This is a genomic window from Pseudarthrobacter quantipunctorum, from assembly GCF_045291495.1.
Taxonomy (GTDB): Bacteria; Actinomycetota; Actinomycetes; order Actinomycetales; family Micrococcaceae; genus Arthrobacter; species Arthrobacter quantipunctorum.
This window is the reverse complement of the sequence record NZ_CP148033.1, coordinates 1,425,389-1,654,427: the sequence shown is the minus strand read 5'-3', so window position 1 is coordinate 1,654,427 and position 229,039 is coordinate 1,425,389. Positions and strand designations below refer to the sequence as shown.

Here is a 229,039-nt window from a genome sequence, read left to right as displayed (position 1 = left end):
CCATTGATCCGCAGGTAATCAGACATCCGGAAGGCGGCCAGGGCGGGGTCACGCAGCAGGCCGGCCTGGTCGGCCAGTTCGAAGGTCCTGGCAAGGTGGCACACGGAACGGCCGGAGTGCAGGCCGCCCACCATCTGGAAGCCGGGCTGCTTGCCGTTGAGCCAGGACATGAATGCGATGCCGGTCTTGTAGTAGAACGTGGGGGCGCTGAAAATGTGCTTGCCCAGCTCGCGGGTGGAGTCCAGGATTTCGCGTGCCTTGGCGGTGTTGCCGGCCTCGTAGTTCTGCAGGGCCACCGAGGCGGCCGGATAGATGGCTGCGAAGATGCCCAGCAGGGCGTCCGAGTGATGGGTGCCGTCGCCGTCGATGAGCTCCGGATAGTTGAAGTCGTCACCGGTGTAGAGGCGGACGCCTTCGGGGAGGGCGGCGCGGAGGGCAACCTCGTGGCTGGCGTCCAGCAGCGAGACCTTCACGCCGTCCACCTTGTCCGCGTTGTCCTTGATGAGGCCCAGGAACGTCCCGGTGGCGGTGGCAACGTTGTCCGATCCCCAGTAGCCGGCGAGGGCGGGATCGAACATGGTGCCCAGCCAGTGGAGGATCACCGGCTGGTCCACTTCCTGCAGCAGGGTGGAATACACCTTCAGGTAGTCGTCAGGCCCGGTGGCAACCTTGGCAAGGGCACGCGATGCCATCAGGATGACTTTTGGACCGGCCTCGGTGATCACGGCAATCTGCTCGCGGTAAGCCTCAAGCACGGCCTTGATGCCGGCTTCGCCGACCGGCAGTGAGTCGATGTCCAGCTGGTCCGTGCCGGCTCCGCAGGAAACCAGGTCCCGGACCGATTTCCCGGCTGTCGCCGCGTTTCCTGCCGAGACCACCGAGGCCGCTTCAACGCCGGTCCGCTTGATGAGCTGCTGCGTGGCTGCCCAGTCAAGGCCCATGCCCCGCTGGGCGGTGTCCATGGCGTCTGCCACGCCGAGCCCGTAGGACCACAGCTCATGGCGGTAGGCCATGGTCGCGTCCCAGTCGAGCCGGGCGGGGGCGCCGGGGGTGTTGTCAGCGAGGACTTCGGGGATGACGTGCGCGGCAGCGTAGGCGCGCCGGGCAGTCAGCGGGGCCGTCGGGCGGGCCCAGGAGGTGCCGCCCTGCAGCCGGTATTCGCGGGTGCCGCCGTCGGAGGAGGGAAGGATGAGCGAGGTCATTAGAGGGTGATCTCCGGGATGTCGAGGGTGCGGCGTTCATCGTTGGACTTCAGGCCGAGCTCGGCAAGCTGGACGCCGCGGGCGGCGGACAGCAGCCCGAAGCGGTGCTCGCGGCCGGCCACGACGTCGCGGAGGAACTCTTCCCACTGCAGCTTGAAGCCGTTGTCCAGCTCGGCGTTGGCGGGGACTTCCTGCCACTGGTCGCGGAAGGACTCGGTGACGGGCAGATCGGGGTTCCAGACCGGCTTGGGGGTGTGGGCGCGCTGCTGGGCAACGCACTTGTTCAGGCCGGCGACGGCGGAGCCGTGGGTACCGTCCACCTGGAACTCCACCAGTTCATCGCGGTACACGCGCACCGCCCAGGACGAGTTGATCTGGCCGATGACTTCGTCGCCGCCCGGGGTCTCGAGCTCGAAGATGCCATAGGAGGCGTCATCCGCCGTGGCCTTGTATTCCTTGCCGGCCTCGTCCCAGCGTGCCGGGATGTGGGTGGCAGTCTTGGCATTGACGCTCTTGACCTTGCCGATGATGCCCTCAAGGACGTAGTTCCAGTGGCAGAACATGTCCGTGGTCATTCCGCCGCCGTCTTCCTTGCGGTAGTTCCAGGAGGGACGCTGCGCTGCCTGGATGTCGCCTTCGAAGACCCAGTAGCCGAACTCCCCGCGGATGGACAGGATGCGGCCGAAGAAGCCTTCGTCCACCAGGCGGCGGAGCTTGACCAGGCCGGGCAGGTAGAGCTTGTCGTGGACGACGCCGGCCGTGACGCCGGCCTCTTTGCCGATGCGGGCAAGTTCGATGGCCTCTTCAAGGGTTTCGGCCGTGGGCTTTTCGGTGAAGATGTGCTTTCCGGCGAGCATTGCCTTCTTCAGTGTGGCTGCGCGGAGGCTGGTCATGGACGCGTCGAAGATGACGTCCACGGTGGGATCGTTGATCACCGAGTCCAGATCCGTGGTCCATTCAGCGACCTTGTGCTTTTCGGCCAGTTCGCGGATCTTAGCCTCATTGCGGCCAACGAGGATGGGTTCGACCTGGACCCGGGTGCCGTCTTCCAGGGTGAAGCCGCCGGCATCGCGGATGGGAAGGATGGAACGCAGCAGGTGCTGGCGGTAGCCCATCCGCCCGGTGATGCCGTTCATGGCGATGCGGATGGTTTTAGTTTCGAAGCCCATGTGTCCTCCACGGTGAGTGAGCAGTTTGTACTCAAGCTGATTTGGGAAAGCGCATTCCCACTACGTCCATGATGCACCGTCCGGGTAACACTTGGCAAGCGCTTTCCGGAAGAACTTCAAACTGCCATAATGTGGTGACCCCTTATTGGCCCCCTTTATCCAGGAGATCCCGTGGCTGCAAGTACCCTGACCGAGGTGGCCCGGCTGGCCGGAGTCTCCCCCGCCACCGCGTCCCGGGTGTTGAACGGCTCTGCGCGCAAGCCGGGCAAGGACATTGCGGACCGGGTGCGCCAGGCGGCCGACTCCCTGGGCTACATCCCCAATGCCCAGGCACAGGGGCTTGCGAAATCCAGCTCGGGCCTCATCGGCCTGATCGTCCACGACATCGCCGACCCCTACTTCGCCGCCATAGCCAGGGGCGTCCAGGCTGCCGCCCGGGAACAGCGCAAGATGGTGCTCCTGGCCACCACCGGCGGGGCCCCCGGCGAGGAGCGCGAAGCCGTTGCGGCCTTCGCCGCCCGGCGTGCGGACTCGATCGTGATCGCGGGCTCCCGCTCGTGCAGGACCGAGGACCAGGACGATAACGCTGAACTTGCGGCGGAGCTTGACCGGTATTGCCGCAACGGCGGCCGGGTGGCCGTGGTGGGGCACCCCGTGGTGGGCGCAACCGCTGCTGAGGGCTACCACGTGGTGGCCGTCCCCAACCAGGAGCTCGCAGGGGCGCTGGCAGGTGAACTTGCTGCCGGCTGGGACGGTGACTTCGTCATCATCGGCGGCCCGGAAGGCCTCCTGACATCCGATGACCGGGTCCGCGGCTTCCAGGAAGGCCTGGCCCGGGCAGGCCGCGCACCCGCCGAAATCCTGCGCACCGCATTCAACCGTGCGGGCGGCTATGAAGCCGGCCTCACTCTGGCAGCCCGGATCAAGGCCGGCGGGAAGGGCACCGGGGACGCCGCGGCCCCAAGGCTGTGCATCTTCGCCGTCAACGACGTCATGGCCATCGGCGCCTCGGCGGCACTGCGCGCTGAAGGACTGCGGATACCCAGGGACGCCACGATCGCCGGCTTCGATGACATCGAGACACTGCGGGACTTCCGCCCTGCGCTGTCCACCGTGCGGCTGCCGCTGGAGGAGATTGGCCGGCTTGCAACACAGGCCACGGGACCCGCCACCGGCAGCAGCGATGCCGACGCGGACGGAGAGCAACCGACCGTCAGCGGTGAAGTGACGCTCCGTCGCAGCACCGAGGCGGTGGCCTAGGCATGGCGGCCGCGCTGACCGCCGTCCCCGCACGCCATTCCGCCGGACCCAAGGGTGCCGGCACGAACAGGCCAGCCATCCTGGTCCTGCCCGGCGGCGGCTATGCGCGCCAGGCGGACCACGAGGCGGAGCCGGTGGCCGAGTGGCTCGCCGCGCTGGGAATCCATGCGTTCGTGCTGAGGTACCGCGTGGCACCGGACCGGCACCCGGCACCCCTGGAGGACGCCAAGGAAGCCATGCTGCACATCCGCAACGGATCCCACGGCCTCGCCGTGGATCCGGACCGCGTGGGCGTCCTTGGATTCTCCGCCGGCGGGCACCTTGCCGCCACTTTGTCCACGGCCACGCCAACCGGAAGCGTCCACCTGGACGTGCCGGAGGCCGTCCCGGCCCTAACGGTGCTGTGCTACCCCGTGGTGTCCTATACGCAGTACGTGCATCAGGGGTCGGTGGACAACCTCCTTGGCGGCGCGCCGTCGTCGGACCTTCTCGAAGAACTCTCCGCAGAACGCAACGTGAGCGCCGCAACCCCTCCCGCGTTCGTCTGGCACACGGCGGATGATGCGGCCGTCCCGGTCAGCCACAGCCTGGACTACGCAGGGGCACTGATGAGCGCGGGCGTTCCTGCTGAACTGCACGTCTTTCCCCGCGGGCGCCACGGCCTTGGCCTCGCGGCGGAGGAGCCCGGGCCGGACCAGTGGACACAATTGTGCGCCGCCTGGCTGGACCGTGCGGGCTGGACCTCCGGACCTTCTACAGCGGACAGTCCGGACTAGGCCAGTGCCCTGATGATCCAGGACGCCGCATGCGACTCCCCGGGCTTGAGGTGGAGCAGGTCGGTCCCCGAGTTGAAGGCATCCGGCGGGCAGGTCATGGGCTCCACGGCCAGTCCCAGCCGGTCCGGCCCCACGGGCTTGTCCGCGGTGTGGACCTGGACCCAGGGCCACTCGGCGCCCCACTCCAGTTCCACGCCGGTTCCCGCCGGATCCTGCAGGCGGACGCGGGCCATCCCATGTTGGTCCCGTGAGACTCCGGTGAAAGCGTGGTCGATCTTCAAGGAACCGATCCGGCGGGGGCTGCGGAAGTCGAACTCATGCCGCTCCACGCTCTTCATCCCCGTGGGAAGCAGCCGGTCCGGCGTCACCTCAAGGAATTCGGCTGCCGGCAGTTCAAGGATCCAGTCGTCCAGCTTTCCCTCCCCCACAACCAGGTAGGGATGGGGGCAGGCGCCGTAGGGGGCGGTGGCCCGGCCAACATTGATGGCCTCTACCGTGCTGCGCAGCCCGTCAGGACCCAGCGAATAGGTAACGGAGACCTCAAGGTCAGACGGGTAGTGCGGGCCGGCTTCCACCCTGCAGGCAAGCACCACGGAGTCCGCGGCTGCCTGCCGCAACTCCCAGTCCAGTCCGGTTGCGAGCCCATGCAGGGCGGAGCCGCGCTCGGGTTCGTTGATCGCGGCTTCGAAGTCCTTGCCCGCATAGGTGTACTTGCCGTCCGCCAGCCGGTTGGGCCAGGGCACGCAGATGACGCCCCGGTAGTCCGGGATGGGCCCCTCCGGAGCAAAGCCCACCACCAGGTCCCGTCCCTGGTGCCGCAGCTCGCGCAAGGCGCCCCCGCGGGTTGTGACCACCGCAGTGTAGGGGCCGCTGGCGATGCTGAGTTCCGTCGATGGCATGGGGTTCCTCTTGGCAGCCGGTTCATTGTTGTTAGCGCTAACCAGCCTAGCGTAAATCTTCTCCAGCGCGGATCTGCAGAACCGCCTGCTGCGGGAGCGCGGCGCCCGCTGCTGCCGCTCCCCTGCGCTGGCTAAGGTTGCATCATGAACCACGGGGAGGCCGTGAATGGCCGCGTGCTCGCTGCCGTCCGCACCGGACTGCGGGAACAAGCCGATCCCGTACGGGCAGCCGGCGCGGGGGCCTACCTGAAATCCACAATTCCCTGCCTCGGGGTGCGCGTGCCCGAGGTACGGCACATCGTTTCAGCGGCGGCGGCCGGGGCTCCGTTCGACTCACCGGAGCAGCTCCGGGCCACCGCCCTGGAGCTGTGGCGCGGCGCCGCTGCCAGGGAGGAGCGGTATGCCGCGATCGATCTCACCGCCAACCGCATGGTCAGCGGCGACATGGGGATGCTGCCTGCCTACGAGGAATTCATCCGCAGTGGCGCCTGGTGGGATTTTGTGGACGGCACGGCGGGACGGCTGTGCGGGCTTCTCCAGGCCAACCGGGCGGAGATGACGGGAGTGCTGCTCCGCTGGAGCACCGATCCGGATTTCTGGATTCGGCGGGCGGCCATCCTGTCGCAGCTCAAGGCGAAGGCCGCAACTGATTCCGCGCTGCTGGCGCGTGTTGTGGAAGCGAACCTGGCGGACCCGGAGTTCTTCATCCGGAAGGCCATTGGCTGGGCTCTGCGCGAGTACGGCAAAACGGATCCTGGATGGGTTGCCGCGTTTGTGGCTGCACATGCTGCCGCCATGAGTCCCCTGTCGCGGAGGGAGGCAGTCCGCCACCTGGCGCCGGTCAGATGACGGGGCGTTCGACGACGTTCTCGTGGGTCTTTCGGAACAGCCGGCGGGTGCGGGGATCCCAGAAGATCAGGTACAGGCCGAACAGCAGGCCGGTCACCGCGGCAGCCACGCGGGCCATTGCGAGCGCAAATCCCAGGTCCTCGGTCTGCAGGTAGGGGAAGACTTCCAGCTGGTCCGAGATTGCGTAGATCATGAAGAAGGAGACAACAAAGTAGAGCGCCTTGACCTGCCAGTCGTTCCTGATTCCGGTCACGGCGAAGAGCGGTATCAGCCACACGACGTACCAGGACTGGATCATGGGAGCCAGGAGGACCACCGAGGCAAAGGCAAGGGTGAGGCGGCGTATCAGCCGGTCATGGTCCCCGCGGAAGATCTGCCAGGCGATGACGCCCACGGCCAGCAGCTTCCCGGCGTCGGACACAAATCCTGCCAGGGTGGCGCCGTCGAGTCCGAACGAGTTGGCCAGTGAGGCGACCACCATGCCGATCAGCCCAACGGGCGCGTACCAGATGGAGATGCTTCCTGGCGCGGAGAGTCCGTTGATCCAGCCGAAGCCGAAACCGTTGACCATGCTCATTGCGGCCAGGATGCCCAGGCTCAGCGCTGCCGTCAGGCCCCAGAACGTGAATTTGCGGAGCCAGCCCGCGTCCTTGCCCGCCCACAGGAGACCAATGAACGGCAGGAACACGATGGTGATGGGCTTCACGGCGATGGAAAGGGTCACCAGGACAACGCCGCGGACAACCCTGTGCGTGGCGGAGTAATAGAGTCCGGCGAGCGCCAGTCCGATCATCAGTGCGTCGTTGTGGACGCTGGCGATAAAGTTCGTCAGGAACAGCGGGTTGGCGGCGGTGAGCCACAGGGCACGGTGCGGGTTGACGCCGTGGAGCTCAGCGAGCTTTGGAACGTAGATAACGCACAGGACAACTCCTGCCAGGGCCACCAGCCGGAACAGCATCACGCTGGCTTCGGGCTGGACGTTGGTGGACCACACAACGAACTGCTCGATCCACAAGAAGAGCTGGCCGTAAGGAACGGGGGCTTCGGTCCACATCTTGTCCGCGCCCAGCTGGAAGTAGTTGGACAGTGCCGAGATGCCGTTCTCGTACGGGTTGAAGCCCTCCACCATCAGCCGGCCCTGCCCGATGTACGCGTAGACGTCCCGGCTGAAGAGGGGCACGCTGAACATCATGGGCAGCCCCCAGGCCGCCACCGCCATCAGGGTGGCTTTGCGGGCCTCGCCACCCCACACCCGGACCCTCTGCCCGAGCCTGAGCCAGGCGCGCACCAGGAGCATGCCTCCCACCGCCAGCAGGATGATCGAGAGCGCAACGCCGGCCGCTTCAGCACGCATCCAGATGAACAACGGCATCCGGCGGAGCTCCGACACCGGAGCCAGCCAGCCCACTCCCAGGGATCCGATCAGCATGAACATGGAGCCCACGAATCCGGCAAGGAGCGGGGAACGGGGATTATCCACTTCCGCACCGCCCGCTGCGGCAGTAGCGGCGGCCGCCGTCTCCCTCGTCGCAGGCACAGGCGCCGTCATCTCAGGAACGTCCAATCTTTCTCGTTTGCGGTTCCGCCTGGCGGGGAACCGGCCGGGGCGAGTCACCACGGGAGCGGCACGACCCGCCGCGTCTCCGAAATCCTAGCACCGGCCGGTGGCCGGGAGGTGAAACGGTAGGCTGGTCCGGTGCCTATATCTAACGAACGAATCGTCTGGATCGACTGTGAAATGACCGGTCTGGACATCAAGAACGATGCCCTGATCGAGGTGGCCGCCCTGGTCACCGATTCGGAACTGAACATCCTTGGCGACGGCGTCGATGTGGTCATCAAACCCGATGACGCCGCGGTGGCCCAGATGAACGACTTTGTCCGGGACATGCACACGAAATCGGGACTCCTCAACGAGCTGCCACATGGCAAGACGATGGCCGAGGCCGAAGCCGCCGTCATGGAGTACATCTCCAAGTGGGTCCCGGATCCGCGCAAGGCCCCCCTGGGCGGCAACTCCGTGGGAACGGACCGCGTCTTCCTGTCCCGCGACATGCCCGCAGTGGTGGAGCACCTGCACTACAGGGTGATCGACGTCAGCACCATCAAGGAGCTTTCCCGCCGCTGGTTCGCCCGGGCCTACTTCCAGTCGCCGGCGAAGAAGGGCGGACACCGCGCCCTTGGGGACATCAAGGACTCCATTGACGAGCTCCGCTATTACCGCGAAGCTGTGTTCGTGCCCTCGCCAGGACCGGACAGCGCCACAGCCCAGCGGATCGCCAAGCGCATTACGGCGGCCGGGGACGCGCCGGAAGCGTAATCTGCGCCACCTTTCGCGGATTTTTCCGTGAAATCGGCCAAAGTGGACAAAGCACCCCTGAAGAGCAGGTAAGCTATATGAGTTGCCTTTCCAGAGGGCCGGTTCGCCGGTAAATCTGCAGGCACATGGTGGGCTTAGCTCAGTTGGCAGAGCGCCTGGTTGTGGTCCAGGAGGTCGCGGGTTCAACCCCCGTAGCTCACCCTCATGGGACGGTATGTGCAGCCGTCCGCACAGGAGGCCGCACCGGATATCCGGTGCGGCCTCCTTCTTTTTTGACTGTTCCTGCACATTTTTCTTTGCACGAAAAACCGCCGAAGGACCACCTGAAGATGACCGTTCTGCCAATCACCATCTGGGGAGAACCCGTACTGCACCGCCGGGCTTCCGAGGTGGAAGTCTTCGACGACGAACTGCGCACCCTGATAGCGGACATGTTCGAAACGAACGAAGCCGCCAACGGCGTGGGCCTCGCGGCGCCCCAGGTAGGTGTGGGCAAGAGGATCTTCGTGTACAAATACGCCAACGACGACGGCGCTCCCCCCACTGGCGTGGTGGTCAATCCCGTCCTGACCCTCTCCAAGATTTCCGGTGCCGTTCCGGATCCTGACGAGGAAGAAGAAGGGTGCCTGTCCTTTCCCAGCGGACAGTACCCGCTTAAGCGTGCGGAATGGGCCCGCGTTGAAGGGTTCGACGGGTTTGGGCAGCCGGTCAAGTTCGAGGCCACGGGCTGGTTTGCCCGCGTGATCCAGCACGAATATGACCACCTGGACGGCAAGCTCTACGTGAACCGGCTCATGGACCGTTACAAGCGCAAGGCCATGAAGCTGGCCAAGAAGAACGGCTGGGGTGTTCCCGGCCTGACCTGGATGCCAGGCGTGGATCCGGACCCTTTCGGCCACTAGGCCCGACGGCGGAGCGGCCCGGGTGCCTTGGCCCGGCAGCAGCCGCGCTTGGCGGGTAACGCGATCCAGCCGCGTTATGGCTCAGCGGGCGGCAACAGTCTGCTGTCCGGGGCAGGATCCCAGGACGCGCTTCATGGCGTCCTTTTCTGCTGCGGTGACCCAGAGGCCGTAGGCTGCCTTCACCGAAATTTGGCGCGCCACGTAATGACACCGGATCGACTTGTTCTTGGGGAGCCACGTGGCGGCGTCGCCGGCGCCCTTCTGCTGGTTGGCCGGACCGTCGGCGGCGATGAGGTTCAGGGGATCGTTGGCGAGCCTCTGGCGCTCCCCGGCCGCCAGGGCCTGGGCGCCCTTCTGCCAGGCGTCAGACAGGGCAACCACATGGTCGATCTGGACTGCCCGGCTGCTCTCGGAACCACGGCGGAAGTCCACGAACTGTGCGGTATAAGGCTCCTGGAACGACCCGGCAGCCACCCGGCATTTGGAGCCTTCCGTCATCACCACGGCAGTGAGGTCGCGGCGCAGGATGTCGTTGCGGGTATCGCATCCGTTCCGGTCCACGTCCTGCCAGGCCTGGCCAAAGGCTTCCCGGCTGTAGTCCGACGCGGCGGCCCGTCCCTTCACGGCGAGCCCTTCCAGTGCGGCCAGGGCAGCACCTTGGGGCACCGGGTGCACAGGCTCAACGGGCTTCATCCAGGCCGGATCAAAAACAGCGGCTTCGGTGGGGCCGGAAACCGCAGGTTCGGCAAGGGCGAACTGCCCTGCGGTGAAGAACCAGAACAGGCCCGCCAGTGCAGACACTGCGGCTGCTGCCAGGATTCCCCACGCCTGCCGGGAACGCCGGCGCGCCCGTCTGTACGAGGACCAGTTCACGGTCATGCGGTTCCTGGACTTCCGGTGTTCTCATGCACCAGAAGAGCCTAGGACACCCGCCCGGCATGCCCGCTGATATCCACAGTGTTGAGGGCGAGTGAAAGGTCACACCGGGCGGGACTACTGCTCCCGCATCACCCTTCGGAGGTCTTCCTCGGCTATTGCCAGCAGCCCTTCCAGCTGGCGCACCCGGTCCGCGCCGGCGTCGCCCGTTTTATAGGCTGCCCGGGCGCCCTCAAGCAGCCGGACCGCCTCTTTGTGGTTGGCTTTGGCGACGTCAAGGGCGTGCTCAAGGGTTGTCTCGTGCTGAAGCGTCGAATCATTTTCCATGCCACCAGTGTGGTCCCGTTTCCCGGCTGATTCCAGCACCATCAGCCGGGAAATCGGGCGAGACCCGAAGGGAGCCTAGACAGCGATCGCAGCGAGGGCTGCAGCGGTTTCCTTCGCGGGGAACGACGGCGGGTTCACGCCTGCCATTTCCTCCATGACGCGGACCACCTGGCAGCTGTAGCCGAACTCGTTGTCGTACCAGACGTACAGCACCAGGTTCTTGTCGTTGGAGATCGTGGCAAGGCCGTCAACGATGCCCGCGCGACGGGAACCGACGAAGTCGGTGGACACCACTTCGGGCGAGTCGATGTAGTCGATCTGCTTGCGCAGGTCCGAGTGCAGGGACATTTCCCGCAGGTAGTTGTTGACCTCGTCCTTGGTGGTCCCTTTCTCCAGGCTCAGGTTCAGGATGGCAAGGGACACGTCCGGGGTGGGAACGCGAATGGAACTGCCGGTCAGTTTGCCAAGCAGCTCGGGGAGGGCCTTGGCCACTGCCTTCGCGGCGCCGGTCTCCGTGATCACCATGTTCAGGGCTGCGGACCGGCCGCGACGGTCGCCCTTGTGGAAGTTGTCGATCAGGTTCTGGTCGTTGGTGAAGGAGTGGACCGTCTCCACATGCCCGTGGACCACACCGAACTTGTCGTTGATGGCCTTGAGCACCGGCGTGATGGCGTTCGTGGTGCAGGACGCTGCGGACACAATCTGGTCCGTGTCCTCGATGGTGCCCTGGTTGATGCCGTGCACGATGTTCTTCAGGTCGCCCTTGCCCGGGGCAGTCAGGAGCACCCGTGCAACACCCTTGCTCTGCAGGTGCTGGGAAAGTCCTTCGGCGTCACGCCAGCGCCCGGTGTTGTCCACTACCAGGGCATTGTTGATGCCGTAGGCGGTGTAGTCGATGGTTGCCGGGTTGTCGGAGTAGATGACCTGCACCTGGACGCCGTTGGCCGTGATGGTGTTGGCTTCCTCGTCAATCCGGATGGTGCCTTCAAAGGAACCGTGCACGGAATCGCGGCGCAGCAGGCTGGCGCGCTTGGAGAGGTCATTGTCCGAGCCCTTGCGCACGACGATGGCGCGCAGCCGCAGGCCGTGGCCGCCGCCTGCCTTTTCGATCAGGAGGCGGGCCAGCAGCCGGCCGATCCGGCCGAAGCCGTAAAGCACCACATCGGTGCTGGTGCGGTCATCGCCGCCCCGCTTGCCTACGACGTCGGCCAGTTCCGCGCGGAGGAATTCTTCCAGGGTGGCGCCGTTGCCCTCTTCCTTGAACTTCTGGTTAAGCCGTGCGATGTCGATCGCTGCTGCACCGAGCTCCAGGTTGGCCAGGGTGTTCAGGAGCGGCGCGGTCTCCTCCAGGAGCAGTTCATCCTTGCTCATGCGGCGCGCAAAACGGTGCGCCTTGAGGATGTTCATGGTGGACTTGTTGATCAAACTCCGGCCGTGGATGCTGGTCACCACGTTGTTTTCGCGGTACAGCCGGCCGATCACCGGAATCATGGCCTCGGCGAGGGCCTCGCGGCCCATCCACGTATCAAGACAAGAATCTGACGTCTGGCTCACAGAAATACCTTCCTCGGTTCAGCCGCGTACGTCCTCGTACACGGTTGTCGGCCACCACATGTCGTGCAGGGGCACCTGCGCCCGCGGGGGTCGGCCCCCGGGCACCTGGATTACGCAAAGAAAAACCGCCGGCTGCGAACGCAACTCCGACGGAGGAACTCCTGCGTCCGGATCCATTCTAAATTGGCTGGCCTCCGTAAAACGGCCCCGATCGAGTGAAATCACTCACAGGGAAAACCGCCGCAGCGGACCTGTCAGTTGTGGATGGCCGAATAGAGATTGAGGCTGGATGAAAAAACCACCCAGGACAGATAGGGAAGCATCAACAGCCCCGCGGCAGGGCTGACCGGACCGAACCGCAGGATGAGGAAGGCAACAGATACCCCCAGGCCGCCAATCAACAGGAAGGCCGCCCAGAGGGCAGCGGCGCCGAACACCGGAAAGAGCCCGAAGAAGGCCAGCGGCCATGCGGCGTTGAGCATCAACTGGATGAGGTAGCCCGCCAGGGTGCCTCCCGTGAGGGACCCTCTGCGCCAGACCAGCCAGGCGGCCACCGCCACCGCCACGTAAAGGAGCATCCACATGCTCCTGAACATCCAGCCCGGCGGCATCCAGGGCGCCTTCACCGACACCGCGAACCAACCGCTGGAATGCAGGATGATGGGGACGGACGCCGCGGCCCAGGCGGCCAACGAAAGCGAAAAGAATCCGGCCAGGGCTACAGCCTGCTGACCACGTCCGAGAAGCTGCTGCGGAGCGGGAGCACCGGGGTTCTCTTGCGGGTCATGATTTGCGGCCACGGTTCAGCATCCCCAACACATCGTCCAAGGTCAAACCGGGAAAGAATGGATGGGTTGACCGATACGCCGGGTTCTGTGCTCCCGTTCCGTTACCGGCACGGGAGTAGCGGCCATCCATCTACGGACGCCGTTGCCGGCGCCCTCCAGCGGCCTACCCGGACACTCGGGCGGGCAGCCCTCAAACGTGTCCTGTCTGGCCTTGCTCCGGGTGGGGTTTACCTAGCCTTCCCGGTCACCCGGGAAGCTGGTGGTCTCTTACACCACCGTTTCACCCTTACCTGGTTCGTGCCGCTTTCAAACCGGCGCGACCCAGGCGGTCTGTTCTCTGTGGCACTGGCCTGCGGGTTACCCCGAGTGGGCGTTACCCACCACCCTGCCCTGCGGAGCCCGGACGTTCCTCGAGCCACTTGCGTGACGCGCGGCCGCCTGGTCAACCCATCCACCCCCCAGTCTACCGGCGAGCTGGCACTTTCCTGCCGCCGGTAGGATCGGACGGTGCTGATTCTGCTTCCCCCTTCCGAAGGCAAGACACCCGCCGGCAGCGGTTCCGCCGTCGACTGGCCTTCCCTGAGCTTCCCGGAGTTGAACTCCTGCCGCGCCAAAGTACTGGAGGCGCTGGGAACGGTGAGCGCCCACGAGGATGCGCTCGCGCTGCTGGGTGTGGGGGCGTCGCTGGAGGAGGATGTCCGCCGCAACACCCGGCTTCATGCCGAACCGGCGGCTCCCGCCCACCGGATCTATTCGGGGGTGCTTTATGACGCCCTGGGCTACAAAACCCTTACGGCTGCGCAGCGCCGCAAGGCCAACGAGTCCGTGCTGGTGGTTTCCGCGCTCTGGGGCGCCATCCGTTTTGGCGACAGCGTGCCCGCCTACCGGCTTTCCATGGGCACGTCACTGCCCGACGTCGGCCGCCTCGCCCCGTTCTGGAAGCCGCAGCTTACCGATGCCCTCGCCGCTGCAGTGGAAGGGCACCTGCTTGTGGATTGCCGCTCCAGCACCTACGCGGCGGCATGGGCGCCGCCTGCGGCGCAGACCGTCTCGGTCAACGTGTTTACCGAGGTCAACGGAGTGCGCAAGGTGGTGAGCCACTTCGCCAAGCACACCAGGGGCGAACTGGCCCGGCACCTGCTGGTGCGGCGCGGAAAGGCCCCGGCAACGCCGTCGGAACTCCTGAAGGCCACGCGGGAGGTGTGGGACGCTGAGCTCGTGGAGGGTTCCGCCCGCAAGCCGCACGCCCTGAACATCATCCTGCCGGGCTGATTCCCCCGCCCCTTCCCAACTGAGTCGCAGCAGATGTTGTTATGAGCGCTCATAACAACATCTGCTGCTACCTGGTTGGGTCAGGCCCACTCTTCGGAGCGGACCAGGATTGCGCCGGAGTCCGGGCAAAAGACGATGTCGTCGGCAGCCGCGGCTTTGATTTCGGCGAGGTCGCCCGGGCTGAGCTTCATGCCGGACGCCTCGGAGGTGCCATGGAAGAGCCTGGCGGCGCCCACTCCGCGCCTGGCCAATGTCTTTTCGTAGATGGCCAGCATGCCGGGCTCGAGGCCGGCGGCGAATTCGGTGCGCTGGGCGCGAAGTCCGCTGGCTTCAGCCTCCACAGTGGCCAGTTCCGCGTCCAGCTCGGAGCGGATGGTACCGAAGGATCCCTGGATGTCGTCCACAATCCCCTGCTGCCGGGCCTGGGTGGCCCGCAGGGAATCAAGGCGCTCCATCACCTCGAGTTCAATGTCCTCCAGGTCCGAGCGCCGTTTGTTGAGCGAGGCGATGTCCTTTTGGAGGGCCACCAGGTCCTTGGACAGGCCGGTGCCGCTGTTCAGCCGGGCCTCATCCCGCTGGATGCGCGAGGCAACCTGTTCCACGTCCGCCTCGGCGCGCTTGAGTTCGGCTTCGGCGTCGTGGACGGCCACTTTCGCCGCGCCGAGCTCACCGTTGGCCACGGAGAGGGCAGCTTCCAGGTCCTTGATCCGCGGATCGTTTTCCAGCGCGCGGCGGCGGTTCGCGAGCGACTTCAGTTTGGCATCCAGCCCCTGCAGTCCAAGCAACTTCAACTGTTCCGCCGGTGCTGCCTTCGCCACTGTTACCTCCGCTTGATCCCTTCCGGCCGGAGCCGGGCGCCTGGACGGCGCTTCCTAGACTCTAGCGCCTGCCCTGCTCCCCCGCCTCGCCGCTTACCCAGCGGCTCCGGGCTTAGCCCGGGGTAAGGATGAAGTCCCAGGGATCGCTGTTGGTGGTGCTGACCCGGATTTCGACGTCGTGGCCCTGGTCGGCGAGGACGTTGCCCAGCGCGGCTGCGGCAGCAGGCAGCCACAGCCACTCGCTGGCGAAGTGCGAAACGTCAATCAGGTAGGGCCTTCCGTTCAGGGAAGCCTCCCGCGCCTCCGACGCCGGATGGTGGCGGAGGTCCGCGGTGACGTAGACATCTGCGTTGCTGGCCCGGACCTCGTTGAAGAGCGAGTCCCCCGCGCCGCCGCAGACGGCGATGCGCCGCACCAGACCGTCCTTGTCGCCGGACACCCGCACTCCCCCTGCCACGGAAGGCAGGATGCCAAACACCCGGGCTGCGAAGTCCCCCAGGCTGACGGCCTCGGGCAGGTCCCCTACCCGCCCGATGCCCTCCTCCGGCAGACCGTTTGCTGCCACCGTGAGCGGGGCCGCGTCCTGCAGGCCCAGGGCGTCGGCCAGGACATCGGAAACGCCGCCGACGGCAGAATCACCGTTGGTGTGGACCGTCAGGAGGGCTGTGCCGGACTCGATCAACCGGTGGACCGCACGGCCTTTAGGCGTGGTGGCAGCGACGGTGGTGACACCCTTCAGCAGCAGCGGATGGTGGGTAATCAGAAGTTCGGCGCCCCACTCCACGGCTTCTTCGATGACTTCCAGGGTGGGGTCCACGGCGAACATGACCTTCGTGACAGGAGCGGAGGGGTGTCCGGCGACCAGCCCCACCTCGTCCCAGTTCTCCGCCAGGGATTCGGGCCACAGTTCCTCCACAGCCAGGAGCATCTCGCCCAAGGTGGGCGCCTGGGGCTGCCTGACGGCGGCGTCCTTGCCGGCCTCGTCCTTGCCAGCCTCGTCACTGGCGGCCGCCTCCCTGCCGGAAGGGGCCTCGCCGCCGCGAGGCCCGCCGTCGTGATTCTCAGGGCCGGTAACGTCGGTGTCCACAGGTTCCATAGTCTTAGTTTTACCCCATGGCACCGTCCGCGCCGCACGTTGACAGGCGGCGCCCGCGGCGTCCGGGGAATCATCCGGCGCCCCCAACCATTGAAGAGGTCATGAAAACTTTTGTTTTAGGCGGAGGCTGCTTCTGGTGCCTCGACGCTGTCTACCAGAAGACCAAGGGTGTCAGCGCTGTGGTGTCCGGCTACACCGGCGGCCATGATCCCAACCCCGACTACTACTCCGTGTGCAACGGCACCACCGGTCACGCCGAGGTGGTGGCTGTGACGTTCGACGAGGAGATCATCCCGGAAGAGGTGGTCCTTGACATGTTCTTTGCCCTGCACGATCCCACAACGCTGAACCGCCAGGGCTATGACGTGGGAACCCAGTACCGTTCCTCGATGTTCTACGAGACCACAGAGGAGAAGATACTTTTCGAGGAAGCGATTGACCGCAACCAGGCGCTGTGGGCCCATCCGATTGTCACGGAGGTCAGCCGGCTGCCGCGCTTCCATGTGGCGGAGGAGTTCCACCAGAACTACTACGCCAAGCATCCCGAGCAGGGGTACTGCCAGGTGATCATCAACCCCAAACTCGCCAAGGCCCGGAAATATTACTCTGCATGGCTTAACGCTTAGCCACCGTTACGCGGCCTCGTTAGGCTGACCTCAGTATTCACCCTTCAGAGATAGGCGTATGTACATGGCACGGATCTATGACGATGTAACCCAGCTGGTCGGCGGCACGCCTCTGGTCAAGCTGAACCGGCTCAGCGAGGGGCTGGATGCCACCGTCGCCGTCAAGCTTGAGTTCTACAACCCGGCCAACAGCGTCAAGGACCGTATCGGTGTGGCAATCGTCGACGCCGCGGAGAAGTCGGGTGCATTGAAGCCCGGCGGGACCATTGTTGAAGGCACCTCCGGAAACACGGGCATCGCCCTGGCCATGGTGGGCGCAGCCCGCGGCTACAAGGTCATCCTGACTATGCCGGAGACCATGTCCACCGAGCGCCGCGTTATGTTGCGCGCCTTCGGTGCGGAGATCGTCCTGACCCCCGGCTCCGAGGGAATGCGCGGCGCCGTGGAGAAGGCCCAGGAGATCGTGGCCAACACGGAAAACTCCATTTGGGCCCAGCAGTTCGCCAACGAAGCCAACCCCGAGATCCACCGCACCACCACGGCGGAGGAAATCTGGGCTGACACCGACGGCGCCGTGGACATCTTCGTTGCGGGCGTCGGCACCGGCGGAACCGTCACCGGCGTCGGCCAGGTCCTGAAGGAACGCAAGCCCGGCGTCCAGATCGTGGCGATCGAGCCCAAGGACTCCGCAATCCTGAACGGCGGCGCACCCGGCCCGCACAAGATCCAGGGCATCGGGGCCAACTTCGTCCCGGAAATCCTGGACACCAACGTCTACGACGAGGTCCTGGACGCCACCCTTGAGGACTCGGTCCGCGTGGCCCGCGAGCTTGGCGTCAAGGAGGGCATCCTTGGCGGCATCTCTTCCGGCGCCATCGTCTGGGGCGCCCTGGAGCTGGCGAAGCGCCCCGAGAACACGGGCAAGCTGATCGTTGCCATTGTCTGCGACTTCGGCGAGCGTTACATCTCCACCGTGCTCTATGACGACATCCGCGGCTGATCAGGCCGCCCTTCGCCCGTTTCCTGTAGAAAGAACTCTGTGGGCTTTTTCGCAAGACTGAAGGAAGACCTCGACGCCGCCCGGTCCCACGACCCGGCGGCTCGAGGTTCTTTCGAGAACTTTTTCGCTTACTCCGGGCTGCATGCCATCTGGATCCACAGGCTGACGCACAGGCTGTGGCAGGATCCGGCACTGCGTTTTCCGGCGCGCCTGCTCTCGCAGCTCGGCCGGTTCCTGACCGGGATCGAGATCCATCCGGGCGCAACCATCGGCCGCCGCTTCTTCATCGATCACGGAATGGGCGTGGTCATCGGGGAAACTGCCGAAATCGGTGAGGACGTGATGATCTACCACGGGGTCACCCTTGGCGGCCGGTCACTCGCGCGGATCAAACGCCACCCCACCATCGGCGACCGCGTGACCATCGGCGCGGGAGCGAAGATCCTGGGCCCGATCACCATCGGCCGGGACAGCGCCGTGGGTGCCAACGCCGTGGTGGTCAAGGACGCGCCGCCGGAATCGATCGTCACCGGCGTTCCCGCGAAGTGGCGCCACCGTGACGCCCAGCGCGAGACCAAGCCTGCGGTGGACCCGGCGGAATACGACATCGAATACCGCATCTGACGGTAGCGGCCGGCCCTTGGGCCGTCCGCAACAAGCTGCACACGAAGAAAAGGCGGGCAGTTCCCGGATCACCGGAAACTGCCCGCCTCTTGCATACCTGCAGCGGAACCTAGTGGGTGTCTACTGCTTCGATTTCGGACTTGTCCTCGCCCCAAAGGGTGTGGAACGTGCCTTCTGCATCGACACGGCCGTAGGTGTGGGCACCGAACAGGTCACGCTGGCCCTGGATGAGGGCTGCGGCAACGCGCTTGCGGCGCAGGCCATCGTAGTAGGCCAGCGAGGAGGAGAAGACCGGGACCGGAATTCCCAGCTGGACCGCGGTGGCCACCACGCGGCGCCAGGCGGGAAGGGCTGCGGCAATGGCTTCCGTGAAGGCCGGAGCAAACAGCAGGTTTGCCGGCTTCTCGTCAGCGGCGTAGGCCTTGGTGATGTCCTTGAGCAGTTCGGCGCGGATGATGCAGCCGGCCCGCCACAGGGAGGCGATCTCGTCCAGCTTCAGGTCCCAGTTGTATTCCTTGGCTGCGGAGGTGAGCATGTCCAGGCCCTGGGCGTAGGACACCAGCTTGGAGGCGTAGAGCGCCTGGCGGACGTCTTCAACGAAGGTTTCGGGGATTTCGACGTCGGCCTCATTGCCTGCCAGCAGTTCCTGGCCGAGCTTGCGCTGGGCTGCCTGGGAGGAGAGCGCGCGGGCGAACACGGATTCGGCGATGCCGGAGACCGGGGAACCGAGTTCCAGTGCGGAGATGACGGTCCAGCGGCCGGTACCCTTCTGGCCAGCGGCGTCCACCACAACGTCCACGAACGGCTTGCCGGTTTTGGCGTCCACGTGGCCCAGGACCTCGGCGGAGATCTCGATCAGGAAGGAGGACAGCTCGCCCTTGTTCCATTCTGTGAAGATCTTGGCCTGCTCCGCGGGCTCGATGCCGGCTCCGGAACGAAGCAGGTCGAAGGCTTCGCCGATGACCTGCATGTCAGCGTATTCGATGCCGTTGTGGACCATCTTGACGAAGTGGCCGGCGCCGTCGGTGCCCACCCAGGCGCAGCACGGCTCGCCGTCGACCTTTGCGGAGATCTTTTCCAGCAGCGGGCCCAGTGCCTTGTAGGACTCCTTGGAACCGCCGGGCATGATGGACGGTCCGTTAAGGGCGCCCTCCTCGCCGCCGGAAACACCGACGCCTACGAAGTGCAGGTCCTTCTTGGCCAGGGCGGCTTCCCGGCGGCGGGTGTCCTCGTAGTGGGAGTTTCCCGCGTCGATGATGATGTCGCCGGGCTCCAGGAGGGGTTCAAGCTGCTCGATCACGGAGTCAACCGGCTTGCCGGCCTTCACCATGATGAGTACCCGGCGGGGCTTCTCGAGGGAGTCCACCAGTTCCTGCAGGGTTTCGGTGCGGATGAACTCGCCATCCGTTCCGTGCTTGGCCAGCAGGGCGTCCGTCTTTTCGACTGAGCGGTTGTGCAGGGCGACCGTGAAGCCGTTCCGGGCCAGGTTGCGGGCCAGGTTGGCGCCCATCACCGCTAGGCCGGTGACACCGATGTGTGCAGACATAAAAACTCCAATTCGTACTGTGCGATGGATGTGCAGTGGCTTCCAGTGCGCGGAAGCACGATGCAGACCGAGGGTCTGAATAAAGCATATATATTCCTGAGGTCACAGGAAAGTAACGCCCACGTAATGGAACAGAATGTGTCGCCGGCCGTCAAGGACTGCTCCTTTCCCACCCACCTGTTCCCACTAGGCTTAGCTGCATGACCAGCAGCCTGCACCACCGTGCCATTGAGAACCTGGGCACGCGCATTATCTCGGGCGAGCTTCCTGCCGGTCACATCATGCTGGCCGAAAAGCTGGAGGCTGAGCTCAAGGTCTCGCGCTCTGTGGTCCGCGAGGCCGTCAGGGTACTGCAGTCCCTGGGCCTCGTGGAAACCACCAAGCGGGTGGGTATCCGGGTACTCCCGCCGAGCCGCTGGAACCCTTTCGACCCGCAGGTGATCCGGTGGCGTCTTGCCAGCAACGCGCGGGGTGCACAGTTGCGCTCCCTTGCCGAACTGCGCTCCGCCGTGGAGCCTGCCGCTGCCGAACTTGCCGCCCAGAATGCCCCCGCGCCGCTGCGGCTGGAGCTTGTGGACGTCGCCCATGCAATGCGCGACGCCGGCCAAAGGGGGGAAGTGCCACGCTTCCTTGAGCTGGATATCCAGTTCCATTCGCTGCTGCTCTCCGGGTCCGGCAATGAGATGTTTGCGAACCTCTCGGGGCAGGTGGCCGAAACACTGACCGGCCGGACGGTGCATGGACTGATGCCGGACCATCCGCACGAGGCTGCACTGCAATGGCACGTGGACGTGGCGGAGGCAATTGCCCGGGGCGACGCCGGCGCCGCCCGCGAGGCCTCCGACAAGATCATGAGGCGGACAATGTCGCAGATGTCCGACACCTGGACGGAACAGCCCCGGGTTTTCATCCCCGTGAACCGCTGACCCGGTCCGCGGTCGGAGCATCGACCCGCTGCGCCATTCCCAACTCATAGCCGGGTTGGATGCGGGCCACAGCAGGAAACGACTTTTTGTTTCCGTAAGTTCACGGTATATTCAATTCAGGCCCTCCACCGCGGCATCCCCCAATAGTCGCGGTGGAGGGTTTTCCATTGCGGTTTTCCATTGCTTTGGCGGGCCTGTTCCGGCCGGCGGGCCTCCACTAGGCGGCATCCGCAACCGACTCCCGAAGCCGCCAGCCACCGCCCAGCCCGTCCCGTTCCAGGAGCATGGTGGTGAGGGCCGACCCCGCGTTCCTGCCCAGCCGTACCTGGAGCTGGAGGACCTCGACGTCCACCCTGCTGAACCCTTTGGGCATGCGGCGGCGCGTCTCCCACCAGTTGACGCGCTCGAACCACCTCACCGGCTCGGCACCCACGGCCCATTCCCTGCCACTGCTGAGCACCGCCGTCGGCCTGCCGTCAGTGCCTGTCCTTACAATCACGTGTTCCATGCCTGCAACCTATGGCAGGGGGCCGACATTCAGCCCGAGGGAACGCCCGCGAGGCAAAGCCCGCGAGGCAAAGCCCGCGAGGGAAAAACCAGAGTAGGTGCGGGGCAACAAAAAACCCCGCAGCTTCCGCCTGAAGGCGGAAACTGCGGGGTTTGCGGTGGGTCCTACCGGGATCGAACCGATGACATCCACGGTGTAAACGTGGCGCTCTACCAGCTGAGCTAAAGACCCATTACTGCCGGATCAGGCGCTGCTGCGCCCTGACCAACGAACATAGACTCTACCCGACGCCGGGCATAAAGTGCGAATCGGCGCGCCCGCCCTCCCCATTCCACTGTCCGGCTATACCGGTGGGAGCTCGGCGGCGAGCCAGGTCAGCGATTCGCTGACGCCCGCTTCAAGCTTGACGGTCGCTTTGTCGTCCCCGCGCGTGGCCCCACGGTTGATGATGACCACCGGCTTGCCGTCCTTCGACGCGTGCCTGACAAACCGGAGGCCGCTCATTACCGTGAGGGAGGAGCCGGCGACCACAAGCGCAGCGGCGTCGTCGACCATCCGATACGACATTTCAACCCTGTCCTTGGGCACGTTCTCCCCGAAGTACACAAAGTCCGGCTTCAGCGTTCCTCCGCAGGCGGGGCACACAGCAACAACGAAGCTGCTGATCAGGGCCTGGTCCTCCACGGTTGAATCGGCATCCGGCGCCATTTCCACCAGGCCGGATTCCTTCGCCCGGTCAAGGAATCCCGGGTTCAGCTCCTCCAGCATTGCTGCGAGCAGGCGGCGGGAGTAGGTCCGTCGGCAGTCCAGGCACACTATCTGGTCATACCTTCCATGGAGGTCCACCACATTGACGCTTCCGGCGTCCTGGTGGAGCCGGTCCACGTTCTGTGTAATGAGGCCCGTCAGGTGTCCACGGCGTTCCAGCTCTGCAGCGGCACGGTGCCCTTGGTTGGGATCAGCGTGGCGGAGGTGTGACCATCCGATGTGGTTCCGTGCCCAGTAACGCTGTCGGTTCGCGGCAGCCTTGACGAACTCCTGGTAGGTCATCGGTGTCCGCGGCGGCGAGCCCGGCCCGCGGTAGTCCGGAATGCCCGAGTCCGTGCTCAGGCCCGCACCGGTCAGGAGGGCGAACCGGGCACCTGCCAGCAGGTCCCTGATCCGGACCAGGACCTCGAGCTCATCGGCGGAAGGCAGGGCGGTGGGAACGGGCGGCATGCTGGCGAAGCCCGTGAGGCCCACACCGTGCCGCCGCTCAGCCATGATCCGTCAGGCCTTTTCCAGCCCGGCCAGTGCCTTGCGGTACTCGCCGAGGTCCCGGGCCTGGCCGCGCGGGTTCACCACGGTGTAGCGGATGCTTCCGCTGGCATCGATGATGAATGTGCCCCGTTGCGCCATCCCGCTTTCGGGGTCGAAGACGCCGTAGAGGCTGGCGGCAGCGCCGTGGGGCCAGAAATCCGCCAGCAGGTCGAAGGTGTACCCCTCCTGCTCGGCGTAGGCCCGCAGGGTGAACTTACTGTCAACCGAGACCGCGAGGACAACTGCGTTCGTGTCTTCGAACAGGGCCAGGTTGTCCCTGATCTCACAGAGTTCGCCGGTGCAGATACCGGAGAAGGCAAAGGGGTAGAACACCAAAACCACGTTCTGGCCGCGAAAGGCGGACAACCTGACCGGCTCGCCGTACTGGTTGACCAGTTCAAAGTCGGGTGCCGCACCGCCAACGGCGGGGACGGCAACGGAGGCAGCGGCAAGCGCTGCCGTCACTTGTTCTTCCTGCTCACCAGCCGCGTTGCGCTCCAGTCCTTGGACACGCCTGCAGACGTCGTCACGTGCAGCCCGGCGGTCGGCGCTGCCTCCTGGATGTCCGCCGGGGAGACGTATCCAGTCCTTCCGGACTTCGGGGTCAGGACCCAGACAACACCGGTTTCGCTCAGTGTGGTCAGCGAATCCATCAGGCTGTCCACCAGGTCCCCGTCGCCGTCGCGCCACCAGAAAACGACGGCGTCCGCCACTTCATGGTCGTCCTCGTCCAGCAGCTCGGAACCCGTGAGGTCCTCAATATCGTCACGCAAGTCGAAATCGACGTCGTCGTCGTAACCGAACTCCTGAATCAGATCCCCATTCTTGAAACCCAATTTTTCCGCCACATTTACCGAAGTGGCGGCGTCGGCCTCGCTCACGTGTACCTCCAATGCCTTTTACGCGCAGTGCGCATAGTGATTTCCATTACTCCCAGCCAACACCCTTTGTGCCTGAGCTTCAAGCTGCCGCCCCCGCGATGCGGCATATTCTGCGTCACATCAGGATCCGCCAACCCGCAGCACAGCGGCTTTTCGTCACACAACCAGTATGACGGCGAAATACAACCGAGCCGCCCAAGCCGCGGCTACGCATCGCGTTGGGGACAGAGTTAGAGTGGCAGGTGACAACTATGCCTGCGGGGCAACAACCCTGTAACTCCAATGCAGACGTAGGAATGCTAGGACCCTGCCCGGCACACATGACCGGGCTGTTGTAACCGATACGTCGCACACGGCGTATGTACGCCGGGCGGTCACCCTGCCCGGCCTGAGTGCGCCATCAATGCGCGCAAAGAGAGGTTGGACGTGGCTGCAGGAGAAGATACCTCCCATATCCTCAGCGGGTTGACTAACCAGCTGCCTGATCGTGATCCGGAAGAGACTGCCGAGTGGGTTGAGTCCCTGGATTCGTTGATCAGGGAACAGGGCACTGAGCGTGCCCAATTCATCATGCGGAGCCTGCTGCAGCGTGCGGGTGCGCAGAGCGTCGGGGTGCCGATGGTGACCACCACCGATTACGTGAACACGATCCCGGTGGACCAGGAAGCCGAGTTCCCCGGGAACGAGGAGTACGAGCGCCGCTACCGGGCGTACATGAGGTGGAACGCCGCTGTGATGGTCCACCGTGCGCAGCGGGCGAACATCGGTGTGGGCGGGCATATCTCCACCTACGCCGGGGCCGCGACCCTGTATGAGGTCGGCTTCAACCACTTCTTCCGCGGCAAGGACCACCCCGGCGGCGGGGACCAGGTCTTCTTCCAGGGCCACGCCTCCCCCGGCATGTACGCCCGAGCGTTCATGGAAGGCCGCCTTTCGGAGGAGGACCTGGACGGGTTCCGGCAGGAAAAGTCCAAGGAAGGCCACGCGCTCTCCTCCTACCCGCACCCGCGGCTGATGCCGCACTTCTGGGAGTTCCCCACCGTGTCCATGGGCATCGGGCCGATGAACGCGATCTACCAGGCCCAGTCCAACCGGTACCTGCACAACCGCGGCCTGAAAGACACCTCCGACCAGCAGGTCTGGGCGTTCCTGGGCGACGGGGAAATGGACGAGCCCGAATCCCGCGGCCTGCTCCAGCTCGCCGCGAACGAGAACCTGGACAACCTGAACTTCGTCATCAACTGCAACCTCCAGCGCCTGGACGGCCCGGTCCGCGGCAACGGCAAGATCATGCAGGAACTCGAAGCGTTCTTCCGCGGCGCGGGCTGGAACGTGATCAAGGTCGTCTGGGGCCGGGAATGGGATGACCTGCTCGCCCGCGACACCGACGGGTCGCTGGTGAAGATCATGAACGAAACCCCCGACGGGGACTACCAGACGTACAAGGCCGAATCCGGCGGGTTCGTCCGCGAGCACTTCTTCGGGAAGGACCCGGCCACCAAGGACCTCGTCGCGGACCTCACCGATGACCAGATCTGGAACCTCAAACGCGGCGGCCACGACTACCGCAAGGTCTACGCCGCGTACAAGGCAGCGACCGAATTCAAGGGCAAACCCACCGTCATCCTCGCCAAAACCGTCAAGGGCTACGGCCTCGGGCCGCACTTCGAGGGCCGCAACGCGACCCACCAGATGAAGAAACTCACCCTGGACGACCTGAAGAAGTTCCGCGACCACCTGCGGATCCCCATCACGGATGACCAGCTCGAAAACGACCTGTACCAGCCCCCGTACTACCACCCCGGCACGGACGCCCCGGAGATCAAGTACATGATGGAACGCCGTGCAGCCCTGGGCGGCGCGGTCCCTGAACGCCGGTCCAAGCACGCCGAGATCACCCTGCCCGACGCCAAGTCCTACGAGGTCGCCAAACGCGGCTCCGGCAAACAGCAGGCCGCCACCACCATGGCCTTCGTGCGCCTGCTCAAGGACCTGATGCGGGACAAGAATTTCGGCAAGCACATCGCCCCGATCATCCCGGACGAGGCCCGGACCTTCGGGATGGACGCGTTCTTCCCCACCGCGAAGATCTACAACCCCAAGGGACAGAACTACCTCTCGGTGGACCGCGACCTGGTCCTGGCCTACAAGGAATCCGCCCAGGGCCAGCTGATCCACCCCGGCATCAACGAAGCCGGCGCCGTGGCAGCGTTCACCGCCGCCGGCACCGCCTACGCCACCCACGGCGTGCCCCTGGTCCCGGTCTACGTCTTCTACTCCATGTTCGGCTTCCAGCGCACCGGCGACGCGTTCTGGGCAGCCGCGGACCAGATGACCCGCGGGTTCATCATCGGCGCCACCGCAGGACGGACCACCCTCACCGGCGAAGGACTCCAGCACGCCGACGGCCACTCCCCGCTGCTGGCCTCCACCAACCCCGCCGTGATCACCTACGACCCCGCCTACGGGTACGAAATGGGCCACATCATCCGCGACGGCCTCGAACGCATGTACGGGCCGGACTCGGAGGACCGGAACCTGATGTACTACCTCACCGTGTACAACGAGCCCATCACCCAGCCGGCCGAACCGGAGGAACTGGACGTCGAGGGTGTTATCAAGGGCATCTACCTTCTTGCCCCGGCGAAGATTGACGGTCCGCGGACCCAGATCCTGGCCTCCGGCGTCTCCGTCCCCTGGGCCCTCGAGGCCCAGCGGATCCTCGCCGAAGACTGGTCGGTCTCCGCCGACGTCTGGTCCGTGACCTCCTGGAACGAACTGCGCCGCGACGGACTCGCCGCCGAAGAGGAAGCCTTCCTCAACCCCGGCGAGCCCGCCCGCGTCCCCTTCGTCACCCAGCAACTCGAAGGAGCCACCGGACCCGTCGTCGCAGTCTCCGACTACATGAAAGCCGTCCCCGACCAGATCCGCCAGTTCGTCCCCAACGAATTCGCCACCCTCGGCGCCGACGGCTTCGGCTTCTCCGACACCCGCGCAGCAGCCCGCCGCTTCTTCAAGAACGACACCCACTCCATCGTGGTGCGTTCACTGGAGATGCTCGCCCGCCGCGGCGAGGTGGATGTCCAGGCTCCGATCAAGGCGATTGAGAAGTACAGGCTTCACAACGTCAATGCGGGCACCACGGGCAACGCCGGCGGCGAGGCCTAGCCTGTTCGCTGAGTAAAGACGCGACGGCGGCTCCCTCCGAAAGGCGGGGGCCGCCGTCGTCCGTTAAGGCCCTGGGCCATGTGACGCAGGGCAAACCGGATTGTAGCCTTTGCACAAATGGAGGTTGCGGGACGGTGGCCGTATGCTCAAAGAATGCCAGCACCCGCCACCCCGTCCGCCAAGCGCAAACCGTCCACTCCGGGGGTCACTCCGGAGAAGTCGGAGACCCTCAAGAAACTGCGGGCAAACGTGGGCCAGTTGTCCACCACCACCATGCGCGAGCTGGAAAAGTCCCTGCCGTGGTACAGCCGGCTCAGCTCGGACGAACGCTCCGCGCTGGGCATGGTGGCACAAAACGGCATTGCGGCCTTCGTCACCTGGTACGAGAGGCCCAGCTCCCCGTCATGGATCCTGACCGACGTCTTTGGGACGGCACCCACCGAACTCACGCGCTCGATCAGCCTTCAGAAAGCGCTGCAGTTGATCAGGATCGTGGTGGAGGTGGTGGAGGACCAGGTGCCGGTCATTGCGCCGGAGGCTGACCAGCCGTCCCTCCGTGAAGCCGTATTGCGCTACTCAAGGGAGGTCGCCTTCGCTGCCGCCGACGTCTACGCGCGCGCCGCGGAATCCCGCGGGTCCTGGGATACCCGCCTTGAGGCCCTGATCGTCGACGCCATCCTCCGCGGCGAGAACACGGACGCTTTGCGCTCCAGGATCGCAGCGCTGGGCTGGAAAGCCCAGGAGCGCTTCACGGTGATGGTGGGCAACTCCCCTTCGGAGCCCAGTGCCAGCTACGTCAGCGAATTGCGCCGGATGGCCGGCCGGTACGCGGAGGACGCCCTGGTAGGCATCCAGGGCGACAGGCTCATCCTCATCCTGGGTGGAGTGCAGGACAGGGAAACCGCGTATGTGAAGCTCAGCGAAATGTTTGCTCCCGGCCCCGTGGTCTACGGCCCCGAGGCCGGTTCGCTGCTGGAAGCCAGCGGGTCCGCGCAGTCCGCCTTCGCCGGCCTGACCGCGGCGAGGGCATGGCCGTCCGCCCCGCGTCCCGTGGCTGCCGACGATTTGCTGCCCGAACGCGTCATTTCCGGGGACGACGCCGCCCGCCGTTCACTGGTCAAGAACATCTACCGCCCCTTGCTGGCCGCGTCCAACGGGCTGGTTGAAACCCTGGGCACCTACCTGGAACTGGGGCATTCGCTGGAGGCGACCGCGCGGGAACTCTTCGTTCACGCGAACACTGTGCGGTACCGTTTGAAGCGCGTCTGCGACGTCACGGGCTGGGATCCGCTTCTGCCGAGGGAGGCCTTCGTATTGCAGGCCGCACTGGTTGTAGGCCGGCTTTCGACGCCACCGAAAGCTGCGGCCGAGCGCCAGCCGTCCCGGAATCAGCCCTGAGGCGTTGTAGACTTCCTACAACCTGACCCCGTGAGCTTGGTGCGGACAAACACCGCTGAATCACACAGTAATTTGGAAAGCTGGATACGTGCTTGCAATAGTCTGCCCTGGACAGGGCTCACAGACCCCGGGTTTTCTGGCCCCCTGGCTGGAACTGCCCCCGGTGGCAGGCCAGCTGGCCTCCCTCAGCGACATCGCAGGCATTGACCTGATCGCCCACGGGACTACCTCGGACGAAGAAACCATCAAGGACACTGCCGTAGCGCAGCCCCTTATCGTTGCCGCCGGCCTGGTTGCGGCCGCGTCCCTGTTCGATGTTGAACTCGGCTCCCTTCCGGTCATCCTGGCAGGCCACTCCGTTGGTGAGATCACCGCCTCCGCCCTTGCCGGCGTCCTCACCGAGCAGGAGGCCATGACCTTCGTCCGCGAGCGTGCCAACAGCATGGCCGCAGCCGCAGCCGTCACCCCCACCGGCATGAGCGCAGTGGTGGGCGGCGACCCCGCCGAGGTCCTGGCGGCCATCACGGCCACGGGCGCCACCCCGGCCAACGTCAACGGCGCCGGCCAGACCGTTGCCGCCGGCACCTTTGACCAGCTGAAGGCCCTTGCCGAGAACCCGCCGGCCAAGGCCCGGGTTATTCCCCTGAAGGTGGCGGGCGCGTTCCACACCAGCCACATGGCTCCCGCAGTCAGTGCCCTCAAGGCCCTGGAACCGCAGCTTAAGCCGCAGGCACCGAAGGTGCCGCTGCTGTCCAACTTCGACGGCGGTGAAGTCACCGACGGCCACGCCGCCGTCGAAAGCCTCATTGCGCAGGTGTCACGCCCCGTCCGCTGGGACCGGTGCATGGAGACGATGGTTGCACGGGGCGTCACCGGCGTCATTGAACTCGCTCCTGCCGGCACGCTTGCCGGCCTCGCCAAGCGGGGCATGCCCGGCGTCAAAACCGTTGCGGTCAAAACCCCGGACGACCTTTCCGCCGCACTGGCGCTTTTCGCAGAACTGGAGGGCAACGCATGAGCGTCCCCACGCTGAAACAGGCCCCGATTCAGGAGCACACCCGGATCCTCGGCCTGGGAGCCTACCGGCCGGATGTCATCGTCACCAACGAGGACGTCTGCCAGTGGATCGACTCCTCTGACGAATGGATCCGCCAACGCACCGGCATCGTGACCCGGCACCGGGCACCGGCCGGGGTGAGCGTCATCGACATGGCCGAGGGCGCTGCCCTGGAGGCCATGGAAAAGGCCGGCATTCAGGCCTCGGACCTGGGCGCTGTCATCGTCTCCACCGTGACGCATCCCTACGCCACGCCTTCTGCCGCGGCCGCCCTGGCTGACCGCCTCGGCGCCACCCCCGCGCCGGCCTTTGACATCTCCGCGGCCTGCGCCGGCTACTGCTACGGCATTGCCCAGGGCGACGCCCTGGTCCGGTCAGGCGCAGCCAAGTATGTCCTGGTGGTTGGCGCGGAGAAGTTGTCAGACGTCATCGACAACCGCGAACGCACCATCTCCTTCCTGCTCGGGGACGGTGCCGGCGCCGTCGTCATCGGCCCCTCCGAAACTCCCGGAATCGCGCCTTCGGTCTGGGGGTCGGACGGCAGCAAGTGGGACGCCATCGGAATGACCCGTTCCATGCTCGATGTCCGGGACCTTGGCCTGGCTGCCCGGCAGTCGGACTCGACAGGGGACCTTGCCCTGCTCGAGGAAGCCCAGGAACTGTACCCCACCCTTCGCCAGGACGGCCAGACCGTCTTCCGCTGGGCCGTGTGGGAAATGGCGAAGGTGGCCCAGCAGGCCATGGACGCCGCCGGCGTGCAGGCGGAGGACCTCGTGGCCTTCATCCCACACCAGGCCAACATGCGCATTATCGACGAGATGGTCAAGAAGCTGAAGCTGCCCGAGACGGTTACAGTGGCACGGGACATCGCCGATGCGGGGAACACCTCCGCAGCGTCCATCCCGTTGGCCACCCACCGCCTGCTGGCCGAAAAGCCGGAGCTGAGCGGCGGACTTGCCCTCCAGATCGGTTTCGGCGCCGGGCTTGTCTTCGGCGCCCAGGTAGTTGTCCTTCCTTAGGAACGCCCCAACAGGCCGCAACCGCGTCCTGAACCATTTCCGGCAGCCCCTGCCGGCAATACAAGAAAAGGAGCCATCAATGGCTAGCAACGAAGAGATCCTGGCCGGCTTGGCTGAAATCGTCAATGAAGAAACCGGCCTGGCCCCCGAGGCCGTGGAGCTGGACAAGTCCTTCACCGAGGACCTGGACATCGACTCCATCTCCATGATGACCATTGTGGTCAACGCAGAAGAGAAGTTCGGCGTGCGCATCCCGGACGAAGAGGTCAAGAACCTCAAGACCGTCGGCGACGCCGTCAGCTTTATCGCCGGAGCACAGGCCTAGCCAAGGCTTCCGCCGTTCATCGGCATGGCAGGGCTGCCGGTCCGGACGACCGGGCCGGCAGCCCGCCGCATTTTTCCGGCATCCAGCCCTGCACGCCAGCGTTCCTCCGGCGCTGTCCTTGGCAGCGTTGTTGCTTGCAGCAGGATGCCGATCATCAACACGCGGGACCTCCGGCAGACGGATTCCCCACCGACGAAAGAGTGATCCCATGACACGCAAAGTAGTCATTACCGGTCTGGGCGCCACCACGCCCATTGGCGGCGATGTACCCACGATGTGGAACAACGCGCTCAAGGGGGTCTCCGGTGCCCGCACCCTGGAGGACGACTGGGTAGCCAAGTACGAGCTTCCCGTCCACTTCGCCGCGCGCTGCAGCACCCCCGCCCTGGAGGTCCTCAGCCGCGTCGAGGCCAAGCGGATGGACCCGTCCACGCAGTTCGGCGTCATCGCAGCCCGCGAAGCCTGGGCCGATTCCGGCATCACGGACTTCGACAAGGACAGGCTCGCTGTTGCCTTCGCCACCGGCATCGGCGGTGTCTGGACACTGCTTGATGCCTGGGACACCCTCAAGGAAAAAGGCCCCCGCCGGGTCCTCCCCATGACCGTTCCCATGCTGATGCCCAACGGTGTTGCCGCAGCCGTCAGCCTGGACCTCGGCGCCCGCGCCGGCGCACACACCCCCGTTTCCGCCTGCGCGTCCGGCACCGAAGCCCTCCACCTTGGGCTCGACCTGATCCGCTCAGGCAAGGCCGACGTGGTCATGTGCGGCGGCGCCGAAGCGGCCATCCACCCGATGCCCCTCGCAGCCTTCGCCTCCATGCAGGCACTCTCCCGCCGGAATGACGACCCGCAGGGCGCCTCCCGCCCCTACGACACGGGCCGCGACGGCTTTGTCATGGGTGAAGGTGCAGGCGCCCTGGTCCTCGAAGCCGAGGAGCACGCCCTGGCACGCGGAGCGCGCATCTACGGTGAACTGGCGGGAACGTCCGTCACGGCCGATGCGTACCACATCACCGCTCCAGACCCCGCGGGCCTCGGTGCCACCCGTGCACTGAAGGCCGCAATGTTCGATGGCAGGATCCAGCCGGAGGACGTGGTGCACGTGAACGCGCACGCCACCTCAACCCCCGTTGGCGACAAGCCCGAGTACACCGCCCTCCGGGCCGCACTGGGCAGCCACGTGGACAACGTAGCCGTATCCGCAACAAAGTCCCAGATGGGGCACCTCCTGGGCGCATCCGGTGCCGTGGAGGCCGTACTGACGGTGTTGGCTGTTTACGACCGGAAGGCGCCTGTCACCATCAACCTGGAAAACCAGGACCCGGAGATCCCGCTCGACGTGGTTACCTCGGCGCGCGACCTGCCTGCCGGAAACATCGTGGCCCTCAGCAACTCGTTCGGCTTCGGTGGCCACAACGCCGTCATCGCGGTCCGCAGCGTCTGATCTTCAGAACGTTGTACCGCCTACAGGAGGAGGCCCCGCCGTTTCGGCGGGGCCTCCTCTTTGCTATGGAGAAACGTACGGTCGACGGCGGTCAGCCCACCTGGTGGAGCCAACGGACAGGCGCGCCTTCAGCGGCGTGCCGGAACGGCTCCAGCTCCTCATCCCAGGCTTCGCCGAGGGCGAGGGAGAGCTCGTGGTAGACAGCTGCGGGATCGCCGGCGCCCGATTCGTAGGCGTAACGGATCCTGTCCTCGGAGACCATGATGTTGCCGTGCACGTCGGTGACAGCGTGGAAGATGCCCAGCTCGGGGGTGTGCGACCAGCGGCCGCCGTCGACACCCTGGCTCGGCTCTTCCGTGACCTCATAGCGAAGATGCGCCCATCCCCGCAGGGATGACGCCAGCTTTGAGCCCGTACCGGGGGTACCGGTCCAGGACAGCTCTGCCCGGAACATTCCGGGCGCAGCAGGCTGCGGGGTCCACTCGAGGTCCGTCCGCTTATCCACGACGGATCCGATGGCCCACTCAACGTGGGGGCACAGAGCCGTAGGGGCCGAGTGAACGAACAGCACACCGCGGGTCATTGCAACAGACATTCCATCCTCCATAGCTCTAGGTACGTCTTCCCCAACGACCTCTGCCTGGATGGAACTGCCGTGCCTTGCACTGCGGCTGTGGTTCCTGCCTGCGTATTCAGATGTATCAGATAAAACAGTGTCCGGACTTGCTGTGGCGCAAAAAGCTGTGAGCTTCAAGCGGGACTTGAAAGTTGCCGGACGTGATTCTTATTGTGCCGTACGGCACCAAATTACGCCAGTGCGATTCCGGACCCCGGACCTATGCCCTGGGATGGGCCTGCTGGTAGCTCTTCCGCAGCCGGTCAACAGAGACGTGGGTATAGATCTGCGTGGTGGCGAGGCTGCTGTGGCCAAGGATTTCCTGGACTGCGCGCAGGTCGGCTCCGCCATCCAGCAGATGCGTGGCCGCTGAATGCCTGAGCGCGTGCGGGCCTGACGCGGAGGTGTCACCGAGCCCCGCAAAAAGGTGGTTGACCATGGCGCGGACCTGCCGCTGGTCCACCCGTCCGCCCCGGGCCCCCAGGAAGAGGGCCGGCCCGCTGTTGTCCCTGGCCAGCAGGGGCCGGCCGCGCCGCAGCCAGTCGTCCACGGCGACGGCCGCCGGAACACCATACGGGACAGTGCGTTCCTTGTTGCCCTTGCCTATGACTCGCAACGTCCGCCTGTCCGGGTCCAGGTCATCAATGTCCAGCCCCGCCAGTTCGCCCACCCGGATTCCGGTGGCGTAGAGCAGTTCCACGATGGCACGGTTCCGCAGGGCGAGCGGCGCACCCTCGGCCGCCGCTTCTTCCAGCGTTGCCAGCAGCCGGGTCAACTGACCGGCCTGCAGGACCCCCGGCAGGGACTGTTCGCGTTTCGGAGCCTTGAGCCGGAGGGCAGGATCGCTGGCAATACGTTCTTCCGCCAGGGCCCAGGCCGTGAAAACCCTGACGGAGGCAGACCGGCGGGCCAGCGTGCTGCGTGCCGCGCCGTCCTGGCTCTGGGCCCCGAGCCAGCGCCGGAGCGTCCCGAGTTCCAGGTCCTGGAGCCGGCTGGCGCCTTCGGCGGCAGCAGACTCCAGCAGGCCCAGCACATCACCCAGGTATCCACGGAGCGTGTGCGGTGAAACGGCACGTTCTGCGGAAAGATACCGCCCGAAGGCAGCAAGGGCCTCGCCAAGCTCCACAGGCAGGTGTTCATTCTCCACCCATCCACTGTCCCAGCTTCAGCATGGAAAGGACGGGTGACACGCTCCACTCCAGACGGTGCCTGCAACTTCCCGTGCAGGACGGCCCGCCCTTCCCGGCAGTACGCATCAGCCCGTTGCCTTGCCGCGTTTCCAGCCTCCCCGCTCTGAGACGGCCAGGCCCAGCAGGCCCAACCGGCCGAGACCGGCCCGGACTGACTCCTGGCCCAGGCCGGCCACCACTGACAGCTTTTCGACGGACGTGGTGGAGCGCAGCGGCAGCGCGTCCAGGAGGATCAGGTCCTCGAGCGTAAGGCCGTCCTGCACCGCAGCCGCCCCTTGGCGCGGATCAGGGAGGGCGGAGCCGCTAGGGCCGGCCAGCTCGGCAATCTCGGCAGCATCCGTAACGCAGACTGCTCCCCCGTCCCGCAGAAGCCGGTGGCATCCGGCTGAGTTGGCGCTATGCACCGAGCCCGGAACAGCCCCGACGGCACGTCCAAGGGTCTCCGCGTGGTGGGCGGTGTTCAACGCCCCGGACCGCCACCTGGCCTCGACCACCACGGTCACACCGGACAGTGCTGCAATGATGCGGTTACGCTGCAGGAACCGGTAACGGGTAGGCGCAGACCCTGGCGGAACCTCGGCCAGGACAGCGCCCTGGTTGCACACGGCCCGCAGGAGATCCTCGTTGCCTGAGGGATAGAACCGGTCCACTCCCCCTGCCATGACAGCAATGGTGGGAACCGTACCGGTTGCCCCCGCAAGGGCCGCACGGTGGGCATGCGCGTCGATCCCGTACGCACCACCCGAGACTACGGTGAAGCCGCGCTGGGCCAGCGAGTAGGCAAGATCACCGGTGACGGCGGCGCCGTAGCTGGTGCTGTCCCGTGAGCCAACGAGGGCTATGGACGTTGCCGCTCCGGGCAGCTGCTGTTCCTGTCCCCGCCACCAGAGGCAGATCGGCTCCTGGATTCCGAGGTCAGCCAGCTGGCTTGGCCACAATTCGTCCGACGGTATGATCAGCCGCCCGCCGAGGCGCGCCATGGTGGCCAGATCCCGCTCGGGAGCCAGGTCGGGTATGCGTGGTTGCCAACGCTTCAGGGAGGCGGCCATTCCAGCCCAGCCCGTGGTGGAACCATCGCCCGAAAGCAGCGCAGTGATCTCCTGCTCCAGCTCCGGACCGGCCGGAAGTTGGCCCGTGGCGATCCGCAGGGCGTCCACGGCCCCGGCCACCTGGACCAGGGCAAGGCCTGCAGCGTCCTGCGGTTCCATCAGGCGTGAGAGGGCGGCGCGTGAACGCCGCTCGATGTCCAGATGCATGGCTGTCTCCTTCATGCTGCAGCCGCCGCTGCCTGCCGAAGTCCCAGCGCCTGCCCGATGTCGTTCGTGTCCGGCTGCTCCCGGTACCCCAAGTCGGCGAGGGTCCATGCAAGCCGGAGTACGCGGTCATAGCCGCGCGCCGTCAGGACGCCGCGTTCCAGGGAATGGTCCAGGATGCGGGTGACTGCCGGTGCGAGCCGAAGCTCGCCCCGGAGGATGCGGCCGGGGATCTGCGCATTTGTTTCCAGCCCGTAGGGCGTCAGCCGCTCCCTCTGGCGGGCCCGTGCGCCCAGCACCCGCCGTGCGACGGTTGCGGTGTCTTCCTCGGCCACTGCCTGTCCGAAGTCGGCCAGGGAAACCCTTTCCACCTGCAGCTGGACGTCCACCCTGTCGAGGAGCGGGCCGGACATCCTGGCCATGTACCGCCGCCGCATCATGGGCGTGCAGGTGCAGTCGAGCCCTTTTCCGGAGGCCTTGCCGCAGGGGCAGGGATTCGCTGCGAGGACCAGCTGGAACCGTGCGGGATAGGCAGCGGTCCCGGCCGACCGGTGAATCACCAGTTCACCGCTTTCCAGGGGTTGGCGGAGGGCATCCAGCACCCGGCGCTCATACTCGGGTGCCTCATCGAGGAACAGGACGCCGCGGTGGGCGCGGGAGGCGGCTCCGGGCCGGGGAAGCCCCGAGCCTCCCCCGATAATCGCGGCGGCGGTTGCGGAATGGTGCGGACTTTCGAACGGTGGCCGCCGGAGCAGCTGCACCGATGACGATGGAAGTCCGCACAGCGAATGGATGGCCGTGACCTCCATGGACTCATGGTCCCCGAGATCCGGCAGGAGCCCGGGCAGTCGTTCGGCCAGCATGGTCTTGCCGGCACCGGGCGGGCCCGTCAGGAGCAGGTGGTGTGCCCCGGCGGCTGCGACTTCCAATGCGCGCCGGGCATCCCCCTGGCCGGAGACGTCAGCCATGTCAGGATAGGGGCCGGCTTCCGCACATGCGTCCCCGGCGCCGTCCGCGTCCTCGGGTTCGAAATCCAAGGCAAGCTCCTGGGGGTCCGCGCCGAAGTCCAGCGCCAGCCGGGCAAGGGTGCTGTATCCCCGCACGTGGGCATCAGGAACCAAGGACGCCTCGGCAAAGTTCGCCTGCGCCACCACGATGTCCGGATATCCGGCCTGCACCGCGGCCATCACCGCTGGAAGGATGCCGCGGACCGGGCGCAGCCGGCCGTCGAGTCCCAGCTCGGCAATAAACACCGTCCGCCCGGTGGGTTTGATGTCATTGGCGGCGCGGAGCACGGCCATGGTCACCGCCAGGTCGAATCCCGATCCCCGCTTGGGCAGGGAGGCCGGGATGAGGTTGGCGGTGATCTTCCGGCGGCTCAGGGGAATTCCGGAGTTCTTCGCGGCCGAGCGGATCCTTTCCTTGGCCTCGTTGAGGGAGGCGTCCGGCAGGCCGAGGAGCACGAAGGCCGGAAGGGTCTGGCCGATGTCAGCCTCGACCTCCACGATGTATCCGTTCAGCCCCACCAGTGCAATGGAGTAGGTGCGTCCCAGGGGCATTCAGCCCACCCCCCGAAGGTGCTCCACCAGGGGCGACCCGCCGCCGTCGTCAATCACCGCGATGACGTCAATGCGCCGCAGCGGCATCCTCAGCTCACGGTCCCGGCACCACGCGGCCCCGAGCCGGTGCAGCCGCGCCAGCTTGTCCGGGCTCACGGCTTCAAAGGGATGCCCGTAATCGAGGGTGCGGCGGGTTTTGACTTCGGCGATCACCAGGGCATCGCCGTCCAGCGCGACGATGTCTATTTCGCCCTCGGTGCAGCGCCAGTTGCGCTCCACCACAAGCATGCCAAGGGCTTCCAGGTAACCGGCGGCAAGGTCCTCGCCGTGCCGGCCCAACAGGTCTTTTGATTTCATGTCTACCTCCGCAACCAGCCTGGACCGGCTGGAACGCGAAGGACAGGACGGCCGCCCCCTATGTGGATGAACGCGGGCCGTCAGGCCTTGTGCAGGAAAGGTCAGCTGTGCCGGAGAAGTGCGCGGCAGCGCGGAGTGTTAGTTGCCCAGGTCGACATCCTTGGGCAGGGCCAGCTCCTCGTTGCGCGGCAGCTCTTCGACGTTGACGTCCTTGAAGGTCAGGACCCGGACGCTCTTGACGAACCGTGCTGAGCGGTAGACATCCCAGACCCAGGCGTCCTGCAGGGTCAGGTCGAAGTAGACCTCGCCGTCGGCGCTGCGGGCCTGCAGGTCCACGTGGTTGGCCAGGTAGAAGCGGCGTTCGGTCTCGACAACGTAGCTGAACAGTCCGACGACATCCCGGTATTCGCGGTAGAGCTGAAGCTCCATGTCGGTTTCATAGTTTTCAAGATCCTCGGCACTCATGCTTCCATCTTGCACTATCGGCGGGGCGGCCGGTGCCCGGTGCGGGGCTCAGTCCCCGGCGGCGGCGTCTTCCAAGCCTGGGCCTGCATTGTCCGGCAGCCCGCCGTCAGCCAGTTCCCCTCCGAGGAGCCGCCAGCTGACCCGGTGGTAAGGCGTGGGCCCGGCGGCTCGGAGGACATCCCGGTGCAGTGCGGTGGCGTAGCCCTTGTTGATGTCCCAGCCAAAGGCCGGGAACTCAGCATGGAGCTCCCGCATCATCCTGTCCCGCTCAACCTTGGCGATGACGCTGGCCGCCGCCACGCTCAGGCACTGCATGTCCGCCTTGACCTTGGTGTGCACGGGGGCGTCACAACTTGCCACCAGCGGCTCGTCGAACAGGGACAGCTGTTCGGCAGGTGAGAGCCAGTTGTGGCTTCCGTCCAGGAGCACTGCCTCGGGGCGGATCCCCGCAGAAAGGACCTCCAGCCACGCCCGGGTTCCTGCAAGGCGCAACGCGGCGATGATTCCCACCGAGTCGATTTCCTGCGCTGAGGCGTGGCCAACTGCAGAGGCCACGCTCCACCGGCGGACCAGAGGGTCAAGGCGTTCCCGCTCCGCCGGGGCCAGGAGTTTGCTGTCCCGGACCCCGGCCAGGGGCTTCTGCCGTTCCAGGTCCACCACGGCGATGCCCACGCTGACGGGCCCGGCAAGCGCGCCCCGCCCCACCTCGTCCACGCCTGCAAGGTACCGGATCCCCTGGGCCTTGAACGTCCGCTCGTGCCTGAGTGTGGGGGCCCTGGCCTGGGGAATCCTGGTGGAGCCCATCCTGGGCTTAAGTGCGGCGGGCATGGTCAGGGCGCCGCCGGAACGTTGCGGAACACGTCCGGATAATTGCCCAGGGTAGTGAACCGGCTCAGCGGCCAGGCGATGACGGCGGCCTTGCCTTCGAGGTCGGCGATGTCGATGAATCCGCCGTCGGAGTCCATGTGGGCCCGGGAGTCGGCTGAATGGTTCCGGTTGTCGCCCATCACCCACACCTTGCCTTCGGGGACAGTTACGTCGAAGTTCCGGATCTGCGGGACCTCAGCCGGATTGATGTAGCTCTCGTTGATGGGGGTCCCGTTAATCGTCAGTCTACCGCCGGCATCGCAGCAGACCACGTGGTCCCCCGGAAGTCCGATGACCCTTTTGACCAGGTGCTGCTCGGAGTTGTCGGGCAGCAGGCCCACGAACGTCAGTCCGTCCTGGACCCAGGTGAACGGGCCTTGCGGTTGTTCAGGCGCTGCCTGGAGCCAGCCCTTGGTGTCCCGGAATACCACGACGTCTCCGCGGTTCAGCGCGAACGGCTCTGGGACCAGGAGATTGACGAAGATGCGGTCGTCAACTTCAAGTGTGTTGACCATGGACTCGGACGGGATGAAGAAGGCCCGGAAGAGGAATGTCTTGATAAGGAAGGAGAGGACGACGGCGATCACCACCACCGTGGCCACTTCCTTCAGCCAGGCGAAGACGGGGCTGCCGGCGGGCTTCGCCGCTGACTTGGCGGCGGCACGGCTGCCCGTGGCGCCGGACGCAGGTGCGTCAGGACCTTGGCCGGAAGTCCCGGGAACGGCATCGGCCGGAACGTCCGAAGCGCCGTCGTGGCGTGGTTCGGGTGTCCGCGCGTGGTTCTCGGGCATCTACTGTCCGTTCTCTGTTGTTGGTCCTGCAGGCGGACGGGGTACTGAAGCAAATCTATCAAGCGGCCAGATGATCTGGACCGGCCGCCCGATCACCCTGTCCACCGGGACCATGCCGCCGCCGGGGGCGCCGAGCAGGCTCCGTGAGTCGGCCGACAGGGACCGGTGGTCCCCCATCAGCCACAGCCGGCCGTCGGGGACCACGGCACTGAATTTTTGGGTGCTGGGGGCATCGCCGCTAAAGATGTAAGGCTCCGCCAGGGGTTCACCGTTCACCGTCACGTTGCCGCCGGCGTCGCAGCAGGCCACCGAGTCGCCGGGAAGCCCGATGACCCTCTTGACATACGTAGTGTCGCTGCCGGTGAGGCCTAGCCATTGGGTGACGGCGGCCGCGGTGTCCACCAGGGGACCGTTGCCGCTGTTGAGCGGGGCGAAGGTGCCCCTGCCGTCAAAGACGACGATGTCCCCGCGCCGGATGGGTTCGGTGCGGAAGCCGGTCCGGGACACAAGGATGCGGTCGCCGCCGACGAGCACAGGTTCCATGGATGCGGAGGGGATGAAGTACACATCCAGCCAGAGCGAACGGACCAGTCCGCTGACCGCCACGGCCAGGATGACGGCCATGAACGCAAAACGCCAGCCCACTTTTCGGGGCTGGCGTTTTGTGTGGTCCATGGTCCGTATCCTGGGCGCTGGTGCTGAATGGCTCCGGCGCTGGCCGGATACGGCCTCGGCCCGGCCTCTGCAGGTCCGAAAGGACTTACTTGGAGGTGGTGAAGTCGCGCTTTTCCTTGATCTTCGCAGCCTTACCGCGCAGTGCGCGCATGTAGTACAGCTTGGCGCGGCGGACGTCACCCTTGGTAACAACCTCGATCTTGTCGATGATCGGGGAGTGAACCGGGAAGGTACGCTCCACGCCGACGCCGAAGGAAACCTTGCGGACCGTGAAGGTTTCGCGGACGCCGTCGCCCTGGCGGCCCAGGACGAAGCCCTGGAACACCTGGACACGGGAGTTCTTGCCTTCGATGATGTTCACGTGCACCTTGAGGGTGTCACCCGCGCGGAACTGGGGAATATCGGTACGCAGCGAGGCTGCATCGAGGGAATCGAGAATATGCATAATTGCACTCCTGGTGAACGCCACAGGTCATTCACTTTGGGTCACGGCAGGAAAACCTGGTGCGCCCTTGGCGCACCGGCGATCTCCACCGAAAGTTAAGTGGCCCGGCCCCTTCACTGATTGATGAGGCCGGTTGTCTTAGCTGTTGGTTGCGCTCCCCCTGTGGCAGGTGCGGACCCAGTAGACACAAGGACTAATTTTGCCACACTGCGGAGGCTACAGCCAATCCCGCGACTCAGGCACCCCAGCCGGAGCTGTCCTGCCGGCGAGGTCAGTCCCGCCGGACATCTTCCGTACCGGGGCGGCGGCGCAGGCGGCCGTCCACGACGTCGTACCCCAGGTCCTGCAGTTCAGTGCGGTCGGCACGTGGCAGCTTCCCGGCGTCGAACGCTTCGAGGAGGTCGGGGCGGCGCTCCGCCGTCCGCCGGAACTGTTCGTGGCGGCGCCACTGCGCGATCTTGCCGTGGTTGCCGCTCAGCAGCACGGCCGGCACTTCCCGCTCGCGCCACACGGAGGGCTTGGTGTAGACGGGGTACTCCAGGAGCCCGTCTGAATGGGATTCCTCCACCAGCGACTCCGGATTGCCCACCACGCCAGGCAGCAGGCGCCCGATAGCCTCCACCATGGCCAGGACGGCCACTTCCCCACCATTGAGGACGTAGTCCCCCAGGCTGACGGGGCGGACCTCGAAGTGCTCCCGGGACCATTCGATGACGCGCTCGTCGATGCCTTCGTAACGTCCGCAGGCGAACGCCAGGTGCTCCTGCTCGGCCAGTTCGTAGGCCAGCGCCTGGGTGAACCTCTCCCCTGCCGGCGACGGTACGATCAGGACCGGCCTGCCCGATCCCTCCGGGCGGTCGGCCGCAATGGAGGATAAGGCCTGCGCCCAGGGTTCAGGCTTCATCACCATGCCGGCGCCTCCGCCGTAGGGCGTGTCGTCGACGGTGCGGTGCCTGTCCGTGGTGAAGGCGCGGAGGTCGTGGACGCGCAGGTCCAGGATCCCGTCCTGGCGGGCTTTCCCGATCAGGGACAGTTCCAGCGGTGCCAGGTATTCGGGAAAGATACTGACGACGTCGATCCGCATCTAGGCTTTCTCCTCCGGCTCCGAAGCGGCTGCTTCGTCCTCCGCATTCAGCTCGAAGAGGCCGTCCGGCGGCGTGAGGCGGATGAACCCCTCCTCAACGTTGACCTCAGGCACGATCTGCTCCACGAAGGGAACCAGGATTTCCTTGCCCTCCGGCGTGGTGACCATCAGGAGGTCCTGGACGGGCATGGTGTTCAGGGCGGTGACCTTGCCGACCACGCTGGAACCGACCCTCGCCTCCAGGCCGACAAGTTCGTGCTCGTACCAGCCCTCGTCGTCGTCTTCGTCCAGTTCCTCCGTTTCGATGAAGAGCTTGGCGCCCCGGAGGGTCTCCGCCTCGTTGCGGGTCCCAATTTCGTCGAAGCCCAGCAGCAGGATGTCCTTGTTCCAGCGGGCGCTGTTCACAGTGAGCGGGCCCGCTGAGGCCGGCTCAACCACGAACTCGGTGCCCGGCACGAACCTGTCCCCGGGTGCGTCGGTCAGGACCTGGACCGTCACCTCGCCGCGGATGCCGTGCGGTTTGCCGATTCGTGCCACCTGAAGCTGCATGTGTTCCTCTGTGTTGGATGTGGTTGACGGTGCTCTGGTAAAAGCACTCCGGCCCCTCCACCGCAGGGGTGGAGGGGCCGGAGCTAAAAACTGAATAGTGCCGAGCGCTCAGCGGCGGCGGTCGGTGTCGACAACGTCGACCCGCACCGGCTCACCGCCGGCCAAGGCTGCCACAACGGTGCGCAGTGCGCGCGCCGTGCGGCCCTGGCGGCCAATCACCCGTCCGAGGTCGTCCTGGTGAACGCGCACCTCGAGGGTGTCCCCGCGGCGGTTGCTCTTGGAGCTGACCTTGACGTCATCCGGGGAATCAACGATTCCCCGGACCAGGTGTTCCAGCGCTTCTGCCAGCAATCTACTCAGCCTCGGTGGTCTCTGCTTCGGCCTCGGCGGGAGCTTCGGCTGCCTCAGACTTGGATGCCTTCTTGGTGATGGCTTCCGGGATGATCACGGAACCCTTTTCCGGGGCAACGAAGGCTTCCTTCTGGGTCTTGGTCTTCAGGGTGCCTTCCTGGCCCGGCAGGCCCTTGAACTTCTGCCAGTCACCGGTGATCTTGAGGATCGCGGCGACCTGCTCGGACGGCTGGGCGCCGACGGACAGCCAGTACTGGGCACGCTCGGAGTTAACCTCGATGTATGAGGGCTCCTCGGTGGGGTGGTACTTGCCGATCTCTTCGATGGCGCGGCCATCACGCTTGGTGCGTGAGTCCGCGACGACGATGCGGTAGTACGGGGCGCGCATCTTGCCAAAGCGCTTAAGGCGAATCTTTACGGCCACTGTTGTGGTCACTCCTGTTTCAGAAAAGGGGGTGAACCCGGCGTTCTGCACCCGTGGGGCGGGCCGTACTTGCGGGTTCGAAGGACAGGATCCAGACGCGGAGAGAGGGGCCACGCAGATCGAGTACCTGTTTATTGTGCCAGATCAGCGTGAACATTTCGACTTGACGCGGCGTGACACGGACGACGCCCGCCGGAGCGTGCGGCCGGAAGTAGTCAGGCGGACCAGACGTACAGGCCGGTACGCTCCGAGTCGTCGATTCCGCTGGCGAGTTCTGCCACCCGCTGCACGTACGTCCGCGCCTCCGAAGCGCCAAACGGCATGTCATCCTGCGCCGCCCACTGTTCGGCCACCTCTTCGAGGACGTCGCCCTCGCCTTCGGTTTCATAGGACAGCAGGTCGGCCAGGGCGCGGACCATGGCCGGCGGAACGGCCAGGAGCGAATCGCTGGCCACATCCACCATGGTCAGTTCGTAGTCCGCCCCTCCAGCGTGCACGGCGGTGCCGGCCAGGTCACCCAGCTGCTCCACTTCGAAATCACTGATGTCCGGGATCCGGACTGCGTCGCCTGCGGGCGCGCTGCCGCCCCCGTCAAGGACGCCGGCACGCTTCAGTGCTGCGTCGTGGGTGGCAACAAAGATCTCGGTGAAGCCCATGGCGATTGCCCTCATTCCGTTGGCGGTGCGGCGCCGGGAGGCAGCGCCTGCCCGGCTGTTCGAATTCAGCCTAGTCCGGATTAGGCCCAGTCCGGATTCAGCGCTGTCCGGATTAGGCCCGGTCCGGAGTCAACCCGGCTCGAGTTCAATCTGGTCTGAGTTCAACCCAGGTGCCGGCGCGTGGCGCACCGGCAAGGCAGAAGAATCAGCGCACCGCTACACGAATGCGGTTGCGCCACGGATCCTCGAACCGGAGTTCCGCTCCGGTGTGGTGGGCGGCGACTCCGGCAACCTTGAGGCGGTCGGCGAGGGCGCCGACGTCGTCCCCTGACGGCACCTCGATGAGGACCTCACCCAGGCCGAGGGTGTCCTTGCGCGGCCCCGCGCCGCGGCTGTTCCAGACGTTCATGGCCATGTGGTGGTGGTAGCGGCCCGCGGAAACAAAGAGGGCCTGCCCGTGCCAGCCGGCGGTCTTCTCGAAGCCGAGGGTCTCCACATAGAAGTCGCGCGCCGTCTGGACGTCGCCCACCTGGAGGTGAACGTGGCCAACGCCCGCCACGGACCCGAGCTGGCGCTCCAGGGAATCTTCCGTGAGGTGCTGCTCAAGGTACCGCTGCGGCGGGAGGGCCAGGCTGTCCATCACCACGTCCGTGCCGTTCCAGGACCAGTTGCTGCGCGGCCGGTCCCAGTAGAGCTCGATGCCGTTGCCTTCGGGGTCGTTGAAGTAGAAGGCTTCACTGACAAGGTGGTCGGCGCTGCCCGTGAACGAGCGTGGTTCGAACCGGGCGGCCGTGGCGATGGTGGCGGCCAGGTCTGCCTGGTTCTCAAACAGCAACGCTGTGTGGAAGAGGCCGGCTTCTCCCCTGCCCGGCAGGTTCAGTCCGGGCGCGGGGGCCAGGTGCACAAGCGGCTTCTGCAGCCGGCCCAGGTAGATTCCGCCGTCCTGCTCGGCAATGACCTCTAAACCGAGGGCCCGCTGGTAGTAATCGGTCATCACCTTCATGTCGCCCACCTTGAGCATCACGGTGCCCATGGCGAGATCGGCAGGAAGAAGATCCTGGCTGGCGGCTTGTGCAGTCATTGAAAACTCCCGGTGCTGTGGGGCTTCCGGTTGGCAGCCCTTACATTCTTAAAATTACTTGAAGCTTCAATTTATTCCAAGTCCCAAGAACTTGCCTTCAGCGGATCACCCGTCCGCCCAGGATCACGTGTGCCAGGCCGTTGACCGCCTCAGGCACCTTCTGCGGGTCCTCCCGGCACAGGACCACGTCTGCCCGCGCTCCCTCTTCCAGGCCCTCCGCACCCAGCCACTCCCGCGCGCCCCAGCATGCGGCGTCCAAGGCGGAGGCCATGGGCAGCCCGGCTGCGTGAAGGGCCAGGATCTCGTCGCCGATCCTGCCGTGCCTGATCACGCTGCCGGCGTCGGTCCCGGCGTAGATCCGCACGCCTGCCTCGAACGCCTCAAGCACCCGTTCCTCCCGGCGTTCCCACAATGAACGCATATGCGCCGCATAGCGCGGGAACTTGGGTAAAGCCTGCGCTGCAATGTCGGGAAAGGTGGCGATGTTGACCAGGGTGGGCACAATGGGCACCTCCTGCTCGACGAACCGGGGCAGGTGCCGCGGCAGGAGGCCTGTGGCGTGCTCCACGCAGTCGATGCCGGCGTCCAGCACGTCGTCGAGCGTCTCTTCCGCGAAGCAGTGCGCCGTAACGCGTGCGCCCTCATCATGGGCGGCGTGGACGGCGTCACGGACGACGGCGGCAGGAAACGAAGGCGCCAAGTCGCCGGCGTCGCGGTCAATCCAGTCCCCCACAAGCTTGACCCAACCGTCACCTTCCCTGGCCTGCTTACGCACAGCTTCCACCAGGCCGTCCGGTTCCACTTCCTCAGCGAACCCCCGCAGGTACCGCCGCGTGCGCGCAACGTGGCGGCCGGCTCGGATCAGCACCGGGACGTCGTTCCTGCCCTGCAGCCATCGGGTATCCGCAGGGGAACCTGCGTCGCGGACCAGCAGGGTGCCGGCGTCCAGGTCCGTCCGTGCCTGTTCTTCGGCAGTCAAAGCATCCACCGGCCCGCCCGCACCCAGCCCGATGTGGCAGTGCGCATCCACAAAGCCAGGCAGCACCCATCCCGCCAGAATCCTGTCCGGGGCCTTTGCCGGCCGGCGGAACGTCAGCCGACCGCCAACGGACCAGAGCCCGTGCTGCTCAGTGCCCGGCCCGGTCAGGACCGTCCCCGTGAACTCGATAATTTCTGCCATGAATTTGCCTCTTTCCCGCCGGGACAGGCTAGCACCGCGTGATGTGACAAGCCCCGCTTCAAGGCGTGTGGTAGCTTTCATCCTGACCACACGGGTGCCCCTGCAGGGGCTGAGATCGGGCTGACGCAGCCTGCGACCGTCGAACCTGTCCGGGTAATGCCGGCGAAGGAAGTGAGTATTCCTTGAGTACACCCAATCAGCAGCTGAACCCTGCCCTCAACAACCCGGGTGCCGGTCCTGCCGGCAACCAGCCCCCCGTAACGCAATCCCTGAAACCCCACTCCCTGGCATACCTCGAGGACGCCGGGAACGGGATCCGCGTTCCCGTGACCGAAATCAGGTTGGAACCGTCACCCAACGGCGTGCCAAACCAGCCGTTCCGGACCTACCGGACCGCCGGTCCGGGGAGCGACCCCGTTCAAGGCCTTCCTCCTGTCCGCAAGGACTGGATCGAAGCACGGGCAGACACGGAAGCGTACAGCGGCAGGGAAAGGAACCTGCTCGACGACGGCCGCTCGGCTGTGCGCCGCGGCGCCGCCAGCGCAGAGTGGAAAGGAGCAGCTCCGGTGCCCCGCCGCGCCGTCGACGGCAGGACCGTCACCCAGATGCACTACGCGCGGCAAGGAGTGATCACCCCGGAGATGCGCTTCGTGGCGCTGCGCGAGAACTGCGATGTTGAACTGGTCCGCAGCGAACTGGCCGCGGGCCGGGCCATCATCCCCAGCAACATCAACCACCCGGAATCCGAGCCGATGATCATCGGCAAGGCCTTCCTGGTGAAAATCAACGCCAACATCGGCAACTCCTCGGTCATCAGTTCAATCGCCGAAGAGGTGGACAAACTGCAGTGGGCAACCCGGTGGGGCGCAGACACCGTCATGGACCTCTCCACCGGGGATGACATCCACACCACCCGGGAATGGATCATCCGCAACTCCCCGGTTCCCATCGGCACCGTCCCCATCTACCAGGCCCTGGAGAAGGTCAACGGCGAAGCCAACGCCCTGACATGGGAGATCTTCCGTGACACCGTGATCGAGCAGTGCGAGCAGGGCGTCGACTACATGACCATCCATGCCGGCGTGCTGCTCCGGTACGTTCCCCTGACCGCCAACCGGGTCACCGGCATCGTGTCCCGTGGCGGATCGATCATGGCCGGGTGGTGCCTGGCGCACCACCGGGAGAACTTCCTCTACACACACTTCGACGAACTCTGCGAGATTTTCGCGAGGTACGACGTCGCGTTTTCCCTGGGCGACGGGCTGCGGCCAGGGGCAACAGCCGATGCCAACGACGCAGCCCAGTTTGCCGAGCTGGACACCCTCGCCGAGCTCACGCAGCGTGCCTGGGAGTACGACGTCCAGGTGATGGTGGAGGGCCCGGGCCATGTCCCGTTCCACCTGGTCCGGGAGAACGTCGAACGCCAGCAGGAGCTGTGCAAGGGCGCGCCCTTCTACACGCTGGGCCCGCTGGTGACCGACGTGGCGCCGGGCTATGACCACATCACCTCCGCCATCGGCGCAACGGAAATCGCCCGCTACGGCACGGCAATGCTGTGCTACGTCACGCCCAAGGAGCATTTGGGGCTGCCCAACAAAGACGACGTCAAGACGGGAGTGATCACGTACAAGATTGCCGCGCACGCCGCGGACCTGGCCAAGGGCCATCCAGGCGCGCATGCACGGGATGACGCGCTGTCGAAGGCACGCTTCGAGTTCCGGTGGCGTGACCAGTTTGCGTTGTCGCTGGACCCGGAGACGGCCGAGGCCTTCCACGACGAGACCCTCCCGGCCGAACCGGCGAAAACCGCGCACTTCTGCTCCATGTGCGGGCCCAAGTTCTGCTCCATGCGGATCAGCCAGGACATCAGGGACGAATACGGCTCCGCAGAGGCCCAGGCAGCCCTGGCTGAAGCCGCAGCCGGCATGCGGGGCAAGAGCGAGGAATTCCTGGCCGCCGGCGGGAAGGTTTACCTGCCGGAGCTGAGCGTTCCGCCGGGCGGCCGGCGGTAGCAGCCTGCAGTTTCCGTCCGGCTGGTCATTGGGGGCCGGCCGGACGGGATTGTGCGGATCAGGCCAGGCGTCAGGAAGCGCGTGCCTGAATGCGGCTGGCGTCGCTGATGAATGCGCGGATGATGCGGTCCCCTTCAACGGAGTCATGGGGCCGGTGGCCGCCGGCGGCCGTGCGGTGGAGCGCCCCTGTCTCACGGAGGTAGCCGGCGATCTCTTCGTACAGCGGCTCCCAGCCGCCGGTCAGGACGAGCGTCGGCACGCCGGGCACGATGTGCAGCGGGGCTTCCCAGGAAGGTGCCTGCAGCCGCAGCCGCCTGGCGGAGCGCTTCTCCTCGTCGGTCACCGGCTGCTGCAGGTCCGCGGCATAGACCCTGCGGACGAACTCGCGCTGGAAATCCTCGTCACTGAGTTGATGCCGGACGCTGAAAAGGGGCTGCATCAGCCCGATGTGCGCTGCCGTGGCCGGCAGTTCAGCGGTCAGGGACAGGCAGGCCGGCTCCACCAGGGTCAGCGAGTAGACGAGGTCCGGACGTTCGACGGCGGCCATCATGGCTGCGATGGCGCCCTGCGCATGCGCCACGACATGTCCGCCGGCGATGCCCCTGCCGTCGTCCCCCAGGGAGCTCAGCAGGATGCGTGTGTCCTCCTCGAACGAGGACTCCGTGGGCTCGGCAAGGGGATCGAAGCCGTGGCGGCGCAGGAACAGGGCATCGTAGGACAGGGCCACGCCGTGCTGGCGGGGCCAGGCCGCGGCACCGAAGCTGCCCGCGCCGTGCACGAACACTACCCTCTGCTTGAACATGACCCAACCCTATTCCACGGCCCCAACATCCCATGTAAGTAGCAGCAGATGTCGTTTTGAGCCCTCAAAACGACATCTGCTGCTACCTGGTTGGGCCAGGTGTGCTTATTTGCCGAGGAACTTGTCGAAGCCCTTGGGCAGGTTCAGCTGTGAGGGATCGAAGTCGCCCGCCTGCTGGCCAAAGGCCGCGCCCGTGGGCAGCGCCTTGGCGGCGTTAGCCCGGCGGGCCTCGGCGTCCTTGCGCTCCTGGGCGGCCTTGGCCGGGTTTCCGGACTTGGCCTTCTTCTTGGGCGCGTTCTTGGCGTTTTTCCGGGCACCGCCGCCGGCTCCGGGCAAGCCAGGCATCCCGGGCATGCCCGGCATCCCGCCTTGGGCCATTTTCTTCATCATCTTCTGGGCCTGCGCGAAGCGCTCCAGCAGGCCGTTAACCTCGGAAACGTGGACGCCGGAACCGCGGGCGATGCGGGCACGGCGGGAGCCGTTGATGATTTTGGGGGCCACGCGCTCATGGGGCGTCATGGAACGGACAATGGCCTCAACGCGGTCAATTTCGCGTTCGTCGAACTGCTCCAGCTGCTGGCGGATGTTTTGGGCACCCGGCATCATCATGAGCATTTTCTTCATGGAGCCCATGTTGCGGATCTGCTGCATCTGGGCCAGGAAGTCGTCGAGGGTGAAGTCCTCCTGGTCGGCGAACTTCTTCGCCATCCGGGCGGCTTCGTCCTTGTCCCAGGACTTCTCGGCCTGCTCGATCAGGGTGAGGACGTCGCCCATGTCCAGGATGCGGGAGGCCATCCGGTCCGGGTGGAAGAGCTCGAAGTCGTCCAGGCCTTCGCCAGTGGACGCAAACATGACGGGCTTGCCGGTGACCGACGCCACGGACAGCGCGGCACCGCCGCGGGCGTCGCCATCGAGCTTGGACAGCACGATGCCGGTGAAGTTGACGCCTTCATCAAAGGCGAGCGCCGTGTTGACGGCGTCCTGGCCGATCATGGAGTCGATGACGAACAGGACCTCGTTGGGCACGATGGCGCGGCGGATCTGGCGCGCCTGCTCCATCATGTCCGCGTCTACGCCCAGCCGGCCGGCGGTGTCCACGATCACGACGTCGTGGAGCTTCTGGCGTGCTTCCTCAACACCGGCGCGGGCCACCTCAACCGGGTCCCCGGCCGGGTGCTCAAGCTCGGTGTAGGTGGCGCCGGGGTGGGGTGCGAACACGGGCACCTTGGCGCGCTGGCCGACGATCTGCAGCTGCGTCACAGCGTTGGGGCGCTGGAGGTCGCAGGCCACGAGCATGGGGCTGTGGCCCTGTGCCTTCAGCCACTTGGACAGCTTGCCGGCGAGGGTGGTCTTGCCGGCACCCTGGAGGCCGGCGAGCATGATGATGGTGGGCCCGCTCTTGGCCAGGCGGATCCGGCGGGTTTCACCGCCGAGGATCTCCACGAGTTCCTCGTTGACGATCTTGACGATCTGCTGGCTCGGGTTCAGTGCACCGGAAACCTCAGCGCCCAGGGCGCGTTCCCGCACCCGGCCGGTGAACTCACGGACAACCGGAACGGCAACATCGGCGTCCAAAAGGGCGCGGCGGATCTCGCGGACTGTGGCATCGACGTCGGCTTCAGTAAGCCTGCCTTTACCGCGCAGGTTCTTGAAGGTTGCTGTCAACCGGTCAGAGAGTGAATTGAACACGCGACGTGCACTTCTTTCAGTGGATGATCAGGGCAGTGGATGATCAAAGGCTGTTGATGATCGGGACTCGACTATCTAGGGTACCAAGCCGGGCCCGCAAGGTGGCATGCTGGCCAGATGACGAGCCAACCAACTGTGAAGACCCTGCTCATCCTCGGCGCCTCGGGGGACCTGACGGGCCGGCTGCTCCTGCCGGGACTGGCGCGCCTGGTAGCGAGGGGACGCGCTGCGGGCCTCCGGCTGGTGGGTGCCGGATCGGATCCCTGGACCCCCGAACAGTGGCGGGAACGGGTACATGCGTCCTTCGAGGCAGCCGCCGCGTCCGCAGGCCCCGAGGGTAAGGAAGCCCTGCAGTCCCTGGAAAAGGAAACGGTGTACCACCAGCTGGATGTCACCGCAGAGGGGGCGCTGGCCTCGCTTCTTGGGACTCTTGACGGGCCCACCGCCGTCTACTTTGCCCTGCCGCCACGCATCAGCCAGCTTGCCTGCGAATCCCTCCGGCCGGAACAGGTCCCGCCAGGCACACGGCTGGTGATGGAGAAGCCCTTTGGTTCCAGCGAGGAATCGGCCCGCTCGCTCAACCAGACCCTGGTCCGGCTGGTCCCTGAAGACCACGTCCACCGGGTGGACCACTTCCTGGGCAAGGCCACGGTGCTGAATATCCTGGGCCTGCGGTTCGCCAACAACTTCCTGGAACCGGTATGGGACCGCCACCACGTGGAAAAAGTGGAGATCATCTTTGACGAGGACCTCGCGCTGGAGGGGCGGGCCCGCTACTACGACGGCGCCGGTGCCCTGCGGGACATGATCCAGAGCCACCTGCTGCAGATCATGGCGCTGCTGGCCATCGAGCCTCCGGCCACCATCGGTGAACGGGACCTGCGGGATGCCATTTCCGCCGTTCTGCGGGCCAGCAGCGTTCCTGTCCCTTATGCCGCGTCCACCCGCAGGGCCCGCTACACAGCCGGCCAGGCAGGAGGAAAGGACGTTCCAGACTACGCACGGGAGGAAGGCGTGGACGCCGGGCGGGGAACCGAGACCCTGGCCGAGATCCAGGTGAACATCGACAACTGGCGCTGGAACGGGGTCCCGTTCATTCTTCGGTCCGGCAAGGCGCTGGGCGCCAAGCGCAAGGAGGCCGTGGTGACCTTCCGCCCGGTTCCCCACCTGCCCCGGGGCTTTACCGGCGTCGACTCCCCCAACAAGCTGCGCATTGGTTTCGGCCCGGACACCCTGAGGTTCGACGTCGACGTCAACGGGCCCGGCAACATCTTCAGCCTCAGCCGTGCAACCCTGGAAACCGAGCTCAGCGGCTCCGATCTCCTCCCTTACGGGGAAGTCCTGGAAGGGGTGCTGGCGGGCGACCCGCTGTTGTCCGTCCGCGGAGACACGGCGGAGGAGTGCTGGCGGATTGTGGAGCCGGTCCTGAAGGCCTGGCAGCAGGACGCGGTCCCGCTGGAGGAGTACGACGCCGGCTCTGCCGGGCCCGCAGCCTGGCCCACCGCGGTGCCAAGGGACTGAGCCGCAGCGGCTTCGGGCGGCAGGCCCGCCGAAGATCTGCGGGCCTGCCCGGAACGACGGAAGAGCGGGCAGGAAACCCATGGGGTTTCCTGCCCGCTCTTTGACGTCTGCTCACGGATGTTTCCGTGGAGTGCCGCCGGCCCTAGATTGCGGCGACGCCGCGTTCACCGGTGCGGACCCGGACGGCTTCGGAGACATCCATGGTCCAGACCTTGCCGTCACCTGCCCGGCCGGTGTTGGAGCTGGCGATGATGACATCGAGGATGTCGTCCGCCTGCTCGTTCGTGGCCAGGACCTCCACGCGGATCTTTGGCAGCAGATCCACGTTGTACTCCGCTCCGCGGTAGACCTCGGTATAGCCGCGCTGCCGGCCGTAGCCGCTGGCCGCGCTGACCGTCAGGCCCTGCACGCCATAGGCCTCCAGTCCTTCCCGGATGGCTTCGAGCTTTTCCGGCCTGACGATCGCTGTAATCAGTTTCATGCCCCCACGCTTTCCTTACCTGTTGCTGATTCGGTCTTCTGCGCACCCGTTGCTGCGTCGGATGCCTGCGCAGCGTCCGTCTGGGTCTTTCCGGTGATCATGTCGTGCAGGGGCTGGAAGCTTCCGCCGTGTCCCCCGACGCCGAACTCGTAGGCGGTCTCGGCGTGCAGGCTGAGGTCCACACCCACCGTTTCCTGTTCCTGCGAGACCCGGAAGCCCATGGTCTTGTGGATGGCCAGGGCAATGATGGTGGTCAGGATTGCGGAGTAGGCGATAGCGATGCCCGCTGCTGCCAGCTGTGCCCACATCTGGGCCATGCCGCCGCCGTAGAAGAGGCCGCCGCCGGCGCCTTCCTCGGGAAGGGCGATGAAGCCAAGGGCCACGGTGCCGATGATGCCGGAGACCAGGTGGACACCCACGACGTCGAGCGAGTCATCGAAGCCCCAGCGGAACTTCAGTCCCACTGCCAGGGCGGACGCGACGCCTGCCACGACGCCCAGGCCAAGGGCACCGACCGGGCTGACGTTGGCGCAGGCGGGGGTGATGGCAACGAGGCCTGCGACCACGCCGGACGCTGCACCGAGCGAGGTGGGGTGGCCGTCGCGGATGCGCTCCGTGACCAGCCATCCGAGCATTGCTGCGGCCGGGGCGGCGAGGGTGTTGACCCAGATGAGCCCGCCCTGCTCAGCAGTGGAGGCAGCGCCGCCGTTGAAGCCGAACCAGCCGAACCAGAGGATTGCGGCACCGAGCATCACGAACGGGATGTTGTGCGGGCGGTGGTTGGGGTCCTTGCCGAAGCCGCGGCGGTTACCGACGATGAAGACGAGGATCAGGGCAGCAACACCGGCGTTGATGTGGACCACAGTGCCGCCGGCGAAGTCGATGGCCTCGCCGAGTGCCGCACCAACAGCGCCTTCGGTGCTGAACAGGCCGCCGCCCCACACCATGTAGGCAAGCGGGCAGTAGACCAGCGTGACCCAGACCGGAACGAAGACGGTCCAGGCGCCGAACTTGGCGCGGTCCGCGATGGCGCCGCTGATGAGGGCAACCGTGATGATGGCAAAGGTGGCGCCGAAGCCCACTGTGATGAGCCCGTCAGGGCTGTCGATGCCTTCAAGCCCGAAGTTGGCGAACGGGTTGCCCACCATCTGGAGGAAGCCGTCCCCGGAGGTCATTGAGTAACCCCACAGGACCCAGATGACGCCCACCATGCCGATGGAGATGAAGCTCATCATCATCATGTTCAGCGCGGCCTTGGCCCGGGTCATGCCGCCGTAGAAAAATGCCAGACCCGGTGTCATCAACAGCACGAGCGCCGCCGACACCATGATCCATACGTGACCTGCGGTAAGTTCCATGGTGCACGCCTCTCTTATCTATTTGGTCGAAAGTTGCGGAGCTGATCCGCCTGCCAACGCCTTTTGCGTCCTGTAACGAGTGTGTCGGCGCTGTGTTTCGGCCGCGGAGGATTTGTATTGCGGGGCTGTTACAACAACCTCTAGGAAGTAAATGGTGCATATCTGGCTTGTTACGGTTATGTTTCACCGCTCCCGCCGAAGCCCGGCACCCACATACGCAAGGACCACTGGACCATGACGGCAGATACCCGCGTGAGCCGCGCAACATCGCGGATTTTTTCCCTGCTGCGCAAGGACCGGCAGAAGCTCCCGCGCGACATAAAGGTGATGCTGGCCGCAGCGTTCCTCATCGCGCTGGGATTCGGCCTTGTTGCCCCCGTGTTGCCGCAATTCGCCACAACCTTCGGAGTGGGAAATACCGAAGCGTCCGTGATCGTGGCGATCTTCGCGTTCATGCGGCTGGTCTTTGCCCCTGCGGGCGGCGCCCTGATAGGCCGGCTGGGCGAACGCCCCGTCTACGTCACGGGACTGCTGATCGTGGCGGCGTCCACGGCTGCGTGCGCCTTCGCGCAGGACTATTGGCAGCTGCTGCTGTTCCGCGGGCTTGGCGGCGCCGGCTCAGTGATGTTCACGGTCGCGTCGATGGCGCTGGTGGTGCGGCTCGCGCCGCCGGAAAGCAGGGGCCGGGTCTCGGGCGCCTACGCGTCCGCTTTCCTCATCGGGAACGTCTGCGGACCGATCGTGGGCGGCCTGCTGGCAGGCTTCGGCCTGCGGGTTCCGTTCCTGGCGTACGCGGCGGCCCTGGTGGTGGCCGCCGTCGTGGTCCAAACACAGCTGAGCCATCAGCGACGCGGCAGCGGGCCGCAGCAGGACCGTGCCGACATGCCGCTGGCCGAGGCCCTTGCCGCAGGAACGTACCGGACAGCGCTGGTTTCCAGCTTCGTCAACGGCTGGGCCACTTTCGGCGTCCGGATGGCCACAGTTCCGCTGTTTGCGGTGGCGGCCCTCGGCGCGGGGCCTGAGGCGGCGGGGTTTGCGCTGGCTGTTTTTGCCGCCGGCAACGCTGCGGCCCTGACGTTCTCAGGCCGGCTGGCCGACACCCTGGGCCGCAAGCCCATGATGGTGGCCGGGCTGCTCGTGGCGGGTGCCTCCACGGCTGCCATCGGTTTCACCACCGGACTGGGCTGGTTCCTGGCGGCATCGGCGCTGGCCGGCGTCGGCTCGGGACTCTTCGGCCCGGCCCAGCAGGCCGCGGTCGCCGATGTGATCGGAAACGGGCGGTCCGGAGGCAAGGTACTCGCCGTTTACCAGATGACGTCCGACGTCGGCGCGATTGTTGGGCCGGTCCTGGCCGGTGTGCTGGCCGACCGGCTGGGCTACGGCTGGGCGTTCGGAGTGACCGGCGGCGTCATGGTGGTGGCGGCGTGCACGTGGCTTGCCGCCCGGGAGAGCCTGCGGAAGCCTGCGGCCTGACGGCGGGCTGACGTCAGGCCAGGACGGGCTGCGGGTACGGCTGCGGCTAGTTCAGCAGCGCGTCCACGAAGCCCTCGACCTCGAAGGGGGCAAGGTCGTCCGCCCCTTCTCCCAGTCCGATCAGCTTCACGGGGACGCCCAGGGTTTTCTGGATTGCGACGACGATGCCGCCCTTGGCGGTTCCGTCCAGTTTGGTCAGGACGATGCCGGTGATGTTGACCACTTCGGAGAACACGCGGGCCTGGTTCAGGCCGTTCTGGCCGGTGGTTGCGTCAAGCACCAGGAGGACCTCGTCCACTTCAGCGAGCTTCTCCACAACGCGCTTGACCTTCCGGAGTTCGTCCATGAGGCCAACCTTGTTCTGGAGCCGTCCGGCGGTGTCGATCATCACGACGTCGACTTCCTGGTCGATGCCGGCCTTGACCGCTTCGTAGGCAACCGAGGCGGGATCCGCGCCGTCGATGTCCGACTTGACGGTGGGAACGCCGACGCGCTGGCCCCACGTTGCGAGCTGTTCGGCGGCGGCGGCACGGAAGGTGTCCGCGGCACCGAGCAGGACGTCCTTGTCCTCGGCCACCAGCACGCGTGCAAGCTTGCCGACGGTTGTGGTCTTGCCGACGCCGTTCACGCCCACCACCATCATCACCGCAGGCCTGTCCGCATGCCGCTGGACATTGAGCGTGCGGTCCATGGTGGGATCAACCAGCTTGATGAGCTCCTCCCGCAGCAGGAGCTTGACCTGCTCAGGTGTCCGGGTGCCCAGCACCTTGACGCGTTCGCGCAGCGCGTCCACGAGCTGCATGGTGGGTTCGGTGCCGAGGTCTGCGAGGAGGAGCGTTTCCTCCACTTCGTCCCAGACGTTCTCGTCGATCTTGTCGCTGGAGAGCAGGGCCAGGAGTCCCTTGCCCATGACGTTGTTGGAGCGGACCAGCCGTTCGCGGAGGCGGACCAGCCGGCCTGCCACCGGCAGCGGGGTTTCCACTGGAATGACTTCGAGTCCTGCGGCGTTGTCCGGGACCTCGGTGGTCTCCAGCCCGTCCAGGTCCGCGCCGCTAGGGGCCGTGCGGTCTGCCACCGCGCCCGGCCGGTCCTCCACGGCCGTGCTGCCGCTCCGGGGCAGGAGGGGGTCGTTGGCGTCCCGCGGGCCGGGGTAGCGCGTGATGTTCTTCCGGGTCCTCAGGAAGACCGGAATCAGCCCGCCGAGAACCACCAGGGCAGCAAGGATGGACAGAACTATGGGAAGGATGTCATTCACTCCCCTAGCTTCTCATAGACGCCGGGGCTCTTTTGGGGGGCGGGAAGGCAGTTGACCTGCCGTTACGCCGGCCACATCAGACCTCGGCCCCCAGCCTCTGACTGATCACGGTGGAGACGCCGTCGCCGCGCATGGTGACGCCGTACAGGGCGTCGGCGACTTCCATGGTCCGCTTCTGGTGGGTGATGACGATGAGCTGGCTGGATTCCCGGAGTTCTTCGAAGATCGTGATGAGCCGGCCCAGGTTGGTGTCGTCCAGCGCAGCTTCCACCTCGTCCATAACGTAGAAAGGTGAAGGCCGCGCCTTGAAGATTGCCACGAGCAGGGCCACCGCAGTCAGTGAGCGTTCGCCGCCGGACAGAAGCGAAAGCCGCTTGATCTTCTTGCCGGCCGGGCGGGCCTCCACCTCGATGCCGGTGGTGAGCATATCGGCGGGGTCGGTGAGGACCAGGCGCCCTTCGCCGCCCGGGAAAAGCCTGGCGAAAACCCTTGTGAACTGGGCCTGGGTGTCCTCGAACGCCTCCGTGAAGACACGCTGGACCCGGTCATCCACTTCCTTGATGATGTCCAGGAGGTCCTTTCGGCTGGCCTTCAGGTCCTCCAGCTGGCTGCTCAGGAACTGGTGGCGTTCCTCCAGCGCGGCGAATTCCTCCAGCGCCAGGGGGTTGACCTTGCCCAGGCCGGCGAGGTCCCGCTCCGCTTTCCGCAGGCGTTTTTCCTGCTCTGCCCTGACATAGGGCTTTCCCTCGACGATGTCCGCGCCGGTGTGGTCCACCGGGGCGCGAAGGGCCGCCCACTTGTCCCCGCTCTCCCCGGCGGGAACCGGGACGTCCGGCCCGAACTCGGCCACCAAGGCGTCCGGGGTTATCCCCAGCTCGTCGATGGACCGGCTTTCCAGGGCTTCGATCCGTGCCTTCTGCTGGGTCCGGGCGAGCTCGTCACGGTGGACGTTGTCCGTGAGGTCGGCGAGTTCACGGGCCAGCACTTCGTTTGCGGTCCGGATCTCCGCGAGCTCCCGGTCCCTCTGCTCCCGGTTCTCTTCCGCCAGGTCCCGCTCATGCTGTGCCAGATCCACCGATACGTCCACATAGCGGAGCGCCAGGCCGGCGGCTGCGGAAACGGCAGCTGCCCGCCGCGCCTTGATGCGGCGGACCCGGGCCCGTTCGGCAGCTTCCTCGCGTGCCCTGCGTTCCGTGCCGGCTGCGCGCTCCAGGGAAGCGGCCCGGTTCCTTGTGGCCGTGAGTTGCTCTTCGGCGCTGCGGAGCGACAGCCGCGCCTCGACCTCGGCGCTCCGGGCGTGTGAGGCAGCCAGTGCCAGCGCGTCGCGGTGCCCGGTGGAGGGCTCCTGTTCCAGCGGGACTTCCTGGGCTGCCGCCAGGCGCGCGGTGACGGCAGCGAGCGCCTGCTCCTCTGCGGCAACGTTTTCCTCGGCTTTGGCCAGGGATGCTGCGAGGCGGTCGCTTTCCCCGACCGCGCTGCGAAGGACGGAGTTCAGGTGGCCCAGGCGTTCTGCGACGGCGGCCAGCCTGGCATCCGAGTCATGCAGCCTGTCCAGTGCGGCGTCGGCGCGCTCCTGCGCCTCGGCGCGTTGCGCCTCGGCGCCGGCCAGGGCGAACCTGTCCCGCTCCAGGCCCGCGGTGACCCCGGCAAGCTCGCTCTCGGCGTCGTCCACTGCGGCCTGCACCTCCAGGAGGGACGGCGCCTTCGCCGAGCCGCCGGTGGCTGACAGGGCCGCGAAAATATCTCCGGCCCGGGTCACGGCAGTCAGCTCCGGGTGGGCCGCCACCAGGGCGGACGCAGCCTGGATGTCGGGCACGACGGCGGTGCCGGACAGCAGGTGCGCCACGAGGGGTGTCCAGGGGGAAGGGCACGTGACGAGGTCCGTTGCCCAGCGGGCCCCCGCTGGGAGGGCCGCCGTGGCGTCCCCCGCCTTTCCCGCCGTGGCCGCCGCCGCGGCGACGAGCAGCGACGCCCGCCCGGCGTCGTTGTCCTTGAGAAGCTGGATCACGGCAACAGCGGTGGCCGTATCCTGGACCAGGACTGCCTCGGACGCCTCGCCCAGGACAGCGGCGATGGCGGTCTCGAAGCCCGGTGTCACGGCCAGGTGCGCTGCCAGGGATCCCTGGATCCCGTCGAGGCCTGCGTGCAGGGCGTGGCTGGCGCCGTCCTTCCGTTCGAGGCCCAGCTTCAGGGCATCCCGCCGCGCCACCAAGGCATCCCGCTTGCGGACCCCCTCGCTGACAGCTGCCCGGAGGCCCTCGATCTTCTGGATCACCGTGTCCAGGGCCTCACTGGCGGCCTCGTAGTCGGCGTCGAGGGATTCCTCCCCTTCCTCCACGCCCGCCACCTGGTTTTCCAGGGCAGTGAATTCGGCCTGGGCACGGGCCCGCCGCTCGGTTCCTGCGGCAAGTGATTCGCGCAGCCTGCCCAGTTCCGCCTGGGCGGATTCCACCCGTGACCTTGCCGCTGCCACCTGGCCGGCCAGGCGGGCCAGTCCCTCACGCCGGTCGGCTGCCGCACGGAGTTCTGCGGTGAGCCGCTTGTCCTCTTCCAGGGCGGCGCGTTCCGCTTCAGCCTTGTCCGCTGAGGCTGCCTCAAGGGCAGCTCGCCGGTCCAGGATGCCACGCTCGAGTTCGGCAAGTTCCTCACGGACCCTGGCGGCCTGGCGTTCCAGCTGTTCCGGATCCCGGCCGGGCGCCGGGGCCTCGACAGATCCCAGGAGGCTGTTGCGTTCCTGCGCCAGCGAGCCCAGGGACCGCAGGCGTTCCCTGGTGGCGGACAAGCGGTACCAGGTGTCCCTGGCGGCGTTCAGCTGGGGGGTTGCTTCAGCTGCGCGTTGTTCCAGGGCCGCCTGCTGCCTGCGGCCGGCCTCCAGCTGCCCGGCAGCGACCGTCCGGCGTTCCTTCAGGGCAGCCTCGTCCGCTACGTCCCTTTCCAGGGCCAGCTGAAGCTGGACGAGATCATCTGCCAGGAGGCGGGCGCGGGCATCACGGACATCGAACTGCACGCGCTGGGCCCGGCGGGCCACTTCGGCCTGTTTCCCCAAGGGTGTGAGCTGGCGGCGGATTTCTCCGGTGAGGTCGTTGAGGCGCTGCAGGTTGGCCTGCATGGCGTCCAGCTTGCGCACCGTTCTTTCCTTGCGCCGGCGGTGCTTCAGGATGCCCGCCGCTTCCTCAATAAAGCCCCGGCGGTCCTCCGGTGTGGCGTGCAGGACGCGGTCAAGCTGGCCCTGGCCCACAATGACGTGCATCTCGCGGCCTAGGCCGGAATCGGAGAGCAGTTCCTGGATATCCAGCAGGCGGCAGCCTGCACCGTTGATGGCGTATTCGGAGCCGCCCGAACGGAACAGGGTCCGCGAAATGGTCACTTCGCTGTACTCGATGGGCAGGGCGCCGTCGGTGTTGTCGATGGTCAGCGACACGTGGGCACGGCCCAGGGGCGGCCGGCCCGAGGTGCCGGCGAAAATGACGTCTTCCATTTTCCCGCCGCGAAGGGTCTTGGCACCCTGCTCCCCCATAACCCAGGCCAGGGCGTCCACCACGTTGGACTTTCCGGATCCATTGGGGCCAACCACCGCGGTAACCCCAGGCTCGAAATTGAAGGTGGTGGCGGACGCGAATGACTTGAACCCCCGGACGGTCAGGCTTTTGAGGTGCAAGGCGTTTCGGTTCTCCTGCTCGGCGGACGCGGATGGTGGGGACAGCCACGGATACCTACAATCTACTGCGGGGCCGGGACATTTTCGCGCAGAAGCCCGTCCGGGCCGGGCAGGATGTCCTGTTCTGCATGTGCAGGAATGGACCGCCACCGGGCATGATTAGTCCTTGGGCTTTGTGCTTGAGGGGGCGGTTACCCGCCACAGCACAGGACGGACACGAACAGAGGCTTGATTTGATAGGGAATGCAACGTTCCGGCACCACAACACCGCTCTGCTCTCGGTGATCGGCGTCCAGGCTCCGCGGATTGTCAGTTCCACGGAGTTCGACCACCGGCTGGCGTCCACCCTGCGCCGGCTGAAATTCCCGCCCAGGCTGCTCGAACGGGTGGCCGGTGTCACGCACCGCCGGTGGTGGGCCCCCGGGACCTCGTTTGACGACGCCGCCATTGAGGCGGGCGCAAAGGCCCTGGCCGATTCCGGCATCGAAGCATCCGAGGTGGGGCTGCTGATCAACACGTCCGTGACGCGGCGGAACCTCGAACCGTCCGTCGCGGTCAAGGTCCACCACGGGCTTGGCCTCCCGTCCTCCGCCATGAACTTCGACGTCGCCAATGCCTGCCTCGGGTTCGTCAATGGCATGACCCTGGCCGCCAACATGATCGACTCCGGCCAGATCAAGTACGCGGTGATCGTCAACGGTGAGGATGCCCAGGCCACGCAGGAGGCAACCCTGGCCAGGCTGCAGCGGCCGGAGACAACCCGGGAGGACTTCAACCGCGAGTTCGCCACGCTTACCCTGGGCTCCGGGGCCGCTGCTGCCGTCCTGGGGCCGGGGGATGAACACCCGGGGGCGCACCGGATCCTTGGTGGCGTGATGCGCGCCGGGACGGAGCACCATGAGCTGTGCGTGGGCGGCATCGACGGCATGGCCACCGACACGAAGGGCCTGCTCGACGGCGGCCTGCAGCTGGTGCTCGACGCCTGGCACGAGGCCCAGCCGGAGTGGGATTGGGGCTCGATGGACCGTTATGTCACGCACCAGGTGAGTACGGCCTACACCCAGGCCATCGTTGACGCTATCGACTTGGACCCGGACAAGGTGCCCATCACGTTCCCGCATTGGGGCAACGTAGGCCCGGCATCCCTGCCGATGACCCTGGCCGCCGAAGCGCAGAACCTTGACGAAGGGGACCGCGTGCTGTGCATGGGCGTCGGGTCCGGCCTCAACACCGCCATGGTGGAAATCGTTTGGTAACCGCAGACTGGACAGGCGTCGACCCGGAATGGTCGCGCGAAATCGACGTTCCGTCCACCTCTGCCGCGGATGACCCCCAAACGGTCCGCCGCTGGCACCTGCTGGACAACGGGCCCCAGCTGTCCCGCCGCGGCCTGTCCCCTGCCGGCACCCTGCTGTGCGTGCACGGCAACCCAACCTGGTCCTACTTGTGGCGGACGCTGCTGGCCGCCGGCTCCCGTGCAGAACAGCCCTGGCGCGTAGTGGCCGTGGACCAGTTGGACATGGGCTTCTCGGAGCGGACCGGGACGTTCCGGCGGCTGGCGGACCGGATCAATGACCTCGGCGACCTCACCGATGCGCTGGAGCTGGACGGCCCGGTAGTCACCGTCGGCCACGACTGGGGCGGCGTGGTCAGCCTTGGCTGGGCGCTGGCCCATCCGCAGCAGCTCGCCGGCGTGGTGCTGACCAACACAGCCGTCCACCAGCCTCCGGGCTCGCCCATCCCGCCGGCGCTGCGGATTGCCCTGCACCCCGCGGTGCACAGGTGGGGCACAACGACGTCGGACGCTTTCCTGCGGGTGACACATTCCCTGGCCCGCCCGCCGCTTGCCCCCGAGGTCCGCCGCGCGTTCATGGCCCCTTATGTGGGCGCCGGCCGCCGCGAGGGAGTGGGGAACTTTGTTGCGGACATCCCCGCCGATGCGTCCCATCCAAGCTTTGCCGCGCTCAACCGCGTCGCCGACGGGCTGTCCGGGTTGCACGTTCCGGCGCTGCTGCTCTGGGGACCGCGGGACCCGATCTTTTCTGACCGCTACCTCAAGGACCTGATCGGCCGCCTGCCGGCCGCGGAAGTGCACCGCTTCGAAGGTGCGGGCCACCTGGTCGCGGAGGACCGGGATATCGCCGGTCCCGTCTTCGACTGGCTCGCCGGGTACGGCGGGGACAGGACGCCTGTTGGTGCCGAAACGGTGTCGGCGGCTGGTGCGCCTCCCGCTGCGCACTCCCCTGCAGCACCTCCCCCTGCCGCGCCGTCGCTTCCTGCACCTATCCGTGCTGTGCCCTACACTGCTGCGCCCTCCCCTGCTGTGCCCTCTTCTGCTGTGTCTTCCCCTGCGGTAGATTCCGGCACCGGCTTCGCTCCCCTGTGGGCGCCGCTGACGCAGTTCGCTGCAGGACCGGCCGGCGGGGACACCGCCGTCGCCGAGATGGCTGCGGACGGAAGTGTCTCCCGTGCCCTTAGCTGGCAGGAGCTTGAACAGCGGATCGCCGCCCTAGCCAACGGGCTCAGGCAGACCGGCGTGCGGACGGGCAGCCGCGTGAGCCTCATGGTTCCACCCGGCGTGGACCTGACAGTGGTCCTTTACGCCTGCCTCCGGCTGGGCGCAGTAGTGGTGGTGGCGGACGCCGGACTCGGCACCCGCGGCCTCAGCCGCGCCGTCAAAGGCGCCGCCCCGGACTTCCTTATCGGCATCGACAAGGCCCTCGCCGCAGCATCGGTGCTCGGCTGGCCGGGGCGCCGCATCAGTGTGAAGGATCTGCCGGCTGCCCGCCGCCGGCTCCTCGCCGTCGAGACCTCCCTTGCAGCTCTGGCCCGCCGGGGCAGCATCCCGGCCGGAACGGCGCCGGCGCCTCAGGACCCGGACCCGGATGCGCCCGCGGCGGTGCTCTTCACCTCCGGATCCACCGGACCCGCCAAGGGCGTGGTGTACACGCAGCGGCGGCTGGCGGCCATGCGGGACACCGTTGCCGCGACGCTGGGGATCCGTCCCGGCGCGCGCCTGGTGGCCGGGTTCGCGCCCTTCGCGCTGCTGGGACCGGCCCTGGGGGCCGTCTCCGTGACGCCAGCCATGGACGTCACCGCACCGCGGACCCTGACAGCCCGCGCACTCGCGGACGCCGCTGCGGCCATCGACGCCACGGTGGTCTTCGCCTCCCCCGCGGCGCTGCGCAACGTCCTCGCCACCCAAAACAGCATGGGCCCCGCCGGCCGGCAGGCCCTGGACCGCGTGGAGCTGCTCCTCTCGGCCGGCGCCCCCGTCCCCGAACCGCTCCTTGCGGAGATGCAGCGGCTGGTGCCCCACGCCTCGCTGCATACCCCCTACGGAATGACCGAGGCGCTGCCCGTCACGGACATCAGCCTTGAACAGATCCGCGCCGCCGCGGCAGACGCTGCCGCCGGAAACATGGCAGGGGCGGGCAACGGCGTGTGTGTGGGCCTGCCGGTGCACCGCGCCCGCGTTGCCGTCATCCCGCTTGCCGCGGACGGCACCGCCGCCGGCAACGTCCCCATCACGGAGCCGGGAGTCACCGGAGAGATCCTGGTGGGCGCCCCGCATGTGAAGGAAACCTACGACAGGCTCTGGCTGACCCAGCGTGAGAGCAGCCGCACGGCGGGGTGGCACCGCACCGGCGACGTCGGACACCTCGACAGTGCCGGCCGGCTCTGGGTGGAGGGACGCCTGGCGCATGTCGTGACCGCGCCGGACGCCGTTGTGACCCCGGTGGGCCCCGAACAGGCCATCGAACGGCTGGACGGCGTCGGACTGGCCGCGGTCGTCGGTGTCGGCCCGTCCGGGACGCAGGCCGTAGTGGCCGTCGTCGAGACCGTGCCGCGTGCCCGCCGGGCGGGCCCTGCCGCGCCGCAGCTCGCAGCGCGGGTCCGGGAAGCGGCCCGCGCGGCAGGCGCCAGCGTCTCCGCCGTCCTGGTTGTGCCCGCCCAACCCACCGACATCCGCCACAACGCCAAGATTGACCGGACCCGCCTCTCCCTGTGGGCTGGCGCGGTGCTGGCCGGCGGGCGGGCGGGCAGGCTGTGAGGGTCCTCGTCACCGGCGCGAGCGGCCTGCTGGGCGGCGAGGTGGCCCGGCTGCTGCTCCGCCAGGGCCACGCTGTGACCACCTTCCAGCGGCGCCCCGCCGGGGTCGACGGCGCCACGGACCTTACCGGGTCCATCACGGACGACGACGCCGTCCGCCGGGCAGTTGCCGGCGCGGAGGGCATTATCCACCTGGCGGCCAAGGTCTCCTTCACGGGCAAGGCCACGGAATTCGACGCCGTGAACGTGGAAGGCACCCGCCGCCTGCTCCGTGCGGCCCGTGCGGCGGGCGTGCAGGACATGGTCTTTGTTTCCTCGCCGTCGGTGGCCAACTCGGGGGCCGCAATAGCGGGATTGGGCGCTGAACCGGCGGACCCGGACCGGGCGCACGGGGACTATTCACGCACCAAGGCCCGGGCCGAACTTCTTGCGCTGGCTGCTGACGCGCCGGATTTCCGGGTCGCCGCGGTGCGCCCGCACATCGTCTGGGGCCCCGGGGACACCCAACTGGTGGAACGTGTACTGGACCGCGCACGCCGCCGCCGCTTGCCGCTGCTCGACGGCGGGGCTGCCCTGATCGATACCACCTATGTGGACAACGCGGCCTCTGCCATCGCCGCGGCGCTGCACCGCATGGAGCACATCCACGGCCGGGCACTCGTGGTCAGCAACGGTGAACCGCGGCCGGTGGGCGAGCTGCTGGCGGGCATCTGCGCCGCCGGCGGCGTTCCGGCACCCTCCTGGTCGGCGCCCGGTGTCCTGGCCCGGGCAGCAGGATCGCTCATCGAAGTTCTTTGGACCCGGTCCGGGCGGGCCGGGGAACCACCGATGACCAGGTTCCTCGCTGAGCAGCTCTCCACCGCCCACTGGTTCGACCAGCGTGAAACCCGCAGGCTCCTGGACTGGACACCAGCAGTATCCATTGACGAGGGCCTGGCGAAGCTGGCCGGACACTACCGCGCCCGGTAGGCGGCAGCCTTGTCCGGCCTGCCGGGAGCTTTCCGCTACCAGCGGCCGTTCCGCGGACGGGGCTGGCATGCAGGGCAGGTGTAGGACGAGCGGTTCATGAACTGCTCGCGCTTCATGCGGCTGGAAACGCCGGCTGCGGCGCAGCGCCTGCATTCGAGGCCTTCGCGGCCATAGGCGTTCAGGGACCGGTCGAAGTAGCCGGAGGCGCCGTTGACGTTCACGTAGAGGGAATCAAAGCTGGTCCCGCCGGCGGCGAGGGCGTCCAGCATGACTTCGCTGGCTTCCGCGAGGACCCGTTCCGCCTCGGCACGCCGCAACGTGTCCGTGGGCCTGGCGTAGTGCAGCCGGGCGCGCCAGAGGGCTTCATCGGCATAGATGTTGCCGATGCCGGACACCAAACCCTGGTCCAGCAGTGCCCTCTTCAGCCCCGTTTTGCGTTTCCGGAGACGCCGGTAGAAAAGGTCGAAGGAGAAGGCAGGGTCCAGCGGATCCCGTGCGATGTGCGCCGCTTCCGCCGCGATCAGCGGAAGGGGTGATTCAGCGAGTCCGCCGGGGCCGCCGTCGTCCGTTGGAACGAGGTCCGTGACGAACAGTCCGCCGAAGATCCGCTGGTCCACGAACCGCAACTGCCCGGGCATGCCGTCGCGGGGGCTGAGCCGGAAACGGACCTTGAGGTGCTTTTCGTCCGGCACATCCCCGCCCTGCATCAGGAGCTGGCCGCTCATGCCAAGATGCGCCATGAGCGCCACCTGCGGGATGCCGGCACTGCCCGGCGTTCCCGCCGGGCCGCCGGCACCGGTGTCCAGGAGCGGCATCCAGAGGAACTTGCCCCGCCGCACAACGTCCAGGACGGTGGCGCCTTCCAGGTTCCCGATAAAGTCCCCGGCTCCCAGCGCGTGGCGGCGGACTGACCGTGGATCGACCACCTCCACGGCGTCGATAGTCCGTCCCCGGACCCAGCTCACCAGGCCGCGCCGGACCACCTCGACTTCGGGAAGTTCGGGCACGGCGCTAGGTTGCGGGGACGGGACCGGCGGACGAGGCTGCCCCCGGAGTGTTGCCGGCTCCGGAGAGCACCCGCCAGGCGTCGGCCGCCGCTTCCTGCTCCGCTTCCTTCTTCGAGTGGCCGGAGCCCTTCCCGTAGGCGGTGCCGCCAACATGCAGGACTGCCGTAAAGGTCCGCGCATGGTCCGGCCCGGAGCCATCCACGGCATAGTGGATGGTGCCCAGCTGGCGGCTGGCGGCGAGTTCCTGGATGCTGGTCTTCCAGTCGGTCCCGGCCCCCAGGGCTGCGGCGTCCTTGAGCAGCGGACCGATCAGGCGCATGACCAGCTGGCGTGCTGTCTCAATGTCGTTGGAGACATACGTGGCGCCGATCAGGGCCTCCATGGTGTCTGCCAGGATGGACGCCTTGTTCTTTCCCTGGGTGAGCTTTTCGCCCTGCCCAAGGTAGATGTACTCCCCGATGCCCAGGCTGCGGCCGATGCCGGCCAGCGCCCGTGTGCTGACGACGGCGGAGCGCCGCTTGGCGAGATCGCCTTCGGGGAGGTCCGGGTTGTCCCGGTACAGGGCGTCCGTGACAGAGAAACCCAGGATGGAGTCGCCCAGGAATTCCAGGCGCTCGTTCGTGGGAATGCCGCCGTTTTCGTAGGCGTAGGAACGGTGGGTGAGCGCAAGACGAAGCGTCCCGGCGTCAATAGAGACACCGAGACGCTTCAGAAGCTCTTCAGTTGAAGACATCATGTCAGCCTGAGTGGCCGATTAGACGTCAGCGACCTTGCGTCCCTTGTACTCAAGGAACAGCGCAGTGCCGGCCGAGTCGGTGACGACCTTTGCCTGGTGCGGCAGGCTGTAGGTGACCTGGCCGTTCTCGACGGTCTTCACCAGGTGGGGGGCGGTCGCCTTCCACTGGGAGCGGCGGGCGCGGGTATTCGAGCGAGACATTTTCCGCTTGGGAACAGCCACGGCTAACTCATTTCTCTCTAGACAAACACGTACAAATCAATTTTGCCGGTCAGGCTTAGCCATATCAGCTAGGGCAGCCCAGCGAGGATCCAGGACCTCGTGGTGGTGCCCCGGCTCGTCTTCCAGGCGAACTCCACATTCGGAGCAAAGGCCCTGGCAGTCTTCCCGGCACACCGGCTGGAACGGCAGCGCGGTCACCACTGCGTCCCGCAACACCGGTTCAAGATCGATTACATCGTGCTCGACTCGACGTTGCTCTTCATTATCTTCTTCGTCCGAAAGCTCCACGCCTTCATAGAAGAAAAGTTCCTGCACATTGACCTCAAGGTCATACGCAAGGGGATCCAGGCATCGGCCGCACTCACCCGTTACCTCGGTGAGGACAGTACCTGATACCAAAATTCCTTCGTGTACGGCCTCAAGCCTCAGATCCAGCTCGACATCCGAGCCTTCCTGAACGCCAATGAGCGCCACACCAAGGTCACCTGGTGCGGGTACATGTTCCTTCAGTGTCCGCATGCTTCCCGGGCTGCGCCCGAGGTCCTTGACGTCGAACGCCAAGGGCGAACCAGCATCTCTTTTAATGAGAACTCCTGTTGAACATATGACCGACGTACCATCTTAGCCTGAAGAGCCACGGGGACTCAAACCGGCCGGCGTACAGTGCCGAAGTACCGGACAAGCCTACCCTTTCGGCTGCTGGTTCCGTGGAGGCTCGCCCGCGAGCATCCGCCGCTGCACTGACCGGGGCACGTAGTCGGACACGTTGCCGCCAAGGCCTGCCACCTCCTTGATGAGGGTGGAGGACAGATGAAGATAGTGCGCTTCAGCCGGCAGGAAGACTGTCTCCACGCCGCTGAGTTGTCGGTTCATGGTGGCCATGGGCAGTTCGTAGTCAAAGTCCGAGGATGACCTCAGGCCTTTGACTATGGCTGAGACCCCGCGCTGCCGGCAGTACTCGGCCAGCAGCCCTTCCCCCACGGGTTCGACCACGATGCCCTTGAGTGAGGCGAGGGTTTCCCGTGCCATTTCCAGGCGCTCGGCCAGGGCGAACCTGTACTTCTTGGCCTGGTTGGTGGAGACGGCCACGATCACCTCGTCGAAGAGGCCGGCCGCACGTGCAATAACCTCGAGATGGCCGTTGTGGATGGGGTCGAAGGATCCGGGGCAGACAGCGCGTCTCATGCTCCGAACCTACCCCATGGAAAGGCCGGGATACCATGACTGGATGCATGCACCACGGGAAGTTTCCGCCCCCACGGCTCCCGCTCCCTGGCAGCGCACGGCCCTCGGAGCGAACCTCCTCTCCCCGGACGGGGGGCTTGGCATCACCATCTTCGAGGAGATGACCACCCTGGCTGTCCAGACCGGCGCCATCAACCTCGGCCAGGGGTTTCCGGATGAGGACGGACCGCTGGAAATCAGGGAAGCCGCCCGGGCCGCCATCTCAGCAGGCGCGAACCAGTATGCGCCCGGCAAAGGCATCCCGGAACTGCGGGAGGCAGTGTCGGTCCACCAGCGGCGCTTCTACGGACTGTCGCCCGATCCCGCCACCGAGGTGGTCATCACCACCGGCGCCACCGAGGCCATTGCCGCCTCGCTCCTGGCGTTCGCCGGTCCCGGTGACGAGGTTCTGACCCTGGAACCCTTCTACGATTCCTACGGCGCGGTGATCGGCCTGTCCGGCGCAACCCACGTCACCGCCCCGCTGCTGGCCCCGGACTTCATGCCGGACATGCCAGCGCTGGAAGCCGCCTTTAGCCCGCGGACGAAGGTTGTCCTCCTGAACAATCCCCACAATCCAACCGGCGCGGTCTTTCCGCGGGAAGTGCTGCAGCGGATCGTTGACCTGGCACGCACCCACAACAGCATCATCGTCACGGACGAGGTCTATGAACACCTCACGTTCGGCGTCGGCCACCTGCCGGTGGCATCCCTGCCCGGCGCGGCGGACCGCACCATCACCATCTCCTCCGCAGGCAAGACCTTCTCCCTGACCGGGTGGAAGATCGGCTGGCTCACGGGCCCGGAAGACCTGGTGGCCGCCGTGCGGACGGTCAAGCAGTTCCTCACGTACAGTTCGGGCACGCCGTTCCAGTCGGCCATCGCCCTGGGGCTGGCCCTGCCGGACTCCTTCTACGAGGGCATCGCGTCGTCCCTGCAGGAGAAGCGCGACATCCTGAGCGAAGGGCTCCGCGCCGCAGGGTTCGACGTCTTTTCCCCGCAGGGCACCTACTTCGTCAACGTGGACACTGCTCCCCTGGGCATCACCGACTCCGTGGACCTGGCACGGAGGCTTCCGGCGCTGGTGGGAGTCGCGGCGATCCCCGTGCCCGTGTTCTGCCACGCGGAAGGGGCGCAGCGGACCCGGAGCCTGCTCCGGTTCGCTTTCTGCAAGAAGGCCGGAATCCTCCATGAGGCTGCCGAACGCCTGTCTTCCCTCAGTGGCAGGCTCTGATGCCCGCCGGGGGCGGGACCCACGCGCGGTTCCTGCGGACCACAGGGCAGCACGCGTCCATCGAACCGGACGCTTTCACCGAGGGCAGCTACGTCCTGAGCATCGGCGGCGCCGAACAGTCCCACGTCAACCTTGTCCGGCCGGAGGAGATCTTTTACGAGTACCTCCGCCGGATCGGCAACCTGGTTGACCTGGCAGCACCTGCCGGCGGTCCTGTCCGCGCGCTGCACCTGGGAGCCGGGGCACTGACCCTGGCGCGGTACATCCAGGCAACGCGGCCCGGATCGGTGCAGTACGCCGTGGAGCTGGAGCGCGAGCTGCTTGACTTCGTCCTGCGCCAGCTACCCCTGCCCGAGGGCACGGATCTCCACACCGTCACCGGCGATGCCCGGGAATCACTGGCGCGGCTGGACCCGGAACTCCGGTTCGACGTCGTCATCCTGGACATTTTCTCCGGGCCGGAGGCACCGGCGCATCTGGCATGCAGCGCGTTCTACAGGGAAGTGCGGGACCGGCTCAGCCCCGGCGGTGTGCTGATCGTCAATGTGGGTGACGAACCGGGGCTCACACTGGTCCGGAGCCAGGTGGCGGCCATGCGGGAGGCCATGGCGGATGTGGCTGCCCTGGCTGAAACGGGCATGTTCGAGGGCCGCTATCCCGGGAACATCATCCTTGCGGGCACGCAGACCCCATGGCCCAGGGAATGGACCGCGGAACTGACTGCCCGGGGGCCGCACCCGGCGAAAGTCCTGGCCGGGGTGGATCTGGACCCTTTCGCGGGGTGACCAATGACCAGGACGGGCGCCGGAACAGGACAGGCTAGCTTTCCGACGGTTCCTGCCCGTCCGGAATGTCGTCCCCGTCAATGGCGTCAGGCACGTAGGGCTCCGCGTACCAAAGCCTGGTTTCCCCGTATTTCTTCTCCGCGAACCGGGTCAGGGCGTCAGGCCACTGTGGTTCCGGGGATCGGGACGACCGCTCCACCACCACCACCGCGGCAGCCGAGAGGTGGGGGGCCAGCTTCTGGAGCGCGGCATTCAGCGCCACTTCCTCAAGCGGGTACGGGGGGTCCATGAAAACAAGGTCCCACTCAGCGGTCTCCGGGGCGCGGTCCAGGAAGGGTTCGACCTTGGAACGGTGTACGGTGACGGCCTTGCGCCCCAGCACGCCGTTGACGAGGTCGGCATTGCGCTGGCACACTGCGCTTGCCTTGCCGTCTGACTCCACGAGGTCGACTGTCTGGGCTCCCCTGCTGCCGCTCTCAACCCCCAGGGAGCCTGAGCCCGCGTAAAGGTCCAGGACCCTGGCTCCGGCAATGACGTTGAAGGCGTCAAGCCGGGAGAAGAGCGCTTCCTTGACCCGGTCCGTGGTGGGCCTGGTCAAGGAGCCTGGAACGGCCGTGAGGGGGGAGCCGCCGGCGGCCCCTGCAATGATCCGGCTCACTGGACACTCCTGTCTGCAAAGCCAGGCAGTCCGGCGCGCACCATGCTATCCGCGTTCAAGGAACGCCTCCTTTTCCGGATTGAGGTACTTCTCTATCGCCTCGGCAAGCTCCGGGCGGGCCGCCAGGGCGGGGTCTTCGCCCACGATCTGCTGGGCATCTTCCCGTGCCCGGGCAATTACATCCCCGTGTTCCAGGACCCGCAGCAGCTTCAGGGTAGAGCGTCCGCCTGACTGCGAGGCACCAAGGATGTCGCCCTCGCGGCGCATTTTGAGGTCCTCCTCGGAGAGCGCGAACCCGTCAGTTGTTGCAGCCACTGCTTCGAGCCTGCGCCTGCTGGGGTGGCCCGGTTCAAGGGAGGTCACCAGCAGGCACATGCCCGGGAGCCCGCCCCGGCCCACGCGGCCGCGGAGCTGGTGCAGCTGGGAGATCCCGAACCTGTCGGCATCGAGGATGACCATCAGGGTGGCGTTGTGGACATCCACGCCCACCTCGATCACGGTGGTGGAGACCAGCAGCTTGATGCGGTTCGCCGCAAAATCGTCCATCACCCCGAATTTCAGGTCCGGCTCCTGCCGGCCATGGAGCGGCGCCAGGGGCACCCCGGACAAGGACGACTCCTCCAACAGATGCTCGACGACGGCTGTCACCGATGCGAGTTCCCGCCCGCCGTCGCCTTCCGTGTCCCCTGCCGGAGGCGCCGCCTCCCCGGGGCTGAAATCGCCGTCGTCGTCCGTTCCGATCCTGGGGCAGACGACGTACACCTGGTGGCCCGCGTCAATCTCTTCCCGGGCCCGCGCCCAGATGCGGCCCGCCCATGCCGGGTTTTCGGCGAGTCCCACCAAATGGGTGGAGATCGGCGCCCGGCCGGCCGGCAGCTCGTCCAGGACGGACGTTTCCAGGTCGCCGAAAACGGTCATGGCCACCGTGCGCGGGATGGGCGTGGCCGTCATGACGAGCAGGTGCGGGGGCTTCCTGGCTTTGGCCCGGAGCGCGTCACGCTGCTCCACGCCGAACCGGTGCTGTTCATCCACCACGATCAGGCCGAGGTCGTAGAAGGAAACATTGCCGCTGAGCAGGGCATGGGTACCGATGACGATCCCCGCAGTCCCGGACGCGGCGTCAAGCATGGCCTGGCGGCGTGCGGCCGTAGGCATGGACCCGGTGAGCAGTGAAACCTGGACGGAGGCGCCGTCCGTTCCGCCCAGCAGCCCGTCGCTGGACAGGGCTCCCAGCGTGCGGCGAATTGAATCGAAATGCTGTGCGGCGAGGACTTCCGTGGGTGCCAGCAGGGCGGCCTGGCCCCCGGCATCCACCACCTGCAGCATTGCCCGGAGGGCCACGACGGTCTTGCCGGAGCCCACTTCACCCTGGAGGAGCCGGTTCATGGGGGTGTCCCGGGCCAGTTCGCGCCCGAGAGTCTCCCCGACGGCGGACTGCCCGGCAGTGAGGGTAAACGGCAGGTCAGCGTCGAAGCGGGACAGGAGACCGTCCGGGACGGGCCGGCGGGCCGTGGCTTCCTCCGCCGCGAGCTGGGCGCGGCGGCGGGCGAGGGCGGACTGCAGCACCAGGGCTTCCTGGTAGCGGAAACGGCGGCGGGCCTGCTGCCAGTCACCGGCTGACTCCGGCTCGTGGATCAGCCGGTACGCCTTGGCGATGGGCAGGAATTTCTCCCGTTCCGCGATGGCGGCCGGGATGGGGTCGGGGAGGGCGTCGAGGTCAGCGGTTTCGAGCAGGGTGGAGACGGCCTTCTGGATTTTCCAGCTGGGCAGCTTGGACGTGGCCGGGTACACGGGGATGGGCATGGCGGCCATCTTTTCCGGATCGCGGCCGTTGTCGCTGAACATGTCCTCGTCCAGGAGCTGGTAGTCCGGATTGGTGAGGCCGAGGGACCCCTTGAAGCTGGTGACCTTGCCGGAAAAGAGGGCAAGCCGGCCCTGGAGCAGTTCCGCCTGGGCCTTGTAGCCGTTGAAAAAGCTGATTTTGAGGGTCCCAGGTGCTTTCCCGCGGTACTCCGTGCCACCTACCAGCCGAAGTCCCTGTTTTCCGTCGTCGTCGGAAACCACAACGTCCGTGATGGTGCCGCGGCGCGCCTGCATGCGGCGGGTGCTGCTGGACAGGACCCGTGCGATCAGGGTGACTTCCTCGTCCCGCGGGATCTCGCTGATGGGGGTCAGCTCCCCGCGGTTCATGTAACGGCGCGGGTAATAGTTGAGCAGCCCCTCCACCGTGGTGATGCCCAGGTGTTTTTCAATGACGGCGGCGGAACGCTTGCCAAGCCGGCGTTCCAGGGCCAGGTCCAGTTCAGCGCTCATGCCCGCTGGAGTTCACTGCATCCGCTGCCGGATCGCGCGGCAGGGCAAGTTCGCTGATGCTGATGTTGGCGGGCTCACCGAGGGACCGGATGATCTCGACGGCGGGCTCCCCCTCGGGGACATGGACGTGGACGCGCCACCGGTAGTTGCCCTCGGTGTCAGGCCCGCTGCCTACCTGGCTCATGATGACTGACTCGCCGATCTCGTCCAGCCGCTGCCGGAGGGTGGCTGCGTTGAGCGGGGAAAGGCTGATGGTGCACATGACTTCCACGCCGTCGTCGTCCGGCATGGCGGTGTGGATGTGCGGATCCGACACGTCGTAGCCGTGCAGCCCGTCAAGGAGCTCGCCTTGGAGTTCCTCCCCCAGGATCGCCGAGCGCAGGCAATCGAGGATCAGAAGCATTCCCACCCCGCCGGCATCCACCACGTGCGCGGAGGTCAGGGCGGCCAGTTGGTCCTCGGTGTGGATCACGGCTGCGAGGGCAGCTTCGACAGCGGCATCCAGGGCCAATCCCAGGGCATGGTTGCTGTCGTCTCCGTTTTGCCCTGCGTCCACGGCCGCGGAAGCCCTCGCTGCCGCTTCCATGACCGAGAGCATGGTTCCGGGAACGGGGTCGCTGAGGGCGGACCAGGCGCGGATCTGGGCGCGGTTGAGCGCTGCTGCGAGGAGGGTGGACGTCAGGCGGGTGTGGCCTGCGAGTGGTTCAGCGGCGGCAGACAGGAACACCGAGAGCAGTGTTCCGGAGTTTCCCCGCGCCTCCTCCATTGCGGCTTGTCCCGCGGTGGCCAGGACGGCGCCCACGTCCATGTGGGCCGGCTGGTCCCCGCCGGCGGACACGGCCCGGGCGGCTGCCCGCACGGTGACGTAGAGGTTGGTCCCGGTGTCGCCATCGGCCACCGGAAAAATATTAATGGCATTCAGGCGGTCGCTGTGGTTGCCAAGTGCCGTTTCAGCCTTGCCCAACCACCTCTTCATCGCTTGCGCGTTGGCGGCAACCTTAGTGTGCAAAGTGATCCCATCCCCCGGTGTCCGCGGACCGGCCCGCTATTGTGACGCCCGGGCGCTCGTTCATTCCCAGTGCTTGTATTGAGCCTATCGCAGTGAATCCAGGGGGCAGCAGGGTGCCGGAGGGGAATGTGGCCAGCAGCCCGTGGTCTTCCCCGCCGCCGAGCACCCAGTCCCGGGCATCCGCATGCAGCAGTTCCGCGGCGGGCAGAAGGACGTCCTTCAGCCGTTCCAGCGGGCCCGGAAGGAGGTCGACGGCGACACCGCTGGCCGCCGCCAGCCGCAGGCCGTCCCGCAGCATTCCGTCCGAAATGTCCAGCATCGCAGTGGCACCGGCAGCCCGCGCGGCGGGCCCGGCGGCCAGGGGCGGCTGCGGCCTGCACTGGAGTTCCGCCAGGCCGCGCAGATCAGGGCCGAGACTATCCAGTGGAACGCTGGACTCCAGCAGGGCGAGGCCTGCGGCGGCGTGGCCGGCGGTGCCAGCGAGGGCAAGGATGTCTCCTGGTTTGGCTCCGGAACGGAGGACGGCCGGGCCGCCATCCAGGGTGCCGAGCACTGCGACGGTCACGGAAATTTCCCGCCCGCGGCCCAGGTCCCCGCCCGCCACCGAGCAGTTGGCCGCACCGAGCTCCCTGATCGCGGAGGTGAGGCCGTCGGCCAGGTCCTCAACCCAGCCCACAGGGGTCTCAGGGGGCAGGGTCAGGCTTACCACCAGGGAGGTTGCGGTGGCGCCCATGGCGTTGATGTCGCTGAGGTTCTGCGCCGCTGCTTTCCAGCCGACGTCAAAGCCGGTGGTCTTGTAGCCGCTTGGCCACTGGAGCCTGAAGTCCTGGTCCTGGACCTGCGTGTCGATGCTGATGACAGTCCTGCCGTCCGGAGCGGCGATCACGGCAGCGTCATCCCCCGGCCCCAGCAGCGTGGCGGCGCCGTACGTGCCTTCCATGGCCAGCCGCGGGAAGATGCGGGCCAGCAGCTCGCCCTCGGAGAGGGCAGAGACAGTCAGCGCAGGGACGGCCGGGGCGGGGACGGCCAGCTGGTTCGCGTCGGGCTGGTCATCGCCGGATTGCACATCGGATTGCGGGCGGGAGGACGAGGGTTTTTCAGGCACCCCACTACGCTATCGCGGGGCCCTGACATTGAGGGCAGGCGGTGCCGGGCGTCGGGCAGGGCCCGTTTGCGGCGATAGGCTGGAGGAATGCACCGTGCCCAGCTTTCCCTGCCCGCCCGTGTTGCCAGGCTGGCACTGATTGGGAGCCTCGCGGCCATACCGTTGACGTCGTGCTCGCCTCCCGTGGATGTTCCTGCCGCCCAGGACGCGGCCAACCCCGCCTGCGCTCCCATGATGGTGGCGTTGCCGGACGCGATCGGCGAGAACCCGCTCCGGAAGACGAACAGCCAGGCGACGGCAGCCTGGGGGGACCCTTCCCTGGTGATCCTCCGCTGCGGCGTTAACGTCCCGGGCCCCACCACAGACCGCTGTGTGACCGTCAACGGCATCGACTGGGTCATCAAGGAGGGCAACCCCGTCTGGACCCTGACGACCTACGGCCGCGAACCGGCAACCGAGATCCTGATGGACCCGGACAAGATCAGCTCCGCCACAGTCCTGGCAGACCTCGCAGCGGCCGCAGGCAAGGTGCCGGCGGCAAGGAACTGCGTAGGCCAGGAAGACCTGCAGAACCTGCCGCCCAGCCAGTAGGCTCCCGGCGGCAGGGTTCCCTGGCCGAAGCGGAGCGAGGTCAGGGTGCCGGTGGGGAGTGTCAGCGCAGCCCGGTTTTGCGGTTCAGCGCCAGGTAGATTAGTTCATCGATGAGGTCGGCGTAGTCCAGGCCGGAGGCCGCCCACATCTGGGGGTACATGCTCTTGGGCGTGAACCCGGGCATGGTGTTGATCTCGTTGATGATGAGTTCACCGGCGGGAGTGTAGAAGAAGTCCACGCGGCTGAGTCCTTCGGCACCTACGGCGTCAAACGCTGCCGCTGCCAGCTCCCGGACCCGGGCGATGGCTTCCTCTGGAAGATCCGCGGGGCAGCTGAGGGAGGCGGCATCGTCCTCCACGTACTTGGCGTTGAAGTCGTAGAACTCGTGCGTGCCGCCGGCCACGGAGATCTCTCCGGGCATGGAGGTCCGTGGAGCGTCGGTGCCCCTGCCTTCGAGCACAGCGCATTCGATTTCCCTGCCCGTGATCCCGGCTTCGATCACCAGTTTGAGGTCATGCTTGCGGGCTTCCTCGATGGCGGCGTCCAGGTCCGCCAGGGAATCAACCTTGGAAATGCCCATCGAGGATCCGGCGCGGGCGGGTTTGACGAAGACCGGGAAACCCAGCCGGTCAACCTGTTTCCGGACCAGCTCCGGGTCCTTGCGCCACTGCCGGTCCGTGACGGCCACATACGGGCCTACCTGCAGTCCGGCGGCCTCGAACACCACTTTCATGTAGTGCTTGTCCATGCCCACGGCGGAGGCCAGGACGCCGGCGCCCACATAGCGGGTGTCCGAGAGCTCCAGCAGTCCCTGGATGGTGCCGTCCTCACCGAAGGGGCCATGCAGCAGCGGGAACACAACGTCAACGGTTCCGAGCTCCCGGGGCACCTCGTTCGGGGAGGCAACGATCAGCTGGTGTTCGCCCCCAATTTCGGCGAGGGTCACCGTCTGCGGCGAGGGCGCCACCTCGGGCAGGGCCGTTGAGGAAAGGGACCATTGGGCGGTGTCCGCGCCCGCGAGGACCCATTGCCCGGTCTTGGCGATGCCAATGGGAATCACCTCATACTTGTCCTTGTTGATGGCGCCGAGCACTCCGGCAGCCGTTACGCAACTCACGGCGTGCTCGCTGGAGCGGCCGCCGAAAAGTACAGCCACCCGGGGCTTTGTCCGCGGTGCGGTTTCCCCCGTGGCCAGGTTTTCTTGGGACATCGTCAGTAATCGCCTTCAGGTTTCAATTCCCGGGACAGCAGGACCGGCCCCAGTTGGTCAACGGACAGTTTGCCGGCCAGCACCGCAACGACGGCGGCCGTAATGGGCATCTCGACGCCCAGCTTGCCGGCCAGTTCATGGACGGCCTGGCCGGATTTGATGCCTTCGGCGGTCTGGGTCATCTTCTGGCCAACCTCCTCGAGCGTGAGGCCCTGGCCCAGCAGCCGGCCCGCGGTGTGGTTGCGCGAGAGCGGCGAGGAGCAGGTGGCCACGAGGTCCCCAAGCCCGGCCAGGCCGGCCATTGTTTTGGCCTCACCGCCAAGTGCCAGGGCGAGGCGGGATGTCTCGGCCAGTCCGCGGGTGATGACGGACGCTTTGGTGTTGTCCCCCATCTGCTTGCCCTCGCAGATGCCCACGGCAAGCGCAATGACGTTTTTCACGATTCCGCCGATCTCCACCCCAACAACGTCCGCCGTGGTGTAGGGCCGGAAATAGGGGGCTGTGCAACTCCTGGCGATCCAGCCGGCCGCGGCGGAATCAGTGCAGGCAACTACGGACGCGGTTGGCTCTTCACGGGCGATCTCCATGGCCAGGTTGGGCCCGGACACGATGGCGATGCGTTCGGCGGACAGGCCAAGCTCCTCGCCGATGACCTCGCTCATCCGGGCGTCCGTGCCAAGCTCCAGGCCCTTCATGAGGGAAACCACCATGGCGTCCGGCGCGATCAGGCCCTTCCACTCCCGCAGCTGGGGCCGCAGCGACTGCGCCGGGACGGCGATCACCACGAGGTCGGCATCCTTGAGGACGGCGGCGACGTCCGTGGACGCCGAGATGCTCTCCGGGAGCTGCACATCCTTGAGGTACTGGGCATTGACGTGGCTGGTGTTGATCTGGTCCACCACTTCAGCGCGGCGCCCCCACAGCCTGATGGTGCGCGGATCCCCCGCCGCAGCCGCTGCATCGGCCAGGATCTTGGCGAACGTCGTCCCCCAGGAGCCGGCACCGAGGACGGCAACGGAACGGGCCGAACCCGTTTGCCTTCCCCCAGCGGTCACGGAACGTCCGTTCCGGTGCCGGGCTGCTGCTTACCGCGTTCCATGAACCTGCCGTGCTTCGCCTGCTGCTGCTTGGCCGGGTCCCACCGCTCGGCGGGAGGCTGCTCCCCGCGGATCTCCGCAAGGAGGGCGGTGATGGCGTCCATGATGGCATCGGTGGCCGCTGTCAGCGTGGCCTTGTCGAGGGGGCGGCCGGTAAAAGGGCTGAGATCCACGGGCTCACCCACCACTACCCGCGACTTCTTGCGGGGGAACAGGTGGAACCGCTTGCCGTAGCGGGGGAAGACCTCGTGGGCGCCCCAGTGGGCGATCGGGACCACCGGAATGCCGCCTTCAAGGGCGAGCCGTGCGGCACCGGTGTGGCCCTTCATGGGCCAGAGGTCCGGATCCCTGGTGAGGGTGCCTTCGGGATAGATGATGATGGCTCCACCTTCGGCGACGATCTCCTGGGCTAGCTGGAGGGACCGGTTCGCTCCCGCCGTCGAACGCTCCACAGGGATCTGCTTGGTGGCCCGCAGGACCCAGCCGAGCACCGGAACCTTGAACAGTCCGGACTTGGCAAGGAAATGCGGCAGAACCTTGTGGTTGTAGAGGAGGTGGCCGACGATCAGGGGATCGATCTCGGTGCAGTGGTTGGGCGCCGCGATGAAGCCGCCGGCAGGCAGCTTCTCAGTGCCCTTCCACTCTTTGTCCATCATGAGGTTGAACAGGGGGCGGACTATTCCGGCGACCACCGCAAGGGTGGCGCGGCTCTTGGCCGGTTCCTTCACGTCTGCCCGCTACTTCGTGGTGGTGATGTCGAAGTCGGCACCCAGCCCGGCCAGCTTTTCGGTGAACCGTTCGTAGCCGCGGTTGATGATGTCAATGCCGGTGACGCGTGAGGTTCCCGTCGCCGCCAACGCGGCGATCAGGTGGCTGAAGCCTCCACGGAGGTCGGGGACGTCGATATCGGTGCCCTTGAGCTGGGTGGGTCCGGAGATCACGGCGGAATGCAGGAAGTTGCGCTGGCCGAAGCGGCACGGCACGCTGCCCAGGCATTCACGGTGCACCTGGATGCTGGCGCCCATCCGGATCAGCGCGTCGGTAAAGCCGAAGCGGTTCTCGTAGACGGTCTCGTGGACAATTGAGACGCCCTCGGCCTGGGTCAGGGCAACCACCAGCGGCTGCTGCCAGTCCGTCATGAAGCCGGGGTGCACGTCCGTTTCCAGGACCAGCGGGTTGAGCTTGCCACCCTTGTGGTAGAACCGGATGCCGTCCTCGCCGATGTCCATCCCGCCGCCCACCTTGCGGTACGTGTTCAGGAAAGTCATCATGTCCCGCTGGGAGGCGCCCTCAACAAAGATGTCGCCCTTGGTGACCAGCGCAGCGGAGGCCCACGACGCCGACTCGTTCCGGTCCGAGAGGGCCCGGTGGTTGTAGCCGCCCAGATCCCGGACGCCTTCAATGCGGATGGTCCGGTCCGTCTGGACGCTGATGATGGCGCCCATCTTCTGCAGCACGGCGATGAGGTCGATGATCTCCGGCTCGGTGGCGGCGCCCGAGAGTTCGGTGATGCCCTCGGCGCGGGTGGCGCTCAGCAGGACCTGCTCGGTGGCACCCACGGAAGGGTAGGGAAGGGAAATCTTTGCGCCGTGCAGGCCCTTGGGCGCCGAGATGTGGATCCCGCCGGGGCGCTTTTCCACCACGGCTCCGAACTGGCGCAGCACGTCCAGGTGGTAGTCGATGGGGCGGTCACCGATTTTGCAGCCCCCGAGGTCCGGGATGAAGGCTTCACCGATGGCGTGGATCAGCGGCCCGCAGAGCAGGATGGGGATCCGGGAGTCGCCCGCGTGGGCGTCAATGGCAGTGCTGGACGCCGTCTTGGCGGCCTTGGGATCCAGCGTGAGGTCGCCGTTGACGGGGTCCTTGACCACGGTGACGCCGTGCAGCTGCAGGAGTGAGGTGACCACCTCCACGTCCTTGATCTCCGGCACGTTCCGCAACACCGAGGGTTCGTTGCCCAGCAACGCGGCCACCATCGCCTTGGGGACAAGATTCTTCGCTCCCCGGACGCTGACGCGGCCTGTAAGCGGGACTCCGCCGCGGATTGTCAGAACACTACTCATATACCGGTTTCCTTACGATCACTCGCCCCCAAATCCTTGCAAAGGCTCCAACCAAGCATAGGAGGTTGCGTTACCGAACCGAAATACGCGGGCGACGGCGGCAGGGCGTGGCGTGCCGCCGTCGCACCTTTTTAAACAGGCAACTCTGCTTCAGCCGGCGGAGGAAAGGCGCGCCGGCAGGGTTTTGGGCTTGAACGACGGGCGGGTGGCTTCGTAGGCCGTGATGTCTGCCTCATGCTGCAGGGTGAGCCCGATGTCGTCGAGGCCTTCGAGCAGGCGCCAGCGCGTGTAGTCGTCGATTTCGAAGGGCGCAACGATGTTTCCGCACACCACGGTCTTGGACACCAGGTCCACGGTGACCTCGGTCCCCGGGGCATTCTCGAGCTCCTTCCAGATCAGCTCGATGTCGTCCTGGGAGAGTTCGGCGGCAAGCAGGCCCTGCTTGCCGGAATTCCCTCGGAAGATGTCGGCGAAGCGGGAGGAGAGGACGGCCTTGAAACCGTAGTCCTTCAGTGCCCAGACAGCGTGTTCGCGGGACGATCCGGTCCCGAAATCCGGGCCGGCCACCAGCACGGAGCCGGCATTGAAGGGCTCCTTGTTCAGGATGAAGGACGTGTCCTTGCGCCATGCCGAGAACAGGGCGTCCTCGAAGCCTGTCCGGGTGATCCGCTTGAGGTAGACGGCGGGGATGATCTGGTCCGTGTCCACGTTGCTCTGCCGCAGCGGGACGCCGATTCCGGTGTGGGTGGTGAACTTTTCCATGGCGTGTCCTAGGCTGCGTCGGTGCGGATGGCGGCGGATTCGGGGGCCGGGTCGAGGTCCGAGGGCGAGCTCAGGGTGCCCCGGATGGCGGTGGCAGCGGCGACCACCGGCGAGACCAGGTGGGTGCGGCCGCCCTTGCCCTGGCGTCCTTCGAAGTTGCGGTTGGAGGTGGAAGCGCAGCGCTCCCCCACCTCCAGCTGGTCCGGGTTCATGCCCAGGCACATGGAGCAGCCGGCAAAGCGCCACTCAGCGCCGAAGTCCTTGAAGACGCGGTCCAGGCCCTCAGCCTCGGCCTCGAGCCGTACGCGGGCGGAGCCTGGCACCACCAGCATGCGGACGTTCGGGTCCTTTTGGCGTCCGCGGATGATGTCCGCGGCGGCCCGGAGGTCCTCCATGCGGGAGTTGGTGCAGGAGCCCAGGAAGACGGTGTCCACCCGGATGTCCTTCATCGGGGTTCCGGCCTCCAGCCCCATGTACTGCAGTGCACGTTCGGCGGCGGCCTTGGCATTCTCGTCGCCGAAGTCCTCGGGAGACGGCACGGACTCGGACAGCGAAACGCCCTGGCCCGGGTTGGTGCCCCAGGTGACGAAGGGCTCCAGGGTATCGGCGTCCAGGTCAACCTGGGCGTCGAAGACGGCGTCGTCGTCAGTGCGCAGCGTGTTCCAGTACTCGACGGCGGCGTCCCAGTCCGCGCCCTGCGGTGCGTGCGGGCGGCCCTTCATGTAGCCGTAGGTGGTTTCGTCCGGCGCCACCATGCCGGCGCGGGCGCCGGCCTCAATGGACATGTTGCAGATGGTCATGCGCGCGTCCATGGACAGCGAGCGGATGGCGGACCCGCGGTATTCCAGGACGTAGCCCTGCCCGCCGCCGGTGCCGATCTTGGCGATGACGGCCAGGATGATGTCCTTGGCCGTCACGCCCGGACGCAGTGTCCCCTCAACGTTGATGGCCATGGTCTTGAACGGCTTCAGGGAGAGTGTCTGGGTGGCCATGACGTGCTCCACCTCGGAGGTGCCAATGCCCATGGCCAGGGCGCCGAAAGCGCCGTGCGTGGAGGTGTGCGAGTCGCCGCAGACCACCGTCATGCCAGGCTGGGTAAGGCCCAGCTGCGGGCCTACCACGTGGACGATGCCTTGCTCCGCGTCCCCCAGGCTGTGCAGCCGGACGCCGAACTCCGCACAGTTGTTGCGCAGGGTCTGGATCTGGGTGCGGCTGGTGAGGTCCGCGATAGGCTTGTCGATGTCCAGCGTGGGAGTGTTGTGGTCCTCCGTTGCGATGGTGAGGTCCGGGCGGCGCAGTTTCCTGCCGGCCAGCCGCAGGCCTTCGAACGCCTGTGGGGACGTTACTTCGTGGACCAGGTGAAGGTCGATGAAAAGAAGGTCGGGCTGGGCGTTGGCTCCGTCGCCATCCCCTTTGCGCACCACGTGTGCGTCCCAGACTTTCTCGGCCAATGTCTTTGCCATGGCCATCTCCCTTCACTGCTGTTTGGCTGATGAGCTCAACTGAATCAGGACGGCTTGGCACTGCGCCAGCCGAAAGATTTGCATCTCAGATATTGAGACGGCAATATCATTACATGGACAATTCTAGTGGAGTCGGTGTCATTGATAAAGCGGCCCAGGTGCTTGATGCGCTCGAAGCCGGCCCCACCACGCTGGCGCAGCTCGTAGCAGCCACGGGCCTGGCCCGGCCCACTGTCCACCGCCTCGCCCTGGCCCTGGTCCACCACCGCCTGGTCAGCCGCGATATCCAGGGCCGCTTTGTCCTGGGAAGCCGCCTGGTTGAGCTGGCGTCCGCCGCAGGTGAAGACCGTTTGATAGCTTCGGCCGGGCCCGTCCTGATGCAGCTGCGCGACGCCACGGGCGAAAGCGCCCAGATTTTCCGCCGCCAGGGTGACTGGCGCGTATGTGTGGCGTCGGCCGAGCGCCCCATCGGCCTCCGCGACACCATTCCCGTGGGCACGCAGCTGTCCATGAAGGCAGGCTCGGCCGCCCAGGTGCTGCTTGCCTGGGAAGACCACGACCGCCTTCTCGAAGGACTGCAGTCAGCGCGTTTCACGCCAACGGTACTGGCAGGAGTACGACGGCGGGGCTGGGGCCAGAGCCTCGGCGAACGGGAGCCGGGGGTTGCCTCCGTCTCCGCACCGGTGCGGGGACCCTCCGGCCGGGTTATCGCGGCTGTCTCCATTTCCGGGCCGATCGAGCGCCTCACCCGCCAGCCCGGCCGTCTGCACGCGGAAGTGGTGTGCAACGCCGGACGGCTCCTTACCGAGGCCCTCCGCAAGAACAACGACTGACGCCCCGCAAAGGCAGCCACAACCCGCCCGGCCGGGGCTAGGATTTCGCCATGACCAGCTATGCGGTTTTCCTCCGGGGCATCAACGTGGGCGGCATCAACATCAAGATGGCCGCCTTACGGGAGGCCCTCCAGGCCGCGGGCTTCCAGGATGCCGGGACACTGCTTGCGAGCGGGAACGTGGTCCTCACCAGCAACCAGGGCGCCGCCGCTGTAAAGCGCACATGTGAGAAGTGCCTGCGGGACGCCTTCGGCTATGACGCGTGGGTGGTGGTCCTCGAGGCCGGCCGGGTCTCCGAACTGGTGGCAGCGTGCCCCTACCCGGATGACGACAAGGCCACCCACACCTACATCACGCTCTCCTCGGACAACGCAGTGCTCGATGAGCTGGATGCGGCCGGGTCCGCGCTGGATGGACACCAGCAGAAGAGGCTGGGGCCGGAGGCATTGGCGTGGCTGGCACCGGCCGGGGGAACCCTGGACAGCCCCTTCAGCAAGATCTCCGCGAAAGCCAGGTTCAAGGAAGCCACCACCACGCGCAACCTGCGCACCCTCGTCAAGGTCCGGGACGCAGCTAGCCGGCTGCAGCCTTCCTGAGTGCAGCATCGAATGCGGCCTGCCTGCTGACCTCCAGTTCCACCGGCTCCACTACAAGCTCCTGCGCAACGGCCGCCACTGCGGCATTGAGCCGCATCCGCGCCCTGGCCGCCCGCGCCTTCGCCGCAGCGGCGGCAATAAAGCGGCCGGTGATGGCCAGGAAAAGACCCAGCACCACTCCCCCGGCAATCATCAGCGTGGGGATTGGCCACCCCTCCACCCGGGGCACCTCGGGCACGGGCATCTGGAAATAGCCCAGAGCCGCCAGGACGCCGAGCCAGCCCAGCCCGCCCAGGACGGTAAGCAGCGCCAGCCACTGCACCACGTTGAAGACTCCCCACCACCAGGACTTCCGGTTGGCGGCGAGGTCCGTTCCGGCGATGGCCTGGTCAAGGGCGTCAGGCAGGCGTTCCCGCCCCTCCCTGGCGGCTCCCCGGATGGCGGCCCGCCAGGGCCCGGGGGCACCGGCGCTGGCGGCGTCGGCGAATTCACGCACTGCGGCGTCCGTGCGTGCCCGCTCCGGCGCTCCTGCCGGCGGCAAGGATGTCCGGTTGAGCTCCGATGGCGCGGTGCTGCGCAGATTGAGCCGCCGCAGCGGATCAGCACGGAACCGGGAGAGCCACCTGGTCACCGGCCAGCCGGTGCGCTTGACCGACTCCAGCCGGTACGACTGGCCCACTGCGCGGACCACCACCGGAACGTTCGCTGCGACAGACAATTCGTCGGCCAGCCGGGTAACGGCCGCAGGCCGTACTCCGGCCGCGGTCCCCTCGCCGGACACAGCGCCCAGCTCGGCTGATGCCCTGGTGATATCGGCAGCCAGCCGTTGCGACTGTGCCTTGCGCTTCACGGCAACTCCATGGATGGCAGCCCGGACCTGGTCAACGCCGGCCCCCGTCAACGCGGAAGCCGCAAGCACCTGGACCTTGGCAAGTCCGTCCCGGGCAAGGATGGAGCGCAGGGACTCCAGGACAGGCTGCACGTCACGTTCGGGCAGCCGGTCCACCTGGTTCAGGACCACCAGGGTCACCGCGCCGTGGGACGCCAGGCGGGACAGGAAGTCATTGTGCACGGCAGCGTCGGCGTACTTTTGCGGATCAAGGACCCAGACCAGGACGTCCACCATTCCCACCATCCGCTGCACCACTTCACGGTTGGATGCCCTGGTGGAGTCGAAGTCCGGCAGGTCCAGCAGGATCAGGCCGGTGTCCTCGTCCGCGAATCCTTCCACGGCGGCGGCGTGGTGGCGGCTGCGGACTTCCAGCCAGTCCAGCAGCGGCTCGCTGCCGTCCGCACCCCACACCCCCGCCAAAGGTTCCGACGTCGTTGGACGGCGAGCAGCCGCCGTCGCGATTTCCGCGCCGCTGACCGCGTTGAACAGCGAGGATTTGCCGCTTCCCGTGGCACCGAAGAATCCCACCACTGTGTGGTCTGCAGAGAGCGACCGCCGTGAACTTGCCCGCTCCAGGACACTGAAGACTTCCTGCAGGGACTCATCCGGAAGGACGCCTTCGCCGAGCTCGCGTGCGTCATTGAGGGCGGAAAGCCGGCGGTCAAGCCGGGACGCCTCGCGGGTGTCGCTGTGGCGGCTCATGCGTTATCCGCCAGGCGGACCAGCGCGGCAGCGTGCGCGGCGAGGGTGTCAGGGGCCTTGTCGTCGTACCCGGGCAGCCGGGAAAGGAACTTGCGCCGCTCTTCCTGCAGCAGGACCTGGCAGCGGGCATGAAGGTCCTCGCGTGCTTTTTCGGCCATGCGCCGGACGGCGTCCTCGCCGAAGACGGCTTCGAGCAGGCGCTGGCCCACGACGGCGGTGCCGCCGGCAACGCCTACCTCAAGGCCCGTGAGTCCCGCTGTCATGGAAAAAACGACGATCATCAGCGCCGCGCCAAGTCCGTTGATGCCGAAGGACAGCCAGCGGGCCTGCGTCCGCTTTCCCTGGCCCTCGGTGCGGATCATGTCCATCAGCGTTTCCTGCCAGGCCCGGATCTCAGCGGCGGCGCGGTCTTCAAAGCCCGGCGTTGTGCCGGAAAGATCATCCGTACCCAGCAGCTGGCGCCCGGCGGGGTCGTTGCGCCAGCGCTGGTCCGTGTCCTCTGCGGCGTTGGCGGCTTCGTCAACGATGACTGCCTGCAGGCCGGTCTCGATGGCGGCTTCCACCCTGACGGCGGGGGCCGGTTCACCGCGGAAGAACGCACCCACGCGGTCACGGAACCGCCCCACGTTCTGCTCGAGGACCCGGAAGAATTCACCCGTACCCACAAAGTCCTGCCAGCGGGCCAGCACCTCCCCCCTCAGGAGGGCGCCGTCCCTCGTGGCTTCCAGGATGCGGTCCGCGGCGTCCCGGTAGGCCGCGGCGGCGGCATCCTCCAGGTTGGCGGCGGCGTGCTGCTGCTCCCGCGCGGCCTGCGCGACGGCGGCGACGCGTCCGGCCATCGCCCTGACGGTCCCGTTCAACGTGCGGCGGGCGATGTCAGAGCGGCCGGCGGCGTCGGCGGCCAGGTCCGCCAGCCAGGCCCGCAGCGGCTGTACTGACCCTGCGGGCAGCATGCCCATCGGGTCCAGGGTGGTCTCCGGTATTACGAACAGCTGAGCCGCGCCCAGGCCTTCCCTGTCCAGGAGGCTGCGCAGGTCCTCGCTGACTTCTTCTTCCGCCCCCGGGGGCACCCTGTCCAGGACGACCCCCACCATAATGTCCCGGGAAGCGGCGTTGAGAAGCAGCTTCCAGGGAACGGCGTCGGCGTAGCGGTTGGCAGTGGTAACAAAAACCCACAGATCGGCGGCGGCCAGGAGTTGGGAGGCCAGCTTTCGGTTGTCATCGGAGATGGAATCCACATCCGGGGCATCCAGGACCGCAATTCCTGCAGGCACTCCCGGGTCCGCCACAAGGACGAGGGATGACATGGCTCCTGCATCCGGCACCGCGCCGGCCCGGTTTGCCGGCACTGTGCTGTTAGTCACAAACCCGCGGATCCTGCTTAAGCTCGGCAGCACGCGCTGGCCCTTGAACCAGTCGCCTTCTGACGGGTGGTGCAGGAGGATGGGCTGGCGCGTGGTGGGGCGGATGGCACCCGCACGGGTGACCGGATGCCCCACGATCCCGTTGACGAGGGTTGACTTGCCCGCCCCCGTGGAACCTCCGACCACGGCCAGGAGCGGGGCGTCAAGGCTCCGGTATCGCGGAAGGATGTAGTCATCGAGCTGGGCCACGGCACTGGCGGCCTCGCGCCGAGCCTGCTCCGCCTCAGGCAGGGCAAGCGGCAGTTCAGTGGCGGCCAGATCCTCCCGCACCTCTTCCAGCAGCGCTATGGCTGCCAGGGCTCCGGCGCTGCCCGTGGGCGTGCGTTGTGCGTGGTTTGGGTGGTCCTGCTCGTTCGGGGAGGTCACAGCAACATCATGCCAGTTCAGGCCCGGCCCGGCCGCAGTTTCGACGCGCGGTGCTGGTGGGCACCGGCCCAACGTGGGAGCACAAACGAAAAATGGTCCCGGGCGCGTGCCCGGGACCATTTCCTTGGTGACCCCAGCGGGATTCGAACCCGCGTTACCGCCGTGAGAGGGCGGCGTACTAGGCCGCTATACGATGGGGCCGTGTACTTTACCGTACTTCTGACCGGCGTTTCCGCTGGTCAAGCTCAGTGATTGTTTCACACATTTCGCTTCGGTTTCAAATCGGCGGACCGGCTGAAACCTTCTGTTTTGAGCTTTTGTTAGCTTCTCAAACCAGAGCTGGGATACCAGGACTCGAACCTAGAATGACGGTACCAGAAACCGTAGTGTTGCCAATTACACCATATCCCAATGATACTTTCGGGCCGGTTTTCAGGGCTTTTGCCCTGCTCCGTGCGCCTCAGCACGAGAAATTACTTTACCCGAGACTTCGTGCTCGCACAAATCGGCCACCGGCCCGGGGTTCCGGGACGCGGGCCAGGCGTGCGCCCGGCCCGCGTCCCCGTACCTAGGCGATAAGTTCGCCCAGCGAGGACACCATGTTGCCCCGGAATTCCTGCACCCGTTCCCCTGCCCTGTTGAGCCAGACTCCCAGGAGGCCGGCCGCCGTCGAGCCTTCTGCGTCCAGCAGGCGGTTGTCCCCCACATAGAGGGTCTCCGCAGGCCCGGTGCCCAGAAGCCGGACACCTTCAAGGTAGATGGACGGATCCGGCTTTGCCACACCCAACGTATCTGTCCCCACCAGGCGCCGGACGCGTTCGAGTCCCGCGCCGTCCAGCTTGGCGCGCTGGTAGTCATGGACGTTGTTGCTCACCGCGCCGTAAGGGACGCCGGCCTGGTCCAGCAGGTCCAGCAGCGGCATAACATCCGGAAACGGCTTCACATAGGCGGGCTGCTTTTCCATGTACGCCGTGAGCCACTGGTGGGATTGCTCACCTTCGGCAAGTTCAACCCCGAAGTGGCCCAGGGCTGCGCGGCCGCGCAGCAACCGCTGTTCGTTGAAGGTCAGTTCACCTGAGAGGTAACGGTCGTAATAGTGGGTGGTTTCGTGCGTGAAGATGCGCCCGAACCTTTCCCAGCCGGCCTGGTCCATACCGGGCAGGAGGTGTTCGCTGACTTCCCGAAGGGCTGTGGTCATCGAAAACTCGAGGTCCACCAGCGTGTCGTCGATGTCGAACAGGATCCCTCGGACTACCCCGAAGGGCGTGTCCAGGACCCCGGCCCCTGCCCTTCGGGGAGCAGTCATCGCCGTGCAGTCATCAGCCACGGAAGGCCCGGAGCCTGCGGAGGGATGATTCCCTGCCCAGGATCACCATGGACTCGAACAGCGGCGGTGAAATGCGTCGGCCGGACACGGCAGTACGCACGGGTCCGAAGGCGAGCCGGGGCTTGAGGCCCAAGTCTTCCACGAGGGCCTGCTTGAGAGCTGCCTGGATCCCTTCGGCGTTCCACTCCTGGACGCTGTCCAGGGAAGCAATAGCTGCGTCCAGCACCTCATCGAGGTTCTGGGGCAGGCCTTTCCGGGCGTCGTCGGCAACGTCAATGGCGTCGTCGTCCTTGAACAGGAATCCGAGCATGTCCGGCGCCTCGCCCAGGAGCGTGATGCGCTCCTGGATCAGCGGCGCAGCTTCGGTAAGGATTTCTTCCTGCCGCGCGGTGAGCTGCTCCCCCACGTATCCGGCAGTGCGCAGGTACGGCACCAGCCGGTCCCGGAAGTCCTCAGGGGCAAGCATGCGGATGTGGGTGCCGTTGATGGCTTCGGCTTTCTTGATGTCGAAGCGCGCAGGGTTGGCCAGGACGTCGTGGACGTCAAAGTTTTCGATGAGCTGGTCCACGGTGAAGATGTCTTCGTCGGCGGAGAGGCTCCAGCCGAGCAGGGACAGGTAATTCAGGAGGCCCTCGGGAATGAAGCCGCGGTCCCGCAGAAGGAACAGGTTAGACTGCGGATCACGCTTGGAGAGCTTCTTGTTGCCTTCGCCCATGACGTAGGGCAGGTGGCCGAACTCCGGCATGTAGCTGGCAACACCGAGTTCCATGAGTGCACGGATGAGGACAACCTGGCGCGGCGTGGAGGACAGCAGGTCCTCGCCGCGCAGCACGTGGGTGATACCCATGAGTGCGTCATCAACCGGGTTCACCAGCGTGTAGAGGGGGGATCCGTCAGCGCGGACGATGACGTAGTCCGGGATGCTGCCGGCCTTGAAGGTGATTTCCCCGCGGACCAAGTCGGTGAAGGTGACGTCCTCGTCGGGCATCCGGACCCGCAGAACGGGCTGGCGGCCGTCTGCCTTGAAGGCGGCCACCTGTTCGTCGGTCAGCTCGCGGTCGAAGTTGTCGTAGCCGAGTTTGGGGTCGCGGCCTGCGGCGCGGTGGCGTGCCTCGACTTCCTCGGGGGACGAATAGCATTCGTAGGCGTAGCCGCCCTCGATCAGCTTGGCCACCACGTCCTTGTAGAGGTCCAGCCGCTGCGACTGCCGGTAGGGCTCGTGGGGACCGCCCACCTCGACGCCCTCTTCCCATGTAATGCCAAGCCACTTCAGGGCCTCGAGCAGCTGCTGGTAGCTTTCCTCCGAGTCGCGCGCCGCGTCCGTGTCTTCGATGCGGAACACGAAAGTGCCCTTGGTGTGCTTGGCATGGGCCCAGTTAAACAGGGCCGTCCGGATCAGCCCGACGTGCGGGGTGCCGGTGGGCGACGGGCAGAACCGGACCCGCACGGGCGTATCGGCAGAAACAGGGGGCAGGGAGGCAGCATTCGACGCGGAAGCAGTAGTCATAGTGGCTCCAACTTTACCGTCTGCCGCCAGGGGTCCGGGCGGCCCGGGGGTCAGCGGCGCACGATGGGGTTGGACAGGCGGCCGATGCCCTCGATCTCCACCTCAAAGCGGTCGCCGGCGTTGACCAGGCCCACTCCCGCAGGTGTTCCGGTCATGATGACGTCGCCGGGCAGGAGGGTGAAGGCCTGGGAGACGACGGACACCAGCTCGCGGACTCCCCTGATCATCTGGCTGGTGCTGCCGTCCTGCCGCAGTTCCCCGTTGAGCCGGCCCTGGATCTGCAGGTCCTCGGTGTCCAGTTCGGTCTCGATCCAGGGGCCCAGGGGCGCAGAGGTGTCAAAGCCCTTGGCCCGGGTCCACTGCAGGTCGGTCTTCTGGACGTCCCGGGCGGTGAGGTCATTGCCGCAGGTGTAGCCGAAGATGACATCATCCACGCGGTCCTCGGGCACGTCCTTGCAGATCCGTCCGATTACCACGCACAGTTCCGCTTCGAAGGAGACTTCCTCGGAGAAGTCCGGCAGCACCACAGGATCGTTGGGGCCCACGACGGCGGTGTTCGGCTTGAGGAACAGGAGCGGCTGGGCGGGGACTTCGTTGCCGAGCTCGTGTGCGTGCTCCACGAAGTTGCGTCCCACGCCGATGACCTTGCTGCGGGGAATGATGGGAGCGAGCAGCCGGACGTCCTCCAGCTTGTGGCGGACGGAGGTACGCTCCACGCCGTTGAAGAAGGGGTCTCCATGGATGACAGTGATTTCCTCACTGCCCGGGTCACCTTCGACGACGCCGTATAGGGGATCAGAATCAACAACAAACCTGGCAATACGCATGGCCCCTACCCTACCGTCTCGCCGGGCGTGGCTTCCCGGGCCCGGCGCTGCCCAGCGTCTCCCCGAAGGTAGTGAAGCTGGGCCGAGACGGACGTTTCGGCCGCGCGCCGTACGGAAGGGTCGACGTCGGCATAGACGACGTCCGCGACGTCACCGGCGGAGGCTTCCGCGCCCAGGCGGGCCAGCGCAGCGCGCACCTGTTCCAGCCGTTCGAGGCGGTGGCTGCGATAGGCGCGGGCGACGCCCGCCAGGGAGGGAAGGGGTGGGCCGTGGGCGGGGAGGACCGCTGCAGGCCCAAGTGCCTCAAGTTTGTCCAGCGAGGCCAGGTAGTCGCACAGGGTCCCGTCAGGGTAGTCGAGCATGGTGGTGCCGCGGCCAAGAATGGTGTCGCCGGAGAGAACCGAACCATGGGGGCCGTCGGCGGGAAGGTGGAAGCAGACCGAATCCGACGTGTGGCCGGGAGTAGCCACCACCCTGACCTCAAGGCCTCCGGCGAGGATTGCCTGGCCGTCTTCCAAAGGATCGCCGCCGTGGCAGTGGGCTTTGTCTGCCGCCCGCACCGGGGCACCGGTCAGTTCATGCAGGCGGGCCGAACCGGCAGTGTGGTCCGCATGGCGGTGGGTGATGAGGATCAGTTCAACGGGGCCGGCAGCAGCGAGGGCTTGAAGATGGACCTCATCGAGCGGTCCGGGATCGACCACTACGGCGGCCGGGCTGCCGGGCGCCCTCAGGACGTAGGAATTGGTTCCCTCCAGGCTCATGGGCCCGGGATTGGGGGCCAGGACGAACCGCGTCAGGGCGGAGCTGCGCTGCAGAACGGGACCGGAAGCTGGAGTCACCACCCCATCTTTGCACCGACCACGGGATAGCGGTGTCCTGGCCGCGGAATAGAACGCCGGCCGGACCGGGTTGACCACCAGTGAACACCACACGATCTTCAGGAAGCCGGAACCAGACACCATGAGCACAACTACCCTTGCAGCCCTCCTCGCCTCCGCCGATGCCGCCGGCCACGACCATGCCGCAACGGAGAAGAACAGCGGACTCCAGCACATCCACAATCACGCTACGGGCAGCATTGTCTGGTTTCCCACGTGGAAGAAGTTCCGGGAGACCGCTGATTGGCGCGAGGCCGTGGACGGCTTAACCAGGGATTTCAGCTCAGGGACGGCGCCGGTGGAGGAATCCGCTTCCGAGCTGCTGGGCCAGGACCTTGACCTGCTGCTGACCAAGGCCGCTGCTTCCGGTGACGCCAACATCTTTGTGCAGGAGAACCTGGTTCCGCACCTGACGCGAACCTGGGCTATCGCCGACACTGCCGCCGAGGCATCAGGACAGGACCTGCCAAGCGGCAGCACAATGCCTTCAATATTTGCCGGCTATCCTTACGACGTTTATGCCCAGGACGGCGGTGTCTTTGCGACAACGCTGTGGAACGACATCATTGATGCCCGCCGGAACCAGGCCATCGCCGAAGAAGCGGCCCGAAAGGCACTCAAGCCCGTGTCCCGCAAGGCGCTGAAGAACGCCGCCCGGAAGGCCGCCCGGCGCTGAGTGCCGCGTCGGGCTTTTATAGTCTGCGCGTCGCCGGTCCTAGGCGTGTTCTCGAAACCGGACCTTCAAGGCCAGGTTTTGCGAACAAGGCCGGGATCGGTTCGACGCACAAACGGCGCCTGCCGGGACCAAGCCCGGCAGGCGCCGTCGTTCTTTGCGGTGGTTGAACCCGGCAGCTACGCCAGTCGCGTCAGCCAGCCGTGCGTGTCCGGCACGGTGCCGGTCTGGATGCCGAGGAGCTGCTCGCGGATGGCCATAGTGGTCTCCCCCGCTTTGGCGTCGTCGGAGCCGATGAACTCGGTGGCGTCCTTGAGGACTCCGATCGGCGTGATCACAGCTGCCGTGCCGCAGGCGAACACCTCCGTGATGTCACCGGAGGCAACGCCGTCGCGCCATTCATCGAGGGTGATCTTGCGCTCGGTGACTTCGCGGCCCATGTCCTTGGCTACCTGGATGACGGACATCCGGGTGATGCCTTCGAGGATGGTGCCGGTCAGCGCGGGAGTGACCAGCGAGCCGTCCTTCATCACGAAGAAGACGTTCATGCCGCCCAGTTCCTCGACCGCGTTGTCGTTGAACTGGTCGAGGAAGAGGACCTGCTTGCAGCCGTTGGCTTCTGCCTCCTGCTGCGCGATCAGCGACGCCGCGTAGTTGCCGCCGCACTTCGCATCACCGGTTCCACCGCGGCCGGCGCGGGCGTACTCCCGTGAGATCCAAATGGAAACGGGCTTCAGTTCCCCGCCAAAATAGTTGCCGGCCGGTGAGGCGATGACACGGAAGGAGACTTCACGTGCGGCGCGGACGCCCAGGAAGGCCTCGGTGGCAATCATGAACGGCCGCAGGTACAGCGCCTCCCCTTCGCCGGCGGGGACCCATTCCTTGTCGATGGAAACGAGTTCACGGATTGCCCCGAGGAAGTACTCGGCCGGCAGTTCGGGAAGGGCGAGCCTGCGGGCCGACTTGTTCAGCCGTGCCGCGTTCGCTTCGGGACGGAAGGTCCAGATGGAGCCGTCCGCGTGGCGGTACGCCTTGAGCCCTTCGAAGATCTCCTGGCCGTAGTGGAACACGGCAGCCGAGGGGTCCAGGACAATGGGCCCGTAAGCCTCGATCCGGGCGTTGTGCCAGCCGCCATTGCCGTTCTCGTCCACGCTGTAGTCCACGACGGCGGTGTGGTCGGTGAAGTGGTTGCCGAATCCCGGGTTGGCCAGGATGGCTGCACGCTCTTCAGCAGACTTCGGGTTGGCCGAGGGCTGCTGGCTGAATTCGACGCCATGGGCAGTCTGAGTCATGGTTCCTCCACGATCGGCCGCCCCGGGTTCAGCACTGAACGGCAAGGCGGCATTTGGTGATTCGAGACAAGCTTACGCCCGATGCCTGCGGCCTCGGCGCGGGTTAGAGTCGGGCTGCGATAGCGTCGCCCACGGCACTCGTGCTGCGGGCACCGCCGTCGCGCTTTTCGACGTCGGCAACCACTGCCGCTTCGATCTTCCGGGCCGCAGCGGCGTAGCCGAGGTGGTCCAGCAGGAGGGCGGCGGACAGGATCGCAGCGGTGGGGTCGGCCTTGCCCTGGCCGGCGATGTCCGGGGCGGAACCGTGGACAGGCTCGAACATGGACGGCGCCGTGCGGTCCATGTTGATGTTGCCTGACGCGGCCAGTCCGATGCCGCCAGTCACGGCGGCGGCGAGGTCCGTGAGGATGTCGCCGAAAAGGTTGTCCGTGACGATCACGTCGAAGCGTGACGGATCCGTCACCATGAAGATGGTGGCTGCGTCCACGTGCAGGTAATCGTGGGTGACCTCCGGGAACTCGGTGGCCACTGCCTCAACCGTGCGCTTCCACAGGTGCCCTGCGAAGACCAGGACATTGTGCTTGTGGACCAGGGTGAGGTGCTTGCGCTCCCGGGCGCTTGCGCGGCGGAAGGCGTCCCGGACAACACGCTCCACACCGTGCGCGGTATTCAGCGAGACTTCGGTGGCAACCTCGTGGGGAGTGCCCGCACGGAGCGTGCCGCCGTTGCCGACGTAGGGGCCTTCGGTACCTTCGCGGACCACAATGAAGTCGATGGCGCCGGGGTTGGCAAGGGGGCTGCCCACCGTGCGGTACAGCTTCGACGGGCGGAGGTTGACGTAGTGGTCCAAGCTGAAGCGGAGCTTGAGCAGCATCTCGCGTTCGATGATCCCCGACGGAATCCGGGTGTCCCCGGGCGCTGCGCCCACTGCGCCGAACAGGATGGCATCCCGCGTCCGGAGGTCCGCAAGGACTGCGTCGGGCAGGGTCTCCCCCGTTGCCAGCCAGTGCTCGGCGCCAAGCTTGTAGTGCGTCTGCTTCAGCTCGACGCCCTCCGCCGCCACGGCCTTTTCGAGGACCTTGAGGGCCTCGGCAATCACCTCGGGGCCAATGCCGTCGCCCGGAATAACTGCAAGATCAATGGAGGATGCGCTCATAGATTCAGGTTAGCCAAGTCATCCATATGCTGGTCAAGCCGTCTCATTATCCGAACACCCCACGACGCTCTCCCATTTGATGCAGAAAAACGGCGGATGCTCTCTCACCGCCCGTTCGGCAGTGAACTGCTCCCCGGAAGTTGGACTGAGAAATTCAGTTCCGACTACCGGGGAGCAGTTTTATGCGTGCACATAGTTCGTTGTCTGAGGTCCAGCGCGAGGCGGCGGTAGCGTGGTTTGAGAAGGGCGTCGGGTATCGGGCAGCGGCTCGTTTGCTGGATGCGCCGTGGGTGCCCGTCAGGGCCCTGTATGGGCGGTGGAGGATTCATGGGCAAGGAGTGCTGGTGAGCAAACCGGCGAAGTCGTACTCGTTTGAGTTCAAGCTGGCCTTAGTGGAGCGGTTCCTCGCGGGAGAGACCGGCCCGGACCTGGCTATGGAGGCCGGCTTGTCCTCGCGTCAGTTGCTGCAAAAGTGGGTCCGGGCGTATCGCCGTGACGGTGCTGAGGCATTGCGTCCCAAGGCCAAAGGCAGGCCCGCGAAGTCCGCAGCTCTACCTCCACCGGCCGAGTTAACCGAACTGGAACGGTTGCGCCGGGAGAACGAGCGGCTCCGCGCGGAGGTGGCATATCTGGGAAAATTGCGGGCCTTGAGGGCTCAGGAACGACAGTGAAGGTTCAGGCCCTCATTGCCCTCAAGGCTGACTACCCTCTCCCGGTCCTGCTGCTGGTCGCGGACCTGGCCCGCTCGACGTTCTTTTATCACCAGGCCCGGCTCCGGTCTCCAGATCCGAAGGAAGCACTCAAGGCCGCGGTCACAGAGATCTTCACGACAAACCATGGCCGCTACGGCCATCGCCGGATCCACAGCGAGCTAACCAAGCAAGGGTGGGCGGTTGCGAAGAAGACCGTGCTGAAACTGATGCGCTCACTTCAGCTGCTCTGCAAGGTCCGGCGAAGGAAGCGCTACAACTCCTACCAAGGCGAGCAGGGCGCTATTGCCCCGAACCTGCTGAACCGGAAGTTTGATGCTGACGCGCCGAACCAGAAGTGGGTCACGGACGTGACGGAGTTCCGCGTCGGGGACCGGAAGCTCTACCTCTCACCGGTCATGGACCTCTTCGACCGGCAGATCATCTCCCATGCCATCAGCACGTCCCCGAACCTGGCTCTCACCAACGGGTCCCTGAAGCAGGCTCTGGCCAGCCTCAAGCCCGGCCACCAGCCGCTCGTGCATTCGGACCAAGGCATCCAATACCAACACGTCACCTGGCGGATCCTTCTCAAGGGCGCCGGCGCTGTCCAGTCGATGTCCCGCAAGGGCAACTGCTACGACAACGCAGTGATGGAGAACTTCTTTGGACATCTCAAGGAAGAGCTCTTCCACCACGTCCGCTTCCTCAGCACCGAAGCACTGGCAACGGCACTGAACGAGTACATCCACTGGTACAACAACGAAAGAAACTCCACAAAGCTCAAAGGCCTGAGCCCGGTGCAATACCGGGCCAAGACCCTCGCAGCCTAGAATCCCAATTTAGCCAGTCCAACTATCGGGGACCAGTTCACAGAGTGAGAGAGCATCCGGCAAAAACGCACATTAATTGCGAGAGCGTTGCTGCTCAGGCCCCGGCGGGCTCCTCGTACTTGGGGAAAACCGGGGACGGAGCGGGCAGCTCGGTGCCGGCCGCAATGCGGGTGGATATGGCTGCGAACTGGCGGGCTTCCCCTTCGGGCTGGCCGAGGGTCGCCAGCAGGGCACCCGTTGCCTGGGGCATGACCGGCTGCGCCAGGATGGCCACAATCCTCAGAACCTCAAGCGTCACGTACAGCACAGTGTTCATGCGTTCGACGTCGGTCTTCCGCAGCACCCACGGCGCTTGTTCCGCAAAGTAGGCGTTGGTGTCGCCCAGGACACCCCAGATCGCCTCAAGGGCGCGGCTGAATTCCTGCTTCTCAAACGCTGCCCGGGCTGCCGCAAGGAGGGTGTCTGCCTGGGCCAGGATGGCCGTGTCCGCGTCGGTGAACTCCCCCGGAACGGGGACGCGGCCGCCGCAGTTCTTGGCCACCATGGACAGCGAACGCTGGGCCAGGTTTCCGAAGTTGTTGGCCAGGTCCGAATTCATCCGCCCCACGATTGCATCGTGGTTGTAGCTGCCGTCCGCGCCGAAGGGCACTTCCCGCAGGAAGAAGAAGCGCACCTGGTCCAAACCGTATTGCGCCACGAAGTCCGCCGGAGCAACCACGTTTCCAAGCGACTTGGACATCTTGACGCCGTTGTTGTGCAGGAAGCCGTGGATCATCACCCGCTTGGGCAGCTCAAGGCCGGCACTCATGAGGAAAGCCGGCCAGTAGATGGCGTGGAACCGGGAGATGTCCTTGCCGATAATGTGCAGATCCGCCGGCCAGTACTTCCGGAATTTCTCCGAATCGACGTCCGGGTACCCCACTCCGGTGAGGTAGTTGGTCAGGGCATCCACCCACACGTACATGACGTGCTTGTCATTGCCCGGAACCGGGACGCCCCAGTCGAAGGTGGTGCGGCTGATGGACAGGTCTTCCAGGCCGCGCTTGACGAAGCTGATGACCTCGTTGAAGCGGTACTGCGGGGCACCGAATTCGGGCTGGGCCTCGTAAAGGGCAAGGAGCTTGTCCTGGTAGGCCGAGAGTCGGAAGAAGTAGCTCTCCTCCGCCGTCCAGGTCACCTCGGTGTCGGTCTCCTTGGAGTAGCGGACGCCGTCGTCCTTGACCACGGTGTCGTCCTCGCCGTAGAAGGCCTCGTCCCGGACGGAGTACCAGCCCTCGTACTTGGACAGGTAGATATCGCCGTTCGCTTCCATCTTTTTCCAGATGGCCTGCGAGGCGGCGTAGTGGTCCTCGTCCGTGGTGCGGATAAAGCGGTCGTACGTGATCCCCAGGGCGGCGTGGGCGGCCTTGTAAACCTCGGCATTCCGGTCCACCAGTTCCTTGGGGCTGATGCCTTCCTTTTCGGCCGTCTGGGCAATCTTCATCCCGTGCTCGTCCGTGCCGGTCAGGAACATCACGTCAAAGCCGTCCAGCCGCTTGAAGCGCGCCATCGCGTCAGTGGCGATGTACTCGTAGGCGTGGCCGATGTGCGGCACGCCGTTGGGGTAGGTGATGGCCGTGGTGATGTAGAACGGCGTTTTCTCTGAAGCAGTCACGTGGAGGACGTTACCTTCGGTGGGGAGGGACGGGCTAGATGAGTTCGGTCAGGGTATCGCTGAGGCGGACCAGTTCGTGGTCGTGCGAGGCCACCAGCACGGCGATTCCGTCCGACGTGGTGTCCTTCAGGATGCTGATGATGCGGTTTGCCGAGGCACGGTCGAGGCTCGCGGTGGGCTCATCCACCACCAGGACCCGGGTGCCCAGGATCAGTGCCCGGGCGATGGCCACGCGCTGGCGTTCGCCGCCGGACAGCTGGGCGGGACGGTGCCGCATGCGCCGGCCAAGGCCAACAAGGTCCAGCAGGTCCTTGGCCATGTCCCGCCGCTGGTCCACCTCGCCGTCGGGAACCGCCGGGAGGAGCACGTTCTCGAGGGCGCTCATGCCGTCGATCAGGGCGCCGCCCTGGTCAACGTAACCGATCAATGCACGACGGCGGTCCGCGATTTCGTCGTCGCCCATGCTTTCGAGCGAATCGCCTTCCCAGAAGACGCGGCCCGACGTCGGCAGGGTCAGCCCCGCGCCGACGGTCAGGATGCTGGTCTTGCCGGAGCCGCTTCGCCCGGCAACACAGTGCATCTCACCGGCGTGCAGGGTGAGGTCGAAGCCTTCCACCACGCTGACTGCCTCGGCGCCGCCCTTGCCGCCGCCATAGCGGATGGTGATGTCGCTCAGTTCCAGCGGGGTGGCGTGGTCGGCGGCCTTGACGATGGTGTTGGCCCGGGTCTGCAGGGGGACCTCACCGGAGCCGGACCTGCGGCTCCGCTGGACGTTGGTCGGGTTTGTCATTGGACCACTTTCGTTGCAATCGGTATCCAGCAAAGTACAGCCACGAGGCCGGCCACGCCCGCCCACAGTGCGGCGTAGGGGGCCAGCAGCAGGCCGATGCCCAGGGCGCCCAGCACGCCCAGGGGCAGGGCCACGGTTCCCACCAGCGCGTTCTCGAACAACCGGACCTGGCGGAGCATGTCCGGGTTCCAGCCCATGGCCTCGAGGATGCCAAGGTACTGGCGCTTGGCGTTGAGTTCAAACCGCCCGGTGACCAGGGTGAGCACCAGGCCCACAGCCACACCGGCGAGGGCCAGGAGGATGCTGGGCAAGGCGACGCTTGCCGCGGCCAAACCACTCAGGGCACTGGCGCCGGCGGCGCGCGGAATGTCGATGAGCAGGGCAATCAGGCCGCCCGCTGCCGCCCCGAACACACCCACGGCTACGGCCAGGGACAAAGTGTTGAACTTGTTGGTGCTCAGCTGGCGGTTGGCGAAGGTCAGCGGTGAGTCCACCGGGATCAGCCGTTCGTCATGCTGCGGTTCCTGGTCGATCTCGTCACGGTGGCGCAGCTGCTGAGCGGCGAAGAAGGCCGCCGCCGCGTACAGCACCAGGACGGACGCGGACACCAGGGCTGTGGAAAGGCTCCAGCTGGCCAGGCTCAGCACGATCCCGGCCACGGCCAGCAGGACCGCCCCAACGCCGAATTCCTCAAGCACCCAGCGGCGGATCCGGCCCTGGGTCCACCCCATGGCACGCAGGGTACCGGCCTCGCTCCTGCGCTTGCGGATGTAGCTCACCGTGGACGCGCCGGTCAGGAGGGCTGCGCCGCAAAGGGTCAGGAAGAGCAGCGTGATGTTGGTGCCGGACAGCGATCCGGTGACGGCCTCTGCGGCGTTCTGCCGGACCCAGGACTGCTGGACGGTGCCCAGGGCAGATTCCTTGCCGGCGTCGTCCTTGCTGTATCCCGGGACGAAGATGCTGGCATCCTCCCGCGCGGAACCGGCCACAATGGTGGCTTCCAGGCCCATCGCGCGGATCTCGCCGGCCAGTTGTTCGACGTCGGGCTGCGCTTCCTTCCAGCTGCCGGGCGCCTTGGCACGGACCCTGACGGCGTCGATCACGCTGGCGTTTTCGGTGTAGCCGCGGGCAGCAGCAAGGCCGTAGTAGTCGGTGATGGCGCCGGCGGACTGGCTGGCGAGCCCGGTGGCGCTGAGGGAGGGTTCAAGTTCCGTGGCGGGAACATCGTTGCCCGCGGCGTCCTTGACCAGAGTGAACGGGGTGGGATCGTAACCGCCCAGGGGCAGCTTGTTGACGTCCCCGGCGGCAGCAGCAACGGCCGAGGGATCGAACGTGCCGTACACCATGGCCAGCGGGGCAGCTGCCTGCTCCCCGGTTTCCAGGTTCTCCCGGTAGGAGCGCTCATCCACGGGTTCGCGCTGGGTCTGGTCAACGGGCGCGCCGTTGGCGCCCTTCTCGGGAAGCCTGTTGACGGTGACCCACTCGCCGGGCACTGCGGTCTTTTCCTCGGCGCCGTTGGCGGTTGCTTCCCCGTCGGTGTACTTGGGCGCCGCGGCAAAGTCGGTGCTCCAGGTGGCAGGATTGTAGAGGCCCTGGTTGAAGTTGCCGGTACTGCCGAGCAGTGAGGAGTGGTCCGTGGAACCCGGCCAGGAGAGGACGAAGGGTTCCTTCGAAACGAACGGCAGGTAGTCCTTGTCCAGGGACCGTGAGACGGTGCCGACGTCCTTGACGACCTTTCCGGCGTCGTCGATCTCCTCGATCTTGACGTTGTACTTCAGGTCGATGGAGGTGCCGGACCGGACGATCAGCGGAATGGCCTGGGAATCATCCGTCAGCTGCCCGTTCCGCTTGGCCTGCTGGTACTGGGTCATCAGCGGCGCCCAATACTTCAGTTTGACGCCGAGGAAATCCGGCCCTTCCTCCAGCTCGTCCAGGCTGATGCCGTTGGTGAAGAGTCCCTCAAGGTAGCGTCCCACCGCGCCGGCGCCGCGGGCATCGCCCGGCGGTGCCTTTTCCAGCGGGGACAGGAAGTCGCCCGCGGATCCCAGGAGGGCGCGTTCGGCAGCCGGATCGACGGCGACCACGGATTCCGTGATTTCGGGGGCCATGGGCAGGGAAACGGAGAGGTTGAAGAGGTTGTGTTCGGAGCCGCCGGCCGGGGCGGGGAACTTGATGCCGGTTTCATCAGCGGGCGCTGCGATGCGGATGCTGCTGCCGCCGGCGGCCTGCTCCTCCACGAGCCTGGCCTTGCCAAGGGTGCCCTCGGCGGTGGACTTGAACAGGGTCTGCTCGGAGACTCCATCGGAGCTGACTGCGCTGGCCGTCAGGCGGTACTTCCTGCTTTCATCGCCCAGCACCGACTCTGCCGCAGGCCACTGGTCCGGCGCGGTTGCCCCGGCGGCCTGGTCCGCGGTGGCGGTGCCGGCCAGCCCGGCGTTGTAGCCGAGGTAGTCCATGGCATCAAGGCGCGGGGATTCAAGGTTCTGGGTGACGCGGGAGACCAGGCTGATCGGGGCTGCCACGGAGGTTCCGGAGAGCTTCCTGATGGCCTCCAGCTGCTCGAAGCTGATCCCGCCGGTGCCGTTGGCAATCTCGGGCTGCATGAGCGAGCCTGAGGGCGCTTTGGCCTGGACCAGGACGTCGTAGAGGCCACGTGAATTTTCATCCACGGTCCTGTTGAGCGCGGCCTGGGACTGGCTTTGGACAAGGACCGACAAGCACATGGCTGCGATCAAGATGGCCGCGGTCAACAGCAGCACTTTGCTTCTGATGAACCTCTGGACGGCGTTCATGGAACTCCCTGAAACCTGGATTGCGTGCGCACATACGCGCCCCGCCCATGCGGACATGGACGGGGACGGATGTGCAAAAGGTATTGGCCGGCCTGCCGGCCCGGTCCCGAATCAGGACCCAGCCATTGTAAGCAGACCGGCCAATCATACGTGGCCGTGCCGGGACTCGCCGAGGGGCGGCCGGCCGTACGGTGTTTCCCGGGTGGGGGCTAGTCTTCCAGGTCCACTTCACGCACCATTTCGGCACCGATGCCGGCCTTAATGGCGTCCAGGACCTGCTGGGGAACGGAGCTGTCGATGGTCAGCAGCGCGAGCACCTGGCCGCCTTCGTCAGAGCGTGCCACCTGCATGCCGGCGATGTTGATGTTGTTCATGCCCAGGATGTGGCCGATGGTTCCGATGACGCCCGGGCGGTCCGTGTAGGCCACCACCACGAGGTGCTCGCTGATGGGGATTTCAACCTCGAACCCGTTGATGCCCACCAGCTTCTGGATCTGCTTGGGGCCGGTCAGGGTACCGGCCACGGAGATCTGGGTGCCGTCGCTCAGGGCGCCCCGGAGGGTCAGGACGTTCCGGTACGACTCGGTTTCAGGCGTGGTGATCAGGCGGACGTTGATGCCCCGCTGCTCGGCGATGACCGGAGCGTTGACGTAGGAGACCTGCTCGGTCACAACGTCCGCGAAGATGCCCTTGAGGGCGGCCAGTTCCAGGACCTTGACGTCGAGGGAGGAGATCTCACCGGCAACTTCAACGTCGAACTGGGTCAGGGAGGCATGGGTGAGGGCGGTGAAGATCCTGCCGAGCTTCTCGATCAGCGGGATGCCTGGACGGACATCGGGGGCGATGACGCCACCGGCCACGTTCACGGCGTCGGGAACCAGTTCACCGGCCAGGGCAAGGCGGACGGACTTGGCGACTGAAACGCCTGCCTTTTCCTGTGCTTCGTCCGTGGATGCGCCGAGGTGCGGGGTGACCACCACGTTGTCCAGCTTGAAGAACGGCAGGTCGGTGCTGGGCTCCTTGGAGAAGACGTCCACGCCGGCGCCGGCGATTTCACCGTCCTGCAGGGCGGTGAAGAGAGCTTCCTCGTCCACGAGCCCGCCGCGGGCCACGTTGACCACGTAGGCGGTGCTCTTCATCTTTTTGAAGGCGTCCGCGCCCAGCATGCCCACCGTCTCCGGCGTCTTGGGCATGTGGATGGTGATGAAGTCTGCCTGGGCCAGGAGCTCGTCCAGGGTCACGAGCTGCACGCCGAGCTGTGCCGCACGTGCGGAGGTGATGTAGGGATCGTAGGCGAGGATCTTGGTGTCAAAGCCCTTCAGCCTGGCGGCCACGAGGGCCCCGATCCGGCCCAGGCCGATGATGCCGATCTTCTTTTCGAAGAGCTCGATGCCCGTGTACTTGGAGCGCTTCCATTCGCCGTCCTTCAGGGCTGCGCTTGCCTGCGGGATGTGGCGGGCCAGGCTGAGGATGTGGCCAACGGTGAGTTCAGCTGCCGAAACGATGTTCGAGGTGGGGGCGTTGACCACCATGACGCCGGCCTGGGTGGCTGCCTTGATGTCCACGTTGTCCAGGCCAACTCCCGCGCGGGCGATGACCTTGAGGTTCTTCGCAGCGGCGATCGCTTCGGCGTCCACCTGCGTGGCCGAGCGGACCAGGATCGCGTCAACGTCGCCGATGGCGGAGAGCAGCTGGGAACGGTCGGCGCCGTCGGTCTGGCGGATCTCGAAGTCCGGGCCCAGGGCCTCGACGGTGGCGGGGGAAAGTTCTTCGGCGAGCAGTACTACGGGTTTTGACACGGCTGATCCTCTGCGTTGCAGTCCGGGGGATAAAACAAGTCTAGGCCGACGGAAAGGCCGGGCTCACATTGTTAAGTGTGAACCCGGCCTCACAGTCTGTCTTTATAACGGCACGTTGAGCCAGCCTTAGCGGGCTGCGGAGCCTTCGACGTAGTCCACGTCCTGCTGCTGCCAGGCGAAGAGGGAGCGCAGCTCGCGGCCAACAGCCTCGATGGGGTGCTGCTCAGCCTTGGCGCGCAGTGCCTTGAACTCCGCGCCGCCGTTGTCCTGGTCCTCGATGAAGCGCTTGGCGAAGGCACCGGACTGGATGTCGGCCAGGACGGCCTTCATGTTTTCCTTCACCTCGGGGGTGATGACGCGGGGACCGGAAACGTAGTCGCCGTATTCCGCGGTGTCGGAAACGCTCCAGCGCTGCTTGGCAATGCCGCCTTCCCACATGAGGTCAACGATGAGCTTGAGCTCGTGGAGGACCTCGAAGTAGGCGATCTGCGGCTGGTAGCCGGCCTCGGTCAGGGTTTCGAAGCCGTACTGGACCAGCTGGGACACACCGCCGCACAGGACGGCCTGCTCGCCGAAGAGGTCCGTTTCGGTTTCTTCGGTGAAGGTGGTCTTGATGACGCCGGCGCGGGTGCCGCCGATTGCCTTGGCGTAGGACTTGGCCAGGTCCCAGGCGGAGCCGGTGGCGTCCTGCTCGACGGCGATGATGTCCGGGATGCCGCGGCCGGCTTCGAATTCGCGGCGCACGGTGTGGCCGGGAGCCTTCGGGGCAACCAGGATGACGTCAACGCCTTCCGGAGCCTGGATGTAGCCGAAGCGGATGTTGAAGCCGTGGGCGAAGGCAAGTGCCTTGCCGGGCTTCAGCTTGTCCTTGATGGAGTCGTTGTAGATCGAGCGCTGGTGCTGGTCCGGCGCCAGGATCATGATGACGTCGGCCCATTCGGCGGCGTCGGCAACGTTCTTGACCGTGAAGCCTGCGTCCTCGGCCTTGGCGATCGACGTCGAGCCCTCCTTGAGGGCGATGGCAACCTCGACGCCGGAATCGCGCAGGTTGAGCGCGTGGGCGTGGCCCTGGGAGCCGTAGCCAACAATGGCTACCTTGCGGCCCTGGATGATCGACAGGTCGGCGTCGTCGTCGTAAAACATTTCAGTCACTTGCGTAACTCCTCTTGAGTGGGTTGTAGATAGGTGTCTTTGTGGTGCGGTTGCGGGCGTTGCCTGCTGCCGGGCCGGGCCCGGGCAGCTTCCTAGGCGGAACGCAACGCCCTGTCACTCATGGAGCGGGATCCCCGTCCAACGGCCAGGGTGCCGGACTGCACAATTTCGCGGATGCCGAAGGGCTCCAGCACTGAGAGCAGTGCTGCAAGCTTCTCCGGGGTACCGGTTGCCTCGATCACCAACGAGTCTGTGGACACGTCGACGACGGCGGCACGGAACAGGTCTGCAGCCTGGGTCACCTGCAGACGTGTCGCGGCATCCGCACGTACCTTGACCAGGATGTGGTCTCGCTGTACGGAAGATTCAGAAGTCAGCTCAACGATCTTGATGACGTTGATCAGTTTGTTGAGCTGCTTGGTGACCTGCTCGATCAGGTCGCCGTCGGCATCGACGACGACGGTCATCCGGGAAATGCCCGGAACCTCGGTGGGACCAACAGCCAGGGAGTTGATGTTGAAGGCACGGCGGGCGAAGAGGCTCGCGACGCGGGTCAGGACGCCGGGCTTGTCTTCAACCAGGACGGACAGTGTGTGGCGGCTCATGGTCAGTCCTCTTCTTCCCATTCCGGGGTCATGTTGCGGGCAACCTGGATCTGGTCGTTGCTCACGCCGGCGGGCACCATCGGCCACACCATTGAGTTCGGGCTCACCACGAAGTCGATGACCACCGGGCGGTCGTTGATTTCGAGTGCCTTCTGGATGGTGGCATCGATGTCCTCGTCGCGTTCACAGCGGAAAGAGGCGCAGCCGTAGGCCTCCCCCAGCTTGACGAAGTCCGGGATGCGGACGGTGTCATGGCCGGTGTTGAGGTCGGTGTTTGAGTACCGGCCCTCGTAGAAGAGGGTCTGCCACTGCCGGACCATGCCCAGGGAGGAGTTGTTGATCACCGCCACCTTGATGGGGATGTTGTTGATGGCGCAGGTGGCCAGTTCCTGGTTGGTCATCTGGAAGCAGCCGTCGCCGTCGATAGCCCAGACCACGCGGTCCGGCTCACCCACCTTGGCGCCCATGGCCGCCGGAACCGCGTACCCCATGGTCCCTGCACCGCCCGAGTTCAGCCAGGCGTGCGGACGCTCATACTTGATGAACTGCGCTGCCCACATCTGGTGCTGGCCCACGCCGGCAACGTACACGCCTTCGGGCCCGGTCAGGGCGCCGATGCGCTCGATGACACGCTGCGGTGCGCTGAGCCCGTCATCGGGTTCGGTCCAGCCCAGCGGGTAGGTCTCCTTGAGGTTGTTCAGGAAGGCCCACCAGGTGGTGAGGTCAGGGGTTCCGGATGCCTCGAACTGCGTGCGCACAGCTTCGGTGAGTTCAGGAATGATTTCCTTGACGGACCCGACGATGGGCACATCCGCCGTGCGGTTTTTCGAGATCTCGGCAGGGTCGATGTCGGCGTGGATAACCTTCGCCATGGGTGCGAAGGTCTTGAGGACACCGGTTACGCGGTCATCGAACCGGGCACCGAGGGTGATGAGAAGGTCGGACTGCTGCAGGGCGGTCACGGCCGAGACCGTGCCGTGCATGCCGGGCATCCCCATGTGCTGGGGGTGTGAGTCCGGGAAGGCGCCCTTGGCCATCAGTGTGGTGACAACAGGGGCTCCGGTGGCCTCGGCCAGCGCCAGCAGTTCCGCCGAGGCGTGCGCCTTGACGACGCCGCCGCCCACGTACAGCACGGGCTTGCTCGCCGCTGCGATCAGCTTGGCGGCCTCGCGCACCTGCTTGTTGTGCCCGCGGGTAACCGGGCGGTAGCCGGGCAGGTCGATCTTCGGCGGCCAGGAGAACGTCATCTGCCCAACCTGGGCATCCTTGGCCACGTCCACAAGGACAGGACCGGGGCGTCCGGTGGAAGCGAGGTGGAACGCTTCCGCCATGACGTGCGGAATGTCGTTAGGGTCCGTCACCAGGAAGGAGTGCTTGGTGATGGGCATGGTGATGCCCACGATGTCGGCTTCCTGGAACGCATCGGTTCCAATCACGCCGCTGGACACCTGGCCGGTGATGGCCACCAGGGGAACGGAGTCCATGTGGGCGTCCATGATGGCGGTAACGAGGTTGGTGGCGCCCGGGCCCGAGGTGGCGATGCACACGCCCACCCGCCCGGTCACCATGGCGTAGCCTTGCGCGGCGTGGCCGGCTCCCTGTTCGTGACGGACCAGCACGTGGTTCATGCTGGAGGCCATCAAGGGGTCATAGGTGGGCAGGATCGCGCCACCGGGCAAACCGAAAATATCGTCGACGCCGAGTTCTTCGAGCGAGCGGACAATAGCTTGCGAGCCGGACATCACCGTTGGGGGTACAACGTTGTTCGGCCCAAGGACAGGAGAGGCGGCAGCAAGGTCGGCGGCGACGACGGCCTGCTCAGCCGTCCGGTCGGCGCGTTCCGGAGCCTTGGTGGCTCCAGCGGACTTAGTAGCCATCAGCGAGGGGCTGATCGGCGATCCTTTGCTCATCGGACTCTTCCTTGTGGATCATCTGTGGTTCGTGGATACTGCGGGAAATAAAAAAACCCCTCAGCCTGGCGGCTCTTCGAGGGGTTGCGCGTGACGGTTCGTTACCCGGGGCTAATGTGCCACGCGCTTGGTAAGGACGACGACGATGCCGGTAACGAAAGTCATGCGTTCAGTTTTCCCTCTGGTGTGACGGGTGTCAACGAGGCACCACCCGATCTCACCATGTGGACTTCATTGTCCACTCTTTGGCTGGCTCCCCCAACTAGGTAGCAGCAAGTGTCGTTCTGAGCGTCCAAAACGACACTTAGTGCTACCTAGTTGGGGTTAGCCGCCGAAACGCAGCTGCTACCCGCAGTATGCGCCCGTGCTGGCGCTGTGCACCAGCTTGGCGTACTTGGCCAGGACACCCTTGGTGTACCTTGCGGGCAGGGGCTCCCAGCCCACCTTTCGGGCTTCAAGCTCTGCCTCGTCCACCAGCAGGTCGAAGCTGCGGGCGGCGATGTCCACGCGGATCCGGTCACCGTCCTTGACGAAGGCGATGGGGCCGCCGTCGACCGCTTCCGGCGCCACGTGGCCGATGCACAGGCCGGTGGTGCCGCCGGAGAACCTGCCGTCGGTGAGGAGCAGGACGTCCTTGCCTAGGCCGGCACCCTTAATGGCGCCGGTGATGGCCAGCATTTCACGCATGCCGGGGCCGCCCTTGGGGCCTTCGTACCGGATCACCACGACGTCGCCGGCTTTGATCTGGCCGTTGTCCAGCGCGTCCAGGGCACCCTGCTCACGCTCGAACACCCTGGCGGTTCCTTCGAAGACGTCGGCGTCAAAGCCTGCGCTCTTCACCACGGCGCCTTCGGGTGCCATGGTGCCGTGCAGGATGGTGATGCCGCCGGTCTTGTGGATGGGATTGTCCAGCGCGCGGAGGATCTTGCCGTCCACGTCAGGCGGGTTGATGGCGTCGAGGTTTTCGGCCACGGTCTTGCCGGTGACGGTGAGGCAGTCGCCGTGCAGCAGGCCGGCGTCCAGCAGTGCCTTCATGATGACGGGCACGCCGCCGATCTTGTCGACGTCGGTCATCACGTAGCGGCCGAAGGGCTTGAGGTCGCCCAGGTGCGGGATCTTGTCCCCGATGCGGTTGAAGTCGTCCAGCGTCAGCTCGACCTCGGCCTCGCGGGCGATGGCCAGCAGGTGCAGGACGGCGTTCGTGGAGCCGCCGAATGCCATGGTTACGGCGATGGCGTTCTCGAAGGCCTTCTTGGTCATGATGTCGCGGGCGGTGATGCCCTTGCGCAGCAGGTTGACTACCGCCTCGCCGGACTTGCGGGCGAATTCGTCACGACGGCGGTCTGCCGAGGGCGGCGCGGCGGAGCCGGGCAGGGACATGCCGAGTGCCTCGCCGATGCAGGCCATCGTGTTGGCCGTGTACATGCCGCCGCAGGCGCCTTCGCCCGGGCAGATGGCCTTTTCAATACGCGTCAGGTCTTCCATGCTCATCTTGCCGGCAGCACACGCGCCGACGGCTTCGAAGGCATCAATGAGGGTGACTTCCTTCTCGGAGCCGTCCTCAAGCTTGACCCAGCCGGGCATGATGGATCCGGCGTAGAGGAACACGCTGGACAGGTCCAGGCGGGCTGCTGCCATGAGCATTCCGGGAAGGGACTTGTCGCAGCCGGCCAGCAGCACGGATCCGTCGATCCGCTCAGCCTGCATCACGGTCTCTACGGAGTCGGCAATGACTTCGCGGGAAACCAGGGAGAAGTGCATGCCTTCGTGGCCCATGGAGATGCCGTCGGACACGGAGATGGTGCCGAACTGCATGGGGAAACCGCCGCCCGCGTGCACGCCTTCCTTGGCGCCCTGCGCGAGCCGGTTCAGGGAGAGGTTGCAGGGAGTGATCTCGTTCCAGGAACTCGCCACACCGACCTGGGGTTTTGCGAAGTCGTCGTCCCCCATGCCGACCGCCCGGAACATGCCACGTGCTGGAGCCGCGTGGATTCCGTCGGTTACAACCCGGCTCCGGGGTTTGATGTCAGGCGTGTTCTCGGTTGCGATGTGGGTGTCACTCATAGGGGAAAGTCTATGGCTCCGCCGAACGGCGCAACGACAGATCCGGGACGTTTACGCCCAAAAAACAGAAAATTTCAATCAGATGATGGACACGCATCTCAGATAATGAGACGGCCCGGGAATGACCTCCCCCGTCTGTGGCGTACCTCACGGAAGCTCGGCAACCTGCACAGACACTTCTGAAGTTCCCCTCAATCTGGACAGTTGTGACCGCCGGACGTAGCGTCAGGGAAAGTACACCTCGCCATCCGGACTGAAGGGCTTGCCATGGATTTTGTTTTCTGGATTATTTTGCTTGTTGTCATAGTGGGCGTCGTGTGGTGGCTGCTCAAACGGAGCAGTTCAGCCAAGGCACCGGGGGCTTCCACCGCGGAGCGGACCCGGGCGGACGGAGCGCTTTCCGGCGGCAGCGCCGCGGCGTCCGCTGAAGCCGCCGGCACCACCGGCATCGCCGGGGCAGCAGGCTTCGGCCGCCCCGCCGAACCTGCGGCTCCCACCACGGCTGACGATCACGTGGGGGCGCCGGCCCCGGCAACGGCTACGGACCGGACCGCGGGCACGGAGGAGCGGGACGAGTACGGCCCGGCCTCCCCGGCCGCTGCAGCAACCGGCACGTCCGGAGCGTCCGGAACCGGTGCAGCCCCGGCTGCGTCCGGCCAGGACGCACGCCGCCAGGACAACGAAGAGTGGGAAACACAGTGGTCGGAGGCTTCGGGCTCCTCCGTTGTTTCCCCCGGTGCGGCATCCAGGGGCGGCACCTCGACGGGTGGCGTTCCCACCCATGCGGCCCAGGTGAATCCGGCCGGAGGAAGCGGCGTGCCCGCTGCTACGGGACAGCAGGCTGAACCAGCGGCAGTGCCGGATGCGGAATACCACCGCGCCCCGGTCCACCACCCCGAGTACACCGAGCCCCACGCTCCAACGCTCCCGGGCGCAGAAACAGCTGCTGTGGAGGGCTTTGACGACGCCGGGACCGCAGCACAGGCTCCGACGCCTACGGGCGCCGGCGCCGGCGCACCACAGCCCGTACACGGGGACAGCTCAACGGCACCCTCAGCGCCTGGCGTTGTGTCCGGACACGCCGCCACCACTGAAACCGCGGACCGCACCCAGTCCTCCGCGCTGGTGGAAACCGGAGCGGACCGCACCCAGCAGCCCCCGGCAGCACCAGCGCCCGAACCCGCGGGCCACCTTGCAGCGGACGAGCCCTACGGCGCCGGCTCAGCGGCCGCCGGAGCAGACGGCAGCGGCCCTGGCGGATACACCGTGAAGGGCGATGCCGGGGCCATGGTCTACTACGAGGAGGGACACCCCGACTATGAACAGGTCCGGGCTGACGTCTGGTTTGAGTCGGAGGCGCATGCCGAGGCAGCGGGTTTCCGGACTCCGCGGCGCAGGCGTCTCTAGGCGCGGACCGGGCGGGTCCGGCCAGGCCTTTTCCGGCCTCCAAAATTGTCTGCCTGCTGCCGCCGCGGCCTGCCTCACTTTGCTTCTGGCGGGCTGCACAGGCGGGCCCGGTAGTGGGCCGACCGGAAGCACCACCCTCCCGGAGGCAACCGGGGTGCGCTTGCCGGACGCCGCCGAACGCCTTGAACTTCAACTGGACATCCCCTGGTCCGCCGTGTTCCTGCCGGATGGTACGGCCATCATCTCCGAGCGGAATACTGCCCTCCTCAAAACCGTGCCGGCAGGAGGCAGGGACGTAACCCTGGGCGAAGTTCCGGGGGTGGCCGCCGCCGGTGAGGGCGGCCTGCTGGGGCTTGCACTGTCCCCCGCCTTTGCGGCCGACCGATACCTGTACATGTACTTCACGGCACGGGAGGACAACAGGATCGCGAGGGTGAGGGTGCAGGAATCCGGCGGCGCACTGTCCCTGGACGAACCCGAGCCCATCTTCACCGGCATTCCGAAGGCCAACACCCACAACGGCGGCAGGATCCGTTTCGGCCCGGACGGATTCCTGTACGTGGGGACGGGCGACTCCCAGCGCAGGGACCAGCCCCAGGACCCCCAAGCCCTCGGCGGCAAAATCCTGCGGCTGACGCCCGACGGCGGTCCCGCGCCGGGCAATCCCTTCGGCAACGCGGTCTACAGCCTGGGCCACCGGAACGTCCAGGGACTCGCATGGGACAGCGCAGGACGGTTGTGGGCCAGCGAGTTCGGCCCCGACGTCAATGACGAGCTGAACCTGGTTGTTCCCGCGGGGAACTACGGCTGGCCTGCGGTGACCGGCGCGCCGGGCCGCCCCGAGTTCCAGGACGCAAAAGTCGTGTGGCCTTCAACGGCCGAATCCTCCCCCAGCGGGCTGGAGATCGTGGGCTCCACCGCATACCTGGGGGCGCTTCGGGGTCAGCGGTTGTGGACAGTTCCCCTGGAAGGTGCTGAAGCCGGGACGCCTGTGGCCCATTTCACACGCCAGTTCGGCAGGATCCGCGACGTCGTGCGTACCCCGGAAGGCGGGTTCTGGCTTCTGACCAACAACGAAAACCCTGATTTTGTGCTGGTTTTGCCCCCATCCCCGTGAGGCGGGAGCCGGCCGGGACGCCGATTTCACATGGGCTGAAAGTTCGTGTAGAGTTTCATGTCGTTGCGGAGGTCAACGGGGAAAGAAAAGCCCGATGACCACAGCAAACAAGATGCACCTCTAGCTCAATTGGCAGAGCAATTGACTCTTAATCAATGGGTTCCGGGTTCAAGTCCCGGGGGGTGCACCACTGGGAAAACAGCCTCCGGCTCGTGGAAACGCGAACCGGGGGCTGTTTTGTTGTGCGCCGCAATGCGGCCGCCCTGCTCTTTGGCTTCCGGCAACAGTCTTCCTGTTTAACCTTGCCGTATTGTTTGCGCTTCTGCTCCGGCCACCGGGCACCCGCGGCGGCAGATGTGGCGGCAACAAAAAAGCGTGGCCCCAGCTGTGAAGCTGTGGCCACGCCTGGGCGTCAAGACCGCCGGTTTAGCGTGTAGACGGCGAATTCTCCACCAATGCCCCGTCGCCGGGAGAATTGGCAAACTGGCTGGCGAGTTCCCGCACCACTGCCTGGAGCTCCTGCCGCAGCAGGTCCGGATCGATCGAAGCGGAGGCCAGCACGGACCGCTCCATTTCCACCGCAGCCGCAACCGCTTCCTTGCCCTGCTCGGTAAGCGAAACGACATGGCTCCTGCGGTCCGAGGTGCTGCGGACACGGACAATATGTCCGTGGGCTTCCAGCCGGCTGAGCGTCTTGCCCATGGTCTGGGCCTGGACACGAACGTATTGCGCAAGCTGGGCTTGGGTCATGGGGCCCTGGGCATCCAGGACCTCGATGGCGATAACCCCGGCGTGGGTGAGGCCGATGGCGCCGAGTTTTTCGTTCCAGGAGTGTTCGACGAGGCGCGCGGCAGTGGACAAGAGGCGCCCCGTGGGCCAGTGATCCATATCAGGCATAGCAGCCAGTATAGCCAAGTGGGGATTAGCGCTGGTTCCCGGCGCTTACTAGGCTGGTGTGTCCCGCCTGCAACTAGGAGAAAAACATTGGCTGAAAGACTCGTTACCGGTGACGACGCGCCCGGATTTACCTTGAAGGATTCCGCAGGCACCGACGTCAGTTTGTCTCCGCGTCCAGGCCGCCACACGATTGTGTATTTCTACCCGGCAGCCGCAACGCCGGGCTGCACCAAGGAAGCGTGCGACTTTCGGGACAACCTGGCCTCCCTCCAGTCAGCAGGCTACGACGTCGTGGGCATCTCTCCGGACCCCGTGGAGAAACTCGCCAAGTTCGCAGCCAAGGAAGGCCTGAGCTTTCCTCTGCTCTCGGACGCAGACCATGCAGTTGCCGAGGCATATGGCGCCTGGGGCGAGAAGAAGAATTACGGCAAGACCTACGAGGGGCTCATCCGCTCCACCGTTGTTGTGGACCCGGACGGGAAGGTTGCGCTGGCCCAGTACAACGTCAGGGCCACCGGCCACGTGGCCAAACTTCGGCGGGACCTGAACCTGGACGCCTGAGAAGGTGCCGCTGCCAGCGGTCCCTACCTAAGGTCCTGCCGCGGCGACGCTACAATGGACACTGGCATCCGCCGTCGGGCCTTTTTGGGCAACAACGGCCGGAAGCCCTGCGCGAGTGGTGAAATTGGCAGACACGCAGGATTTAGGTTCCTGTGCCTTCGGGCGTGGGGGTTCAAGTCCCCCCTTGCGCACTGCATGGTCCCCCGGCTTTGGCCGGGGGACCTTTGCATTTAACGTCCCTTCCGCCGCGTCCCTTCCGCACTGGCACAGAGGGCTGATTCAGCTCCCGTCGAAAAACTCCAGGGAATTTACCCATCCGCATCCTGCCGCCGGCCGAATAGACAGTGAGACACCAGCCAAGGGCAGGTGCCCACCAGCAAGTTTCGAAAGACGCCACAGGCACCACGTCCGCGGCGGGTAATTGCCACAATCAAGGAGAAACCGACATGCAGACCATCAAGCGCACAACCTTCACCGTCGCAGGCGTTGCAGCAGCAGCCCTTCTCAGCCTGACTGCCTGCGGCGGTTCCGCGGGCACCACCGCTTCATCCGCCCCTGCAGCCGAGCCGTCCGCGTCCAGCATGGCCCCCTCGCCCTCGGCCAGCGCCTCTGCTGCCGCCATGGACCCGGCCGCCAACCTGGTTGGCCCCGGCTGTGCTGCCTACGCCGAGCAGGTTCCCTCAGGCGCAGGCTCGGTTGAGGGCATGGCCCTGGACCCGGTTGCGGTCGCAGCATCCAACAACCCGATCCTCACCACCCTCACGTCAGCAGTGTCCGGAAAGCTGAACCCCAAGGTGGACCTGGTGGACACCCTTAACGGTGGCGAATTCACGGTCTTCGCACCGGTGGATGACGCTTTCGCCAAGATCGATGCGGCCACCATCGAAACCCTCAAGACGGATGACGCCCTCCTGAGCAAGATCCTCACCTACCACGTGGTTCCGGGCCAGATCACTCCTGACATGATCGCCGGCACCCACGCCACCGTCCAGGGCGGCAGCGTGACCGTGACCGGCAGCGGCGACGAGCTCAAGGTGGATGACGCCAACGTGATCTGCGGCGGCGTGCAGACCAAGAACGCAACCGTCTACCTGATCGACTCGGTGCTGATGCCCAAGTAAGCACCAGGCAGGTCTATTCCTTCCGGTAAAGCCGGGGGCTGTCCGAAGGGACGGCCCCCGGCTTTTTGCCACGGCGGGTCCGGCCGGGTCCCGGTAGCTCCAGGCAGCGTCTACTAGACTGGGCTACGGTCCGCACGCGGCGGAACCGGCAAGATCCTGAGGTGATAATCGAGTGCCCAGCAGTACATCTCGGCGGACGGTCATCAAGGCCGGCGCTGTTTTCCTGGCCCTGGGCGTGACCTCGTGCACCGCTGTTCCAGCCCCCTCGCCGACATCCGGCTCCCCCAGCGCAACCGCCGCCCCCGAGCCCGCCGCCGCCTTCAATTTCGGAACAGCGGCCCAGCCGTTGGGCCTGGATCCTGCCCTTTCCAATGACGTTGAGTCCCAGCGCATCACCCGCCAGATCCTCGAGGGACTTGTGGGCGTGGACCAGGTCACCGGGAAACCCACGCCATTGCTCGCAACGGAATGGGCCGAATCCAACGAAGGCCGCTCCTACACCTTCAAGCTCCGGACCGACGTCGTGTTCCAGGACGGGACCCCGTTCAACGCCGACGCCGTGTGCACCAACTTCAACCGCTGGTTTGCCTTCTCCCCCGAATTACGGCGGCAGGCCCCCGGCAGCTCCTTCAAGGATGTCTTCAAGGCCCACTCGGACGAGCCGGAGCTTTCGATCTTCAAAAGCTGCACAGCCGTATCGGCGGACACTGTGCAGATTGACCTCACCCAGCGTTTCACCGCCTTCCTGCAGGCCCTCACCCTGCCTGCCTTCGCCATCGCCTCGCCGGCTGCCCTCGCCGCGGGCACGGCCGAGGTCCTGGACCAGAACCGCGGCGGGCAGCCCGTGTCCGTCTTCGGGACCAGTCCGGTGGGGACCGGACCGTTCAGCCTCGCCTCCTGGGACGAAGGAAGTGTCACCCTGGCCACCAACACCTCCTATTGGGGGGAACGCGGCCAGATTGCCACCATCAACTTCGTCGCCTACGACCACCCGCAGGCGCGGCTCCAGGCCCTGCTGGACGGCAAGATCGACGGCTACGACGCCGTCACGGTGGGCAACTTCGACCAGCTGGTGAAACGCGGAAAGCAGATTGTCCAGCGTGACCCGTTCTCCGTGATGTACGTGGGCATCAACCAGGACATCCCGGTGCTTAAGAACCTCAAGGTGCGGCAGGCGATCGAAATGGCGATCGACAAGGAAACGCTGATCCGCCGGTTCTTCATAGACAACACTGCCAAGGCCACACAGTTCGTCCCGCCCAAGATCAGCGGTTTCAACAACGACGCCCCGGAGCTTGGCCACGATCCCGCCAAGGCCAAGGAATATCTCGAAGAGGGAGGGTATGCCGGTGAGGAGCTGAAGTTCTACTATCCCTTGAACGTCACCCGCCCCTACCTGCCGACACCCGAGAAGGTATACGCCGAGATCAGCCGCCAGCTCACAGCCGTCGGGGTCAACATCCGGCCCGTTCCGGTGGACTGGGCCGACGGCTACCTGCAGAAAGTGCAGTCCCCCGGCGACCATGCGCTCCATCTCCTGGGCTGGAACGGCTCCTACTCCGACGCCGACAACTTCGTGGGACCCCTTTTCGGGGAGAAGAACGGTGAATTCGGCTACCACGATCCCCAGGTCTTCTCGAAGATCAACCGGGCGCGAGGGCTTCCGGAAGGGGAGGAACGGGATGAGCAATATCACACCATCAACGCCCAGATCGCCGCCACCGTCCCGGCCGTCCCCGTTGCATTCCCCATCTCTGCACTGGCCCTCTCCGACCGCGTACTGAGCTATCCGGCCTCCCCGGTCTTAAATGAAGTTTTCACGAAGGTGCAACTAAAGCCTTGACGGAGCGGTCCAATTTCAGTATGTCCGCTGCCCGGGGATATTCTGTGACAGCCAGAGCCGCTGCAATCGGAGACTGATCGTGACCTTCATTTCCAAGACCCCACATGCCGACGTCGTCCTGATTGGCGGCGGCATCATGAGCGCCACGCTGGGGGCTTTCCTCAAGCAGCTCGAGCCGGACTGGACCATCTCCCTGTTCGAGCGGCTGGACCAGCCGGGGCTGGAAAGCTCCGACCCATGGAACAACGCCGGCACCGGCCACGCAGCCCTCTGCGAGCTCAACTACTCCCCAGCAGCCAAAGACGGCTCAGTGGACCCTTCCAAGGCGCTGCTCATCAACGAACAGTTCCAGCTTTCGCGCCAGTTCTGGTCCCACCTGGTGGACCAGAAGCTGATCGGATCCCCCAAAGGCTTCATCAACACGGTGCCGCACATGAGCTTCGTCATCGGCGAGGACCACACCCGGTTCCTGCGGACGCGCTACGAGGCCCTCAAGCCCCACCCGCTGTTCCGGAGCATGGAGTACTCCGAGGACCACGCCCAGATCGCCAAGTGGGCGCCCCTGATCGTGAAGGGACGCGACCCGAAGCAGCGCGTTGCCGCCACGCGCGCAGCCGAGGGCACCGACGTCGACTTCGGGGCACTGACCCGCGAGCTGACCACCTACCTCGGAAACAACGGCGTCGAAATCAACTACGGCCATGACGTCACCGGAATCTCCAGGGCTTCCGACGGCGGCTGGGACCTTTCGCTGAAGTACCCCAAGTCCGGGGAGCACAGCAAGATCCACGCCAAGTTCGTGTTTGTGGGCGCCGGCGGCGGCGCCCTGCACCTGCTGCAGGCTTCAGGGATCCCGGAAAGCAAAGGCTACGGCGGATTCCCGGTCTCCGGGCAGTTCTTCCGCTGCACCGACGAAACCATTGCCGCGCAGCACAGCGCCAAGGTGTACGGCCAGGCATCGGTGGGCGCTCCCCCCATGTCCGTGCCGCACCTCGACACCCGGTACGTCGGCGGCAAGCGGTCGCTGCTGTTCGGCCCCTACGCCGGATTCTCCACCAACTTCCTGAAGAACGGCTCGTACCTGGACCTTCCGCTGTCCATCCGGCCCAGCAACATCATTCCGATGCTGGCAGTGGCCAAGGACAACATGGACCTCACCGCCTACCTGGTGAAGGAAGTGGCCAAGAAGCACGCCGACAAGGTGGAGGCCCTGCGTGAGTACTACCCGGAGGCCAAGGACGGCGACTGGGAACTGATCACCGCCGGCCAGCGTGTACAGATCATCAAGAAAGATCCGCAGAAGGGCGGCGTGCTGCAGTTCGGCACTGAAGTCATCGCCGGCCGTGACGGTTCCATCGGTGCGCTCCTGGGCGCCTCGCCCGGAGCCTCCACCGCGGTACCTATCATGATCGAGTTGCTGAAGAGGACCTTCCCCCGGAACTTCAAGGGCTGGCAGTCCAAGCTCAAGGACATGATGCCCGGCTACGGGGTCAAGTTGGACGAGAACCCGGACCTGGCTGCCGAGCTGGAAAAGGCGACGGCCGCATCACTTCAGCTGGAGAGCGTTTCCGCCAGCCGCTGACCCTGCCGGGGCCGGCGGCCGGCACCTCCGGGTCCGTATCAGTCCCTCAACCCCACAGGAGATCATGCGATGTTCCGGCTGGCACAACTTTCACTTGCAAACCGGGCACTGATCGCACTGATCACCGTCTTCGCTTCCGTCTTCGGCGTGATCACCATGTCGTCGCTGAAGCAGGAACTCATCCCTTCGATTGAGTTTCCGCAGATCACGGTGCTGACCGCCATGCCCGGGGCCTCCCCGGAGGTGGTGGACAAGCAGGTAAGCGGGCCGCTGGAAACTGCGTTGAACGGCGTGGAAGGGCTCGAATCCACCTCCTCCACCTCGCGCAACGGCGTTTCGCAGATCACCATGGTGTTCACCTATGGTGCAAACCTGGACCGGGCGCGGAACCAGATCGACCGGGCCATCTCGAACGCCAAGCGCTCCCTGCCCGAGGACGTCCAGCCGCAGGCAATCGCCGGAAGCATCAGCGACTTCCCGATTGTTTTCCTGGCCGTGTCCTCGGACAAGACGCTCAGCGAGCTGAACGCCGACCTCCAGCGGCTGAGCGTGCCCCGGCTGCAGAAGATCGACGGCGTCCGCGGCGCTGACGTGACCGGCGGCGCCTCCCAGCACATCGAGATCCTTCCGCGCGCCGACGCCATGGCCGCGGCGGGTGCGAGCATCACGTCCATCCGGGACGCGCTGGCCAACAACGGCGCGCTGGTCCCGGCCGGCACGCTCGAGGAGCAGGGCAAGACCCTCTCGCTGCAGATCGGCAGCCCCGTGGATTCCCTGGCAGCCATCGAGGCGCTGCCGCTGGCGGGTGCACAGGGCGGGGCCACCATTGGCAGCGTGTCGGAGGTGTCCCTGAAGGATGACGAACGGACGTCCATCACACGGACCAACGGGGAGGAAACCCTCGCCGTGTCCGTGACCAAGAAGCCTGAGGGCGACACGGTGGGCATCTCGCACGCGGTGCGTGACACGCTTGGCGAACTTGAGGCCGAACTGGGCTCGAATGCCAAGTTCACGCCGGTGTTCGATCAGGCCCCGTTCATTGAGAAGTCCATCAAGGACCTCACCACCGAGGGCCTGCTGGGCCTGGGCTTCGCCGTTGCGGTCATCCTGGTCTTCCTGATGTCCACCCGCTCCACCCTGGTCACGGCGGTCTCCATTCCGCTCTCGCTCCTGATCACGTTTATTGGCCTGTCCACCACCGGATACTCCCTGAACATCCTGACGCTGGGCGCGCTCACCATCGCCATCGGCCGCGTGGTGGATGACTCCATCGTGGTCATCGAGAACATCAAGCGGCACCTGAGCTACGGCGAGGACAAGGTCACAGCCATCCTGACCGCCATCAGGGAGGTGGCCGGGGCCATCACCGCCTCCACCCTCACCACCGTGGCGGCATTCCTCCCCATCGCTTTCGTGGGCGAGCTGGCGGGCGAACTTTTCAGGCCGTTCGCCCTCACCGTCACCATGGCTCTGCTCGCATCGCTGCTGGTCTCGCTGACCATCGTTCCCGTGCTGGCGTACTGGTTCCTGAAAAACACCGATGCCCCGGCAGCCGCGGCTGCGGCAGGGCCGGCTGCTGCCCGGCGGAACGCGGACGAGGCCCGTGCCCGGGCGATGGAAGCCGAACAGCGCAGCAGGCTCCAGCGCGGCTACCTGCCCATCCTCACCAACACCCAGAAGCATCCCGTGATCACTCTGGTGGCCGCAGCCCTGGTCCTCGGTGCCACCGCCGCCATGACACCGCTGCTGGCCACCAACCTCCTGGGCAACTCGGGACAGAACAGCCTCACAGTCCGCCAGGTCCTGCCGGCCGGCACCACCCTCGCCGACACCAGCGCGGCAGCCATCCGGCTTGAGGAAGTGCTGCGGGGCATCGACGGCGTCAAGGACATCCAGGTGACGTCAGGCAATGCGCAGGCAGGTTTCGCCGCCCTGACCTCCACCGGTTCGTCCAACTCCACCTTCACCGTGGTGACGGACGAGAAGGCGGACCAGGAGCAGCTGCAGGAGACGGTGCGCAGCGAACTGGCAAAGGTGCCCGATTCCGGCAAGATCTCAGTAGGGACCCAGCAGGGCGGTTTCGGCACATCCTCCACTGTGGACATCACCCTGAAGGCAGCCACCACTGCCGACCTCCAGGAAGCCAGCGACACCATGGTTGCGGCGATGACCGGGGTGCCGGGCACCAGCGAGGTGGCAACCAACCTCGCGGCCAGCCAACCCGTGGTCCAGGTCAAGGTGGACCGGGCCAGGACGGCAGCCGCCGGGCTCAACGAGGAACAGGTTGCCGGGGTCCTGGCCTCCACCATCAGCCCCATCCCGGCCGGAGAAGTCCGGATCGACACCAACGACTTCCCTGTCCAGATCGGCCAGGGCACCAGGTTCACCAGCATCGACGCCGTCCGTGGCATTCCGCTCCCGGCAGCGGGCGGGCCTGTGCCGCTGGGAAGCATCGCTTCAGTGGAACAGGTGGACGTGCCGGTGTCCATCACCGCCAGCAATGGCCAGCGCACGGCACGCGTGTCCGTGACGCCGTCGGGCTCCAACCTCGGTGCGGTCAACGCGGAGGTCCAGAAACGCCTGGCGGACGTCCAGCTGCCGCCGGGGGTCACCGCCGAAATCGGCGGGGCCACCACCCAGCAGCAGGAATCCTTCCAGCAGCTCGGGCTGGCGCTGCTGGCGGCCATCGCCATTGTTTACGTGATCATGGTGGCCACCTTCAAATCCCTCATCCAGCCGCTGATCCTGCTGGTATCGGTCCCGTTCGCAGCCACCGGCGCCGTGGCGCTGCTCCTGGTGACGGGCGTGCCCCTGGGACTTCCCTCGCTGATCGGCATGCTCATGCTGGTGGGGATCGTGGTCACCAACGCCATCGTGCTGATCGACCTCATCAACCAGTACCGGCAGCCCCGGGACGGCCGGCCGGGCATGAACGTGGCGGACGCCATCACGCACGGGGCACGGCAGCGCCTGCGCCCTATCCTGATGACCGCGCTCGCCACCGTGTTCGCGCTGACGCCCATGGCCATGGGCCTTACCGGCGGTGGCGGCTTCATTTCGCAGCCGCTGGCGGTTGTGGTTATCGGTGGGCTAATCTCCTCGACTGCGCTGACCTTGGTCCTGGTGCCGGTCTTGTACAGGCTGGTGGAGGGCAGGCGTGAGAAGAAGGCCCTGCTCCGGGACCTTCAGGCACGTCCGGAATTCGGGCCCGGACCGGACGTCGACGAGGAATTCAGGGACTGGACCACGGGAATGGTTCCCAAGACCAGCGGCCGCCGTGCCGCCCCCGGCGGCCCCGCCTAGGCACGTACTGCCTGCGGGCAGGCCCCACGGAATATTTCCCTCCGGGATGCGTTGTACATGCCGATAGATGCAAATGCATCTACATTGGACTACACTGGAACCAAGCCCGGAGAGTCCAGGAAGGGAAAGGCACATCATGCAGATCGGTGTTTTCAGCGTCAGCGACATCACCACTGACCCCACCACGGGGCAGACCCCCACCGAGAACGAACGCATCAAGGCCTCGGTGGCCATCGCCAAAAAAGTCGAGGAAATCGGCATGGATGTCTACGCCCTCGGCGAGCACCATAACCGGCCTTTCTTCTCCTCCTCCCCCACCACCACCCTTGCGTACATCGCCGCGCAGACGGAACGCATCACACTGTCCACGGCCACCACGCTGATCACCACCAATGACCCGGTCAAGATCGCCGAGGACTTCGCGATGCTCCAGCACCTGGCTGACGGCCGTGTTGACCTGGTCCTGGGGCGCGGCAACACAGCGCCGGTCTACCCGTGGTTCGGGAAGAACATCCAGGACGGCGTGGAACTGGCCATCGAGAACTACAGCCTGCTGCGGAAGCTCTGGGACGAGGACACCGTGAACTGGTCCGGCAAGTTCCGGACGCCGCTGCAGAACTTCACGTCCACTCCCCGCCCGCTCGACGGCGTCGCCCCCTTTGTGTGGCACGGCTCCATCCGCACGCCGCAGATCGCCGAAGTGGCGGCGTACTTCGGCGACGGCTTCTTCGCCAACAACATCTTCTGGCCCAAGGAGCACTACCAGCAGCTGATCGGCCTTTACCGCGAACGGTACGAGCACTACGGCCACGGCAAGGCAGACCAGGCCATCGTGGGCCTCGGGGGACAGTTCTTCATGCGGAAGAACTCGCAGGACGCCGTCAAGGAGTTCCGCCCCTACTTCGACAATGCGCCGGTCTACGGCCACGGCCCCTCACTCGAGGATTTCACCTCGCAAACACCGCTCACCGTGGGCAGCCCGCAGGAAGTCATCGAGAAAACCCTGACATTCCGGGAGTACTTCGGCGACTACCAGCGCCAGCTGTTCCTGATCGACCACGCGGGCCTGCCGCTGAAAACCGTGCTGGAGCAGCTGGACCTGTTCGGCGAGGAGGTCCTGCCCGTCCTGCGGAAGGAGTACGCGGCCCGCAAGCCGGCCCACGTTCCCGAGCCGCCCACGCACGCCGGCCGGGTGGCCGCGCTGCTCGCCGCCCAGGACGCGGAAAAGTCCGCCGCGGACGCGTGATGGCCGGCAACAGCGCAGAGTCGCCGGTGCGGCTCGCCGCAGAAACCTGGGAGTCGCTGTTCCGGGCCCAGGTTGCGGTGATGCGGAAGCTGCAGTCCGGCCCGGCCTTCCGGAAGCTGGCAGTCAACGAGTACGACGTCCTGTTCACCCTGTCCCGCTGTCCCTCCGGCTGGCTGCGGCTGAACGAACTCAACGACAACGTCCTGTTGAGCCAGTCCAGCCTCAGCCGGCTGGTGGAGCGGCTCGAGAAGCGCGGGCTCATCGCGAGGATGCCGGCGCCTGAGGACGGCCGTGGTGTGCTCCTGAAACTTACTGACGAGGGGCGGGAACTCCAGAAGGAGATTGGCCGTGAGCATGTGCGCGACATCTCCGAACTCATGGGCCCCGCGCTGACGCAGGCGGAACAGAAGGAACTCATGCGGCTCACCGCCAAGCTGCGCAGTTCCCTTGACCAGCGGCAGCCCCGGCAGGACTCCCGCTAGCCCAGGACTCCGCTAGCCCAGGGCCACCAGCCTGGCGGGGTCTTCCACCGGCAGGGTGCCGTTGACCACGGCCGTGACCTGCATCTGGCTCAACGTCAGGCTTCCGCCCACCGTGGACAGGAAGGCCGTGTCGGCCGAGTCCCGGCCAGCCGTGATCCGCAGCATCGACTCCCGCGGGGCCAGCCCCGTGGGATCGATCACGTGCCACCCGCCTTCCACGTAGGCCTCTGCGACGGCATGGAAATCCATGGGGCTCAGGCCGGGGGCATACACCGCAGCCAGGCGGGCCGGAATGTCCTTGGACCTCAGCAATGCGATGGCCAGGTGCGCGAAGTCCCGGCAGACACCGCGGCGGCTCAGGAGGGTTTCCACCGCGCCGTCCGTCCCGCGGGAGGAGCCGCTGATATACCGCAGTTCCCCGTTCACCCAGTTCCGCACGGCGTGCAGCAGCTCCCCGCCGGCGGCTCCGTCGAATTCTGCGTATGCGGTGGGCAGGAGGCGGTCCGACTCCGCGTAGCGGCTGGGCCGAACGTAGCGGATGCGGTCAGCCAGCCCGGCTTCTTCCGGCCGGGCCCGGCCTGCCACAGTCGCGGTGTACTCCACCACCACCTCGGACGGTTCGGCGAACTCCATGTAGTGGAGCCGGCCGCCGTGGTGGTCCGGAACCTCGCTCACGGGAACCTGCCCGCCGCCGGCCGTGATGGACAGGCTTTCCTCGAAGGACGAGTATCCGGTGTTCCTGGCGGCGGCTATGGCCATGGCCACCTTGGTGTTGGGGGCGGTCTTGAAGACCAGGCGTGCGGAAACGGTGCGTTCCATGACTCTCCGGGGGTGTCGGCAGGAAAGAAGCCGCCGCTTGTCCCGGCCAGGGATGCGGGCAGGGAACGGGGGCTAGTTCTTGATCTCCAGAGACATTAGCATCCGCTGGACGTTGGCAAAGTCAGCACTCTCGCTGGCGTACGTTGCGGCCTGGTCAAGGGTGTCGAATGCTTTGGCGGGCTCCACTTTCTCATCGGGCGCGAAGGCCCTGACGGACACGAGGTCGCCAAAGGAGTAGTCGCCCTTGTCCGCCGGCCCGCGGACGATGTTGCGCAGTTCGCAGGCCTGTCCGTCTGCACCGCCAACGATGTTCGTGATGCCGTAGGAGCCGAAGAAGCGGTATCCCTGGATTGCCCGGAACACCACCCTGGGCGGGATGGTCCCCTCCCCGCCTTCGGCGGACAGCTCCACCGGCACGCTGCTGAGCACCGTGTAGGGCCGCCGGGCGTCCGCCGGGCAGTCAGGGGACGACGGCGGGAGTCCCGTCCGAAGCGCCGCCACGAAAGTGCCGTCCGGCTTCTTCACCTCAATTTTCAACGCACCGGGCAGGGTTCCCTCCTCAGGAGGGACCGATTGCGCGATCCAGGTCTCCGGCAGTTCAAACGCAACGGTTTTTGCCGGATCGGAGAAGGTCTTCCACGCGGAGGCTGTGGCGGCAGGCCCGGCTGTTGCGGAACCGGACGCAGCGGGCGTGGTAGCGGAGGATGCCCCAGCTGATGCGGACCCGTCCGGTGAAGCCATGGCGGTGGCGCCGGAATCCTTGGGCTCCGCGGTCCATGCGGGCCCGCTGCCTGACGGGGTGGAGCAGCCGGCAAGGAGCGCGCCTGCCATGATCAGGGCGGTTCCGGGCAGGACCCCAGCTGATGCTATGCGTCTCATGCAGCCAGCCTAACGGGACGTGGCAGCGGCGGGACGTGGCCCGGAGCGGTGTTTCCTGCCGCTCCCCCGCCCCGAAATGGAGGGGACGCCGCCGGGCTAAAGCGGTGCGTGTCGCGGCCGGAGGGCATCGCCGGTCCCGGGGACTAGGCTGGTGCTATGGCGGACTTCCAGCACGGCGCAGCCGAAGAGAACCCGGCGGATATCTCCGCCGTCGACATTGCTGACTGGCGGCTTCGGACCTTTGCCTTGTATGACAATGTCCGCAAACTCTCCGTGGAAAGCCCGGCGGAAGCACATTCCTACTGGCGCCACCAGCGTGACCTTCTCTTTGCCACGCACCCGGCCTCCGCGCTGTCCGCAACGGATAAAGCGCGATTCTCCGGCCTTAAGACGGCTGATTATGATCCCATCTACCGTTTCCACGTCCCGCTGACCAAGGAGGGTGCGGGGCGGGAAATGAGCGTGGAAACCGGAACCGACGGGGTGGTCAACTTCGTGCGGCTGGGGACGTTCGACCTCCCCGAGATGGGGCAGCTCGCTGTGTGGAAACTCCGGGGATACGGCGGCGGCATCTTCGTGCCCTTCCGGGACGCGACGGCCGGCCAGCCCGGCGGAAGCTACGGCGCCGGCCGGTACCTGCTCGATACCATCAAGGGCGCGTTCCACGGTGTCAGCGGGACAGGCCCGGACGCCGCCTTCGTCCTTGACTTCAACTTCGCCTACAACCCGTCCTGCGCCTACAACGAGGCCTGGGCGTGTCCCCTGCCGGGCCCTTCCAACCGGCTGGCTGTGGAGATACCGGTCGGCGAACTGTACTGACCTCTGGGCAGCGGCCCCGGCCGCTGCGTGGCGGTTAGCCGCCGAGCGCCCGCACGCTCTCCACTGCGTGCCGGACCGCCCCCGCTGCGGTGTTGAGGTCCTCTTCCGTGACCGCTGCATCGAAACTGAAGCGGACAGCCGTCTGGGCCACCTCGGCTTCAATACCCAGGGCCGTGAGGACAGCCGAGGGGGCGTCGGACCCGGCAGCGCACGCTGATCCGCTGGAGCACACCACGCCCTGGCGTTCCAGTTCCAGCAGCACCGATTCCCCGCTGGTTCCCGGGAAGCAGAAGGACGCCACGGACGGCAGCCGTCGGGACGGATGCCCGGTAAGGACCGCGCCCGGCACGCCGGTGAGCACGGCGTTGATGAAGGCATCGCGCAGGGCCGCAACACGTCGCCGTTGTTCCTCCTGGCCGGCCTGCGCCAGCGCCAGCGCCGCGGCCATGCCCACGGCACCTGCCACGTTCTCCGTCCCAGACCTGCGGCCCCGTTCCTGGCCACCGCCGTGGATGAGCGGCTCGATCCTGGTGCGGCCCCGGACAAAGAGCACGCCGCAGCCCTTGGGGGCCCCCAGCTTGTGGCCCGAAATACTCATGGCATCAATGCCCAGCGTCCTGGTGTCCAGGGGGAGCCATCCCGCCGCCTGCACCGCGTCCGTGTGGAACGGAACTCCAGCCTGGCGCGCAACCGCTGCCAGCCCGGCCACCGGCTGCACGGTTCCCACTTCATTGTTGGCGTACATGATGCTGGCCAGTGCGGTCTCCGGGCGCAGGACCGCACTAAAGGCCTCAGGCGTCACCAGTCCTGTCCCGTCCACGGGCACCACGTCCACCGTGAATCCGTGGAAGCGTTCCAGGTAGCGTGCGGATTCCTCCACGGCCGGATGTTCGACGGCGCTGATTACCACCCTGTCAAGCTTCGGGTTGGCAGCCTGCCGCGCCAGGGCAATGCCTTTGACGGCCAGGTTGTCCGCCTCCGTTCCGCCGGACGTGAAGGTCAGCTCACCCGGCCGGCAGCCCAGGACAGCGGCCACCGAATCCCGCGCAGCCGCGAGGGCGCGCGCGGCGGCCTCGCCCAGGGTGTGGCGGCTGGAGGGGTTTCCGAAGTCGCCGGCCAGGTATGGCCACATGGCTTCCAGCACCTCGCGGCGGACCGGAGTGGTGGCGGCTGCGTCAAGGAAAATCACGGCTTACCCGGCTGTCAGTTCCACGTCCAGGCCAAGGTCCAGGGAGGCCACCGTGTGGGTGAGGGCACCGATGGAGATGACGTCAACCCCGGCCGCGGCAATTCCTGCGACCGTGTTGAGGTTGACGTTGCCGCTTGCTTCCACGCGGGCCCGTCCTGCCACCAGGGCTACACCCTGGCGGAGCTCGTCCAGCGTGAAGTTGTCCAGCATGATGGTGTCCACGCCGGCGGCCAGGACAGGTTCGATCTGGTCCATGCGGTCCACCTCCACTTCGAAGTGGGTGGTGTGTCCCAGCTGGGCCTTGGCCGCCCGGAGCAGCTCCGTCAGCCTGGCGGGGTCCCCTCCGGTCATCACGGCAAGGTGGTTGTCCTTCGCCAGCACTGCGTCGGAGAGGCTGTACCGGTGGTTGGCGCCTCCCCCGCACCGCACGGCGAACCGTTCCAGGATCCGCAGGCCGGGGGTGGTCTTCCGGGTGTCGGTGATCCTGGCCCGTGTCCCCTCGGCCAGCTGGACAAATTCGGCGGTCCTGGTGGCGATCGCGGACATCCGCTGAACGAGGTTGAGGGCGACCCGTTCGGCGAGCAGGACCGAGCGTGCCCGTCCGCTGACCCGCGCAAGGTGCGTGCCGGCGTCGAACCTGTCCCCGTCCGCCAGCAGCAGCTCCACCTCGGTGCCGGGGTCCACCAGCTGCATGGCATCCCGGAAGACGGTGGCTCCGCTGAAGACCCCGGGCACGCGGGCGTTCAGGACGGCCGTGGCGCGGGCGCCGGCGGGAATGAGCAGTTGGGAGGTGATGTCCCCGCCCGGAGCGTCCTCGGCGAAGGCCCGTTCAAGGATCTCGCGGACGGGAGCCGCCGGCAGGGTGAGGTCCAGGCCAACGGCCTTGGCCGCCACGGGTGCAATCACGGAGTTTTCAGTCACGGACAAGGCTCGCTTTCGGGCGCAGGCGGGAGTGTTCTTGGAGTTCATCAGCAATGCCGGCGGCATCAGCGGGGCTGTCGCTCCGGTAATGGGCGCCCAGGGATGCAGTCCGTTCCAGGGCGGCAGCCACCAGCAGCTGGGCGGCCAGCAGCAGGTTGCGGTCCTCATGCTCCCGCGGGTCCGCCCCGGCGGCTGCAGTTCCGGGAAGAACGACGGCGGCCCACCGGCCAAGAGTTTCCGCCGCCTCCTGCAAAAGCACCCCATCCCGAAGCACCCCGGCCTTGGCAGTCATCAACCGGCGAAGAGCATCACGCCAGAACGGGGTTTCCACGTCGATACTTCCACCGGAGCTGGCCGGCACGCCCCCGAACGGGCCACCCGACCCGGCACCCGCGCCTGCTGAAGCCGCAGGGAAGGTGACGGACAAATGGTCGCCTGAGGGTGCCCCGGAAGCATGCGTAAAGGGGAGGCCGCCCGCGGCCGACCTAGCATGCGGAGGGGCGCCCTCAGGCGACCCCCAGCCAAAGTCACCGGAGAGGAAGTCCTCAACAGCGCGGCGGCCGAAGACGAGTCCTTCGAGGAGGGAGTTGCTGGCCAGCCGGTTTGCCCCTTGGACGCCCGTGCATGCGACTTCGCCGGCGGCGTAGAGTCCGGGGAGGCTGGTCCGGGCGTGCAGGTCGGTGAGTATGCCGCCCATCCAGTAGTGGGCTGCCGGGGCCACGGGGACCAGGTCCCGGGTCCAGTCGATGCCGGCGGCGAGGGTTTTTTCGGTGAGGGTCGGGAACCGCCGGGCCAGGAAACCGGCACCCCTGGCCGCCTCGATAACGCGGGCGTCAAGGTACACGTGGCCGTTGGGGTCGCCGAGCTTGGCCAGGTGCAGGGCTATGCTGCGGGAGACCACGTCCCGGGGGGCGAGCTCCGCGTCCGGATGGTATGCCCGCATGAAGCGTTTTCCGTTGCCGTCAACGAGGACCGCCCCTTCGCCGCGGACAGCCTCGGAGATCAGCAGCGGTTCGCCGGCAAGGCCCGAGGAGGCGGGCCCGGCGTTCCGGACCAGGCAGGTGGGGTGGAACTGGAAGAATTCCAGGTCCGCTGTCCGCGCTCCGGCACGGACCGCGAGCGCCAGGCCGTCAGCGGTGGCCACTGCGGGGTTGGTGGTCTGGGCAAACAGCCGGCCGGCGCCTCCGGTTGCCAGCAGGACGGCGTCCCCGCGCAGTTCTGCCCTGTTCCCGCCCTTCAGGAACTCAACCCCGGTGATGGTGCCGTCGTCGTGCAGGAGTGAGGTGGCGTGTGCATTGGTGATGACCGTCAGGACACCGGCCGCCTTCCGGGAGAGCACCGCCTGGATGAGGGCACCGGCCACTTTCGCGCCCGTGGCGTCGCCGCCGGCGTGGAGGATGCGGGGCGCGGAGTGGGCGGCTTCCAGCCCCAGTGCCGGGCTCCCGGCGGGCTGCAGGTCGAAGTGCACGCCGAAGCGCTGCAGTCCGGCGATGTCGTGCCGGGCCTGCGTGCACATCAGCCGGACGGCGTCGGCGTTGCAGTGCCCGGCGCCTGCCTGGAGCGTGTCGGTGATGTGGGCCGCTGCGGTGTCACCCGGGGCTGGTTCATCCAGCACGGCCGAGATGCCGCCCTGGGCGTACCAGGTGTTGCTGTGGTCCAGGCCGCCTTTCGTCAGGAGAACCACGGAGGCGCCGGCGTCGGTTGCCAGCAGCGCCGCATACAGTCCGGCAATGCCGCTGCCGATGACCACCAGCCGGCGGCGGCCAGGCATCACGGGCCCAACGGGCACAAGGGGCTCGGCCTTCATTACGGCCTGGCGGCGAGCATGCGCTCGAGGGCGGTCCGGGCGTGGTCCTGGACGGACTCCGCGACGGTGATGCGGTTGACAACCCGGCCGGCCACCAGCTCCTCCAGCACCCAGGCCAGGTACCCCGGGTGGATGCGGTACATCGTGGAGCAGGGGCAGATCACGGGATCCAGGCAGAAGACGGTGTGCTGCGGGTACTCCGCTGCAAGCCGGTTCACCATGTTGATTTCGGTGCCGATCGCGAACGTGGTGGGCTCCGTGGCCGCGGCGATCGCCTTCTTGATGAAGTCGGTGGAGCCGGCAGAGTCGGCGGCGTCCACGACGTCCATGGGGCACTCGGGGTGGACAATAACCTGGACGCCGGGGAAGTCCATCCTGGCCTTCTCGATTTGTCCCACGTTGAAGCGCTTGTGGACCGAGCAGAACCCGTGCCAGAGGATGACCCTGGAATCGAGCAGTGCCTGTTCGTCGTTGCCGCCGAGGTCCTTGCGCGGATTCCACATGAGCATCTGCTCCAGCGGCACGCCCAGGGCTTTGGCGGTGTTGCGGCCCAGGTGCTGGTCGGGGAAGAACAGCACGCGCTGGGCACGCTGGAACGCCCACTCAAGCACGGTCCTGGCGTTGGAGGACGTACACACGATGCCGCCGTGCTCGCCGCAGAACGCCTTCAGGGCTGCCGAGGAGTTCATGTAGGTGACGGGCAGCACCGGGACCCGGCCCTCGGCGTCGGGTTCGGTGCCGAAAATCTCTTCGAGCTGCTCCCAGCACTCGGCCACGGAGTCGGCGTCCGCCATGTCTGCCATGGAGCAGCCGGCCGCCAGGTTGGGGAGGATGACTGCCTGGTCTGGTGCGGACAGGATGTCAGCGGTTTCCGCCATGAAGTGGACGCCGCAGAACACGATCGCTTCTGCGTCCGGCCTGGTGAGTGCGGCGTTGGCCAGCTGGAAGGAGTCCCCCACGAAGTCGGCGTACTGGATCACTTCGTCCCGCTGGTAGAAGTGGCCCAGGATGACGGCACGGTCACCGAGGGCCGCCTTCGCCGCCAGGATGCGTTCGCCCAGCTCGGCGTCGCTGGCGAGCTTGTACTCCTCCGGCAGCTGCCCCTGGCGCGGGGTGGCGGCCGGCGCAACGTCCGCACTGGAAGCGCCGGGACCATAGGCGGGAATGCCGGCGAGCGCCTCGGCGAGGTCGTAGTCCCACGGGCCCTTGGCCAGGGCGGGGCTGCAGGTGCTGCCTGCCGCCGTCGCGCCTTTTTCCGCCTGTTCGCGCGTGATCAGCTGGATCGCTGTGTTGACGCTGCTCATAGTGTGCTCCTGTTGTCTGGGTCAAGGCCGGGCCGGCCGGTGAAGCGGTAGAGGCGCGGGGGGCGGTGTTTGCCGCCCTGCAGGTACTCGCCGGTTTCCTCTATTTCGGGTGTGGACTTCAGCTGCCTGCGGAAGTTCGCCGGATCAAGCTCGCGGTCCAGCACTGCCTCGTAGACCTCGCGGACCTGGGCGAGCGTGAAGTACTCCCCCAGGAGGTGGTACGCCACGGACCCGTAGGCCAGCTTGTTGCGCAGGCGCCAGAGCGCGTAGTCCACGATCGCGTTGTGGTCGAACGCCAGCTCCCCTAGCCGGTCCGCCCGGAACCACCGGACGTTTTCGGACTCGTCGGCGAGCGCTGCCTCCGTAGGGCGGACCAGGGCCCAGTACACGATCGATACCACCCGCTGGGTGGGTGAGCGGTGCAGCCCGCCGAAGGCGTAGAGCTGCTCCAGGTAGCTGGGGGTGAGCCCGGTGGTTTCCCTCAGGTTGCGGGATGCAGCGTCCTGGAGGGACTCCGAGTGGCTGAGCGGCCCGCCGGGCAGCGCCCAGAGTCCCTTGAAGGGCTCCCGGATCCGGCGGACCAGGGGCAGCCAGAGCGTAGGCCGGCCGGAGCTTTCACTGGGCCGGAGGGCAAAGATGACGGTGGAGATGGCCAGTGAGGGCGGTGCCGCCTGGCGCTCCGACACGTTTGCCGAACTGGAGTACATGGTCCACCGCCTTCCTGGCAGCTGGGCCCTTTCCGCGGAAGGACACCCAATCTAGTTATGGTCACATTGACCAAAACTAATTGTACGGGCATGCGCCGGGGAAATGCCAAATGTTTCTGGCCTTGTCCGCCGGCTTCCATCGCGCGCTGCACTGAGGCCACCGCTGCACCGAATACCGCCCACGCGGTAGAGGCGGTAAATTCGAGTGGGCCCACAAGGCGCCACCATCGAGACCCCAAGAAGGTTCACGGCACTATGACGACGAAGTCCACCACAGCCCGTCCCAAAGGAAACCCCCTGCACCCCGTCCACAGCATGAAGCCCCGGCAGCTCACCATGATGGGGCTGGGCAGCGCCATCGGCGCGGGGCTCTTCCTGGGTTCAGGCGCCGGCGTGCAGGCAGCCGGGCCGGCCGTCCTTATTTCGTACCTGGTGGCCGGGACGCTCATCATCCTGGTCATGTGGGCACTGGGCGAGATGGCCGCCGCAAACCCCAACAGCGGCGCCTTTTCCGTCTATGCCGAACGCGCCCTGGGCAAGACCGCCGGTGCCACCATCGGCTGGCTGTGGTGGCTGCAGCTGGTGGTGGTGATCGCCGCCGAAGCCCTTGGGGCGGCGGCCCTCCTGTTCTCCGTCTGGCCGGTCCTCCCGGCCTGGGCCCTGGCGCTGGCATTCATGGTGCTCTTCACCGGCATCAACCTTGCCGGGGTACGCAACTTCGGCGAGTTCGAATTCTGGTTCGCCATCCTCAAGGTTGCCGCGATCGTGCTGTTCCTGGCGGTGGGCGCAGCCCTGCTGCTGGGCCTGCTGCCGGAGGTGGCCTCGCCGGGACTGTCCAACCTCACCGCCGACTTCGCCCCGCAGGGCCTCGGTGGTATTGCCTCAGCGCTCTTTGTGGTCATCTTCGCGTTCGGCGGAACGGAGATCGTGTCCGTCGCCGCAGCGGAGACCGAAGACCCCGAGCGGAGCGTGGCCAAAGCCATCCGCACTGTGGTGTGGCGCATCCTGGTCTTCTACATCGGCTCCGTTTTCGTCATCGCCGCGGTCCTGCCGGCAACATCCCAAAGCCTGTCCTCGCCCTTCGCCGGCGTCCTGGACGCCGCCCGAATCCCCGGCGCCGGGGCGGCCATCACCATGGTGGCCGTCGTCGCGCTGCTGTCTGCACTGAACGCCAACCTCTACGGGGCCTCACGCATGGCCTACTCCCTCGCCCAGCGCTCCGCCGCACCCCGGTTCCTGACGCGGCTTTACGGCGCGAACGTCCCCATGCTGGCCGTCGGTGTATCTGTAGCGTTCGGATTCATCGCCACAGTCCTGGAGCTCCTCTTCCCTGAACGGATCCTGCCTGCGCTGTTTCAGCTGGTGGGCTCCACCTGCCTGGTGGTGTGGGGCAGCGCCCTCGTATCGCAGCTGATCCTTCGCCGGCGCGCCGACCACGCCGGCACGCACCTGCCCCTCCGGATGAAGGGCTTTCCCGGCCTGACCATCCTGGGACTGGCGCTCCTGGCCGTCATTTTCGCCGTGGGGTTCAGCGCTGAGGCCAGCCGTATCCAGCTGTTCAGCACATTCGCACTCATCGGCGGCATCGCGCTGGCCTGCGCACTGGGCGCCCGGCTCACCTCCCGGAACCGCCAGCCCAACTAGGTAGCAGCAGATGCTGTTATGGAGGCCCGGAACGACATCTGCTGCTACCTGGTTGGGGCGTAAAGCGGCCAGCGGGTGTTGGGAAGCGGCAGGTCCGGCGGCAGGTAGAGTAAATCCGAAAGCACGAGGTTCCGAAGCGCCGGGTCCGCCCGGGCGCCGTAGTTGATGAGGACTGACACCATGAGCGGCAGGCACAGCGGCCAACAGCAGACGCACACCGTGGAGGGCACGGATCCACAGCTCTACGTGGCGGTGCACGAGCCCGCCGCCGACGCCGGGCTCCGCCCCGTCCTGCTGGTGCACGGTTTCTCCTCGTCGAGCAAGCTCAACTGGGAGGACACCGGCTGGGTGGCGGCGCTCCTGGACGCCGGGCGGCGCGTCATCACGGTGGACCTGCCCGGGCACGGCCGCAGCGGCGCTCCGGAAGACCTGGACTCGTACTCCCCCAGCAGGATCCGGGCGGACCTGCTGCAAACAGCGTTCGACGCCGGCGTGCGGCCTTTGCAGGACGGTGAGCCTTCCAGCGGGTTGGACGTGGTGGGTTATTCCCTGGGCTCAAGGCTTGCCTGGGAGTTCGGCGCCACCCAGCCGGAAATCACCCACCGCCTGGTGCTGGGCGGTCCCAACATGGCTGATCCGCTGGCGGAGTTCGACCTGCGGGCGGCACAGGACTACCTGGCCGACGGCACACCCATTGCCGACGAGTCCACGGCGCAGCTGCTCAAGATGGCCCTGCTGCTGCCCAGCAACAACATCTTCGCGCTGCTCTCCCTGGTGGAGGCCATCAAAGCCGAGCCCTACGATCCCACGGAGGCCGTTCCCCACGTCCCAATGCTCCTGGTGGCCGGGGACAAGGACGAACGTGCCGGCAGCCTGCCGCAGCTTGCCGAACTGGCAAGGAAAGCCGGGGGCGCGGCCGAGCAGCTGATCCTGCCCGGACGGAACCACACAAATGCCATCACCAGCAGGGCCTTCAAGCAAGCTGCCGTCAGGTTCCTGGCGGGCCAGGAACCTGCCTGACGGCCGCTATTTCCAGCCCGCACCGAGGACAGTTCCTGCGCCGGATTTTGCCGGCACCCGGTGGCGCCTGCCGCCCCCGCAAACGGTAGGCTGAACTTTAGGCCGGAAGAGCCTGGAGGGACTGATGGGCACGTTTTTTGAAGACCGCACGGACGCCGGTGAACGGCTCGCTGCTGTGCTCACGCAGTTCCGGGAACGGCCGGACACAGAGGTCCTGGGCCTGGCCCGGGGCGGCATCCCGGTTGCGGCCGCCGTCGCCAAGGCCCTCTACCTGCCCCTCGGAACAGTCCTGGTCCGGAAGCTGGGGATCCCCGGCCACGATGAAACGGCCTACGGGGCACTGGCGTGGGTCCGGGGCCGCACCGTCCGGCTGATCAACAAACCCCTGCTGGACCGGGTCCTCGAACACGGTGTGCGCCAGGTGTCGCTGGACGCGGTGGAACAGCGCGAACGCATGGAGCTTCTCCGCCGCGTGGAACTTTACCCCGGAGCGGACCTGGACGTGGCAGGCAAGACCGTCCTGCTGGTCGACGACGGCCTGGCGACCGGCGCCACCATGAGGGCAGCTGTCGAAGCAGTGCGCGAGGGCGGCGCGGCCACCGTCGTTGCAGCCGCCCCGGTGGGTTCCGTCGAGGCGGAGGCTTCCCTGGAGCGGGTGTGCGACGCCGTGCTGTGCCTTCACCTGCCCGGCAAGTTCCGGGCGGTGGGCAGCTTCTACCGGCACTTTGACCAACTGTCCGACGACGACGCGATCAGCATCCTCGAGCAGTGACAACGCGGGCCCTGCTACTTCGCGGGGACGGCAAAGCGGGCCGGACCGCCATGGTCGGGCCCGCTTTCGTTAGGAAGACGGTGATGGGTCCACGCCGTCAGTGGTGGCTGACGCCGAGCGGCCGCCCCTTGGTTTCCTTGGCCAGAACCACGCCGATGGCGGAGATGACGCACAGGATCATGATGTAAATGCCGATCGAGCCTGTCCATTTGGTGGCCTGCAGCAGGGTTTCAGCGATGGTCGCCGCGAATGCACCGCCCAGGATGGCGCCGAAGGCGTAGCCGATGGAGATTCCCGAGTAGCGGACGTTGGCCGGGAACATCTCGGCGTACATTGCGGACATCGGCCCGTAGGACAGCCCGAGCCCGATGGTGAGGACGAACAGCGCCAGTCCGTACAGCCAGATGTTCCGGGTATCGATGAGGGCAAACATGGGAATCATCCAGACGAAGATGATTGCGTAGCCGGTCAGGAAGGTCTTGACCCGGCCGATCCGGTCCGAGATCCAGCCGCCTGCCAGCGTGAAGATGAGCCAGCCGAAGGATGCCAGGGTGGTGGCCAGGAGGACCTGCGGGGTAGGCATCTGCAGGGTCCGCGTGGCGTAGGCGATGAAGAAGGCGATCAGCAGGTAGCCGGCGGCGTTGTTGCCAATGAAGATCATGGTTGAGTAAAGGACCGGCTTCTTGTGGCTCCGGACCAGTTCGCCCAGGGGCGCCTTGCTTTCCTGCTTCCGGGCGGCCATCTCCTGGAAGACCGGGCTTTCGGCGACGGCCCGCCGGATCAGGTAGCCCACCACGATCAGGACGATGGAGAGCAGGAACGGCACGCGCCATCCCCAGGCTGCGAAGTCTTCCTTGGACATGCTGGAGTTGAGGAAGAAGAGCAGCCCGGTGGCCAGGATCATGCCGATCGGTACACCGATCTGGGGGTAGGCGCCGAAGAGGCCGCGCTTGTTCAGGGGGGCGTGTTCAACGGCCATCAGCGCTGCGCCGCCCCATTCGCCGCCCGCCGAGAAGCCCTGGATGATGCGGAGCAGGATCAGGAGGATGGGAGCCCAGGCGCCGATCTGCGCGTAGGTGGGGAGCATGCCGATGAGTGCGGTGGCTGCCCCCATCATCACCAGGGTGAAGACGAGCATGGCCTTGCGTCCCAGGCGGTCGCCCAGGTGCCCGGCCACCACGGCGCCGAGTGGCCGGAAGAGGAAGCTGATGCCGATCAGGGCAAACGAGAGGATCTGCGCCAGGCCCGGGTTGGACTGGTTCAGCGGTGCAAGGAACAGCGGTGACAGCAGCGTTGCGGTCAGCTGCGCGAAGATGAAGAAGTCGTACCACTCGATGGTGGTACCGACGAGGGTGCCGGCGAGGACCTTGCGTTCCTCCCGCCGGGAGCTGGGACCGGCGAGTGTGTCCACCTTGGAAGGTGTGGTCATTGAAACTCCATTGTTCAAGGCAGCAGAGCTGCCGGGACGCCTTCAGGATTACCGACAGAACGGTCAGTTAGTTAGTAGGGTACACCGAAAATGTGAGGCGGAACACGGGCTTCCGGAACTTTCTTGCCGGGCCAGCCTGCGGCACCGGATGCGCCCCGGGCAACGGGGGCCCTGACTTCGGTGCCGTGGACTCCCCGGCGTGTGAGTTCTATATTTGGAATGCCGTTTCGTATTCAGGACGCACCCCGGCCACAAACCCCGGCAACCGGGGCGTCGCGCGTACCCGCCACCTAGGATGGAGACCATGAACCCCACCGCCGCAGCCCCGGCCGGAGCAGCGCCGGCGCAGGCTTCCCCCTCCCAAACCCTGTCGCGGGGTATCCGCGCCCTGGAGATTATGGCAGCGGCATCCGCGCCCCTGACGATTGCGGAACTTGCGGACGCCATGGGGGTGCACAGGTCGGTGGCCTACCGCATCCTTCGCACCCTGGAGGACCATTCACTCCTGGTGCGTGATGACGCCGGCCGTGTCCAGCCGGGGCCCGGCCTTGCGGTTCTGGCCCGCGGCGTTTCCCGCAACCTCCAGGCTGCCGCCCTGCCGGAACTGACGCAGCTGGCTAATGCTTTGGACATGACGGCGTTTGTCGCTGTCTGGGACCACCACGACTGCATCACCCTGCTCACGGTGGAACCGAGGCACTCCGGCGCCACGGTGGCGCAACGTCCCGGCACCCGCCATCCCATCAACGCCGGTGCGCCCGGCATCGCCATCCAGTCCGCGCTCACGGAGGCGGAATGGGACCGGCTGGCTACGGGCATCCCCTACCGCCCCGAAGCCGCTGAAGCCCGCCGCGCCGGCTATTCCGCCAGCCACGACGAGGTGATTGCGGGGGTTTCCTCCCTGGCGGCCCCGGTCCGGGTTCCTGGCGGCCGCCCCGCTGCGCTGTCCGTTGTCTATATCCGCTCATCCCATGATCCCGCTACGGTTGGAGCCGCGCTGGTTGAGAGCGCGGCCAGGATTGAGCGGCAGCTCGCTTAGGGCTTCCGGCGAAGGACGACGGCGGCTCCCGCCCCCAGGAGTGCCAGCGCGGAGGCGGCGCAGACCGGGACAAGGAAGGCCGCTGCGTAGCCGTGGCTTTCGGCAAGCTGGCCGCCCAGCGAAGATCCCAGCGCAGTGCCGGCCACGATGCCGCTGGCCAGCGACGTCATCACAGTACTTAGGCGGCCGGCAGGAGCGATGGTCCCGCCGACGGCGAAGACTGTGACCATGACGGGCCCCACCGGGACGCCCAGGATCAGCAGCGCCGCCACCATCGCCGGCATCGAGGTTGGCAGGAGCAGCAGCAGGGACAGCGCAGCCATGAGCGCGGCGCACAGCACCCAGCGCCGGGCCGGGCCGAAGCGCTGCGGCCAGTACGCAACGGACAGTGCGGCCACGGCCGAGCTCAGCCCCATTACGGCGTAGAGCAGGCCGGCCGCCTCAGAGCCTGCAAACCCTGCCGAAAAGGAGCTCAGGGCGGTTTGGGTGGAGCCGAAGAACGTCCCCATGCAGACCATGGCGAGCACCGGCACGGCCACCGCTGCCGGGAGCTTTCCGGCCCGGCTCCGTGAACCGGCCGGCATCTTGTTTCCCGTGGCTGGCCTGCTGGCCGGAACCGCCCGGTGTGTACGGTGGACTGCGAAGGCGGGAACGAAGGTGATGGTCAGTGCCACCGCCACTGCGAGGGGCAGCCAGGGCGCCAGCAGGCTGGCCAAGATTCCCACCAGTGCCGGGCCCAGGACAAAGGTCACCTCATCTGCCGTGCTTTCGTAGGAAAGGGCAGTGTCCAGGTCCCGTTCCTGGTCCCTGTCCGGGCCGCGGGCGGCCAGTGCCATCCAGCGGACCCTGGCAAGCGGGCCGACCTGCGGGCAGCTGGCACCTGACAGGAAGGCGGCGGCCAGTACCGCGGCCGGGATACCCGGGGATTCCGCCGTTGCCCACACAGCGAGGATCAGGGCCACCACGGCAACGCTGTTGAGGAGGGCCGCGAGCAGGAGCACCGGGCGTTGTCCCCGGCGGTCGGCAAGGGCGCCCAGAACCGGCGCACCAAGAGCCGAGCCGATCCCCACGGCTCCTGCCGCCATCCCGCCGAGCGCGTAGGAGCCGCTGGCTGACGTGACCAGGGTCAGCGTACCCACTGTCAGCATGGCCAGCGGCAGCCGGGCAAACAGGCCAAGGGGTATAAAGGCCCGGCCGGCCAGGAGGGGCAGCCTGGCGAAGCGGCTTCGGGAGGCCGCGGGGGTTTCTCCCGGAAGGAGCGGAGCGGCGGTAGCTGGGTCCGGGGTTGGTGACAGCTCTCCGGCGGCAGGGCCGGGTACTTGCGTGCTGGCAGGTGTAAGGGGTGAGTTCAATTCCGGGCTCGTTCATCTCGTGCGCATCGTCCCTCCTCCCGATGCGCGCAACCCGGTAACAGTGCAATTATATCCGGACGGTATACCTATCCGGCCTGCAGCCCGCCAGTCCGGCTGGAGCGCAGGGCCACTACCCTGTCAAACTGGTGCGTCTGCAGCGTCCGAGATCCGGAGCGTGGAGCCGTTCCGGCCCTTGAGCACCTGGAGCTGGGCGCCGATCCGCTGCTTCATCTCCGCAACATGGCTGACCAGGCCCACCACGCGCCCGCCGTCCCGCAGCCCTTCAAGGGCGTCCATCACCTGCTCCAGCGACTGCTCATCGAGGCTGCCGAACCCCTCGTCAACAAACAGGGTTTCGATTTCCACTCCACCGGCTTCCTGCTGGACGACGTCCGCCAGGCCAAGCGCCAGGGACAGGGATGCCATGAACGACTCTCCGCCGGACAGGGTGGAGGTGTCCCGGCGGAACCCGGTCCACTGATCCACCACCTCCAGTCCAAGCCCCGATTTTGCCCCGCGGGCGGCCTTGGCGTCCGTATGCTGGAGCAGGTAGCGGCCATCACTCATGGCCATCAGCCGTTCTGAGGCAGCCGCGGCAACGTGTTCCAGGCGGGCAGCCAGGACGTAGCTGTTCAGGCTCATCCGGTAGGTGTTCTCGCCACGGCCTGCCGCGGCATCCGCCAGCCCGGCCAGCATCTGCGCCCGCTCTGCCGGCTGCCGCGCTGATCCTGCCACGTCTTCGTACTCGGCACGGATGCTGCGCAGCGCGGCAAGGCACCGTGCGCCCATGCCGGCAGCCAGGTCGGCGTCCCGTGCGGCCTGGAGTGCCTGTGCAGCAGCTTCACGAAGGTCCTCGAGCCGCTTCCCATCCAACTCGTAACCTGCGGACTTCTCCTCCAGCGCCTGCAGGACGTCATCGGAGACAAACAGTTCCGCCACTCTGGCTTCCTCGTCCTGGGCTGCCCGCACCCGTGCCTCGAGTGCGGCGGCCTCGGCGGCGTCGAGCAACTGTTCACGTGCCTCGCGTGCTGAGGTGAAACCGGCCGCAGGCAGCGCCAGGTCGAGCTGCTCCAGCGCCTCGGCGGCCTGGGCCTCCATCCGTTCGAGGTGGGACTGCGCCTCAACCGCCTTGTTGAGCACCGTCACCGCGCCCTCCAGTGCACGCAACCGCTGGGCCAGGGTACGGTGGGTGCCCCGCAGCCCGGCCAGGGCCTGGTCAAGGGCCGAGGATTGTTCGGATACGTCGGCCAGTGTCGCCGCGGTCCTGGCCAGCTCGCCCTCGGTGCCGGTGCGGGATTCCTGCGCAGCCGTGGCAGCGGTGTCGAGTTTGCCGAGCCTCAACCTGACAGCTTCGAGTTCCTTGACTGCAGCCCGGGCATCGGCGGCTGCCCGCCGCGCACCGTCCGCCGCGTTGAGTGCCTCGTCCTCCGCGGTGTCACCGCCCTGCCCGGCGAGTACCGCCACCAGCTGCCTGGCCTCCCCGAGTTCGTGGGCCACCTGGGCATAGGCCGCCTCTGCCGCCTCGTGGACCAGCCGCGCTTCTTCCTCCTCCTGCGCAAGTTCCGGGCCTCCGGAACTGCCTGCGGCCGGGGCAGGATGGTCCGGGCTGCCGCATACGGGGCACTGCTCCCCCTGGACCAGCTTGGCTGCCAGCTCGGCGGCGGCATTGGCAAGTCGCCGTTCCCTCAGGTCCAGCCAGCGGCGTTTCGCCTCCAGTTGCCGGTCATGGCGTTCGTCATGGCGGACCTTCACCAGGTCCCGGGCGGCAACGGCGGAACCGTAGCGCCTGACCACGTCCAGCAGTTCCTCGGCAGCCGCAGCTTCCTTCTGGCGCAAAGGCGCGGTAGCCGCGTGCTGTTCCAGGACCGGCAGCCCGTCATGGAGCAGGCACCGCTCGTCCGTAAGCGCATCGGCAAGCTTGTTGGCCTCTGCAAGGGCGGCAGCAAGCTCCTCCTGCTTTTTTACCAGGGTGCAGTGCCGCTTCCGAAGGGCCTGCAGCCGGTCTTCGTCCGGCAGCCTGGCCTCGACCACGGCCAGGAGGGAGCGCAGCCGCGCCAGCTCCGCCGCGGCTCCAGCGACGGGCGTTGCCGCATCGGCAGCGGGGCCCGGCGCAAAGTGGAGTTCCAGCTCAGCCAGTTCAGGGTCTTCCCCCGCAGCCAGGCTCAGAAGGGTCATGGCTGATTCCATGGCGGTTGCGGCGCTCCGGGCCTTGGCGGCACTGGCATCAACGTTCCGCAGCTGCCCCTGCAGGACCTCGGCCTTCCGGTGCCGGGCGAGCCGGAGGATGTGATCGTCAAGCAGCTGCGCGCCCTGCTCCACCGCCACCTTTCGGGTGGCCGCGGAATCAAGCTTCCGGCGCCGGTCGGCGCGCGATGCTTCAGCGTCCGCGGCCTTCCTGCATTCAGTGCTGGCGGCTTCGGCCTGTCCGGCCCCGCCCGTCAGCTCCTCCAGCCGGCCCGCCACTGCTGCTTCCAGCCAGTCCAGCCGCACCGCGGTGTTCTCCGGAGAAGGCGCACTGGACACGTCAAGGCCGAGGCGTGCGGCCTCGGCCTCGGCGCGGGCTGCCAGGAGCTCGAGCCGGCCCGCAAGGTGGGACACCTCCTCCTTGGCAAGCTGCGCCTGGCGGGACAGTTCCTGCTCCACCGATTCGAACCGCTGGGTACCGAAAAGCTTCTGGAGGAGTTCCAGCCGGTCCGTGGCCTTGGAGCGCAGGAAAGCGGCAAAGTCTCCCTGCGGCAGCATCACCACACGGGTGAACTGCTCCCGGTCCATGCCCAGCAGGGCCAGGATCTCAGCGCCTGCTTCGTCATTGCGCGCAGACTTTTCCGTCCACGTCCCTCCTACCCGTTCCCGCAGCAGAGTCTTGGCCTGCTGGGTGGTGAAGCCGTTCTTGCCCCGGGCGCTCGGTTTGTCCCAGGCCGGGGACCTTGTCACTTCAAAGCGGCGTCCCTGGGCCGAGAACTCACAGGTCACCGCGGGTTCCTGGGCAGGCTCGGCATGGTCGCTGCGGAGCCGTTTACCGTCCTGGCGGGCTCCCGGAACGGAACCGTAGAGGGCAAAACAGATGGCATCCAGCACGCTGGTCTTCCCGGCACCTGTTGGGCCATTGAGCAGGAACAGGCCGTGTGCGCTGAGCCGGTCGAAATCGATCTCCTCGGTGCCGGCAAACGGGCCAAACCCGGAGATCAGCAGGCGGTGGATCCTCATCGTGAAGCCTCCAGGAGGCGGACGTTCTCCAGCGCGGCAGCGAGCGCAGTCTTTTCGGTGTCATCGGGGACCCTGCCCCGCACGTGTTCCAGGAAGCCGCAGCATACCGAGAGATCATCAGGTGCCTCGGCGAGCCTGCTGCTGTAGCTGGAAGCGTTGGACGGGGTTCCGCCCTCCGGATCAAAACCGAGGACCAGCGTGTCCGGGAAACGGGTGCGGAGCCGCTCCATGGCCCGGGCGGGGCGCTGGGCGTCTGTCAGCGTGACCTGGCAGTAGGCTGTTTCCGCCCACTGGTGTTGGGGCCGTTCAAGGAGCTCTTCCAGGGGACCGCGCAGCACGGCCAGCGCCCGGGGCGCCTCCCACAGGACTTCCTGCACAGAGCTGACTCCCTCTGCATCAACGTCCACGAGCCACCCGCCCTTGCGGTGCGCGGCTTCGGAAAAGGAGTACGCGAGCGGCGAGCCTGAGTAGCGGACCTGCGGGGACAGTGCCTGGCGTCCGTGCAGGTGGCCCAGCGCGGTATAGCTGAAGCCGTCGAAAAGGTCCAGCGGAACGGCTCCGACGCCGCCGATGCTGAGGTCGCGTTCGCTGTCCGAGCTGATCCCTCCGCTGGCAAAAGTGTGCGCCAGGACCACGGAATGGACGGCAGCGGAAGCTGAACGCCGTTCGATATCGTCCCGGATCATCGCGGTTGCCGCCCGGGTGACCTCGAAGTGGCTGGGGGTGTCCGCCCCGAGCTGCTCGGCGACAAGGCGGGGCTCGAGCCAGGGTATGCCGTAGATGGCCAGCACTGCTTCTGCGGTGCCGGCGTCAGGGGCCTGGTCCAGGGGCAACAGCAGCGGCGTGTCCAGGCTCTCGATCCTGGTGCGGAGGTGGACTCCCCCGCGTTCCAGGAGGCGGGAGGCGAAACCCAGGCGGATGGCGGAATCATGGTTGCCGCTGGTCAGCACCACCTGTGCACCCGCAGCTGTCAGGCGGACCAGGGCCTCATCCAGCAGGTTCACCACGTCGACGCCGGGAAGGGCGCGGTCATAGACATCCCCGGCCACCAGGACGACGTCAACGCCGTGCTCGGTGACCGCACGGACCAACTGGTCTACGAAGTCCCGCTGGGCATCCAGCATGCCAACGCCATGGAAGGACCGGCCCAGGTGCCAGTCCGATGTGTGAAGTAACCGCATGTTCCTAAGCTATCGGCTGCCACTGACAGCGGGAGCAACCGCCGCATCCACCGTCAGCCCCGCTTGCCCTCGAAGAATTCCTGGGCTTCACTGGGCTGGGCTTCACTGGGCCCGGATCCATGTGTGCCGCGGCCGGCATGGGCGCCCTGTCCGCCCACCGCAGCGCCCGCGGCGGTTTCGGCTCCCTGGCCGGTTTTGTTGGTTTCAACTGTTGCCGCGCTTTCGGCGGTTCCGCCGGTTCCGCCGGCTTCCCCTGCTTCACCGGATTCTCCCGCAGCCTGGGCGGCGGCACCGGCATGGGCAGGCGCTCCGAAGCTCCGGAAAACCAGTCCTGCAGTGGCTGCACCCAGAAGCGGGGCGGCCAGGAATACCCAGAGCTGCCCAACGGCCCAGCCCGAGCTGAACACCGCGGACGCAACGGCGCGGGCAGGATTGAACGGCAGGTTCCCCACCGACTGGCCCAGCTGCAGGAGCACCGCAAAGGTCAGGCCCACGGCCACGGGGGCTGCTGACCGGCTGCCCCGGTCCCGGCTGTCCCTGCCGGACTGCCCCGCTGGGCCGCCGTCCACGCCAAAGCCGGTTTCCCGGCCCGGCGCGCCCAGGAAGACCGCCACAACAATTGCGGCTCCGAGCATTTCAAGGAGCAGTACCGCCGCCAGCGGCGCCTGGATGATGGAGTGTTCGCCGAAGCCGGCGGTCACGGTGTCAAAAGCTGTTCGGCTGTCCGCGATTCCCGGCAAGGTGCGCAGGATCCCGAACAGCGCGGAGGCGCCTGCGAGTCCCCCGACCAGCTGGGCGCCCACATAGGCGGCAGCAGCCCCTGCCCTGATCCGGCCGGCCACAAGGTGTCCTGCCGTGATGGCCGGGTTGAAGTGGCCGCCCGAAACATGGCCGAACGCCAGCATCGCGGCGGTCACGGCCAGGCCGGCAGCAAGTGCCGCAGGGACCGGGCTGGAATCGGGGATAGTGAACAGCGGCACGCCAAGGCCGGCCACCACGATGAACAACGTGCCGAACGCCTCCGCCCCCAGCCTGGGCAGGAGTCCCGGCCGGGCGGTCTCCGGGCCGCGGGGCAGCAGGAAGTCGTGTGGAACGGGGGCGGGGGTGCTCATGGTGGGACCCTTTGGTAGGCAGAAGATGGCGGTGCTGCCGCCGGGCAACCCTTCCATTATTCCAGCCGACGCTGGACGTTTGCTGGGGCCTCATGTTTCCCGGAGGGCCGTGAGCCCGCGGGCGTCACGGCGCCGCCGGAGGCCACGGTAAATTTACAGGCATGAGCATTGAACCCGGATCCTCCGTGCCCGCACTGAAGTCCCGCATCCATGGCTGCCTGCTCGGCGGCGCGCTGGGCGATTCCCTGGGCTACACCATCGGCACGCAGTCTGTGGAGGAGGTCCGGCGCGGCCCAGGCGGGCGCGGCATCACCGGATCCGGTCCCGTCACAGGCGCGTTTTCCGACGAGACCCAGCTGACCCTCTATACGGTGGACGGGCTGGTGGAGGCGCTGGAATGGGCGAACTCGGGCGTGGGCGCGGATGTAAACGCCTGCCTGTGGCTGGCGTATCTCCGGTGGCTGGCGGCGCAGGGCGAGGCCGCTCCGGCGTCAGCCCCCACACCGCAGCCCCGATGGATAGACGGGCACGCTGCGCTCCGCCAGCGCCGGAACCCCAGCGCTACATGTATCTCCGGGCTGGCCACGGGTGAAATGGGCACCTCCGTCCGCCCCGTGAACCCCGGATCGAAGGACTTCGGGACCGTGGTGCGGTCAGCACCGTTTGGGCTGATCCCCCATATTGCGCCCGACGCCGTCTACAAGCTGAGTGCCGACGCCGCCTCCCTGACCCACGGGCACCCTGCAGCGCGCCAGGCTGCCGGGATTTTCAGCCTGCTGGTTCACCGGCTGGTTTCGGGTGAGGGGCTCCCGGACGCCGCCTCTTCCGTGACCGCCCACGCCCGCGCCCTGGGCGGGGTGGAACCGGAACTGCCCGAACGCCTGGAAGCCGCACTCTCGCTTGCCACCCGGGGCGTGGTGACGCCGGAGGAGCTCACTCATACACTCGGTGACGGCCGGACCGCGGAGGAAGCCCTCGCCGTCGCGCTCTACGCGGTGCTCGCAACCCTCCCCGGCGCTGCCTCAGGCAACGCCGGCGAAGACGACGGCGGCACTGACGGCGGTGGCACTGACAACGGCGTTGCGGACACGCTGCCCGTCCGGCACTTCCGCGAGGCGGTGTCCCTGGCGGTGAGCCACGTCGGGCAGGGCGACGCCACGGGTTCCCTGGCCGGGAACATCCTGGGGGCCTTCTACGGCGAGGAGTGCCTGCCCGCGGACTGGCTGGAGTCGCTGGAGGCGCCCGAGGCAATCCGCGGCATGGCCAAATTGCTGGTGGGGGTCACGATCGGCGAAGGCTGATGTTGTTGCATGCCTCGCAGACGTCCTCCGGAATCAGTCCGCGGCGCTGCAGGAACCCGAAGACCAGGCAGCCCAGGCAGAACCCGGCAAAGGCTTCAAGGGATGCGGCCACGATCAGGACGCCCAGCACCGTCCAGGCGGCGGGTACGGCTCCGGCCGCGAACAGGGCAAGGGCCGTGGTGGAGACTGCCGCGCCCATGCCCTGCGCAAAGCGTTTGGGCGGCCCGGGCACCAGCTTCACCCGTCCCAGCCGCGGCGTGATGACCTTGACGGACACCAGTGCCAGCGGGGAAATCTTCGGTCCGAAGAGCACGCGCAGCCAGAACCCGGCGGCGATGGCCAGCAGGCCCCACCCGGAGCCGACGGCAAGCGTTACAACGGCGAGTGCCACCACCAGCCCGGCAGTGACGCGCGCGGCGTACTCGTTGACCGGATTGGGGAAAGCGAACAGAGAGCCCATGAGCCAAGGCTAGGAGCGTGGAGAACGCGGGCAAAGCTTTGTTGCGCCCCATGAAGAACCAGCCCAGCCGGGCGCCTCAGGCGACGGCTGCCGCCGCGAAGTCGCCCACCATCTGCAGGAACTCGCCTTCTGACAATACTTCGATGGCCTGGCCCCGTCCGTGGAGTTCCAGCACCCGGCGGGCTTTGCCGGTCAGCCTGCCGGAGCGGAGGTCGGAGGCAACAAAGCCGTCCCCGACCACCAGGACGGTGGTGCGCCCGGTCACCCGGCTTTCCGGCCGGGCGCCCACCTCGGCAGAGCGCCTTTTGGCTTCCGGACGTCCAATGGACAGCTCCCCGGTGAAGACGACGGTCTGGCCGTACAGGGGGTGGCCCGGCTCGGCTTCGGGGTTGGGAAGCGGCTTGTCGCCCTCCTCCGGCCAGCCTGCCTGGAAGGGCCGCAGCGGCGCAGCAGTGCCGCCGCCGGCAGCGGCAAGGGCCGCGATGCTGGCCTTGGACAGCCCGTCCGTGGCCGGGTCGAAAGCCTGCTGGCGCGGCATCACCAGGCCCAGCGAAAGGTAAAGTTCGGCGATGCTGTTGGCTTGGTTCCGCCGGGCAATGTCGATCAGGATGCCGGCGCACGCCCGGGCGTCCTCTGCGGCGTCGTGGTGCTTCACCAACGGCACGCCTGCTTCCTCGGCGGCGAACGGCAGGGAGTTGGACACCAGCGAATAGCACCGCCGGGAGAGCATGACCGTGCACACGTAGTCGTAGGCCGGCCCCGGCAGGCCTGAGACCTCCAGGCCCGAACGGATCACGCCGAGGTCGAAGGCGGCATTGTGCGCGGCCAGGATGTCATCGCCAATAAAGGCGCCGATTTCGGGGAAGAGTTCGCCGAAGCGGGGCTGCCCGGCAACGTCGTCAGCGCGGATGCCGTGGATCCGGACGTTGTGGTAGTCAAAGTGGTCGTGGTTCTGCGGCGGGCGCATCAGCCACGACGCCTCCTCCACGATCTGCCCGCCCCGTACCTTCGTCAGGCCCACCGCACAGGGAGAGCCCCGGAAGCCGTTCGCAGTTTCAAAGTCGATCGCCGTAAAGTCCAAACCCACGGCCCCACCTTACCGCCGGAATGCTGCCCCTCCATGCAGGCACAGCTCTGTCAAGTACCCTTGAGGGGTGAACTTTCCTGTGATGAATGACCTCGCCGTGTCCATGCTGGGCGGAGCAGGACCGGTCCAGCCCCAGCTGGCCTCCTTCCTGCCCGACTGGCTGAACCCCCAGGTCTTCCTGGCCGATCCCGCCCTGGCGCCGTGGGTGGTCCTGCTGGTCTGCGGCATCGTCTTCGCGGAAACCGGCCTGCTGGTGGGCTTCTTCCTGCCCGGCGACTCCATGCTGTTCACAGCCGGCCTCCTGGTGGCCACGGACACCATCAAGTTCAACGTGTGGGTCTTCGCGCTGCTGATCATCATTTCGGCAATCGTGGGCAACCAGACCGGCTACCTCATCGGGTCGAAAGCCGGCCCGGCCATCTTCAACAAGCCCAACTCGCGCCTGTTCAAGCGGGAGAACGTGGAGAACGCGCACGCCTTCTTCGAAAAGCATGGCGGCAAGGCCCTGATCCTGGCGCGCTTCGTCCCCATCATCAGGACTTTCGTCCCCGTCATCGTGGGCGTCGCCCAGATGAACAAAAAGAAGTTCTTCCTCTTCAACGTCATCGGCGCGGTACTTTGGGGCGGCGGCGTGACGCTCCTGGGCTACCTGCTGGGCGACCGCATCCCGTGGGTCCGGGACAACCTGGACATCATCTTCATCGCGATCGTCCTGGTGTCTGTCCTGCCCATCGGCGTGGAGGTCCTCCGCGGCCTGTCCGCCAAGCGCCAGGCGAAGGCCTACGGCACTGACCCCGTGGACGAGTTCATCGAGGAGCACGCCCCCGAAGATGAACAGAAGACCCCCCGCCTCCCGTAAGGCGCCAGATACACAGAAAAGGTGTGCTCCCCGCTGCGGCGGGAAGCACACCTTTTTGGTTAACCGGCCGCCGCTGGTGCGGCGCCCGTCAGGCCTCGGCCCGGCGCAGCGCCTCGACGATGGCCGGCAGCAACGCGCGGAAAGCCTTGCCGCGGTGGCTGATGGCATTCTTTTCCTCTGCGGACAGCTCAGCGCAACTCCGGTCCTCCCCCGCGGGCTGCAGCACCGGATCGTAGCCGAATCCTCCGCTGCCCCGAGGTTCGCGCAGCAGCACACCCTCCAGCTGCCCGTACTCCACCACCTCATGGCCAAGCCGCCCGTCTGTGTCCGGCACTGCCAGGGCCGCCGCGCAGACAAAGGCCGCACCCCGGTGGATGTCCGGCACATCGGAGAGCTGGCTGAGCAGGAGCCGCAGGTTGGCGGCGTCGTCCCCATGCGTCCCGGCCCACCGGGCCGAGAAGATCCCGGGTGCCCCGCCCATCACGTCCACCGCAAGGCCGGAGTCATCGGCAATGGCTGCCAGGCCGGTGGCCTCCGCAACGGCACGGGCTTTCAGCAGCGAATTCTCGGCGAAAGTAACGCCGGTTTCGACGACGTCCGGGGCACCTGCCGCTGCCGCGTCCACCACCTGCGTGTCGACGTCGAGCCCGGGGACCTGTCCCCGCAGCAGCTCGCGGAGCTCCCGGAGCTTGCCCTTGTTGTGGGTTGCCAGGACCAGGCGGGGAGCTGGGCCGCCTGCCGGGTTCACAGCGTGTCCGCCAGGGTCTCCCGCTGGATGGCGGCGAGCTGGGTGGTGCCCAGCAGCGCCAGGTCCAGGAGCTGGTCCAGCTCGGCCCGGTCGAAGGGTGCGCCCTCGGCCGTTCCCTGCACCTCCACGAACTTGCCTGACCCGGTGACCACAACGTTCATGTCGGTCTCGGCCCGGACGTCCTCAACGTACGGCAGGTCCAGCATGGGAACGCCGTCGATGATGCCCACGGACACGGCCGCAATAGTGTCGACCAGGGGCTGGGCGTTCTTTGCGATGAGCTTGTTGTCGCGGGCGAAGCGGATGGCGTCTGCGAGCGCGACGTAGGCACCGGTGATGGCTGCCGTGCGGGTGCCGCCGTCTGCCTGGAGGACATCGCAGTCCAGGACGATGGTGTTTTCACCCAGGGCCTTGGTGTCGATGATGGAGCGCAGCGAACGCCCGATCAGCCGTGAAATTTCGTGGGTGCGGCCGCCGATCTTGCCCTTGACGGACTCGCGGTCGGAGCGGGTGTTGGTGGCCCGGGGCAGCATGGCGTACTCGGCGGTGACCCAGCCGCGGCCTTCACCCTTAAGCCAGCGGGGCACGCCCGCGGTCAGGGATGCGGTGCACAGGACCCGGGTGTTGCCGAACTCGATGAGGGCCGATCCCTCGGCCTGGGTGGACCATCCGCGGGTGATGCTGATGGGCCGGAGCTGGTCGGGGGCGCGGCCGTCGGCACGCACGATGGGCACTGCAGTTGCTTCAGAAGTCATGCCTTTAGCTTATCGACTGCATGCCAAACCAATGCCGGGCCCCCGGTTCGAAGCCAGGATCAACAGAAGGGCTAGATGGTGTAGTGCACTCCCGCAACCGCAACCGCAACGTCGCCGCCGAACACCGGGCGGGCCTCGGCCATCACCGTGGTCTGCGATGTCCACACCGGAATGTGCGTCAGCAGGAGCCGCCGTGCGCCCGCCGCCGCAGCGGCTTCCCCGGCACGCTTGCCGGTCAGGTGGACGTCCTTGATGCCGTCGTCGCGGCCTTCCTCGAAGGCTGCCTCGCACAGGAACAGGTCCGCGTCCTTGGCTGCTTCCTCAAGCCCGGCGCAGGAATCCGTATCCCCGGAATACGTCAGGACCCGGGACACCGGCGCGCCGTCCTTGCCCGGCTCCACCACTTCCACCCGCAGGGCATAGGCCTCCTCCACCGGATGGTTCACGGCAAAGGGGGTCACGGTGAACGGGCCCACGGTCACGGCTTCGCGTTCTGCCCAGTTGGTGAAGTCGAATTCCTCGTGCATCCCGGGATCCAGCTCCAGGCCGTACGCTGTGGCCATCCGGTCTGCCGTGGCCGCAGGTCCCCAGACAGGGATCCGGCCGCGTCCCCAGCCGCCGGGCTTCCAGCGGACAGCCACGTGCAGCCCGCACAGGTCCATGCAGTGGTCGGGGTGCAGGTGGGTCAGGAAGATGGCGTCGATGTCCTCCAGGTCGGTGTACCGCTGGATGGCACCCAGTGCCCCGCTGCCCAGGTCCATGACCACTTTCCAGGTCCGCTCGCCGTCGTTCGCGGTCAGGAGGTAGCACGACGCCGGTGACCCGGGGCCGGGAAAGGAACCGGTGCAGCCTACGATGGTGAGCTTCACTGGCCGGTGCCTCCGGCCACTGAACTGCCCACGAAGTTGGAGATCCGCGGGCGCGCGGCGGCACTTTGCGCGGCGGCGATCATTTCCGGCGTGATCCTGGCCAGGCTTCCCGTGGGGTACTGGGCGGACACATGGTCCACGTGGCGGACAGAGAGGACCTCGGGTCCCAGGAACCTGCGGGCCAGCGCCTCGAACTGGCCGGCGTCTCCGGTGGCCACGAAGTGGTGCTCCGGCGCGGCTGCGTCCGTGCGCTGCAGGTTGTGGGTGGCCAGTGCACGGTAGACGTCCTTGGCAGTTTCCTCCGCGCTGGACACCAGGGTCACATCGGCGCCCATGACGTAGGAGATGACGCCGGTGAGCAGCGGGTAGTGCGTGCAGCCCAGGACCACCGTGTCCACACCGGCCGCCTTGAGCGGGGCGAGGTATTCCTCGGCGACGGCCAGCAGCGCAGGCCCGGTGGTGATCCCGGCCTCGACGTAGCTGACGAATTCCGGGCAGGCCACCGAGGTGATCGCCAGGTCCGGGGCGGCGGCGAACGTATCCTCGTAGGCGCGCGAGCCGATTGTGGCGGAGGTGCCGATCACGCCGACCCGCCCGCTGCGGGTTGCTGCCACCGCACGCCGCACCGCCGGTTGGATGACTTCGATGACCGGGATGCCGTACTTGGCCGTGTACCGCTCGCGGGCGTCCCGCAGGACAGCGGCCGACGCCGAGTTGCAGGCTATGGTGAGCAGCTTGACGCCGGAGTCCACCAGTTCGTCCATCACGCCCAGGGCGTTGGCCCGCACCTCCGCGATGGGCAGGGGGCCGTACGGTCCGTGTGCGGTGTCCCCCACATAGAGGATGGACTCGTTGGGAAGCTGGTCGATGATGGAGCGGGCCACCGTGAGGCCGCCAACACCAGAGTCGAAAACGCCGATGGGCCGCGACTCCAGGGCGGCGGCGGGCAGGTCGCTGGCGTCGGACCCCGCGGCAGCGCCGGCTGCCGGATCCATGCTTGAGGCTCTACTCATGATTATTCGAGGATAGGTCTTCCCCGCGGCTCCAGTCATGAACCTGTGGCCGGGAGCTCATGTCTGGTGTGTCACAGCGCAGGGACGGGGAAGAATCCGCGCCGCTCATCGGCGGGAGTCCAGGGACTGCAGCATGGCCTGCACCAGTGACTCCTGGAGCCATGTGGCGAAGTTGTAGACCAGGGCCAGGTAGCTCTCCACATCCTCGGCCTGGGACCAGTCCTGCATGAGGTGGACGTGCTCGGCATCCTCCTCATCCTGGATGTCCAGCCGCTCGGCAAGGACCAGCCGGACATCGTTCAGCGCCATGGACCAGTGCCGTGCACCGTCGGGCGTCAGCACGATCTCGTCCTTGTCCAGGTCCAGGGCGGCCGCCCGCAGGGCGCCGATCTTCGTTTCCCGCAGCGAGCGTTCGGTGAGCTGGCGGAACTCCAGTGAGGCGCCGGCGTCGTCCTTCATGACGTTGGGAAGCAGACGCTTGACGGCCCGGTCAGCAGGCTCTGCCACGTCCATGTCCAGGCCGATCAGGGCAGCCAGGGGATCCTGGCCGTCCCGGTCCTCCGGCTGGAGCATGGAGATGACGTCATGGATCAGGCTGCGCAGCAGGTCGCGTTCCGCGGGCTCCAGGTAGCCGGTGATGCCTTTGAGTCCGTACTTGAATGCCTTAGCCACGTTTCCCCTTGCCCTGGCCTCCGCCGGAGTTGCCGGAATTGCCGTTTCCGCCGCTGGCTTTTTCCACGGTGGCCCATAGCCCAAAACCGTGCATGGCCACGGCATGGCGCTCCACTTGCTCCTTGCTGCCCGAGGCAACAATGGACCGCCCCTTCTTGTGGACCTCCATCATGAGCTTGTTCGCTTTGCTCTCGGAGTAGCCGAAATAGCTTTGGAAAACATAGCTCACGTAGCTCATGAGGTTGACGGGATCGTTCCAGATCACCAGGTTCCAGGGGATGTCCGGTGCGGTCAGGGAATCTGTGGATTCCGCTGTTCCGGTCCGGGTGCCCTCCTGTGTATCAGGGCCGAGCGCAACGCTTAAGGTCATCTGTCCATTCTATGGGGATGCTGGGCCCACGCCGGATGGCCCCACTTTGGCGAGGGCCCCGCGGCGAAGCGAAGCGAGACGTGGGAGCCGACGGGTGGGGCCACGCGGCGAAGCGAAGCGAGACGTGGGAGCCGACGGGTGGGGCCACGCGGCGAAGCGAAGCGAGACGTGGGAGCCGACGGGTGGGGCCACGCGGCGAAGCGAAGCGAGACGTGGGAGCCGACGGGTGGGGCCACGCGGCGAAGCGAAGCGAGACGTGGGAGCCGACGGGTGGGGCCCCGCGGCGAAGCGAAGCGAGACGTGGGAGCCGACGGGTGGGGCCCCGCGGCGAAGCGAAGCGAGACGTGGGAGCCGGTGGGGACTAGAGTGATTTTCGTGAGTACCTCCGCCGGCTGGGAGCATCCCCGCACGTCCTTTTACACCGACCACTACGAGCTGACGATGCTCCAGGCATCGCTGCATTCCGGGGCCGCGCACCGCAAGTCGGTGTTCGAGGCTTTCGCCCGGCGGCTGCCGGACGGCCGGCGCTACGGCATCGTGGCCGGCACGGGGCGGCTGCTTGAGGGCATCGCCAATTTCCGCTTCGGGGATGCCGAGCTCGAGTTCCTGGAGCGCACCAAGGTGGTCAACGCCCAGACCCTCGAGTACCTCGCGTCCTACCGGTTCTCCGGCGACATCTGGGGCTACCCCGAAGGCGAGGCGTACTTCCCAAACTCCCCCATCCTGATCGTCGAGGCCACCTTCGCCGAGGCCTGCATGCTGGAGACCTACCTTCTGTCCGTCTTGAACCATGACAGCGCCATTGCCTCGGCGGCTTCCCGGATGGTCACCGCGGCCGGCGGCCGGCCCTGCATTGAAATGGGGTCCCGGCGCACCCACGAGGAAGCGGCCACCGCGTCCGCCAGGGCGGCAATCATTGCCGGTTTTGACAGCACCTCCAACCTCGAGGCCGGAATCCGCTACGGGATCAAGACGGTGGGAACGGCCGCCCACTCCTTCACCCTCCTGCACGACACCGAGCGGGACGCCTTCGAGGCGCAAATTGCCTCGCTTGGGGACCACACCTCCCTGCTGGTGGACACGTACGACGTCGAAGCGGCCGTCCGCACGGCCGTGGACCTTGCAGGTCCACGCCTGGGAGCGGTCCGGCTGGACTCGGGCGACCTTGTGGCCCAGGCGCAGTGGGTGCGCAGGCTCCTTGACGACCTCGGCAACGAAAACACCAAGATCGTGGTCACCTCAGACCTTGATGAGTACGCCATCGCCGCGCTGCAGTCCGCCCCCGTGGATTCCTACGGCGTGGGCACCTCCCTGGTCACGGGCTCGGGCGCCCCGACAGCCAGCATGGTGTACAAGCTGGTCAGCCGCACGGACGACGACGGCACATTCGTCTCGGTGGCCAAGGCGGCCAAGAACAAGGCCAGCGTGGGCGGCCGCAAGTACGCGCTGCGCAAACTGAACGAACGCGGCATTGCCACCGCGGAGGTGGTGGGCGTCGGCCGGCGGCCGGAGGATGACGGCAACGACCGGCCCCTCCTGCAGCAGTTCATGAAGAACGGGGAGCTGTTGCCGGGGTGGACAGGCCACGAGGGCGTGCTCCGGGCCCGCCAGCGCCATGCGGACTCCATGGCGGAGCTGCCACCGGTGGTCAACCGCCTGCAGCGCGGAGAAGCCGCCATCCCTACTCTCTATGAAGAAAACTGAGGAGAACCGATGTCCCGGGCACTGATCATCGTCGACGTCCAGAACGATTTCTGCGAGGGCGGTTCGCTCGCCGTTTCCGGCGGCGCGGATGTAGCCGGCGCCATCAGCGAGTACGTGGACGGCCACCACGGCGAGTTCGACCACATCGTTGCCACCCAGGACTGGCACATCGATCCGGGAGATCATTTCTCGGACACCCCCGATTTCAAGGACAGCTGGCCGCCGCACTGCGTGGCCGGCACCCCTGGCGCTGAAATGCATCCCGACCTGGACACCGAATACATCCAGGCCTATTTCCAGAAAGGGCAGTTCTCCGCTGCCTACTCGGGTTTTGAAGGCCTCCTGGCCCCTGAGGACGCGGTGCCCACCGGCGAACGGCAGCCCGGGGCCCTTCCCGGCCCCGCGGACGCCGAGAGGTTCGCGCCGGACGAAGACGCGATCGGGCTGGATGACTGGCTGCAGAGCCACGACGTGGAGGACGTCGTGGTTGTGGGAATCGCCACCGATTACTGCGTTAGGGCAACGGCCCTGGACGCCGTCCAGGCGGGCTACTCCGTCACCGTCCTCCGCTCGCTGACGGCCGGGATCGCCGAGGACCTTGAAGAAGCGGTGGCCGAAATGGAACTGGGCGGCGTGGACGTGGCCTAGGTCAGCAACAGGAGTGGTCCGGTGCTTAGCACCGGACCACTTCTTTGTTTCCCCGCACCCCCACCCGGCCGGGAATCGGGTATTACAGTGGATGCATGGCTCCCAGCCGGCATCCGCTCGACGACCTGCGCGAAACCATCGGCCATCTGGCCGATCAGTTCAAGCTGCCCAATTCGGAGCGCGTCGATGACTTAATGGGTGATCTCATTGGTGCGAGGCCCGGGCCGGCCCGGCCGCTGTCCGAGGTGCAGGCCGAGCTCGATGCGCTGGTGGGACTGGAAACCGTGAAGGAACAGGTGCGGGCCCTCGTCGCACTGCTCCAGGTCCAGGCCCGCCGTAAGGCGCACGGCCTGCCGGAGGTGGCCACATCACAGCATCTGGTGTTCCTCGGAAACCCGGGCACCGGCAAGACCACCGTGGCGCGGCTCCTGGCGGAGATGTACCGCGCGGTCGGACTGCTGCAGAAAGGCCACCTGGTGGAAGTCGACCGTTCGGGCCTGGTGGGGCAGTACGTCGGCGCGACGGCTATCAAGACGGACCGGGTGATCCGGCGTGCGCTGGACGGCGTGCTGTTCATCGACGAGGCCTACGCGCTGGCCCCGGAGGACGGCCGGATGGACTTCGGCCCCGAGGCGATCGAGGTCCTGCTTAAGCGGATGGAGGACCACCGCCACCGCCTGGTGGTGATCGTGGCAGGATACCCGCGGCTCATGGAGTCCTTCCTGCTCTCGAACCCCGGACTGCGCTCCCGGTTCGCCCGGGAGATCACGTTCCCCGACTACTCCGTCGACGCACTCCAGACGATCTTCCACCAGATGCTGGCACAGCACGAGTACACGCTGGAGCCGGGTGCGGACCAGATGCTGCGCCGCATCCTCACCGGGCTCCACGCGGGCGAGGACTCCGGCAACGCACGGTTTGCCCGCACATTGTTCGAGCAGGCGCTCAACCGCCAGGCGCTGCGCCTGTCGCTCGACGAGGAACACAGCCTCGACGCGCTCGATCGTGATGCCGTCATGACGCTCACCGCGGACGATATCGTCGAAGCCGCGCTGGCCCTGGGCGAGCAGCCGGAGCCGGAGCCGGACCCGACGCCGGAACCGGAGCAGCCACGCTGGTGGCGCTGGCTGGCCTGACCCGATCGGCGGCAGCTGACAGGCGAAGGCCCGTCCCTGGCTTTTCCATCCAACTTCCGGGGAGCAAGCCATTAGGCACCGGGCCACCCACGTGTGTCCGGCCCTGCTATTTCCGGCCGATAAACCAGTCCTGGAGCTTCCGCAGGCGGGACTGCAGCTGTTCCTCGTTCGCCTGGGCAACGGGCGGTCCGCCGCACACCGTCCGCAGCTTGGTGTGCACCACGCCGTGGGGAGTGCCCGTGCGGGCAGACCAGGCCGCCACGTTCTTGGCAAGCTCGTTGCGGAGGTCCATCAGCATCCGGTGGTCTGGGACGGCCGGTGCAGGGCTTTCCGCCGCCGCAGGCGCCTTCCGGTTCTTGCGGTTCAGCTGCTCGTGCTGGCGCTGCCGCAGCAGCGTACCCACCTGCTCCGCGTCCAGCAGCCCGGGGATGCCCAGGAAGTCCATCTCGTCGTCGGACCCCACCTCGCCGCCCGTGCCGAATTCGCCGCCGTCGAACAAAACGCGGTCAAAGGACGCCTGCGAATCCAGGGCCTCGAACTTGCCCTTGGTCAGGCTGTCCGATGCCTTGTCCTCGCGGTTGGCCTCGGCCATCAGCGAGTCCTCGGGGTTGAACAGGCCGTCCCCGTCTTCCTTCTCCGGGCGGTCCAGGGCGTGGTCCCGTTCCGCCTCCATGGAGTTGGCAAGGGCCATCAGCTGCGGCACCGAGGGCAGGAAGACCGACGCCGTTTCGCCCCGCTTGCGGGCACGCACGAAGCGACCCACCGCCTGGGCGAAAAACAGGGGGGTCGAGGTTGACGTTGCATACACGCCGACGGAAAGCCGCGGCACGTCCACGCCTTCGGACACCATCCGGACGGCCACCATCCAGCGTTTCTCGCTGGCAGTGAATTCCTCGATCTTGCTCGACGCCTTCGCGTCGTCGGAAAGGATGACCGTGGGCGACTCCCCCGTGATCCTCTTGAGCTGCCCTGCATACGCACGGGCGTCCTCGTGGTCCGTGGCAATCACCAGGCCGCCGGCGTCGGGAACGGTGCGGCGGACCTCGCTGAGGCGCTTGTCCGCGCCGGCCAGCACAGCGGGAATCCACTCCCCCGCCGGGTTCAGGGCGGTACGCCAGGCATGGGACGTGATGTCCTTGGTCACCGCGGCCTCCCCCAGCGACGCCGCCATTTCCTCGCCGGCACTGGTACGCCAGCGCATCTGCCCGGAATAGGCCATGAACATCACCGGACGGACCACGTGGTCGCGCAGCGCATTGCCGTACCCGTAGGTGTAGTCCGCTTTGGAGCGGCGGATGCCGTCCCGGTCCTCGGCGTATTCGACGAACGGAATGGGAGAGGTGTCGGAACGGAACGGCGTTCCCGTCAGCGATAGCCGCCTGACCGCGGGGTCGAAAGCTTCGCGCAGCCCGTCACCCCAGGACAGTGCCTCGCCGCCGTGGTGGATCTCGTCGAGGATCACCAGTGTGCGTGCAGCTTCCGTCTTGGCGCGGTGGAGCAGCGGCTTGCTGGCCACCTGCGCATAGGTGACGGCAACGCCGATGAAGCCCCGGCCGTGCTGCCCGTCGGAGTTCTTGAAGTTGGGGTCGATGGCGATGCCCACCCTGGCCGCCGCATCCGCCCACTGCCGCTTCAGGTGGTCCGTGGGCGCCACGATGGTCACCCTGTTGACGGCGCCGGAGTCGATGAGGGTGGACGCCACCCTCAGCGCGAAGGTGGTCTTGCCGGCGCCGGGCGTTGCCACGGCGAGGAAATCGCGGGGACTGTTACGCAGGTAGAGGTCCAGGGCTTCCTGCTGCCAGGCACGGAGTTTCGGGGCGGTTCCCCAGGCTGCACGTTCCGGATAAGCCGGAGGCAGGGTGGGGCCGCCAAAGAGCGTCTCCGTCACTATTTGTTGTTGCCCGAGTCCCCTCCGGGACCCTTGCCGCCGTCGTTGCCCGGGCGGAGGCCGTCATAGACCTCTTTGCACATCGGGCAGACCGGGAACTTCTGGGGATCCCGGCCCGGCGTCCAGACCTTGCCGCACAGCGCGATGACCGGTTCCCCGGTCAGTGCGGACTCCATGATCTTTTCCTTGCGCACATAGTGCGAAAAGCGCTCCCGGTCCCCGGGCTCCACTTCCTGGCGCAGTTCCTCGCGCTCAATGGTGGCTGTGGACGTTCCAGCCCCGGAAAGCTCGCGCATCGGGTCGGTTTCGAGAGGGTCCGTCGTGCTAGTCATGCCAACCATCTTAGCTGTTCCACCGGCCGGACGTTCGACGGCGGCGCGTCCCCGCCGGCCGCCGTCGGACTTTGCTGCGGCGCGCGTGGGCAGCGGTCGGTGCCCCCTAAATTCCCTGCCAGGCGGGCTTGTTGTCATACGTGTGCCGGTAGAAATCCGCCAGTTTCAGCGCGGACGCGGCGGCCTCGTCCAGCAGGACGGTGGCGTGCGGATGGAACTGCAGGATCGACGCCGGGCAGATGGCGGCGACGGGACCTTCAACGAATTCGCGGACAGCCTGGGCCTTCTGCGCACCGGTTGCCAGCAGGATGACGTGCCGCGCCTCCATGATGGTCCCGAGCCCCTGCGTCAGGACATGGTGCGGGACGTCCGCCAGGCTGGAGAAGAACCGGGCGTTGTCCCGGCGGGTCTGTTCGATGAGGCTCTTGATGCGGGTCCTGGAAGCGAAGGAGGATCCCGGTTCGTTGAACGCGATATGGCCGTCCGTTCCCACCCCAAGGATCTGCAGGTCCACCCCGCCGGCCGCAGCGATCGCCTCCTCGTAGGCGCTGCAGGCAGCCGGGATGTCCGCAGCGGCACCGTCCGGCCCGTGGACGTTTTCCGGCCGGATATTCACCCTGTTGGTGAACTCCCGGCGGACCACTTCCCGGTAGGACTCGGGGTGGCCTGGAGGAAGACCCACGTACTCGTCCAGGGCAAAACCTGAGGCCCGGCTGAAGTCCAGGCCGTCCCGCTCATGGCGGGCCGCCAGTTCATCGTAGACCGGCAGCGGGGACGAACCCGTCGCCAGCCCCAGGACGGCGTCCGGCTTGCTGCGAAGCAGGTCCTCGACGGCGTCGGCGGCGAGCCTGGCAATCTGTTTGCTGCCATTGAGGATGACCACTTCCATGCTGTTTCCTTCCCAAAGCTTTTCAGCGGTTGACGGACACCTGGGCCAGGAGCTCGGGCCCGCGGGCGTCCAGCCATTTTCCGCCCAGCCTGACGCCTGCAACAAACAGGCCCAGGCCCAGGGCTGTCCCGGCAGTGAGGTTGATCCAGCCGAAGAGGCTGTTGCCCGTCACCACCTGGGCAACCAGGAGGCCCGCCTGGGGCAGCACCAGGATCATAAGGACCAGCAGTCCTCCAAACTGCACGGCGAGGGTCTGCCCCACGTTGCCGGGCGGTTTCTTGAACGGGCTGTCGCCGGGCAGCGGGACGGCCACGGTGTAGCGGGCCGAGACCACCGAAGACAGTCCCAGTCCTGTGAACAGGATGCCCAGGCTCAGGCCCAGCTGGCCGGGCAGGCCTGCCCAGTCCCCGGTCAGGGCCGAATAGCCAATGGCAAACACCAGCACCACCGGCAGGGCGAAGGCCATACAGGCCAGGGCGCGGCCCAGCCTGTCCGCCACTCCCCTGACACCCGTGGAAAGGTGCAGGGCGAACGCGGTGTTGTCGTAGGACACGTCGGCGGAGATGGACCAGGCGAGGATGAATGCGGACAGCGGGGCAAGGATGCCCAGGCTGGTAAAGTCCCCGCTCTGGCTGCCCTGGAAGGCGAGCACCACGGGAAGCAGGGGGATCACCACGAGCGATCCCGAATACCTTGGGTCCCGGAACCAGTAGGTGAGGGACCTCGCCATTACCGCACCGGCGGGAGTGGCGGGCAGCATCCCCAGCAGCCCCAGCCTGCCGCCTTTCCGCTTGCCGCTTCCCGCGTAGGGAGGCGTTACCAGCGCCCGTTCCAACAAGGATTTCCAAGCCCACGCCAGCGCAGCCAGGGACGCAACCGACACCAGCAGCTTCAGTGCCGCCTGCCCCGGCTGCCCCGCGGCAACATCGCCGCCCAGGGACCACGGTGCGCCCAGCGGGGTCCAGGACAGCGTCCTTGCAAAGCCGGGCAGGAAACCGGAGGAGGCTGAAAGGCCTTGGCCTACTCCGGCCACAATGGGCCCCATCAGTACCAGGGGCACCATGAACGCGATGGCGCTGACGTCCTTGAACCGCCGCGATGCCGCCAGGCTTGCCGTTGCCGTGGTCACCACTTTGGCAAGCACCACGCAGGTCAGCACGCCCAGCACTGCCCCCGCCAGCGCGGCGAGCGCAGGAAGGACACCCCGGGACCAGGTAGCCACTGTGGACAGCGCCACCAGCGACGTTGCCACCCCGGGAATGCCTATGACGCCGCCCAGGGCCAGCCCGGCCAGCATCTGCCTCATGGGAATCGCGAAGGTGGTGAACCGTGCGGGATCCAGGGTCATGTCCGTGGCAGAGGCAACCACCGGGACGATGCCCCAGCCCAGGATGGCGGCGGACCCGCCGAGCACCACAGCGGTCTGGGCAAGGTCGTGCGGCGCGTTGCGCAGCATCACCAGTGCCATCACCAGCGTTGCCACCATCCCCAGTGCGTAGAGCCCGGCGAAGGCCATCCCCACCAGTTGCCACGGGCTGCGCCGCAAACCGTTGCGCAGCAGTGTCAGCTTGAGTCTTAGAAGGTGCGCAACCATTCCAGTCCTTCCGTGTGGCTGCGGCCGCCCACCAGCTGCACGAACCGGTCCTCCAGCGATGCCCCGGCACGCACCTCGTCAACGGTTCCGGCGGCGAGCAGCCGTCCGTTCGCCACCACTGCCACGTGGTCGCACATGCGCTGCACCAGGTCCATGACATGGCTGGACACAATAACCGTGCCGCCCGAGGCGACATAGCTGTCCAGGATGGAGCGGATATTGGCCGCGGATACCGGGTCCACCGCCTCGAAGGGTTCGTCCAGGACCAGCAGCCTGGGTGCGTGGATGAGGGCGGAGGCCAGGGCAACCTTCTTGGTCATGCCCGCCGAGTAGTCCACCACCAGGGTCCCGGCAGCCTCCTGGAGATCCATGGCGGCGAGGAGGTCCGCAACGCGGGTGGCCACCGTTTCCCTGTCCATTCCCCGCAGCAGTCCCGCATAGGTAATGAGCTGTTCGCCGGTAAGCCGGTCGAACAGCCGCACACCGTCCGGCAGGATGCCCATCAGCCTCTTCGCTTCCAACGGCCGCTGCCAGACGTCCACGCCGTGGACTGCCGCTGTCCCAAAGTCCGGGCGCAGGAGGCCCGTTGCCATGGACAGGGTGGTGGTTTTACCGGCGCCGTTGGGGCCCACAATGCCGTAGAAGGAGCCAGCCGGCACGTCCAGGCTGATGCCGTCCACGGCGATCTTGTCGCCGAAGCGCTTTGCCAGTCCGCGGATGGACAGTGCCGGCACCCGGGGTCCCGCACCGGGGCGCAGCGACGGGGCGGGGGCCAGCGCCGGCGCGGAGTGCAGTGCCGGGTCCGGTTGCGGGACCGGGCCTGGTTGCGGAGCCGGGTCTGGTTGCGGGACCGGTTCGGAGTGCGGGGCAGTCATGATGCCAGAGTAGTCCCCGGGTCCCCGCTGCGGGGTCCTCCCGGAGGAGTAGCGAAAAAGGCGTAGGGCCCGCGCTTCCGGTGACGTTGTCCGCGCTATCGCGCCGGGGCCCCTAACGGACCTTGCGGATGCGGATGGGTCCCTTGGCGGTGGCAGGATCTACCACCGATCCGCCTTGGGTGACCTGGACCTCGCCTGCGTCAACCAGCCGCCGCGCCGCACTGCGGGCAGGCTCCATGAGGTCACGCCATGTCCCGCCGCCAACGGCGCGGGCCGCCTCCGACGGGCAGATGGTGGACGTGGCGGCCCTTGCGGCCAGGAGTTCCAGGATGGCGGCTTCCAACTGCTGGTCCACCCCGTTCTTCGGTTCCTCTTCAGGGTTTGGGGCAGCGCGCCGGTCCCGGTTGGCCGTCATGGGCATTCAGAAGGTGCGCCGCGGAACGGCACGCTCGTATTGCGGCGGCCAGGAAAGGTCATGGCCCAGTTCGAACGCGGCCCGCAGCCACCAGTGCGGGTCCCGCAGGGCTGCCCTCGCGATGAGGACGCCGTCAGCCTGGCCCGTTGCGACGGCGTGTTCAGCCTGCCCCGCCGAGGTCAGCAGGCCCACGGTCCCGGTGGCCACGCCGGCTTCCTTCCGGATGGCAGCCGAAAACCCGGTCTGGTAGCCGGGGCCGGCCTTGATCTGCTGATGGGCTACGGCGCCGCCGCTGGAAACGTCGATGAGGTCCACACCGCGCCCGGCCGCCTGCCGTGCCAGGCGAACGGAGGCGGCCAGGTCCACGCCGCCTTCCGCCCAGTCACTGGCGGAGATCCTCAGGAGCAGCGGCATGGACTCCGGAATGACGGCCCGGACGGCGTCAACCACAGCCAGCATCAGCCGGTTCCTGCCGGCTTCGTCCCCGCCCCAGGAGTCGGTCCGCGTGTTGATCAGCGGACTCTGGAACTGGTGCAGGAGGTACCCGTGGGCGCCGTGGATCTCAATGGTGTCAAAGCCTGCGTCCACGGCCCGCACCGCCGCGTCAGCGAAGTCCCGCACCACGCCCGTGATCTGCTCGGCGCTCATCTCCGCGGGAGCTGCGTACCCTTCGAAGGCCAAAGGTGACGGCCCCACGGTGGTCCAGCCGCCGTCGGACGCCGGAACACTGCCGTGCTTGCCGGAAAACGGCCAGTAAGTGGAAGCCTTCCTGCCGGCATGGGCGAGCTGCACGCCGATCTTTGCCTTCGCGGCGCCGTGCCGGTGGACGAAAGAGGTGATCCGTTCCCACGCTTCGGCCTGCGCACCGTTGTAGAGGCCGGCGTCGCGGGGGCTGATCCTGCCCTCTGCATTCACCGCGGCGGCTTCGGTCAGGATCAGGGCGGCGCCGCCGGCGGCGAAGGACCCCAAATGCATCAGGTGCCAGTCGTTGGGGACTCCCGGGGCGTCGTCGGGATCGCAGCTGTACTGGCACATCGGCGATACCCAGCCCCGGTGCTGCAGCTCCAGCGAGCGGAGCCGCAGGGGCTGGAACAGTGCCGTCACTAGAAGAGCACCCTCGCGAGCGCCTGGCGTGCCTTGGCAACCCGCTCGTCCGCGGCACCCACCACATCGAACAGCTCCAGCAGCCTGACCCGGACCGTCTCGCGCTCCGGACCGAAGTTCCTGCCGATGAAGGACACCAGCCGGTTCAACGCGTCCTCCACATGGCCGCCTGCCACGTCCAGGTCAGCCACCCCCAGCTGGGCCTCAAGGTTGTCCGGCTCATTGGCCGCGAGGGTTCGCAGGGCTTCGCTGTCCTGGGCGGACAGCGGCTGCAGCCTCGCCATCAGCTCCACCTGGGCCAGTCCGGCCTTGGCCTCGTGGTCCGCAGGCATCTCGGTCAGCGCCTGGCGGTAGGCATCTGCCGCGGCGGCATAGTCTCCCGCCTCTATGGCGTCGAATGCCGCCTGGTGCAGCGGCGGCAGGGGCGCCGGGGCGTCCCCTTCCTCCGCAGCGCCGGCCCCCAGGCTCCCGGTCACGCCGTTCGCAGCGGCCACCTTCAGCAGTTCGTCAAAGAGGCTGCGCACCTGCTGCTCATCCGCGCTGCCCTGGAAGAGCGGCACGGGCTGGCCCTTGAGGACGGCAACAGCGGTGGGGACGGCCTGTACCTGGAAGGCCTGGGCAAGCTGCGGGAACGCTTCAATGTCCGCGGCGCCAAGGACCAGCCGGCCGCCGTAGCCCGCAACCACCCGTTCCAGGACCTCCAGCACGGCTGCCGATTCCGGCGAGTAGGAGGCCCACAGGGCGAACACCACCGGCACCTGCGCAGAGAGTTCCACGAGCTGCTGGAAGTTGCCCTCGGTGACGTTGACCTTCAGTTCCGCGGCGCCGGCAGCGGCACCCTGCTGGGCGCCCTCCTGCGGCGTGCCGGCACCGGCCGGGGAGGCCGGGCGCTGCTTCAGGCTGGAAAGGTCGACGGCGCCGCGCAGGTTAAGCAGGTTGGCAGCGGCAGGAGGGACTGGGCGGGAAGCTGGCGAACTCATGCTTTCCACTCTAGCCACTCCGGCCGCTGCCGGTGCTACTGCCGGGAGGGGGATTACTTGAAGCTGGCCCCCGTCAGGCCGCGGGTTGCCGCCACGAGCTTCATCGGGTCCGTTGATCCTGCCGGCGGAACGTACACGGCCACCGACTCGGCGAAGCTCAGGACCATGCCGGTGGTGGTTTCCTTGCCGCCGGCCAGCGCTGCAGCATCGTCACCGATGGTCAGCTTGTCGCCTGCGGCCTTGGGGGTCCCCTCGAAGCCGAAGTTGATCCGGCCCAGGACCAGCGCGCCGCCGTCAGCCGTACGGAAAACAACAGTGCTTTCGGGAACCACCTTGTGGGTGAAGGAGAAGTTGCCGTTCTCGCCGGCCTTCACCACTTCGGCCTGGTAGGAGAGGGTGTCCGCGATGTACGGCGAGGACTCGCCTTCCACCAGCTTGTCCTTGAAGGCGGAATCTTCGGAGGTGAGGCGGTCGGCCAGGCCGGACAGGGCTTCTTCCCCGCTGTAGAGCAGGCCGGTCTTGTCTGCTGGGGCCAGCGTTTCGGTGCCGTCCCGGCTGATGGTGGGGAAAGTGGTCCCGGGCTGGAGGGGGTTGGTTTCCACGAGCTTGTAGTTCTCGCGCGGCGAGGCCTGGACCAGGGTCAGCAGCTGCGGCACTACGTTGCCTTCACCCTGGGTAACGGCCATGACGGACCGCGGCCACTCGCGGTCGCTGGTCACAACAGTGGTGAGGAGTTTGGTGGAACGCACCGGCATACGCGGCTCGTAGGAGCCCACCTGTGAACGGATCTTGTAGTTCTGGGTGCGGACTTCCAGCTCGGTCCCGCCCACCCGGTCGGCCAGCTTGGCAGCATCCTTTGCGGCGTCCCCTGCATCAACGGCGCTGGAGACCTGTTCCAGGATCCGCCGGAACTGGGCATCCAGCAGGACGGGCGAACCTGCCTCCTGCGCAGCGGGCGACGCCGATGCGGACGGCTCCGGGGCAGGCGCAGGCGAGGTGGCATTTGCGGCCACACCCGTGCCGGCCACCACGGCAGCGGCAACCACGCCGGCGGCAGCCATGGTCACCCGGGAGGACGACTTTGCCTCGCTGCGGGCGCGGGCACGCCGGGCAAAACCGCTGCCCTCGCCGTCGCCTTCACCGTTGCGCCTGCGGGCAGAGAGCAAAGCCAGGACGATTCCGCCGATCACCAGCAGGGAACCAAGGACCATCAGTGGAACAGCCCAGGGGGTGGAGGTGTCGTTCGGGAACGTCATGGAGATGGAGGCAGGCGCTGGCTGGGTTCCGTCCGAGGCCAGCAGCAGCGTCCAGTCACCGTCAGCCGGCGGGGTCCAGGAGTACTCGAGCTCGCCGCTGGCGTTCTCGGTGGAAACCCAGAGGTCCGAGCCGGCAGGGTTCGGTGCGGTGGCCTCGCCGTCGGCGTGCTCAACCTGCAGCGACTTTTCGTCCTCGGAGACGCCGGAGATGGTGTTGTGGGCGGCCTGGCCAACCCACGCCTCCACATCGTCGGGCCTGCCGGCGGCCAGCATAAAGTTGCCGTCACCCTCGATGTCGATCTTGACTGTCCCGCCATGAAGGGTCCGCAGGTCCTGGTTGATCACGGTGATCGGCGCCCCGGCAACATCGGCCGGTGCGGAAGCCGTAAAGGTCTCGGAGGGGGCCCAGATGGTCCTCTGGCCGATGCCGGCCAAAAGTGTCAGGAGGCCGAGCAGCACGAGTGCGACTGCAGTCTTTAAACGCAAGGGAACACCTATCATCAGCGGGGGTTTAGTTTCAATAGTATCCGTTTTGTTATCGGGAGCCCGGATCGGTGCATCCCGCAGGAGCGCCAGCAGGCCGCTGAACAGGCCCTTCAGCTGTTGTTGACAAGGCTGCTGATAGTGTTTGCGATGATCATCACACCGGCCCGCGGACGCGGCGCCATGTACGGAACAGGCCCCCAAAACCAGTGACTGACAAGACGGACGAATCCTCCGCGGCACCAGAGAATCCGGGGGGTACGCAGCCGCCGGCAGCCGCCGCCAACGGTCCTGGAAAAGGCCCTGGAAAAGGTCCTGGAACTGCCCGCCGGAAGAGGCCGGCCGCGGCCGCACTCGGGATGCTGGCACAGCGGCTGCGCCAGCCCCTGCCGGGCGCCCAGCCACGGCTCCGGTTCGAGATGCCGCCGGAGTACACGCGCCAGGACGGGGACGCCGGCGAGGACGGCGAGGTGCAGCCGCAGTTTGGCAGTCCCGGCCCCCGGATTTCGCCGCAGCATCCCCTGTACCTGGGCTTCATGGGAACCGTGGGCGTTGGACTTGCGCTGCTGGTCTACTGGATCGGTTCCAACACCACGCAACTGCTCCTGTGGATCGTTGCGGCGCTTTTCATCGCCCTGGGCCTGGAACCTGTCGTCAGCTGGCTGGAAGGCCGGAAGATCCCCCGCCCCGCCGGAATCCTGCTGTCCGTCACGGTGCTTATCAGCGCCGTCGTCGGCTTTTTCGCCACCCTTATTCCAACCATCGTGGAACAGGTCACGCAGATCGTCGAGCAGGCGCCGGTGTGGATCCGGGACTTCATCGACTCCGAGTTCTTCCGCAGCCTGGACGACCAGTTCGGTGTCCGTGACCGGGTCACGGAAGAGCTGGACAAGTTCGTCAACGACCCCGCCGCCATGGGGGGAATCTTTGGCGGCGTTGTCGGTTTCGGGTCCACCGTGGCCAACGGCCTCTTCGGCACCCTGATCGTCCTGGTGCTGAGCCTGTACTTCCTTGCCGCCCTGCCCGCGATGAAGAAGTGGGGCTACCGGCTTGCGCCGCGGTCCCGCCGGCACCGGGTGGAGGCCCTGTCCGAGGAAATCACCCGCTCGGTGGGCAACTACGTGATCGGACAGGCGGTGGTGGCCCTCCTGAACGCCACCTTTGCCTTCATCGTGATGTCAATCGTGGGAATTCCCTTCGCGCTGCTGCTGGCCTTCGTGGTGGCGCTGCTCGCGTTCATTCCGCTGGTGGGCGGCATGATTGCCGGGATCGTGGTGCTGCTGGTCTCGCTCACCGAGGGCTGGCAGACCGCCGCCATCTACGGAATCTGCTACTTCTCCTACCTGCAGTTCGAGGCCTACTTCATCTCCCCGCGCATCATGCAGAAGGCCGTTGCGGTCCCCGGCGCCGTGGCTGTTATCTCCGTCATCGCCGGCGGCAGCCTGCTGGGCGTGCTCGGCGCCCTCATCGCCATTCCCACGGCGGCTGCCGTCCTGTTGCTGGTCAGGGAGATCTACATCGTCCGCCAGGACCAGCACTAGCCAGGCTCCTTAGGCGGAGGCCGTAGCCACAGGCCCGTCCCACTCCTGCGGCAGCCCCGCGGCGCCAGATCCTGCCCCGCTGACTTCGTCCACGATTTCATTGAGGACCCTGGCCGCATACTTCTCCCCCACCCACAGGTGCTTGGCACCGTCCACGCCCACCACGCGGGCCTGCGGCACCAGGCTGAAGCGTTCGGCCGCCTCTGCAGGCTTGAGGAAGTCGTCGTGCTCGGGAACCAGTACCGTGAGCGGCTTGCCTGAGGAGGCCCACTGGAGCAGGTCCTTGTCAGTGGCCCGGTGCAGCGGAGGTGAAAGCAGGACCGCTCCCTCCACCTGGGACGCCACCGGTTCCACGGCTCCGTACATCAGGGCAAGTTCCGTGCCGAAGGACCATCCCACCAGCCAGCGGTTGGGCAGGCCCCGTTCGACGGCGAAGCGGACCGCCGCCTCCATGTCGTGGCGTTCCCCGACGCCTTCCTCGAAGGCCCCGCTGCTTGTTCCGTGCGGGGATGCGGTTCCGCGGGTGTTGAACCGCAGCACTGCGATGCCGGCGAGCGCCGGCAGCCGGTACGACGCCTTGCGGTAGACATGCGAGTCCATGAAGCCGCCGTGCGTTGGAAGAGGATGCAGCGTGATCAGCGTGGCATTCACGGGCCCGGTTTCCGGCAGCGCCAGCTCGGCCACCAGGGTGTGGCCGTCTTCCGTTTCCAGCTGCACCAGTTCACGTTTCGCGGGCAGCACGGTGGAGGCACGGATAGGAGTGGGGCCAGGGCCCTGGCGGAATTCGTACGACGCCGGATCAAAACTCATGCCTGCCAGCTTAGCGCCAGCGGGCGCATCTTTGCCCACACGTCAGCGGTAGCGGTAACTGCGCGACATCCAGCAGTTGGTGTGCCAGTGCCGGCGCTCAGCCAGTCCGGCGGCAGCGCCGAACAGGTGGTCGTCCTTCCAGACCACCAGGTGGGCCACACCGGGCTGCACGGCGGTGGAACACTCGGGGCAGATATACGTCTTCTCCGCGTTCCTGGCCGTCATGGTGCGGACCATCCACTCGCCGTCGGGGGCGCTCTCCCGCCGGGCAATCCCGGCACGCGCGCGTTCGAGGTCAAGCTCGGGAACCTCCCGGCTGCCCTTCCTTCCAGCCCCCGCCTTTCCGGACACGGAACCCTTCCCGGACACGGGACGGCGGGGTCGGTTGGAGCGCGGCATGCATCCATTCTGCCCCAGCCGCCGCGCGGTTTCCTGCGGGCCGCCCTCGCTGGGTGGGACACCGCCTGCCACCTGCGTGCGCGGCAGACGGTAGTCTGTACGGCGTGCGACTTGTCATAGCCCGATGCTCCGTTGATTATGTTGGCCGGCTTAAAGCCCACCTCCCGCTTGCCACCAGGCTCCTGCTGGTGAAGGCCGACGGCTCCGTCCTGGTCCATTCGGACGGCGGTTCCTACAAGCCGCTCAACTGGATGAGCCCCCCGGCCACCCTCCGGGTTGCCTCGCCGGAGGATGTGGACCTTGAACTGGGGGTGATGGAGCAGTGGACCGTCCAGTCGGCCAAGACTGACGACCGGCTGATCATCAACATCCATGAAAAACTCGATGAGTCATCCCACGATCTCGGCGTGGACCCCGGGCTGATCAAGGATGGCGTGGAGGCAGACCTGCAGCGGCTGCTGGCAGAACAGATTGAAACACTGGGGACGGGCTACTCCCTCATCCGCCGTGAATACTTCACCGCCATCGGGCCGGTGGATATCCTGGCGCGTGATGCCGAGGGCGCCACGGTGGCCATTGAGCTGAAACGGCGCGGCGACATCGACGGCGTCGAGCAACTGACGCGCTACCTTGAGCTGCTTAACCGCGACCCGCTGCTGGCCCCGGTCCGCGGAATTTTCGCAGCCCAGCAAATCAAGCCGCAGGCCAAGGTCCTTGCTTATGACCGGGGCATCGATTGCGTCACCTTGGATTACGACGCCATGCGGGGCGTTGACGACAGCGAATCCCGCCTTTTCTGACTGTGGCCCCTGACAGTTCAGGGACGGTTGAACCTGCGCCTGACGTGCGCATTCACCTCCTCTTTGCCCAAAATTTATCCGTTTGGAAGCCAAAACCGTTGACCTGCGGGAACGGGCATGAAATTCTTATCTCAGTCTTTGTGTAGGTGTTTTTTCATGCTCGCAAGACAAGTTGCGAGCGCGAAGCTCCTGCACCGCCGGTTCCCTTTCCGGGACCAGCTAACCAGGATTCTTCTCGCGGAGTGACCAAGGCCGGCACGAGGTGTGCCGATCTTAAAAAGTTCCACAATGAGGAGAAATAAATGGCACAGGGAACCGTCAAGTGGTTCAACGCTGAAAAGGGCTTCGGCTTCATTACCCCGGATAATTCGGATGGGGACGTCTTCGTCCACTACTCCGAAATCCAGACCGGCGGCTTCAAGACCCTCGATGAGAACCAGCGCGTTCAGTTCGAAATCGGCCAGGGCGCAAAGGGTCCGCAGGCTACCGGCGTAACGCTGGTCTAGTCTTCGCCCGCCGCCGCACCTGCGGCCGGCAGCGAAAATGGCCCCGGCATTCATGCCGGGGCCATTTTTTATGCCGCTTTACAGTCGCACAAATTCAAAACACAGCGCGTTGGGATTCCGGCCGCCCCCATAAACGGCGGGAAATTCGTCAAAAACTGCGCCGATATTCACTTCACCAAACTGCGCACCAGGCGGGCGCCCTGCGCAAGCGAAAGTCCGGGAAGGTAGGCACGGGTCAGCGCGCGGCCAATGGCCGGCAGGTGCAGCGAGTCCTGGTAGTAAAGGTACAGCGCGCGGTACTCGGGCTTGAACCTGGATTTGAACGCCGCCAGGGACCGGAAGCCGTAGACAGGTTCGAGCGCATGCCCCACCAGGTCCAGGATCTTTACCAGGTTCTCCGGCCCCGGCTGCCCCTCCTCCCCGCCACCCGGGTTCCCGGCAGCACCGTTCCCAAGGGAACCTTCCTGACCTACGGGAACCTTCGCCAGCGGAGAACCGGACAGGGAGATGACCTCCACGGAGCCGCGCAGCTCCAGGACCGCAGAGGCGATGAGGAATTCCATTACCCCGGGAAATCCTTCGGCGCCACGGCGCATGACGTCCAGCGTCCGGCTGACCAGCCGCCCGCCGTCGTACACGGGAAGCCAGCTGGTCACGCCGTGGACGGTTCCGTTGCCGTCCACGGCGAGGCAGCACAGCACCTCCTCGTCCTCAAGCTCGTCCACGCCGCCCAACGTGAAGCCCATCTCAGGGACAGACTTTCCTGCCGCCCATTCCTCGGACACCTCGCTCAACCTGGACCGGAGCGCCGCCGGCAGCGAGTGGTACGGCCCCCAGACGGCACGCACGCCCAGCTTGGCGGCCCGGTTCAGCGCTGTCCGGACGTTCTGCCATTCCTTTCCCTTGAACTCGAGCTCGCGGATCGGCAACCGTGTTTCCTGGGCAACGGCTACCCGGGCGAACCCCTGTTCCTGCAGGGCCGGCCACAGTGTGTCATCACACGAGTACAGCGCCGGAATCAGCGCGTGGCTCCGGCAGTAGGCCAGGAATTCCCCGGTGACACGCTGCTGTGCCTCCTTGGGTCCGAAGGCTCCCCCGAGGGTGAGGGCAACACTCCCGTGCTGCTGGAAGGCGACCGCACCCTTCCCGTCGGGGCTAAACCAGTAGGTGTTGGGTTCCCACAGCGCCATCCACGAGAGCGGGCCGCCGCCCTGGCGCAGCAGCGACCGGGCCCTCTCCCTGTCCTCCACGCCGGAATCGGTGCCATGGGCCTTGCCCAACAGCACCCACCACACTGCCGCCAGCGCGATGACCCAGAACACCGGTCCGGAATAGGCAAAAAGAACGGACTCCAGGACGTTGCGGTCCGCAAAAATGCCGCGGTAGTGCTGCGGGATGGGAATGGGGACGTACTGCCTGGCCAGCTCGGCCAGCAGTCCCAGCAACCCGCCGTCGCGCTCCAGCCCTCCTGACCAGAACCAGGCCAGCGCGTAGGAGCCGGCCAGGGCAAGCCATGTTCCTCCCGCCACCACGGCAAGCAGGCGGCGCGCGGACGGCGCTGTCTGCACCCGGAACTGCCGCCGGTTCAGCCACAAGACCAGGGCAAGCAGCAGCGGCACCACCACAAGGGGAAGGACGTGGGCAAACGCGGAACCCATTGGTCCGGCATTGGGAACCTGGCCCCTTGAGGTCAGCAGGGCGAAGAGGGCAAGGTAGACGGCGGCCATGGACGTTACTGCCAGCTGGATGCCGATGGCGATGTTCAGGGCAAGGCGCCGGCCGCGGCGCATGCCGTCCGCACAGATCAGCAGCAGGGCCACCGGAACCACCGCCAGGGCCAGCCCGACCGGGCCGGCAAAACCTGCCCGGCCCGCTTCCAGGCAGGAAGCCTCCACCGTGGCGCCGCAGTTGAACGCCAGCTGGCCCAGCGTTGGGAGCGGATTCAGGACCACGTCGCGCAGAAGGGCCAGCGGACCCGTGGGCGCCCTGGCGACGCCCGTCAGGATCGGCCCCACGGCAAACACGGCGACGGTAAGGGCCAGGAGGTTCCTTGTTTCCCGCCCCGTTGAACGGTGCCGGTGCAGCTGGCCGTGGTCCCCTTGGATCCACCACCCCGCCAGAAGCCCCAGCACGGCGCCCAGGAATCCGATAACAGTTTCAGCGTGCCCCACGTACAGGACCAGCAGGAGCGAGATGGACAGCACTGCGGTCCGCAGCCGGCGCTGCCACAGGACCGGCAGCCGCGCGCTTGCCGCCAGGCCTGCGGTCAGCAGCGGGGCATACGGGCCAACCAGGACATCATCGGCCATCCGGTCCAGCCAGCCGTCCCCGACGTATCCGGCAACCTGGGTCACCAACAGGAACAGCGTGACGGCGGCAAACTGGCCGCCCAGCAACAGCGCAACGGCCGCACGGGTTCCCAGCCTGCGCTCGGCGGGACCCAGCAGCACAACGATCATCAGGGCAGCCACCAAGTAAGCAGCCGGATTTGTGGCGAAGAACAGGCTGGTGAAGAGGGACCACCAGTTACCGTCCCGGAGCCCGGGACCGCTGACTCCCGCAAGCCCCATCAGCTGTTCGGGTGGCCCCGCCGCGAAGCTCCCGGTCACTGCCGCCGTCACCAGGAAGAGTCCGAGCATGCCCAGTGTGAAGGGCGCGGACTTCAGCGCGGCCCCTGCATCCCGGAGGGCGGGCAGCGCCACCGTGGACCAGGCAAGGCGGGCAGTCCGCACCTGTTTTTCCGCGGTCACCCGCTCAGTCCCCACCGCTCGGCCAGGAAATCGAGTGCGTCCGCAATACGCTTCGAGGATGTATCCCAGGAGTGGCCGGTGTGTTCCACCTCGTAGGAGCGCACCGTAAACCCGGCCTCCTCCGCCGCAGCGGCCAGGGTGCGGAGGTATCCGATGAATTCGGGGTCGTCTTGCCCGGCGGTCAGGTACAGTCCGCTTCCTTCGAACCGCCGCTGCTCCATGATGGCCAGCGGCGTCTGGCGGATGAAGGCCTCAGGGTCTCCGGGGAAGGACGCCTCGATGGTCTTGTGGCGCTCCTTGGCAATCGCCGGCTCCGCCTCGCCGGAGAAGGACAAGACCGAGGGGAATAGGTCCGGATGCCTGGTGCCCAGCTGCAGCGCGCAGGTACCGCCGAAAGAGAACCCGCCGGCGGCCCATTTGCGGTGGTCTGTATCGACGGCGAGCGTGGACTTTATCCACTGCCGAACGTCCTGCGCGAGGTAGGTGTCCGCGCGTGCGATCCGGCTGTCCATGCACATGGTGTTGGCGGACTGTGATCCGTTGGGGTCTGGCACCACCACCACGGGCGCGACTCCCCCATGCGCGGCGGCATAGGAATCCAGGTGGGACTGGAGCTGGCCTCCGGTCAGCCAGTCTGCCGGACCGCCCGGCTGCCCCGCCACCAGCACCAGCACCGGGAGGGCGGGACGGTTCTGCGCAAAGTAGGCGGGAGGGAGGTAGATGTAGGCTTCCCGGGTATCCATTCCGGAAACGTCCCCCGGGATAACGTGCCGTCGCAGGGCTCCCACGGCAGGCATCTCCCCCTGCGGTGCCCATCCCTGAAGCTGGACGCCGTCGGACTCCCCGGGCTGGCGCATCAGCTCCTGCTCCAAAACGGGGATCCGGGCCAGAGCCGTACCAAAGAGATCGCTGACGGTGCGGTTGAGCCCATAGTAGGTGTTGATCTGCACGCCACAGAGAACCGCCACCAGAAGTGCCGCTGCAAGGCCGGAGGCGCGGCTTCGCCACCCGCCGCGCGGCAGCCGCAGGACCAGGAGGATGAGCGCAGCTGCACCCACCGCCACCCAGAGCAGCACAGCGTTCGGGATGTTCGCGGGGAAGACCGAGAAGACGTTAATGAGGGCCCAGTGCACGGCGCCGACCAATACCAGCGCCGCAGCCGCGGCAGCCAGGATCCGGTATAGCCACGGGCGGGGGCGGATGCCGGCAGGGGGCACCAGGAGGTATAGGGCCCCGGCGAGGCCCAGGACGAGGGAAACCCAGTAGGCCGGCCCGTCCACGAGCCGGACATCGAAGAGCCAGTCCACGCCGGCTAGCGCCAGGTGCCGACGCCGATGACCGGACCGGCCTCCAGCCAGGACGAGAGGCCGGTGTAGGCGTCGAATTTCATGGCGAGGCGGAGGTCCTTGCCTTCATAGCGCAGTTCCACAATCACGACGTCGGGCTGGACCTTCACGGCCTCGGCCTCCGTCGGTTTGCGGCGGCCCAGAAGTTCAAGGCTGTGGCGCTTGAACTTGTGTTTGGGCCGGACGCTTAAAGAGATCAGGCGGAACCACTCAAGGTCGTTGTCCTGATAACGACAAACCCCCATCTGCCAGCTGTTTCCAGCCATGCAAATGGAGGCGTCCACCGTGCCGAGGGCACGCCGCAGGTTGAAGCGGCGCACCCCCGAAAGGCACAGTGCAAAGATCAGCAATCCGAAAGCGATTGCCATGGCGATGAACGGAAGACTCGAAGCGTCCATCAAGGTGATGCTAGCGGATCCCAGCGGTAGCCGAGCCGCGCAGCTGGGCGTTGTCAGCAACGATGACCACGCGGTTGTTGTCCACGGAGAAGAACCCGCCGTCGACGTCTACCGCGATACGGTCTCCCGATACCGGCTGGATCGCCAGTTCACCCTCGGCCAGGATCGCCAGCAGGGGCGAGTGGCCGGGCAGGATTCCGATTTCACCATCGCTGGTGCGGGCCTTGACCATCTTGGCCGCTCCGGACCACACGAAGTGGTCCGCTGCGACAATCTCAACCTCAAGCTCAGCCATATTACTTGGTCTGTTCCTGGATCTTGGCCCACTGGCGCTCGACGTCGTCGAGACCGCCGACGTTGAAGAACGCCTGCTCAGCGATGTGGTCAAGGTCGCCGTCGCAGATCGCTGTGAAGCCTTCCACAGTGTCCTTGATGGAAACCGTGGAGCCCTCAACGCCGGTGAACTGCTTGGCGGTGTAGGTGTTCTGGGACAGGAACTGCTGGATGCGGCGTGCACGCGACACCACGATCTTGTCCTCTTCGGAGAGTTCATCCACACCGAGGATGGCGATGATGTCCTGGAGTTCCTTGTTCTTCTGCAGGATCTGCTTCACGCGGACAGCCGTGTTGTAGTGGTCCTTGCCGATGTACTGGGGATCCAGGATGCGGGAGGTCGACGTCAGCGGGTCAACGGCCGGGTACAGACCACGGGAGGCGATTTCACGGGAAAGTTCCGTGGTCGCGTCGAGGTGTGCGAAGGTCGTCGCCGGAGCCGGGTCGGTGTAGTCATCTGCGGGAACGTAGATGGCCTGCATCGAGGTGATGGAGTGGCCCTTGGTGGACGTGATGCGCTCCTGCAGGAGGCCCATCTCGTCTGCCAGGTTGGGCTGGTAGCCCACAGCGGACGGCATACGGCCGAGGAGGGTGGAAACCTCGGAACCTGCCTGGGTGAAGCGGAAGATGTTGTCGATGAACAACAGCACGTCCTGGTTCTGCACATCGCGGAAGTACTCCGCCATGGTCAGTGCGGACAGTGCCACGCGCAGGCGCGTTCCCGGCGGCTCATCCATCTGGCCGAACACAAGGGCGGTGTCCTTGAGGACGCCTGCCTCTTCCATTTCAACCCAGAGGTCGTTACCTTCACGGGTACGCTCGCCAACACCGGCGAATACCGAGGTACCACCGAAGTTGCGTGCCACACGGGTGATCATTTCCTGGATCAGAACCGTCTTGCCCACGCCGGCGCCGCCGAACAGGCCGATCTTTCCACCCTTGATGTAGGGGGTGAGGAGGTCGATGACCTTGATGCCGGTTTCCAGCATCTCGGTGGAGCCTTCCAGCGAGGCGAAGCTGGGTGCCTTGCGGTGGATCGGCCAGCGTTCGCTGATGTCCAGTTCCGACTCTGCAACGTCCAGGGGCTGGCCCAGCACGTTGAAGATGTGGCCCTTGACGCCGTCGCCAACGGGTACGGAGATGGGGGCACCGGTGTCCACTACGTTGGTTCCGCGGACCAGTCCGTCGGTAGCCTGCAGGGAGATGGCGCGAATGAGGTTGTCGCCCAGGTGCAGGGCGGTCTCGAACGTGATGGTCTTGGTTACACCGTTGAGAGTAATCTCGGTGGTGAGGGCATTGTAGATGGACGGGATTGCGTCGGCCGGGAATTCGACGTCGACAACCGGGCCGATTACGCGCGCAATGCGGCCGGTGGCACCGGACGTTGCGGCTACGTGTTCGGTAGCAGTGGCAGTCATCTCTCTCACTTCACTCAGTAGATGGCGTGGGTTTAAGTTTATCTGTGGTGGTGCAGGTCCAGCGGAATCCGGTCTGGTGCAGGCTAGGACGCGAGGGCGTCGGCGCCGGCAACAATCTCGGAAAGCTCCTGCGTAATTTCAGCCTGGCGGGCCGTGTTGCGCAGACGCGTGTACTTCTTAATGAGGTCCGTGGCGTTGTCGCCGGCGGACTTCATGGCCCGCTGGCGTGCAGCAAGCTCAGAAGCTGCTGCCTGCAGCATTGCCGCGAAGATGCGTGACTCGATGTAGCGCGGCAGCAGGGCGTCGAGAACGCGCTCCGTTTCCGGCTCAAACTCGTACAGCGGCAACAGGTCCGATTCAGAAGCGGCCTGCTCTTCCACTACTTCCAGGGGAAGCAGGCGGATGACCGTGGGCTCCTGGGTGACCATGGACTTGAAGCGGGTGTAAACCACGTGGATTTCGTCCACGCCGCCCTCTTCGTAGTCGGTCGCAAACTCGGCCAGCAGTGCCTCGCCAATTTCGCGCGCGGTGCTGAACTCAGGCGAATCCGTCCCTCCGGTCCAAACCCGTGCATACTCACGGTTCCGGAAATCGAAGTAGGCCTGGGCCTTACGTCCAACGACGTAAGTCTTGACTTCCTTGCCTTCTTCGTGGAGCAGCTCGATGAGACCTTCCGCCTGCTTGAGCACGCTGGCCGAGTACGAACCTGCCAGTCCACGGTCCGCGGTAATTACCAGGACGGCGGCACGGCGGATCTGCTCCGGCTCAGTGGTCAGCGGGTGGTCGATTTCGCTTTGGCTTGCGACAGCAGAAACGGCGCGCGTGATCGCGTTCGCGTAAGGCAGTGAAGCTGCTACGCGCGCACGGGCCTTGCCGATGCGCGAGGTAGCGATCAGTTCCATCGCCTTGAAGATCTTGCGCATCGACGTGGTCGAGCTGATCTTCTGGCGGTAGACCCGGATCTGGGCTCCCATACTTATCCTTTCCTAGCGTTCCGTAGGCCGGGTGTGCCGGGTCCTGCGGACCCGGCACACCCGGCCAGTGGAACTAGCGCTTCTGCTTGACGATCTTTTCCTGGTCAACCTGGCCCTCGTCGATGGCGGCATATTCCTCATGCCCCGCACCCACCAGGTGGTTGTCACCCTCGCCGAAGAAGCCCTTCTTGAAGTCGACGATGGCCGACTTCAGAGCTGCCGCGGTGTCATCGTCCAGCACGTTGGTCTGCGCCAGCGTGGTGAGGATCGAGGACTTGTGCGTCAGGTGCTCCAGGAACTCGGACTCGAAGCGGCTGATGTCCTCAACCGGAACGTCGTCCAGGTAGCCGTTGGTGCCGGCCCAGATGGACACAACCTGGTTCTCCACCGGGAACGGCGAGTACTGGCCCTGCTTGAGCAGCTCCATGAGGCGTGCACCACGGGTCAGCTGCTGGCGTGACGCGGCGTCCAGGTCCGAGGCGAACATGGCGAATGCCTGCATGTCGCGGTACTGGGCAAGGTCCAGCTTCAACGTGCCGGAGACCTTCTTCATGGACTTCACCTGTGCGGCGCCGCCCACGCGGGACACGGACACACCCACGTCAACAGCGGGACGCTGATTGGCGTTGAAGAGGTCCGACTGCAGGAAGATCTGGCCGTCGGTGATGGAGATGACGTTGGTCGGGATGTAGGCGGAAACGTCGTTCGCCTTCGTCTCGATCAGCGGCAGGCCCGTCATGGAACCGGCACCCAGTTCGTCGGAGAGCTTCGCACAACGCTCAAGCAGGCGGGAGTGCAGGTAGAAGACGTCGCCCGGGTAGGCTTCGCGGCCCGGCGGACGGCGGAGCAGCAGCGACACTGCACGGTAGGCCTCAGCCTGCTTGGAGAGGTCATCGAACACGATGAGGACATGCTTGCCGCCGTACATCCAGTGCTGGCCGATGGCCGAACCGGCGTACGGTGCAAGGTACTTGAAGCCGGCGGGGTCGGAAGCCGGAGACGCCACGATGGTGGTGTACTCCAGTGCGCCGTTGTCCTCAAGGGTCTGGCGGATGGCGGCGATGGTGGACGCCTTCTGGCCGATAGCCACGTAGATGCAGCGCACCTGCTTGGTCACATCGCCCGAAGCCCAGTTGGCCTTCTGGTTGATGATGGTATCGATCGCAATTGCCGACTTACCGGTCTGGCGGTCGCCAATGATGAGCTGGCGCTGGCCGCGGCCGATCGGGATCATGGCGTCGATAGCCTTGAGTCCGGTCTGCATCGGCTCGTGCACCGATTTGCGCTGGGTCACGCCGGGAGCCTGGAGCTCCAGTGCGCGGGTGGTTTCGGCCTTGATCTCGCCGAGGTCGTCGATGGGCATGCCCAGCGGGTCGACTACGCGGCCAAGGAAGGCGTCGCCCACGGGAACGGACAGAACCTGTCCGGTGCGGTGGACTTCCTGGCCTTCTTCGATGCCGGTGAAGTCGCCGAGGATGATGACGCCGATTTCGCGGACGTCGAGGTTCTGGGCCAGGCCCAGCGTGCCGTCCTCAAAGCGAAGCAGCTCATTCGCCATGACCGAGGGAAGGCCCTCAACACGGGCGATGCCGTCACCAGCGGTAGATACGCGGCCGACCTCTACGCGTTCTGCGTTTCCGGGTTCGTAGGACGCCGCGAACTCGTTCAGCGCATTACGGACGTCGTCGGCGTTGATGGTCAATTCGGCCATCTGCAGTCCCTGCTCTCCTGTTTTGTGATCACCGTTGCCGATGACCGGGGTTTCTATCAGTTTGTTTGTGCTTGTCCGGCTAGCCGGCCAGCTGGCGTTGCAGCTCGCCCAGCCTGGTGAGTACCGAAGCGTCGAGCACTTCGTCACCGACCTGGACGCGGATGCCGCCAATGAGTGCCGGATCAACGTTGACGTTGATCTTCAGTTCCCGCCCGTACATGGCGTTCAAGCCCGCCTGGAGGCGTGCAAGCTGCGTCTGCGTCAGGGGACGGGTCACATTGACCGTTGCAATCCAGCGCTGCTGGCGCTTGGCCGCAAGCTCCGCGAAACGTTCCACCAGCCGGGTGGGCTTGATGCCGCGGGGCTCGGTGACGGCCTGCCGGATGAGGACTTTTGCTTCCTCACTGGCGGCGGGCACCAGCTTTTCGGCAAATGCCGACTTGGCAGCAGCGCTGGCCTGTGTTTCGGACAGAGCACGTTGTACCTCGTGGCTGGAGGCAACAGCCTGGTTGAAGGAGAACAGATCGTTCTCCAGTTCTTCCAGGCCAGTGATTCCGGAGGCAGAAACGGCCGACTTGTTTTCGGCAACGGAAATGACCACCGTTGCGGCAAGAGTCTCGAGTGCATCGCCGATGTCACGTGCGGTTGCCCAGCGCAAGCTGGCCAGTCCGCCCGCGATCTCTGCAGCATCAGCGGAGACTTTTCCGCCAACCAGCTGCCTGACCAGCGCCGACTTTTCGTCACCGTTGCGGGACGGGTCAGTCAGGGCGCGGCGCAAGCCAGCCGAGCTGTCCACCATTCCCAGAATTCCGAAGAGTTCCTTTGCCAGCTGCAGCGACGCCGTCGGAAGCTTGGCTTCCAACGCTGTCAGCGCTGTTGCCAGCGATTCGCTCGATACGCCTGCCATTACTTAGCTGCACCTGCGTTCTGGGTCTCCAGATCAGCCAGGAAACGGTCTACGACCCGAGCTGCGCGCTCGTCATCGTTGAGCGATTCGCCGACGATCCGGCCAGCCAGGGTGGTGGCCAGGGTGCCGACCTCTGAGCGCAGGGACACAACGGCCGCCTGGCGCTCGGATTCGATCTGTGCGTGCGCCTGGGCCGTGATGCGGGCAGACTCTGCAGCTGCCTTCTCCTTGAGATCCGCAAGGATCTGGGCACCTTCGGCGCGGGCTTCCTCACGGATGCGGTTGGCTTCGGTGCGGGCGTCGGTCAGCTGCTGCTTGTACTCTTCGAGTGCAGCAGAAGCCTCAGCCTGGGCCTTTTCAGCCTTTGCAATGCCGCCTTCAATGGCCTCAGCACGCTCGGCGAAGGTCTTTTCGAACATCGGGACAACGAACTTGACCACGATGAACATGAGGATGGCAAAGCCCACGAGGACAACGCCCATTTCCCAGACATTGGGAACCAGGGGGTTGACTTCGCCCTCAGTGGCGGCTGAGATGATCAGCTGATTCATATTTCACCCGTCCTTTTCTACTCGGTTCTGTAAGTTCGCTTCGCTCTAAGGACTAGAGAACGAAGGCGAAGACCAGGCCGAGGATGGCGAGGGCTTCGGTGAGCGCAAGGCCGAGGAATGCGATCGGCTGCAGGACGCGCTGTGCTTCCGGCTGGCGTGCAACGCCGTTGATGTAGGCAGCGAATACGAGGCCAACACCGATACCACCGCCGATTGCGGACAGACCGTAACCTACGAGGTTGAGATTGCCTTCCATTTTTCTTCCTTTCAAGATGCCACCCATGTGGCAGGTTGTTTGGGTTGCTCTATCCCCGCGAGGGGAAGTCTTTGTGTGCCTTCCGGCACGGTGCCGTGCGGCGGGTGCCTAGTGGCTGTCGGCGTGAAGCGCGCCTTCGATGTAGATCGCGGTCAGCAGGGTAAAGACGTAGGCCTGCAGGACCATGATCAGTGCTTCAAGCATGTACATGGCGATCGCGCCGCCGAGGACCAGGAGCGAGGATCCTTTGAGCAGGATGTTCTCCTGCATGACGAGGAATTCGATGCCGTAGCCGGCGATCATCACGATGAGGTGGCCTGCCAGCATGGTGGCGAACAGACGGAGGCTGTGGGTGACCGGCCGGACCAGGAAGTTGGAGATGATCTCGATCGGGATCACGATCGGAAGGATGTACCAGGGAACACCTGAGGGCACAGTGGCCAGTTTGAAGTAACGGAGGCCGTTCTTCTTGACGCCGATGGCGATCCAGGTGAAGTAGACGATGCCCGCCAGCACGTAGGCACCGCCCACGTGGGAGAAGGTGGGGAGCTGGAAGAACGGGATGGCGCCGTAGATGTTGTTCACCAGGATGAAGAAGAAGAGGCTGAACAACAGCGGGACGTACTTGATGAAGTCCTTGCCGCCGATGATGTCCTTGGCGATTCCGTTGCGGACGAAGCCGTAGGCGGCCTCGCCGGCGAACTGGAGTTTGCCGGGTACCAGCTGCTGCTTGCGTGCGGCGAGCACGAAGAAGACGGCGATAAAGACGACAGAGAGGAGGACCAGCAGCATCTGCTTGGAGAATCCTTCTGCGGCACCCCACGGCAGGATTGCCGGCAAATGCATTTCGTTAATACCAGGAGGAGTGAACTCTCCTGAATCTTGGGCCGGGAGCGCAAGCGCGATCAACGCGTTTCCTCTCTGCAGTGTCCATCATTGGGCGTTGGGCGGGGACCGGCAGCCTGATGGCCTGCTGTTCCCCCTGTGAAATTATTTGGCATTAGTGTCGCCGTCCTGGGACGGCCCGCTGGCAGCATGGCGCTCCCCAGCGTTGTTTCGAGAACTGGTAAGGCCATGCATGTGGGAAAGGTAAAAACCTCCGACGGCTCCAAGCAGAGCGCCTGCGAGCACAATCCAGCGCGTTCCCCACACGTAATCCAGTCCCCACCCTATCAAACTCCAGACGATGATTCCGCCAATGATGTAGCTGAATACGGCCATGCCGGCGTTGTATCCGCCGCTGGTTCCGTCGCCTGATACACCGGGAGCGGAACCGCTCGATCCGCCGTTGCCGTTGCGGCCGTCATGGGGCTTCTTCGGGTCAGGCATCGGGGTTTTCCTTGGTTTGTGGATCGTTGTAAATCTGGAGGCGCGCTTTGCTGAAACCGTAGACCTCAGCAGCCTGCCACAGCACAACGGCGGTGACAGCACCGGCAACAAACCAGCGCCCGTCCAGCCACTGCGGCGCTCCGACGACGAACAGGACGACGGCGAAGCCGACCACCTTGACGAAGTAGGTTGCCACGAACATTCCGATGGCTCCGGAGGGGTTGGTGCGGCCCACGAAGTGCCCCACGAGGAGGCTGATCCCGAAGAACAGCATCACCAGCAGGCCACCGGACGTACTGGACAGCGCCCCGTCCATGCCATCCAGCAGCAAGGCCAGGACAGCGCAAAGAAGTAATCCGAACGCCGAAGCGATCGAGCTCAGCTTGAGGAGGTGCAGCCAGAGTGACGGCGTGGGGCCGGATGCGCCAACGTTTCCGTTGCCGGACAGCGGTCCGGACTCGGCGTTGGAGGTCATTAGATCCCAATCGTCGGCACCTGCGGCAGATCATCAACAGGCTGTGTGGAGGGGCAGCTTTGGCTGCCCCTAAATTCTACATGAGATAGAAATATTTCTGCACGGACGTTACGCCCGGCTCTCTTCGCCCCGGCGTGCCAGGTAGGGCCAGGCAGTGACGAGGCCCATGACCAGGGTGGCGAAGAGGTCAACCGACAGCACGATCTGCCAGGGGAAGATGGCGAAGGCCAGTCCCCCGAAGGAGAGGATCCCGGTCCAGAGGTACATCAGGATGACTGCCGTGCGGTGCGAGTAGCCGATGTCCAGGAGCTTGTGGTGCAGGTGGCCGCGGTCGGCGGACCAGGGTGAGCGGCCGCGGGCAGTCCGTCGCACCACGGCCAGGCCAAGGTCCAGCAGCGGAAGGAAGAGCACCGCGAACGGAAGCAGGATGGGAATCACCGTGGAGATGCCGTTGACCCTGTCGTAGAGTCCCGAGGTGATCTGTCCCGTGGACACCACACCGGCGGAGGCCATCAGCAGCCCGATCAGCATGGCGCCGGAATCGCCCATGAAGATCTTGGACGGAAACCAGTTGTGCGGCAGGAAGCCCAGGCAGCTGCCCACCAGGACGGCGGTTATGAGGGTGGCGAGGTCTGAATAGTCCAGCAGGACCGCATTGCGGTGCACCCAGTAGGCGGTGAAGAAGAACGCAGTGCCGCCGATGATGGCGACACCCGCGGCAAGGCCGTCCAGCCCGTCGATGAAGTTGAACGCATTCATCGTGGTGACAATCAGCCCGGCGGTCAACAGGACCCGGACTGTTTCATTCTCGAGGTAGACCGGTTCGGGAACCCAGGGGACGATGCTCATCTGGACTCCCCAGGTGGCTACGGTCAGGCCTGCAATGCTCTGGCCGATCAGCTTTACCCACCACCGGATGTCCAGCAGGTCGTCGGCGACGCCCACCAGGACAATGACTGCAGCGCCTGCGAGGACACCCCAGGGCGAGAAGTTGTTCCGGTAGATGTCCTTCACGAAAAACGATTGGCTGGCAACGATCAGGGCCACCATAACGCCGAGGAAGATCGCCACGCCGCCCAGGCGGGACACGGGAATGGAGTGCATGTCGCGGCTGCGGATGGGCATGTGGAGCTCGAGCCGGTGACCGACGACCCGTGCCCCCCACGTTGCCGCGTAGGACACAACGGCAGCCGTCAGTCCCATCAGCAGGTACATGATCATGGGGCGGGTTCCGTTTCCGGGGGGACGCTGGAGGCAGGCAACGGCACTGGCAGCTGGTCCTTGGCTATTGGGCTCACTGGCCGGGAATCTGTTCTTCGATAAATGAAACTTCTCCGTCGCCGAGCGCGCGGCAGGCAGCGCGTATTTCCTCATACGCAGTGCCGTACAGGGCTGTATTACAGTGGACTCTAGTCAAAGATACTAGCGCCAACAGCTTCATGGCTTCGCGCCACACTGGCGCATTGCGAGCGGGGAAATCCCTGTCAGCCATGCTGAAAGGACCCCCATGACCCCCCGCATAGCAGTTGCTGCCGTGACCTTCGACAGGCCGAAGGAACTTGCTGTCCTGCTGGATTCCATCAACGCCCAGACTGCTGCGGTGGACACAATCTGCCTTGTTGACAGCGGCAAGACCCCGGCGCGCGAAGCAGCCGGATTGCATTCGAACGTCGACTACGTCCGTTCGGAGGCCAACCTTGGCGGTGCGGGCGGCTTCGCCCTGGCAGCGCTCAAGGCAGTGGCCAGCGGCGCCAGGTGGATCTGGATGATGGACGACGACGCCGAGCCGGCAGATCCTGAATGCCTCGCCACGCTGCTGCGTGAGGCTGAGGCACGGGACCTTGAGGCGGTGGTTCCGCTTGTGACCGCGCCCGGCCAGCCGGACCGGCTTTCCTTCTTCTTCCGCCTCGACGGCAAGGTGACGCACAGCCGCGCCGAGGTGGAGAAGCTTGGCTTCCTCCCCAACGACGGCCACTTCTTCAACGGGGCGCTGATCCGCTCCGATGTCTTCTTCAAAGTGGGCCTGCCGGACATGCGGCTGTTTATCCGTGGCGACGAAGTCGACTTCACCATCCGGCTGCGCAAGGCGGGCATCAGGTTTGGCACCGTGACCACCACAGCCATCACCCACCCGCATGCTTTTTCCGAAACCCAGCATGTGTTTGGCGCAGGCTGGCACGTCATCGTTCCGGAGTCCGCGTTCAAGCGCTACTACTATTACCGGAACCGCGGCTACCTGATCCGCCGCTACTTCCGTGTCCGCTCTTTTGTTGCGGACGTGGGCGGTTATGTGGGCTACTTCGCGCAGCGGCGGGACCTGCGGGGGTTCGTCGGCTGGGCCAGGTCCTTCACCACCGGCCTGCGCGGGAAGGGCTTTGCCCCGCTGGAGGACCAGAAGTTCCAGTGACGCACCTCCGGTCAAACGGCTTTTACCTGCCGGACCTGGGGATCTGCCGCTTCAAGTGCCGGTTTCCCAGGAGCCACAGCAGGACCCAGGGCTCTCCGAGCACGCGGTAGGCAACACGTCGGGGATGCAGCAGCAGCCGCCAGGCCCATTCCAGCCCCATCCGGCCCAGCCAGCGCGGTGCAAGTTTCTGGAAGCCGGCCAGCTGTTCGATTGCTCCCCCCACGGCGCAATAGATGGCAGGCGGCATGTCGCCCAGGCGCCGTTGCAGGACTTCCTCCTGCAGGGGCATGCCCAGGCCCAGCAGGACAAGCTGCGGCTGCTGCGCGTGCAGCCACGCAACAGCCTGGTCTTCCAGGTCCCCGTTCCAGCCCTCACCGGGCAGTCCCGCCACCCGGGCCCCGGGGACAATCGACTCCAGTTGCTTAACGGCCGCAGCATTTGCCTCGGCGCCGGCGCCGATCACTGCAATCCGCTCCAGACCGTGAACCTGGCCCAGCGCCGGAAGCCAGTCTGTGGTGCCCAGCCGGTAGTCCATGACCGGCCCTTCGGCTTTGCCGGTCCTCCCCCACAGCCAGAGCACGGGTGCACCGTCCAGCAAAACGACGTCGCTGCGCTGGTAGAGGTTCCGGAAGCCTTCATCCGAGAGCGTCAGCGTCACGCTGTGCAGGTTGTGCCCCAGCACCGTGCGCGTGGAGCCTTCCGCGACGAAGCGGCTGAGTTCCGCCATCAGCTCGGGAACCCGGAGCGGTGTCGCATCAACCTCCAGGACCGGAATCCGCTGGCGGTCCAGAGCCATCACGGTTCAGGGTTCCGAACCGGCGCCGGGGCAGCAGCAGACGAAGGTTTGGCCGCTGCTGGGTCAACCGCGGAGGAACCGGATGCCGCCGGCTGAACCGGTTCAGCTGCGGACTCGTCAGCAGCGTCAGCCGGGACTCCTGCAATCCCGTCCGAGACAGACTCAGCAGCAGGAGATTCAACAGCAGGAGGCACAACGGCCGGAGACTCGTTGGCGGGTGCAGGTTCTTCCGTTGCTTCCACCGGTTCCTCTTCAGCCATGGGGATCTCTCCGAGGCCCAGGACCCCGGGTACGTGTTCACGAAGCTGGTCCAGGGTCACCGCACCGTTGCGGACCACGCGCAGGCGCGGACCCGTGGCATCGACAATCGTGGACGGTACCGCTGCTTCTCCTTCGACCGGCCGGAAGCCGCCTTCAAGGTAGACCTCCACGGAGTCAGCCAGCTGTTCGCGCGCGGCTGCAGCCGTCTGTCCGGGGGCATGGCCGGTGCGGTTGGCCGAGGAAACAGCCAGGGGGCCGGTCAAAGTCAGGAGCTCCTGGGCGATCTCATCGTCCGGCATGCGGAGTGCCACCGTGCCTTTGGTCTCGCCAAGGTCCCAGTCCAGGGAAGGCTGCGCGTGCAGGATGAGGGTTAGGCCACCGGGCCAGAAAGCCTCCGCCAGTTTGCGGGCGTCGGCCGACACTTCCGTGGCGAGGCCGTCCAGGGCATTGATCCGCGGGATCAGCACGGGCGGCGGCATGGTGCGGCTGCGTCCCTTGGACACCAGGAGCATTGTCACGGCCTGGGGCGAGAAGGCGTCGGCGGCAATCCCGTAGACCGTGTCCGTGGGGAAGACCACGCACTTCTTTTCGCTGATGGCACGCTGGGCGTGCTCGAGTCCCTTGGCGCGCTCGTCGTCACTGGTGCAGTTGTAGGTAGTGGTCACTCGCCTATTCTTTCATTCGCTGTGGTCCGGATCCGCGAGCAGGGCGCTGGTGGCGCGCTCCTTGCCGTTGAGGTCCAGGTGCGTCCTGATTCCGGTCCAGTTTCCTGAACCCGCCAAATGGTCGGAAATCCATCCCGCCTGGACTTCTGCATGCTCCATCACAAAGTAGCCGCCCGGGCGCAGGAGGCGGGCGGCGGAGGCAGCGGCCGCCGTCGGAAGTTCCATGCCGTCCGCTCCCCCGCCGTACAGCGCCTCAGGCGGATCATGGAGGGCCACTTCCGGCTCGTTGGGGACGGCTTCGGCGGGGATGTACGGCGGGTTGGACACCACGACGTCGAAAGTCCCGTTCAGCTCGGGCAGCGCGTTCCGCAGGTCCCCCAGGACAAGCCGGACACCCAGCGGGCCCAGGTTTTTTGCTGCCCAGGCATGGGCGAAGGGACTGAACTCGACGGCGTGCACCTCCGCGCCCGGCACTTCGTGGGCGATGGAGCCTGCGATGGCGCCGGAGCCCGTCCCGAGGTCGACGATCCTTGGGTGGGCCATCCCCCGGACGTGGTCGATGACCAGCTGCACCACCGATTCGGTCTCGGGGCGGGGCACGAAAACGCCGGGGCCAACGGCCAGTTCGAGGTAGCGGAAATACGCGACCCCCGTGATGTGCTGCAGCGGTACGCGGCTGGCGCGCTCCGCCACCAGCGCCGCATAGCCTTCCGGCGCCGGTGCATCCCCCAGCATCATGGCACGCAGCCGGCCGAGCCCCACATTCAGCAGGTGGTCCGCCAGCAGCTCCGCGTCCACCCGCGGACTGGGGACGCCGGCGTCACGGAGTATGTCCGTTGCCGCGCTGACGGCGTCCGCGAGCGACTGGCCTGGCTCGAGTGTCATGTCTGCTGTGTGCCGAAAGGACTAGTCGCCGATGGCGTCCAGGCGCGCCTGTTCGTCCATCTCGATGGCGGACTGGATGACGGGCTCGAGGTCGCCGTTCATGACCTGGTCCAGGTTGTACGCCTTGTACCCGGTGCGGTGGTCCGCGATGCGGTTCTCCGGATAGTTGTAGGTCCGGATGCGCTCCGAACGGTCCATGGTGCGGATCTGGGATTTCCGCTGGGCCGAGTTCTCGGCGTCGATCTGCTCCTGCTGGTGCGCCAGGATGCGAGCCCGGAGCACGCGCATGCCCGCTTCACGGTTCTGGAGCTGGGATTTTTCGTTCTGCATGGCCACCACGATGCCCGTGGGAAGGTGCGTGATGCGCACAGCGGAGTCAGTGGTGTTAACGGACTGGCCGCCGGGACCGGAAGACCGGTAGACGTCGATCTTGAGGTCGTTCTGGTTGATTTCCAGCTCTTCGGGTTCATCCACTTCGGGGAGGACAAGGACGCCGGCAGCGGAGGTGTGGATACGGCCCTGCGATTCCGTGACGGGAACGCGCTGGACCCGGTGCACGCCGCCTTCGAACTTGAGGCGCGCGTAGACGCCCTCTGCAGGATCGTTCGAGCTCCCCTTGACGGCAACCTGGACGTCCTTGTAGCCGCCGAGGTCGGATTCGGTGGCGGAAATGATCTCGGTCTTCCAGCCCCGGGACTCCGCGTACCGCGTGTACATACGCAGCAGGTCACCGGCAAACAGGGCGGCCTCGTCGCCGCCTTCACCGCCCTTGACCTCAAGGATCACGTTACGGGCATCGTCAGGATCGCGCGGGATGAGAAGGCGGCGCAGTTTCGCAGCAGCCACCTCAAGGGCGGCTTCCAGCTCAGGGACCTCAGCCGCGAACTCCGGATCCTCCGAGGCCATCTCCTTGGCAGCGGCAAGGTCATCCCGGAGGCCTTCCCACTTGTGGTAGGCCTCAACAATGCCATTGAGCTGAGCCGAACGCCGCCCCAGTTTCCGGGCAAGCCGCTGGTCAGCATAAACAGCAGGATCCCCCAACTGCGCCTGGATAGCATCATGCTCATCAAGCAGGCCCTGTACGGACTCAAACATCTATAAACCTCTTTCGACTTGTACAAGTCTAGTAACAAACAAAGACGGAACCGCGGCTGGTGGCTTAACGACGAAGCCGCACGGATTTTTCCGCCCCGGGAGTGGCATCGGGCCTGCCGGAGCTGGGAGGCTGACGATCGAAGATCGAAAGCCTCCCAGCGTAGGGGCGGGGGCGGAAAATCCGTGCGGCGTCAGCACCGGGGCAGCAGATCAGCCGCTCACCGGAGCCTTATTTGTCGTTATCCGACTTCGCGCCAAGCGTCGTCTTCTGGACCTGCATGAGGAACTCGACGTTGCTCTGGGTTTCCCGGATCTTGTTGGTCAGGAGTTCGAGGCTCTGCTGGGTCTCGAGTCCGGAGAGGACGCGGCGCAGCTTCCACATGATCTTGACTTCCTCGGGCGAGAGCAGGTTCTCCTCGCGGCGGGTGCCGGACGCGTTGACGTCCACGGCCGGGAAGATGCGCTTGTCTGCCAGCTGGCGGGACAGGCGGAGCTCCATGTTGCCGGTGCCCTTGAACTCCTCGAAGATGACCTCGTCCATCTTGGAACCGGTCTCCACGAGCGCGGTGGCCAGGATGGTGAGCGAGCCGCCGTTTTCGATGTTGCGGGCTGCACCGAAGAAGCGCTTCGGCGGGTACAGCGCCGCGGAGTCCACGCCACCGGACAGGATGCGGCCGGAGGCCGGCGCTGCCAGGTTGTAGGCGCGGCCCAGGCGGGTCATGGAGTCCAGCAGGACCACCACGTCCATGCCCATTTCCACGAGGCGCTTGGCGCGTTCGATGGAAAGTTCGGCCACGGTGGTGTGGTCATCGGCAGGACGGTCGAAGGTGGAGGCAATGACCTCGCCCTTGACGGTGCGCTGCATGTCCGTGACTTCTTCGGGGCGTTCGTCAACCAGCACCATCATGAGGTGGACCTCAGGGTTGTTGGTGGTGATCGCGTTGGCGATGGACTGCAGGATGAGCGTCTTGCCGGCCTTCGGGGGCGAAACGATCAGGCCGCGCTGGCCCTTGCCGATGGGAGCCACGAGGTCGATGACGCGGGGGCCGATCTTCTTGGGATCGGTTTCCAGCCGCAGGCGCTCGGACGGGTAGAGCGGAACCAGCTTGGCGAACTCGACGCGGTCCTTGAGCTCTTCGGCGGTCTTGCCGTTCACCGAGGTGACGCGGACCAGGGCGTTGAACTTCTGGCGGGCGGACTGCTGGCTGCGGTCTTCGCCTTCGCGGGGTGCACGGATGGCGCCGACGACGGCGTCGCCCTTGCGCAGGTTGTACTTCTTGACCTGGGCCAGGGAAACGTAGACGTCGTTGGGGCCCGGCAGGTAGCCGGAGGTGCGGATGAACGCGTAGTTCTCCAGGACGTCGAGGATGCCGGCTACGGGCAGCAGGACATCGTCCTCGGTAACCTCGACGTCGTCGACGTCCGGCCCCTGGGAACGGCCGCGGCGGCGGTCATTGCGGTCGCGGAAGCGGTCGTTCCGGGAGTTGTTGTCCCGGTCCTGGCCGCCGGAACGGTCATTGCGGTCGTTCCGGTCGCGGCGGTTGCGCCGGTTGCGCCGGCTGCCGCCGTCGGAGTCATCGCCGTCGCGGGTGTCGCGGTTGTCATCGCGGCGGGCGCCATCGCGCTGGCCTGCCTCGCGGCTGCCGGTGTTGTCCCGGCCGCCGTCTGCACTGTCGCGGGAAGCGTTGTCACGGCCGGCGTTGTCGCGTCCGCTGTTGTCGCGGCCACGGGTGCGGCCGGCTTCGCGGCGGTCGGTGCGCTGGCCTGCCTCGCCGGCTTCGGCGGGGGCTTCGGTGCGCTGTTCTGACGAGCGCTGTTCTGACGTGCGCTGTTCTGACACGCGCTGGTCGGCGTCGGCCTGCTCAGCGGGAGCCTCGGCGGCTTCGGCAGCCTGCGGCGCAGCGGCTGCTTCACCGCGGCGGCGGTTGCGGGTGCGCGGCTGGCGGCGCTCGGTGGCGCCTTCGGGTGCTTCGGCTGCCTCGGCGGCGGGTGCCTCAACCGAAGCGGCGCTGCTGGTTTCGGCAGCGGCCGGCTCGGCAGCGGCAGGGGCCACAACTCCGTCGCTGACGGCGCGGCGGCTGCGGCCGCGGCGCGCCCGGGTTCCTTCAGCAGGAGCTTCCGTTGCCTCGGCGGCGGCCGGGGAGGTCACCGCGGTGGAGACGGCCGGGGCTTCGACGGCCTTTTCGGTTGCCCTGGCGGGAGCCTTGGTCAGGGGGGTGCCGGCGCGGTGGGCGGAGATGGCCGAAACCAGGTCCCCCTTGCGCATCCGGGAACCGCCTGAAATGCCGAGCTGGCTGGCCAGTGCCTGCAGCTGGGCGAGCTTGAGGCCGGCAAGGCCGCTGCTCTTGGCGGGTGCTGCCGGTGATTCGGCAGCAGAAGATGATAGTTCCACAGCTGGCGACAGCTCAGTGGTTTCGGTCACGAAGGATCCTTCCCCCTCGACGGCGTCCAGACTGGGAGCTGGGCGCGATGATTTGATCTGGGCTGCAGTTCAGATCTGCAGCCGGATTGTTCGGCCTTGCCGGTTGGATTTCGGCCAGCAGGGCCGGATACTGATTCACCTTGCGCTCCGCCCATGACGGGACGCCGGACTGACGCTTCAGGGGCAGTTTAAGTGCTGCAGATTCCTGCGACAGACCTAGCAGGCGGCACCGGAATAGATTGCGCAGTAAGAGACCAGGCGGCAACTAAGTGCAATAGCAGATCAGATAGGCGGAATTACCGCCGGTGCAAGTCCACCTTAGCACCTTCGACGTCCACTGCCAGCTTCAGCACCCGCCAGGAGATATCCGGCGTGTTGGCCGCGTTGAACTCCCCGATGAAAGCCACAGCGGCGGCGGCTTCGGCCTCACCGTTGGCAAGGACCAGCACCGTGGGCCCGGCACCCGAGACGACGGCGGCGTGGCCCGCGGCGCGCAGCGCACCGATAAGGGCCGCGCTGGGCCGCATTGCCTCGGCCCGGTAGCTCTGGTGCAGATAGTCCTCGGTGCCGGCCAGCAGGAACTCGGGCTTTTGCGTCAGTGCGTGGATCAGGAGGGCTGCGCGGCCCGCGTTCATGGCAGCGGCGTGGTGGCCCACCGATGCCGGCAAGAGGGCGCGTGCCGCCTCCGTGGACAGTTCGAAGTCCGGGACCGCCACGACCGGGATGACCGAATCAACCACCGTGGCGCTGGTGCTGCTGTACTGGTCACTGTCCTGCCAGGACAGCGCCAGTCCGCCGAAAATGGCGGGTGCCACGTTGTCAGGGTGGCCTTCGATTTCACTGGTCAGCTGCAGGATCCAGTCCCGGCCCCGTCGGTGCGCCTCCGGCACCATGGCATTGGCCGCCGATACTGCCGCCACTACGGCGGAGGCGGACGAGCCGAGGCCGCGGCCGTGCGGGTTGATGTTGTCGGCGGTCACCTTCAGGCCGCCGTGGCGGAAACCGAGCCTTTCGAACGCCGCTTCCATGGCCCTGACCACCAGGTGGCTTGCATCCCGGGGCAGGGTTTCCGCGCCTTCGCCGCGAAGCTCGAACAGCAGCTCGTCCGTTTCCAGGCTTTCCACTGTCAGGGTGTCGTGCAGTGCCAGGGCCAAGCCCAGGCTGTCATAGCCCGGGCCCAGGTTGGCCGTGGTTGCCGGCACCCGGACGGTGACAATCTGGCCGGCCTCGATGGGGTGCAGTCCGACGGCGGCCGGCGAAGTGGTTTCCAAGGCTATTTTTCTTCCAGTCCCAGTTCAGCAGCAACCGTGACCACGTCGTTGGGTACCTTGACCGGCTGCACGTCGCTGCCGTCCTCGGTGCGCAGGGCCCACTGGGGGTCCTTGAGTCCGTGGCCCGTGACGGTGATGACGATGGTCTTGCCGGCAGGGACTTCCCCCGCGGCGTGCTTCTTTAGGAGGCCTGCCACTCCGGCAGCCGAGCCCGGCTCAACGAAGACGCCCTCGCGGGAGGACAGCCAGCGGTGGGCGCTCAGGATTTCCTCATCCGTGACGGAGTCGATCAGCCCGCCGGACTCGTCCCGCGCGCCGATGGCACCGTCCCAGGAGGCGGGGTTGCCAATGCGGATGGCCGTAGCGATGGTGTCAGGCTCGGTGATGGGGTGGCCGGCGACGAACGGCGCCGCACCTGCCGCCTGGAAGCCCCACATCGCAGGGGTCCGGGTGGAGACTGCGGGAAGGGTGCCGGCCGTCTCGGACTCGAACGGAGCGGAGTACTCCTTGTAGCCCTTCCAGTACGCGGTGATGTTTCCGGCGTTGCCCACCGGCAGGACGTGGATGTCCGGAGCGTCGCCCAGGGCGTCGACGATTTCGAAGGCGCCGGTCTTCTGTCCCTGGATGCGGGCAGGGTTCACCGAGTTCACCAGGAACACCGGGTAGGACTCCCCCAGCTTCCGGGCGATGTCCAGGCAGTTGTCGAAGTTGCCGTCCACCTGGAGCAGCGTGGCGCCGTGGGCGATCGCCTGGCTGAGCTTGCCCATGGAAATCTTGCCTTCGGGCACCAGGACAGCGCACTTCAGGCCGGCGGCAGTGGCGTAGGCAGCAGCGGAGGCGGAGGTGTTGCCCGTGGAGGCACAGACTACCGCTTTCGCGCCGGAGGCAACGGCCGCCGTCATGGCCATGGTCATGCCGCGGTCCTTGAAGGAACCGGTGGGGTTCATGCCCTCCACCTTCAGGTACACCTCGGAACCGGTGAGTTCCGAAAGCTTCTGCGCGTGCACCAGCGGCGTGCCGCCCTCGCCCAGGGTGATCACCCTGGTGGATTCCGTCACGGGCAGACGGTCAGCGTATTCGCGGATGACACCGCGCCATTGGTGAGCCACTTAGACTCCTTCTACCCGCAGAACGGATGTAACTGAGTTGATGACGTCCAGGCCCTTCACGGCCTGGACGGTGGCCGCAAGGGCAGCCTCTGACGCGCGGTGGGTGACGATCCGCAGTTCGGCGGATTCCACGTTGGACTCCGCATCACGGTGGATGGTCTGCCGCATGATCTCGATGGACACGCCATGCTCAGCGAAGAGCTGGGCAATCCGTGCCAGCACGCCGGGCTGGTCGGCGACGTCGAGCCCGATGTAGTAGCTGGTGACGGCCGCGTCGATCGGCAGCGCCGCAACCTGGCCGGTGGTGGTTTCCGTGCGGCCCGGGCCGCCGAGGACCAGGCTGCGCGCGGCCGAGACCAGATCGCCCAGGACGGCGGACGCCGTGGGGGTGCCGCCGGCTCCCTGGCCGTAGAACATCAGTTCGCCGGCGTTCTCGGCTTCGATGAACACTGCGTTGAAGGCGCCGTGGACGGCGGCCAGCGGGTGCTCGCGGGGAAGCAGCGTGGGGTGCACGCGCACGGAGACGCCCTCGCCGCCGCCTGTATCTGTGTCTGCAACATTGAGCTTTTCAGCAATCGCCAGCAGCTTGATGACAAAGCCCGCGTCCTTGGCCGCGGCAATATCCGCCGCAGTGACGGAGGTGATTCCCTCGCAGTGGACGTTTTCCAGGGCAAACCTGGTGTGGAAGGAGAGCGAGGCAAGGATGGCGGCCTTCGCGGCGGCATCGTGGCCTTCGACGTCGGCAGTGGGGTCCGCCTCCGCGTAGCCGAGGCGCTGCGCTTCGGCGAGGGCATCGGCGAACTGGGCTCCGGTGGTGTCCATCTGGTCAAGGATGAAGTTCGTGGTGCCGTTGACGATGCCCAGGACGCGGGTGATGCGGTCGCCGGCGAGGCTGTCGCGGATGGGCCGCAGGATGGGAATGGCACCGGCGACGGCGGCCTCGTAGGAGAGCTGGACGCCGGCCTTGTCAGCCTCCTCGTGGAGGGTGGGGCCGTCCTGCGCCACAAGCGCCTTGTTGCCCGTGACAACGCAGGCACCGTTGCGGAGTGCGGAAAGGATCAGGGTGCGGGCGGGTTCGATGCCGCCCATCAGCTCGATGACCAGGTCCGCGTCCTTCACCAGCGTGTCGGCGTCGGTGGTGAAAAGGTCCTGCGGAAGGTCGACGTCGCGCTTGGCGTGGACATTGCGCACGGCGATGCCGCTCAGCTGCAGCTTCGCTCCCGCGCGGGCGGCAAGGGTGTCGGCGTCCTCGATGAGAATCCGCGCAACCTGGGCCCCAACGTTGCCACAGCCCAGCAGGGCTACTTTCAGGGTTCGCAATTCGGTCATTCAGACTCCCATGTCGCGGTTCAGCAGATCTTCTTCGGTTTCCCCGCGGACAATCAGCCGGGCAGATCCGTCGCGCACCGCGACAACGCCCGGCCGGGCCAGATAGTTGTAGTTGCTTGACAGGGCCCAGCAGTAGGCGCCGGTACCCGGTACAGCAAGCAGATCACCGGCTGCCACGTCCTCGGGCAGATATACATCTCTAACAACTATGTCGCCGCTCTCGCAATGTTTGCCCACCACGCGGGACAGCTGCGGGCCGGCGGCAGACGTGCGGGACGCCAGGATTGCGGAGTAATCCGCGTCGTACAGCACCGGGCGGGCGTTGTCGCTCATCCCGCCGTCCACCGAAACATAGCGCCGCGGATACGTAACGTTGTTGCCCGCGTCACTCGCGTCCGCGGCGGGCGCATCCACGCGGACGGTCTTGAGCGTTCCCACCTCATACAGGGTGAAGGTGGTGCTGCCCACAATGGCGCGGCCGGGTTCGATGGAGATGCGGGGAGAGTCTATGCCCAGTTCAGCGCAGGTGGAACGCACGACGGCGGCCATCGCCTCCGCAATTTCCGATGCGGGGCGGGGGGTGTCCACCGGCGTGTAGGCAATGCCGTAGCCGCCGCCAAGATCCAGTTCCGGCAGGACGATGGAGTACTTTTCCTGCATGGCGGCGAGGAAGCGGAGGAGCTTCTGGGCGGCCAGGGCAAAACCGTCCGGCTCGAAGATCTGGGAGCCGATGTGGCAGTGCAGCCCCAGCAGTTCGATGCCCGGATGCGCCGACGCAGCCGCGACGGCCTCCTCGGCAGCCGACAGGCCGGCCTGTTCAGTGGTATCCGCGGCCATGGAAAGGCCGAACTTCTGGTCCTCGTGGGCAGTGGCGATGAACTCGTGGGTGTGGGCGTGCACGCCGGGCGTCAGGCGCAGCATGACCTTGGCCTGCTCGCCCCGGCGCTGTGCGATGTCTCCCACCCGGACCAGCTCGCCGAGGCTGTCCACCACGATCCTGCCCAGCTTCATGTCCAGGGCACGGTGGATCTCACGGTCGGACTTGTTGTTGCCATGCAGGGCAACGTCAGCCCCGGGGATGCCGGCCTTTGCGGCCACGGCCAGCTCCCCGCCGGAGGCTGTATCCAGCCGGAGACCTTCTTCTTCAACCCAGCGCACCACGGCGGTGCACAGGAACGACTTGCCGGCATAGTAGACGTCCACACCCCCGCAGATATCGGCAAACGCATTGTTGAACGCGTCGCTGAAGGCGCGTGCCCGGGCGCGGAAATCATCCTCGCTCATGACGAACAGCGGGGTTCCGTACTGCTGCTGGAGCTCGCTGACCGGAATGCCGCCGACGGTGAGTTGACCTGAATCGTTCCGGGCTGCGTCCTGTGCCCACATCTTGGGCTCCAAGGCATTCAGGTCGGCGGGGACCGATAGCCATTCGGGTGCCAGCGGGGACGCCTGGCTCGGGGAATCTTCGTGCTGCGGTGACATGGAGATCACATCCGTTCCGGCGCGGAAACACCCAGCAGGTCCAGGCCATTGGCCAGCACCTGGCTGGTGGCGTCATTAAGCCACAGGCGCGTGCGGTTTACGTCGGTCACGGCTTCGTCGCCCATGGGCGCAATACGGCAGGCGTCATACCAGCGGTGGTAGGCACCGGCAATGACTTCAAGGTGCCGGGCCACCCGGTGCGGCTCGCGCAGTTCGGCGGCTTTGGCCACGATCGAGGGGTAGCTGCCCAGGTAGGAGAGCAGCTCGTTCTCCGTGGCGTGGTCCAGCAGTGAAGCGTCAAAGGAGTCCGTGCCGTCCACCTGGCGTTCCACACCGGCGGCCACGGCGTTCCGGGCGGCGCCCCGGGAGCGGGCGTGGGCGTACTGGACGTAGAACACCGGGTTTTCGTTGCTGTGCTTCTTCAGCAGCTCCGGGTCGAGGGTCAGCGGCGAATCCGCAGGGAACCGGGCCAGGGAGTAGCGGACAGCGTCCTTCCCGAGCCAGTCGATCAGGTCCTTGAGCTCGATGATGTTGCCGGCGCGCTTGGACAGCTTGGCCCCGTTGACAGAGACAAGCTGGCCGATCAGCACTTCGATATGGACTTCGGGATCGTCGCCGGCGGCGGCCGCAATGGCCTTGAGCCGGTTGATGTACCCGTGGTGGTCCGCACCCAGCAGGTAGATTTTCTCGGTAAATCCCCGGTCCTTCTTGGACAGGTAGTAGGCGGCGTCCGCGGCGAAGTAGGTGGGTTCGCCGTTGGCGCGGATCATCACCCTGTCCTTGTCGTCGCCAAAGTCCGTGGTCCGCAGCCAGACCGCACCGCCGTCGTCGAACACGTGGCCCTGCTCGCGCAGCCGCGCCACGGCACTTTCGATGGCACCGGCGTCGTGCAGTTCCTGCTCGGAGAAGAAGACGTCAAACTCCACGCCGAAGTCCGCGAGGGTGGCCTTGATGTCCTTCATCTGCGCCTTGTAGGCCGCGGCGCGGATGACCGGCAGGGCAGCCACTTCGGTCAGTTCGCGGATGTCGGGGTGCTCGGTGAGGACCTCATGGCCGAGGTCGGCAATGTATTGGCCGGGGTAGCCGCCGTCGGGCACGGGCAGGCTGTGGAGCCGGTTGTAAACGGAGTGGGCGAACACGTTCATCTGGGTGCCGGCGTCGTTGATGTAGTACTCAGCGGTGACCTCGGCACCGGAGGCGCGCAGGACGCGGGCGATCGCATCCCCCAGGGCTGCCCAGCGGGTGTGCCCGATATGCAGGGGCCCGGTGGGGTTGGCGGAAACGAATTCCATGTTCACCGTGTGGCCGGCGAGCGCCGAGTTGGTGCCGTACTGCTTTCCGGCTTCCACAATCGCCTTGGCGAGGGCGCCGGCAGCGGCGGCGTCCACGGTGATGTTCAGGAACCCCGGCCCGGCGATGTCCACCGCGGAAACGCCGTCGATGGATTTCAGCCGCGCGCTGAGGATCGTGGCGAATTCCCGGGGGTTGGTGCCTGCCTGCTTGGCCAGCTGAAGGGCGATATTGGTGGCCCAGTCTCCGTGGTCCCTGTTCTTTGGCCGCTCCACGCGCACCTCATCAGGCACGGCTGATGCAGGAAGGGCGATGTCGCCGGCGGCGACGGCTTCCTTCAGGCAGGCGGATATGGCGAGGGAGAGTTCTTCGGGAGTCACCCCTCTAGCCTACCGGGGGCCCAGTAACAGCAAGTAATTCAGGCCTTTTTGATGCACCGGGGATCCACAGGAAACAGGGAATGCGGGTACAGGTTGAACCAATACGCTGGGTTCGGCGTTGACAACACGTAACCACCTGGCATTTCCGCACCGAGTCCACCGACGAAACGAGAACCCCGATGAGACCCGCAGTCCGTAAAAGTGTTTATGCCGGGATCGCCGGCCTGTCCCTGGCCGGAACGGTGGCCGCCTGCGCCCCTTCTGCCGGGGACTCCTCCCCCGCAGCCACCGGAAGCAGCACTACCGGAAGTACTCCAGCGCCCGGCGCGTCAACCCCGGCCGGCAGCGGAGCAGACTACAAAGACGGCACCTACAGCGCGGATGGGACGTACGTCTCACCCAACGGCACCGAAACTGTGGGCGTGGAACTGACCCTGGCATCCGGGACCGTCACGGACGTGCAGATCACGCAGCACCCCTCCAACCCGAACACCCGCAAGTTCCAGGGCGAGTTCGCCGGTGGGATCGCGGGGCAGGTGGTGGGCAAGAGCATTGATCAGCTCAATGTTTCCAAGGTTGCCGGCTCCTCGCTCACCAGTGGCGGCTTCAACCAGGCCGTGGAGCAGATCAAGTCGGAAGCGCGATAGGACGTGCCGGGCGGCTGGGAGGATTTTGCGTTTGAGGCGATCGGAACGCGCTGGGAAATTTCAACGCCGCAGCCGCTCGATTCCGCCCTCCGCACGCGCCTGCTGGCCCTGGTGGAACGGTTCGACGCCGACTGGTCCCGGTTCCGGGCGGATTCCCTTGTCAGCGCCCTGGCCAGGGCACCCGGAAGGTATGAGTTTCCCGCGGAGGCGCAGGCGCTGGGGCAGCTGTACCGGAGCCTTTATGAGGCCACCGGCGGGGCCATGACGCCGCTGATCGGACCCAGTCTGGAGCGCCTGGGGTACGACGCGAATTACTCCCTTCGCCCCTCGGGCTCCGCACTGCCGGCGCCGGCCTGGGACGGGGTGCTGGAGTGGGCCGGCAGCACCCTCACCACCTCGGCTCCCGTTGTGCTGGACGTCGGGGCTGCCGGCAAGGGTTTGCTGGTGGATCTACTGGCTGCCCAGCTTGAGGAGGCCGGGCTCGAGGCGTATGCCGTTGATGGCAGCGGAGACCTGCTGGGGAAGGGTCCGGAACCCGTTGCCGTGGCGCTGGAACACCCGTACAACACGACGCAGGCCATTGGGGTGGTGCAACTGGCGGACCGTGCTCTGTGCGCCTCTGCGGCCAACCGGCGCGCCTGGGGCGACGGCCTGCACCACGTCCTGGACGGGAGGACCGGCCGGCCCGTCAGGACGGCCGTGGCCACGTGGGCACTGGCCGGCACCACCATGCTGGCCGATGCCCTGGCAACAGCGCTCTTCTTTGTACCCGGCGCTGAACTCCAACGGTCCTTCGACTTCTCCTGGCTCACCGTTTTCTCGGACGGAAGCGCCGCCCATTCAGCAGAGTTTGAGGGGACACTGTTCACATGAGCCCTGTTGAAACGCCGAAAGCGCCGCCGGGCGCCGCCTTGGGTGCCCGGCTGGACACCGCACTGGGCCGGTTCACCATGTACCGGCTGGTCCTCCTAGTCCTCGCGGTCCTGGCTGTATACAGCCTGGTCCTCGATGCCCTTGGTTGGCTGACGTTCGGTATTCCCGAAATGCTGGCGCACCTGGTGCTGTGCCTCGGCCTGACATACGCCTCAAACAGGGCGCTGGCGCCGCTGTTCCGGGTCCGGCCGCACTCTGAGTCCTCGCTCATCACGGGCCTGCTGCTGTACTTCCTGTTCTGGCCCTCGTTCGCGCCGCTGGACGTGGCAGGAGTGGCCCTGGCCTGCGTCCTGGCGTCGGCATCGAAGTATGCGCTCGCGTGGCGCGGCCGGCACATCTTCAACGCCGCCGCGGCGGGAGCTTTCGTGGCCGGGCTCACCGGGCTCAACATCGCAACCTGGTGGGCCGCCACTCCTGCGATGCTGTGGGTGCTGGTGCCCGGTGTTCTCCTGGTCCTGCACAGAACACGGAAGTTCCTGATGGCGTCCGTCTTCGTTGCTGTGGCAACTGCCATCATCACGGCGGAACTGCTGCAGGCCGGGATGTCCGTGGGCATGGCACTGTGGCAATCCCTGGCCCAGCGGCCGCTGCTGTTTTTTGTTGGCTTCATGCTCACCGAACCACTCACCCTGCCGCCACGGAGGCGACAGCAGCTGGCACTTGCCGCCGTAGTGGGCGTGGTGTTCGCAGTCCCCTACAACTTCGGTTTCCTGGCCAATTCGCCGGAGGCAGCGCTGCTGCTGGGCAATGCGATCGCGTTCCTGATGGGGCAGCGGGGCAGGGTGGCCCTTCGCCTGACCGGGACCAGGCCCTTGACGCGCAGCACCACGGAGTTCAGTTTCGAGCCGTCCCGGCCCGTGCGCTTCGTGCCGGGGCAGTACATGGAACTGGACCTTCCGCATGCAAAATCGGACGGCAAGGGACGACGCCGGGTGTTCAGCCTGACGGGTTCACCCAGTGAACGCGTGGTCAAGTTCGGCGTGCGGACCGCGGAGCCCCTGTCCGCAGCCAAGAAGGTCCTCCTGTCGCTGAAGCCGGGGGATGAAGTGACGGCCACGGCGGTTGGAGGTGATTTTGTCCTTCCCCGCGATCCACGCAAGCGTGTCCTGCTGATTGCCGCCGGGATCGGCATCACGCCCTACCTTTCACACTTGGCGTCCGGTGGATTGCGGGACCGGGATGCGGTGCTGCTCCTGCTGGCGAGGAGCGCGGAGGAGGTTGCCTATGCCGAGGAGCTGCAGGCGGCAGGTATCCGCGTCCTGGTCCGCGTGGCGGACGGTTCCGTGCCGCCCCCGGGCCTGGCCACCGCGTCCTGGGATGGCACGCGGGTGGATGGTGAGGCCATCCGCGCCCTGGTCCCCGACGTCGCTGACCGTGAGGTGTACATCTCGGGTTCCCCTGCCAGCGTGGCCTCACTGAGGCGGGCTGCAAAAGAGGCCGGGGCAAGAAAAGTCCACGTTGATTCCTTCTCGGGCTACTGACTTTCCACCGTTCGGCTCCTCCTGGCGCAGTGCCGATTTTCCCTTGCGGGCCACCTTGCTGCTAAGCTCTAGGACGTCCCGCCGGCAACGGCAGGAACCCCGGATTGCCCTCGTAGCTCAGGGGATAGAGCGTCTGCCTCCGGAGCAGAAGGTCGTAGGTTCGAATCCTATCGAGGGCACCAACGAGAACCGCCAGGAATCAATGATTCCTGGCGGTTCTCTGCATTTCGGTGGGTGCTGCCTCTGAATGCCACCTCAGGCCCGGGCCCCTCCCGTGGGAACTATTGGCCACGGCTGTCGATTAAACCTTTCAGCAGAGCCCAGCGCCACAGTCGGAGCGCTGCCACCGAACGAAAGGCGCGTCATCGTAGGCCGGAACACCGTGACCAGTACAAAAGCTCCCGGGCCAGCCCTGCCCCTGGTCCTGCCCAGTCACAACAACCCCGATGCCCAGTTGCGGCATATCTTTGTGGTCTCGTGCTGAACTCCGACAGGACCCGGGACAGCCGGCGCGGGCCGCTTCGGCTGCTCCCCGGGTTTCTCGTTTTTGTGCTGCTCGCATCAGCGCTGGTACTCCTCGCGCCAGGCCTGCCCAGCGGTTTGCGGGGCGCCGGCGGCTCGCTGGTGTGGAACCCGGAGTGCGTTGTCGAGACCCCTGACGGGAAGGTAGGGCTCAACCGGGAGGAGGCGCAACGGGCCACAACAGCCGTCGCACTGCTGGCCAGCGGCGTGCAGCCACCGGACACCTCCGGCATTGATGCGGCGGCGTTGGAGCAGCTGGCTGCCGGCCCGTCCGATGACGCAGGCCCTTCCCTCTCCTGCCGGGGCTCGGCCACCAGCGGACTGGGCGAAGAGCCGCTGACTGCCACGGGCCTGACACCCCGTGCCGAGCGGTTGCGCGCGGCGATGACGGAGGTGTTTGGCTCCCAAAGTTTGGGCGGGTTCGCCCCAGGCGGCGTCGGCCAAGGACACGGAGCTGACTCCACGCACTATGACGGCCGGGCAGTGGATGTCTTCTTCCGTCCCGTGACCGAGGAAAACCGGCGCGCTGGGTGGGTGCTGGCCCACTGGCTGGTTGCCCACGCGGGGGCGCTGGATATCCAGTACGTGATCTTTGACGACCGCTTCTGGAGCGTGCACAGTTCCCGCGGGCAATGGCAGGAATACCGTGCACCTGAGCCCCGCAACGAGATCCTGCGCCACCTCGACCACGTGCATGTGGATGTGCTGGCCGGAGGGTCCGGCTAGGGGCAGTGCCGGGAGCCTGCCAGGGATTGTCGGTGCCTGCTCGTAGTCTGAATTCACCAAGTTGAGGGGGTACGCCATGCACGGTCCGTTCTGTTCCATCATCCCGCCCTACATGCTGAGGAGGCTGGCCAGGCAGGGTGCGCCGGAGTTTTCGTCCGCGGCCAGGGCAGCCAAGGAAGCCTTAGGCCATGTCGAGTCGTTCCGTTCAGCACGGGCCCAGTCCGTGCAGGGCGCTCCGGCAGGTGTCCGCCAGGCCAAGCCCGGGCCGCCAGATCGGAGCATCTTCGACGCAAACAGTTCGGAGATCCTCCCTGGCACGCTGGTGCGCAAGGAAGGCGGGCCACCTGCGGGTGACCCCGCGGCTGACGAAGCCTTTGACGGGCTGGGCCACACGCACCGCCTCTACGCCGACGTGTTCGGGCGCAATTCCATTGACGGTCGCGGGATGCCCCTGAACGCCACGGTCCACTTCGGCCGGCTCTACGACAACGCCTTTTGGGACGGGAAGCAGATGGTCTTCGGGGACGGGGACGGTGAGGTCTTTGAACGGTTTACCAAGTCCCTGAGCGTCATCGGGCACGAGCTCGCACACGGCGTTACCCAGCATTCGGCTGCGCTTGTGTACCGGAACCAGGCGGGCGCACTCAACGAATCCATGTCCGACGTCTTCGGCGCGCTGGTGGAACAGTACGTCAGGAACCAGTCCGCCGCCGAGGCCAGCTGGCTTATTGGCGAAGGCATCTTCACTCCTGAAGTGGAAGGAAGGGCCCTGCGGTCCCTGAAGGCCCCCGGAACGGCGTACGACGACGACGTGCTGGGGAAGGATCCGCAGCCGGACTCGATGGACACCTACGTAAGGACCAGCGCGGACAACGGCGGTGTCCACATCAATTCCGGCATCCCCAACCGCGCCTTTTACCTGGTTGCGGAGTCTCTCGGCGGAAATGCCTGGGACTCCCCCGGGCGCATCTGGTACGAGGCACTCACTGGCGGATCGCTTCCGCCGGCCGCCACCTTCAGGGTCTTCGCCCGCGCCACGGTTGAATCTGCCGTAGAGCTCTTCGGTTCCGGGTCTCCGGAGCATGACGCCGTCCAGCTGGCGTGGGAAACTGTGAAGGTCAAGCTCTAACAAACGCCCGGCTGGCGCAGTTTGGCCGCCGGGCTGCAGGGGAAGCCCAAGGACCAGGCCATGAAGATCAGCGTTGAGCGCACCGGAGGAATCGCCGCGATACCACGGGTGTGGACTGTGGAAGCCCGCTCCGAGACCGCTATCAGCCAGTGGCAGCCCATTGTGGAAGCCTGCCCATGGGATTCGGTGCCCCGGACACCCCGGGCTGCGGCAGAGAAGTTCGCCGGGCACCAGCCGGACCGGTTCATCTACTCCATTCGGGCCGGCCAGCACCGGGCCGCGCTTCCGGAGCAGGCCGTCACCGGGCCGTGGCGGGTGCTGGTGGACAGTACCCGGGAAGCCGCCGAGGCATCCCGGGTCCAGCGGCGGCAGGACGGCGCGTCCCCCGGCTGACTGCGTGGAAAGCTCGGCTGGTTGTACGAAAGGCTCGGCTGGTTGTACGAAAGGCTCGGCTGGTTGTACGGAAGGCTCAATTGGGTGCACGGAAGGCTCAATTGGGTGCACGGAAGGCTCAATTGGGTGCACGGAAGGCTCCGCTGCAGCCGGAGGCCGGAACACGCTCCGGCCAGGCAGTAGCTACCCCGCTTCAGCCAGTTGGCCGCGGAAGGCCCTGCGGTATGACTGCGGACTGGTGTCCAGGACCTTGGCGAAGTGGTGGCGCAACAGGACAGGATGGCCGAAGCCGGACTCCCTGGCGATCTCGTCGATGTTCAGGTCAGTGGATTCAAGGAGCTCCTGGGCGCGGAGTACACGCTGCGAGTTGAGCCACGCGGCAGGGGTGGCTCCGGTCTCGGACCTGAACCGCCTTGCAAAGGTCCGCGGAGACATGTGGACCCGTGCCGCCAGGTCATTCACCGTGTGTTCGTGCTCCAGGTTTTCCACCATCCAGCGCAGCAGTTTCTCCATGGGTGCGGAACCGCAGGTGGGCATGGGCCGGTCGATGAACTGCGCCTGGCCGCCGTCGCGGTGCGGAGGAACCACCATGTCCCTTGCTATCGCGGCAGCCACGTGCGCCCCCAACTCCACGCGCACCAGGTGGAGGCACGCATCGATCCCCGCGGCGGTGCCGGCGGAGGAGATGATGTTGCCGTCCTGGACGTACAGCACGTTCTCGTCAACCTGCACGAGCGGATACTCGGCAGCGAGCTGGCCCGAATAGTGCCAGTGGGTGGTGCAGCGGCGCCCGTCCAGCAGGCCGGCACGGGCCAGGGCAAAAGCGCCAGAGCAGATGGACATCACCCAGGCACCCCGGGCATCGGCAGCGCGGAGCGCCTCCAAAACCGGTCCGGGCAGCTCCTCGTCCCTGCCGTAGGGTGCCATGATGACCAGGTCCGCATCCTGTGTGGCCTCGAGCCCCAGTCCTACGTTCATGGACAGTCCCGACTTCAGCGGCACGTTTCCGGGGTTAGCGGTGCACACGCGGAAATCGAAAGCCGGGACGCCGCTGCCCCTGGCCGATCTGTCGATGCCGAACACCTCGCACGCGGTCCCGAATTCGAACATCGAGAAGTTGGGAACCACGATGACTGCCACTGATTTGAGCATGTCTCCATTGTGGCAGGAATTAGAGCTTATTGGGCATTTCTGCCACTTTTTTCCGGTTGGCACAGGGAGAAGCATGGAGGCATGGAAATCCTCATAACCGCCCTCCTCATCGTGATCCTCCTCGTTATCGCCGCCACCCTTTCAGCACTCCTGCGTGACGGAAGGGGACATACGCCTCCGGTCGAATCCCACGAGGCATGGTCCGCCCTGGACCTTCCCAGCATCAACTACACGCTTCGCGTCTTCTAACCACCCACCAATCCGGAAACAACTGCAGACAGTCGAAACGGGATGCCCGGGCTCCCGCAGTAGACTGTCAGCAGACATGACACTTCACATCGCCTATCCCGCTGAGCTGCCGGTTTCCGAACGGCGCGAAGACCTGATGGCAGCCATCGCAGCAAACCAGGTCACCATCATCGCCGGCGAGACCGGCTCCGGTAAGACCACCCAGATACCCAAGATGTGCCTTGAGCTTGGGCTGGGTGAGAATGGCCTGATCGGCCATACCCAGCCCCGCCGGCTGGCCGCGCGCACCGTGGCCGAGCGCATCGCGGAGGAGCTGGGCGTGGACATCGGCCAGGAGGTGGGCTTCCAGGTCCGCTTCACCGGCGAAGTCAGCCGTGCCACGAAGATCAAGCTGATGACGGACGGCATCCTGCTGGCGGAAATCCAGCGGGACAAGCTGCTCCGCAAGTACAACGCCATCATCATCGATGAGGCCCACGAGCGCAGCCTGAACATCGACTTCATCCTGGGCTACTTGAAACGGATCCTGCCGCAGCGGCCGGACCTCAAGGTGATCATCACCTCTGCCACCATCGACCCCCAGCGGTTTGCCAACCATTTCGGCACAGCCGAAAACCCCGCCCCCATCGTCGAGGTCTCCGGACGGACCTACCCCGTGGAGATCCGCTACCGCCCGCTGTCGCAGCCGCCGGGTGGAGCCGGCGCGGATGACGAAGAGAATGGCTCGGACGACGAACTTGAGGAAGACCGCGACCCGCTCGACGCCGTCTGTGACGCCGTCGACGAACTCGCCGCCGAGGCACCTGGCGACATCCTGGTCTTCTTTTCCGGCGAGCGCGAGATCCGGGATGCGGCCGACGCGCTGCAGGCCCGCATCCAGTCCAACCGCCGCCTGGCCGGAACCGAAGTCCTTCCGCTCTTTGCCCGGCTGAGCCTGCAGGAACAACACAAGGTGTTCCACCCGGGCAACAAACGGCGGATCGTGCTGGCCACCAACGTGGCCGAAACGTCCCTCACCGTGCCGGGCATCAAATATGTCATCGATACCGGAACCGCCCGCATCTCCAGGTACTCGCACCGGACCAAGGTCCAGCGCCTGCCCATCGAGCGGGTCTCGCAGGCGTCCGCCAACCAGCGTTCGGGGCGGTGCGGGCGTGTGTCGGACGGCATCGCCATCCGCCTCTATTCCGAGGAAGACTTCGACTCCCGGCCCCTCTACACGGACCCGGAGATCCTGCGGACAAACCTCGCTGCCGTCATCCTGCAGATGACCGCCATGGGAGTGGCCCGCGGCCCCAAGGACGTTGAAAACTTCCCGTTCGTGGAACCGCCTGAGACGCGGGCAATTAACGACGGCGTCACGCTGCTCCGCGAACTCGGCGCCCTCGCAGCCGCCCGGCCCCAGAACGGCACGGACGGAGCGAAAAGCGGCGGCGGGCTCACCGCCGTCGGGCAGAAGCTTGCCCAGCTGCCGGTGGACCCCCGGCTGGGCCGGATGATCGTGGAAGCAGGAAAACGAGGCTGCGTCCGCGAAGTCATGATCCTGGCGGCCGCGCTCACCATCCAGGACCCGCGCGAGCGTCCAACAGACAAGCAGCAGCTCGCGGCCGAAAAGCACAACCGGTTCAAGGACGAGAACTCGGATTTCACCGGATTCCTTAACCTCTGGAACTACCTCCAGGAGAAGCAGCAGGAGCTGTCGTCGTCGGCCTTCCGCCGGATGTGCCGGGCAGAATTCATCAACTACCTGCGGGTGCGCGAATGGCAGGATCTGTTTGCCCAGCTGCGCCAGCTGGCCCGGCCCCTGGGCATCAGCCTGGACAACAAGCGCCTGGCCGATCCCGTGGGCAACCACGAGGGCATCCACATCAGCCTCCTTTCCGGGCTGCTGAGCCACATCGGCATTTTGGACGAGCGGAAGCGCGAGTACGCCGGAGCCCGCGGGTCCCGGTTCGCGATCTTCCCCGGCTCGGCCCTTTTCAAGAAGTCGCCCACGTTCGTGATGGCCGCGGAACTGGTTGAAACCAGCCGGCTCTGGGCCAGGGTGGCTGCCAGGTTCGATCCTGTGTGGGCAGAGCAGGTTGCGCCGGACCTGGTGAAGCGCAGCTACAGTGAACCCCACTGGTCCACCCGGCAAGGCGCCGTGATGGCCTACGAAAAGGTCACCCTCTACGGCGTGCCCATCATCGCCCAGCGCAGGATCAACTACGGCAGGGTTGACCCCGTCGTGGCCCGGGAACTGTTTATCCGGCACGCCCTGGTGGAAGGCGACTGGAAAACGCACCACAAGTTCTTCCACCGCAACCGCGCCCTCCTGAATGAGGTGGAGGAGCTGGAGGCCAGGATGCGCCGCCGGGACCTCCTGGTGGATGACGAGACGCTGTTCGAGTTCTACGATGCCCGGATCGGACCTGACGTGGTGTCCGAGCGGCACTTCGACAAGTGGTGGAAGGATGCACGGCAGGAGAACCCGGACCTCCTGGACTACGACAAATCACTCCTGCTCAGCGACGATGCAGACGACCTCGACGACTCCGCCTACCCCAAAACCTGGCTGCACAAGGGCTTCGAACTTCCGCTGAGCTACGAGTTCCACCCAGTGGCTCCGGGGTCACCGCCCAACCCCTCCGACGGTGTGACCGCCGAAGTGCCGGTCCTGTTCCTCAACCAGCTGGACGACAAAGCCTTCCGCTGGCTGATTCCCGGGCAGCGCGTGGAGCTGGTGACGGCCCTGATCAAGTCGCTGCCCAAGCAGGTCCGGAAGAACTTCGTTCCTGCCCCGGACGTGGCGCGCCAGGCAGTGGCAGTGCTGGAAGCCGACTTTGATCCGGCGGCGGATGAACTGGAACCGTCCCTTGAGCTTGCCCTGCGCCGCATCCGCGGGCATATCGTCCCGCCTGGATCGTGGAACTGGGGTGCCGTCCCGGCCCACCTGCGCGTGTCCTTCAAGGTGGTGGACAGCAGGGGCAAGGTCCTGGATGAGGGCAAGGACCTCGCGGTATTGCAGGAGAAGCTGGCTCCGGCCACCCGGCGGGCCATTGCCGAATCCCTGGGTGCCACGCCCGCCTCCACGGCTCCCGGCACCGGCAAGGCTTCCGGCAACGGCAGGAAGGCCGGGCAGGCAGCCGGCAAAGAGTACGACGCCGGATCCCCCACGGCACGGCAGCCGGCCACGGTGCCGGCAGCCGCAGCTGCGGCAGGTTTCAGGGAGCAGGACGGCCTGACGGAATGGAACTTCGGGACCCTTCAGCGGCAGGTGAGCAACACGGTCAAGGGCCACACCGTCACGGGATACCCGGCACTTGTGGACCAGGGAACGTCGGTGGCGCTCCGGGTCTTCCAGACGGCGGCAGAACAGGCGGAGGCGATGCGCGGGGGCGTGATCCGCCTGCTGGCCCTGCGCGTCCCGGCACCGGACCGCTACGTGCTGGAGCACCTGAGCAACACCGAGAAACTGACGTTCAGCCAGAACCCGCACGGCTCTGTCTCCGCCTTGATCGCCGACTGTGCGCTGGCGGCCATCGACAAGCTCACGCCCCAGGAACTGCCGTGGGACCGGGCGTCCTTTGACCGCCTGTACGAGGTGGTCCGGGCCGAACTGATCGATACTGTGTTCAGCGTGACGGCCGTGGTGGAGCGCATCCTTGCCAGCACCCGGCGGATCGAAAAGCAGCTGAAGGGCACCACCAGCCTGGCGCTCATTTCTGCCCTTAATGACGTCAAGAGCCAACTGGAGCAGCTGGTATACCCGGGCTTTGTGGCACGGACGGGCTACGCACAGCTCAGCCAACTGCCCAGATACCTTTCGGCCATCGAGAAGAGGCTGGAACGCCTGCCGGGCAACGTCCAGCGGGACGCCCTGAACATGGCGGTGGTGCAGCGGCTGGAGGACGACTACGACGACGCTGTGTCTGCCCTGCTTCCCGGACGCAAGGCCGGACCTGATTTAACCCAGGTGCGCTGGATGCTCGAAGAGCTGCGGGTGAGCCTGTTCGCCGTCGAACTCGGCACAGCGTATTCGGTGTCCGAGAAGCGCATCCGGGCCGCGCTCAACAAGGCGCTGGCCCCGGCGTAGGAGCCCCTTCCCCCTGCCGCGGCGCGGACCCGCACCGGGGTCCGCGCCGCACCGGGTTTCAGGCCGGGACGAACTCCCCGTATCCGGCGGCGCGGAGGCCCTGGCGGAGTTTCTCCGCATTGGCGTCGAGGACGTCGGGGTCCGGGTTCTGGTCCGCGGTCGCGAAGTTGAACTCCGCCATGCTCCGGGAAGGCCAGACGTGCACGTGGAGGTGGTTGATCTCATAGCCGGCCACAATCAGGCCCGCCCTTGCCGCGCCGAAGACATCCACCTGGACCGCGCCGATCCGGCGGGCCACTTCCATGACTTTGGCCAGCGTTTCAGGAGACGCGTCGGTCCAGCGGTCCACTTCCTCGGTGGGTACCACCAGCGTGTGGCCATCGGCGAGCGGCCCCGTGGTGAGGAAAGCGCCTACATCGGGTTCCCGCCAGACAAAGCGGCCGGGGATTTCGCCGTTCAGGATCCTGGTGAAGAGAGTGCTCATGCGTGTGCCTCCTTGGCGGGTGCGTGCAGTGTGCTGGCGTCCAGCACAAACCGGTATTTCACATCGCCTGCCACCATCCGGTCGTAGGCTTCGTTGAGCTGGCCGGCCCGGACCATCTCGATTTCCGCGGCCACTCCGTGCTCGGCGCAGAAGTCCAGCATCTCCTGGGTTTCCGCTATGCCGCCGATGAGCGAGCCGGCGTAGGCAATCCGGCGCCGGATCAGTGCGCCCGGGTTGACGGGCGGCATCGGCTCCGAGGGGAGCCCCAACTGGAAGAGCGCACCGTCAACGCGGAGCGTCCGGAAGTAGGGGTTGAGGTCGTGCGGGGCTGCCACTGTGTCGATGATGAGGTCGATGCTGCGGTTTGCTCCTGCCATCGCTTCTTCATCCCGGGACAGGACAACCTCATCGGCACCCAACTCCAGGGCCGCCGCCACCTTGGCATCCGACGTCGTGAACACCACCACCTTCGCCCCCATGGCCCTGGCAAGTTTGACGGCCATGTGGCCCAGGCCGCCGAGCCCCACCACACCCACAACATCCCCTTCCTCGACGCCGAAGTGCCGCAGCGGCGAGAATGTGGTGACGCCGGCACAGAGCAAGGGAGCGGCGGCGGCAGGGTCAAGTGATTCCGGAACCCGCACGACGTAGCGCCGGTCCACCACGATGGACGAGGAATATCCGCCCTGGGTGACGGCATCACCGTTCCGGCGGTCCACGGCTCCGTACGTGCCGGTCATGCCGTTTTCGCAGTACTGTTCCAGGCCGTCCAGGCAGCTCTCGCAAGTCCGGCAGGAATCGACGATGCACCCCACACCCACCCGGTCACCCACGGCGAAGTCCACAACAGCGGAACCCACCCGGCTGACGGTGCCCACAATCTCGTGTCCGGGCACCAGCGGCCAGACCTTGCCGCCCCACTCGCCGCGGGTGGCGTGCACGTCCGAGTGGCACAGGCCGCAGAACTCGATGGCGATTTCGACGTCGTCCGCCCCGGGAGCGCGCCGGGCGAGCGTCAGCGGCACGAGTCCGCTGTCCGGTGACGTCGCGCCGTAAGCTGCGGCGAGCACGCCGCCGGACGGTGCTGCGGAAGGGGCAGCTGCGGAAGGGGCGGCAGGTTGTGCAAGGGGCGGAGGTACCGGGCGTCCTGGAGTCATAGTGCGACGCTACCCTTGCCCGGAGGCGTGGTGCCACCCGGTCCTCCGCTGCCGCGGCCCGGTTCGGCCCCGGTGGCCACGGGCAGGTCCGGGTTGTTGGACCACTCCGAGAACGAGCCCGGATAAAGTGCAGCGGGGAATCCTGCGATTTCCAGGGCTGCGACTTCATGGGCGGCAGTAACTCCGGATCCGCAGTACACCGCCACCTGCACTCCGTCGCGGACGCCCATCGACTCGAACCGGCGGCGCAAGGAGCCAGGTGGCTGGAACCGCCCGCTGCCGTCCACGTTTTCCGACGTCGGCGCACTGATCGCGCCGGGGATATGCCCGGCCCGCGGGTCGATGGGCTCAAACTCGCCGCGGTACCTCTCCCCCGCCCTTGCGTCCAGCAGGAGGCCCGCCTCCGGCCAGGCGGACGCCGCCGTGGCGTCAAGCGCCGGCATCTTTCCATGCGTGAGGTGCACGCCGCCGGGGGCCGGAACAACGGGGCCTGCCTCAAGCGGAAGTCCCGCGGCACGCCAGGCGGCCAGGCCGCCGTCGAGCAGGTACACCTCCGCCAGCCCCGCGTCCCGGAGCATCCACCACACCCGGGCCGCAGCCATGTTGCCGCTGTCATCGTAGGCCACCACAACGTCGCCGTCATTGATGCCCCAGCGCCGGGCACCCGCTTCGAAATCCGCCGGAGCCGGCAGCGGATGCCTTCCCCGTTCGGGAGCTCCAGGGGCGGCAAGCTCCGTCTGCAGGTCAACAAACACTGCGCCCGGCAGGTGCTCCTGCAGGTAGTGACGGTAGCCGTGGGGATCACCCAGGGCCCAGCGCACATCCAGCAGTACGGTGCGCCGGTGATCCGCAAGGCGGGCCTGCAGACCGGCAACGTCCATCAGGGGGCTCATTTCACTCCTCCAGCGGTGGTTGGACCAACGGGTCCACTCTAACGGCAGCCCTTCCCGCCGCGGGTAGGCTGGTGCGGTGAAGATCGAGCGAAGCGCCAGCCGGTACACCGCGGACCGGGACTGGGCGGACCAGGCAATCCGCAAAATCAGGGCAGAAAACAACCGCTCCGCCGACACCCACCTCTACTCAGTCCCGCTTCCGGAGCATTGGGGCGTCCACCTCTACCTCAAGGACGAGTCCACCCACCGCTCCGGCAGCCTGAAGCACCGGCTGGCCCGCTCCCTGTTTCTCTTTGGCCTGGTAAACGGCTGGATCCGGGAAGACACCACCATCGTGGAGGCCTCCAGCGGCAGCACGGCCGTGTCCGAGGCGTACTTCGCACAGCTCCTGGGCCTGCCCTTCGTTGCCGTGATGGCACGCACCACCAGCCCCGAGAAAATCGCCCTGATCGAGCAGTTCGGCGGTTCCTGCCTGCTGGTGGAGCACGCGTCCGACGTGTACGCGACCGCCCAGGAGGTGGCGGAAACCTGCAACGGCCACTACATGGACCAGTTCACCTACGCCGAGCGGGCAACTGACTGGCGGGGCAACAACAACATTGCCGAATCGATCTTCGGCCAGCTCGGGCTGGAGGAACACCCGGTGCCGGACTGGATCGTGGTGGGAGCCGGCACCGGCGGAACCAGTGCCACCATCGGCAGGTACCTCCGCTACCACAGCTATCCCACGCAGCTCCTGGTGGTGGATCCGGAAAATTCGGCGTTCTACCCGGGCTGGCGGGGCACCTCCGGCGCCCCGGCGGGCCTGCCGTCCCGGATCGAGGGCATCGGGCGCCCGCGGATGGAGCCCAGCTTCGTGCCCTCCGTGATCGACCGCATGGTGCAGGTTCCGGACGACGCGTCAGTGGCTGCCATGCGCCACCTCCACAGCCTTGCGGGGCTCCACGCCGGCCCCTCCACCGGAACCAACCTCTGGGGTGTATGGCAGCTCGTGGCAGGGATGGTTGCCGCTGGCCGCCAAGGCAGCATCGTTTCCCTGATGTGCGACGGCGGCGAACGCTATGCGGGCAACTACTACAACGAGGACTGGCTGGCTGCCCATGGGCTGGACCCGGCACCGTACGAAGCGGTGATCCGGCGGTTCATGGACACGGGCATCTGGACCGGAGACGCGGCTTAAACCTCCACCGACTCCCGGGCCGCAAGATGGGTGTATTCGGTGCCGTACTTGGCGCCGATCCGCTGGACATGGCCTTCGACGATCTTCAGGCCGTTCCCGTTGAGCAGTCCGTCGTGGATCTGGAATGCCCGCGGGGCCCTGACGGCAATCACGAAGTCCAGCACCTCGGCGGACTTGCTCCACGGTGCGTGCAGGGGAACAAGCAGCGTTTTGACGGTGATGCCGTCCGGAACCACGAATGAATCCCCCGGGTGGTAGACGTTCCCGTCCACCAGGTAGCCAATATTGGCGACGACGGGGATCTGCGGGTGGATCAAGGCATGCTGGCCGCCGAAGCTGCGGATTTCGAAGCCGGCAGCCTGGAAGGTCGAGCCCGGGTTCACGGCATGAATGCGGGCGGCTTCGCCGGTGGCCTTGTCCTGCAGCTGGCCGGCAACACGCGCCGGGGCGAACACTGCAAGCGCGGCATTTGCGCGCAGGGCGTCCACCACGGCTGGAACGTCAATGTGGTCGGCGTGCTCGTGCGTCACCAGGACCGCCTCAGCGGATTCCAGGGCCTCAGCCGATTCCGAGAAGTTGCCCGGATCCAGGACCAGCGCCCTGCCGTCTTTTTCAAGCCGGACACAGGAGTGGGTGTATTTCGTCAACTTCATAGCGCCAGCCTAGGGTCCCTCTCCGGACCCTGTCCACGAAGCTCCGGCTGGTAATCTGGATCTTTGCCACCAACCTGAGGAAGCGAGTCCTTTCATGCCCGTCGGCGCCAAAGCTGATTCCACCACGTCATCCCCTGCGACGGGCGGCGGCAAGGAGCAGCGCGTCACGAAGCAGCGCATGGCTGTCAGCGCGGCCCTGGATGAACTGGACGATTTCGTCAGCACCCAGGAGCTCTACCGGATCCTCCAAAACCAGGGCGCTTCGGTATCACTGGCAACTGCCTACCGGATTCTCCAGTCCCTCGCCGACGAGGGCCTGGTGGACGTCCTGCGCAACGGTGACGGCGAGGCCGTATACCGCCGTTGTGCCGTTACGGGACACCACCACCATCTCCTGTGCCGGAGTTGCGGAAAGGCAGTGGAAGTGGAGGCTCCGGCCGTGGAAACCTGGGCGGCGCGCACGGCAGCAGAGCACGGATATACAGAGGTGGCGCACACCGTGGAAATCTTTGGCCTGTGTCCTGACTGCACGGCGCGCAAGGCCGCCGGCAGCCTCTAAGCCGTTCCCGCCAGGACCCGCCCGTTGATTCCCTTTCGGGCCCGCACCGATCCAACCACCCGGCACACCACGTAGATCAGGAATGACAACGTGGTGACGTAGGGGCTGATGGGAATACGGCCTCCCAGCGCCAGCAGGATCCCGCCCACAGTGGCCGTCATAGCGAAGGCCACACTGAGCAGCACCACCGCAACGGGCGAGGACGTCACCCGGAGTGCGGCCGCGGCCGGCGTAATCAACAGTGCCAGTACCAAAAGGGCTCCCACCACCTGGATGGACAGGGCCACGCTGACGCCCAGCAGGACCATAAAGGCGATGGCAAGCGTCCGCACCGGAACGCCCCGGGCCTCGGCAAGTTCGGGATCCACGCTGGCGAAATTGAGGGGCCGCCAGATGGCCGCCAGCGCCACCATCACCACCACTGCCGTTCCGGCAAGCGCCTGCAGCTGGACGGTGTCGACCGAGACGATCTGTCCGGTGAGCAGGCCGAACTTGTTGGCGGCCCGGCCTTCATAAAGGGACAGGAACAGGATCCCCAGCCCCAGCCCGAACGGCATGATGACGCCGATGATCGAGTTCTTGTCCCTGGCCCGGACGCCCATCAGGCCCAGCAACAGCGCCGCGGTGACGGATCCGATCAGCGATCCAAAAACAATGTCCGCGCCAATCAGCAGCGCAAAGGCGGCCCCGGCGAAGGAGAGTTCAGAGATGCCGTGCACCGCAAATGCCAGGTCCCGCTTCATCACGAAGGTCCCCACCAGGCCGCCCAGGAGGCCCAGGACGGCCCCGGCCCAGATGGAGTTCTGTACCAGGACCAGGAGCTCGCCGTAGTTTTCGAAGCTGAAGATGGCGCCGAGGATACTGTCCGCGTCCATCAGGCTGCCTCTCCGGCCAGCACATGCGTTGGCGCATGGTGATGGGTGGTGGCATCGGGCAGGCCCACCACCACAATGCGTCCGTTGGCGTGGATCACCTCAACATGGCTGCCGTAAAGGTCGGAAAGGACCTCGGTGGTCATGACCTCTTCGGGGGTACCCACCTTGAAACGGCCGCCGGCCAGGTACAGCACCCGGTCCACGTAGTCGATGATGGGGTTGATCTCGTGCGTCACGAAAACCACGGCACTGTCCTGCTCACGGCACTGCTTGTTGATCAGGGCGCTGACCGCCTGCTGGTGGTGGAGGTCCAGGGAAAGCAGGGGCTCATCGCACAGCAGGATCTGCGGATCGGTGGCAAGGGCCTGCGCAACCCGCAGCCGCTGCTGCTCCCCGCCGGACAACTGTCCTACCGGAACTTTCGCGTACTCCGTGGCCCCTACGAGTTCGAGGAGCTCATCGATCCTGCGGTTTGCCTTGCCCGGGGACAGGCGCAGGCCCCACCGGTGGCCGTCCACGCCCAGGCCCACCAGGTCCCGGGCCCGCATGGGGGTGTCCGGGGCAAACGATTTCTGCTGGGGGATGTAGCCAATGAGGCTGCTGCCCCGTTCCACCGGATGTCCGCCAAGCGTGGCCTGCCCCTGATGGAGGTCCTGCAGCCCCAGCAGGACCTTCAGGAAACTGGTCTTACCGCTTCCGTTGGGACCCAGCACGGCGAAGAATTCGCCAGGCATGATGTCCAGGTCCAGATCCTCCCAGAGCGCCCGCTTACCGAACTTCAGGGACGCACCGGTGAGGCTGACCACGGGTTTCAACTATTTGTCTCCAGAACCTTGGCGATGTGGTCCACATTGTCCGTCATCCACTGGAGGTACGTCTTGCCCTCCGGCAGTGTTTCACTGAAGTCGACCACAGGAACCCCCGCAGTTTCGGCCGCTTTCTTCAGCGACTCCGTCTGCAGGCCTTCAGTCTGGCTGTTGTAGGCCAGCAGGCGCACCGACTTCGAAGCCACGAGGTCCGTGGCGGCCTTGAGTACTGCCGGCGGGACGTCCGAGCCTTCCTCAATCGCAGCAGTGTAGTCCTCCGGCGTGGCGTTCACCAGCCCGGCATCCGCCAGGAGGTAGAGCGGCACCGGCTCAGTCACTGCCACCTCGGTACCCGCCGAAGCGGCCTTTAGTGCGTCCAGTTCGCCATGCAGTTCTTCAATACTGGACTTAAAGGCTGAGGCGTTTGACTGGAACATCGAAGCCGAGCCAGGATCCAGCTCACCCAGCTTTGCCGCGATTTCGTCGGCCAGGCGTTCCACCGCCGGGAGGCTGTACCAGACGTGCTCGTTCAACTCACCGTGGCCGTGCGAGGACTCATCGTCCGCCGCCGCTTCCGTGGCCGGGGCTTCCTCGGCTTCCTCCCCTTCGGGATGGGCCAGGCCGGAAAGTTCGACGGCGTTCAGCACTTTGGCGTCGTCGAGGCCGCTGTCTTCGGCCAGGGTGTGGATGAAGTCGTCGTAGCCGCCGCCGTTTTCCAGGACAAGGTCGGCTTTGGAGACTGCAAGCCGGTCCTGGGCGGTGGCTTCGTAGGAATGCGGGTCCTGGCTGGTCTTGGTGATGATGGCGGTAACGCTGACCTTGTCCCCGCCGATCGTCCTGGCGATGTCACCGTAGACATTGGTGGAAGCCACAATGTTCAGCCCATCGGCGGCGGCCGGCGCGGGTTCCGCCTGCTGGCTGCACCCGGTGAGCAGCAGGCCAAGCCCGGCGAGGGCGGCGAGGGACGATCGGGCAGCGGTGAAACGGCGCACGGAAACCTCATTCGAAGGGGAAAGGCGAAAACAACCACTCCAGCTTACAACTAAATGGGAATCATTCCTATTTAGAAAAGCCGGATGCTCGGGGGCGGTGCCCTCCCGCACGGAAGGGCACAGCCCCGCTAGCCCCCGTTCGGCTGCCCCAGCCGCCGGATGCCGGTGGCCTGGGTAGCATCCCGGATCTCGCCCACGAGCTGCTCGATCACGTCTTCCAGGAACAGGACGCCCTTGGTGTTGCCATCGGGCCCGATCACCCTTGCAAGATGGGAACCGGTGCGCTGCATGACTGACATTGCTTTCTCGATCTCATCGTCCAGCGCCAGGTTGGCCAGGGAGCGGATGCGGCTCTCGGCGATTGGCCGCTCATAGGCCTGCTCGGGGATGGAGAGTACATCCTTGACGTGGAGGTAGCCGTAGAGCATGTCGTCCTCGTCAAGCATGGGGAACCGTGAGAATCCGGTGCGGCTCACTGCCTTCTCGAACTCCACGGGGGTGGTGGCCGCCCGGAGCATGACCAGCTTCTCGAGGGGAACCATGATGTCCGCCGCCGTGTATTCGGAGAACTCCAGCGCGCCGGTGATGAGCCCGGCGTCGTCATCCACCAGTCCGTGGCGGGTGGACTCCTGCACAATGGACTGCACTTCCTCCAGCGTGAAGGAGGAGTTGACCTCATCCTTTGGCTCGATGCGAAGGAGCTTGAGGATGTGGTTGGCCGACCAGTTGAGGACCGAGATGACCGGGTGCACCAACCGGGCAACGAACATCAGCGGCGGGGCCAGCAGGAGCGCCGCCTTGTCCGCCACGCTGACCGAGATGTTTTTTGGCACCATCTCGCCAAAGGTCACATGCAGGAACGTCACCAGCATCAGCGCCACCGCGAAGGCAGCCACATCGGCAACTTCCTTCGGCATTCCCAGCGTCTCCAGCGGGACGGCCAGCAGGTGGTGGATGGCCGGCTCGGCCACCAGCAGGATCAGGAGGGAGCACACGGTGATGCCAAGCTGGGCACAGGCCAGCATCAGAGACACGTTCTCCATGGCGCGAAGCGTGGTCTGCGCCCGCTTCGACCCGGCCTCGGCCAGCGGCTCGATCTGGCTGCGCCGGGCGGACATGACCGCGAACTCAGCGGCCACAAAAAAGGCGTTGCCGAGCAGCAGCACAGCCAGCCAGAGGATTCCGGCCCAGTCGCTCATCGTTCAGCCCTGTCGTCGCGTTGGTTCCTGCCGTTACGCGTGGACTTGTCATCGCGCTGGTTGCTGTCTGCCCGGTCGGCGTCTTCGGACCCGGCACCCGGCCGGAAACAGATCCGGTCAATGCGGCGGCCGTCCATCCTGGTGACACTCAGTGTGCCGCCGCCAACGGGGACATTGTCCCCAACTGCGGCGATCCGGCCCAGCTTGCTCATGACGTATCCGCCCACCGTTTCGTAGGCGGCTTCGTCAGGGACGCTCAGCCGGGGAATCTGCTCGGACAGCTCATCCGGGCGGAGCAGGCCCGGGAAATACCAGTCGCCGGAGGCGCTCTGCAGGAGTCCTGGGCGGACCTTGTCGTGCTCGTCAGCAACCTCTCCCACGATTTCCTCCACCAGGTCCTCAAGCGTGGCGATGCCGGCGGTTCCGCCGTACTCGTCCAGGACGACGGCGAGCTGGAGGTTGCCCTCGCGGAGTTCGGCAAGCAGGGCGTCGAGGTGGATTGTCTCGGGGACCCTCAGCACCTCGGTCATGATGGCACCGGCCTCCAGGTTCTGCCGGCGGTCCCACGGCACTGCGACAGCTTTCTTGACGTGAACCAGCCCCCGGATGTCGTCCGCGGAATCCCCGATCACCGGGAACCGCGAGTATCCGGTCCGGCGTGCAGCGCTGAGGACATCCGAAACGGGCTGGTCGGCATCAATCGTTTCCACCCGGATGCGCGGTGTCATGACATCCGCTGCCGTCCTGGTGGAAAAGTTCAGGGTGCGCGCCACGAAGTTGGCTGTGCCGGCGTCGAGCGTTCCCATTGCCGCGGAACGGCGCACCAGCGATGCGAGTTCCGCCGGTGTGCGGGCCCCTGAAATTTCCTCCTTCGCCTCCAGTCCGAAGACGTTCAGCACCTTGTTGGAGAACCCGTTGAGTACCACGATGGCCGGCTTGAAGACGGCCGTAAACATCAGCTGGGGCCGTGCAAGCGCCCGGCCAACCGGGAAGGACAGCGCAATAGCCATGTTCTTGGGCACCAGTTCGCCCAGGAGCATGGAGAGCAGGGTGGCAAGCACCATGGCGAGGACCAGGGAGACCGAAGCTACTGCGACGTCGGGAAGTCCGACGGCGGCCAGGGGGGCTTCCAGGAGGCGTCCCACCGATGGCTCCATCACGTAGCCGGTCAGGAGCGTTGTGAGCGTGATGCCCAGCTGGCAGCTGGAAAGCTGGGTGGACAGTGATTTAAGGCACGTGAGCAGGGGAACAGCGCCGGTGTCGCCGTCGTCAATGGCGCGTTGGACCGTTGGCTGGTCCAGGGCAATGAGGGAGAACTCGACGGCCACAAAGAAGCCCGTGCCGGCGATCAGCAGCAGGCCCGCTGCAAGGAGAAGCCATTCCATTCAGCATCCCGCCTGGAAGGCGGTGGCCGGCGGCACGAAAAAGGAAGTTGAACTGCGGAGGCTGGAGGGTCTTCCCGGCGGAGGATGGTCGGCGGAAACCGGCGCTCTTTCCCCGGGGGCTCTGGCCGGCTGCGCCGCCGGCGGATGATGGGCTCGTGTTCGGGGTTTGCCGGCTCTGCGGGTGGACTGCGCGGTGCTGCTCTTCATGCTCCGCTGACAGCCCCCAGGCCGGCACCTAGATTTACTGTCCATAAGGGCTTCAGTCTACAGGAGGCGCCTGCGCCCGCTTCACCGGCGCTGCCCCCGGCGGGTGCCGCAACGGCGGCCTTTCGGCCGTTGCGCAACACGCGGGGAAGAGGTCTTTTCCCGCCATATTCCGCGATCCCGGCGTCACTTCATGATTTGGGTCACCCTTATTGGCAGTTAACACAGGATGCTCACTAGACTTGCAAAGGTCTGGGTTCAGAGGACGCAGAGATCGGTTCGAACGTGTTGCTGAAGCACCGTGGGGCCGGGGAGAAATCAAACTCATGGAAGAGGCGTATTTCAAGTGCCAGAGCAGCCTAGCCACCGTCTACCAGAGGAATTTGGCGGAAACGAGTGGCTCGTTGACGAACTGTACGAGCAGTACCAGCAGGACAAGAACGCCGTGGATGCCAAGTGGTGGCCGCTGTTTGAATCGTTCGGGTCGGGCAGTTCTTCTTCCAACGGAAATTCGGAGCACGCCGCAGCCCGGCCCGCCACCAGGGAAATGCCCGCAGTGAACGCAGCCCCGGCACCGTCGCCGGCGGCAGCACCCGCCGTCCCGCCGGTACCGCCGGCCCCTCCCGCCTCCGCGCCCGCGTCGGCAAAGAACGCTCCGGCCACTGTTGCCCGCGACGGCGGCAAGAAGACCGAGGCCGGTACCGGCTCCCAGCCCATCCCGGCGCAGCTGCCCAAGAACGTGAAGGCACCTACCGCTCCTGAGGAAGACGTCGTCTCCGTCCTCCGCGGACCGGCAAAGGCAATTGCCACCAACATGGTTACCAGCCTCCAGGTGCCCACCGCCACCAGCGTCCGTGCCATCCCGGCCAAGCTGCTGATCGACAACCGCGTGGTCATCAACTCGAACCTGGCCCGCGCCCGCGGCGGCAAGGTTTCCTTCACGCACCTGATCGGCTACGCCGTCATCCGCGCGCTCTCCCAGTTCCCTTCCATGAACGTGAACTACGACGAAGTGGACGGCAAGCCCGTTGCGGTCCAGCCGGCCCACGTCAACTTCGGCATTGCCATCGACATGCCCAAGCCGGACGGCACCCGCCTGCTCATGGTGCCGAACATCAAGAAGGCCGAAACCCTCAACTTCTCCGAGTTCTGGCACACCTACGAAGACCTGATCAAGCGCGCCCGTAACGGCAAGCTGACGGCAGAGGACCACCAGGGCACCACCGTCTCGCTGACCAACCCCGGCGGCATCGGCACCGTCCACTCGGTGCCCCGCCTGTCCAAGGGCCAGGCTGCCATCATCGGCGTCGGCGCCCTCGACTACCCCGCCGAATTCCAGGGCGCCAGCGAAAAGATCATCGCCCAGAACGCGATCAGCAAGGTCCTCACCCTGACCTCCACCTACGATCACCGCGTGATCCAGGGTGCCGGCAGCGGCGAGTTCCTCAAGCTTGTCCACCAGCTGCTGCTCGGCGCACAGAACTTCTACGACGAAATCTTCGAGTCGCTCCGCATCCCGTACGAGCCTGTGCGCTGGAGCGCCGACAAGCAGGTGGACCCGGCCGACGAAATCAACAAGGTGGCACGGATCCAGCAGCTGATCCACTCCTACCGCGTCCGCGGGCACCTGATGGCGGATACCGATCCGCTGGAATACGTCCAGCGGAAGCACCCTGACCTCGACGTCCTCACGTACGGCCTGACGCTCTGGGACCTGGACCGCGAGTGGCCCACCGGCGGCTTCGGCGGCAAGCCCATGCTTAAGTTCCGCGACATCCTGGGCGTCCTGCGCGATGCGTACTGCCGCACTACCGGCATCGAATACATGCACATCCAGGAGCCTGCCGAGCGCAAGTGGTTCCAGGACCAGCTGGAGCACCCCTACTCCAAGCCCAGCCGCGAAGAGCAGCTGCGCATCGTTTCCAAGCTGAACGCCGCCGAGGCCTTCGAAACCTTCCTGCAGACCAAGTTCGTCGGCCAGAAGCGCTTCTCCCTGGAGGGCGGCGAATCCCTGATTCCGCTGCTCGACGCCATCATGTCCGACGCCGCCGACGACGGCCTGGACGAGGTAGCCATCGGCATGGCCCACCGCGGCCGCCTGAACGTGCTCACCAACATTGCCGGGAAGACTTACGCGCAGGTCTTCCGCGAATTCGAAGGCACCCAGGACCCCCGCTCCGTGCAGGGATCCGGCGACGTCAAGTACCACCTGGGCACCGAGGGGACCTTTACCTCGGACAACGGCAAGGAAACCAAGGTCTACCTCGCCGCCAACCCGTCCCACCTTGAAGCCGTGGACCCCGTTCTTGAGGGCATTGTCCGCGCCAAGCAGGACCGCCTGGACCAGGGCGAGTCCTTCCCGGTCCTGCCCATCATGGTCCATGGTGACGCGGCGTTCGCCGGCCAGGGCGTTGTTTCTGAAACGCTCAACCTGTCCCAGCTCCGCGGCTACCGCACCGGTGGAACCATCCACGTTGTTGTCAACAACCAGGTCGGATTCACCACGGCCCCGTCATCATCCCGCTCGTCCACGTACTCCACGGACGTTGCCAAGATGATCCAGGCACCTGTGTTCCACGTCAACGGCGATGATCCCGAGGCAGTGGTCCGCATCGGCCAGCTCGCTTACGAGTTCCGGCAGCGGTTCCACAAGGACGTCGTCATCGACATGGTCTGCTACCGGCGCCGCGGGCACAACGAGGGCGACGACCCCTCGATGACGCAGCCGCTGATGTACAACCTCATCGAAGCCAAGCGGTCCGTCCGCAAGCTCTACACCGAGTCCCTGATCGGCCGCGGAGACATCACCGAGGAAGAAGCCGAGCAGCTGCTCCGCGACTACCAGGAGAGGCTGGAACGCGTCTTCGCCGAAACGCACGCGGCCCAGACGTCCCCCATCCCGATCGTTACGGCGGACACTGCCGCCGTCTCGGACATCGAGCGTCCCCACGCCCAGCAGTCCGACTCCGGCACCAGCGCACCCGTTTCGACGGCCATTTCCGCGGATACCCTGGCGCGGATCGGCAAGGCCCACGTGGAAATTCCCGAGGGCTTCACCGTGCACGCCAAGCTCAAGCAGCTGCTCGAGAAGCGTGAGCAGATGTCCCGCGAGGGCGGCATCGACTGGGGCTTCGGTGAGATCGCAGCCTTTGGTTCACTCATCATGGAGGGTGTACCCGTACGCCTGGCGGGGCAGGATTCCCGCCGCGGCACGTTCGTGCAGCGCCACGCCGTGTTCCACGACCGCGCCAACGGCAAGGAGTGGCTGCCCCTGAGCAACCTTTCCGACGACCAGGCAAAGCTGTGGATCTACGACTCCCTGCTTTCGGAATATGCGGCCATGGGCTTCGAGTACGGCTACTCCGTGGAGCGGCCGGATGCGCTGGTCCTGTGGGAGGCGCAGTTCGGCGACTTCGTCAACGGTGCACAGACCATCATCGACGAGTTCATTTCCTCAGCAGAGCAGAAGTGGGGACAGCGGTCCTCGCTGGTCCTCATGCTGCCGCACGGCTACGAGGGCCAGGGCCCGGACCACTCCTCCGCAAGGATCGAGCGGTTCCTGCAGCTGTGTGCCGAAGAGAACATGATCGTGGCCAACCCCACCACGGCGGCCTCGCACTTCCACCTGCTGCGCCGCCAGGCGTACAACCGGCCGCGCAAGCCGCTCATCATCTTCACGCCCAAGCAGCTGCTGCGCCTCAAGGCCGCCGCATCGTCGGTGGAGGACTTCACCACCGGCAGCTTCCGCCCTGTCATCGGCGAACACGAGCAGCTGGCGGGAGACGCCGTCGAACGAGTCCTCCTGGTCTCCGGCCGCCTGTACTACGACCTCCTGTCCACGCGGCAGAAGACGGACGACAAGACCACCGCGATCATCCGCGTGGAGCAGCTCTACCCGCTGCCGCACGAGGAAATCGCAAAGGAACTTGCCAAGTACCCGAACGCAGAAGTTGTCTGGGCCCAGGATGAGCCTGCCAACCAGGGGCCGTGGCCGTTTATTGGCCTGAACCTGCCGGGCGCCCTGGAGCGCAATATCCGGCTGGTTTCGCGTCCGGCGTCGGCATCCACTGCCGCAGGGTCCATGAAACGGCACGCCGCTGAGCAGGATGTCCTCCTGAAGCAGGCATTTGCACGGAAGTAAGCACTAAGGCTGCCCGGCCGGACGTCGAAATCCCAGACTCCGGCCGGGCGGTTCTGTTTAATGGAGTTCACAGCGCTGATGGAAATACAGAGCGCTGAATGACAAGCCCCAATCGCATGCACAGCCCAACCCCGTGGCCGGAACCAGGTTCCACGGCGGCGGCACCGCACCGACGTAAAGAGGAACGCGTGGAAGACAGGAAGCTGCGGATTGCAGCTGTAGGAGATGAACTGCTGGCCGGACTGGGCGATCCCCGGGCCCTCGGCTGGCTGGGCCGTGTGCTGGCCCGCACTCCCCGGGACAGCATGCTCCTCGAAAGCTACGCCCTCCCCTGCCCGGAGGAAGGAACGGAAGGCCTGGCCGCGCGCTGGCTTGACGAGGCCGGCCGGCGCTTCAGCAACCAGACGGAGAACCGCCTGGTAATCGGGCTTTCCGGACGCGACATCGAGTTCGGGCTCTCCACCGCGCGCAGCCGGCTTAACCTGGCGAACATCCTGGATTCGGCGTCACAGAACCGTATCGAAGTGTTCGTCGTGGGCCCGCCGCCCACTCTGGACCCCGCGCAGAACAGGCGGCTTGATGAACTCAACACGGCCTTCGCCGACGTCACCACCCGGCGCAAGCACCTGTACGTGGACACCTTCTCCCCGCTGCTGAACCATGAACAGTGGCGCCAGGACCTGGCAGCCCAGGGCGGCACCCCCGGGCAGGCAGGCTACGGACTCATGGCCTGGCTGGTGCTGCACCGCGGCTGGTTCCAGTGGCTCGGCATGGACGCTCCGGAGTAACGCCTCTCGCGATATATCTTGACCCTTCCCTGCGGCGGGGGGTACGTTGGGGAGGGTCAACACGATATATCGCCTGGAGGGCCCGTGACCGATCAAGAGTGGACTGTCACCAGTCCCCAGACCATAGACGTGGACGGCGTGACGTCCGTGAAGCTTGGAATGGTGCAGGGACGTTTCGACGTCGTCATGCACCAGGAGCCCGTCACCCGGCTTGAGATCTCGGATGTGCATGGCGATCCTGTGGCCGTGTCCCTCAGCGGCGGCAGGCTCGAAGTCCGCCACCAGCTGCACGGCCCCCAGGGCTGGTTCAAGAACCTGATGGGGACTGTTAACCACAACAGCGAAAACTCCGCCGTCATCAGCATCGCCGTTCCCGCGCACGTCAGCCTTGAGGCCGGCACGGTCAGCGGCGACGGGCTGGTGTCCGGGGTAACCGGGAACATCCGCCTCAACACGGTATCCGGGTCAGTCATGGCGGACACCACAAGTGGGGAACTGCACGTCCAGACCGTCAGCGGGGAAGTATCAGTCCGCAACCATACGGGCGTCCTGACAGCCAAAAGCGTCTCCGGCGAAGTGACGGCGTCCGGGCGCCTCAGCAATATCCGGGCGAACACCGTCAGCGGGGACATGAGTTTCGACCTCCTGGGCTTTACCCATGATTTCGGGGCGAACTCGGTTTCGGGAGACCTCACCATCCGGCTGCCCCATGACGTAGGGGTGGACATCGTGGCCAAGTCCGCCAGCGGTGCGGTGGTGATTGGTGACCAGCGGTACACGGTGGTCGGCGGCAAGGTGGAGACCATCGCGGGCCCTGACGGCCAGCTCATGCTGGTACGTACCAACTCGGTATCCGGAAAAACCTCGATATTCCACAGGACCGTGGCAGGATCTGCAGAAGCAGGGACCTGATGGCACCGGTCTTTGCGCACGGCGCGCTCCGGTTGTACCTTTTGGCACTTCTTGAGTCCGGCCCCAAACACGGCTACGAACTCATCAAGGCGCTCAAGGAGCGGTTCGGCGGAACGTACTCCCCCAGCGCCGGCACCATCTACCCCCGGCTGGGCAAACTTGAGGAGGAAGGCCTGGTGGCCACGGAATCCGCCGGCCGCCGCACGAACTACCGCATCACCGCCTCCGGGCTGGCCGAGCTCAACCGCCGCCGCGATGAGCTGGCAGGCGTGGAGAGCGAGATCTCAGCCTCGGTCCGCCGGCTCGCGGACAGCCTGCGGGAGGACATCCGCAGCAACATGAGGGGGCTGCGCGCTGATCTTGCCGCCACTGCTGAGGCGGCCCGGGCTACCGCACTGTCCACGGATTTCAGGGTTCCCGGACGGCTGCCGGCGGAAAGCCAGCGGTCGCTCAAGGAAGCCGAAATGATGCTGCAGCAATTCCGGGATGACCTTCGGGCCGAGCTTCGGCTGCAGGCGGGCAGGCAGCCGCTCAGTCCCCTTGCGCTGGAAACTGTCAGGACGGTGCTGGAACAGGCCGGCATCTCTATCCGCAACTCGCTCAATTCCTAGCCCCCACAGTCACCCGGCCGGCCTCAATACGCAGGTCATCCGGCGGTTCCTGGTTCGCGGGCTGCCCCTTGATGTGGGAGACTTGAGGGCAGCTCTTTTGAGTACCAACATTTAAGGAGGCCAGCTATGAGCAAGCGTGCACGCAAGCGTCGTGACCGTAAGCGTGGCGGCGCGAACCACGGGAAGCGCCCCAACACCTAGGCACATGCCAGGAACTACGGTTCAAACAAAGGACCCCGGAAGCCACATGGCTTCCGGGGTCCTTTGTTGTCAGCGGGCTAAGGGCGCCCGCAACGCCCTGGCGCTGTTCTAGGCGTCCACCGGCCTGATGGTATGGATCCGGTCCAGGATGGCGTTCTTCAGGTTCTCCGGAGCAGCCTCGGTGCAGGAGCGTCTAACCATGTTGCGGATGACGCACTCAAGGTCGTACTGCTCCGTGCATTCCGGGCAGTCATCAAGGTGGTTCTTGATTTCCGTGATGTCCTCGCGGGTCAGGGCACCGTCGAGGTACTCGTAAATGCGTTGCATCCGGCTGTCGTCGCAGTCGCCCAATCCCTGGCAGTCGCTCATTTCCTGCTCTCCTGTTGTGTGCTTCCTGCCGCGTCCTGTGGATCAGCGGCCGTCTTGAACCCGCGCTCTGCGGCGTACTCCCCCAGCATGTCCCGCAGCATCCTCCGGCCGCGGTGGAGCCGGGACATCACCGTACCGATGGGCGTGTTCATGATTTCTGAAATTTCCTTGTAGGCGAACCCCTCCACATCCGCGAAGTAGACCGCAAGGCGGAATTCCTCCGGAATGTCCTGGAGTGCCCTTTTGACGTCGGAATCCGGAAGGTGGTCCAACGCCTCTGCCTCGGCGGAGCGGAGTCCGCTGGAGGTGTGCGACTCGGCCCGCGCCAACTGCCAGTCCTCGATGGTGTCCGAATTGGACTGGAGCGGTTCGCGCTGCCGCTTTCGGTACAAATTGATGTACGTGTTTGTCAGGATGCGGTACAGCCAGGCCTTGAGGTTGGTCCCGGGCCGGTACTGGTGGAACGCAGAGAAAGCCTTGGTGTAAGCCTCCTGGACGAGGTCTTCGGCGTCAGAGGGGTTCCTGGCCATGCGCATTGCCGCCGAGTACAGCTGATCGACATACTGCATAGCATCGCGTTCAAACCTCAGGCGGCGTTCTTCCACCGACTCGGTGGAAACATCCACCAGGTCCCCGCCGGATTCGGCAGGCGCCGGGACAGCGGCGGAGCCCGCAGCCCCAGGACCAGCTGCTGCGCTGCTCTTCGCTTCGCTTTGGGAAGCCTCATACATGGCCGCGACGGCCGGATCCAGGGTACTCATTGCCTTCAAGTCTACTGGGAGGCTGCGCGCACGCGGCGAGCCATAGCTCGGGGGTTCAGCCTCGAATGAGTCCATAGCCACCGGGCCTGCTGTTTCAATTCCGTCCAACACCCGTGCCAAGGGCACAACTCCGCTCTGCTTGTCCGTCCTGCATCTGCATCTGGCTATCTGCATCCGGAGCTTTTTCGGCCGGCAATTGCATGCTGTAGCCCATGATTTCCCTGCGGCAGCGCATTCCGGATGCGTCATGAATAACCTCATGCCTTCGGCAAATATTCCCCAAAAGTGCAAGACTAGAACGGACTCCGCCGCTTTCGACGCGGTTCGTCCATCCAGGAGGAAATCCATGTCCTTTTTCCGCACGCTCGCCCGCCCCATGCTGGCCTCCAGTTTTGTCATCGCCGGAGTGGATAAGCTCAAGAACGCCGATGACACGGCGCAGCAGCTTTCCCCGCTGCTTCGCAAGGCGGCCGCGTCCCTGCCCTTCAAGTCAGACGAGAAAACCCTGGCCCGCGTCATCGGCGGAACACAGGTGGGCGCCGGCGTGCTTTTCGGACTGGGCAAATTCTCCAGGTTGTCGGCCACGCTGCTCACGGTGATCTCCCTGCTCAACACCTTTGTTGAGTGGCGCAGCGCAGATATCAGCACCAAGGAAGGGCGGGAGAACCGCCGTAACCAGCTGCTCAAGAACCTGTCCCTGAGCGGCGGCGCCCTGCTGGCATCCGTTGACACAGCCGGCAAGCCGGGCCTGGCCTGGCGGGCGGAACACCTGGCGGCAGACGCCCGCAGGGGCGCCTCGCACCTGGCAGCGGACGCACGCAAGACCACCAACAAGAAGCTCCACAAGGCAGACAAGGTTGTACGGCGCGCTGTTGAACAGGCCACGGGGGCATAACAACGCATGACCGCAGCAGCCGATGTCCGGGATGACTCCGGAATGCATGTTCCCCACTGGCCCGCACCCTTCGCATCCCGGCCCGTCGACGCCACCGTCACGGTTCCCGGTTCCAAGTCCCTGACCAACAGGTACCTGGTTCTTGCCGCTTTGGCCGACGGGCCGTCCCGCCTCCGCGCACCCCTGCATTCGAGGGACTCAGCGCTCATGATCGAGGCACTCCGGCAGTTGGGAGCCACCATTACGGAGGTTCCCGGGGACGGCGCCTTCGGGCCCGACCTGGAAGTGGTTCCGCTGGACCCGGATGCTGCATCATCCCTCACGAGGATCGACTGCGGGCTTGCGGGTACGGTTATGCGGTTCGTTCCGCCGCTGGCCGCGCTGCGGAATGGCGAAAGCGTGTTCGACGGCGACCCCCACGCCCGCAAACGGCCGATGGGAACGATCATCGAAGCGCTCTCTGCGCTTGGCGTCGCCGTTTCCGCAGAAGAGGGCGGCACGCCGTCGTCCCTGCCTTTCGTGGTGGAGGGCACCGGTGAGGTCCGCGGCGGCCACCTGGTCATCGATGCCAGCGCGTCGTCCCAGTTCGTCTCGGCGCTGCTCCTGGTGGGCGCAAGATTCACCGAGGGCCTGCACCTGGAACACGTGGGCAAGCCGGTGCCCAGCCTGGACCACATCAACATGACCGTGGCGGTCCTGCGCGGCGCCGGGGTTGCCGTTGATGACTCGGTGCCCAACCACTGGGTGGTCAGCCCCGGCCCCATCCGCGCCTTCGACCAGCGGATCGAGCAGGACCTGTCCAACGCCGGCCCCTTCCTGGCAGCGGCATTGGCCTCCCGCGGAACGGTACGGATCCCCGGCTGGCCGGACGAAACGCAGCAGGTCGGTGACCTCTGGCGCAGCATCCTGGCCGCCATGGGCGCCGAGGTGACCCTGCACGGCGGCGTCCTCACGGTCACCGGCGGCCCCCACATCAAGGGCGGAGAATTCGCGGACACCAGCGAACTCGCGCCCACCGTGGCCGCCCTGTGCGCGCTGGCCACCGGCCCCTCCCGGCTCACCGGCATCGCACACCTGCGGGGACACGAGACAGACCGGCTGGCCGCGCTTGTCACAGAGATCAACCGCCTGGGCGGTGACGCAGAGGAAACCAGCGATGGACTGGTGATCCGGCCCGCAAAGCTGCATGCCGGCGTCGTCCACAGCTACGCCGACCACCGCATGGCCACCGCGGGGGCCATCCTTGGCCTGGCTGTGGAGGGCGTCCAGGTGGAGGACATCGGCACCACGGCCAAGACCATGCCGGATTTCCCCCGGCTGTGGACAGGCATGCTGGCGCAGAACGGCCCTGCCGAAACGGCGTCGGAAGGTTCCAGCGGTGGCGCGGAGCACTGACTCCTGGGATGAATCGGACGTCCGGATCCGGCCCAGCAAGAAGGGCTCCCGGCCCCGCACCAAGGACAGGCCCAGCCATGACGACGCCGTTACGGGGCGCATCATCACCGTCGACCGGGGCAGGTACACCGCCGTAGTGGGAGAGGACTCGGGCAACGAAAGGATAGTCATTGCTGCCCGGGCCCGGGAACTCCG

The 229,039-nt window shown here is 66.2% G+C and carries 209 protein-coding genes, 7 tRNA genes, 1 other RNA gene and 1 riboswitch (2 of these 218 cut by a window edge); of the genes, 76 read left to right on the top strand and 141 right to left on the bottom strand.

The genetic code is table 11. The annotated features are described in order from the left end of the window. Both WHH00_RS07610 and WHH00_RS07605 read right to left on the bottom strand, forming a co-directional pair. On the bottom strand, positions 1–1,202 hold the 5' portion of the coding sequence (locus tag WHH00_RS07610; RefSeq protein WP_406637794.1) for a dihydrodipicolinate synthase family protein. It extends 13 nt beyond the left edge of the window; the window shows 1,202 of its 1,215 coding nt (coding positions 1–1,202); the start codon lies at positions 1,200–1,202; the stop codon falls past the left edge of the window. After that, positions 1,202–2,371 (bottom strand): Gfo/Idh/MocA family protein, encoded by a 1,170-nt coding sequence (locus tag WHH00_RS07605; protein ID WP_231457809.1) that lies wholly within the window; start codon positions 2,369–2,371, stop codon positions 1,202–1,204. Before WHH00_RS07605 ends, WHH00_RS07610 begins: the two co-directional genes overlap by 1 nt. 171 nt (positions 2,372–2,542) lie before the next feature. On the opposite strand from WHH00_RS07605, the gene WHH00_RS07600 reads away from it, so the two are divergent. Then, positions 2,543–3,631 (top strand): LacI family DNA-binding transcriptional regulator, encoded by a 1,089-nt coding sequence (locus tag WHH00_RS07600; protein ID WP_406637792.1) that lies wholly within the window; start codon positions 2,543–2,545, stop codon positions 3,629–3,631. A gap of 2 nt (positions 3,632–3,633) precedes the next feature. Further along, positions 3,634–4,407, top strand: coding sequence for an alpha/beta hydrolase (locus tag WHH00_RS07595; protein WP_406637790.1), 774 nt, complete (start codon positions 3,634–3,636; stop codon positions 4,405–4,407). Here WHH00_RS07595 and WHH00_RS07590 read toward each other — a convergent pair. After that, positions 4,404–5,306 (bottom strand): aldose 1-epimerase family protein, encoded by a 903-nt coding sequence (locus WHH00_RS07590; protein WP_406637788.1) that lies wholly within the window; start codon positions 5,304–5,306, stop codon positions 4,404–4,406. The two genes, WHH00_RS07595 and WHH00_RS07590, sit on opposite strands and share 4 nt — an antisense overlap. Before the next feature lie 144 nt (positions 5,307–5,450). On the opposite strand from WHH00_RS07590, the gene WHH00_RS07585 reads away from it, so the two are divergent. Continuing rightward, positions 5,451–6,155, top strand: a complete 705-nt coding sequence (locus WHH00_RS07585; protein ID WP_406637786.1) for a DNA alkylation repair protein — start codon at positions 5,451–5,453, stop codon at positions 6,153–6,155. Here WHH00_RS07585 and mptB read toward each other — a convergent pair. Further along, entirely contained in the window at positions 6,148–7,704 is a 1,557-nt protein-coding gene (mptB, locus tag WHH00_RS07580; protein ID WP_406637784.1) for a polyprenol phosphomannose-dependent alpha 1,6 mannosyltransferase MptB, read from the bottom strand. The genes WHH00_RS07585 and mptB overlap by 8 nt on opposite strands. A 147-nt stretch (positions 7,705–7,851) precedes the next feature. Here mptB and orn point away from each other — a divergent pair, with 147 nt between their 5' ends. The 3 genes from orn to def all read left to right on the top strand — a co-directional run bounded on the left by orn (position 7,852) and on the right by def (position 9,377). Further along, a complete protein-coding gene (orn, locus tag WHH00_RS07575; protein WP_350002528.1) occupies positions 7,852–8,475 on the top strand; it encodes an oligoribonuclease in 624 nt (207 codons plus the stop codon). A gap of 128 nt (positions 8,476–8,603) precedes the next feature. Next, positions 8,604–8,676: transfer RNA gene (locus WHH00_RS07570), tRNA-His, on the top strand. A 128-nt stretch (positions 8,677–8,804) separates the two neighbouring features. Further along, a complete protein-coding gene (gene def / locus WHH00_RS07565) occupies positions 8,805–9,377 on the top strand; it encodes a peptide deformylase (protein ID WP_406637782.1) in 573 nt (190 codons plus the stop codon). 81 nt (positions 9,378–9,458) lie between these two features. On the opposite strand, the gene WHH00_RS07560 is transcribed toward def, so the two are convergent. From WHH00_RS07560 to WHH00_RS07545, 4 genes are all read right to left on the bottom strand, one after another. Next, positions 9,459–10,256, bottom strand: coding sequence for an HNH endonuclease family protein (locus WHH00_RS07560; protein ID WP_406637780.1), 798 nt, complete (start codon positions 10,254–10,256; stop codon positions 9,459–9,461). Between the two features lie 114 nt (positions 10,257–10,370). After that, positions 10,371–10,580, bottom strand: a complete 210-nt coding sequence (locus WHH00_RS07555; protein WP_231457728.1) for a hypothetical protein — start codon at positions 10,578–10,580, stop codon at positions 10,371–10,373. Between the two features lie 75 nt (positions 10,581–10,655). Continuing rightward, positions 10,656–12,134: a glyceraldehyde-3-phosphate dehydrogenase gene (locus WHH00_RS07550; RefSeq protein WP_406637778.1), complete on the bottom strand. Its 1,479-nt coding sequence runs from the start codon at positions 12,132–12,134 to the stop codon at positions 10,656–10,658. Between the two features lie 254 nt (positions 12,135–12,388). After that, positions 12,389–12,745, bottom strand: coding sequence for a tryptophan-rich sensory protein (locus WHH00_RS07545; protein ID WP_406638526.1), 357 nt, complete (start codon positions 12,743–12,745; stop codon positions 12,389–12,391). On the opposite strand from WHH00_RS07545, the gene WHH00_RS07540 reads away from it, so the two are divergent. Beyond that, positions 12,717–12,866: a hypothetical protein gene (locus WHH00_RS07540; RefSeq protein WP_406638717.1), complete on the top strand. Its 150-nt coding sequence runs from the start codon at positions 12,717–12,719 to the stop codon at positions 12,864–12,866. The genes WHH00_RS07545 and WHH00_RS07540 overlap by 29 nt on opposite strands. A 114-nt stretch (positions 12,867–12,980) precedes the next feature. Here WHH00_RS07540 and rnpB read toward each other — a convergent pair. After that, positions 12,981–13,372, bottom strand: an RNA gene (gene rnpB / locus WHH00_RS07535) — RNase P RNA component class A. Between the two features lie 57 nt (positions 13,373–13,429). Here rnpB and WHH00_RS07530 point away from each other — a divergent pair. After that, complete coding sequence (locus WHH00_RS07530; RefSeq protein WP_231457727.1) at positions 13,430–14,194, top strand: YaaA family protein; 765 nt, start codon at positions 13,430–13,432, stop codon at positions 14,192–14,194. An 80-nt stretch (positions 14,195–14,274) separates the two neighbouring features. On the opposite strand, the gene WHH00_RS07525 is transcribed toward WHH00_RS07530, so the two are convergent. Further along, positions 14,275–15,012: a zinc ribbon domain-containing protein gene (locus tag WHH00_RS07525; RefSeq protein WP_406637776.1), complete on the bottom strand. Its 738-nt coding sequence runs from the start codon at positions 15,010–15,012 to the stop codon at positions 14,275–14,277. 112 nt (positions 15,013–15,124) lie between these two features. After that, entirely contained in the window at positions 15,125–16,099 is a 975-nt protein-coding gene (locus WHH00_RS07520; protein WP_406638524.1) for a Nif3-like dinuclear metal center hexameric protein, read from the bottom strand. A 110-nt stretch (positions 16,100–16,209) separates the two neighbouring features. Here WHH00_RS07520 and msrA point away from each other — a divergent pair, with 110 nt between their 5' ends. The 3 genes from msrA (at position 16,210) to epsC (ending at position 18,358) form a co-directional block, all read left to right on the top strand. Next, the gene (gene msrA, locus WHH00_RS07515) at positions 16,210–16,734 is read left to right on the top strand and encodes a peptide-methionine (S)-S-oxide reductase MsrA (RefSeq protein ID WP_406637774.1); all 525 of its coding nucleotides are present in this window, start codon (positions 16,210–16,212) and stop codon (positions 16,732–16,734) included. Positions 16,735–16,798: 64 nt separating this feature from the next. Next, a complete protein-coding gene (gene cysK, locus WHH00_RS07510) occupies positions 16,799–17,734 on the top strand; it encodes a cysteine synthase A (protein ID WP_406637772.1) in 936 nt (311 codons plus the stop codon). A 39-nt stretch (positions 17,735–17,773) separates the two neighbouring features. Beyond that, a complete protein-coding gene (gene epsC, locus WHH00_RS07505) occupies positions 17,774–18,358 on the top strand; it encodes a serine O-acetyltransferase EpsC (protein WP_231457722.1) in 585 nt (194 codons plus the stop codon). Positions 18,359–18,467: 109 nt separating this feature from the next. Here epsC and gndA read toward each other — a convergent pair whose 3' ends face one another. Beyond that, the gene (gene gndA / locus WHH00_RS07500) at positions 18,468–19,904 is read right to left on the bottom strand and encodes an NADP-dependent phosphogluconate dehydrogenase (protein WP_231457721.1); all 1,437 of its coding nucleotides are present in this window, start codon (positions 19,902–19,904) and stop codon (positions 18,468–18,470) included. 200 nt (positions 19,905–20,104) lie between these two features. Here gndA and WHH00_RS07495 point away from each other — a divergent pair, with 200 nt between their 5' ends. Further along, entirely contained in the window at positions 20,105–20,830 is a 726-nt protein-coding gene (locus WHH00_RS07495) for an FCD domain-containing protein (protein ID WP_350002538.1), read from the top strand. Between the two features lie 217 nt (positions 20,831–21,047). Here the strand turns inward: WHH00_RS07495 and WHH00_RS07490 are convergent, their stop codons facing one another. From WHH00_RS07490 to WHH00_RS07470, 5 genes are all read right to left on the bottom strand, one after another. Beyond that, a complete protein-coding gene (locus tag WHH00_RS07490) occupies positions 21,048–21,338 on the bottom strand; it encodes a hypothetical protein (protein ID WP_231457719.1) in 291 nt (96 codons plus the stop codon). A 158-nt stretch (positions 21,339–21,496) separates the two neighbouring features. Beyond that, positions 21,497–21,569: transfer RNA gene (locus WHH00_RS07485), tRNA-Val, on the bottom strand. Positions 21,570–21,680: 111 nt separating this feature from the next. After that, on the bottom strand, positions 21,681–22,601 hold the full coding sequence (locus WHH00_RS07480; RefSeq protein ID WP_406637768.1) for an NAD-dependent protein deacetylase: 921 nt from the start codon (positions 22,599–22,601) through the stop codon (positions 21,681–21,683). Between the two features lie 6 nt (positions 22,602–22,607). Next, the gene (locus tag WHH00_RS07475) at positions 22,608–23,102 is read right to left on the bottom strand and encodes a peroxiredoxin (protein WP_406637766.1); all 495 of its coding nucleotides are present in this window, start codon (positions 23,100–23,102) and stop codon (positions 22,608–22,610) included. Further along, positions 23,099–23,518: a DUF3052 domain-containing protein gene (locus tag WHH00_RS07470; RefSeq protein WP_231457716.1), complete on the bottom strand. Its 420-nt coding sequence runs from the start codon at positions 23,516–23,518 to the stop codon at positions 23,099–23,101. Before WHH00_RS07470 ends, WHH00_RS07475 begins: the two co-directional genes overlap by 4 nt. Positions 23,519–23,944: 426 nt before the next feature. On the opposite strand from WHH00_RS07470, the gene aceE reads away from it, so the two are divergent. From aceE to WHH00_RS07440, 6 genes are all read left to right on the top strand, one after another. Then, positions 23,945–26,686 (top strand): pyruvate dehydrogenase (acetyl-transferring), homodimeric type, encoded by a 2,742-nt coding sequence (aceE, locus tag WHH00_RS07465; protein ID WP_406637764.1) that lies wholly within the window; start codon positions 23,945–23,947, stop codon positions 26,684–26,686. Between the two features lie 153 nt (positions 26,687–26,839). Beyond that, the gene (locus WHH00_RS07460) at positions 26,840–28,084 is read left to right on the top strand and encodes a PucR family transcriptional regulator (protein WP_406637762.1); all 1,245 of its coding nucleotides are present in this window, start codon (positions 26,840–26,842) and stop codon (positions 28,082–28,084) included. An 88-nt stretch (positions 28,085–28,172) separates the two neighbouring features. Continuing rightward, on the top strand, positions 28,173–29,102 hold the full coding sequence (locus WHH00_RS07455) for an ACP S-malonyltransferase (RefSeq protein WP_406637760.1): 930 nt from the start codon (positions 28,173–28,175) through the stop codon (positions 29,100–29,102). Beyond that, the gene (locus WHH00_RS07450) at positions 29,099–30,160 is read left to right on the top strand and encodes a beta-ketoacyl-ACP synthase III (protein ID WP_406637758.1); all 1,062 of its coding nucleotides are present in this window, start codon (positions 29,099–29,101) and stop codon (positions 30,158–30,160) included. The genes WHH00_RS07455 and WHH00_RS07450 overlap by 4 nt, the downstream gene beginning before the upstream one ends. A 79-nt stretch (positions 30,161–30,239) precedes the next feature. Then, entirely contained in the window at positions 30,240–30,485 is a 246-nt protein-coding gene (locus tag WHH00_RS07445) for an acyl carrier protein (RefSeq protein WP_009359314.1), read from the top strand. A gap of 208 nt (positions 30,486–30,693) precedes the next feature. Next, on the top strand, positions 30,694–31,929 hold the full coding sequence (locus tag WHH00_RS07440) for a beta-ketoacyl-[acyl-carrier-protein] synthase family protein (RefSeq protein ID WP_406637756.1): 1,236 nt from the start codon (positions 30,694–30,696) through the stop codon (positions 31,927–31,929). Positions 31,930–32,020: 91 nt separating this feature from the next. On the opposite strand, the gene WHH00_RS07435 is transcribed toward WHH00_RS07440, so the two are convergent. From WHH00_RS07435 to WHH00_RS07355, 17 genes are all read right to left on the bottom strand, one after another. After that, entirely contained in the window at positions 32,021–32,524 is a 504-nt protein-coding gene (locus tag WHH00_RS07435; RefSeq protein ID WP_231457285.1) for a DUF3145 domain-containing protein, read from the bottom strand. 241 nt (positions 32,525–32,765) lie between these two features. Continuing rightward, on the bottom strand, positions 32,766–33,692 hold the full coding sequence (locus tag WHH00_RS07430) for a tyrosine recombinase XerC (protein ID WP_406637754.1): 927 nt from the start codon (positions 33,690–33,692) through the stop codon (positions 32,766–32,768). A 108-nt stretch (positions 33,693–33,800) separates the two neighbouring features. Then, the gene (gene dprA, locus WHH00_RS07425) at positions 33,801–34,991 is read right to left on the bottom strand and encodes a DNA-processing protein DprA (protein WP_406637752.1); all 1,191 of its coding nucleotides are present in this window, start codon (positions 34,989–34,991) and stop codon (positions 33,801–33,803) included. Positions 34,992–35,002: 11 nt separating this feature from the next. Next, positions 35,003–36,547 carry a YifB family Mg chelatase-like AAA ATPase gene (locus WHH00_RS07420; RefSeq protein WP_406637750.1) on the bottom strand — a complete coding sequence of 515 codons (1,545 nt, stop codon included), beginning with the start codon at positions 36,545–36,547 and terminating at the stop codon, positions 35,003–35,005. After that, positions 36,548–36,904, bottom strand: coding sequence for a YraN family protein (locus WHH00_RS07415; RefSeq protein ID WP_406637748.1), 357 nt, complete (start codon positions 36,902–36,904; stop codon positions 36,548–36,550). Positions 36,905–37,042: 138 nt separating this feature from the next. Next, entirely contained in the window at positions 37,043–37,369 is a 327-nt protein-coding gene (locus WHH00_RS07410) for a DUF2469 domain-containing protein (RefSeq protein ID WP_056335405.1), read from the bottom strand. Between the two features lie 48 nt (positions 37,370–37,417). Continuing rightward, entirely contained in the window at positions 37,418–38,197 is a 780-nt protein-coding gene (locus WHH00_RS07405; protein WP_406637746.1) for a ribonuclease HII, read from the bottom strand. Positions 38,198–38,199: 2 nt separating this feature from the next. Beyond that, positions 38,200–39,027, bottom strand: coding sequence for a signal peptidase I (gene lepB, locus WHH00_RS07400; protein WP_406637744.1), 828 nt, complete (start codon positions 39,025–39,027; stop codon positions 38,200–38,202). Further along, positions 39,028–39,702, bottom strand: coding sequence for a signal peptidase I (lepB, locus tag WHH00_RS07395; protein WP_406637742.1), 675 nt, complete (start codon positions 39,700–39,702; stop codon positions 39,028–39,030). Between the two features lie 85 nt (positions 39,703–39,787). Then, complete coding sequence (gene rplS, locus WHH00_RS07390; protein ID WP_406637740.1) at positions 39,788–40,147, bottom strand: 50S ribosomal protein L19; 360 nt, start codon at positions 40,145–40,147, stop codon at positions 39,788–39,790. Positions 40,148–40,418: 271 nt separating this feature from the next. Beyond that, complete coding sequence (trmD, locus tag WHH00_RS07385; RefSeq protein ID WP_406637738.1) at positions 40,419–41,231, bottom strand: tRNA (guanosine(37)-N1)-methyltransferase TrmD; 813 nt, start codon at positions 41,229–41,231, stop codon at positions 40,419–40,421. Continuing rightward, a complete protein-coding gene (gene rimM, locus WHH00_RS07380; RefSeq protein WP_406637736.1) occupies positions 41,232–41,780 on the bottom strand; it encodes a ribosome maturation factor RimM in 549 nt (182 codons plus the stop codon). A 108-nt stretch (positions 41,781–41,888) separates the two neighbouring features. Continuing rightward, on the bottom strand, positions 41,889–42,131 hold the full coding sequence (locus WHH00_RS07375; protein ID WP_013601399.1) for an RNA-binding protein: 243 nt from the start codon (positions 42,129–42,131) through the stop codon (positions 41,889–41,891). A 1-nt stretch (position 42,132) separates the two neighbouring features. Continuing rightward, the gene (rpsP, locus tag WHH00_RS07370) at positions 42,133–42,555 is read right to left on the bottom strand and encodes a 30S ribosomal protein S16 (RefSeq protein WP_231457298.1); all 423 of its coding nucleotides are present in this window, start codon (positions 42,553–42,555) and stop codon (positions 42,133–42,135) included. A gap of 215 nt (positions 42,556–42,770) precedes the next feature. Next, positions 42,771–43,211: a hypothetical protein gene (locus tag WHH00_RS07365; protein ID WP_350002568.1), complete on the bottom strand. Its 441-nt coding sequence runs from the start codon at positions 43,209–43,211 to the stop codon at positions 42,771–42,773. A gap of 205 nt (positions 43,212–43,416) precedes the next feature. Then, on the bottom strand, positions 43,417–44,292 hold the full coding sequence (locus WHH00_RS07360) for a VOC family protein (RefSeq protein WP_406637734.1): 876 nt from the start codon (positions 44,290–44,292) through the stop codon (positions 43,417–43,419). A gap of 97 nt (positions 44,293–44,389) precedes the next feature. Then, positions 44,390–45,472, bottom strand: a complete 1,083-nt coding sequence (locus tag WHH00_RS07355) for an amidohydrolase family protein (protein ID WP_406637732.1) — start codon at positions 45,470–45,472, stop codon at positions 44,390–44,392. Between the two features lie 80 nt (positions 45,473–45,552). Continuing rightward, a riboswitch (TPP riboswitch) is annotated at positions 45,553–45,660 on the top strand. Between WHH00_RS07355 and thiC the strand changes: the two genes are divergently transcribed. After that, positions 45,655–47,484, top strand: a complete 1,830-nt coding sequence (gene thiC, locus WHH00_RS07350) for a phosphomethylpyrimidine synthase ThiC (protein ID WP_406637730.1) — start codon at positions 45,655–45,657, stop codon at positions 47,482–47,484. (Overlaps the previous riboswitch by 6 nt.) Before the next feature lie 70 nt (positions 47,485–47,554). On the opposite strand, the gene WHH00_RS07345 is transcribed toward thiC, so the two are convergent. After that, entirely contained in the window at positions 47,555–48,286 is a 732-nt protein-coding gene (locus WHH00_RS07345; protein WP_406637728.1) for an alpha/beta hydrolase, read from the bottom strand. Positions 48,287–48,391: 105 nt separating this feature from the next. Beyond that, a complete protein-coding gene (ffh, locus tag WHH00_RS07340; RefSeq protein WP_400514337.1) occupies positions 48,392–49,975 on the bottom strand; it encodes a signal recognition particle protein in 1,584 nt (527 codons plus the stop codon). Between the two features lie 117 nt (positions 49,976–50,092). On the opposite strand from ffh, the gene WHH00_RS07335 reads away from it, so the two are divergent. Then, the gene (locus WHH00_RS07335) at positions 50,093–51,496 is read left to right on the top strand and encodes a glucose-6-phosphate dehydrogenase (RefSeq protein ID WP_406637726.1); all 1,404 of its coding nucleotides are present in this window, start codon (positions 50,093–50,095) and stop codon (positions 51,494–51,496) included. Positions 51,497–51,638: 142 nt separating this feature from the next. Here WHH00_RS07335 and WHH00_RS07330 read toward each other — a convergent pair whose 3' ends face one another. Continuing rightward, entirely contained in the window at positions 51,639–51,977 is a 339-nt protein-coding gene (locus WHH00_RS07330; protein ID WP_066276845.1) for a P-II family nitrogen regulator, read from the bottom strand. Beyond that, positions 51,974–53,335 carry an ammonium transporter gene (locus WHH00_RS07325; protein ID WP_350002575.1) on the bottom strand — a complete coding sequence of 454 codons (1,362 nt, stop codon included), beginning with the start codon at positions 53,333–53,335 and terminating at the stop codon, positions 51,974–51,976. Before WHH00_RS07325 ends, WHH00_RS07330 begins: the two co-directional genes overlap by 4 nt. Before the next feature lie 234 nt (positions 53,336–53,569). Between WHH00_RS07325 and WHH00_RS07320 the strand changes: the two genes are divergently transcribed. Further along, positions 53,570–54,808: an MFS transporter gene (locus tag WHH00_RS07320; RefSeq protein ID WP_406637723.1), complete on the top strand. Its 1,239-nt coding sequence runs from the start codon at positions 53,570–53,572 to the stop codon at positions 54,806–54,808. Positions 54,809–54,854: 46 nt separating this feature from the next. Here WHH00_RS07320 and ftsY read toward each other — a convergent pair whose 3' ends face one another. After that, complete coding sequence (gene ftsY / locus WHH00_RS07315) at positions 54,855–56,063, bottom strand: signal recognition particle-docking protein FtsY (protein ID WP_406637721.1); 1,209 nt, start codon at positions 56,061–56,063, stop codon at positions 54,855–54,857. Between the two features lie 76 nt (positions 56,064–56,139). Beyond that, positions 56,140–59,721, bottom strand: coding sequence for a chromosome segregation protein SMC (smc, locus tag WHH00_RS07310; RefSeq protein ID WP_406637719.1), 3,582 nt, complete (start codon positions 59,719–59,721; stop codon positions 56,140–56,142). Between the two features lie 233 nt (positions 59,722–59,954). Here smc and WHH00_RS07305 point away from each other — a divergent pair, with 233 nt between their 5' ends. The 3 genes from WHH00_RS07305 to WHH00_RS07295 are packed head-to-tail and all read left to right on the top strand — an operon-like array spanning position 59,955 to position 64,743. Beyond that, the gene (locus WHH00_RS07305) at positions 59,955–60,977 is read left to right on the top strand and encodes a 3-oxoacyl-ACP synthase III (protein WP_406637717.1); all 1,023 of its coding nucleotides are present in this window, start codon (positions 59,955–59,957) and stop codon (positions 60,975–60,977) included. Beyond that, positions 60,971–63,775 (top strand): alpha/beta fold hydrolase, encoded by a 2,805-nt coding sequence (locus tag WHH00_RS07300; protein ID WP_406637715.1) that lies wholly within the window; start codon positions 60,971–60,973, stop codon positions 63,773–63,775. Before WHH00_RS07305 ends, WHH00_RS07300 begins: the two co-directional genes overlap by 7 nt. Continuing rightward, complete coding sequence (locus WHH00_RS07295) at positions 63,772–64,743, top strand: NAD-dependent epimerase/dehydratase family protein (RefSeq protein ID WP_406637713.1); 972 nt, start codon at positions 63,772–63,774, stop codon at positions 64,741–64,743. Before WHH00_RS07300 ends, WHH00_RS07295 begins: the two co-directional genes overlap by 4 nt. Positions 64,744–64,778: 35 nt before the next feature. Here the strand turns inward: WHH00_RS07295 and mutM are convergent, their stop codons facing one another. The 5 genes from mutM to coaD all read right to left on the bottom strand — a co-directional run bounded on the left by mutM (position 64,779) and on the right by coaD (position 67,893). Beyond that, on the bottom strand, positions 64,779–65,750 hold the full coding sequence (mutM, locus tag WHH00_RS07290; protein WP_406637711.1) for a bifunctional DNA-formamidopyrimidine glycosylase/DNA-(apurinic or apyrimidinic site) lyase: 972 nt from the start codon (positions 65,748–65,750) through the stop codon (positions 64,779–64,781). 4 nt (positions 65,751–65,754) lie between these two features. After that, complete coding sequence (gene rnc / locus WHH00_RS07285; RefSeq protein ID WP_406637709.1) at positions 65,755–66,483, bottom strand: ribonuclease III; 729 nt, start codon at positions 66,481–66,483, stop codon at positions 65,755–65,757. Positions 66,484–66,504: 21 nt separating this feature from the next. Continuing rightward, on the bottom strand, positions 66,505–66,708 hold the full coding sequence (rpmF, locus tag WHH00_RS07280; protein ID WP_009356569.1) for a 50S ribosomal protein L32: 204 nt from the start codon (positions 66,706–66,708) through the stop codon (positions 66,505–66,507). 36 nt (positions 66,709–66,744) lie between these two features. Next, positions 66,745–67,269 carry a DUF177 domain-containing protein gene (locus tag WHH00_RS07275; RefSeq protein ID WP_082874416.1) on the bottom strand — a complete coding sequence of 175 codons (525 nt, stop codon included), beginning with the start codon at positions 67,267–67,269 and terminating at the stop codon, positions 66,745–66,747. A gap of 123 nt (positions 67,270–67,392) precedes the next feature. After that, a complete protein-coding gene (gene coaD / locus WHH00_RS07270; protein WP_406637706.1) occupies positions 67,393–67,893 on the bottom strand; it encodes a pantetheine-phosphate adenylyltransferase in 501 nt (166 codons plus the stop codon). Between the two features lie 43 nt (positions 67,894–67,936). Here coaD and WHH00_RS07265 point away from each other — a divergent pair, with 43 nt between their 5' ends. Next, complete coding sequence (locus WHH00_RS07265) at positions 67,937–69,166, top strand: aminotransferase class I/II-fold pyridoxal phosphate-dependent enzyme (RefSeq protein WP_406637704.1); 1,230 nt, start codon at positions 67,937–67,939, stop codon at positions 69,164–69,166. After that, positions 69,166–69,951: a spermidine synthase gene (locus WHH00_RS07260; protein ID WP_406637702.1), complete on the top strand. Its 786-nt coding sequence runs from the start codon at positions 69,166–69,168 to the stop codon at positions 69,949–69,951. Before WHH00_RS07265 ends, WHH00_RS07260 begins: the two co-directional genes overlap by 1 nt. A gap of 34 nt (positions 69,952–69,985) precedes the next feature. Here the strand turns inward: WHH00_RS07260 and rsmD are convergent, their stop codons facing one another. From rsmD to thiL, 4 genes are read right to left on the bottom strand one after another with little or no spacing between them, the layout of a single operon-like run. Then, complete coding sequence (gene rsmD / locus WHH00_RS07255) at positions 69,986–70,609, bottom strand: 16S rRNA (guanine(966)-N(2))-methyltransferase RsmD (protein WP_406637700.1); 624 nt, start codon at positions 70,607–70,609, stop codon at positions 69,986–69,988. Positions 70,610–70,654: 45 nt separating this feature from the next. Further along, complete coding sequence (locus WHH00_RS07250; RefSeq protein WP_406637698.1) at positions 70,655–72,922, bottom strand: ATP-dependent DNA helicase RecG; 2,268 nt, start codon at positions 72,920–72,922, stop codon at positions 70,655–70,657. Then, the gene (locus WHH00_RS07245) at positions 72,912–73,898 is read right to left on the bottom strand and encodes a DAK2 domain-containing protein (RefSeq protein ID WP_406637696.1); all 987 of its coding nucleotides are present in this window, start codon (positions 73,896–73,898) and stop codon (positions 72,912–72,914) included. Before WHH00_RS07245 ends, WHH00_RS07250 begins: the two co-directional genes overlap by 11 nt. A gap of 22 nt (positions 73,899–73,920) precedes the next feature. Further along, a complete protein-coding gene (gene thiL, locus WHH00_RS07240) occupies positions 73,921–74,871 on the bottom strand; it encodes a thiamine-phosphate kinase (protein WP_406638522.1) in 951 nt (316 codons plus the stop codon). A 252-nt stretch (positions 74,872–75,123) separates the two neighbouring features. Between thiL and WHH00_RS07235 the strand changes: the two genes are divergently transcribed. Beyond that, on the top strand, positions 75,124–75,627 hold the full coding sequence (locus tag WHH00_RS07235) for a DUF3515 domain-containing protein (RefSeq protein WP_231456849.1): 504 nt from the start codon (positions 75,124–75,126) through the stop codon (positions 75,625–75,627). A gap of 61 nt (positions 75,628–75,688) precedes the next feature. On the opposite strand, the gene WHH00_RS07230 is transcribed toward WHH00_RS07235, so the two are convergent. The 6 genes from WHH00_RS07230 to leuC all read right to left on the bottom strand — a co-directional run bounded on the left by WHH00_RS07230 (position 75,689) and on the right by leuC (position 82,222). After that, positions 75,689–76,837: a D-alanine--D-alanine ligase family protein gene (locus WHH00_RS07230; RefSeq protein ID WP_406637694.1), complete on the bottom strand. Its 1,149-nt coding sequence runs from the start codon at positions 76,835–76,837 to the stop codon at positions 75,689–75,691. Between the two features lie 2 nt (positions 76,838–76,839). After that, positions 76,840–77,892 carry an NAD(P)H-dependent glycerol-3-phosphate dehydrogenase gene (locus WHH00_RS07225; RefSeq protein ID WP_406637692.1) on the bottom strand — a complete coding sequence of 351 codons (1,053 nt, stop codon included), beginning with the start codon at positions 77,890–77,892 and terminating at the stop codon, positions 76,840–76,842. Further along, positions 77,889–78,662 carry a lysophospholipid acyltransferase family protein gene (locus WHH00_RS07220; RefSeq protein WP_406637690.1) on the bottom strand — a complete coding sequence of 258 codons (774 nt, stop codon included), beginning with the start codon at positions 78,660–78,662 and terminating at the stop codon, positions 77,889–77,891. Before WHH00_RS07220 ends, WHH00_RS07225 begins: the two co-directional genes overlap by 4 nt. A 9-nt stretch (positions 78,663–78,671) precedes the next feature. Next, positions 78,672–79,997 carry a UDP-N-acetylglucosamine 1-carboxyvinyltransferase gene (gene murA, locus WHH00_RS07215; RefSeq protein ID WP_188808571.1) on the bottom strand — a complete coding sequence of 442 codons (1,326 nt, stop codon included), beginning with the start codon at positions 79,995–79,997 and terminating at the stop codon, positions 78,672–78,674. Between the two features lie 150 nt (positions 79,998–80,147). Next, positions 80,148–80,759 (bottom strand): 3-isopropylmalate dehydratase small subunit, encoded by a 612-nt coding sequence (gene leuD / locus WHH00_RS07210; RefSeq protein WP_406637687.1) that lies wholly within the window; start codon positions 80,757–80,759, stop codon positions 80,148–80,150. 8 nt (positions 80,760–80,767) lie between these two features. Continuing rightward, on the bottom strand, positions 80,768–82,222 hold the full coding sequence (gene leuC, locus WHH00_RS07205) for a 3-isopropylmalate dehydratase large subunit (protein ID WP_231456854.1): 1,455 nt from the start codon (positions 82,220–82,222) through the stop codon (positions 80,768–80,770). Between the two features lie 113 nt (positions 82,223–82,335). Between leuC and WHH00_RS07200 the strand changes: the two genes are divergently transcribed. Both WHH00_RS07200 and WHH00_RS07195 read left to right on the top strand, forming a co-directional pair. Beyond that, on the top strand, positions 82,336–83,055 hold the full coding sequence (locus WHH00_RS07200; protein ID WP_066276894.1) for an IclR family transcriptional regulator: 720 nt from the start codon (positions 82,336–82,338) through the stop codon (positions 83,053–83,055). Positions 83,056–83,105: 50 nt separating this feature from the next. After that, positions 83,106–83,651 carry a DUF1697 domain-containing protein gene (locus WHH00_RS07195; RefSeq protein WP_406637685.1) on the top strand — a complete coding sequence of 182 codons (546 nt, stop codon included), beginning with the start codon at positions 83,106–83,108 and terminating at the stop codon, positions 83,649–83,651. On the opposite strand, the gene WHH00_RS07190 is transcribed toward WHH00_RS07195, so the two are convergent. The 8 genes from WHH00_RS07190 to WHH00_RS07155 all read right to left on the bottom strand — a co-directional run bounded on the left by WHH00_RS07190 (position 83,629) and on the right by WHH00_RS07155 (position 91,535). Next, positions 83,629–85,245: a GTPase gene (locus tag WHH00_RS07190; RefSeq protein ID WP_406637683.1), complete on the bottom strand. Its 1,617-nt coding sequence runs from the start codon at positions 85,243–85,245 to the stop codon at positions 83,629–83,631. The two genes, WHH00_RS07195 and WHH00_RS07190, sit on opposite strands and share 23 nt — an antisense overlap. Further along, the gene (locus tag WHH00_RS07185) at positions 85,242–87,035 is read right to left on the bottom strand and encodes a dynamin family protein (RefSeq protein WP_406637681.1); all 1,794 of its coding nucleotides are present in this window, start codon (positions 87,033–87,035) and stop codon (positions 85,242–85,244) included. The genes WHH00_RS07190 and WHH00_RS07185 overlap by 4 nt, the downstream gene beginning before the upstream one ends. 125 nt (positions 87,036–87,160) lie before the next feature. Beyond that, positions 87,161–87,236 (bottom strand) — tRNA-Glu (locus WHH00_RS07180). Between the two features lie 138 nt (positions 87,237–87,374). Further along, a tRNA-Gln gene (locus tag WHH00_RS07175) sits at positions 87,375–87,446 on the bottom strand. A gap of 157 nt (positions 87,447–87,603) precedes the next feature. Beyond that, a complete protein-coding gene (locus tag WHH00_RS07170) occupies positions 87,604–88,341 on the bottom strand; it encodes an HAD family hydrolase (protein ID WP_406637679.1) in 738 nt (245 codons plus the stop codon). Between the two features lie 13 nt (positions 88,342–88,354). Further along, a complete protein-coding gene (gene gltX / locus WHH00_RS07165; RefSeq protein WP_406637677.1) occupies positions 88,355–89,869 on the bottom strand; it encodes a glutamate--tRNA ligase in 1,515 nt (504 codons plus the stop codon). 50 nt (positions 89,870–89,919) lie between these two features. Beyond that, positions 89,920–90,696, bottom strand: coding sequence for a fumarylacetoacetate hydrolase family protein (locus tag WHH00_RS07160; protein WP_231456859.1), 777 nt, complete (start codon positions 90,694–90,696; stop codon positions 89,920–89,922). 5 nt (positions 90,697–90,701) lie between these two features. Further along, positions 90,702–91,535, bottom strand: coding sequence for an MBL fold metallo-hydrolase (locus WHH00_RS07155; RefSeq protein ID WP_406637674.1), 834 nt, complete (start codon positions 91,533–91,535; stop codon positions 90,702–90,704). Positions 91,536–91,656: 121 nt separating this feature from the next. On the opposite strand from WHH00_RS07155, the gene WHH00_RS07150 reads away from it, so the two are divergent. Beyond that, positions 91,657–92,250, top strand: coding sequence for a hypothetical protein (locus WHH00_RS07150; RefSeq protein WP_406637672.1), 594 nt, complete (start codon positions 91,657–91,659; stop codon positions 92,248–92,250). Positions 92,251–92,426: 176 nt separating this feature from the next. Here WHH00_RS07150 and WHH00_RS07145 read toward each other — a convergent pair whose 3' ends face one another. Together WHH00_RS07145 and WHH00_RS07140 are read right to left on the bottom strand one after the other, a co-directional pair. Then, a complete protein-coding gene (locus WHH00_RS07145; RefSeq protein WP_406637670.1) occupies positions 92,427–93,539 on the bottom strand; it encodes a branched-chain amino acid aminotransferase in 1,113 nt (370 codons plus the stop codon). 103 nt (positions 93,540–93,642) lie between these two features. Beyond that, positions 93,643–94,695 (bottom strand): 3-isopropylmalate dehydrogenase, encoded by a 1,053-nt coding sequence (locus WHH00_RS07140; RefSeq protein WP_406637668.1) that lies wholly within the window; start codon positions 94,693–94,695, stop codon positions 93,643–93,645. 344 nt (positions 94,696–95,039) lie between these two features. Between WHH00_RS07140 and WHH00_RS07135 the strand changes: the two genes are divergently transcribed. Both WHH00_RS07135 and WHH00_RS07130 read left to right on the top strand, forming a co-directional pair. Beyond that, a complete protein-coding gene (locus WHH00_RS07135; RefSeq protein ID WP_406637666.1) occupies positions 95,040–95,366 on the top strand; it encodes a transposase in 327 nt (108 codons plus the stop codon). Continuing rightward, positions 95,363–96,217 carry an IS3 family transposase gene (locus tag WHH00_RS07130; protein ID WP_406637664.1) on the top strand — a complete coding sequence of 285 codons (855 nt, stop codon included), beginning with the start codon at positions 95,363–95,365 and terminating at the stop codon, positions 96,215–96,217. Before WHH00_RS07135 ends, WHH00_RS07130 begins: the two co-directional genes overlap by 4 nt. A gap of 94 nt (positions 96,218–96,311) precedes the next feature. Here the strand turns inward: WHH00_RS07130 and metG are convergent, their stop codons facing one another. From metG to ilvD, 8 genes are all read right to left on the bottom strand, one after another. Next, positions 96,312–97,871 carry a methionine--tRNA ligase gene (gene metG / locus WHH00_RS07125; protein WP_406637662.1) on the bottom strand — a complete coding sequence of 520 codons (1,560 nt, stop codon included), beginning with the start codon at positions 97,869–97,871 and terminating at the stop codon, positions 96,312–96,314. Between the two features lie 34 nt (positions 97,872–97,905). Beyond that, positions 97,906–98,661 (bottom strand): ABC transporter ATP-binding protein, encoded by a 756-nt coding sequence (locus WHH00_RS07120; RefSeq protein WP_104184854.1) that lies wholly within the window; start codon positions 98,659–98,661, stop codon positions 97,906–97,908. Next, positions 98,658–101,453 carry an ABC transporter permease gene (locus WHH00_RS07115; RefSeq protein ID WP_406637660.1) on the bottom strand — a complete coding sequence of 932 codons (2,796 nt, stop codon included), beginning with the start codon at positions 101,451–101,453 and terminating at the stop codon, positions 98,658–98,660. Before WHH00_RS07115 ends, WHH00_RS07120 begins: the two co-directional genes overlap by 4 nt. Before the next feature lie 209 nt (positions 101,454–101,662). Further along, entirely contained in the window at positions 101,663–103,252 is a 1,590-nt protein-coding gene (serA, locus tag WHH00_RS07110) for a phosphoglycerate dehydrogenase (RefSeq protein WP_104184856.1), read from the bottom strand. A 126-nt stretch (positions 103,253–103,378) separates the two neighbouring features. Next, complete coding sequence (ilvC, locus tag WHH00_RS07105) at positions 103,379–104,404, bottom strand: ketol-acid reductoisomerase (RefSeq protein ID WP_231457735.1); 1,026 nt, start codon at positions 104,402–104,404, stop codon at positions 103,379–103,381. A 92-nt stretch (positions 104,405–104,496) separates the two neighbouring features. Further along, on the bottom strand, positions 104,497–105,009 hold the full coding sequence (gene ilvN, locus WHH00_RS07100; protein ID WP_009356538.1) for an acetolactate synthase small subunit: 513 nt from the start codon (positions 105,007–105,009) through the stop codon (positions 104,497–104,499). A 2-nt stretch (positions 105,010–105,011) separates the two neighbouring features. After that, positions 105,012–106,919, bottom strand: a complete 1,908-nt coding sequence (locus WHH00_RS07095) for an acetolactate synthase large subunit (protein ID WP_406637657.1) — start codon at positions 106,917–106,919, stop codon at positions 105,012–105,014. Between the two features lie 345 nt (positions 106,920–107,264). After that, complete coding sequence (ilvD, locus tag WHH00_RS07090) at positions 107,265–108,983, bottom strand: dihydroxy-acid dehydratase (protein WP_406637655.1); 1,719 nt, start codon at positions 108,981–108,983, stop codon at positions 107,265–107,267. Positions 108,984–109,250: 267 nt separating this feature from the next. Here ilvD and WHH00_RS07085 point away from each other — a divergent pair, with 267 nt between their 5' ends. The 3 genes from WHH00_RS07085 (at position 109,251) to WHH00_RS07075 (ending at position 111,697) form a co-directional block, all read left to right on the top strand. Continuing rightward, positions 109,251–110,390 (top strand): hypothetical protein, encoded by a 1,140-nt coding sequence (locus WHH00_RS07085; protein WP_406637653.1) that lies wholly within the window; start codon positions 109,251–109,253, stop codon positions 110,388–110,390. 160 nt (positions 110,391–110,550) lie between these two features. After that, the gene (locus tag WHH00_RS07080; RefSeq protein ID WP_406638520.1) at positions 110,551–111,507 is read left to right on the top strand and encodes a PQQ-dependent sugar dehydrogenase; all 957 of its coding nucleotides are present in this window, start codon (positions 110,551–110,553) and stop codon (positions 111,505–111,507) included. A gap of 114 nt (positions 111,508–111,621) precedes the next feature. Further along, positions 111,622–111,697, top strand: a tRNA-Lys gene (locus WHH00_RS07075). A gap of 236 nt (positions 111,698–111,933) precedes the next feature. Here WHH00_RS07075 and WHH00_RS07070 read toward each other — a convergent pair. Continuing rightward, the gene (locus WHH00_RS07070; protein ID WP_350002668.1) at positions 111,934–112,395 is read right to left on the bottom strand and encodes a MarR family transcriptional regulator; all 462 of its coding nucleotides are present in this window, start codon (positions 112,393–112,395) and stop codon (positions 111,934–111,936) included. Positions 112,396–112,491: 96 nt separating this feature from the next. On the opposite strand from WHH00_RS07070, the gene bcp reads away from it, so the two are divergent. The 8 genes from bcp (at position 112,492) to WHH00_RS07030 (ending at position 122,542) form a co-directional block, all read left to right on the top strand. Next, positions 112,492–112,965, top strand: a complete 474-nt coding sequence (bcp, locus tag WHH00_RS07065; RefSeq protein WP_406637651.1) for a thioredoxin-dependent thiol peroxidase — start codon at positions 112,492–112,494, stop codon at positions 112,963–112,965. Between the two features lie 109 nt (positions 112,966–113,074). Beyond that, a tRNA-Leu gene (locus tag WHH00_RS07060) sits at positions 113,075–113,156 on the top strand. 255 nt (positions 113,157–113,411) lie between these two features. Beyond that, positions 113,412–114,086, top strand: a complete 675-nt coding sequence (locus WHH00_RS07055; RefSeq protein ID WP_350002614.1) for a fasciclin domain-containing protein — start codon at positions 113,412–113,414, stop codon at positions 114,084–114,086. Positions 114,087–114,258: 172 nt separating this feature from the next. Continuing rightward, positions 114,259–115,929, top strand: coding sequence for an ABC transporter substrate-binding protein (locus WHH00_RS07050; RefSeq protein ID WP_406637649.1), 1,671 nt, complete (start codon positions 114,259–114,261; stop codon positions 115,927–115,929). Positions 115,930–116,008: 79 nt separating this feature from the next. Further along, positions 116,009–117,511: a malate:quinone oxidoreductase gene (locus WHH00_RS07045; RefSeq protein ID WP_406637647.1), complete on the top strand. Its 1,503-nt coding sequence runs from the start codon at positions 116,009–116,011 to the stop codon at positions 117,509–117,511. Positions 117,512–117,580: 69 nt separating this feature from the next. Beyond that, positions 117,581–120,814, top strand: coding sequence for an efflux RND transporter permease subunit (locus WHH00_RS07040; RefSeq protein WP_406637645.1), 3,234 nt, complete (start codon positions 117,581–117,583; stop codon positions 120,812–120,814). Positions 120,815–120,950: 136 nt separating this feature from the next. Then, positions 120,951–122,060 (top strand): LLM class flavin-dependent oxidoreductase, encoded by a 1,110-nt coding sequence (locus tag WHH00_RS07035; protein ID WP_188727958.1) that lies wholly within the window; start codon positions 120,951–120,953, stop codon positions 122,058–122,060. Beyond that, positions 122,060–122,542, top strand: coding sequence for a MarR family winged helix-turn-helix transcriptional regulator (locus tag WHH00_RS07030; RefSeq protein WP_406637643.1), 483 nt, complete (start codon positions 122,060–122,062; stop codon positions 122,540–122,542). The genes WHH00_RS07035 and WHH00_RS07030 overlap by 1 nt, the downstream gene beginning before the upstream one ends. 12 nt (positions 122,543–122,554) lie before the next feature. Here WHH00_RS07030 and WHH00_RS07025 read toward each other — a convergent pair whose 3' ends face one another. Together WHH00_RS07025 and WHH00_RS07020 are read right to left on the bottom strand one after the other, a co-directional pair. Continuing rightward, the gene (locus tag WHH00_RS07025; protein WP_406637641.1) at positions 122,555–123,361 is read right to left on the bottom strand and encodes a transglutaminase family protein; all 807 of its coding nucleotides are present in this window, start codon (positions 123,359–123,361) and stop codon (positions 122,555–122,557) included. A gap of 72 nt (positions 123,362–123,433) precedes the next feature. After that, on the bottom strand, positions 123,434–124,240 hold the full coding sequence (locus WHH00_RS07020) for a hypothetical protein (protein ID WP_406637639.1): 807 nt from the start codon (positions 124,238–124,240) through the stop codon (positions 123,434–123,436). 156 nt (positions 124,241–124,396) lie between these two features. On the opposite strand from WHH00_RS07020, the gene WHH00_RS07015 reads away from it, so the two are divergent. Then, positions 124,397–125,059, top strand: coding sequence for a DUF1684 domain-containing protein (locus WHH00_RS07015; protein ID WP_406637637.1), 663 nt, complete (start codon positions 124,397–124,399; stop codon positions 125,057–125,059). A gap of 34 nt (positions 125,060–125,093) precedes the next feature. On the opposite strand, the gene WHH00_RS07010 is transcribed toward WHH00_RS07015, so the two are convergent. The 5 genes from WHH00_RS07010 to WHH00_RS06990 are packed head-to-tail and all read right to left on the bottom strand — an operon-like array spanning position 125,094 to position 130,987. Continuing rightward, positions 125,094–126,248 carry a cysteine desulfurase family protein gene (locus tag WHH00_RS07010; protein ID WP_406637635.1) on the bottom strand — a complete coding sequence of 385 codons (1,155 nt, stop codon included), beginning with the start codon at positions 126,246–126,248 and terminating at the stop codon, positions 125,094–125,096. 3 nt (positions 126,249–126,251) lie between these two features. Continuing rightward, on the bottom strand, positions 126,252–127,169 hold the full coding sequence (nadC, locus tag WHH00_RS07005) for a carboxylating nicotinate-nucleotide diphosphorylase (RefSeq protein ID WP_406637633.1): 918 nt from the start codon (positions 127,167–127,169) through the stop codon (positions 126,252–126,254). Beyond that, complete coding sequence (locus WHH00_RS07000; RefSeq protein WP_406637631.1) at positions 127,162–128,976, bottom strand: L-aspartate oxidase; 1,815 nt, start codon at positions 128,974–128,976, stop codon at positions 127,162–127,164. The genes nadC and WHH00_RS07000 overlap by 8 nt, the downstream gene beginning before the upstream one ends. Then, positions 128,976–130,280: a quinolinate synthase NadA gene (gene nadA / locus WHH00_RS06995; protein WP_406637629.1), complete on the bottom strand. Its 1,305-nt coding sequence runs from the start codon at positions 130,278–130,280 to the stop codon at positions 128,976–128,978. The genes WHH00_RS07000 and nadA overlap by 1 nt, the downstream gene beginning before the upstream one ends. After that, entirely contained in the window at positions 130,277–130,987 is a 711-nt protein-coding gene (locus WHH00_RS06990) for an NUDIX hydrolase (RefSeq protein ID WP_406637627.1), read from the bottom strand. The genes nadA and WHH00_RS06990 overlap by 4 nt, the downstream gene beginning before the upstream one ends. A 255-nt stretch (positions 130,988–131,242) precedes the next feature. Between WHH00_RS06990 and WHH00_RS06985 the strand changes: the two genes are divergently transcribed. From WHH00_RS06985 to WHH00_RS06975, 3 genes are all read left to right on the top strand, one after another. After that, positions 131,243–132,631 (top strand): amino acid permease, encoded by a 1,389-nt coding sequence (locus tag WHH00_RS06985; protein WP_406637625.1) that lies wholly within the window; start codon positions 131,243–131,245, stop codon positions 132,629–132,631. Positions 132,632–132,811: 180 nt separating this feature from the next. Next, positions 132,812–133,651 carry an alpha/beta fold hydrolase gene (locus tag WHH00_RS06980; protein WP_406637623.1) on the top strand — a complete coding sequence of 280 codons (840 nt, stop codon included), beginning with the start codon at positions 132,812–132,814 and terminating at the stop codon, positions 133,649–133,651. 124 nt (positions 133,652–133,775) lie between these two features. Continuing rightward, positions 133,776–134,423 carry a phosphoribosyltransferase gene (locus WHH00_RS06975; RefSeq protein WP_406637621.1) on the top strand — a complete coding sequence of 216 codons (648 nt, stop codon included), beginning with the start codon at positions 133,776–133,778 and terminating at the stop codon, positions 134,421–134,423. A gap of 97 nt (positions 134,424–134,520) precedes the next feature. Here WHH00_RS06975 and WHH00_RS06970 read toward each other — a convergent pair whose 3' ends face one another. Then, positions 134,521–135,852 (bottom strand): MFS transporter, encoded by a 1,332-nt coding sequence (locus WHH00_RS06970; protein ID WP_406637619.1) that lies wholly within the window; start codon positions 135,850–135,852, stop codon positions 134,521–134,523. A gap of 304 nt (positions 135,853–136,156) precedes the next feature. Here WHH00_RS06970 and WHH00_RS06965 point away from each other — a divergent pair, with 304 nt between their 5' ends. After that, the gene (locus tag WHH00_RS06965; protein WP_231456819.1) at positions 136,157–136,891 is read left to right on the top strand and encodes an IclR family transcriptional regulator; all 735 of its coding nucleotides are present in this window, start codon (positions 136,157–136,159) and stop codon (positions 136,889–136,891) included. Here WHH00_RS06965 and WHH00_RS06960 read toward each other — a convergent pair. The 4 genes from WHH00_RS06960 to WHH00_RS06945 form a co-directional block, all read right to left on the bottom strand. Next, positions 136,888–138,243 carry an MFS transporter gene (locus WHH00_RS06960; protein ID WP_406637617.1) on the bottom strand — a complete coding sequence of 452 codons (1,356 nt, stop codon included), beginning with the start codon at positions 138,241–138,243 and terminating at the stop codon, positions 136,888–136,890. The two genes, WHH00_RS06965 and WHH00_RS06960, sit on opposite strands and share 4 nt — an antisense overlap. A gap of 138 nt (positions 138,244–138,381) precedes the next feature. Beyond that, positions 138,382–141,450 (bottom strand): AAA family ATPase, encoded by a 3,069-nt coding sequence (locus tag WHH00_RS06955; RefSeq protein ID WP_406637615.1) that lies wholly within the window; start codon positions 141,448–141,450, stop codon positions 138,382–138,384. Then, entirely contained in the window at positions 141,447–142,631 is a 1,185-nt protein-coding gene (locus WHH00_RS06950) for an exonuclease SbcCD subunit D (protein ID WP_406637613.1), read from the bottom strand. Before WHH00_RS06950 ends, WHH00_RS06955 begins: the two co-directional genes overlap by 4 nt. A 53-nt stretch (positions 142,632–142,684) precedes the next feature. Then, positions 142,685–143,743, bottom strand: a complete 1,059-nt coding sequence (locus tag WHH00_RS06945) for an MIP/aquaporin family protein (RefSeq protein WP_406637611.1) — start codon at positions 143,741–143,743, stop codon at positions 142,685–142,687. A gap of 161 nt (positions 143,744–143,904) precedes the next feature. Here WHH00_RS06945 and WHH00_RS06940 point away from each other — a divergent pair, with 161 nt between their 5' ends. Continuing rightward, positions 143,905–145,044 carry an ADP-ribosylglycohydrolase family protein gene (locus tag WHH00_RS06940; RefSeq protein WP_406637609.1) on the top strand — a complete coding sequence of 380 codons (1,140 nt, stop codon included), beginning with the start codon at positions 143,905–143,907 and terminating at the stop codon, positions 145,042–145,044. Here WHH00_RS06940 and WHH00_RS06935 read toward each other — a convergent pair. Both WHH00_RS06935 and WHH00_RS06930 read right to left on the bottom strand, forming a co-directional pair. Beyond that, positions 145,025–145,504 carry a DUF4395 domain-containing protein gene (locus WHH00_RS06935; RefSeq protein ID WP_406637607.1) on the bottom strand — a complete coding sequence of 160 codons (480 nt, stop codon included), beginning with the start codon at positions 145,502–145,504 and terminating at the stop codon, positions 145,025–145,027. The genes WHH00_RS06940 and WHH00_RS06935 overlap by 20 nt on opposite strands. A 76-nt stretch (positions 145,505–145,580) precedes the next feature. Further along, entirely contained in the window at positions 145,581–146,591 is a 1,011-nt protein-coding gene (locus tag WHH00_RS06930; RefSeq protein WP_406637605.1) for an exonuclease domain-containing protein, read from the bottom strand. A gap of 82 nt (positions 146,592–146,673) precedes the next feature. On the opposite strand from WHH00_RS06930, the gene WHH00_RS06925 reads away from it, so the two are divergent. Next, entirely contained in the window at positions 146,674–147,450 is a 777-nt protein-coding gene (locus WHH00_RS06925) for a VTT domain-containing protein (RefSeq protein ID WP_406638518.1), read from the top strand. Positions 147,451–147,538: 88 nt separating this feature from the next. Here WHH00_RS06925 and rdgB read toward each other — a convergent pair whose 3' ends face one another. From rdgB to clpS, 6 genes are all read right to left on the bottom strand, one after another. Continuing rightward, on the bottom strand, positions 147,539–148,198 hold the full coding sequence (gene rdgB, locus WHH00_RS06920; protein WP_406637603.1) for an RdgB/HAM1 family non-canonical purine NTP pyrophosphatase: 660 nt from the start codon (positions 148,196–148,198) through the stop codon (positions 147,539–147,541). Beyond that, entirely contained in the window at positions 148,195–148,953 is a 759-nt protein-coding gene (rph, locus tag WHH00_RS06915; protein WP_400514257.1) for a ribonuclease PH, read from the bottom strand. The genes rdgB and rph overlap by 4 nt, the downstream gene beginning before the upstream one ends. Before the next feature lie 71 nt (positions 148,954–149,024). Continuing rightward, the gene (locus WHH00_RS06910) at positions 149,025–149,822 is read right to left on the bottom strand and encodes an MBL fold metallo-hydrolase (RefSeq protein ID WP_231456827.1); all 798 of its coding nucleotides are present in this window, start codon (positions 149,820–149,822) and stop codon (positions 149,025–149,027) included. Next, complete coding sequence (gene murI, locus WHH00_RS06905) at positions 149,819–150,817, bottom strand: glutamate racemase (protein ID WP_406637600.1); 999 nt, start codon at positions 150,815–150,817, stop codon at positions 149,819–149,821. Before murI ends, WHH00_RS06910 begins: the two co-directional genes overlap by 4 nt. Positions 150,818–150,940: 123 nt before the next feature. Then, positions 150,941–151,507 carry a DUF2017 domain-containing protein gene (locus WHH00_RS06900; RefSeq protein ID WP_406637598.1) on the bottom strand — a complete coding sequence of 189 codons (567 nt, stop codon included), beginning with the start codon at positions 151,505–151,507 and terminating at the stop codon, positions 150,941–150,943. After that, positions 151,500–151,877: an ATP-dependent Clp protease adapter ClpS gene (gene clpS / locus WHH00_RS06895; RefSeq protein WP_406637596.1), complete on the bottom strand. Its 378-nt coding sequence runs from the start codon at positions 151,875–151,877 to the stop codon at positions 151,500–151,502. The genes WHH00_RS06900 and clpS overlap by 8 nt, the downstream gene beginning before the upstream one ends. Positions 151,878–152,252: 375 nt before the next feature. On the opposite strand from clpS, the gene WHH00_RS06890 reads away from it, so the two are divergent. The 3 genes from WHH00_RS06890 (at position 152,253) to WHH00_RS06880 (ending at position 155,365) form a co-directional block, all read left to right on the top strand. Then, entirely contained in the window at positions 152,253–153,581 is a 1,329-nt protein-coding gene (locus tag WHH00_RS06890; RefSeq protein ID WP_104185158.1) for a nicotinate phosphoribosyltransferase, read from the top strand. 9 nt (positions 153,582–153,590) lie between these two features. Beyond that, positions 153,591–154,229 (top strand): isochorismatase family protein, encoded by a 639-nt coding sequence (locus WHH00_RS06885; RefSeq protein WP_406637593.1) that lies wholly within the window; start codon positions 153,591–153,593, stop codon positions 154,227–154,229. A 95-nt stretch (positions 154,230–154,324) separates the two neighbouring features. Next, positions 154,325–155,365, top strand: a complete 1,041-nt coding sequence (locus tag WHH00_RS06880; protein ID WP_406637591.1) for an AAA family ATPase — start codon at positions 154,325–154,327, stop codon at positions 155,363–155,365. Positions 155,366–155,471: 106 nt separating this feature from the next. On the opposite strand, the gene WHH00_RS06875 is transcribed toward WHH00_RS06880, so the two are convergent. The 9 genes from WHH00_RS06875 to WHH00_RS06835 all read right to left on the bottom strand — a co-directional run bounded on the left by WHH00_RS06875 (position 155,472) and on the right by WHH00_RS06835 (position 165,199). Next, entirely contained in the window at positions 155,472–157,253 is a 1,782-nt protein-coding gene (locus WHH00_RS06875; protein WP_350002642.1) for a DEAD/DEAH box helicase, read from the bottom strand. After that, entirely contained in the window at positions 157,253–157,594 is a 342-nt protein-coding gene (locus tag WHH00_RS06870; RefSeq protein WP_406637589.1) for a DUF3039 domain-containing protein, read from the bottom strand. The genes WHH00_RS06875 and WHH00_RS06870 overlap by 1 nt, the downstream gene beginning before the upstream one ends. 97 nt (positions 157,595–157,691) lie before the next feature. Beyond that, positions 157,692–158,474 (bottom strand): glucosamine-6-phosphate deaminase, encoded by a 783-nt coding sequence (gene nagB / locus WHH00_RS06865; RefSeq protein WP_406637587.1) that lies wholly within the window; start codon positions 158,472–158,474, stop codon positions 157,692–157,694. A 22-nt stretch (positions 158,475–158,496) separates the two neighbouring features. Then, complete coding sequence (locus tag WHH00_RS06860) at positions 158,497–160,068, bottom strand: transporter (RefSeq protein ID WP_406637585.1); 1,572 nt, start codon at positions 160,066–160,068, stop codon at positions 158,497–158,499. After that, the gene (locus WHH00_RS06855; RefSeq protein WP_406637583.1) at positions 160,050–160,943 is read right to left on the bottom strand and encodes an ATP-binding cassette domain-containing protein; all 894 of its coding nucleotides are present in this window, start codon (positions 160,941–160,943) and stop codon (positions 160,050–160,052) included. Before WHH00_RS06855 ends, WHH00_RS06860 begins: the two co-directional genes overlap by 19 nt. A 112-nt stretch (positions 160,944–161,055) precedes the next feature. After that, positions 161,056–161,358, bottom strand: a complete 303-nt coding sequence (locus WHH00_RS06850; protein WP_406637581.1) for a DUF3253 domain-containing protein — start codon at positions 161,356–161,358, stop codon at positions 161,056–161,058. A gap of 6 nt (positions 161,359–161,364) precedes the next feature. Next, complete coding sequence (locus WHH00_RS06845) at positions 161,365–162,462, bottom strand: NADH:flavin oxidoreductase/NADH oxidase (protein ID WP_406637579.1); 1,098 nt, start codon at positions 162,460–162,462, stop codon at positions 161,365–161,367. Continuing rightward, on the bottom strand, positions 162,462–163,442 hold the full coding sequence (locus WHH00_RS06840; RefSeq protein WP_406637577.1) for a co-chaperone YbbN: 981 nt from the start codon (positions 163,440–163,442) through the stop codon (positions 162,462–162,464). The genes WHH00_RS06845 and WHH00_RS06840 overlap by 1 nt, the downstream gene beginning before the upstream one ends. A 53-nt stretch (positions 163,443–163,495) precedes the next feature. Then, the gene (locus WHH00_RS06835) at positions 163,496–165,199 is read right to left on the bottom strand and encodes a hypothetical protein (RefSeq protein WP_406637575.1); all 1,704 of its coding nucleotides are present in this window, start codon (positions 165,197–165,199) and stop codon (positions 163,496–163,498) included. A 341-nt stretch (positions 165,200–165,540) separates the two neighbouring features. Here WHH00_RS06835 and WHH00_RS06830 point away from each other — a divergent pair, with 341 nt between their 5' ends. Next, positions 165,541–166,722: an AI-2E family transporter gene (locus WHH00_RS06830; RefSeq protein WP_406637573.1), complete on the top strand. Its 1,182-nt coding sequence runs from the start codon at positions 165,541–165,543 to the stop codon at positions 166,720–166,722. 9 nt (positions 166,723–166,731) lie between these two features. Here the strand turns inward: WHH00_RS06830 and WHH00_RS06825 are convergent, their stop codons facing one another. Then, a complete protein-coding gene (locus tag WHH00_RS06825; protein WP_406637571.1) occupies positions 166,732–167,532 on the bottom strand; it encodes an alpha/beta hydrolase in 801 nt (266 codons plus the stop codon). Positions 167,533–167,574: 42 nt separating this feature from the next. Next, positions 167,575–167,931 (bottom strand): ATP/GTP-binding protein, encoded by a 357-nt coding sequence (locus WHH00_RS06820; protein ID WP_231455038.1) that lies wholly within the window; start codon positions 167,929–167,931, stop codon positions 167,575–167,577. Positions 167,932–168,035: 104 nt separating this feature from the next. Here WHH00_RS06820 and nucS point away from each other — a divergent pair, with 104 nt between their 5' ends. Beyond that, the gene (gene nucS, locus WHH00_RS06815) at positions 168,036–168,731 is read left to right on the top strand and encodes an endonuclease NucS (protein WP_406637569.1); all 696 of its coding nucleotides are present in this window, start codon (positions 168,036–168,038) and stop codon (positions 168,729–168,731) included. Positions 168,732–169,033: 302 nt separating this feature from the next. Beyond that, entirely contained in the window at positions 169,034–169,237 is a 204-nt protein-coding gene (locus WHH00_RS06810) for a cold-shock protein (protein WP_406637567.1), read from the top strand. A 167-nt stretch (positions 169,238–169,404) separates the two neighbouring features. Here WHH00_RS06810 and WHH00_RS06805 read toward each other — a convergent pair whose 3' ends face one another. From WHH00_RS06805 to WHH00_RS06740, 14 genes are all read right to left on the bottom strand, one after another. Further along, positions 169,405–171,987 (bottom strand): bifunctional lysylphosphatidylglycerol flippase/synthetase MprF, encoded by a 2,583-nt coding sequence (locus WHH00_RS06805; RefSeq protein WP_406637565.1) that lies wholly within the window; start codon positions 171,985–171,987, stop codon positions 169,405–169,407. Continuing rightward, positions 171,984–173,294 (bottom strand): alpha/beta hydrolase, encoded by a 1,311-nt coding sequence (locus WHH00_RS06800; protein ID WP_406637563.1) that lies wholly within the window; start codon positions 173,292–173,294, stop codon positions 171,984–171,986. The genes WHH00_RS06805 and WHH00_RS06800 overlap by 4 nt, the downstream gene beginning before the upstream one ends. Positions 173,295–173,299: 5 nt before the next feature. After that, positions 173,300–173,731 carry a DUF2550 domain-containing protein gene (locus WHH00_RS06795; protein ID WP_188727892.1) on the bottom strand — a complete coding sequence of 144 codons (432 nt, stop codon included), beginning with the start codon at positions 173,729–173,731 and terminating at the stop codon, positions 173,300–173,302. Between the two features lie 10 nt (positions 173,732–173,741). Beyond that, positions 173,742–174,026, bottom strand: coding sequence for a F0F1 ATP synthase subunit epsilon (locus WHH00_RS06790; RefSeq protein ID WP_406637560.1), 285 nt, complete (start codon positions 174,024–174,026; stop codon positions 173,742–173,744). A gap of 1 nt (position 174,027) precedes the next feature. Then, a complete protein-coding gene (gene atpD, locus WHH00_RS06785) occupies positions 174,028–175,482 on the bottom strand; it encodes a F0F1 ATP synthase subunit beta (RefSeq protein ID WP_066277082.1) in 1,455 nt (484 codons plus the stop codon). Positions 175,483–175,565: 83 nt separating this feature from the next. Then, positions 175,566–176,456 (bottom strand): F0F1 ATP synthase subunit gamma, encoded by an 891-nt coding sequence (locus tag WHH00_RS06780; RefSeq protein ID WP_231455043.1) that lies wholly within the window; start codon positions 176,454–176,456, stop codon positions 175,566–175,568. A gap of 73 nt (positions 176,457–176,529) precedes the next feature. Continuing rightward, positions 176,530–178,167: a F0F1 ATP synthase subunit alpha gene (gene atpA / locus WHH00_RS06775; RefSeq protein ID WP_066277086.1), complete on the bottom strand. Its 1,638-nt coding sequence runs from the start codon at positions 178,165–178,167 to the stop codon at positions 176,530–176,532. 79 nt (positions 178,168–178,246) lie between these two features. After that, a complete protein-coding gene (locus WHH00_RS06770; RefSeq protein ID WP_406637557.1) occupies positions 178,247–179,074 on the bottom strand; it encodes a F0F1 ATP synthase subunit delta in 828 nt (275 codons plus the stop codon). Beyond that, positions 179,074–179,625 (bottom strand): F0F1 ATP synthase subunit B, encoded by a 552-nt coding sequence (locus WHH00_RS06765; protein WP_188811879.1) that lies wholly within the window; start codon positions 179,623–179,625, stop codon positions 179,074–179,076. Before WHH00_RS06765 ends, WHH00_RS06770 begins: the two co-directional genes overlap by 1 nt. 52 nt (positions 179,626–179,677) lie before the next feature. Next, on the bottom strand, positions 179,678–179,881 hold the full coding sequence (gene atpE, locus WHH00_RS06760) for an ATP synthase F0 subunit C (protein ID WP_009356484.1): 204 nt from the start codon (positions 179,879–179,881) through the stop codon (positions 179,678–179,680). Between the two features lie 108 nt (positions 179,882–179,989). After that, positions 179,990–180,790, bottom strand: coding sequence for a F0F1 ATP synthase subunit A (atpB, locus tag WHH00_RS06755; RefSeq protein WP_066277093.1), 801 nt, complete (start codon positions 180,788–180,790; stop codon positions 179,990–179,992). Positions 180,791–180,871: 81 nt separating this feature from the next. After that, positions 180,872–181,210, bottom strand: coding sequence for a hypothetical protein (locus tag WHH00_RS06750; protein WP_406637554.1), 339 nt, complete (start codon positions 181,208–181,210; stop codon positions 180,872–180,874). Continuing rightward, on the bottom strand, positions 181,203–181,685 hold the full coding sequence (locus tag WHH00_RS06745; RefSeq protein ID WP_406637552.1) for a hypothetical protein: 483 nt from the start codon (positions 181,683–181,685) through the stop codon (positions 181,203–181,205). Before WHH00_RS06745 ends, WHH00_RS06750 begins: the two co-directional genes overlap by 8 nt. 108 nt (positions 181,686–181,793) lie before the next feature. After that, the gene (locus tag WHH00_RS06740; protein WP_406637550.1) at positions 181,794–182,906 is read right to left on the bottom strand and encodes an MraY family glycosyltransferase; all 1,113 of its coding nucleotides are present in this window, start codon (positions 182,904–182,906) and stop codon (positions 181,794–181,796) included. 286 nt (positions 182,907–183,192) lie between these two features. Between WHH00_RS06740 and WHH00_RS06735 the strand changes: the two genes are divergently transcribed. Next, the gene (locus WHH00_RS06735; protein WP_406637548.1) at positions 183,193–184,092 is read left to right on the top strand and encodes a glycosyltransferase; all 900 of its coding nucleotides are present in this window, start codon (positions 183,193–183,195) and stop codon (positions 184,090–184,092) included. Positions 184,093–184,114: 22 nt separating this feature from the next. Here WHH00_RS06735 and WHH00_RS06730 read toward each other — a convergent pair whose 3' ends face one another. The 10 genes from WHH00_RS06730 to argS all read right to left on the bottom strand — a co-directional run bounded on the left by WHH00_RS06730 (position 184,115) and on the right by argS (position 197,077). Beyond that, a complete protein-coding gene (locus WHH00_RS06730) occupies positions 184,115–184,888 on the bottom strand; it encodes a WecB/TagA/CpsF family glycosyltransferase (RefSeq protein WP_406637545.1) in 774 nt (257 codons plus the stop codon). Then, positions 184,888–185,814: an L-threonylcarbamoyladenylate synthase gene (locus WHH00_RS06725; RefSeq protein ID WP_406637543.1), complete on the bottom strand. Its 927-nt coding sequence runs from the start codon at positions 185,812–185,814 to the stop codon at positions 184,888–184,890. The genes WHH00_RS06730 and WHH00_RS06725 overlap by 1 nt, the downstream gene beginning before the upstream one ends. 12 nt (positions 185,815–185,826) lie before the next feature. Beyond that, a complete protein-coding gene (prmC, locus tag WHH00_RS06720) occupies positions 185,827–186,699 on the bottom strand; it encodes a peptide chain release factor N(5)-glutamine methyltransferase (protein WP_400514204.1) in 873 nt (290 codons plus the stop codon). Between the two features lie 21 nt (positions 186,700–186,720). Next, complete coding sequence (gene prfA, locus WHH00_RS06715; protein ID WP_174179130.1) at positions 186,721–187,794, bottom strand: peptide chain release factor 1; 1,074 nt, start codon at positions 187,792–187,794, stop codon at positions 186,721–186,723. 229 nt (positions 187,795–188,023) lie between these two features. Continuing rightward, complete coding sequence (gene rho, locus WHH00_RS06710; protein WP_406637540.1) at positions 188,024–190,216, bottom strand: transcription termination factor Rho; 2,193 nt, start codon at positions 190,214–190,216, stop codon at positions 188,024–188,026. A gap of 296 nt (positions 190,217–190,512) precedes the next feature. Further along, complete coding sequence (gene thrB / locus WHH00_RS06705) at positions 190,513–191,487, bottom strand: homoserine kinase (protein WP_406637538.1); 975 nt, start codon at positions 191,485–191,487, stop codon at positions 190,513–190,515. 2 nt (positions 191,488–191,489) lie between these two features. Continuing rightward, positions 191,490–192,596 (bottom strand): threonine synthase, encoded by a 1,107-nt coding sequence (gene thrC, locus WHH00_RS06700; protein WP_406637536.1) that lies wholly within the window; start codon positions 192,594–192,596, stop codon positions 191,490–191,492. After that, a complete protein-coding gene (locus tag WHH00_RS06695; protein ID WP_406637534.1) occupies positions 192,597–193,925 on the bottom strand; it encodes a homoserine dehydrogenase in 1,329 nt (442 codons plus the stop codon). It abuts the gene before it with no gap. Beyond that, positions 193,926–195,407, bottom strand: a complete 1,482-nt coding sequence (gene lysA / locus WHH00_RS06690; protein WP_406637532.1) for a diaminopimelate decarboxylase — start codon at positions 195,405–195,407, stop codon at positions 193,926–193,928. Positions 195,408–195,412: 5 nt separating this feature from the next. Beyond that, positions 195,413–197,077 (bottom strand): arginine--tRNA ligase, encoded by a 1,665-nt coding sequence (gene argS / locus WHH00_RS06685; protein ID WP_406637530.1) that lies wholly within the window; start codon positions 197,075–197,077, stop codon positions 195,413–195,415. Positions 197,078–197,256: 179 nt separating this feature from the next. Between argS and WHH00_RS06680 the strand changes: the two genes are divergently transcribed. The 7 genes from WHH00_RS06680 (at position 197,257) to WHH00_RS06650 (ending at position 202,908) form a co-directional block, all read left to right on the top strand. Further along, complete coding sequence (locus WHH00_RS06680; protein WP_406637528.1) at positions 197,257–197,724, top strand: hypothetical protein; 468 nt, start codon at positions 197,257–197,259, stop codon at positions 197,722–197,724. 3 nt (positions 197,725–197,727) lie between these two features. Then, complete coding sequence (locus WHH00_RS06675) at positions 197,728–198,597, top strand: FAD:protein FMN transferase (RefSeq protein WP_406637526.1); 870 nt, start codon at positions 197,728–197,730, stop codon at positions 198,595–198,597. Beyond that, on the top strand, positions 198,594–200,138 hold the full coding sequence (locus WHH00_RS06670; protein ID WP_400514186.1) for a ferredoxin--NADP reductase: 1,545 nt from the start codon (positions 198,594–198,596) through the stop codon (positions 200,136–200,138). Before WHH00_RS06675 ends, WHH00_RS06670 begins: the two co-directional genes overlap by 4 nt. Positions 200,139–200,244: 106 nt before the next feature. Then, positions 200,245–200,320 (top strand) — tRNA-Arg (locus tag WHH00_RS06665). A gap of 295 nt (positions 200,321–200,615) precedes the next feature. Further along, positions 200,616–201,386, top strand: coding sequence for a hypothetical protein (locus WHH00_RS06660; protein ID WP_406637524.1), 771 nt, complete (start codon positions 200,616–200,618; stop codon positions 201,384–201,386). A gap of 76 nt (positions 201,387–201,462) precedes the next feature. Further along, the gene (locus WHH00_RS06655; protein WP_406637522.1) at positions 201,463–202,515 is read left to right on the top strand and encodes a M4 family metallopeptidase; all 1,053 of its coding nucleotides are present in this window, start codon (positions 201,463–201,465) and stop codon (positions 202,513–202,515) included. Positions 202,516–202,575: 60 nt separating this feature from the next. After that, positions 202,576–202,908: a protealysin inhibitor emfourin gene (locus tag WHH00_RS06650; RefSeq protein ID WP_406637520.1), complete on the top strand. Its 333-nt coding sequence runs from the start codon at positions 202,576–202,578 to the stop codon at positions 202,906–202,908. Between the two features lie 183 nt (positions 202,909–203,091). Here WHH00_RS06650 and WHH00_RS06645 read toward each other — a convergent pair whose 3' ends face one another. Further along, positions 203,092–204,060, bottom strand: a complete 969-nt coding sequence (locus tag WHH00_RS06645; protein ID WP_406637518.1) for a GlxA family transcriptional regulator — start codon at positions 204,058–204,060, stop codon at positions 203,092–203,094. Positions 204,061–204,141: 81 nt separating this feature from the next. Between WHH00_RS06645 and WHH00_RS06640 the strand changes: the two genes are divergently transcribed. Both WHH00_RS06640 and hrpA read left to right on the top strand, forming a co-directional pair. Beyond that, a complete protein-coding gene (locus WHH00_RS06640; RefSeq protein WP_231455066.1) occupies positions 204,142–204,309 on the top strand; it encodes a hypothetical protein in 168 nt (55 codons plus the stop codon). A gap of 76 nt (positions 204,310–204,385) precedes the next feature. Next, entirely contained in the window at positions 204,386–208,384 is a 3,999-nt protein-coding gene (hrpA, locus tag WHH00_RS06635; RefSeq protein WP_406637516.1) for an ATP-dependent RNA helicase HrpA, read from the top strand. A 58-nt stretch (positions 208,385–208,442) separates the two neighbouring features. Here the strand turns inward: hrpA and WHH00_RS06630 are convergent, their stop codons facing one another. The 3 genes from WHH00_RS06630 to WHH00_RS06620 are packed head-to-tail and all read right to left on the bottom strand — an operon-like array spanning position 208,443 to position 210,918. Beyond that, on the bottom strand, positions 208,443–208,868 hold the full coding sequence (locus WHH00_RS06630) for an HIT family protein (RefSeq protein WP_400514155.1): 426 nt from the start codon (positions 208,866–208,868) through the stop codon (positions 208,443–208,445). Next, entirely contained in the window at positions 208,865–210,025 is a 1,161-nt protein-coding gene (locus WHH00_RS06625; RefSeq protein ID WP_406637514.1) for an NAD(P)-dependent alcohol dehydrogenase, read from the bottom strand. Before WHH00_RS06625 ends, WHH00_RS06630 begins: the two co-directional genes overlap by 4 nt. Beyond that, entirely contained in the window at positions 210,022–210,918 is an 897-nt protein-coding gene (locus WHH00_RS06620) for a sulfurtransferase (protein ID WP_406637512.1), read from the bottom strand. Before WHH00_RS06620 ends, WHH00_RS06625 begins: the two co-directional genes overlap by 4 nt. A gap of 76 nt (positions 210,919–210,994) precedes the next feature. Between WHH00_RS06620 and WHH00_RS06615 the strand changes: the two genes are divergently transcribed. After that, positions 210,995–212,098, top strand: a complete 1,104-nt coding sequence (locus WHH00_RS06615; protein WP_406637510.1) for a PLP-dependent cysteine synthase family protein — start codon at positions 210,995–210,997, stop codon at positions 212,096–212,098. On the opposite strand, the gene WHH00_RS06610 is transcribed toward WHH00_RS06615, so the two are convergent. Continuing rightward, positions 212,095–212,751 carry an MBL fold metallo-hydrolase gene (locus WHH00_RS06610; RefSeq protein ID WP_406637508.1) on the bottom strand — a complete coding sequence of 219 codons (657 nt, stop codon included), beginning with the start codon at positions 212,749–212,751 and terminating at the stop codon, positions 212,095–212,097. The genes WHH00_RS06615 and WHH00_RS06610 overlap by 4 nt on opposite strands. Positions 212,752–212,845: 94 nt before the next feature. Between WHH00_RS06610 and WHH00_RS06605 the strand changes: the two genes are divergently transcribed. Next, positions 212,846–213,310, top strand: coding sequence for a Fur family transcriptional regulator (locus WHH00_RS06605; RefSeq protein WP_406637506.1), 465 nt, complete (start codon positions 212,846–212,848; stop codon positions 213,308–213,310). On the opposite strand, the gene WHH00_RS06600 is transcribed toward WHH00_RS06605, so the two are convergent. The 5 genes from WHH00_RS06600 to WHH00_RS06580 all read right to left on the bottom strand — a co-directional run bounded on the left by WHH00_RS06600 (position 213,307) and on the right by WHH00_RS06580 (position 218,567). Beyond that, on the bottom strand, positions 213,307–214,185 hold the full coding sequence (locus WHH00_RS06600) for a metal ABC transporter permease (RefSeq protein ID WP_231455074.1): 879 nt from the start codon (positions 214,183–214,185) through the stop codon (positions 213,307–213,309). The two genes, WHH00_RS06605 and WHH00_RS06600, sit on opposite strands and share 4 nt — an antisense overlap. Continuing rightward, positions 214,185–215,000 (bottom strand): metal ABC transporter ATP-binding protein, encoded by an 816-nt coding sequence (locus WHH00_RS06595; RefSeq protein ID WP_231455075.1) that lies wholly within the window; start codon positions 214,998–215,000, stop codon positions 214,185–214,187. The genes WHH00_RS06600 and WHH00_RS06595 overlap by 1 nt, the downstream gene beginning before the upstream one ends. Continuing rightward, the gene (locus WHH00_RS06590) at positions 214,997–215,983 is read right to left on the bottom strand and encodes a metal ABC transporter solute-binding protein, Zn/Mn family (RefSeq protein ID WP_406637503.1); all 987 of its coding nucleotides are present in this window, start codon (positions 215,981–215,983) and stop codon (positions 214,997–214,999) included. Before WHH00_RS06590 ends, WHH00_RS06595 begins: the two co-directional genes overlap by 4 nt. 128 nt (positions 215,984–216,111) lie before the next feature. Next, positions 216,112–217,182, bottom strand: coding sequence for a hemolysin family protein (locus tag WHH00_RS06585; RefSeq protein ID WP_406637501.1), 1,071 nt, complete (start codon positions 217,180–217,182; stop codon positions 216,112–216,114). Beyond that, entirely contained in the window at positions 217,179–218,567 is a 1,389-nt protein-coding gene (locus WHH00_RS06580) for a hemolysin family protein (protein WP_406637499.1), read from the bottom strand. The genes WHH00_RS06585 and WHH00_RS06580 overlap by 4 nt, the downstream gene beginning before the upstream one ends. Before the next feature lie 550 nt (positions 218,568–219,117). Between WHH00_RS06580 and WHH00_RS06575 the strand changes: the two genes are divergently transcribed. From WHH00_RS06575 to WHH00_RS06555, 5 genes are all read left to right on the top strand, one after another. Next, positions 219,118–222,912: a multifunctional oxoglutarate decarboxylase/oxoglutarate dehydrogenase thiamine pyrophosphate-binding subunit/dihydrolipoyllysine-residue succinyltransferase subunit gene (locus tag WHH00_RS06575; protein ID WP_406637497.1), complete on the top strand. Its 3,795-nt coding sequence runs from the start codon at positions 219,118–219,120 to the stop codon at positions 222,910–222,912. Between the two features lie 188 nt (positions 222,913–223,100). Further along, the gene (locus tag WHH00_RS06570) at positions 223,101–223,700 is read left to right on the top strand and encodes a GDSL-type esterase/lipase family protein (RefSeq protein WP_231455096.1); all 600 of its coding nucleotides are present in this window, start codon (positions 223,101–223,103) and stop codon (positions 223,698–223,700) included. A gap of 84 nt (positions 223,701–223,784) precedes the next feature. Next, positions 223,785–224,612, top strand: a complete 828-nt coding sequence (locus tag WHH00_RS06565; RefSeq protein WP_406637495.1) for a DUF4097 family beta strand repeat-containing protein — start codon at positions 223,785–223,787, stop codon at positions 224,610–224,612. Next, complete coding sequence (locus tag WHH00_RS06560; protein WP_406637493.1) at positions 224,612–225,223, top strand: PadR family transcriptional regulator; 612 nt, start codon at positions 224,612–224,614, stop codon at positions 225,221–225,223. Before WHH00_RS06565 ends, WHH00_RS06560 begins: the two co-directional genes overlap by 1 nt. Positions 225,224–225,349: 126 nt before the next feature. After that, on the top strand, positions 225,350–225,424 hold the full coding sequence (locus tag WHH00_RS06555; protein WP_369299106.1) for a 50S ribosomal protein bL37: 75 nt from the start codon (positions 225,350–225,352) through the stop codon (positions 225,422–225,424). Between the two features lie 108 nt (positions 225,425–225,532). Here WHH00_RS06555 and rsrA read toward each other — a convergent pair whose 3' ends face one another. Both rsrA and WHH00_RS06545 read right to left on the bottom strand, forming a co-directional pair. After that, positions 225,533–225,793, bottom strand: a complete 261-nt coding sequence (gene rsrA / locus WHH00_RS06550) for a mycothiol system anti-sigma-R factor (RefSeq protein ID WP_406637491.1) — start codon at positions 225,791–225,793, stop codon at positions 225,533–225,535. Continuing rightward, positions 225,790–226,629, bottom strand: a complete 840-nt coding sequence (locus WHH00_RS06545; RefSeq protein ID WP_406637489.1) for a sigma-70 family RNA polymerase sigma factor — start codon at positions 226,627–226,629, stop codon at positions 225,790–225,792. The genes rsrA and WHH00_RS06545 overlap by 4 nt, the downstream gene beginning before the upstream one ends. Positions 226,630–226,900: 271 nt before the next feature. Here WHH00_RS06545 and WHH00_RS06540 point away from each other — a divergent pair, with 271 nt between their 5' ends. The 3 genes in view from WHH00_RS06540 to rsgA are tightly spaced (at most 6 nt apart) and all read left to right on the top strand, a layout consistent with a single transcriptional unit that may run on beyond the window. Further along, entirely contained in the window at positions 226,901–227,449 is a 549-nt protein-coding gene (locus WHH00_RS06540) for a DoxX family protein (RefSeq protein ID WP_406637487.1), read from the top strand. Positions 227,450–227,455: 6 nt separating this feature from the next. Continuing rightward, positions 227,456–228,844 carry a 3-phosphoshikimate 1-carboxyvinyltransferase gene (aroA, locus tag WHH00_RS06535; RefSeq protein ID WP_406637485.1) on the top strand — a complete coding sequence of 463 codons (1,389 nt, stop codon included), beginning with the start codon at positions 227,456–227,458 and terminating at the stop codon, positions 228,842–228,844. Continuing rightward, positions 228,828–229,039 carry the 5' end (the start) of a ribosome small subunit-dependent GTPase A gene (gene rsgA, locus WHH00_RS06530; protein ID WP_406637483.1) on the top strand. 904 nt of this gene lie beyond the right edge of the window, so 212 of the gene's 1,116 nt are visible here — the first part of the coding sequence; its start codon is at positions 228,828–228,830; its stop codon lies beyond the right edge, outside the window. Before aroA ends, rsgA begins: the two co-directional genes overlap by 17 nt.

Coding starts and splice junctions, on each gene's coding strand:
- WHH00_RS07605 (WP_231457809.1), bottom strand. CDS start 2,371: ATGGGCTTCGAAACTAAAACCATCCGCATCGCCATGAACGGCATCACC.
- WHH00_RS07595 (WP_406637790.1), top strand. CDS start 3,634: ATGGCGGCCGCGCTGACCGCCGTCCCCGCACGCCATTCCGCCGGACCC.
- WHH00_RS07590 (WP_406637788.1), bottom strand. CDS start 5,306: ATGCCATCGACGGAACTCAGCATCGCCAGCGGCCCCTACACTGCGGTG.
- WHH00_RS07585 (WP_406637786.1), top strand. CDS start 5,451: ATGAACCACGGGGAGGCCGTGAATGGCCGCGTGCTCGCTGCCGTCCGC.
- mptB (WP_406637784.1), bottom strand. CDS start 7,704: ATGACGGCGCCTGTGCCTGCGACGAGGGAGACGGCGGCCGCCGCTACT.
- def (WP_406637782.1), top strand. CDS start 8,805: ATGACCGTTCTGCCAATCACCATCTGGGGAGAACCCGTACTGCACCGC.
- WHH00_RS07560 (WP_406637780.1), bottom strand. CDS start 10,256: ATGACCGTGAACTGGTCCTCGTACAGACGGGCGCGCCGGCGTTCCCGG.
- WHH00_RS07555 (WP_231457728.1), bottom strand. CDS start 10,580: ATGGAAAATGATTCGACGCTTCAGCACGAGACAACCCTTGAGCACGCC.
- WHH00_RS07540 (WP_406638717.1), top strand. CDS start 12,717: ATGCTCCTGAACATCCAGCCCGGCGGCATCCAGGGCGCCTTCACCGAC.
- WHH00_RS07545 (WP_406638526.1), bottom strand. CDS start 12,745: ATGCCGCCGGGCTGGATGTTCAGGAGCATGTGGATGCTCCTTTACGTG.
- msrA (WP_406637774.1), top strand. CDS start 16,210: ATGAAAACTTTTGTTTTAGGCGGAGGCTGCTTCTGGTGCCTCGACGCT.
- cysK (WP_406637772.1), top strand. CDS start 16,799: ATGGCACGGATCTATGACGATGTAACCCAGCTGGTCGGCGGCACGCCT.
- gndA (WP_231457721.1), bottom strand. CDS start 19,904: ATGTCTGCACACATCGGTGTCACCGGCCTAGCGGTGATGGGCGCCAAC.
- WHH00_RS07495 (WP_350002538.1), top strand. CDS start 20,105: ATGACCAGCAGCCTGCACCACCGTGCCATTGAGAACCTGGGCACGCGC.
- WHH00_RS07490 (WP_231457719.1), bottom strand. CDS start 21,338: ATGGAACACGTGATTGTAAGGACAGGCACTGACGGCAGGCCGACGGCG.
- WHH00_RS07480 (WP_406637768.1), bottom strand. CDS start 22,601: ATGGCTGAGCGGCGGCACGGTGTGGGCCTCACGGGCTTCGCCAGCATG.
- WHH00_RS07460 (WP_406637762.1), top strand. CDS start 26,840: ATGCCAGCACCCGCCACCCCGTCCGCCAAGCGCAAACCGTCCACTCCG.
- WHH00_RS07450 (WP_406637758.1), top strand. CDS start 29,099: ATGAGCGTCCCCACGCTGAAACAGGCCCCGATTCAGGAGCACACCCGG.
- WHH00_RS07445 (WP_009359314.1), top strand. CDS start 30,240: ATGGCTAGCAACGAAGAGATCCTGGCCGGCTTGGCTGAAATCGTCAAT.
- WHH00_RS07440 (WP_406637756.1), top strand. CDS start 30,694: ATGACACGCAAAGTAGTCATTACCGGTCTGGGCGCCACCACGCCCATT.
- WHH00_RS07435 (WP_231457285.1), bottom strand. CDS start 32,524: ATGTCTGTTGCAATGACCCGCGGTGTGCTGTTCGTTCACTCGGCCCCT.
- dprA (WP_406637752.1), bottom strand. CDS start 34,991: ATGCATCTGGACATCGAGCGGCGTTCACGCGCCGCCCTCTCACGCCTG.
- WHH00_RS07420 (WP_406637750.1), bottom strand. CDS start 36,547: ATGCCCCTGGGACGCACCTACTCCATTGCACTGGTGGGGCTGAACGGA.
- WHH00_RS07415 (WP_406637748.1), bottom strand. CDS start 36,904: ATGAAATCAAAAGACCTGTTGGGCCGGCACGGCGAGGACCTTGCCGCC.
- WHH00_RS07410 (WP_056335405.1), bottom strand. CDS start 37,369: ATGAGTGCCGAGGATCTTGAAAACTATGAAACCGACATGGAGCTTCAG.
- WHH00_RS07405 (WP_406637746.1), bottom strand. CDS start 38,197: ATGCCCGCCGCACTTAAGCCCAGGATGGGCTCCACCAGGATTCCCCAG.
- lepB (WP_406637744.1), bottom strand. CDS start 39,027: ATGCCCGAGAACCACGCGCGGACACCCGAACCACGCCACGACGGCGCT.
- lepB (WP_406637742.1), bottom strand. CDS start 39,702: ATGGACCACACAAAACGCCAGCCCCGAAAAGTGGGCTGGCGTTTTGCG.
- rplS (WP_406637740.1), bottom strand. CDS start 40,147: ATGCATATTCTCGATTCCCTCGATGCAGCCTCGCTGCGTACCGATATT.
- trmD (WP_406637738.1), bottom strand. CDS start 41,231: ATGCGGATCGACGTCGTCAGTATCTTTCCCGAATACCTGGCACCGCTG.
- rimM (WP_406637736.1), bottom strand. CDS start 41,780: ATGCAGCTTCAGGTGGCACGAATCGGCAAACCGCACGGCATCCGCGGC.
- WHH00_RS07365 (WP_350002568.1), bottom strand. CDS start 43,211: ATGGGCTTCACCGAGATCTTTGTTGCCACCCACGACGCAGCACTGAAG.
- WHH00_RS07360 (WP_406637734.1), bottom strand. CDS start 44,292: ATGACTGCACAAGCCGCCAGCCAGGATCTTCTTCCTGCCGATCTCGCC.
- WHH00_RS07355 (WP_406637732.1), bottom strand. CDS start 45,472: ATGGCAGAAATTATCGAGTTCACGGGGACGGTCCTGACCGGGCCGGGC.
- WHH00_RS07345 (WP_406637728.1), bottom strand. CDS start 48,286: ATGTTCAAGCAGAGGGTAGTGTTCGTGCACGGCGCGGGCAGCTTCGGT.
- WHH00_RS07335 (WP_406637726.1), top strand. CDS start 50,093: ATGACGAGCCAACCAACTGTGAAGACCCTGCTCATCCTCGGCGCCTCG.
- WHH00_RS07330 (WP_066276845.1), bottom strand. CDS start 51,977: ATGAAACTGATTACAGCGATCGTCAGGCCGGAAAAGCTCGAAGCCATC.
- WHH00_RS07325 (WP_350002575.1), bottom strand. CDS start 53,335: ATGGAACTTACCGCAGGTCACGTATGGATCATGGTGTCGGCGGCGCTC.
- WHH00_RS07320 (WP_406637723.1), top strand. CDS start 53,570: ATGACGGCAGATACCCGCGTGAGCCGCGCAACATCGCGGATTTTTTCC.
- rnc (WP_406637709.1), bottom strand. CDS start 66,483: ATGTCTTCAACTGAAGAGCTTCTGAAGCGTCTCGGTGTCTCTATTGAC.
- coaD (WP_406637706.1), bottom strand. CDS start 67,893: ATGAGACGCGCTGTCTGCCCCGGATCCTTCGACCCCATCCACAACGGC.
- WHH00_RS07265 (WP_406637704.1), top strand. CDS start 67,937: ATGCATGCACCACGGGAAGTTTCCGCCCCCACGGCTCCCGCTCCCTGG.
- WHH00_RS07260 (WP_406637702.1), top strand. CDS start 69,166: ATGCCCGCCGGGGGCGGGACCCACGCGCGGTTCCTGCGGACCACAGGG.
- WHH00_RS07250 (WP_406637698.1), bottom strand. CDS start 72,922: ATGAGCGCTGAACTGGACCTGGCCCTGGAACGCCGGCTTGGCAAGCGT.
- WHH00_RS07245 (WP_406637696.1), bottom strand. CDS start 73,898: ATGAAGAGGTGGTTGGGCAAGGCTGAAACGGCACTTGGCAACCACAGC.
- thiL (WP_406638522.1), bottom strand. CDS start 74,871: ATGGAAGGCACGTACGGCGCCGCCACGCTGCTGGGGCCGGGGGATGAC.
- WHH00_RS07235 (WP_231456849.1), top strand. CDS start 75,124: ATGCACCGTGCCCAGCTTTCCCTGCCCGCCCGTGTTGCCAGGCTGGCA.
- WHH00_RS07230 (WP_406637694.1), bottom strand. CDS start 76,837: ATGTCCCAAGAAAACCTGGCCACGGGGGAAACCGCACCGCGGACAAAG.
- murA (WP_188808571.1), bottom strand. CDS start 79,997: ATGAGTAGTGTTCTGACAATCCGCGGCGGAGTCCCGCTTACAGGCCGC.
- leuD (WP_406637687.1), bottom strand. CDS start 80,759: ATGGAAAAGTTCACCACCCACACCGGAATCGGCGTCCCGCTGCGGCAG.
- leuC (WP_231456854.1), bottom strand. CDS start 82,222: ATGGCAAAGACATTGGCCGAGAAAGTCTGGGACGCACACGTGGTGCGC.
- WHH00_RS07200 (WP_066276894.1), top strand. CDS start 82,336: ATGGACAATTCTAGTGGAGTCGGTGTCATTGATAAAGCGGCCCAGGTG.
- WHH00_RS07195 (WP_406637685.1), top strand. CDS start 83,106: ATGACCAGCTATGCGGTTTTCCTCCGGGGCATCAACGTGGGCGGCATC.
- WHH00_RS07190 (WP_406637683.1), bottom strand. CDS start 85,245: ATGAGCCGCCACAGCGACACCCGCGAGGCGTCCCGGCTTGACCGCCGG.
- WHH00_RS07170 (WP_406637679.1), bottom strand. CDS start 88,341: ATGACTGCTCCCCGAAGGGCAGGGGCCGGGGTCCTGGACACGCCCTTC.
- gltX (WP_406637677.1), bottom strand. CDS start 89,869: ATGACTACTGCTTCCGCGTCGAATGCTGCCTCCCTGCCCCCTGTTTCT.
- WHH00_RS07160 (WP_231456859.1), bottom strand. CDS start 90,696: ATGCGTATTGCCAGGTTTGTTGTTGATTCTGATCCCCTATACGGCGTC.
- WHH00_RS07150 (WP_406637672.1), top strand. CDS start 91,657: ATGAGCACAACTACCCTTGCAGCCCTCCTCGCCTCCGCCGATGCCGCC.
- WHH00_RS07145 (WP_406637670.1), bottom strand. CDS start 93,539: ATGACTCAGACTGCCCATGGCGTCGAATTCAGCCAGCAGCCCTCGGCC.
- WHH00_RS07140 (WP_406637668.1), bottom strand. CDS start 94,695: ATGAGCGCATCCTCCATTGATCTTGCAGTTATTCCGGGCGACGGCATT.
- WHH00_RS07120 (WP_104184854.1), bottom strand. CDS start 98,661: ATGACAAACCCGACCAACGTCCAGCGGAGCCGCAGGTCCGGCTCCGGT.
- WHH00_RS07115 (WP_406637660.1), bottom strand. CDS start 101,453: ATGAACGCCGTCCAGAGGTTCATCAGAAGCAAAGTGCTGCTGTTGACC.
- ilvN (WP_009356538.1), bottom strand. CDS start 105,009: ATGAGCCGCCACACACTGTCCGTCCTGGTTGAAGACAAGCCCGGCGTC.
- WHH00_RS07095 (WP_406637657.1), bottom strand. CDS start 106,919: ATGAGCAAAGGATCGCCGATCAGCCCCTCGCTGATGGCTACTAAGTCC.
- ilvD (WP_406637655.1), bottom strand. CDS start 108,983: ATGAGTGACACCCACATCGCAACCGAGAACACGCCTGACATCAAACCC.
- WHH00_RS07085 (WP_406637653.1), top strand. CDS start 109,251: ATGGATTTTGTTTTCTGGATTATTTTGCTTGTTGTCATAGTGGGCGTC.
- WHH00_RS07070 (WP_350002668.1), bottom strand. CDS start 112,395: ATGGATCACTGGCCCACGGGGCGCCTCTTGTCCACTGCCGCGCGCCTC.
- WHH00_RS07055 (WP_350002614.1), top strand. CDS start 113,412: ATGCAGACCATCAAGCGCACAACCTTCACCGTCGCAGGCGTTGCAGCA.
- WHH00_RS07040 (WP_406637645.1), top strand. CDS start 117,581: ATGTTCCGGCTGGCACAACTTTCACTTGCAAACCGGGCACTGATCGCA.
- WHH00_RS07035 (WP_188727958.1), top strand. CDS start 120,951: ATGCAGATCGGTGTTTTCAGCGTCAGCGACATCACCACTGACCCCACC.
- WHH00_RS07030 (WP_406637643.1), top strand. CDS start 122,060: ATGGCCGGCAACAGCGCAGAGTCGCCGGTGCGGCTCGCCGCAGAAACC.
- WHH00_RS07025 (WP_406637641.1), bottom strand. CDS start 123,361: ATGGAACGCACCGTTTCCGCACGCCTGGTCTTCAAGACCGCCCCCAAC.
- WHH00_RS07020 (WP_406637639.1), bottom strand. CDS start 124,240: ATGAGACGCATAGCATCAGCTGGGGTCCTGCCCGGAACCGCCCTGATC.
- WHH00_RS07015 (WP_406637637.1), top strand. CDS start 124,397: ATGGCGGACTTCCAGCACGGCGCAGCCGAAGAGAACCCGGCGGATATC.
- WHH00_RS07000 (WP_406637631.1), bottom strand. CDS start 128,976: ATGAAGGCCGAGCCCCTTGTGCCCGTTGGGCCCGTGATGCCTGGCCGC.
- nadA (WP_406637629.1), bottom strand. CDS start 130,280: ATGAGCAGCGTCAACACAGCGATCCAGCTGATCACGCGCGAACAGGCG.
- WHH00_RS06990 (WP_406637627.1), bottom strand. CDS start 130,987: ATGTACTCCAGTTCGGCAAACGTGTCGGAGCGCCAGGCGGCACCGCCC.
- WHH00_RS06985 (WP_406637625.1), top strand. CDS start 131,243: ATGACGACGAAGTCCACCACAGCCCGTCCCAAAGGAAACCCCCTGCAC.
- WHH00_RS06980 (WP_406637623.1), top strand. CDS start 132,812: ATGAGCGGCAGGCACAGCGGCCAACAGCAGACGCACACCGTGGAGGGC.
- WHH00_RS06975 (WP_406637621.1), top strand. CDS start 133,776: ATGGGCACGTTTTTTGAAGACCGCACGGACGCCGGTGAACGGCTCGCT.
- WHH00_RS06970 (WP_406637619.1), bottom strand. CDS start 135,852: ATGACCACACCTTCCAAGGTGGACACACTCGCCGGTCCCAGCTCCCGG.
- WHH00_RS06965 (WP_231456819.1), top strand. CDS start 136,157: ATGAACCCCACCGCCGCAGCCCCGGCCGGAGCAGCGCCGGCGCAGGCT.
- WHH00_RS06955 (WP_406637615.1), bottom strand. CDS start 141,450: ATGAGGATCCACCGCCTGCTGATCTCCGGGTTTGGCCCGTTTGCCGGC.
- WHH00_RS06950 (WP_406637613.1), bottom strand. CDS start 142,631: ATGCGGTTACTTCACACATCGGACTGGCACCTGGGCCGGTCCTTCCAT.
- WHH00_RS06945 (WP_406637611.1), bottom strand. CDS start 143,743: ATGAGCACCCCCGCCCCCGTTCCACACGACTTCCTGCTGCCCCGCGGC.
- WHH00_RS06940 (WP_406637609.1), top strand. CDS start 143,905: ATGAGCATTGAACCCGGATCCTCCGTGCCCGCACTGAAGTCCCGCATC.
- WHH00_RS06935 (WP_406637607.1), bottom strand. CDS start 145,504: ATGGGCTCTCTGTTCGCTTTCCCCAATCCGGTCAACGAGTACGCCGCG.
- WHH00_RS06925 (WP_406638518.1), top strand. CDS start 146,674: ATGAATGACCTCGCCGTGTCCATGCTGGGCGGAGCAGGACCGGTCCAG.
- rph (WP_400514257.1), bottom strand. CDS start 148,953: ATGACTTCTGAAGCAACTGCAGTGCCCATCGTGCGTGCCGACGGCCGC.
- murI (WP_406637600.1), bottom strand. CDS start 150,817: ATGGATCCGGCAGCCGGCGCTGCCGCGGGGTCCGACGCCAGCGACCTG.
- clpS (WP_406637596.1), bottom strand. CDS start 151,877: ATGACCTTAAGCGTTGCGCTCGGCCCTGATACACAGGAGGGCACCCGG.
- WHH00_RS06885 (WP_406637593.1), top strand. CDS start 153,591: ATGTCCCGGGCACTGATCATCGTCGACGTCCAGAACGATTTCTGCGAG.
- WHH00_RS06880 (WP_406637591.1), top strand. CDS start 154,325: ATGGCTCCCAGCCGGCATCCGCTCGACGACCTGCGCGAAACCATCGGC.
- WHH00_RS06870 (WP_406637589.1), bottom strand. CDS start 157,594: ATGGTTGGCATGACTAGCACGACGGACCCTCTCGAAACCGACCCGATG.
- nagB (WP_406637587.1), bottom strand. CDS start 158,474: ATGGAAGTGGTCATCCTCAATGGCAGCAAACAGATTGCCAGGCTCGCC.
- WHH00_RS06860 (WP_406637585.1), bottom strand. CDS start 160,068: ATGGTTGCGCACCTTCTAAGACTCAAGCTGACACTGCTGCGCAACGGT.
- WHH00_RS06855 (WP_406637583.1), bottom strand. CDS start 160,943: ATGACTGCCCCGCACTCCGAACCGGTCCCGCAACCAGACCCGGCTCCG.
- WHH00_RS06850 (WP_406637581.1), bottom strand. CDS start 161,358: ATGACGGCCAACCGGGACCGGCGCGCTGCCCCAAACCCTGAAGAGGAA.
- WHH00_RS06840 (WP_406637577.1), bottom strand. CDS start 163,442: ATGAGTTCGCCAGCTTCCCGCCCAGTCCCTCCTGCCGCTGCCAACCTG.
- WHH00_RS06835 (WP_406637575.1), bottom strand. CDS start 165,199: ATGATAGGTGTTCCCTTGCGTTTAAAGACTGCAGTCGCACTCGTGCTG.
- WHH00_RS06830 (WP_406637573.1), top strand. CDS start 165,541: ATGCTGGCACAGCGGCTGCGCCAGCCCCTGCCGGGCGCCCAGCCACGG.
- WHH00_RS06825 (WP_406637571.1), bottom strand. CDS start 167,532: ATGAGTTTTGATCCGGCGTCGTACGAATTCCGCCAGGGCCCTGGCCCC.
- WHH00_RS06820 (WP_231455038.1), bottom strand. CDS start 167,931: ATGCCGCGCTCCAACCGACCCCGCCGTCCCGTGTCCGGGAAGGGTTCC.
- WHH00_RS06810 (WP_406637567.1), top strand. CDS start 169,034: ATGGCACAGGGAACCGTCAAGTGGTTCAACGCTGAAAAGGGCTTCGGC.
- WHH00_RS06795 (WP_188727892.1), bottom strand. CDS start 173,731: ATGGACGCTTCGAGTCTTCCGTTCATCGCCATGGCAATCGCTTTCGGA.
- WHH00_RS06790 (WP_406637560.1), bottom strand. CDS start 174,026: ATGGCTGAGCTTGAGGTTGAGATTGTCGCAGCGGACCACTTCGTGTGG.
- atpD (WP_066277082.1), bottom strand. CDS start 175,482: ATGACTGCCACTGCTACCGAACACGTAGCCGCAACGTCCGGTGCCACC.
- WHH00_RS06780 (WP_231455043.1), bottom strand. CDS start 176,456: ATGGGAGCCCAGATCCGGGTCTACCGCCAGAAGATCAGCTCGACCACG.
- atpA (WP_066277086.1), bottom strand. CDS start 178,167: ATGGCCGAATTGACCATCAACGCCGACGACGTCCGTAATGCGCTGAAC.
- WHH00_RS06770 (WP_406637557.1), bottom strand. CDS start 179,074: ATGGCAGGCGTATCGAGCGAATCGCTGGCAACAGCGCTGACAGCGTTG.
- WHH00_RS06765 (WP_188811879.1), bottom strand. CDS start 179,625: ATGAATCAGCTGATCATCTCAGCCGCCACTGAGGGCGAAGTCAACCCC.
- atpE (WP_009356484.1), bottom strand. CDS start 179,881: ATGGAAGGCAATCTCAACCTCGTAGGTTACGGTCTGTCCGCAATCGGC.
- WHH00_RS06750 (WP_406637554.1), bottom strand. CDS start 181,210: ATGCCTGACCCGAAGAAGCCCCATGACGGCCGCAACGGCAACGGCGGA.
- WHH00_RS06745 (WP_406637552.1), bottom strand. CDS start 181,685: ATGACCTCCAACGCCGAGTCCGGACCGCTGTCCGGCAACGGAAACGTT.
- WHH00_RS06740 (WP_406637550.1), bottom strand. CDS start 182,906: ATGATCATGTACCTGCTGATGGGACTGACGGCTGCCGTTGTGTCCTAC.
- WHH00_RS06735 (WP_406637548.1), top strand. CDS start 183,193: ATGACCCCCCGCATAGCAGTTGCTGCCGTGACCTTCGACAGGCCGAAG.
- WHH00_RS06730 (WP_406637545.1), bottom strand. CDS start 184,888: ATGGCTCTGGACCGCCAGCGGATTCCGGTCCTGGAGGTTGATGCGACA.
- prmC (WP_400514204.1), bottom strand. CDS start 186,699: ATGACACTCGAGCCAGGCCAGTCGCTCGCGGACGCCGTCAGCGCGGCA.
- prfA (WP_174179130.1), bottom strand. CDS start 187,794: ATGTTTGAGTCCGTACAGGGCCTGCTTGATGAGCATGATGCTATCCAG.
- WHH00_RS06695 (WP_406637534.1), bottom strand. CDS start 193,925: ATGACCGAATTGCGAACCCTGAAAGTAGCCCTGCTGGGCTGTGGCAAC.
- lysA (WP_406637532.1), bottom strand. CDS start 195,407: ATGTCACCGCAGCACGAAGATTCCCCGAGCCAGGCGTCCCCGCTGGCA.
- WHH00_RS06680 (WP_406637528.1), top strand. CDS start 197,257: ATGAGACCCGCAGTCCGTAAAAGTGTTTATGCCGGGATCGCCGGCCTG.
- WHH00_RS06670 (WP_400514186.1), top strand. CDS start 198,594: ATGAGCCCTGTTGAAACGCCGAAAGCGCCGCCGGGCGCCGCCTTGGGT.
- WHH00_RS06655 (WP_406637522.1), top strand. CDS start 201,463: ATGCACGGTCCGTTCTGTTCCATCATCCCGCCCTACATGCTGAGGAGG.
- WHH00_RS06650 (WP_406637520.1), top strand. CDS start 202,576: ATGAAGATCAGCGTTGAGCGCACCGGAGGAATCGCCGCGATACCACGG.
- WHH00_RS06645 (WP_406637518.1), bottom strand. CDS start 204,060: ATGCTCAAATCAGTGGCAGTCATCGTGGTTCCCAACTTCTCGATGTTC.
- WHH00_RS06640 (WP_231455066.1), top strand. CDS start 204,142: ATGGAAATCCTCATAACCGCCCTCCTCATCGTGATCCTCCTCGTTATC.
- hrpA (WP_406637516.1), top strand. CDS start 204,386: ATGACACTTCACATCGCCTATCCCGCTGAGCTGCCGGTTTCCGAACGG.
- WHH00_RS06630 (WP_400514155.1), bottom strand. CDS start 208,868: ATGAGCACTCTCTTCACCAGGATCCTGAACGGCGAAATCCCCGGCCGC.
- WHH00_RS06625 (WP_406637514.1), bottom strand. CDS start 210,025: ATGACTCCAGGACGCCCGGTACCTCCGCCCCTTGCACAACCTGCCGCC.
- WHH00_RS06620 (WP_406637512.1), bottom strand. CDS start 210,918: ATGAGCCCCCTGATGGACGTTGCCGGTCTGCAGGCCCGCCTTGCGGAT.
- WHH00_RS06610 (WP_406637508.1), bottom strand. CDS start 212,751: ATGAAGTTGACGAAATACACCCACTCCTGTGTCCGGCTTGAAAAAGAC.
- WHH00_RS06605 (WP_406637506.1), top strand. CDS start 212,846: ATGCCCGTCGGCGCCAAAGCTGATTCCACCACGTCATCCCCTGCGACG.
- WHH00_RS06600 (WP_231455074.1), bottom strand. CDS start 214,185: ATGGACGCGGACAGTATCCTCGGCGCCATCTTCAGCTTCGAAAACTAC.
- WHH00_RS06585 (WP_406637501.1), bottom strand. CDS start 217,182: ATGAGCGACTGGGCCGGAATCCTCTGGCTGGCTGTGCTGCTGCTCGGC.
- WHH00_RS06580 (WP_406637499.1), bottom strand. CDS start 218,567: ATGGAATGGCTTCTCCTTGCAGCGGGCCTGCTGCTGATCGCCGGCACG.
- WHH00_RS06560 (WP_406637493.1), top strand. CDS start 224,612: ATGGCACCGGTCTTTGCGCACGGCGCGCTCCGGTTGTACCTTTTGGCA.
- rsrA (WP_406637491.1), bottom strand. CDS start 225,793: ATGAGCGACTGCCAGGGATTGGGCGACTGCGACGACAGCCGGATGCAA.
- WHH00_RS06545 (WP_406637489.1), bottom strand. CDS start 226,629: ATGGACTCATTCGAGGCTGAACCCCCGAGCTATGGCTCGCCGCGTGCG.
- WHH00_RS06540 (WP_406637487.1), top strand. CDS start 226,901: ATGTCCTTTTTCCGCACGCTCGCCCGCCCCATGCTGGCCTCCAGTTTT.
- aroA (WP_406637485.1), top strand. CDS start 227,456: ATGACCGCAGCAGCCGATGTCCGGGATGACTCCGGAATGCATGTTCCC.